This window comes from Sphingomonas sp. J315, from assembly GCF_024666595.1.
Classification (GTDB): domain Bacteria; phylum Pseudomonadota; class Alphaproteobacteria; order Sphingomonadales; family Sphingomonadaceae; genus Sphingomonas.
In genome coordinates this window covers 2506006-2736691 of sequence record NZ_CP088296.1, presented here as the reverse complement: position 1 = coordinate 2736691, position 230686 = coordinate 2506006, and the positions used below count along the sequence as shown (strand labels likewise).

The window sequence follows — 230686 nt, the reverse complement described above, 5'->3', positions numbered from 1 at the left end:
GCTGCGCGAGAAGAGCCAGATCCCGGTAATCTTCCTGACCAGCAAGGATGACGAGCTGGACGAGGCGCTGGGCCTCGCGATGGGTGCGGACGATTATATCGCGAAGCCGTTCAGCCAGCGGCTGCTGATCGCCCGCATCCGCGCGATCCTGCGCCGCACCGAGCTGGTTGCAGCGACGGCACAAGGCGAAGAGGAAGTGGCAGCCGAGGCGCAGCCGGTGATCGAGCGCGGCCCGCTGACGATGGACCCGGCGCGCCACAAGGTGACGTGGAAGGGCGACAATGTCACGCTGACCGTCACCGAGTTCATGATCCTCGAAACGCTCGCCCAGCGGCCCGGCATCGTCAAGACGCGCAACCAGCTGATGGACGCGGCGTATCAGGACGATATCTATGTCGATGACCGCACCATCGACAGCCATATCAAGCGCGTGCGCCGCAAGTTCCGGCAGGTCGATCCCGATTTCGACGCCATCGAGACGCTCTATGGCGCCGGATACCGATTCTCCGACGAATAGGCCGCCTCCTCCGCAGGAGGAGCGCGACCTGTCGCTGCGCTGGTCCGGCCGGGTCAGCCTGACGCCGCGCATCCTGGCGGTGAACATCTTTGCGCTGGTGATGCTGGCGGGCGGGTTCTTCTACCTCGACAGTTACCGCGCACGAATCGTCGACAGCCGGGTCGAGCAGGCGAGCCGTGAGGCGCGGCTGATCGCACAGGCCGTGGCAATGACCCCGCCCGCCGACCGCACCGCATTGGTCGAGCGGATCGCGAGCGAGGCGGATATCCGCATCCGCCTGTACGACCGCGCCGGGCGACTGACTCTCGACACCCGCGCGCTGGGACTCAATAATTTCGTGCTGCGCGATCCCGACAAGGATCCGTGGAACCAGAGCGCGGCGCGTTTCCTCGACGCGGTGATCGACACCGTGGCGGGGGCGGATCGCGACCAGCAGTTTCGCGAGCGCGCACCGACCAAGGGGCTCGACTGGCCCGACATCGCCGCCGCGCTCCGCACCGGAGAGGCGAGCGCGACCGTGTGGCGCGCGCCCGACCGAACGCCGGTGATCACCGCCGCCGCGCCCTTTGGGCCGGAGGGGGCGGTGTTCACCAGCTCCAACGCGCGCGACATCACCCAGACTGTCCGGGTCGAACGGTTCCGGTTGGGCGTGGTGCTGGCGTTCACTGCGGGCCTGTCGATCTTCCTGTCGCTGTTCCTGGCGCGCACAATCGTCCGCCCGCTGCGCCGCCTTGCGCGTGCGGCGGTACGCGTGCGTCTCGGGCGTGCGCGCGAAGTGGTGGTGCCGCGCCTGCCCGAGCGTCGCGACGAGATCGGCCATCTCGCCCGATCGCTGTCGGACATGAGCCTCGCGCTGCGTGCACGGATCGACGCGACCGAGGCGTTCGCCGCCGATCTGGCGCATGAGATCAAGAACCCCCTCGCCTCGCTGCGCTCCGCGGTCGACAGCCTGATGGCGGTGCGTGACCCGGCGTTGCAGGAGCAATTGCTGGCGGTGGTGCGCGACGATGTGCTGCGTCTGGACCGGCTGATCAGCGACATTTCGGAGGCGTCGCGGCTCGATGCCCAGCTATCGCGCGCCAAGTTCGACCCGGTCGATCTGAGCGCGATGCTGGCTGCAATGGTCGAGCAGCGCACGACACGCGGAATCGAGCGCGAGATCCGGCTGCGCTTCGACGCGCCAGTCGGGCCAATGCCGCTGGTGATGGGCGAAGGCGCGCGGCTGGAGCGGGTGTTCGCGAACCTGATCGACAATGCCGTGTCCTTTTCCCCGACGGCGGCACGGTCGCGCTGTCGCTGAGCGCGGCGGACGACATGCTGGAGGCACGGATCGAGGACGAGGGACCGGGCGTTCCGGAGGAGGCGCGCGAGGCGATCTTCCGCCGTTTCCATACCGACCGGCCCGAAGGGGAGGAATTCGGCAAGCATTCCGGGCTAGGGCTTGCGATCGCGCGAACCATCGTCGAAGGCCATCAGGGCAGTATCGGCGTCGAGACGCGCGAGGACCGGATGCGGGGCGCGCGGTTCGTCGTCCGCCTGCCATTCGTGCAACCGGGATGAAGGTTCGGAGGCTATAAGAGAAACGTGGCGATCCTGTCTTCCGAAACGCTGCATGCGTCCTGCGTCGCGATCGACGGTCGCGCGGTGCTGATCGAGGGCCGATCGGGCGAGGGCAAGTCCGATCTGGCGCTGCGCCTGATCGACCGCGGCGCGCTGCTGGTGTCCGACGATTACACGATCTGCACACGGCGTGACGGGGTGCTCCACGCCGCGCCCCCGGCGACGATCGCGGGCAAGATCGAAGTGCGCGGGATCGGCGTCGTGTCGCTGCCGCATATCGACACCGCGCCGATCGGGTTGCTGGTCACGATCTTCGACGATCCGCCGCGCATGCCGCTTGTCCCGCATGTTCGCCGCATCGCGGGAGTCGATGTACCGGTAGTCGCGCTTCCCGCGCTCGAGCCCTCGGCTCCGATCAAGGTCGAACTGGCGTTGCGCCATCTGGCGGAGCAGATGCAATGACCAGGAAGCGCGCCAAGCAGATATTGCTTGTCACGGGTATGTCGGGGGCGGGCAAGTCGACCGTGCTGCGAACGCTGGAGGATCTTGGCTGGGAGGTGGTCGACAACCTGCCCCTGCTGTTGCTCAACCGCCTGCTCGATACCGACCCGCCCGAGGGCGTCGATGGCGACGACCGACCGCTCGCGATCGGAATCGGTACCCGCACCCGCGCCTTTGACGCCGACAGCATCGTGCGCCGCATCAAGAAGCTGCGCGACGAGCGCGGCTACGACATGGGAACGCTGTTCCTCGACTGTTCGGGCGCGGAGCTGGAGCGCCGCTATTCGGAAACGCGCCGTCGCCACCCCCTCGCGCTCGACCGGCCAGCGAGCGACGGCATCACCCGCGAGCGCGAGCTGCTGCAACCGCTGCGCCGCTGGGCCAACCGGGTAATCGACACGACCAGCCTGTCATCGAACGAATTGGCGCAACAGATCCGAACCAGCTTTTCCGGCCCCGGCTTGGGCGAAACAGTGGTTTCGGTGATGTCGTTCGGCTTTGCCCGCGGCGTTCCCGCGGGGGCGGACCTGGTGTTCGACATGCGTTTCCTGCGCAATCCGCACTGGGTCGATTCTGCTGCGTCCGGGCACCGGCAAGGACGCCGATGTCGCCGCCTATGTCGCGGGCGACCCGGCCTATGCGGAGGGCGTAGCGCGGATCGAGGAGCTTCTGCTGCTCCTCCTCCCCCGCTATCAGGCCGAGGGAAAATCCTATGTTACCATTGCCTTCGGCTGTACCGGCGGGAGACACCGGTCGGTCCATATCGCCGAACGGGTCGCTGGCCGGTTGCGCGAGGCGGGATTTTCGCCCACGGTGGCGCATCGTGACTTGCAAACCGCGCCGCAGGACTCGCTAGAAGGCCCGCCGGCTGCAAGATGAACCGCATGGGACAAGCGTAAAGACATGATTGGACTGGTACTCGTGACGCACGGGCGGCTCGCGGAGGAGTTCGTCGTCGCGATGGAGCATGTCGTCGGTCGTCAGGACCGCATCGCCACCATCTGCATCGGCCCCGAGGACGATATGGAGGAGCGGCGCGCGGATATCGCCAAGGCGATCATCGCCGTCGATGGCGGCCGCGGGGTGATCCTGCTGACCGACCTGTTCGGCGGCACCCCGTCGAACCTGGCCATTTCGCTGCTCGAGGCTGGCAAGGTCGAAGTGATCGCCGGCATCAATCTGCCCATGCTGATTCGCCTGGGCGGGGCGCGGAAGACGATGAAGGTGACCGAAGCGGTGGCGGCGGCGCGTGAGGCGGGGCGCAAATACATCACCGTGGCGTCCGAAGTGCTCGGCGAGGCTGCTGCTTGAGCCGGGTCAGCCGCACCGTCCTGATCGGCAACCGCCGCGGGCTGCATGCGCGCGCCAGCGCCAAGTTCGTCACCCTCGCATCGTCGCAGCCCTGTGAGCTGACCGTCGAAAAGGACGGCAACGCAGTCACCGGCACGTCGATCATGGGGCTGATGATGCTGGGCGCGGCGATGGGCGACACGATCACGATCAGCGCGCTGGGCGACGGTGCCGAAGATGCGGTGCTCAAGCTGGTCGAACTGGTCGAGGACCGCTTCGGCGAGGATTGAGCCGGTGCGCGAAATAACCGCCTTTTCCAATCCGCTGGTCAAGCGGGTGCGATCGCTGCGCGACAAGAAGCATCGCCGCGACGAGGGGCTGTTCCTGGCCGAGGGGCTGCGCATCCTGACCGAAGCGCGCGAGGCGGGGCATCTGCCGGCCTATCTGTTCTTTGCCAAGGGGTATGACGGCCACCCGCTGGCGCAGGAACTGATCGCCGCGACCGAAGCATCCGGCGGCGAGGTTATCCAGACCGACAGCGACATCCTGTCCAAGCTGTCGGGCAAGGACAATCCGGGCGCGGTGGTCGGTGTCTATCGCGAGCTTTCGACCGACCTCGCCCGTATCGACCGCAATGCCGCACCGCTCTGGCTGGTCGCCGAGCGGCTGCGCGATCCCGGCAATCTCGGCACGATCCTGCGCACTGCGGACGCGGTCGGTGCGGGTGGCCTGATCCTGGTCGACGACTGCGTCGATCCGTTCAGCGTCGAGGCGGTGCGCGCGAGCATGGGCGCGCTGTTCACGATCCCGATCGCGCGCGCGCCGTGGGAGGACTTTCATGGCTGGCTGCGATCCGGGCCGGGTCAGCTGGTCGGCCTCGCGCTGGAGGGTGCGGTCGATTATCGCACGCCGGCCTTTGCCGCGCCCGTGTTCCTGCTGACCGGGAACGAGGCGCAGGGGCTGCCCGCCGACTATGCCGCCGCCTGCGATGTCCGCGTGAAAATCCCGATGCTGGGCAAGGCCGACAGCCTCAACGCCGCCGTTGCGACCGCCGTCATGGCCTACACCGTGCTCGACCGAATTCGTCCGTTGGACTGACCGCTCGACCGTTGCACAATCGCAACACGCGCCGCCTGCTTTGCTACGCGTTTGGAACAAAACCCTGATTCCGCGCGTCGAACCGGGCAAGTCTGGAGACGAGCCGATGTTTTACGACACGACCCCTTTCACCGCCGCCAACAGCGGCTATCGCGTTGCCTTTCGTCCCGGCGAGCAGAATGTCTGCCCCGGGTGCGGCCAGTCGCATTGGACGATCGGGCGGATGACAGCCGAATGCGCTTTCTGCGCCACCGCGCTGCCGATCAACACCGGCGGCAGTTTCGGCGCGGGACGCTTCACCATGAAGTCGCTGGCAGCCTGAACCCGCACGGGGAGGTTGGTAAGCCGCCTCCCCCGCGCTATGGCGCGGCGCATGACTGGCGCCACGCTCACCCTCTACAACAGCCTCACCCGCGCGACCGAAGCCTTCGCGCCGATCGACCCCGCCAAGGGCACGCGCGTCTATTCGTGCGGACCGACGGTCTATAGCGACCCGCATCTGGGCAATCTGCGCGCCTATGTCTTCACCGATACGCTCAGCCGCGTGCTGCGGTGGAAGGGGCATAAGCTCACCCATGTCATCAACATCACCGATGTCGGCCATCTGACGTCCGACGCCGACGAGGGCGAGGACAAGATGGAGGCGGCGGCGAAGAAGCGCGGCCTGAGCGCGTGGGAAATCTCGCGCCATTACGCCGATGTGTTCCGCCGCAACCTGCGCGACCTCAACATCCGCACGCCCGATCATATGCCGCTGGCGACCGATTATGTCGCCAAGATGATCGACTTCGCCAAGGGCATTGCCGACCAGCATTGCTACCAGCTCGACAGCGGCCTCTATTTCGACAGCAGCACCGTGCCCGATTACGGCAAGCTGTCGGGCGGGCAGGACGATGCCGGCGAGGGGCGGATCGAGAGCGTCGAAGGCAAGCGCCACCCGCAGGATTTCGCGATCTGGCGCACCACGCCGCCGGGCGAGACGCGCCAGATGGAGTGGGATTCGCCCTGGGGCCGCGGCGCGCCGGGCTGGCACCTCGAATGTTCGGTGATGAGCGCCGAGCTGCTCGGCCTGCCGTTCGACATCCACAGCGGCGGGATCGACCATCGCGAGATCCATCACGTCAACGAAATCGCGCAGAATCAGGCGCATTGCAGCTGTGGCGATTCCGGCGCGAAGATCTGGATGCACAACAACTTCCTGGTCGATCGCGGCGGGAAAATGTCGAAGTCCAAGGGCGGCATCGCAACGCTCGACGCGCTGGTGGCGAAGGGCGTGCACCCCCTCGCCTATCGCCTGATGTGCCTGTCGGCGCATTATCGCAGCGAACTGGAGTTCAGCGGCGAGAATCTGATGGCAGCGCTCGTGCGGCTGCGGCGGCTGGTGCTGGCGGCGGAGAAATTCCGCGCGGCCGAGGGCAAGGGTGGCGGCAACGCGGCCAGCTATCTCGAGCGGCTCGACGCGGCGGTGTCGGACGACCTCAACACCCCCAGGGCGCTGCCGGTGCTGGAGGAACTGCTCGCCGACAAGCAACTGGGGCAGGAAGCGCGGCTGATGGTGCTGACGCAATTCGACGAAGTGCTGGGCCTCGACCTGCTGCACCTCTCCCGCGCCGACCTGCGTGTGCGTCCAGCGGATGCGCAGGTGACCGAAGCCGAGATCGAAGCCCGTCTCGCCCAGCGCAAGGAAGCCCGCGCCGCGAAAGACTTTGCGCGATCGGACGCCATCCGCGACGAGCTGATCGGCGCCGGCGTCGAGGTGATGGACGGCGATCCCGTGGGCTGGGACTGGCGGGTGGAGGTTTAGCGCTTATCGCCACCCCCGCGAAAGCGGGGGCGGCGAACGAGTTTAGACAAACCCCAAATTCGTCGTCGAATAATTCCCGATATTCGGCAGCACCGTCGACATGTTCCCCGCCGACACCCCGAACCAGCTCGCCAGCGTCGCGGCATATTGATCGACCGAGGTGGTCGGCAACAGCCGCCCCTGTCCGACATCGCTTGGCGTGTTGTGCCCGAAATCGGGCGGGGTGCCATAGATGCGACCGCCCTGCACCGCGCCACCCAGCACGAAATGCATGCTGCCCCAGCCATGGTCGGAGCCGTCATCATTCTGGACGAGGGTGCGGCCAAAGTCGGATGCGGTGAAGCTGGTCACCTTGTCCGCGACGCCCAGCGCGACGGTGGTGTCGTATAAGGCGCGCATCGCGTCGGCGACACGGCCGACCAGGGTCGGGTGATCGCGGACCAGGAAGTCGTGCATGTCCCAGCCGCCGCTCGACACGAAGAATACCTGTCGCCTCGCCCCAAGCTCCTGCGACACCGAGATCAGCCGCGCGACGATGCGCAGCTGGTCAGCGAGTGGGTTGCCGGTGGGGAATAGCGGGAAGTTCGCGGCCGGTGCCCCGCCCAACGCACCGCTGACCTGCGTATAGAGGTCGAGCGCGCGCTTCGACACCGTCGCGTGTTCGTTTGCGATCAGATTGGTCTGTGTCCCGCCCATGATCGATCGTAGCGCGGTCGCCGCACTCGCCGATCCGAACAACGTCGAAGCGCCGTTGATCAGCGCGGTCGGCCCGTTGGTGCCGGTGACGTACTGAATCGCGCTCCGCCCCGACAGATAGGTCGCATTGCCCGATGCGCTGATACAGGTGAGCGCGCTGGTGCCGTTGCCGCTTTGCAGCAGGTCGCCGATCCGCCCGCCCCAGCCCGACGATGCGCCCTCCGCGCTCGACGCCTGCCAATAGCTTTGCTGGTCGTTGTGACTGAACAGCTTGGGCGGGAGTGCGACCGACCGTGCGTTATATTCGGCCTTGGTCGTCGGGCGCACCAACGTGCCGACATTGAGCACCGGCGCGAGCTTGCCCGCGTTGAACAGCGGCAGCAGCGACGCCATGGTCGGCGCGAGCGCATATTGTCGCCCGCCCATCGGATTTGCCGGGTTGAGCAGGGTCGCGGTCAGGCTGTCGAGGGAGTGGCCCAGCGTCGGGCGCTGCGCCAGATAGGCGGCATGGGTCGCGCTGTCATAGGGCGGGAGCGTGTTGGCATAATCATTGCCGCCATAGAGGAAGATGCACACCAGCGCCTTGTAATCGCTGGCGACCGCTGCCGATGCTTCGCCGATTGCGGCGAGCTGAGTGACGAAGGGTGCGGCCGATCCGGCGACACCGAGTGCTGCGGTGCGCTTCAGAAATGCGCGGCGCGATTGGTTCTGGTCCATGTCCCCGCCCCTCACTTCAACGTCAGATATTCAGGCGAGGCCATCGTCAGCAGGATGGCGATCGCGATGCGGTTATTGGGGTTGGTCGAGCTGTCCACCGCAGTCCGGATCGCGGTCACCGTGGCGCTGGAAAGCTGCCCCGCCGCGAGCCACAGGTTGATCCGGTCGACCAGCGCGGCGCTGTCCCCCGCAATACCGCTGATCGACCCGTAGTCGGTGCGCAGGTCGGTCGTGTTGTTCACCACCGCCTGCATGTAGTTGACGTAACCGACGACGCTGATTTCGTTGGTGATCTGCAATTCCGGCGCGACCAGTCCGGCGGTGGCGATCGGCGTGTTGGGCGGGGTATAGCCCGGGCGAAAGAAGTTGAAGACCGATGCGCTGCGCCCCATCGACTGGGCCAGCCGCGCGGTCGCATCGCTTGTATTGCCCGTCGTCCAGTTGCCCGAATTCGATGTCGCCCCAAAGGCGCGCGCCCAGGCCGTCAGGCGCATGACCGGTTCGCGCAGCTTTGCCCGCGCTGGCCGCGCTCGGCTCGGTCCGCGCCTCGCTGTCGAGCAGGATCGCGCGGATCACCGCCTGCATGTCGCCGCGCACGCCGGATCCGTTGTTCGCGAACACCGCCGAGACCCGCCCGATATAGGCGGGCGACGGGTTGCTGGTGACCAGCCGCTGGATCAGCTGCCTCGACACAAAGGGGGGGACATTCGGGTGCGCGAAGATCGTGTCGAGCGCCTGCCGGACCGCGTCGCTTCCCGACAACCCCGCCGCGACGGTCGTGCCGAGGAAGGTCGAGGCGCCAGTCTCATGCTGGCCGGCGTTGAAGATCATCGCACGTCGGTACCGGTCCGGAGTCGTGCTGTCGGAGCCGTCGACGACCAGGCCCGTGAACACGCGCGCGAGCCCCGAGACGTCGTCGGGGGTATAGGTTTCAACCGGTTGTCCGCCCGACGTGACGAGGCTGCCGTCCATGTTCAGCCGGTGGAGACCGATGGTGAAGAGCTGCATCAGCTCACGCGCGTAATTTTCGTCCGGGACCGATCCGGTACGGGCGTCCGCCTTGCGGTTGCCCAGGAAGGTCAGGAACGACCCCATCGCGGCATTATAGGTCACCCGCTCGATCAGCGTCCGGAAATTGCCGAACGCATTGTCCATCAGCACGTCGACATAGGCGGCCATCGCGAATTGCCGCCAGTTGAGGTTTACCCCGCCAATACCGACGACGAGGATTTCGAGCAGCGCCATGCCGACCCGCTGCCGCAACTGATCGCCGGCCCCGACGAGCTGGCTCCACATCGCATTGTCGAACCCGGCTTCGTTGTTGATGTTGGCGCTGACATTATAGCTGCGGGCGACGAGCCAGTCCCACAGGCTGGTCGGGCGCGTCTTGGCGAACTCGGCGGTGATCCAGCCATCGAAACCGCGCGCCTGAACATCGGCAATGTCGGCGGCAGTCGCGCCCATCGTCGCCTGCGCCAGGAACCGGCTTGCCTGCGCCGCCGTGATCGGGGGCGGCGCGGGGCTGGGCGTGGGGGTCGGTCCGGGGGTCGAGACGACGCCGCCGCCGCCGCCGCCGCCCGAGTCGCACGCCGCCAGTGCAAGCGCGAGGCTACTCACCGAAACCGCGGCAATGCTTCCGCCAGCGCGCCCGGTCGCACGCGCGGCCTCGCCCGCGGCCGTTGGCGGCAGCGCGGGGGCTTCATCCGCCGCGATCGGCGGCGAGTCGAGCTTGTCCATATGTCCCACCCCGGGCGCTCGGAACCTCCCGTCCCGCAGAGCCCGGGCAGATGATTCTCCTTTCCGTCGCACCGCGCCAGCCAAAAAGAGTATCAATTTGTCGCAAACCAGTTTTGTCCGCGACGATTGCCCGGACGGGCTGATCCCGGCATCCTGCACGCATGAAAGCCGTCCTTCCCGCACTCGCCCGCCCGCTGATCGAACCCGGCCTGCCCGGCGGGATCGACGCGCACTGGTTCACCAGCCGCGAAGAGGCGCTGGCGATGATCGGCGACGCCGATATCGGCTGGGTCGACATGAACCGGCCAGGCTGGACCGGAGAGATCGCGGCGGCGGGGGCGCGGCTCAAATGGCTGTCGACCATCTATGCCGGAATCGACGCATTCGACACCGGTCTGCTCAAGGCGCGCGGCACGATCCTCACCAATGGCGTCGGGATCAACGCGATCGCGGTTGCCGAATATGCGCTGCTCGGCATCCTCGCCGCCGCCAAGCGCTTCGATCAGGTAGTGCGTACCGCCGACCGGCGGGAGTGGCCGACCGACGCGCCGGGCAAGATCGAGCTGCTCGAGACCCGCGCGCTGGTGATCGGATACGGCACGATCGGGCGGATGATCGGCGAGCGGCTGGCGGCGTTCGGGGTCGATGTCACGGGCGTCACACGGTCCGGCCGCGACGGCACCCTGACCCCCGACCAGTGGCGCGATCGGATCGGCGACTATGACTGGATCGTCCTCGCCGCCCCCTCGACCGCCAAAACCGGGGCAATGTTCGGCGCGGACGCACTCGCGGCGATGAAGCCCGGCGCGTGGCTGATCAACATCGCGCGCGGCGACATGGTCGATCAGGATGCGCTGATCGCGGCGCTCCACGCGCGGCGCATCGGGGGCGCGTTCCTCGACGTGGTGACGCCCGAACCACTGCCTGAGGATCACCCGCTCTGGACCGCGCCCAATGCCATCCATTCGATGCATTTGTCGGGCCGGTCTCAGACGAAGATGTTCATGCGCGCGGCGACCTTGTTCCTGGAAAATGCGCGCGCATTCATGGCGGGGACGCCGATGACGAATATCGTCGATCTCGACGCGGGGTACTGACCCCGCTAAGCCCCCACTCCCATGATCCTAGTCATCGACAATTACGACAGCTTCACCTGGAACCTGGTCCACTACCTGATGGAGCTGGGCGCAGAGGTGAAGGTGGTGCGCAACGACGCGCTGACCGCGCAGGAGGCGATTGCCAGCAACGCACAGGCGTTTCTGCTCTCGCCCGGCCCGTGCACGCCCAACGAGGCCGGGATCAGCCTCGACCTCGTCGCCGCCTGTGCCGATGCGGGCAAGCCGTTGCTCGGCGTGTGCCTCGGCCACCAGGCGATCGGCCAGCATTTCGGGGGCAAGGTGGTGCGCGGCGGGCTGATGCACGGCAAGACGTCGCCGGTCAGCCATGACGGCACCGGGCTGTTCGCCGGGCTGCCCAGCCCGTTCACCGCCACCCGCTACCACTCGCTGATCGTCACCGACATTCCAGATACACTGGTGATCAACGCGACCGCGTCGGACGGCAGCGTCATGGCCTTCCGCCACCGCGACCTGCCGATCCATTCGGTCCAGTTCCATCCCGAGAGCATCGCGACCGAGCATGGCCATGCGATGCTGGCGAACTTCATGGCCATTGCTGGGATCGAGGCGAGAACGCTGGCGTAATTTCGGTGGTCGCGGTCAACGCCGGCTTAACCCATTTGGGTTAGCAGCAACGGACCTATCCAATCTCCGGCTCTGCCCGTTGCGGGCGGAACGCAAAGGGAAATCATGGGCGAACCCGCCATCCGCGACTCTCTCACCCCCCGTATGCCGCGCCAGCAGGTGCTGCTGGGGGCGGAGATTTGCGGGTTCGGTGGGGGCGTGTTGACCAAGCATCGCATCAAGGATTTGTCGGCTTCGGGCGCGAAGGTCGATCGTGCGGGTGCGCTGAAGGCCGGCGCGACGGTGCTGGTGTCGGTCGGCGTGCTCAAGGCAGTCGGCGCGACGGTGATCTGGGTCCGGGACGACATGGCCGGACTGCGCTTTTCCGAGACGATCGATCCCGATGCGGCGCGGTCCAAGGCAATCATCGCGCCACCCAAGCCACGCCCCGCCACCACGCTCGACCGCGGCATCAGCGCCGGTTGGGTGCAGGATCGCGACAGCCCCTATCGCCGCTGACTGCCTGCGCCCGGGCTTGTCCCGTCGATAACAGGAATTGCTCGACTTGGCGTCCGCGCACCGGAATAGAGGCGGCGTGACGAACTTCAGCCTTCTCCCCGACCCCGCCAGTCCGCTCGCGCGCGAAAGCGCGGCGCAGGCGTTCGCCGACATCCTCGACGGCAAGGCCGCCGAGGAGGATATCGAAGCCTTCCTGATCGCATTGTCCGACCGCGGCGAGACCAGCGTCGAGATCGCCGAGGCGGCACGTGCGATGCGCCAGCGGGTGATCCCGGTCAGCGCCCCCGCCAATGCAATCGACGTGTGCGGGACCGGCGGCGACGGGCACCACACGCTCAACGTATCGACCGCAGTGGCGATCGTGGTTGCCGCAGCAGGCGTGCCGGTCGCCAAACATGGCAACCGCGCCGCCAGCTCCAAATCGGGCGCGGCGGACACGCTGGAGGCACTCGGCCTCGACCTCGATCGTGCGGCGCTCAATGCCGAGGCGCACCTCAACGATCTCGGCATCGCCTTCCTCTTCGCGGCGAAGCACCATCCGGCGATGGCGCGCGTCGCCCCGATCCGCAAGCGCATCGGGCGGCGGACGATCTTCAACCTGATGGGACCGCTCGCCAATCCGGCGGGGGTGCAGCGCCAGCTGATCGGCATCGCCCGCCCGGATTATGCGCCGATCTATGCCGAGGCGCTGGCGCAATTGGGCGTCAAGGGCGCGGCGGTCGTCTCGGGTGAGGAAGGGCTCGACGAATTGTCGCCCGAGGGCGGATCGCTGATCGTCAGCATCGGCGATGTCAGCCTGCCCGCACGGGTGACGCCCGAGGATGCAGGCTTGGTCTCCCACCCGCTTTCTGCGTTGCGCGGCGGCGATGCGCAGGAGAACGCCGCTGCACTCCGCCGCCTGCTCGATGGCGAGCGCGGGGCGTATCGCGATGCGGTGCTGCTCAATGCGGCGGCGGCTTTGGTGGTCGCCGGAGAGGCCGCCGATCTGCGCGAAGGTGCGGAGGAAGCCGCCGAAACCATCGATAAGGGGCTTGCCAAGGCGCTGCTCGACTGCTGGATCGCCGCCGCATGAGCACGATGCTGGACGAGATCATCGCGGTGAAGCGCAGCGAAGTGGCGGAGCGCAAGGCCGCGCGGTCGCTCGCCGAGCTGCAGGCACTGGCGCTGGCGCAGACCCCGCCGCGCGGCTTTCGCGCTGCGCTCGATGCCAGGGCTGCGAGCGGATACGGCCTGATCGCCGAGATCAAGAAGGCCTCCCCCTCCAAGGGCCTGATCCGCGCCGATTTCGATCCACCTGCCCACGCCCGCGCCTATGCCGCCGGCGGCGCGGCGTGCCTGTCGGTGCTGACCGACGCGCCGTTCTTTCAGGGGCATGAGGATTATCTGATCGCCGCGCGCGCCGCGTGCAATCTGCCGGTGATCCGCAAGGATTTCATGGTCGATCCGTGGCAGGTGCTGGAGGCACGCAGCATCGGCGCCGACGCGATCCTGATCATCGTTGCCGCGCTGGAAGACACGCAGATGGCGGAGATCGAGGATGCGGCGGTCGGCCTCGGCATGGATGTGCTGGTCGAAGTGCATGACGAAGCCGAACTCGACCGTGCGCTGGCGCTCAGGTCGCGGCTGATCGGGGTCAACAACCGCAACCTCAAGGATTTCAGCGTCTCGTTCGACCGCACCTATGAACTGGTCGGACGCGCACCGGAAGGCTGCACCTTCGTCGCGGAGAGCGGGCTGACGTCGCGCGCCGATCTGGATGGAATGGCCGAACACGGCGTCCGCTGCTTCCTGATCGGCGAGTCGCTGATGCGGCAGGACGACGTCAAGGCAGCGACGCGGGCGATGATCGGGTGAGCAACCTCACCCATCTCGACGAAACCGGCGCGGCGCGCATGGTCGATGTCGGCGGCAAGGCGGAGACGCAACGCGTCGCCACCGCCACCGGCCGCATTACCATGTCGGGCGAAGCCGCGACCGCGATCCGCGACGGGCTGGTCAAGAAGGGCGACGTCCTCGCCGTCGCGCGGATCGCGGGGATCATGGCGGCGAAAAAGACCAGCGACCTGATCCCGCTGTGTCATCCGCTGGCGCTGAGCAAGGTCACCCTCGACCTGACGCCCGACGATAGCGGCGTCACCGCCACCGCCACGGTCGGCCTGACCGGGCGCACCGGGGTAGAGATGGAGGCGCTGACCGCGGTCACCGTCGCGCTGCTTACCGTGTACGACATGGCCAAGGCACTCGACCGCACGATGGAGATCGGTGCGATCCGGCTGATCGAGAAGCGCGGCGGCAAGTCCGGAGACTGGCGCGCCGATCAGGGTTAACTCGCCCCTTACCGCGCTCGCTCAGCGAATCTTGATGCCCCCCGGCGCATCATTTTTCGGTTCAGTTGTGGGGCGTTATGTCAGGTACGGGGCGGTCAGCCATATTTTCATTGTCGGGCGGGCTTGATCCCGCACAGCCGGGAAGCGCGGAGAATGCGACGCACGGTCGGCTGGTCGGCAGCGACGGCACGCGCGACTGCTTTGTCCACCGCATCACCTCTGCCGGGGCGACGCTCACCGTTACCGGTCCGGTCACCAATGGCGATCGCGGCCGGATCGAACTGCCCTTTGGCGTCAGCGCCGAAGGATCGGTGCTGGGCGACGACCCCTCGGCCTTCACCTTCTGTTTCGACGAACCGATGGACGTGGTCGCGGCGCTCGCCCGCTGCCTCGCCGCCTTGCCAGCCGAACGCCGTCAGATGCCGCGCATCGAGCTGCGCCAGCGGTTGTGCCTGCGGCATGGCGATCAGGTCGATTTCGCCTGGACCCGCAACCTGTCGCCCGCTGGCCTCGGCATCGAAACCCGCGCACCGCTGCGCGTGGGTGAGGCGGTGGAGATCACGCTAGACGGGCTGCGCCCGATCGCGGGCGAAATCCGCTGGACCGAACGCGGCCAGGCGGGGATCGCCTTTGCCGATGAAATTGGCTGGCAGATCCTGATGCCGTGGCTGCGTCAGGTCGCCAACCGGCGTCCGGCGGTGGTGCAAGAGCCGATGGCTGGGACGACATCCCCGCTTGGCGCCGTCAAGAACGCGATCAAGCTCGACGCCGCTACGCATGTCCGCTCGGGCAGCAGCTGGTGGAACGCCCAGATCACCTCGCTGAGCAATGCGCTGGTCGAGTTCGAGAGCGATACCGAATTTGCGCCGCTGTGCGGGCTGTGGCTGTCGCTGCCGCAGATCGGCGGCTGGCCGATCCGGGTGATCGAATGCCATGGCGCACGGCATGTCGCCGAATTCCGCCTGCCGCTGCGCCCGCATGAAATGGCGCGGCTGAGCGAGGCGGCGCGCCCGCGCTGAGCGCTCGACCCGGTCACGCCTCCCGGCTAATCGGGGAGCGATGTCGGGGATGATTTCCGTAACCGAGGCGCAACAGCGCATGTTCGCACTCGCCCAGCCGGTCGCGGCCGAACGCGTGCCGTTGCGCGACGCCGCCGGGCGCTGGGCGGCCGAGCCGGTCACCGCGTTGCGCACGCAGCCCGAACTGCCGCTGTCGGCGATGGATGGCTATGCGATCCGCTTCGCCGACCTGCCCGGCCCGTGGCGGGTGATCGGCGAGAGTGCGGCGGGTCGACCCTTTGCGGGGACCGTCGCGCCGGGTGAGTCGGTCCGCATCTTCACCGGCGCGGCGGTGCCGCAGGGCGCGGACACGATCATGATACAGGAGGAAGCGCGGCGCGAGGGCGATGCGCTGGCGCTGGACGGTGAAGGGCCGCCGCGCGTCGGCGCACATGTCCGCGTCGCCGGGCTCGATTTCGCGACCGGCGACAGGCTGGTCGAAGCGGGTGCACGTCTGACCCCGGCGCGCATCGCGCTCGCCGCCATCGCGGGCCACGCCAACCTGCCCGTCCGTCGCCGCATCCGCGTCGCCATCGCCGCGACGGGGGACGAGCTGCGCGCGCCGGGCCAGCCGCTCGCGACCGGCCAGCTGCCCGAAAGCAACGGCGCAATGCTCGCCGCGATGCTGGCAACGCTCCCGATCGAGCTGATCGACCTCGGCATCCTGCCCGACAGTATCGACGCCCTGACCCACGCCTTCGCCGCGGTCGACGCCGATCTGCTGGTCACCACCGGCGGCGCGTCGGTCGGCGACCATGATTTGGTCCACCCTGCGCTCCAGGCCGCGGGCGCGGCGATCGACTTCTGGAAGGTCGCGATGCGCCCCGGCAAGCCGGTGATGGCCGGTCGGATGCGCGACGCTGCCGTGCTCGGCCTGCCCGGCAACCCCGTATCGGCGCATGTCACCGCCCTGTTGTTCGTGCTGCCCATGGTCGCCCATCTTTCGGGCGCAGCCGATCCGCTGCCCCGCCGCCGCAGCGCGATCCTCGGCGGCCCACTCCCCCGAACGGCCCGCGTGAGGACTATATCCGCGCCGTCCATCGCGACGGCCGCGTTCATCCCGCCGACCGCCAGGACAGCTCGATGCTGCGCATTTTGGCCACGTCCGACTGCCTGATCGTGCGTGCCCCACATGTTCCGGCAGCGGCAGCGGGCGACTCGGTGGAAATCCTCGACATCGGCTGAGTCGCACCCGCTTGACGCCGCGTGGAACAAGGCGTAAACGTTCCACGTCTGTTCTTGATAGGGGACGTCCAATGCTTACGAAGAAGCAGCATGAGCTGATCTGCTTCATCGCCGACCGTCTGGCCGAGACCGGGGTTTCGCCCTCGTTCGAGGAGATGAAGGACGCGCTCGACCTCAAGTCCAAATCGGGCGTGCACCGCCTGATCTCGGCATTGGAGGAGCGCGGCTTCCTGCGCCGCCTGCCCAATCGCGCCCGCGCGCTCGAAGTGGTCAAGATGCCCGAGCGCGGCGAGACGAAGAAGGTCGCGCCGAAGTCGACGGTCGTCGCGATGCCGCGCCCCGCGCCGCAGCCGGCGAACGACGTGATCGAAATCCCGCTGCACGGCCGCATCGCGGCGGGCGTGCCGATCGAGGCGCTGGAAGGGTCCACGATGCTCCCCGTCCCCGCCGCCCTGCTCGGGTCGGGCGATCATTATGCGCTGGAGGTCGCAGGGGACTCGATGGTCGAGGCCGGGATTTTCGACGGCGACTATGCGCTGATTCGGCGTCAGGAAACCGCGCGCGATGGCGAGATCGTGGTCGCACTGATCGACGAGATGGAAGCAACGCTGAAATATTTCCGGAACGAGGGCAGCATGGTCCGCCTCGACCCGGCCAACCGCAGCTACGACCCCCAGCGCTACCGCCCCGATCAGGTGCGCGTGCAGGGCAAGTTGGCCGGACTGCTGCGGCGCTATTGAATGTCTTGACCCATCCCCATCAGGGGAGGGGTTGGGGTGGGGAGTCAGGCAAGAGCGAATACGCCGAGCCACGCGACGTCCAACACCAAAGGAGAGCCAGCGTGACCCTGACCGGTGGATGCCATTGCGGCGCGGTACGTTACGAGATCGACGGCGATCCGCTGCACGGCGGTCAGGCGCTGTGCCACTGCACCGATTGCCGCCGCTGCGCCGGTGCGCCGATGGTCGGCTGGGCGATGTATCCCGAGGACGCGCTGACGGTCACGCAGGGCAACCCGCGCGAATATGCCTCATCCGAAACCGGCCGTCGCTGGTTCTGTCCGACCTGCGGCACCGGGCTATTCTACCGCAATGCCACCAACCTTCCCGGCCTCGTCGACGTTCAGGCATCGACCCTCGACGACCCCGAAGCCGTCCCCGCCGCCGCGCATATCCAGACCGCCGACCGCATCGGCTGGATGAAGGATGCGCATGGCTTGCCGGAATTCGAGCGGTTTCCCGGCGGGGCGTAGGACAGCGACATGGCACGCGCGCCCGCAGATTGGGTTGTGTCGCGGGTCTGCTCGTCACCTTCCTGGCTGGCGCTGTCACCTATGGGTTCATGACCGGGTATCTGCCAGTCCGCCCCTTCGATTCAGATCGTTGGAAGCAGGTAGAGCGAATCGATGATCAGGCGCGCATACACATGATCGAGCATCTGATGTGGAGCGGGAAGCTCGACGGTCTGAACCGCAGCGAACTGGTCGCGCTGTTGGGCGCTCCGTCTAACGCGGGCTACTTCCGCGACCGCGACTATGTTTATTGGCTCGGTAACGAACGGTCGCTGCTTTCCCTCGACTCCGAATGGCTCGTGGTCGATGTCGATGCTGCAGGCCGCGTCTCGCGCTATGAAGTTGTGCGCGATTGAGTTGAGCGTCTCCCTCAATCCTTCGGCGGCATCACCGTCTCCGCCTCTAACCAAGGATGCCGCGCCCCCGCGCGCCGCACCGTCACCACCTGCGGCGTCCGGTCGAACGTGATCGCCACCCCGCCGGTCTCCGACAGCTTCGCGCGGTCCAATTTCAGCCATTTCGGCACGCACCCGCGCGGCAGCCAGCGGTCGGCGACGATGATGTCGACCGACGCACAGAACGCGACCATCTCGCGCCACGGAATCCTATAACCGCTGCGTGTCGCGGCAATCCGCCACTCTCGCCCGCCGCGCATCACCGTGACCATGCACAGGTCCGCACTGCACCGCGCGTCGCGCTGTTCGGCCAGCGCGGGCAGTTCGGCATCCACGCCGCCATTCTCGGCCAGCGTGTCGCGGACATAATCCCCCGCGCGGTCGCGCAGCAGTGCCAGTTCGCCGCCCGGCATCCGTAGTGCCAGATGCCGCCCGTCGCCTGTGATCAGCAGGTCCGGCATTGGCGTCGCCAGCGCCCACAGCGCTCCCAGCGCGACCGCAATCAGACCCGCCAGTCGCGCCCATGCCCGCCACAGCGCGATCCACAATCCACCTGCGACCATCTGAGCATAGGCTCCCCCGGCATCGCGGGCAGCATCGCCAGCGCGCCGGGCGCATTGGCCGCTGTATGAGCGATCCACAGCAGCAGGCGCAGCCCCTGTTCCGCCACCCACCAGAAAGGCGCGCCCAGCCCCACGGCGTCGAAGACCAGCCCAGCCGCCTCGAACGGCATCACCACGAACGTCGTGAGCGGGATCGCAGCAATATTCGCCAACGCACCGTAAAGCCCCGATTTGTGGAAGTGGTAGAGCGCAATAGGGGTCAGCGCGATCTCGACCACAAGGCCGGTCAGCAACAGCGAGCCGATGCCGCGCGCAAGTCGCCGCCCCCACCCTTCCTCGCGCCGCTCGAACCAGCCGCGGACGCGCTGGCTTTCGTACAGTGCGACGATCGCGGTGACCGCGGCGAAGCTCATCTGGAAACTCGGTCCCATCAGCGCTTCGGGCCAGAGCAGCAGCACGACCAGCGCGCCGAACGCGACGAGGCGCAGCGTGATCGCCTGTCGTCCAAGCATCATCGCCGCCAGCACCATGAGCGCGGCGATGCACGAGCGCACCGTCGGCACCTCTGCCCCGGTCAGCAGCGTATAGCCCACCGCCGTCACCCCCGCAGCGCCCGCCGCGATCACCGGCAATGGCCAGCGCAGCGCCAGCCACGGGCTGAGCGCGAGCAGCCGCAGCACCAGCAGCATCGTCGCCCCGACCACCGCCGTCACATGCAGCCCGCTGACCGACAACAGATGCGCCAGCCCCGACCGGCGCAGCGCCTCGGCATCCTCTTCGGAAATCGCCCCCCGGTCGCCGGTCACCAGCGCCGCCGCGATCCCGCCCGCACTCCCCTCCACGCGCGACTGGACGTGCGCGGTCAGCCGCGCGCGCAACCCGCTATCGGGCCGCCCCGGCGCCCGAATCTCGACCGGCGCAAAGCCGCGCCCCGTCGCTCCCAGCCCATCGAACCACGCCACCCGCTCGAAATCATAGGCACCCGGGACGGCGGGCGGCGCGGGCGGCATCAGCCGCGCGCGCGCCCGCACCTGCGCGCCGGGCGTCAGCCCCTCGGGCATGTCCTTCACCGCCAGATTGACCCGCACGAGCCCCGGCAAGCCGCTCCCGGCATCGGTCGCGATGCGCAACCGCACCAGTTGACGCGCCGGCATCGGCTCAATCCGCTTGACCGTACCGGTTACCTGCACCACCGCCGGGCGCGCCAGCACCGGGGCCGCTACCCGCTCCGCCCGCCACCACACCAGTGCGCATCCCAGCGCGACCAGCAGTCCCGCCCAGGCCATCGCCCGCGCCGCGCGTCCGCTGCGCCCGACCGCCAGCGCCGCCACCGCAATCGCGAGCCCGCCAAGGATCACCGCGCCCCAACGCGCGGCATCGGGCAGCGCGAACCACGCGACGATCCCGGCCCCAAGCATCACCGGAATCCACAGGAACAATTGCCCGCGCTCGGCCTCCAGCCAGCGCTCGATCCGCACGCCGACGTCCCCCGGCCATGCCGGGAGTGGGAGCCGCGCCGGCCCCCATGCGCGCGCGGCACCGGTCCCCATCGGGCATGCAGCTTGGGCGAGCGCAGCGTCCCGCGCAACCCGTCGCGAAAATCCCCCGTTTCACTGCGGTTTGAAGCCTGCGAAACCGCGTGCTAGGGGCGCACCCGGCCGTCCCGGCCACCCTATGCAAGCTGGAGATCGCGCGGTTGAGCGCAGTAGTTGAGCCCTCGGGCACGAACATCGTCACGCGCTTCGCGCCGTCGCCGACCGGTTTCCTCCATATCGGTGGCGCGCGCACAGCGTTGTTCAACTGGCTGTTCGCCCGCCACCACGGCGGCAAATTCCTGCTGCGGATCGAGGATACCGACCGTGCGCGCTCGACCGAACCGGCCATCGCCGCGATTCTCGACGGGATGCGCTGGCTGGGCCTCGATTGGGATGGTGAGGAAGTCTATCAGTTCGCCCGCGCTGCTCGCCACGCCGAAGTCGCGCACGCGATGCTGGAGAGCGGCCACGCCTATCGCTGCTGGATGACGCAAGAGGAGATCGCGGCACAGCGCGAAGCGGCGCAGGCGGCGAAGCAGCCCTATCGCATCCGCAGCCCGTGGCGCGACCGCAGCGACGGCCCGCTCGACCAGCCCTATGTCGTGCGCATCCGCGCCGAGCGGGAGGGCGCGACGACGATCCGAGATTTGGTTCAGGGCGAAGTGACCGTGCAGAATGCCGAGCTGGACGACATGGTCCTGCTGCGTTCGGACGGCACGCCGACCTATATGCTCGCAGTGGTGGTCGACGATCACGACATGGGCGTGACCCATGTGATCCGCGGCGACGATCACCTCAACAACGCCTTCCGCCAGCTGACCATCATCCGCGCGATGGGCTGGGCCGAGCCGACATACGCGCATATCCCGCTGATCCATGGCGCGGACGGGGCGAAGCTGTCGAAGCGCCACGGCGCGCTGGGCGTCGATTCCTACCGCGACGAACTCGGCGTGTTGCCCGAAGCCTTGTTCAACCACCTCCTCCGCCTTGGCTGGGGGCATGGTGATGCCGAGATCATCGATCGCGCCCAGGCGATCGAATGGTTCACCCTCGACGGCGTCGGCAAGAGCCCGTCGCGCTTCGACCTCAAAAAGCTCGACAGTCTCAACGGCCATTATATTCGCGCCGCCGACGATGCGCGGCTGGCGGAGCTGGCGGCGCAGTTCCTGCCGTTCGAACCGACCGCGGAACAGCGCGACCTTCTGCAGCGCAGCATGTCCGCGCTCAAGCCACGCGCGGCCAGCCTGATCGAGATCGCCAATGGCTCGGCCTTCCTGTTCGCCACCCGCCCGCTCGAAATCGATGCCGATGCGGTTGCACTTCTCGAAGGTCCGGCACGCGAACTTCTTTCGCAGCTGCACAGCGCGCTTGACGCGGTCGCGGACTGGAATACGGAAGCACTCGAAACTGCGGTTCGCGAGGTCGCGGAGTCGGCGGGCGTCAAACTTGGCGCAGTGGCACAGCCATTGCGCGCAGCGCTCACCGGCAAACGCACCTCACCGGGGATTTTCGATGTGCTCGTCCTGCTGGGGCGCGACGAAAGCCTTGGACGTATCGCGGATCAGATGACGGCCTCCCCGGGCGAATGAAACGGACGGCTGAAGGAAAGGAAGTGACGATGACCGACTCCACGCTCAACCTGGGGGACAAGGCATACCCCGTGCGACAGGGCAGCGTCGGCCCCGAGGTCGTCGACATCCGCAAATTCTATGCCCAGACGGGCAAGTTCACCTATGATCCCGGCTTCACCTCGACCGCGTCGTGCGAGAGTGGGCTGACCTATATCGACGGCGATGCCGGCATCCTGCTTCACCGCGGCTATCCGATCGACCAGCTCGCCGAACAGTCGAGCTTCATGGAAGTCGCCTATCTGCTGCTCAACCATGAGCTGCCGAGCAAGGACGAGCTCGACAAGTTCAGCTACACGATCAGCCGCCACACCATGCTGCACGAGCAGCTCGCGACCTTCTATCGCGGCTTCCGCCGCGACGCGCACCCGATGGCGATCATGTGCGGCGTGGTCGGTGCGCTCTCGGCCTTCTACCATGATTCGACCGACATCAGCGATCCGCACCAGCGGATGGTGGCGTCGCACCGCCTGATCGCCAAGATGCCGACGATCGCGGCGATGGCGTACAAGTACAGCGTCGGCCAGCCGTTCCTCTATCCGGACAATTCGCTGTCCTACACCGGCAACTTCCTGCGCATGACGTTCGGCGTCCCGGCCGAGGAATATGTCGTCGATCCGGTGATCGAGGCGGCAATGGACAAGATCTTCATCCTTCATGCCGACCACGAGCAGAATGCGTCGACCTCGACCGTCCGCCTCGCCGGTTCGTCGGGCGCCAATCCGTTCGCGTGCATCGCGGCGGGCATCGCCTGCCTGTGGGGTCCTGCGCATGGCGGCGCGAACGAGGCGGCACTCAACATGCTGCGTGAGATCGGTCATCCCGACCGCATCCCGGAATATATCGCCCGCGCGAAGAACAAGGACGATCCGTTCCGCCTGATGGGCTTTGGCCATCGCGTGTACAAGAATTTCGACCCGCGCGCGAAGGTGCTGTCGAAGGCCGCGACCGAAGTGCTCGACAAGCTCGGGATCAGCGACCCGGTGCTCGACACCGCGCGCGAGCTCGAGCGGATCGCGCTCAGCGACCAGTATTTCATCGACAAGAAGCTGTATCCGAATGTGGACTTCTATTCGGGCGTGATCCTCTCGGCGATCGGCTTCCCGACGACGATGTTCACCGTCCTCTTCGCGCTCGCCCGCACCGTCGGCTGGGTCGCACAGTGGAACGAAATGATCAGCGACCCCGACCAGAAGATCGGTCGCCCGCGCCAGCTCTACACTGGCCCGACCCAGCGCGACTATGTGCCGGTCAGCCAGCGCTGAGGCCAAGGCTGCGTTGACGGAAATATGGGGATCGTCGCAATGCGGCGGTCCCCGTTTCGTTTGAGCCGTTAATCTGAACCGGAGACACGCATGCGCCGCAACATCCTCGCCTTTGCCGGCATCGTGGCCGTGCTGGTCGGCCTGCTCTGGGTCGCGCAGGGGCTCGACCTGCTCAACTGGCCGCCGCAGAGCTTCATGATCGCCGACCGAGAATGGGCGTTGCGCGGCGCATTGCTGGCAGCAGTCGGCGTGATCCTGGTCGCGGCGATGCGTCGCCGCTGACCGCTCAGCGCGCGACGATCAGGTACAGGCCCACCGCGATCACCACGATCGCGAACAGCTTCTCCAGCAGCCCCTTGCGCGCCGCCATCCGCTTGCCGAGCGCGATGCCGGCCACGGCCCCTGCGACCCCGCCCAACAGCATCAGCCCGGCGACGCGCCAGTCGACATAGCCCGACAGCGCATAGGAACCCGCCGTGGTCGCCCCGAGCGCGCTCACGACGACCAGCGACGTGCCCACTGCATAGGTCAGCGGCATCCGCGTTGCGGCGATCAGCGCGGGGACGATCAGAAACCCGCCGCCGATCCCGAAAAAGCCCGAGGCAAGGCCGACCGCCAGCCCCGCGGGAACAAGGCGCGGAACCAGATGCCCTGCGGTATCGCGAGTCAGGCGGACATCGGGCATCTCCACGCCCCGCCGCTCGCGGAGCATCGTCAGTCCGATGGCAATCATCAGCAGCCCGAACAGCAACAGCAGCCGCTGTCCATCTATCGCCTTGCCCAGTTCGGCGCCCGCCGCAGCGCCCACCACGCCCGCCACCGCGAACAACCCGCCGCAGCGCCACTTCACCGTCCCGGCACGCGCATGGCCGACCAGTCCCGCCAGTGCATTGGCCGCCACCGCCACCGCCGCCGTCCCAATCGCGGCATGCGCCGATCCGACGCCCACGACATGGACCAGCAGCGGTACGGCGAGGATCGACCCGCCCCCACCGACCAGCCCGAGAACGAGGCCGATCAGCGCGCCCGACAGGATGGTTGCGGCGAGCATGATCGCTTACCCCGCCTGCAGCGCGCGGTTCCACGGCATCCGCCGCAGCAACAGCGCCATGCCGCACCATCCGGTCGCGCCCGCAAGCGTCAGCCCTGCACCGACGAACGCCGACAGGCCGAAAAAGCCGGGATGGACGAGGAAGCCGAGCGCAACACCGAGCAGCGTCAGCGAACCCGCGCCAATCTGCACCTGACGCATGATCTCCAGCGGATGCTTGCGGTCGCGCGCGGTCGGGAGCCCGGCCTTGCGCCAGCCGTCGATCCCGCCTTCGAGCAGATGGCAGGGCGAACCGCCCGCCGCGGCGCGCAATGCCTCCGCATTCGCCGCCGTCCGCATCCCCGACCGGCAATGGAACACCAACGGCCGGCCCAGCGCTGCGACCTCGCCGATCCGTGCCAGCGGCACGTTGACCGCGCCCGGAATATTCTCACGCGCATGCTCGTCCGCCTCGCGGATATCGACCAGCAGCGCGCCGGCCTCCACCGCCCGCCGCGCATCGGCGGGCGTCAATTGCGCCATCGTCATCTCGTCAGTCCTTGCAATAGAGTTGGTAGAGGGTCGCGAGCAGCGCCTCGGTCCGCGGATCGGCGATCCGGTACCACAATGTCTGCCCCTCGCGGCGAAAGGCGACGAGCCCCTCGTCGCGCATCTTGGCGAGGTGCTGCGACAGCGCCGACTGCGACAGCGCAACCTCACGCGCCAGGTCGGTGACGTTCATCTCGCCATGTTCGACCAGCTTGCACAGCACCATCAGGCGCCGGCCATTGCCCATCGCCTTGAGCAATGCGGCCACGCCATCGGCCTTCGCCGCAAACGTCGCCAGGTCCATCGGAACTTTCAGCATCAGCACATCCTTACATTAGTTCTTGCTAATTTAGATATTACTTATATATTGTCAAGCATCGAATGGAGGAAGCCATGCAACCCGTGATCGAAGCGTTCTTCGACGAACCGACCAACACCGTGACCTATCTGGTCGCCGACCTCGCCACCGGCGACGCCGCAGTGATCGACCCGGTCCATGATTTCGACCCGGCGAGCGGCGAGGTCGACTCGACCTCGGTCGATCAGGTGCTGGCACGCGCGGACGCACGCGGCTGGCGGATCGTGATGGTGCTCGAAACCCATGCCCATGCCGACCACCTCTCCGGAGCGCCGCTGATAAAGGCGCGGACCGGCGCGTGGATCGGCATCGGCGAGCATATCCGCGATGTGCAGAAGATCTTCCGCCCGGTGTTCAACCTCACCGACCTCAAGACCGACGGGTCCGACTTCGACCGCCTCTTCGCCGATGGCGAGCGGTTCGCGCTGGGCGAACTGGAGGTCGAGGTGCTGCACGTCCCCGGCCACACCCCCGCCGACATCGCCTATCGCATCGGCGACGCGGCGTTCGTCGGCGACACGTTGTTCATGCCGGATTACGGCACGGCGCGCGCGGATTTCCCCGGTGGCGACGCCCGCACACTCTATCGCTCGATCCGCAAGCTGCTCGCGCTCCCTGAGGAGACGCGGCTGTTCCTGTGCCACGACTACAAGGCCCCGGGTCGCGAGGACTATCGCTGGGAAGCCACCGTCGGCGACCAGCGGCGCGGCAACAAGCATGTCCATGATGGCATCGACGAAGACGAATTCGTCGCGATGCGCGAGGCACGCGACGCGACGCTGGCGGTGCCGAAGCTGCTGCTCCCCTCGATCCAGGTCAATGTCCGCGCCGGGCAGCTGCCCGAAGCGGAAGCGAACGGCGTCCGCTACCTGCGCATTCCGGTCAAGCCGCGCGGCGGGTGAGGTTCAGGCGGGCGGCGCGCGCAGGATCTTGTCCATCGCCTTGCCCCTGGCCAGCTCGTCGATCAGCTTGTCCATATAGCGCAGCTCGCGCATCAGCGGGTCTTCGATATTTTCGACGCGGATGCCGCAAATCACCCCGGTGATCGCGGCCCGCGCCGGGTTCAACGCCGGAGCCGCCGCGAAAAAGTCGCGAAAACTGGTCTTCTTATCCAGCTCCGCATGCAGCTGCGCGAGCGAATAGCCGGTCAGCCAGCAGATAATCTGATCGACCTCCGCCGCCGTCCGCCCCTTCTTCTCCGCCTTGGTCACATAATGCGGATAGACGCTCGCGACGCTGACCCCGAAAATGCGGTGCTCGGCCATGATCTCTCCTTGCGAGCTCCAGTTTAGCGCGGCTGGCCCGACGCAGCTATCGCTCGAACGCGATCAGGATCGGGCAGCCCTTGCCCTCCCCCCGCCGCACAGCGCGCGGCCAGCCCCTCCAGCGCCGACCGCGCTTCCGCCAGCCGGTTCATCTGCGCGTCGATCGCGGCGATGCGTTCGCGCGCCAGCGCCTGCGCACGCGCGCGATCCTCGCCCGCATCGAGCGTGAGCAGTTCCCCAATCTGCGCCAGCGTGAATCCCGCGCCCGCCGCCGTCCGGATGAAGCGCAGCCGCGCCGCGTCCGCCGGGCCGTAACGGCGCACGCCACCCGCCCGGCTCGGTTCATTCAGCAACCCGCGCCGCTGGTAGAAGCGGATCGTCTCGACACCCACCCCCGCTGTCCTGGCGAGGCTCCCGATGGTCATGTCCTGCATGGCTTGACTCCGTACCATGGTACGGACCCTATCTGGTACGGGCACGTTGGCAATCCAAGGAGTTCGTCATGCCCGGCAAGCCAGTCGCCACCCTGTATCGTATGGTCATGCCCGGCCATATCTGCCCCTATGGTCTCAAGTCCAAGGCGCTGCTCGAGCGAAAGGGTTATGCGGTGGACGATCACTGGCTGAAGACCCGCGAAGAAACCGACGCGTTCAAGGCCAAGCACGACGTCAAGACCACGCCCCAGACCTTCATCGGCGGCCGCCGGATCGGCGGTCACGACGATCTGCGCCGCCATTTCGGCCTGCACGTCCGCGAAAAGGGCGAGACGAGCTATGCCCCCGTCATTGCGTTGTTCGGGATGATGGCGCTGATGGCACTCGCCGCCAGCCACGCCGCCTATGGCGCACCCTTTACCATTCGCGCCGCCGAATGGTTCATCTCGTTCAGCATGGTCGCGCTCGCGATCCAGAAGCTCCGCGATGTCGAGAGCTTCTCGACCATGTTCCTCGGCTACGACCTGCTCGCGCGGCGCTGGGTCCCCTATGCCTATCTCTACCCGTTCGCCGAGGGTGCAGCGGGCATATTGATGACCGCACAGGCGCTGCACTGGCTTTCGATCCCGCTCGCCGCGTTCATCGGCAGCGTCGGCGCGGTATCGGTGTTCAAGGCGGTGTATGTCGAAAAGCGCGACCTCAAATGCGCGTGCATGGGGGGCGACAGCAACGTCCCGCTCGGCTTTATCTCGCTGACCGAGAATGTGATGATGGTGGCCATGGCGCTTTGGATGTTGTGGCGATGATCAGCCGCCCGCGTCGAGTTCCTTGACCAGCCTTTTCGGTGCCTGCGCGCGATAGCTTTCCTCGATCCAGTCGCGCAGTTGCGCCATGTCGGGGATCGCGTCGGCATCGGGTGCGAAGCTGACCCAGCCGCTCTTGCCCAGTCCGTAGGCAGTCGGGGTCGCATAGGGCAGTTCCAGCGCTGCGTCGCTGGTGTAGCGCAGCTTCACCGACATCTGGAACGCATCGCCGGTGGACAGATAGGCAAAGGTCTTGTCATTGACCGCGAGGTCGGCGTGATCGGGCCAGGGGGCCTTGATATGCGCGCCGGGCAGGGTCAGGCCCCATGCACGCAGTTCGTCGATGATCGCTTTGGGAGTCGGCATGGACCCAGCCTAGCGTGGTCCGGCCGCCGCGACCATCCGTTGCGCCTCGGCCAGTCCGGCGGCGAGAATGTCAGCATCGTCGGGTACCAGCACATCCGGCTCCAGCTTCCAGCGCGGCCGGTCGGCGACGTCATAGACCGGCTCGGCCGAATACTGGATCTCGAACCCCGTGCGGTCGAGCCGCAGCGGGAACACCGCCGCGCCCAGCTGCATCATCGGCGTTCCGACGATGCGGGCCCGGCCAAGACCGCGCATCCCCATCGGAAACCCCTCGGCCATGCTCGCGCTCCAGCGGTCGCACAGCACGATCACGGGTCGGTCATAGGTGAACGGCCCGCGCGGCTCCACCCATTCGGTCCACGGCGCGCTCAGCCCACGCCCCGCGCGCCGCCGCATCAGTGCATAGGGCGCGCGGGTGGTGATGAAACGCCCCATGATCGGGCGTGCGACCGCGGTATCGCCCCCGCCATTGCCGCGCACATCGATGATCAACGCCGGGGCGTCGCGCAGTTCGGCCAAGGCGGCATCGAATGCCCCGGTCGCCATATAGTCGCCAAAGCTGCGGATCGCGATCCAGCCGATGCCGCCCTCCAGCCGCCGATGCGCGATGGTCGGCGGTTCCGCGCGCCGCACAATCGGCAGCGCGACCTCCCCCTTCCCCGCCAGCGTGAACTGCCGCGCCATCGCGCGCTTGCCGGCGACCACCGCGTTGATTGCGAAATGATCCGCCGCCGGATCGGGCCGCGACAGGCAGGTCAGCGCCGCCGCCGTGATCGCGTCCCCGACCGGCACGCCATCGACTGCGGTCACGATATCGCCGATCGCCAGTCCTGCTGCGCTGGCCGCTGAGTCCGCGGCAACGCTGGTCACGCGCAACTCGCCCGCGCTCCGCTCCACGATCAGGTCGAACGGCGGCGTCCTCGCAATGCCGTTGGGACCGCTGCGGACCGAGCTGTGCGGATCATAGAGTTCGCCCAGTGCGGCGCGCAGGACGTGCGCGAAATCATTCCAGCTCGGTGCCGCGATCGCGCGCGGGCGATAGACACGGCGCACCTTGTCCCAATCGGTCGCCTTCTCGCCAAAGAAGCAATAGCGGTCCCGCAGCGTCTCCCACATCTCGTCGAAATCCTGCGCGAGCGTCACGTCGCGCGGCGGTTCCTTGGCAAGCGCAGGGAGGGTCAGGCCGGCGGTTAGGCCAGCCAGCGTTGCGCGGCGGGTGATCATGGACTTTACTCGCGGGCAGGAAGGGTCAGGACAAAGCGCGCGCCCTGGCCGGGTGCGCTGTCCACGGTGATATCACCGCCCATCGCGCGGGCAAGCCGCCGAGCGATATACAGGCCAAGCCCGCTGCCGCCCGGCTCGCTGGGGTCGACCCGACCGAATTTCTCGAAAATGCGTGCCTGATCCTCGGCCGCGATGCCCTTGCCCTGATCGGCGACGATGACGCAGCCGAGCTGCCCTTCGCGCTCCAGCCGCACCCAGACCGATCCGCCCGGCGGCGAATAGCGCAGCGCGTTGCCGATGAGGTTGACCATGATCTGCAGGACGCGACGGAACTCGCCGGTGGCGGGCAGGCTCTCGTCCGCCTTGGGCTTGTCGATCCGCACATCGGCCTCGCTCGCGCGCACCGCGAGCAGCCCGGCGGCGCGACGCGCGACATCGGCGAGATCGATCGGCTCGGCCTCGACCTCGAAATCGTCGCGCTCGACGGCGGTAAGGTCCGCCAGATCATCGACCAGCGATAGCAAATGCCGGCCGGCATTGGCGATGTCGCCGGCATAGTCGGCATAATCGGCGCGCAGTGGCCCATCGAGCTGGGCGCTGATGCTGTCGGCATTGGCGATGATCCGGCTCAGCGGCTTGCGCAGCGCACGGTCCAGCCGCTGGCCGAACTCGTTGGTGAACACCGCTTGCGGCGCGACGGGCTGCGACGGGGCAGTGTCCTCCGCCGGGTCGATCATCTCGGCCGCGCCGGTAAAGCCGGCAAAGCGCGCCTGCGCATCGACGCGCGGGCTGGCCGACAGCCGGACGCGGCGACCGGTGCCGCGCAGTTCGGCGACCTGCCCCTCGAACCGCCCCTGCTCCGCAGCAGCAGTCAGGATCGGCAGCGCGCCCTCCTCATCCGCCTCCAGCGCGAACAGCAGGGTCAGCGGCTGACCAAGCATCTTGCCCGCATCGAATCCGTAGCGCGCTCCCGCCTCGATCGACAGATGCGTCAGCCGCATCGCCGAATCGCATTCCCACACCCAATCCGCATCGCTGCGCAGGAAATCATCCTCGCGCCCCTCATCCTCCGCCGCCCGCCATGCCGCGCGGGGACGCCATCCGCTGACCTCCAGCCGGACGCCGTCGGCATCGGGCTCGGCACGAACCCACAGGTCGATATCGTCCTCGCCGTCCGCCGCGACGATGTTGCGCGAGATGGCGATGCCCAGCCGCAGCGCGAGCCGCGCAATCGACGCGATTTGCGGCACTGCCAGCGGCTCGCCCTGCTTGCCGCCCGCACGGCTGTTGAGGTCGGACAGGCGCGGCTCTGCGTCGAGCAGCCGCCCGTCGCGCCCGACGCGCCCGATTGCGATGGGAAGATGCGGGTCGATCGCGTTCATGCCGCGCGCGCCAGCGCCTGAATCGCGGCGCGATAGTCTGGCGGAAGCCGCAATCCCGCGAGCGCCGCGCGTGCGTCCTCGACCGCGACAGCCATGATCGTGTCGAGCGTGTTGGCGAATGCCTCGATGTCACGGCGCGGATCGGCTTCGGTGAGCACGAGGCCCAGCCGCGCGATCGCCTCACGATCGAGGTCCAGCGCGCGCAGCGCGACCCACAACCGCCCGCTCCCTGCGTCGAGCGCCAGGCTGCGCGCAACGGCGTAGTCCACCCCGAGCGCATGCGCGAGCAGCCCCGCGAACAAGGTCACGCGCCGGTCGCCCAGCGCTTCGTTGAGCAATTCTGGAAGCTCGTCGGGCTGCGCGTCGATTGCCGCTGCGAGGCGCATCACTGCCGCCTCGACCCGATCGCCCTCATCATGCGCCGACAGGCTGCGCTGCGCCGCTTCGGCCAGCACACGGTCAAGCGTCGCGATATCCGCAGCGGCCACGCGCAAACGCAACGCAGCCGCGACCCACCAGACCAGCTTGTGGTGCAGCTCGGCGGGCAGATCGGTCTGCGGCAGCGGCCCGGCTTCGGGAAGGCTGCGGCGTCGGCTTTCGGCGATCAGCACGCCCATCGCGCTCTGCGCCAGCACCCGGTCGGGATGCTGGACGAATCGGTTGATCAGGCTCGGCCGTTCGGGATCGTCATGCGCCTGCACCGGCATGCTGCTGGCCAGCAACTCCTGGCGTACCTGCGCGATCAGCTCCGCCATCAATTCACGGTCGCGCAGCAGGCCCGAATCGCACAGCGGGTCGAACACCCCCTCGGCTTCGGCAAGCGTATCGGCCAGCGCAGTTTCGCCCTGCACCCGAAGCTGGCGTACGCCATGATCGCGAATCTCGCCCTCGACCGTGTCGACCAGCGCGCGCAGCAAGCGGGCGAGGCCAACCCGCGTCCGCTCATCCAGCCGGTGCGATTCGGGGAGGAAGAAATCGTCGATTGCCGTCGCCAGACCACGCCAAGCGGCAGCGTCCGCGCCTGCGGCATGCGCAAGCAACGTGCGGGCACCCCGATTGGTGGTGCCGTCACTCATGTCGACATTCGGGTCGGACATGGTCTCCGGAATAGCGAAATGCGGTTAAGGCAGCCCTAAGGCTTTTCCCGCCGGCTCTCAACCGCCGCCGCGAGCGTCACAAAGGCATAGATGGCGATCACCGCCAGCCCCCAGCTGGCCCGACCCGCAATCGCGAAGGGGGTGAGCAGCAGCAGATATGCCGCCGGGCTGCCCCACCAGCGACGGATCACCGCCTGGGTCCGTTCGGCGATGGCAGTCGCGGCGATCGTCACCAATGCGAGGATTACACCGTCCAGCGTCTTGTCCAGACGCATCTCGATCAGCCCCAGCGCGCCGACTACCGCGCCGACAATGGCACCGATCAGCGCCTCCTGCATCAGCGCGCGTTTCTCCTCGCCGCGCAGTGCCGACAGCGCCGCGCCAGTCGCCAGTGCGGCGACACCTGGGATCGCCACTCCCGCGCCCCACGCAAAACCGAACGCGATCAGCGCGACCGCACCCGCGCCGGTCAGCGCACCACCGCCCATCAGCAGCCAGGCGGGGATGCCCTTTTCGACCACCTTGGGCAGCACCCAGCGCGCGATGCGGGTAAAGACATGACGATCGGCCCAGCTTGTCCGCCGTTCGGTCAGCGCGGCCAGCACCGCGTTGCTGCGGCTGGCCAGCGCCGCACCCTCGCGCTCCACGCCGTGTCCGGCCCGCACCGCCCCCGCCGACAGCATCACCTGCTCCGCCCCCGCCTGCACGATCGCGCGCAGCAGGGTGGACTGGAAATCATAATCGGGCGGGAAGTCGGCAATATCCTTGATCCGCCGCGCCGGGGTGTGCGCAACCCCTGCCCAGCAATTGCGCGCGTCGACCCGCTCGAGAGATGCGGCGGGCTCCTGCGTCACCAGGATCGCGTCCTTGCCTTCACCTGCCATCCGGTCGATCACATCGTCGGTCGTGACTAACCCATCGGCGATCACCACGACATGCGCGAGCGGGTGGACCCGCGCCGCCGCCTCCGCCGCCGACCGCACGATATCGACCGGCACGCCACGCTTGGCCGCGCGGTTAACCGCCCCCAGCAGCGCCGGCGTAACCCGGCTCACCGCGATCAGAATATGCCCGGCCCCGGCCCCGATCAGCAGCCGCGCCTGATATTCGAGCAGCGTCATGCCGCCGAACGGCAGCGTCGCGGCGAGCACCCCCGCCCGGTCCCCCGCATCCTCGGTCGCAAAGATCAGCCCCGCCAGCATCTTGCCCGGTTAGGCGAATTGATTCGGCGGGGGAAGCACCTTCCGCGCTCCTGCGCAGGCAGGAGCCCAGAGTGGCGGAGCAATCGGCCTGTGAACTCTGGGCTCCTGCCTTCGCAGGAGCACGGTCAGTACAACAGGAACCGCGCCCGCATCTCCACCCACGCCGCCTCATCCGCCCCGGCAGCCGCATCCAGATCGTCCGGCGCAGCCCCGGCATCATCGACCCACGCCCGCAACCCCGGCCCGCCATTGATCACATCAATCGCCAGCTTCTCGAACTCATATTCATAGGGAAAATCGCGCCACAGATCGTAATCCGGGTACAACGCCCGGATCGCCCGGAACCCCAACGCCTGCAACCGCCACGGCCGGAACGCAGCGTGGTCGTACCCCGCCCCCTCGGCATGGATGAACACGCCGCTGCATAATTGCCCGACATGCTTGTGGAAGGTCGGCTGGAACCAGAAATCGCGCAGCGTGCAACCCGCGGTCCATTCCGGCGCGATCCGCCGCATCTCGGCAATTACCGCCTTGCCGTCGATATCCGGCGCGCCGAACAGCTCCAGCGCGCGGGTGGTCCCACGGCCTTCGGACAGCGTCGTGCCCTCCAGCATCACCGTCCCCGCATAGGCGCGCGCCATGTTGACGTTGGCGGCATTGGGACTGGGGTTGATCCACACCCGCTCGGGCGGCCAGCCATAGCCGGGCGCTGCCTCGGGCTGCCACGCCTGCATTGCGATCACGCGATAGGCGACGTCGAGCTTGAAGTGATCGATGAACCACGCGCCCATCTCCCCCAAAGTCATGCCGTGCCGCATCGGCATCGGTCCCGCGCCGACAAAGCTTTCCCATCCGGGCAGCAGGGTCAGTCCCTCGACCGGGCGTCCCGCCGGGTTCGGTCGGTCGAGCACCCACACTTCCTTGCCATGCGCCGCTGCCGCTTCGAGCATGTAGAGCAGGGTCGTGACATAGGTGTAGATGCGGCAGCCCAGATCCTGCAGATCGATCAGCACCACGTCGAACGTATGCATCGACTGGCCCGTCGGCCGCCGCACTTCGCCATACAGGCTGAATACCGGCATCCCGTAAGTGGGGTCGGTATAGTCCGGCGATTCCATCATATTGTCTTGCAGGTCGCCGCGCACGCCGTGCTGTGGCCCGAACATCGCCGACACATCCAGCCCCGCCGCGACCAGCGCGTCGACGCTGTGGGTCAGGTCCGCCGTCACCGACGCGGGGTGCGCGAGCAGCGCGACGCGGCGGCCCTTGAGTTGTCCGAGAAGCGCGGGGTCGGCGAGCAGCCGGTCGATACCGAAGTTCATGAGGCTTCAGGTGCCGGGAGTTGGAAAGGGAAGCAAGCCCCGCACCCCCCAACTTCGTCACCTCCGACTTGTTCCGGGGTCCACACATCCGCACTGGCTGGCTTCAAGCCTCTTGCGCCGCGCGTGACACCCGGTGGCCCCCGGCACGGCGGCCGAGGTGACAGGCAAGTGGAGTGCGGCCCGGACGGGGCCATATGGGCGGGGAGGCCCGCGCGAGCCTCCCCGTCCCGATCAGAACGAAGCCGCCACCTGGACATACCAGCTGCGCGGGCGGGCGAAGATGCGCTCGGCATAGCCCAGCGTCGCCAGCGAGGCGTTGCCCTGGATCAGATAGCGCTCGTCGAGCAGGTTGTTGACGCCGCCGCTGACCTCAATCCCGTTTCCGAGCTTGAGCGTCAGCGAGGCGTTGCCGACGAAATAGCCGTCCTCCTCGATCAGCGGGATGCTGCCGGTGATGAAGGTGATCTTGGACTGGTAACTGCCATCGACGCGCGGCGTCAGGGTCATGTCGCCGCCCAGCGGGATCGCATAGGCGATGCCGAAATTGGCCTGCACGTCCGGCGTGAAGGGCAGGTCGTCGTTGGGCGTCACCGTTGCGGTCGCGCCGGGCACCGGGGTGATGCTCTTGATCTGGTCGTCGAGCAGGCTGATCCCCGCGTCGAAGGTCAGCCCCCAGCTCGTGCGCAGGCTGGCTTCGGCCTCGAGCCCGCGGATGCGCGCCTCACCCGCGTTGAACAGCAGCGGCACGACGCCCTGGCGGAAGATCAGCTGGATATCCTGATATTCGGCCTGGAACGCGGCGAGGTTCAGGCGCAGACGCCCGATATTGGTCTTCGCACCGATTTCGTAACTGGTGACGCTTTCCTCGGCGAACGGCACGGGCAGATTACCTGCGGGCGCGGCGTTGTAGCGCGTGTTGTAGCCGCCCGACTTGAAGCTCTTCGCATAGGACGCATAGGTGCTGATCGCGTCGTTCCAGCGATACTGGATGCTGGCGGAGCCGGTCAGCGCCGAGAAATCCTGCATGAACGGGCGATTGAAGATGAACAGCGTCCCGCCCTGCGACGTGGCCAGCGTGGGCAGTGGATTGGGGTCGGGCAGGGTCGCCGGGAACAGGTTGAGCACCGTCCCGCGATAATGTTTGCGGTCGCTGGTATAGCGCAGGCCGCCGCTGATCTCGAGCGCGTCGGTGACGTTCCACGCCAGCTCGCCGAACGCCGCGACCGAATCGGTCTTGAGCCGCGACAGCTGCAAGTCGCGCGACCCCGGCCCACCCGCCAGCAGCGACCCGATCACCGGCGGCGAGGGCGGGAAGGCGAGCGGCACGGTCGCGCGCTCGTCGGTGACCTCGTTGAAATAATATCCGCCGATGATCGCATTGACCGATCCGAAGTCGAGCTGAAGCTGAACCTCCTGGCTGAACTGCGCCGATTGCGCCGCGACATCGGTAGTAATCAGCAGCAGCGGCGTATTGTCGCCGTCGCGGATACCGCGCGATTCGGTCTCGCGGTAGGAGGTGATCAGCTTGACCGACGCGACATCGGTCAGGCGGATATTGGCGGTCGCGCCGATGCCCCACACTTCCGAATTGCTCTCGACCGGCGCGGTGCCGCCGTTGACATAAGGCCCGCGCGCCTGAAGGTCGTTGGCGCAGCGGATGTCGTTGATCATCGGCACGTTCGGCGCGCCGAAGCGCGGATCGCCGGGGACCAAAGGCGCGAACGGGATCGTCGCGCCGGGGCAGCCCGCAGCGACGCTGGCGATTGCGGCGACCGGCGCCTGTTCATTGATGCCTGCAAAGGTGAACGGCGCGCCATTCTCGTCCTGCTTGCTGTAATCGGCGCGCACGAACAGGTCGAAGTCGCTCGACGGCTCCCACAGCAGCGACGCGGCGAGCGAGAAGCGGTTCTCATTGCCCAGATCGAGGCCGTCGACCGCACGGATCACGTAACCGTCGCGCTTGCGAAACCCGCCCGAAACGCGCGCGGCGACGGTGCTGCCCAGCGGCACGTTGACCACGCCAAAGCCCTCGATCAGGTTCTCGCTGCCACCGCGCACCCGCGCCCGGCCGCTGAACTCGCCCAGCTTGGGCTGTTGCGTGCGGACCAGAATCGCGCCGCCGATCGTGTTGCGTCCGAACAGCGTCCCCTGCGGCCCGCGCAGCACTTCGACCCCGGCGATATCGCCGAAATCGATCGCACCGCCCACGGCGCGGCCCAGATATACTTCGTCGAGATAGACCCCGACGCCCGGATCGACCGCTGCGGTCGGATCGACCTGCCCCACGCCGCGGATGAACACGACCGACGATGCACTGTTGCCCGACAGCTGGCCGGCGGGCTTGAACTGCAGGCTCGGCGTGATCCGCTCAAGATCCTGAGTCTGGGTGATCTGCCGTTCCTGCAGCGTCTCGGCGCTGAACGCGGAGATGGCGACCGGTGTGTCCTGCAGGCTCTCCTCACGGCGGCGCGCGGTGACGACGATCTCGTCGCTGGCTGCCGACGACGCCTCTTCTGCAGCATCCTGCGCCAGCGCGGGCGCGGCTGCGGTAAAGCTCAGAAATGCCGCAATCGCGGCGATGCTGGATGCTGCACGGCCCTGCGCGCGCGAAGTCCCTCGACCCATCGTCACACTCCCCTGTCACCCGCGATTCTTGGCGATCGGCGGTGCGATATTACTCACATTTGAAATTGTTCATGTCAATAACAGTTATGCGACGAAACTATTCGGGCGATGGACAGATGGTTTGTATTTGCAACCATCTATTCGCGTCGCGATTACGCTGCCCCCGGGAGTTCAAGCACGAACCCATCCGGATGATGAAAGTCTGGCCTGTCCCCCGGATGCGCCAGCGCCCAATAGGATTTTGTGCCGTCGGTTTCTTCGATCACGGCGGTGAGATTGAGTTGATCGCCACCCGCCAATTCACGCCGAGCGAATATCGCTTCGACTACCAGGCAGTCGGAGTCCTCGATCGCCATGACTGTCAGTTCCTGCCCCACCAATGGGCGGGTCATCGCGCGTCGATAGTCGTCAAATGCGTACACAGCCCAGTCGCCACTCGGCGAGAAGTTGAACTCACGATAAGCGCACTCGCCGCCAACTCGGGCAAACGCCTCGAAACAGGTGGTTTGCCACAAATTATCTGTCCGGGCTGGCGACGCACGTCCGGGGCGCGGCACGACCAAGCCTGACACCGCCCCCGTGACGCGATAGCTGAACGCCCACAGCTCTGAATCGAGTTGCCGGTAACTGGCGGAAACAACAAATTTCGGCGTCGCGCCACTTGGATGGGCAATCAGCTTCCACTCCATATGTTTCACTCATCCCAAATTGTGCTAACCGCCCGCGCACCATGACCGAATACGCATCCGATCTGCTCCGCACCCTGTCCGACCGTGGCTACATCCACCAGGTCACCGACGCCACTGCGCTCGACGCGCTGGCCGCCAAGCAGATCGTGCCCGGCTATATCGGTTTCGATCCCACCGCGCCCTCGCTGCATGTCGGCAGCCTCGTCCAGATCATGCTGCTGCGCCGCATGCAACAGACCGGGCACAAGCCGATCGTGCTGATGGGCGGCGGCACCGGCAAGATCGGCGACCCCAGCTTCAAGGACGAAGCGCGCAAGCTGATGACGGACGAGGTCATCGCGGCCAATGTCGCGTCGATCAAGACGGTGTTCGAGAAGTTCCTGACCTTTGGCGACGGCCCGACCGACGCGGTGATGGTCGACAATGCCGACTGGCTCGACAAGCTCGAGTACATCCCGTTCCTGCGCGACATCGGGAAGCATTTCTCGATCAACCGGATGCTCAGCTTCGACTCGGTCAAGCTCCGCCTCGACCGCGAACAGTCGCTGTCGTTCCTCGAATTCAACTACATGATCCTCCAGGGATACGACTTCCTGGAGTTGTCGCGCCGCGCCGGATGCCGCCTGCAGATGGGCGGGTCGGACCAGTGGGGCAACATCGTCAACGGCATCGAACTGTCGCGCCGCGTCGACGGGACCGAGGTGTACGGCGTCACCACCCCGCTGATCACCACGGCGGACGGCGGCAAGATGGGCAAGACCATGTCGGGCGCGGTGTGGCTCAACGAAGACGCGCTGCCCGCCTTCGATTACTGGCAATTCTGGCGCAACACCGACGACCGCGATGTCGGCCGCTTCCTGCGTCTGTTCACCGACCTGCCGCTCGACGAAATCGCCCGCCTCGAAGCGCTCCAGGGGGCGGAGATCAACGAGGCGAAGAAGATTCTCGCCACCGAAGCCACCGCCATGTGCCGCGGCCGCGACGCCGCGTTGGCTGCCGAGGAGACCGCCCGCAAGACGTTCGAGGAAGGCACCTCCGGCGACGCGCTCCCGACCCTGTCGGTCAGCGGCGAGATCAGCGTCGTCGACGCGCTCGTCGGCCTCGGCTTCGCCGCGTCAAAGGGCGAGGCCCGCCGCCTGATCAAGGGCGGCGGCGCACGCATCGACGGCGAAAAGGTCAGCGACGAGGCGGCGACGGTCACCGTCGGCGCGGCGGAAATCCGCGTCTCGGCGGGCAAGAAGCATCACGGGATGCTCACCCCCTCGTAAAAACACGCAGAGGCTTGGTAACCACGCTGATTCCCGTGCTGTTTACACCCCTGAACTAGAAGTATCCTACGAGAGCTTCGAGTTTCGGGGGCAGCGTGAGTTATCAATTCTCGTCCATCGTGCGGGCCACAGCCGCCGACAGTGATCGCCGGACCACCGAGCGCGACGAAGTCCATTTCCGCGCCCGCGCCTTCGGCCCCGACGCCCAGCCGCACACGCTGCTGATCGTCAACGTCTCTCCCCACGGCCTGATGGCACGCTGCGAACACCCCTTTGCCGAGGGCGACCGGCTGCGCGTGATGCTCCCGGTGGTCGGCGCAGTCCCGGCGGAAATCCGCTGGGCGCTCGGGGGCCGCATCGGCGTGAGCTTCGACAGCGCGGTCGATCTGGCGAGCTATTACGAGTTGCTGGCACAGATGCTGAAGGCGGGTTGAGCCTTTCTAAACCCCCTCCCCTGAAGGGGAGGGGCGAGATCGCCGCACCCGCCCGCAACACTCTTATCGTCACCCTGGCCCCCGTGCCGGGGTCCACCCCTCCCCGAGCGCAGCACTCCAACCTCAAGCGCCGCGCCCCCACACGCCGTCCAGCCCGCCATTGCGCTACGGAAGGCGGCGTTCCCAATCAGCCCTCAGCGCTTCTTGTGCGGCGACGGTCGGTACGCCAGAAGCCTGTCGGATCGCATCCGACAACAAATCGCGCCGATAGGGTTCTTGCGTCCATTTCCCGCCGGGTGCGCGTCTAAACTGGGTGCCATAGATTTGCGGCTGGCCGATCCGTTGCAGATAGCGATCAAGCGTCGCCGCGGCGATCCAGCTAGCTTCGCGCTTGCCGCGAGCGGCAGCGATAACCGCAAAAGCATGAGCCTTCAGGCAATCTTCAGCCTCATCGCCGTGCTGAAATACATAAGCCGCATGATAGTAGTCATCGGCGCTATTCAGTTTGCCGGCATCGACCAGCGCCTGAGTTCGAACGCGCCGCAGCTTGTCAGAAGCGCTGAGCTTTTCCCAATCGATCTTTGAAGGCTCTGCACGTGCAGCCTGATCGGCAGCGAAAATATCCGCCATTTCCTGATTGTTTGCGGGTGCCTCAGCTACGGAGCCTGTTTGCACGTCCTGCGCATACGCAACCGTGAACCAAAGCAAAGATGCGATGATAAGCGCTGACCGCATATAAGTCTCCGAGCCGTTTCCCTTAGGACAGAGTGTCGAAAACAGTCAGAGTTAGGAAGTGCTTTGCGCTTCCTTCAGCGGGGGCTTCGCTCATCGCTACCCCGCACGCAACAACCCCACCGCAGCATCCCGCTCGAACAAATACAACGCCACACGCGCCGCCTGCCCGCGCTCCCCGTCCAGCCCGCCGTCGCGGTCGACCAGCAGCCGAGCGTCATCGGTCGCCGCCGCTATCAGCTCGGCGAACTTCTCGGGCGGAGCGAGCCGGAAGGTCTGTTCCCCCGATTGCCGCGTCCCCAGCATCTCGCCCGCGCCGCGCAGCCGCAGATCCTCTTCGGCAATCCGAAACCCGTCATTGGTCTCGCGCATCAGCGCCAGCCGCGCGCGCGAGGTTTCGCTCAACGTCCCCCCGCGCAACAGCACGCACACCGACCGCCCCCCGCCGCGCCCGACGCGCCCGCGCAGCTGGTGTAGCTGGGCGAGCCCGAACCGGTCCGCCGCCTCGATCACGATCAGCGTCGCGTTGGGGACATCGACCCCGACTTCGATCACCGTCGTCGCGACCAGCACCCCAAGTTCGCCGCCGGCAAAGCGCGCCATCACCGCGTCCTTCTCCGGCCCCTTCATCCGGCCATGGACCAGGCCCACCCGCTCCCCGAACCGTGCGCGCAGTGCCTCGGCCCGCGCCTCGGCGGCGGCCAGGTCGGTCTTCTCGCTCTCCTCAACCAGCGGGCACACCCAATATGCCTGCCCTCCCGACGACAGATGCCGGGCAAGGCCGTTGACCACCTCCTCGATCCGCTCCTCGCTGATCACGCTGGTCTCGATCGGCATGCGGCCCGGTGGCATCTCGTCGAGCTTGCTCACATCCATCTCGCCATGCGTCGCGAGTTGCAGCGTGCGCGGGATCGGGGTCGCGGTCATCACCAGCAGATGCGGCGCGGTCTTCGCCTTGGCCTGCAGCATCATCCGCTCGGCCACGCCAAAGCGATGCTGCTCGTCCACCACGACCAGCCCTAGGTCGCGATACTCCACCCCCTGCTGAAAGATCGCATGCGTCCCAATCAGTATGTCGATCGATCCATCGGCGACGCCCATCAACGTCGCCTCCCGCGCGCGCCCCTTGTCGCGCCCGGTGAGGATCGCGATCTCGACACCCAGCCCGGCGAACAGCTTGCGCAACGTCTCATAATGTTGCCGCGCGAGGATTTCGGTCGGCGCCAGCATCGCCCCCTGCGCCCCCCGCCTCCACCGCGATCAGCAGCGCCATCGCCGCCACCAGCGTCTTGCCCGCGCCGACATCGCCCTGCAGCAGCCGCAGCATCGGGCGCGGCTGCGCCATGTCGCCCTCGATCTCGCGGATCGTCCGCGCCTGCGCCCCCGTCGGCGTGTAGGGCAAATGCAGCGCATCGCGCAGCCGCCCGTCGCCCTGCAATGCCCGCCCCTTCTTCGCCCGCGCGGCACCGCGCACCAGCATCAACGCCAGCTGATTGGCGAACACCTCGTCATAGGCCAGCCGGTCGCGCGCCCTGACATCCGCCGGATCGGCATGGATCGCGGCCAGCGCATCACGCCAGTCGGGCCAGCCCTTGCGATCCTTCAAGCTCGGCTCGATCCATTCGGGAAGATCGGGCGCGCGCGCCACCGCCTGCGCCGCAAAATCCGCCAGCCGCTTCGACGTCATCCCCTCCGACAGCGGATAGATCGCCTCGCGCCCGCCCGGCCGCGGATCGGTGATCGCGGCAATCTCCGGGTGCACGATCTGCAGTTCCTGCCCGTACTGGTCGAGCCGGCCCGACACCCATTTGGCTTCGTTCAGCGGCAGCTGCTTCTTCGCCCAGCCGCTATTCCCGCCAAAAAGACCAGCGTCACATAATTGCCGCGCGCATCCGTCGCCTCGACCCGCGCCGGCGCCCGCGCGCTGCCGCTCATGCGGTAATTCACCGGGGTCAGCCGAATCGCGATCGTCCGCCCGACATCTGCCTGATCCAGCTCCTCGCGCGGCAGCCGGTCGATGTAACCGCTCGGCAAATGGAAGGCGACATCCACCACCCGTGCCAGCCCCAGCCGCTCGAGCGGCTTGGCCAGCTGCGGCCCCACGCCCTTGAGCGCGGTGACTTCGGCAAAGAGCGGGTTGAGGATATCGGGACGCATCTCTATCTGCCTGCCTACACCCAAGCCGAGGGCGCATTCCAGCGCCGTCGGCCTATTTGCGTTGGAAAAACATGGATCACGACACCCGCCTCAAACGCCTCCGCTTCCGCGCCTGGCACCGCGGCGTCAAGGAAGCCGACCTGATGCTCGGCGGCTTCTTCGACGCGCGCTCGGCCACTTGGGATGCGGAGCAAGTCGCGTGGTTCGAGGATCTGATGGAGGAACAGGACGTCGACATCATGGCTTGGGCGATGGGAACCGAACCCACGCCTGCGCGCTGGCAAGGGCCGATGATGTATGACCTCAAGTCGCTGGATTACTTACCGATTTCTAAGTGACCCGTCACCCCGGCGAAAGCCGGGGTCTCCTGCCAAAAGCCGCTCGCGTGCGGAGAAAGACCCCGGCTTTCGCCGGGGTGACGAACTGGAATATGCCCGACCTCAACCGCATCCTCTCCGCCAAGACGCCGCTGACCCTTGCCGGCGTCCCCACGGGCTTTCTCCCCTGGCTGCTCGCCGATCTCGCGCGCGCCAGTGAGGCAGGTGCGGTCTATATCGCCCCCGACGAATCCGCGATGCGCGCGGTCGCCTCCACCGCGACCTATTTCGCGCCCGAGCTGGAGATCATCCAGTTCCCCGCCTGGGACTGCCTCCCCCTACGACCGCGCCAGCCCGACCTTGCGCATCATGGCCGAACGCATGGCCGCGCTCGCCGCGCTCCAGTCCCGCACCACCAAGCCGCGCCTGATCCTCACCACCGCCAACGCCGCGACCCAGCGAACGCTGACCCCGTTCCGCATCCGCCAGATGACCGCACGCCTCGCGCCCGGCGAGCGCATCTCGCTCGACAAGCTCGCCGCCCTGCTGTCGTCCAACGGCTATGTCCGCACCGACACCGTCCACGACAGCGGCGAGTTCGCGGTGCGTGGCGGCCTGGTCGACCTCTACCCCTCGGGCGCGGAGCAGGCGCTCCGCCTCGACTTCTTCGGCGACGAGATCGAAAGCGTCCGCACCTTCGACCCCGCCGATCAGCGCACCACCGGCCGCGTCGACGGCTTCACCCTGCTCCCCGCGTCCGAAGCCCTGCTCGACGAAGACACGATCAAGCGCTTCCGCACCCGCTATCGCGAGAAGTTCGGCGCCACCGCCACCGGCGACCCGCTCTATCAGGCGATCAGCGAAGGCCGCCGCCTCGCCGGCATGGAGCATTGGCTCCCGCTGTTCGAAGAGCGGATGGAAACGCTGTTCGACCACCTCCCAGCCGACGCCGTCATCGTCCGCGATTCGGGCGAAGCCCGCGCGGCGGAGTCGCGCTTCGAAGCAATCGCCGACTATCAGGCCAACCGCGTCCGCGCTCAATCGACCGACGCGGGCAGCTACCGCCCGCTCGGCACCGACCAGCTCTACCTCCTCCCCGCCGAGTGGGAGACGCGCCTCAAATCCGCCCGCGCCCATCTCGCCACCCCGTTCCACGAGCCCGAAAGCGCGACCGCCCTCGACTTCAACGTCGACGGCCCGCGCGACTTCGCCCCCGAACGCGCTGCGCAGAGCAACATCTACGAAGCCGTCACCGATCACCTCGCCAAGCTGCGCAAGGCGGGCAAGAAGCCGATACTCGCCAGCTACTCCACCGGCTCGCGCGAGCGATTGAAGGGCCTGCTCGCCGACCACGGCCTCGCCAACGCGGTCTTTGCGGAGACCTGGCAGGAAGCGCTCGGAGCCTCAGCCGGGGGCCGCGACTCGGGCAATGTCGCGCTCATCGTCCTGCCCCTCGACCACGGCTTCACCGCGCCCGACATCGCACTGCTGACCGAACAGGACATGCTCGGCGACCGGCTGGTCCGCCGCAACCGGCGCAAGAAATCGACCGACGCCTTCCTCGCCGAACTCGCCACCCTCTCCCCCGGCGACCTCGTCGTGCATATCGAGCATGGCATCGGGCGCTACGAAGGCCTCACGCAAATCCCGGTGCAAAAGGCACCGCATGACTGCGTCGCCCTCACCTATGCCGGCGGCGACAAGCTCTACGTCCCCGTAGAGAATCTCGAAGTCCTCTCCCGCTACGGCTCCTCCGAAGAGGGTGCCTCACTAGACCGTCTCGGCGGCGAAGCCTGGCAGCGCCGCAAATCGAAGATGAAGGAGCGCATCCGCGAGATCGCGGGCGAACTCATCCTCACCGCCGCCAAGCGCACGCTGCGCCCCGCCGACATCGTCGAGGCCGATCCCGCCAGCTACCCGGTGTTCGTCGACCGCTTCCCCTTTACCGAAACCGACGATCAGGACCGCGCGATCGGCGACGTGCTGGAGGACCTCGCCGCCGGCAAGCCGATGGACCGCCTCGTCGTCGGCGATGTCGGATTCGGCAAGACCGAGGTGGCGTTGCGCGCCGCTTTCGTCGCGGCGATGGCGGGGCATCAGGTCGCGGTCGTCTGCCCCACCACCCTGCTCGCGCGCCAGCATTACACCAATTTCGTCGCCCGCTTCGAAGGCTTCCCGATCCAGATCGGCCGCCTCTCCCGCCTCGTCCCCGCAGCGGAAGCCAAGGCGACCAAGGAGGGCCTCGAATCCGGCCAGATCGACATCGTCATCGGTACCCACGCCGTCCTCGCCAAGGGCGTCGAGTTCAAGCGCCTCGGCCTGGTCGTGGTCGATGAGGAGCAGCGCTTCGGCGTCACGCACAAGGAGCGGCTGAAGGCGCTCAAGTCCGACGTCCACATGCTCACCCTCACCGCCACGCCGATCCCGCGCACGCTGCAAATGGCGATGAGCGGCCTGCGCGAGCTGTCGGTGATCCAGACCCCGCCGGTCGATCGCCTCGCGGTCCGCACCTATGTCATGCCGTGGGACCCGGTGGTTTTGCGCGAGGCGCTGCTGCGCGAACATTATCGCGGCGGGCAGAGCTTCTTCGTCACGCCGCGCATCGCCGACCTGCCCGATATCGAACAGTTCCTGCGCGAGGAAGTGCCCGAAGTCCGCTACGTCGTCGCCCACGGCCAGATGGCGGCGAGCGAGGTCGAGGAGCGCATGTCCGCCTTCTACGACAAGAAATATGAGGTGCTGGTCTCCACCACCATCATCGAATCGGGCCTCGACATCCCGTCCGCCAACACGATGATCGTCAACCGCGCCGACCGCTTCGGCCTTGCCCAGCTCTACCAGCTGCGTGGCCGCGTCGGGCGCGCCAAGACCCGCGCCTATGCGTACATGACCACCGCGCCGCAGCGGATGATGACCGAGGGCGCGGAAAAGCGCCTCAAGGTCCTCTCGGACCTCGACTCATTGGGCGCGGGGTTTCAGCTCGCCAGCCACGATCTCGACATTCGCGGCGCGGGCAACCTGCTCGGCGACGAGCAATCGGGGCATATCAAGGAGGTCGGCTACGAACTCTACCAGTCGATGCTGGAGGAAGCGATCATGGACGCCAAGGCCGGCGGCATGGCCAGCGACCGCCCCCGCGACCTCTCGCCCCAGATCACCGTCGACGCCCCGATCCTCATCCCCGAAACCTTCGTCCCCGACCTCGACCTGCGCATGGGCCTCTACCGCCGCCTCAACGAGGTCGAGGACAAGCGCGGCATCGACGAATTCGCCGCCGAGATGATCGACCGCTTCGGCAAGCTGCCCGAGGAAACCGAAAACCTCCTCACCCTGATCGAGGCCAAGCTGAACGCCAAGCGCGCCTGCATCGCCAAGATCGACGTCGGGCCAAAGGGCGCGCTGGTCACCTTCCACGAAGACAAATTCCCCAACATCGACGGGCTGCTCGCCTATGTCGAGCGCCTCGACGGCACCGCCAAGCTGCGCCCGGACATGAAGCTGGTGGTGGCCCGCGCCTTCGCCACGCCAAAGGCGCGCCTCAACGCCGCCCTGCAAATCTCGCGCGGCCTCGCCAAGGCGGCGGGATGAAACCTTCTTATCCCCCCTCCCGCTTGCGGGAGGGGTTAGGAGAGGGCCTGTCAAATAGGCCGCGGCGCGTGTGGACAGGCCCTCCCCGACCCCTCCCGCAAGCGGGAGGGGAGAGAATACGACCAACCGAACTTGCGGCAGCATTTCCCGCGCCTTACACCCGTCTTCTAACTGGAGATTGCCCATGCCCGGCCCCGACCCGGCCGACCGCCGCGCCCTGCTCGACCGCGCCATTGCGGCGCTGGACGGCGTGCGCGACCCCGATCAGGCGGTCGAGATCCTCTCGCGCCACGCGCGCGGCATTGCGGGCTCCGAAGGCATCACCATCGTCCGGCTTGAGGGCGATCAGGTCCATTATCTCGGCGAAGACGCGATCACCCCCTTGTGGAAGGGCCGCCGCTTTCAGGCCAGCCAGTGCGTCACCGGCCTTGCGATCATGGGCGGCAAGCCGATCCTGATCCCCGACATCCGCTACGACCCGCGCGTGCCGCTCGATCTCTATGTCGCGCTGTTCGTCAGCAGCCTCGCCGTGTTCCCCGCCGGCGAAACCGCCGGCATCGGCGCCTATTGGAGCACCCCCGGCCCGATCGACCCGCTCGCGGTCGAGCTGATGGCCAAGCTCGCCGAAGCCGCCCGCCCGGCCTTCGCGACGCCGCCGGTCCTCAGCGCGCGCATGGAATAGCGCACGCCGCGCCGCGCACTTGTCCGTAATGGGCAGCCATATTGTTGCGGCGGGGTCTACCGAAGCGTACGATCGTTACGCCCTCGGAGAACCCACGATGACTCAGCGCGAAGAGGAAGCCCGTCGCGGCCTGCTCGCTCATACAATCGACCTGCTCGCCGCCGCCGACGGCCCTGACGCGGCGATCCGCATCCTCGCGCGCAACGCGCGCGGCATCGCCGGGTCCGAAGGCATCACCATCGTCCGGATGGAGGGCGACCAGGTCCATTATGTCGGCGAGAATGCGATCACCCCGATGTGGAAGGGCCGCAGCTTCCTCGCCAAACGCTGCGTCACCGGCATCGCGATCCTGACCGGGAAAATCCTGCAAATCCCCGACATCCGCGCCGACCCGCGCGTGCCCATGGACCTTTACGCAGCCCTCTACGTCGCCAGCCTCGCCGTCTTCCCGATCGGCGCGGTCGCTGCGATCGGCGTCTATTGGGGCACCACAGGCCCGATCGACCCGCTGGCGGTGGAGTTGATGACGGAACTGGCAGCGGCGGCGGAGCGCGCGTTCATTGCGCCGCCGGAGATGCTGGTGATCGCTGAGGCGGGGTGAGCGAGGAGGGGGCGTTTCCGTCTGGATATGGGCCGGTAGCGGGATGACAGCTTTTGGCCGAGGCGCGGTGAAAGCTGCCGTTGGCCAGCAGCGGGATCGAGTGGCTGCCTGATCCCGCAAGTTGCCATTCTCAATGGGGAAATGCGGCCAATCAGGAGGCTTTGTTTGGCTATATAGCCGCGATGCCGACTTCGCGAAACGCGGAGATCAGGGCCTGCGCCGTAAAGGGCTTGAGCACGATTGAACCGGGCGGGTTGCATGGTATGCACTCTTCAGGTGTTCCACTGATGAAGATCACTGGAACTGGCCCCAACCTCCTGTGGATCTCAGCCACTGCGTGCGGCCCCGTACCCTCCAGCAGCTTCACATCGGAAGTGATCATGTCGGGCTGGTGAGCTGTTGCTGCGGAGACAGCCGCCTCTTGCGTATCAGCTATTTCAAACGACGTCGCACCCTGTGACTCCAGAATATCCTGGATGGCCATTGCGACCAGTGGTTCATCCTCGATGATCAAAACATGGTACATGCGATAAACTCCTCGCGAATTTTGTTAACGCAGTCAGTACCTTATTGATCCGTAGACGTTCACATGCGGCAATGTTCATGGTACTTGCGGGGCCACCTCGGAACAATTCCAGCCGAGGCAAAAGCGAGTTCTAATGGCCAGCGCATCAATTATTCCAGCAGATGAGCCCTTACGCCTCGCGGCCGTTCGGCGTTACGACATACTCGATACGCCACCTGATGGTGCGTTCGATCGAATCACCGCGTTGGCGGCGCGGCGTTTCCGGGTGCCGATCTCAATCATCAGCATCGTCGATGAGGACCGAATCTGGTTCAAATCGCACCATGGGGTACCGGTTAAGCAGATCGGACGCGATCCCGGCCTTTGCGCCTCGGCCATTCTTTCTGACGATCCGCACATCCTCACCGATGCAAGCATCGATCCCCGCTCGCTCGCCAACCCGTTGGTAGCGGGCGACTTCGGGCTTCGCTTTTATGCTGGCGTGCCCCTGACCACGGACGACGGCCATAATCTTGGGACGCTGTGTATCATCGACAAGGAGGCAAGGCCTATCGACCAGTCGCAGATCGACGACCTGAAAGACCTTGCAGCGATTGTGATGGACCAGATCGAAATGCAGCTTTCGGCGCGACGCGCGGTCTCCCAGGCTGAGTTGATGGCCAAGGAGATCGACCATCGGGTGATGAACAGCCTGCAATTCGTATCGAGCTTGCTTTCAATGCAAAGCCGAGCGCTCACTGACCCGGATACAGTCGGTCATCTCCAGCTTGCCGCCAACCGCGTTGCTGCAGTCGCGCAGGTGCACCGGCATTTTTACGTCGAGGCGACCGATCAGACATCCTGCATCACGTTCCTCAGGCGGTTATGCGCCGAGCTCGCGTCGATTCTCGATCGAGAAATTGACGTAAGCGGTGATGAAGGCGTTATCCCAACCACGATCATCCAACCCATCGGACTGCTCGTCAACGAACTGGTGACGAACGCGGCCAAGCACGGGCGGGGGCTGATCCAGGTACGCTATGAGATCGAGGCCAATCAGCATGCCTTGATCGTCTCGGACGACGGTCGCGATCTTCCGAAAGACTTCGACCCGACAGCTACCAGCCAAAGCTTGGGCATGCGAGTTGTCGTGTCGCTTGCCAGACAACTCGGCGGAGTGTTGACGAGCGGTCACCGACCCGACGGTGGCACCTGTTTCAAAGTGTCGTTTGAGGTGCAACCGTAGTTAGCGGGTGACGCGCGCCGCCACCAGCGCCTGCGACAAAGGCAGCTGATCGGGAAGCGCGGCCTGTTGCCCGCTTTTTGCTGATTGTTGCTTCCAAGTCGCCGGACCGTTTCCCGCCCAAAGGCAGCCGATCCATCACCGCTTGGGTGAACGACCGCTTTCGGGATCAGCGAGGGGCATGGCGAACGACCGGAACTAGGGTCGGGACCCATAAACGGGATTCCCTTGGCGGCTGGGATGTGATTCATGCGCTGCGCCAGCAGGAGCGTGGATTTGAGCGAGTTTTGGTTGAGTGAAGCCCAGTTCGAGCGGCTTCGTCCGCTGCTGCCGGACAAGGTGCGCGGTGTGGCGCGGGTCGATGATCGGCGGGTGATCAGCGGCATCATTCATGTGGTGAAGTCGGGCGGGCGCTGGGTCGACGCGCCGGCCTGCTACGGGCCGAGGAAGACGCTCTACAACCGGTTCGTGCGCTGGGCGGCAAAGGGTGTGTGGCAGGAGCTGTTCGTCACGCTCGCGGCAGCAGGCGGGCCGCCCGCCGAGGTCCTGATCGACAGCACGCATATGAAGGCGCACCGCTCCGCGGGCGGTGGAAAAGGGGGGCGCTCGTCCAGGCGATCGGGATCAGCCGGGGCGGCCGCAACAGCAAGCTCCACGCGCTCACCGACGGCGAAGGTCGGCCGCTCCGCTTCCTGCTGACCGGTGGCCAGGTCGCCGACTGCCGCGCAGCCGATGTGTTGCTCGATGATCTCGCGCCGCGCACCATCGTGCTCGCGGACAAGGCTTACGACAGCAATGCGATCCGCGACCTGATCGAGCGGCAGGGTGCCGTTCCGAACATCCCCTCCAAGACGAACCGCCGCTGGAAAAGCTGCTTCTCCAAGACGCTCTACTAGGGCCGCAACGCCGTCGAGCGCATGTTCTGCCGCCTCAAGGATTATCGCCGCATCGCCACCCGCTACGACAAGCTCGCCACCAACTTCCTCAGCGCCATCTACCTCGCCGCAGCCGTCACATGGTGGTTATGAGTCCCGACCCTAGGGCGCATTCCTGACAAGTGGGCGACGTAATGCCCGAACATGTTAGGGCGCCCCCAAGCGGCGCCTATGTGGCAACGTCGGCCGCCGAGGTCGATTCATCGATCCAATCTTATAGTCACCGTTCGTCAGTTCCTGACGGTTGGCATTGGTGCGGGAGCTTGGCATTCTCCGTGAGGGGAGCAAGCTATGCAGCGCATCGAAAGATATTTGCTACGAGCGGCATCTCTGCTTTTGGTGGTTCTTTCGATTGCATTCGTCAGTCCTGCTTTTGCACAGACACACGTGCCACGCTCTGCAAGCGCCGCGACATTCACGAAAGATGGTGCGCTCGTCGTTGCGTGGCTCGGCGGATCGGTGACTCGTGAACGCGACGGCACGCGCGACACTTTGCTGGCGCCCGACCCAAATGCAGGTAGCATCGTCCTCGCAGCCGACGGCAGTCGCGCCGCGCTCATCAACAAGACCATCCGTGTAGTCGATCTGCGCAGCCGCCGGACGCTGTTAAGCCACGCCATTCCAACCGACGAATGGCCGGAAGTCATTTTCTCGCCGGACGGGCGACTTCTGCTGGTGAGCTATCGGAAGACCCGACGCTCGGAACTGTTTGATGTCGATCGAGCAGTGAAGCTCGCGGAGCTGCCAGGCACGTTCAAATATGTGGGGTTCATCGGCAAATATGTCGTGACCGTGGTCGAATCTCCGTCAATCGACGAAAGCGACGTCTTGACCGTTTCTGACATGACCGGGCGTGTTCTTGCGCAGCAGCAGGTCGCTACATTGTTGTCGGTTGGGGCAATGCCGGGAGCGGAAGACCGCTTGTTGATCAATAATTACCGCTCGCTACGTGAATACGACGTCACAAATCGTCGATGGGTCCGCAGCTTCCTCCCCAGCGCAGAAGGCAGCTTTTCCATCGTGCGCCTGACCGACAGCAGCGTAGCGACGTACAAGGGCTCCAACTGGCACCACTGGGATCCGCAGAACGGGCGACGGATTGGCCCTGCCAAGAGCACCCCCGATGGGGCAACGATCGACAAGATCTGGGCTGGGCCGGACGGGATGCTGCTGCTGTGGCTCAGAGGGCCCGATCGCTTGCTGCTGGTGAACCCTGCCAACGGTCAGATACGCATTTTGGCGGACTCGATCGGTAGTTCAAATGGGCGCGTGCTCGCTGTGTCGGCCGATGGCCGCAAGGTGGCGATCACTGTTCACTATGCGGTGCACATTCTTTCGATCCAGCCCGATCGCGTCGACAAGCGGTGTTTCGATCCGCCAGGAGAAACCGAGCGGTGCGTGATCGCCGAGAAATTTGTCGACTATGCACGTTCCGACAGTCCTGACGCGGCGCGTACACGCGGCCTGATCGCGGTGCTCCAGCGCCAGGATACGCGTCGCTGGGAGGTCGAGTATGCTGACGGTTACTATTATCTGCAGGCTGCTCGCCGGCTCGCCGAGCTTGGTCTGGAGGATGAGGCCGCCGATGCTTATCGGTGGATCCTCGGAGCTCCAGGCAAGGGAATGATACCGGGAGCAATTCTGGCCTTTAGCGATCTGCTGATCGCTGGAAAGCGCTTCCAAGAAGCACGTACCCTGCTTGAGCCCCTCGTCGTCGAGGTGAGTACGCGTCCGCGATCGAGCCGGCTAACGGACTCGTTTCACAGCAAAGTGATGTCAGCGCTCAGCGAAGCCTATTTTGCTCTCGGAGAAACTGAAAAGGCAGTCGCAGCGGCCAAGAAGGCCTATTCGCTTTTTGGCAAGACAGCCAGCTTCTCAGGAAAATATGTGGGTCGTGCGATGCTCATCGAAGCGAAGGGACTCGCCCTGCTCGGGCGCGACGCCGAAGCGCGAGCAATCCGGGCGGACCTGCTCAAGCAGCTGATCAAGCGCGACGATGCCGACTTGCTCGCCGTTGAGACCCGCGTTGCCCTAGCCGAAGACTATGCAAAGCAGGACGACATAGATCAGGCCGAAGCGTTGCTGAGTGAAGCCCTTGCCATCGCAGGGCGAACTCTTGAAGCGGGCAATCCGACAATGATCGACCTTCGCACACGATTGGGCGACTTGCGGATCAAGGCCAAGCGCCCACTCGCCGCGCTTGCCACGATGCGTCCAGCGGCGGCCGAATTGCGTAAGGGTCAGACTACATATATCCACCGCTTCCACACACTTTATCGGCTTCAAGTTACCGCAGCTTGGTCCGCCCTTTTGGACCAGCGGCGAGCGCAGCGTCGCTCGGCAGGACCGACCCGTGCGGCGGCGGTCACGTTGCCGGGGGTCAGTCAGCACGAGAAGCAAGTCACGGCCGCAGCGGTCTCTGAGGATGGCCGATTGGTCGTCACTGGCGGCCTCGACGCGACAATTCGCATCTGGGACGGTTCAAGCGGCGTACAGCGCTTCCTTATCGGCACCATCGGCACGCCGACCCACGTCGAGTTGATTGACGCAACTCATGCGCTGATCGTTGCTGGCCGCGTGATCATCGTCGACCTCGTTCGAGGTGAGATCGTACGCGAGGTGAGCAACAAGAGTTATTCCGGCGACGCCGCGCGAGCCGCAGACGGCACCTGGGCGATAAAATATGAACATGCTGTAGAGGTTATCCGACCCGATGGTACGCGACTGCGACTCACTGACGACCTCGAGCCAATCAAGCAATTCGCGTTATCGCACGATGGGACTCGCGTGGCCGGTGTACTTGCAACGACAGGCCGCACTGTGCTGTGGGACGCAAATACGGGGCGTCAGATCGCGCGGCTGGAGATTAGTGAGAAAGCACCAGCGTTCGCACATTCCAAACTGTTCATCCTGCCGAAAAATGATCCTGAGAAGCTGTTGAGCTTCGACGCGCGAGACGGTTCAAGCGTAAGATCGGTGGCCGTTGGCCAATGTGGAAAATCTACGATCATGGTCGCGTCAGGGCAGTTAGTAACGCGCGGTGGGGCAGTCTGCATATGGGATAACTTGCTGAACTCACTTAGGCTCATTTACGGTGCCTCGCCCGCTGAGCAACTAACCGTAGTAACGCTCAGCCGTGATGGTCAGATTGCAGCGATTGGGCTGAAGGATGGCTGCATCCACCTGGTCGATGTGGCCAAAGGCAAAGTTCGCGCCACGCTGCAAGGGCATAGCGGCAGCGTCACCGCATTGAGTTTCAGCGACAATGCTCGCCTGCTCATTTCCGGGAGCGCGGATAACACTGGTCGTGTCTGGAATACAAAATCCCGTCGGATGGTGAGCATACTCGGCCGCTAGTCCGCCAGGTTCAGCGTGGGCAGTAGAAAGCGTCTGCTGCAATGGCCGCACCTTCATCACCTCCAGGCTCACCTAGCGCGAAGGGCAACGGCGTCGGATTTCCAAGCTGTATCACTTGGGCAATGGAGCCGAACCTGCATCGCCATCGCATCTGAGCGCCCAGCTGCACCCGATCGACCAATGACCGCTTTCGGGTCTACATTGAACTGGGTCGGGCGTCTGTACTTGGGGCGCGAAGCCGTCGCCATCTGCGCTGAACGCTAGATTTTCAAACTCTGGCGGTTCCCGTAGTCCGTCCTGCTGCGCTAGTGTCGGGATCGCCTGATAATCGCTTGCCAACTCCCGCCCCTACCGATTACGGCACGTTATACCATTACATAAGTCGTCGGTGGGGGATTTGATGTTTTCGAAGTCACTGCGCGCGGGCGTCGCGTTGGGTTTGCCATTCCTGGCTGTCCCCGCTCAAGCGGACGACCAAGCCGACGATCGTCGCCAGCGCGAGATCGTCATCATCGGCATTTCCGAAGATGACGGCTATGCACCCCAGCAGGCTGCTGTAGCTGGCAAAAGCGCCGCGCCGCTCCTCGAAATTCCGCAATCGGTCAGCGTCGTTACGCGCGAGCAGATCGAAGATCGCAACCTCTTCACGATCGGCGAAGCGATGCAGACCGTCGCTGGCGTCACGGTGATGCCTTTCGACGGCACCAACCCCGATTATCGTGCGCGCGGGTTCGTGCTCGACTATGCCTATGATGGCGTTCCCTCGACCTTCTCCTCGGGCGTCCCTGAGTTCGATCTGGTGATCTATGAGCGGGTCGAAGTGCAGCGCGGTCCGACCGGCCTGTTCCGCGGATCGGGTTCGCCTGGCGGCACGATCAACCTGATTCGCAAGCGTGGCCAGGATCGATTCACCGTGTCGGGCGCGCTGTCGACAGGGTCATGGAAAAATTTTCGTGGCGAGTTCGACATTGGCGGTCCGGTCGATGCCGAAGGTCGGCTGCGCGTCCGCGCGGTCGCCGCGCTGCACGATCGCGACTTCTTTCAGTCTAAGTCGCATACGCGCAAGCTGACCTCCTATGTCGCGGCGGATTTCGACCTCACCCCCACGACGACAATCGGCGCGTCGGTCAGCTATCAGGATACCAAGGCCGACACGCCGATGAACGGCCAGCCGGCCTTCACCAATCAGCAATTCCTGAACTTCCCGCGCGACTTCCAGCACCTCCCCAACTGGAACCAGTTCACCGAGACCACGACCGAATATGCCGGGGAGGTCAAGCAACAGGTCGGCGACTGGTCGCTGGTGGTACGCGGCCTGTACCGCGACATTCCGCGCGCTTGGGAAGACGCGTTCATCCGCCCCGGCACCGGGGTCGATCCGGCCACGCTGACTGCCGAATATGTGAACCGGCGCAGCCGGGGCGTGAACGGCAAAACCGCGGTCGATACCTATGCCACCGGTCCGTTCAGCCTGTTCGGGCGCGAACATGAACTCGCGGTCGGCTACAGCTTCGACAAGCGGACGACGTCGTTCCTCAACCGCACCCAGACATCGGTAGGCCGCTATTCAATCTACAGTGCCGATGCGATCCCGCTGCCCTCTGGCGCATTCACCAGCGGCAGCGAGACCGACCTGCGCCAGAGCGGCTTCCACGCCCAGGCCCGCCTGCGCCCGTTCGACGGGTTTACGGTCGTCGCCGGCGGTCGCCTCAGCGACTACACCAACCGCACCCGCAACGTCGCCCCGTCGACGCCAACCAATTGGGTCACCAACCAGAATTCCCGCATTCGCGGCAAGTTCACACCCAGCGTCGGTGCGGTGCTGAACCTGGCGCGCGCTATCACGCTCTACGGCAGCTATTCGGACATCTTCAACCCGCAGACCCAAGTGCGCAGCGACGGGACCCCGCTCGATCCGCGTGTCGGCGAGCAATATGAGGTCGGAGTCAAGGGCAGGTTCCTCGGCGGCAAGCTGAACGCCAGCGCCGCCGCATTTCGCAGCAAGGACAAGAACCGCGCGCTGTCCGACACCGTCAACCCCGGCTTCTTCGTTCAGGCGGGTGTCGTGAAGATCGAAGGGTTCGAGTTCGAGGTAAGCGGCACGCCGCTCCCCGGGCTCGATCTCACCGCCAGCTACACCAATGTGAAGACCGAATATGAAGTCGGCACCGCCGCACAGACCGGCGCGATCTTCGACATCTTCACCCCGCGCCACCAGTATAAAGTCTATGCCCGCTACGAGCCGGCTGCGCTCGGCGGTGCGTTCGCCTCGGTCAGCGTCAACGGCCAGAGCGGCGTGGTCGGCGGCGGCGTCGAAGGGATCCGCGAGCAAGATGCGTTCGCGATCGTCGGGGCGCAGCTCGGCTGGCGGTTCAACGACAATCTGCGCGCGTTCGTGTCGGTCAACAACCTGCTCGACAAGACCTATTACCAGCGCGTCGGCTCGATCAACACGTACAACTTCTACGGCGAGCCGCGTAACTTCCTGCTGACGCTGCGCGCGAGCTACTGAGGTGGCGCGCGCGCTCGCCCCGGTCATCGCGCGCCAGCAATGGCGGCGGCTGGTGCGCGACCGGCGGCTCGGCGTCCTCGCGCTGGCGATGCTGCTGGTGCTCTGCACGGCAGCGCTCGCCGGGGCGGCGCTGCATCAGGTGCAGGAGCGCGAACGCGCCGCCGCGCAGATCGAGGAAGCACGCGTCTGGGCGATGCAGGGGCCAGCCAATCCGCATGGCGCCGCGCATTTCGGACGCTATCTGTTCAAACCGGTGTCGCCGCTCGCGGTGATCGATCCGGGCCTGCTCCCACAACTCGGCACGTCGCTGAAGCTGGAGGCGCATTCGAACAACCCGGCGCGCAACCGGGGAATCGACGGCGGCACCACGCTCGACCGCTTCGGCGGGCTGAGCCCGGCGGCGCTGTTGCAGGTGCTGGCACCCTTGCTCATCATCCTGTCGGGCTTCGCCGCCTTTTCGGGTGAGCGGGCACGCGGGCTGTTGCGACAGGAGCTGGCGGCGGGAGCGTCGCCGCGGACGCTAATGGCGGGACGACTTGCCGGTCTCGGTCTGATCGTCCTGCTCATGCTGACGGTCGCGCTCGTGGCAAGCGCGGTCGCACTGTGGCTGGCGGGCGGGACTGCGGCGCATCTTGTGCCCCTGCTCGGGATGACCGCCGGTTATGCTTTGTATCTATTCGCCTTTGCCGCACTGACGCTGGCAGCATCGGCAGCCTTTGCCTCGGCGCGCACCGCACTCGTCATCCTGCTCGCTTTCTGGGCCATGGCGACATTGTTCGTGCCCCGCCTCGCGCCGACGATTGCTGAAGCCGCCGCGCCGACGCTGTCGAGTCCGGCATTTGAGGCGGCGGTGACGAAGGAAGTGATGGAAGGGCCGAGCGGCCACGACCCACGAGATGCCCGGCTCGAGCGCCTGCGCCAGGACACGATGCGGCGCTATGGCGTGTCGAAGATCGAGGATCTGCCGATCGACTTCAACGGCGTCGCTTTCTTTCATGGCGAGGCACTGTCGACCGCCATCTATCGCCGCCATTTCGCCGCGCTGTATGATGGCTATGACCGGCAGTCGGGCATTCAGCGCGCGCTGGCCCTTGTCTCGCCCGTTCAGGCGATCCGCCCCTGGTCGGCGGCGATGGCGCAGAGCGATCAGCACGCGCACCGGCGCTTCCTCGAACAGGCCGACGGGTTCCGCTACGATCTGGTGCAGCGACTGAACCGCGCGATTATCCACCGGCCCAAGGGTGGCGACGGGCCGTACATGACCGATGTCGCCGCGATCACGCGCGACGCCAAATTCGTCGCAACACCCACACCGCTGCGCGAGGCGCTGTCGCGTCACTGGATCGATCTGGCGATCCTCGCCGGTTGGGCGGCGCTCGCCTTGTTGCTCGCCCTTGCCGCGACACGAAGTCTAGGGAAAGCAAGCGCATGACGGCCCGTTCCGAAGTGACGCGGCTGGAGGCCGTGCGCGCCTGGCGCGATCCGGTGATGCGCGTGATGCTCGTCCTGTTCGCGATTGCGGCCGGTTATGCGGCCCTAACCGGTGGGCACTGGGCGCAAGCGCGGCAGGAAGCGGTCAACATCGCGGTGGCCGAGGCAGACACGATCATGGCGGATCGACGCAAAGCCTTTGTCGAAACGCTCGCCAAGGGTGAGAAACCCAATTTCGGCCTGATCTACGCGACCGCGCTCCCGTTCCGCGCGGGCCTGCCCAACGCCCCGCTCGCCGCGCTGTCGACGGGGCAGGCCGAGGGCTATCCGGCGGCGGCGAGCATCGCCCCCTTTGTCGATCCCTGGACGATCTTCGACGCGCATGCGACCGGCCTCGAAAGCCCGGCGGTGCTAGCCGCCGGACGTTTCGACCTGGCGTTCGTCATCGTGGTGCTGTTGCCACTGCTGCTGATCGCGGCAACGTATGACTTCTGGTCGCGCGACGTCGAGAATGGCAGCGCGCGGTTCCAGCTGGCCCAGCCGGTGCGCCCGGCCCACCTGATCCTGACCCGGGCGGCGGTGCGGGGCGGCGGTCTGCTTGTCGCGGCTATTGTAATTGCGATCGGCTGGCTGGTTGCGGCAGGGGCTCGCGACATCGGCAGTCTCGCACTGGCCGCTTTGGTCATGCTCGCCTATGGCGGGGTCTGGATCGCGCTCAGCATTGTCATCAACCTGCTGGTTCGCGCATCGACCACCGCCGCGCTGGCGGGCAGGACGGCATGGCTTGCGCTCGTCGTCCTGATCCCGGCAGCTTGTGCCGCGCTCGCCGATCTCGCAGCGCCGCCGCCATCGGCGATGGCCTATACCAACGCCATCCGCACCGCTGGGCTGGACGTGCGCGCCGCGAACCGCGATGCGGCCCGCGCCGCTGCCACGGCGGACTCGGGGCGCGCCTACCCCGCCTCGCTCTGGCACAGCCGCAACGAGATCCAGCAGCGCGACGCGCGGCTCGGCCCGATCCATCGCGCTTATGCCGATGGCTGGGCGCGTCACCGCGCGCTTGAAGGCACGCTATCGCTCCTATCCCCCGCAGTGATCGCGCAGGGCGCGCTCGACCGGATCGCCGGGACCGGCTCGGATCGCGCGCTGGCCTTTCAGCACCAAGCCCGCGCCTTTGCCGGCGACGTTCGCCGACTTGCCTTTGGCTGGATGGACGAGGAGCGGCTGATGACACTTGCCGATTATGATCGCCCATTGCCGCGCTTCGCCTTTGTCGAGCCGGGACCTGCGGGGCCGCTGACCCGCGATATCCTGATCCTGCTCGGATTTGCTTCGCTGTTGCTGGCGCTGGCCGCCCTTCGCCTGCGCCGCGGCGCCGCCCAATTGCTCTAAGGACTTCCGCCATGCTCGAAGCCATCGGCCTCACCAAGGATTTCGGCACGCACCGTGCGCTCGACACCCTCGACCTCCGCGTCAATCAAGGCGAAATCGTCTGCCTCCTGGGCGCCAACGGCGCAGGCAAGACGACGACGATCAACCTGTTTCTGGGCTTTCTCGAACCGAGCGCAGGCGAAGCCCGGGTCGACGGCGTCGATGTGCAAGCCGATCCAGTCGGCACCAAGCGCAAGCTGCTCTACGTCCCCGAACAGATCGCGCTGTTCGGTGAGCTGACGGGCGTCGAGAACCTCGCCTATTTCGCCGCGCTGTCGGGTATCCAGGAGCGGACGACGACGTTCCTGCGGCAATGTCTTGCCCAGGCGGGCCTCCCCCGAAGCGGCACTGGAGCGGCGCGCTTCGGGCTATTCGAAAGGCATGCGGCAAAAAGTCGGCCTGGCGCTCGCCATCGCCAAGCAAGCGCGCGCTCTGCTGCTGGATGAGCCAACGTCGGGCCTCGACCCGCAGGCGTCCGCCGAGTTCCACGCGCTGATCGTGCGCCAGCGCGATGCTGGCGCGGCGGTGCTGATGGTCACGCACGACCTGTTCCGCGCGCGCGAGGTCGGCAACCGCATCGGCTTAATGCGCGAGGGCAAATTGCGGCGGATGATCGACGCGGCGGATATTACCGCGTCCGATCTTGAACGACTATATCTCGAAGAGATGGGTCGGGCACTGGCCTGATCAGTTCTGTGACTGATGCACCTTCCGGTTGCGACGTGGAAATGGGCCTCACGGCTCCAAGCGACATCTGAACGAAAGACTGCTTTCGGGGGCGATCGTTTTGGGGCTGAACGGCGGTAATTGGGGCGCTTAGCTGCCATCCCCCTTGCAATGTTGGACCTGATATGTTCTCATCCCCCGGTCGCATTCCGACCGCTCTTTGACCCCGTCGATCGCACCGCCGCAGGCCTGCGCGTACCCGCCGCGCAAAGCTGACAGCTTGCCTTACACACAGCACATTTTTGTCAGTTTCGTCTGCGGACTGTCGCCCCGGAGCCGTCCGAAGCTGACAGGATGAGGCGCGTTGCGCGGAACTTCGTCAGTTTCGCGACCACCATATTGGACTGGACGACCTTCGCGGCCGTTGCCCGGGCTCGTCCCGTCAACCTTGACTTGTGTCAGCCCCACTGCCATATCGCGCCGCAGCGAGGCGTTATGCAGCGTGATCGGGCCATAAGGGGGTACCCCAACGGCTCCGGCTCCGCCTCGGTTGATTGCTCGGCTTCCCATATCACGCGGGTCGTCATTTTTTGACCCCGCCTCCGCGCGTGCATTCGGCATGCGCGATGGCCGTTTATGCAAAGAGTTTCCATGACCAAGTTCAATACCCTCGGCCTGTCCGAGATCACCCTCGCTGCGCTCGCGGCAAAGGGCTATACCGACGCGACGCCGATCCAGGCGCAGTCGATCCCGGCGCTCCTCCAGGGCCGCGACCTGCTCGGCATCGCCCAGACCGGCACCGGCAAGACCGCCGCATTCATGCTCCCCTCGATCGAGCGCCTCGTCGCGTCGAACAAGCGGGCGCAGCCGCGCGGTTGCCGCATGCTCGTCCTCGCGCCGACCCGCGAACTGGCCAGCCAGATCGCGCAGAGCGCGCGCGACTATAGCAAGGGCACCAAGCTCAGCGTCGCCACCGTGTTCGGCGGCACCTCGATCCACAAGAACAAGACCGATCTGGCGCGCGGCGTCGACATCGTCGTTGCGACCCCGGGCCGCCTCGTCGACCTGATCGAACAGAGCTATGCGATCCTGCTCGGCATCGAAATCCTGGTGCTGGACGAGGCCGACCAGATGATGGACCTCGGCTTCATCCATGCGCTCAAGCGCATCGTCCGCGAGCTGCCCAGCAAGCGCCAGACCCTGTTCTTCTCGGCCACCATGCCCAAGTCGATCCGCGACCTCGCGACCCAGTTCATCAAGGACCCGGTCGAGGTGAAGGTGACCCCCGTCGCCACCACCGCCGAGCGCGTCGAGCAGTTCGTGACCCACGTCAACCAGACCGAGAAGCAATCGCTGCTGACCATCGCGCTGCGCGACGAGGACGATCGACCGCGCGCTGGTCTTCACCCGCACCAAGCATGGCGCCGACCGCGTCGTGAAGCTGCTGGCGGCCAGCGGCATCGCGTCGAACGCGATCCACGGCAACAAGAGCCAGCCGCAGCGCGAGCGCGCGCTGGGCGAGTTCAAGTCGGGCAAGGTCAAGATCCTGGTCGCGACCGACATCGCCGCACGCGGCATCGACGTGTCGGGGGTCAGCCATGTGTTCAACTTCGAACTGCCCAACGTCCCGGACCAGTATGTCCACCGCATCGGCCGCACCGCGCGTGCCGGCGCGACCGGCATCGCCATCAGCTTCTGCGCCGATGACGAGCGGCCGTACCTGCGCGATATCGAGAAGCTGATCCGCCAGAAGGTGACGATCCAGCCGCTTCCCGAGGACTTCATGGCGCAGTCGGCCAAGATCAAGTCGAGCCGCGGCCCGATCCCGATCAGCCGCGACGAGATGAACGGCCGCAACGGGCGGACGATGCAGGATCGCAACGCCCATCACCGCGCCGCCCAGCGCGACCGCGGCCCGCGCGGCAACCCCGCCGGTGACCGTCCGCAGGGCGAGCGTGGCGAGGGCCAGCGCAGCACGCTCGGCGCCAGCTACGCCCCTCGCGCCGCTGAAGGCGCGGGCGAAAAGCCGCGCTTCTACGGCCCGCGCAAGAAGAAGTTCGCCCCGCGCCCCGCTGGTGCCACCAGCGGCCAGCGCAGCGGCGGCAATGGCGGCGGCCAGCGCCGGGGCTAACCTGCTCTCCCCTCCCTGCGTGCAGGGAGGGGAAGTCGGCCTACCTCCGTCCCGGCCCGCGTCCGCGCCGCCGCGCGGCCTCGTCGTCACGCCCCGCGATCAAGCGCTCGGCGCGCTCCGCCCCAGCCGTCGCCTCATTCCCCCGCGCCCGATCAGCGGCGCGGCGCGACGATACAGCGCCAGCGCCTTGTCATACTCCCCGCCGACTCGGCACAGAGGCCCAGGTCGAAGGTGATCGACGGATGATTCGGTGCCTGCTGATCCATCGCCGCCCAGGCCGCGCATGCGCCCCGCAGGTCGCGCTGGGTCTGCCGCACGACATCCTTGAACGGGCGCACTTGGTCCTTGGGCAGTCCCTTGGTGCTTTCCCGGAAGCGGATCGAATAGTCCTCTACCGACGGCACGATGTCGCGCCGCACATTTTCGGCGATGTCGATGATCATCCCGCGAATCGCCTCCTCGGTGGTGCGCGGCGGGTTCTGGCCCCGGCACCAGCTGGTTTCGTCGCGGCGCGGGCGTGACACACTATAAAGGACTCGCCCGTCCGGCCCGGCGAGGCGCAAATCAGCGTTCACGTTGATGACGCGGCGGGTGCAGTCCTTCTCGACCTCCTCTTCCCGCAGGCACTTGCCGTCGCGCTTGCCGCCCTCGCGCTCGACGCATTCCTTTTCCTTGCGCTTGAAGCGGCTCTCCTGAACCCCGGTGACGACATTGCCGTTGAGCAATCCGTCGGCATCGCCGCCGCGCCCGCCGACCAGATCGAAATGCGTTCGCCCCTCGATATCCGGTCGGCCAAGCGCGCGTTCGATCGCCATCCCCAATTGCATCCCGTCCTCGCCTCCGATTCGCCCGATGCGCAGCGAATCGAGCATCGCGGCGTCGCGATAGGGAGCGGCAAAGCGACCGGTCATCCGCGCGCTTTCGGCATGGGCAGCAGGAGCGAGCGCGATGGCTGCGGCGAACAGCATCGCTGTACGGGTGGGCGTCGAGATCATGGCATTCCCCCAAATGCGTCAACGGGGCATTGTTTCGCACTCGTGCCCATTTCGGGCAACCCAGTTCACGTTCCAGCCGTCATCACCTGGTCACACAGGTTGCATCCGCGCCCCCCCTTTGCTAGGCGCGCGCCAACCCATCGGGGGTGCCGGTTCGGCATGCCCCCGAATCCCAATGGGGCCATTTCTAGAGTCCAAGAGGAAACACGCGTCCGTGGATAATTCCGGCGGTATCCAAGCCAGCTTAAGCGGTCGCTATGCCACCGCGCTGTTCGATCTGGCCCGCGAGGGTGATTCGATCGCAACGGTCAGAATCGAGCCTTGCGACGGTCAGCCGGGCGCTGACCGACTCGGCCGATTTCGCCGCGCTGACCAAGAGCCCGCTGATCGGTCGCGATGCGTCGGCACGCGGCGTGGCGGCGGCGGCGGGTGCGATGAAGCTCGACTCGCTCACCACGCGCTTCCTGGGCGTGCTGGCACAGAATGGCCGCCTGTCGGCGCTGCCGGGCATCATTCGCGATTTCGCGACGCTGGCCGCCCGCCATCGCGGCGAAGTGACCGCCGCAGTCACCTCCGCCCACCCGCTCGACGCGAAGCAGGTGGCAGAACTCAAGACGCAGCTGCGCACACGTGTCGGCCGCGACGTCAATGTCGACCTGTCGGTCGATCCCTCGCTCCTTGGCGGGCTGGTCGTGAAGATCGGCTCCCAGATGATCGACAGCTCGATCAAGACCCGTTTGAACTCACTCGCCCACGCGATGAAAGGCTGAAGGCTAAGACAATGGATATCCGCGCCGCAGAAATCTCGAAGGTCATCAAGGACCAGATCGCCAATTTCGGTACCGAGGCAGAGGTCAGCGAGACCGGCCAGGTACTGAGCGTCGGTGACGGCATCGCGCGCGTCCACGGCCTCGACAACGTCCAGGCGGGCGAAATGGTCGAGTTCGCCAATGGCGTGCAGGGCATGGCGCTCAACCTCGAAGCCGATAACGTCGGTATCGTGATCTTCGGCTCGGACTCGGAGATCAAGGAAGGCGACACCGTCAAGCGCACCGGCACCATCGTCGACGTTCCGGTCGGCAAGGGCCTGCTCGGTCGCGTCGTCGACGGTCTCGGCAACCCGATCGACGGCAAGGGCCCGATCGTCTCCGACCAGCGTTCGCGCGTCGAAGTGAAGGCACCCGGCATCATCCCGCGCAAGTCGGTGCATGAGCCGGTGCAGACCGGCCTCAAGGCGATCGACGCGCTCGTCCCCGTCGGCCGTGGCCAGCGCGAGCTGATCATCGGCGACCGTCAGACCGGCAAGTCGGCTGTCGCGATCGACACCTTCATCAACCAGAAGACCGTCAACGCCGGCACCGACGAGAGCAAGAAGCTCTATTGCGTGTACGTCGCCGTCGGCCAGAAGCGCTCGACCGTCGCACAGCTCGTCCGCACGCTCGAAGAGAATGGCGCGATGGAATACTCCATCGTGGTCGCCGCGACCGCATCGGACCCCGCCCCGCTCCAGTTCCTTGCGCCCTACACCGGCTGCGCGATGGGCGAGTATTTCCGCGACAACGGCATGCACGCCGTGATCGTCTATGACGACCTGTCGAAGCAGGCGGTCGCCTATCGCCAGATGTCGCTGCTGCTGCGCCGCCCGCCGGGCCGCGAAGCCTATCCGGGTGACGTCTTCTATCTGCACAGCCGCCTGCTGGAGCGCGCGGCGAAGCTGAACGAGGGCAATGGCTCGGGCTCGCTCACCGCGCTGCCGATCATCGAAACGCAGGCAGGCGACGTGTCGGCGTACATCCCGACCAACGTGATCTCGATCACCGACGGTCAGATCTTCCTTGAAACCGACCTGTTCTTCGCGGGCATCCGCCCGGCGATCAACGTCGGCCTGTCGGTGTCGCGCGTCGGTTCGTCGGCACAGACCAAGGCGATGAAGAAGGTGTCGGGCTCGATCAAGCTCGAGCTCGCCCAGTATCGCGAAATGGCCGCGTTCGCGCAGTTCGGTTCGGACCTCGACGCCTCGACCCAGAAGCTGCTGAACCGTGGCGCACGCCTGACCGAACTGCTCAAGCAGCCGCAGTTCTCGCCGCTGCCGTTCGAAGAGCAGACCGTGTCGATCTTCGCCGGCACCAACGGCTATCTCGACAGCGTCGCGGTGCAGGACGTCGTCCGTTACGAAGCCGCGATGCTCGCCGAAATGCGCAGCAAGCACGCCGACATCCTGACCGCGATCCGCGACAGCAAGGATCTGAGCGACGACACCAAGTCGAAGCTCAAGGACGCGCTCGCCGCGTTTGGCAAGACGTTCGCGTAATTAGCCCTCTCCCCGCTTGCGGGGAGAGGGTTGGGAGAGGGGCATGAAGGCTCCGCTTCCGACCCCTCTCCCCCGGCCCTCTCCCCTGAAGGGGAGAGGGAGAAGGAAAGAAGAATGGCCTCTCTCAAGGCACTCAAAGTCCGGATCAACTCGGTCAAGTCGACCCAGAAGATCACCAAGGCGATGAAGATGGTCGCCGCCGCCAAGCTGCGCCGCGCGCAGGAAGCGGCGGAGGCCGGGCGTCCCTATGCGCAGCGGCTCGAAAGCGTCGTCGCCAGCCTCGCGTCGAAGGTCGCGGGCGGCCCCGGCGTGTCCCCGCTGCTCGCCGGCACCGGCAAGGATCAGGTCCATCTGTTCGTCGTCGCGACGAGCGACAAGGGCCTGGCCGGCGCGTTCAACACCAACATCGCCCGCCTGGCGCGCCGCCGCGCGCAGGGAGCTGATCGCCGAAGGCAAGACGGTCAAGTTCTACACCATCGGCCGCAAGGGCCGCGCGGTGCTGAACCGGCTGTTCCCGAACAGCTTCGTCCACGGCATCGAGCCGGGCGACCTCGGCAAGCTCGGCTTTGCCGACGCGCGCGGCTATGCCGACGACCTGATCGCGCGCTTCGAGGCCGGCGAATATGACGTCGCCCATCTGTTCTATTCGAACTTCAAGTCGGTCCTGACCCAGGAGCCGACCGAGCAGCAGCTGATCCCGGTCAAGATTCCGGAAGTCGCTGTGGTCGAGGAAGGCGCTGCCGTCACCGAGTACGAGCCCGACGAGGAATCGATCCTCGCCGACTTGCTGCCGCGCAACGTCGCGATCCAGCTCTACCGCGCAATCCGTGAGAACGCCGCGTCGGAGCAGGGCAGCAAGATGACCGCGATGGACAATGCCACGCGCAACGCTGGCGATCTCATCAAGCGGCTGTCGATCCAGTATAACCGCGCGCGCCAGGCCGCGATCACGACCGAACTGGTCGAGATCATCTCGGGCGCCGAGGCACTGTAAGATGCGTGCGTTGTTCCTCCTCGCTGCGACCGTCGCGCTCGCGGGCTGCAACCAGCAGCCTGCCGAGCAGCCGACGCTTGCGCAGAACGAGGCGGCGGCGCGCGAGGCGGCGGCGGATCTCAAGGGCTGGGACCGCGTATTCGGCTACCCGACCGAGACGATCGGCCGCCTCAACCAATATGGCTATCGCATCGGTGCCTATGCTGCCGCGGGCACCGGCTTCGCGGCCAAGGGCACGGACATCACGCTGTCGCAGTCGGGCGCAAAGACGCCGAACAAAGGCAATGTGTCCGTCACCGGTCCCGACGCTGCGGCGATCGATAGCATCGCCTTCTCGCTCGCGCTTACCGACGACGCCAATGCCGAGACCGCGAAGAAGCGGCTGACCGACATCGTCCGCGCCTTCCTGTTCCAGTACGGCATCGACGACAAGAAGGCGCTCGACGCCATCGCCTCTGAAACCGCCACCGAAGGCAAGATCGGCGACACGCCCTTCGCCATCGCGCTGACCAAGGGCGATGCCGCCCGCACCCTGACCGTGACTTTCCGCCGCCCCTCCGCTACGGCCCCGGCCGAGGCGATGGTCGGCAATTCCCAACAACCCTGATCGCATTCGCCAAGCAAGGACTTGAAGAACATGGCAACCGCAGCCCCCACCGCAGACAAGCCCGCGCGCAAGCCGCGCGCGACCAAGCCCAAGGCGGACAGCGCCGCAACCGCAGCGCCCGTCGCCGCCGCCGGCACGGGCCGCATCGCGCAGGTCATCGGCGCGGTGGTCGACGTCAGCTTCGACGGTGAGCTGCCCGCGATCCTCTCGGCGCTCGAGACGGACAATAACGGCCAGCGCCTCGTGCTCGAAGTCGCGCAGCACCTCGGCCAGAACACCGTCCGTACCATCGCAATGGACGCGACCGAGGGTCTGACCCGCGGCCAGGCAGTCACCGCCACCGGCGCACAGATCCAGGTCCCGGTGGGTCCGGCGACGCTCGGCCGCATCCTCAACGTTGTCGGTGAACCGATCGACGAGCGCGGCCCGGTCGCAACCGACCTGCGCGCGCCGATCCATGCCGAGGCTCCGCTGTTCGTCGACCAGTCGACCGAGAGCGCGATCCTCGTCACCGGCATCAAGGTAATCGACCTGCTCGCGCCCTACGCAAAGGGCGGCAAGATCGGCCTGTTCGGCGGTGCCGGCGTCGGCAAGACCGTTCTCATCCAGGAACTGATCAACAACATCGCCAAGGGCCATGGCGGCACCTCGGTCTTCGCGGGCGTGGGTGAGCGCACCCGCGAGGGTAACGACCTCTACCACGAGTTCCTCGACGCCGGCGTGATCGCCAAGGACGCCGACGGCAACGCGATCAGCGAAGGGTCGAAGGTTGCGCTGGTCTATGGCCAGATGAACGAGCCGCCGGGCGCGCGCGCGCGCGTCGCGCTGTCGGGCCTGACCATCGCCGAATATTTCCGCGACGTCGAAGGTCAGGACGTGCTGTTCTTCGTCGACAACATCTTCCGCTTCACCCAGGCGGGCGCGGAAGTGTCGGCACTGCTCGGCCGCATCCCGTCGGCGGTGGGCTATCAGCCGACCCTGTCGACCGACATGGGCGCGCTCCAGGAGCGCATCACCTCGACCAACAAGGGTTCGATCACCTCGGTTCAGGCCGTGTACGTCCCTGCGGACGACTTGACCGACCCGGCACCTGCAACCTCGTTCGCCCACTTGGACGCGACCACGGTTCTCAACCGTGCGATCTCGGAACTCGGCATCTATCCGGCGGTCGATCCGCTGGACTCGACCAGCCGCGTGCTCGAGCCGCGCGTCGTCGGTCAGGAGCATTACGAGACCGCCCGCGCCGTCCAGTCGATCCTGCAGAAGTACAAGTCGCTGCAGGACATCATCGCGATCCTCGGAATGGACGAGCTGTCGGAAGAAGATAAGCTGACCGTCGCCCGCGCGCGCAAGATCCAGCGCTTCCTCAGCCAGCCGTTCCACGTCGCCGAAGTCTTCACCGGCATCCCGGGCGCGTTCGTCCAGCTGGAAGACACGATCAAGTCGTTCAAGGCGGTCGTGAACGGCGAGTACGATCACCTGCCCGAATCGGCCTTCTACATGGTCGGCGGCATCGACGACGTCGTCGCCAAGGCCGCCAAGATGGCCGCCGAGGCGTAAGCCCTCTTAAGCCCCTCCCCTTCAGGGGAGGGGCTTGAGGTGGGGCAGTAATCACAGGGGCCGGGTGCGCGTTGATACGCCCCACCCCAACCCCTCTCCTGAAGGGGAGGGGCTAGGAAGAAGAACATGCTGCACTTCGAACTCGTGACCCCCGAAAAGCTGCTCCGCTCGGAGGACGTCCACATGGTGGTGGTCCCCGGCAGCGAGGGCGATTTCGGCGTGCTGGAGGGCCATGCGCCCTTCATGTCGACGATCCGCGACGGCAATATCGAAATCTACAAGACCGCGTCGAACCAGTCGCCGGAGGTCATCCGCGTCGAGGGCGGCTTTGCCGAGGTCAATGAACAGGGTCTGACGGTTCTGGCCGAGAAGGCTGGCTGAGCCCGACGCCCTACCGCGTGCTCCTGGAAAGACAGGAGCGCAGAGTTACGAGGGGCATCGCTCAGTGACCCTAGGCGCCTGCCTTCGCAGGAGTCGGGAAAAGACAAAGGCCGCAGGGACAACCCTGCGGCCTTCTTCGTTCTTCCCCTGCCCCGCAGGGGAGGTGGCATCGCGAAGCGATGACGGAGGGGCGCCCTCGCAGAGGGCGGAACTTTGCCGAGAGGTCACGGCTGCCTTCGTAGCCGCCCCTCCACCACCCGCTGCGCGGGCGGTCCCCCTCCCCCAGCAAGCTGGGGGAGGAATAGAAGCTCACCCGCGCTGATATTCCATCGCGCTCACCCACCCCTTCGCGCTCCCGCGTTCGACCTTCAGGGCATCGCCGGTGCGGGTGAAGCGCAGCCGCGCGGTCCCCTGCCTTGGTCGGCATTTCGAACGTCACGCTCTGCGCATCGCGGGCGACCTCGGTGAACCGGCTCGGCGGGATTGAGGGCAGTGCCAGCTCCAGCACCGCCCTGTCGCCCAGCGTATCGAACGTCAGTTCCGCCTTCGCGCCCTGCATCGCCGCGCTCGTCCCCTCTTCGCTGCACATGACGCCCTGCTTGGTGGGGCCACATTTCATCTCCAGCCCGCCACCCCGCCAGATGCCGCCCAGCCAGTCGAGCTGCCGACTCGCCGCAACGGGCGCAATCGGCGCGGGAGCAGTCGCGAGCCCGGTAGGCGCGGCGAACATCGTGAACAGCGAAACGAGGAAGGTGAACATGCAATAACCCCTGTGATCAAAAGTCACAGCCGCACTCGCATTCTCACCCGCCACGGGCCATGGTCAGGATCGGTCAAGGGACGCGGGTGTAAGCCCAGCGCATCGGCCTGCTGCCGTCGGCCAGCGCGATCTCCGCGTTCAGCATCTCGCCCTCGCGCCAGTAACGGATGCGCTGCGGATAATCATGGCCGGGATTGCCGAAGGTGATGCCCTGCGCCTCGCGCTTGCTCTCGCGGAATGCCACGGCGGGAGAACCGCGCGGCGATCCGTAGAACACGACCGCCTCGGCGCTCAGCTCGATCCGCATATACTCGAAATCGCGCGTCTTGCCGTCGCGCACCGTCTGGCTGGTCCCCAGCATCATGCCGCCACGCGCCGGTCCCCACAGTTCACAGGTCTGGCGGCCATTGACGGCCACAGTACACCATTCGCCTTCCAGCCAGGCCAGATCAGGCGGCGAATCAGCGACTGGCGTCACCAGCATCAGCATTAGTCTCAGCATCCGCCCCTCCGAGCCGCCAAGCTGTTGATGGTTAGGAACTTGTCAAACCTTGGCGGCTATTCCGTTGACCGTAACCTATAGCGGGGAGTTGGTGTGAGCGCATTCGGACGTCGCAGCGGACCTGGGGGAGGCCCGGGACGGCCAGCCTTCGGCGTTGCACGCCCGATGCAGGGCGGCGGTTCCGCTCGCCCGGTCGAGCCGGCGGGCGGCGAGCAATTTCCGCCGCTCCATGACGTGCCCCTGCCAGGTGCCTCCCAGACCCAGCCCGAACCCGCCTCAGGCGGCACGACGGGCAACCAGTCGACCACCGAAGCGATGCAGCGCCTGGCCGATCGCCAGGCCGCGACCGGCGAGCCGAGCAGTTCCCGAACCGAAGGCTTCGAGGCGTCGATCCACCGGATCAAGGAACAGGTGCTCCCGCGCCTGCTCGAGCGAGTCGATCCCGAAGCCGCAGCGACGCTGAGCAAGGACGAGCTGGCCGAGGAATTCCGACCGATCATCGGCGAAGTGCTCGCCGAGCTGAAGCTGACGCTCAACCGTCGCGAACAGTTCGCGCTCGAAAAAGTGCTGGTCGACGAGTTGCTCGGCCTCGGTCCGCTTGAGGAGCTGCTCTCCGACAGCTCGATCAGCGACATCATGGTCAATGGCCCCGATCAGACCTTTGTCGAGCGCAAGGGCAAGCTCGAGCTGGCCAACATCCAGTTCCGCGACGAGGAGCATCTGTTCCAGATCGCCCAGCGCATCTGCAACTCGGTCGGCCGGCGCGTCGACCAGACCACCCCGCTCGCCGACGCGCGCCTCAAGGATGGCAGCCGCGTCAACGTGATCGTGCCGCCGCTGTCGTTGCGCGGCACCGCGATCTCGATTCGCAAATTCTCAGACAAGCCGATCACGCTCGACATGATGGCGGGCTTTGGATCGATGTCGTCGAAGATGGCGACGATGTTGAAGATCGCGGGTGCCTGCCGCTTCAACGTCGTCATCTCGGGCGGTACCGGCTCGGGCAAGACGACGATGCTCAATGCATTGTCGAAGATGATCGACCCGGGCGAGCGCGTGCTGACGATCGAGGACGCGGCGGAGCTTCGTCTGCAACAGCCGCACTGGCTTCCGCTCGAAACCCGCCCGCCGAATCTTGAAGGTCAGGGCGAAATCACGATCCGCGACCTGGTCAAGAACGCCCTTCGTATGCGCCCGGATCGCATCATCCTCGGCGAAATTCGCGGGCCTGAATGCTTCGATCTCCTGTCCGCGATGAACACCGGCCATGACGGATCGATGTGCACCCTCCACTCCAATTCCCCACGCGAATGCCTCGGCCGCATGGAGAACATGGTGCTGATGGGCGACATCAAGATCCCGAAGGAAGCGATCAGCCGCCAGATCGCCGATTCTGGTCGACCTGATCGTTCAGGTAAAGCGCCTGCGCGACGGCAGCCGCCGCGTCACCAACATCACCGAGGTGATCGGGATGGAAGGTCCGGTGATCGTGACGCAGGAATTGTTCAAGTTCGAATATCTCGACGAGAGCGCCGACGGGAAGATCATCGGCGAGTATCGCTCGATGGGCCTGCGCCCCTATACGCTTGAAAAGGCGCGCTCATTCGGCTTCGACCAGGCGCTGCTGGAAGCGTGCCTGTAAACACCGCGGGCAGCCTACTCCCTCAACGGGACATTAACCACGACCGCAACCGCTGGCGCTCCCCTGCCCCACGCTTAGCATGGCGCACATGGAGTTCCGCGCGATCGTGATGCTGCTGACCGCCCTGATCGGCCTGGCCGTGCCCGCTGATCGCGTTGCTGCGGCGCCCGCGGTGATGCACCTCGCCGCCGATACCGAAGCGCGCTGGGTGAGCTTCGAGCTCACCGCAGGCAACCAGATCCGCTTTCGTACCCTGCTCAATGGCCGTTGGGTCGATGCGCTGCTGGACACCGGCGTCACCGATTCCGCCGTCTCGACCCGGTTTGCCCACACCGCAGGACTGAAGCCGCTGGTCGCGGGCCGCGCCGATGCGATCGGGGGCAGCGTTGCGCTTTCCTGGACCGGGATCGACCGGGTCGAGGTCGGCGGGTTGGTCCGCACCGGCGGTCGGGTCGCGATCATCGACGCCGATCCGCGCGTCACCGGCAACGCGCCGGTCGACCTGTTCGTCGGGTCCGACCTGCTTGCCGGCCATGCGCTCGAGATCGACTATGACACACAGCGCTTTCGCCTGCTGCCGAGCGGACGCATGCCATTTCGGGGCGTGACGCTACCGCTGCGCCTCGCCGAGCGCTCTGGCCTTTATCTCAGCGAGCTGGATCTGGGCGGACGCAACGTGCGGCCGGTCATCGTGGATACCGGCGATGGCGGCATGGTCAGCCTGACGCGCAGCTTCTGGCAGGCCAGCGCATCCGCCGCTGTGCCGACCACCACCGCGATCTCCTGGGGACTAGGCGGCGTGGTCGAGAGCGAGGTCGCCATTCTCCCCGCCCTGCGCATCGGCGGACTCGCCGCGGAGGTCGAGCTGCGCGTCGAACCGGACACCGGCTTTTCCGGTCGCAAGGGCGCGGCGGGGCGGATCGGCGGCGGTCTGCTGCGGCGGCACCGCGTATTGCTCGACCCCCGTGCGGGCCGCATGGTCCTCGCGACCGGCGCGCGCGCCGACTGGCCAGTGACGCGATCGACCAGTGGCCTGATGGTGACGCAGGAGCGCGATCAGCTGCGCGTCCTCCACGTCATGCGCGGCAGTCCCGCCGCCGCAATGGGATGGCGTGCAGGCACGCTGATCTGCGCCGTCGATGGGATGCCCGCGGCCGACGCCGCACGCGACTGGGCAACCGGTGTTCCAGGCCGCCGCGTCAGACTGACCCTGTGCGAAGGGGGCGAACGCTCCCTCACCCTCGCCCGGTTCTACTGACACGCGAGTCCAGCTTGCGGGGGAAGATGGTGGGCTACGCTACCCGCCCTTCAGCGCCAGCGCCGCGCCGGCGATCGCAAGCACCAGCGCCATTACCTGAATGAAGGTCCAGGGTACCCAGCCGACCTTGTCCAGGTCGTGGCGCTTGCTCCGTCGCCATTCGGCGACACCGCTCACCCCGACCAGTGCGACCATCGCGCCCACTCCGATCCACAACGGCCCTTGCATCGCCCTTCGCACCACTCCAAACCACGCGCCAGAACAGAGAGGAGCCTTTCATGCGCTACACCCTGCCCGCCATCGCGCTATCCGCGGTCGCCCTGACCGCAGCCGCCGCCATCGGCGCGCCCCAGATGGGCAAGCCGAGTGCCGAATTGAAGGCCGCAGTCGCTGCCTCCACCCGCACGCCCGCCAATGTCGCCCGCGACAAATACCGCAACCCCGTCGAAACGCTCGCCTTTTTCGGCGTGAAGCCGACGCACACCGTGGTCGAGCTCTGGCCGGGCGGCGGCTGGTATTCGGAGATCCTCGTTCCCTATCTGAAAAAGGGCGGCGGCACCTATTATGCCGCGTCGCTCGCGTCGCTGTCGGGCGGGACCAATCGGCTGATGGCCGCCAATCCCGACCTCTATGGCGGGATCAAGACGGCGATCTTCCCTGTCTTCGCCCCGGACGAAACCAAGGTGCCGGACGGCAGCGCCGACGTCGTCCTCACCTTCCGCAACGTCCATAACTGGAAGATGGGCTATCAGCGTCCCGACAAGGCCGACTATTCAGCAGAGGCGTTCAAGCAGATCTTCGCGATGCTCAAGCCCGGCGGCGTGCTCGGCGTCGTCGACCACCGCCTGCCCGAAAGCGCCGATGCCGAGCGCGAGCGGACGAGCGGCTACATCAAGACCTCGACGATCAAGAAGCTCGCCGCCGATGCCGGATTCAAGCTGGTGGCGGAAAGCAACATCAACGCCAACCCGAAGGATACCGCCGACTGGAAGGACGGCGTGTGGACCCTGCCGCCCAGCTATCGCCTGAAGGATGTCGATCGCGCCAAATACGAGGCGATCGGCGAGAGCGACCGTATGACGCTCAAATTCCGCAAGCCCAATCCAAGCAAGCGGGGCGGCTGAACCGGTCGGGGGGCGGTCCGCGCCGCCCCCCGCCATCTCATTGCTTGTGCACCACCCCGGCACGCATCACGAAACCGACCGATTTCAGCAGCCGCACATCCTTCAGCGGATCTCCGCTCACCGCGATGATGTCCGCGCTCTTGCCCGGTTCGATGCTGCCCACTTCCTTGGACAGGCCCAAGAGGTCGGCGGCATTCACCGTCGCAGCGACGATGGCCTGCATCGGCGTCATGCCGTGCTTGACCATCAGTTCGAACTCGTCGCCGTTGCGGCCATGCTTGGACACGCCCGCATCGGTGCCGAACGCGATCTTCACCCCTGCCGGAACCGCCTTTTCCAGCGCCTTGCCGGTGATCGAAATGCGCCAGTCGATCTTCGCACGCACCGCAGGCGGATAGGCGTTCGGGTCCTTGGCAATGCGCTCCAGATAGCCGTTCACCGTCGATAGCGTCGGGACATAATAGGCGCCCGTCTTCTTGAAGAGCGCAATCGCCTCGTCGTCCATCAGCGTGCCGTGCTCGACCGAATCCGCGCCCATCTTCAGCGCCAGCGTGATGCCGTCCGCGCCATGGGCGTGCACCGCGACCTTCTTGCCATAGAGGCGCGCGGTCTCGACGATCGCCTTTGCCTCATCGTCGAACATCTGCTTGCCCAGCCCTGCACCGATCCGGCTGTTGACCCCGCCGGTAGTCGCGATCTTGATGACGTCCGCCCCGCGCGCGACTTGGTTGCGCACCGCCTTGCGGCATGCATCGGCCCCGTCGCACAGATTTTCGATGTTCATCGCCGGGTGGAGATCCTCGACCACGCCCAGCCGCCGGTCCATATGCCCGGAGGTGGTAGAGATGGACCGCCCCGCATCGACGATGCGCGGCCCGTCGGTCCAGCCGCGTGCGATCGCCTCACGCAGCGCAAGCGTCGCGCCGTCATCGCCCAGATTGCGGACGGTGGTGAACCCCGCCATCAGCGTCTTGCGCGCGTTCCACTGCGCCTCGAACGCGCCCAGCTCCTTGCTCTCGGTAAAGCCGGCCAGCAGCCCCTCCTGCCCGGCGCGGTCGGAACTCAAATGCACATGGCTGTCGATCAGCCCCGGCAGCACCATCCTGTCCCTGAGGTCGATGACCGGCGCGTCGCCCAGCGGCATGACATGGCCGTCATAGACGCCCACGATCACCCCGCCACGCACCGCGATCGTGCTTGCCCCGCGCGGTGCCTGTGCCGGCCGGTCGAGCAGCGCGCCGGCATGGATATAGCGGTCGGGCCGCTCGGTCGCCTGCGGCTGCGCGAGCGCGGTCCCGGCGAGCAGGCCCGCAGCGACGACGACGATCCAGGACTTCATGGCATTCCCCCTTCAGATACGCGAAGGGCGGAAGGCTATTGCGCTCAGCCGAGCTTGTCGACCTGATCCTTGAGCGCGGACAGCTGTGCCTTGAGCGCGGCGATCTCGTCGTCCTTGCTCTTCTCCGGGGCGGCTGCGGCCGGCGGGGCGGGTGCGGCGGAGCCGGGGCTCGCGCCGGGCTTGAACGCCTCTGCCGCGGCTTCGAACATCTGCAGGTTGCGCTTGGCGATCTCAGCAAAGGGCGAGTTGGCGAACGCGCCCTCGACCGCCGACTTGAACTGTTCCTGATTGCGACGGAAGCTGTCCATCGACGCCTCCAGATACCCCGGGACCATCGCTTGCATCGAATCGCCATAGAGCGCGATCAGCTGGCGCAGGAAGTTGACCGGCAACAGCGTCTGGCCACGCGCTTCCTCTTCCATGATGATCTGCGTCAAAACGTTATGCGTAATATCTTCATCGGTCTTCGCATCGACGACCTTGAAATCGCGCCCCTCGCGCGTCATCGCAGCGAGATGGTCGAGCGTGATGTAGGACGAGCTTTCGGTATTGTAGAGTCGCCGGTTCGCGTACTTCTTGATGATGACCGGGCCGTCCGTCTGCGCTGTCTTTTTCATGCTCGCCCCCAAGGGTATTTGACATGGCCCTAACATCTTTCATTGCCGCATCGCAACACGGGCCACGCCCCCTTCCGCTGTTTCTCGATCTGCTGCGCAACGAAACCGCAGCATCGCCCGATCGGCGTGCGGCGGCACTGGCGGGGCTGGCGGCCTATCAGTCGGCGCGCCGCCCACGCGCGCGACGCCCGTTGCCGGCGGTGGCGCAAGCGGGGCGAGCGACGCTACGCGATTATGGCGGAACGGGGATTCCGACCGTGTTCGTGCCCTCGCTGATCAATCCGCCGATGATCCTCGACATGCGCTACCGCCGATCGCTACTGCGCTGGCTGTCGCGGCAGGGGGTGCGCCCGCTCTTGGTCGATTGGGGCAGCCCTACGCCGCACGACCGCGATTGCGACGTGACGCAGCATGTCGAGGAGATGCTGATCCCGCTGCTACGCAGCATCGGCGAACCGGTGGCACTCGCCGGATATTGCATCGGGGGCACGATCGCGGCAGCAGCAGCGCAGGCAGTGCCGGTGCGCGGCCTCGCTATGATTGCTGCGCCCTGGCGGTTCGAGCGATTCGGGACGGAGTCTCTGGAACGGATCGATTCGATCTGGCAGGCGGCGCACGACACCTGCGACGCGCTCGGCCTTGTCCCGATGGAGGTGTTGCAGGCCGGATTCTGGCAACTCGACCCGGCGCGCACGATCGCCAAGTTCGAAAAATTCGCACGGCTAGATCCCGCAAGCGCGGCGGCGAAGAACTTCGTCGTGCTGGAGGATTGGGCAAATGCCGGCGCGCCACTAACCTTTTCCGCCGGGCGACAGATGTTCGACGATTTCTTCACCGCAGATTTGCCCGGAGATGGCCGCTGGCGGGTGGCAGGACAGATCGTTGATCCGCTGGCCCTGACCTGCCCCACGGTCGAGTTCGTTTCGCTCACCGACCGCATCGTCCCCGCCACCAGTGCGGTAGGCTTTGCCGACCAGCGCAAGCTCCGCCTCGGCCATGTCGGCATGGTGGTCGGCTCGTCCGCGCGACAGTTTCTGTGGCAACCTCTTGCCGACTGGCTAACCGCCCTCCCCGCGACTAGATAGCGCGGAAAGTTCCTCGCAGGAGTCGTTACCCATGACCGAAGTCGTGATCACCGCCGCCAAGCGCACCCCCGTCGGCAGCTTCCTCGGAGCCTTCGCCGCCACCCCCGCGCACGAACTGGGCCGCATCGCGATCGAGGCGGCGCTGGAACAGGCCGGCGTCAAGGGCGAGGAGGTGTCCGAAGTGATCCTGGGTCAGGTGCTCACCGCCGCGCAGGGCCAGAACCCGGCGCGTCAGGCGTCGATGGCGGCGGGTGTTCCCAAGGAAGTCCCGGCATGGGGCCTCAACCAGGTCTGCGGATCGGGTCTGCGCGCGGTCGCGCTCGCCGCACAGGCGGTACAGACCGGCGACGCCACCATCGTCGTCGCGGGCGGGCAGGAATCGATGTCGCTCGCAGCGCACGCCCAGACGCTGCGCGCAGGCGCGAAGATGGGCGATGTCGCGCTGGTCGATACGATGATCAAGGACGGCCTGACCGATGTGTTCAATGGCTACCACATGGGCATCACGGCGGAAAATCTGGCCCAACAATATCAGGTCAGCCGCGGCGAGCAGGACGAGTTCGCCGTCCGCTCGCAAAATCTTGCCGAAGCAGCGCGTGCAGAGGGCCGCTTCAAGGACGAGATCGCCCCGGTGACGATCAAGGGCCGCAAGGGCGACACCGTCGTCGATCAGGACGAATATATCCGTGCCGGTGCGACGCTGGACGGCATTTCGGGCCTGCGCCCGGCATTCAAGAAGGACGGCACGGTCACAGCGGGCAATGCATCGGGCCTCAACGATGGCGCTGCAGCTCTGGTGGTGATGAGCCGGGACGAGGCCGAGAAGCGCGGCGCGCCGATCCTTGCCACGATCAAGAGCTGGGCAACCGCCGGCGTCGACCCGTCGATCATGGGCATCGGCCCGGTCCCGGCGTCGAAAAAGGCGCTGGAAAAGGCCGGCTGGACCGTCGCCGACCTCGACCTGATCGAGGCGAATGAGGCGTTCGCCGCACAGGCTTTATGCGTCGGCAAGGAGCTCGGTTTCGATCCGGCCAAGGTCAACGTCAATGGCGGCGCGATCGCAATCGGGCATCCGATCGGCGCGAGCGGCGCGCGCGTGCTGACCACGCTGATCTACGAAATGGCGCGCCGCGACGCAAAAAAGGGACTCGCGACTCTGTGCATTGGCGGGGGCATGGGAATCGCGATGTGCATCGAACGGAAGAGCTGATTTCCCTTACGAACGAATCGAACAACCATGCGATAGTGCCGTGATATTTTATATCTCAGCATTCTTGCTGCACTGCAAAATTGTGGCAATGTTGCAACAGCAAGACGCTCAATTTGCTCCCGCGCGGTCGCTTTTGCTTGCTCTAAGGTGAACAACACGGTTTCCTCTGAAACGAACCGGCATTCAGCCGGTGAAGGGGAATCATATGAACATCAGTCGTCTTCTGACGGCGACCGCGCTTGCGAGTGCGAGCTTCGTCGTCCCGCAGGCCGCATTGGCGCAAGATGCGCCAGTCTGCCCCGTCGGCGAAGAGTGCCCAGAAGCTACTACCGGCGGCGACGTCGTCGTGGTGACCGGTTCGCGTATCGCGCGCCCGGGCGTCGACACCGTCGTTCCGGTGACCAGCGTCAACGTCGAAGACCTGCTCGACACCGGCAACCTGTCGCTGGGTGACGCGCTCAACCAGCTGCCGACGCTGCGTTCGACCTTCAGCCAGGCGAACTCGACGCGCTTCATCGGCACCGCCGGCCTCAACCTGCTCGACCTTCGCGGTCTCGGCACCGCGCGCACGCTGGTGGTGGTCAACGGCCGTCGTCACGTGACCTCGACCCCGGGCAGCTACGCGGTCGACGTCAACACGATCCCAACCGCGCTGCTCGAGCGCGTCGACGTCGTGACCGGCGGCAACTCGGCAATCTACGGCTCGGACGCCGTCGCCGGTGTGGTCAACTTTGTCCTCAAGCAGGATTTTGACGGCCTCGACATCAGCGGCCAGGGCGGCGTTTCGGACCGCGGCGATCGCGGTGCCCAGCGTCTGTCGGTCGTGTACGGCAAGAATTTCGCTGAAGGTCGCGGCAATATCGCGGTCGCGGCGGAATATGCACGTTCGGAAATGCTGCTCTTCACCGACCGCGACGAGATGACTGGTGCCTATAGCGGCCTCCCGGGCTATTTCGTGTCGGAGTTCAACGCCGACGAAACCGGCATGGGCGATGGCATTCCCGATCAGACCTTCTTCGGGATCAACGCTCCGGGCAACCGCTTCGGCATCATCTCGCTCGGCGGCATGGTCCAGACGACCTGCCCGGGTGTGAGCTCGGCCGATCCGGTCGTTGCGGCTCGCATCGCCGCGAACTGCACGGGTGAGCGCGGCGCCACCGTTTCTGGTCCCGGCACCGGCGGCCTGCTGTCGGACGGCTATGTGTTCCTGCCCAATGGCCAGCTCGTCCGCGACGATCCGACGCTCGATCTGCGTCGCATCGGCGGCGGTCGCTTCGGCGGCCTGAGCGCCACCGGCGTCGAAGGCGCGATGCTGCTGCCGGGCCTTGAGCGTTATGCAGCCAACATCCTCGCCCGCTACGAGTTCTCGCCGGCGCTGACCGCGTTCCTCGAGGCGAAGTACGTCAAGATCACCAACAACCAGACGTCGACACAGCCGACCTTCATCAACTCGACGCTGTCGCCGACCTTCTTCCTCGACAACCCCTATCTGACCGAACAGGCGCGTAACCAGATCCGCACGATCCAGGGTTATGCAGTCGGCACGGCCAACTACAACACCGGTGCGTTCACCTTCTTCCGCTTCAACAACGACATCGGCACCCGCGCCGAGGATCATGAGCGTGAGACGTTCCGCATCGTCGGTGGTTTCCGTGGCGACCTGTCGGACACCGGCAATCTGCGTTACGAAGTCGCCGGCAACTTCGGTCGTACCGACACCTATTATGAAACCGGCGGCAACGTGAACGTCGCCAACTTCAACCGTGCAGCCAACGCCGTTCGCAACAGCGCCGGCCAGATCGTCTGCCGCGTCAACGCCGACGCCATCACGACCAACGACGATCCGGCGTGCCGTCCGATCAACCTGTTCGGTGAAGGCGCGCCGCAGACCACGCCGGAAGGTCTGGCCTATGTCCTCCACACCTCGTGGCGCAAGCAATGGGCGGAACAGCTCAACTTCGTCGGCTATATCTCCGGCGACACGAGCGGCCTGTTCGAACTGCCGGGCGGCCCGATCGGTGCGGTCCTTGGTGCCGAATATCGTCGCGAAGACGCCTATTCGGACTATGACGATGTCACGCAGAACAGCCTGACCTTCCTGAACGGCTTCGCGACGTTCGATCCGCCCGCGATCACCGTCAAGGAAGCGTTCGCCGAGCTTCGTATTCCGATCCTCGCCGACATGCCGTTCTTCCATGAACTGACCATCGAAGGTTCGGGCCGCGTGTCGGACTACAGCAACTCGGCTGATCCGGTCTGGGCCTACAATGTCGGTGCCGTCTGGGCTCCGGTTCGCGACCTGCGCTTCCGCGTCGGCTATGCGAAGTCGGTTCGTGCGCCTGACCTTAGCGACGTTTACGCCACTGCCGGTACGACGTTCGCGAACAACCTGGTCGATCCCTGCTCGCAGGGCGCACCGATCAACGCGAACCCCAACCGCGCTCGCAACTGCGCCGCGGCCGGCATTCCGACCACGATCACCCTGCCGGACGGGTCGACCCGTCCGTGGACCAACGCACCGTCGTCGGGCATCCAGGGTACGACCTCGGGTAACATCAACCTCCAGCCCGAAATCGGCTACAGCTTCACCGTTGGTGCCGTGTTCCAGCCGACGTTCCTGCGTGGTTTCACGCTGACCGTCGACTATTACGACATCGAGGTGCAGCAGGCGATCAACAGCCTTGCTGGTCAGGCGATCATCAACCGCTGCTATGATGACCCCGTCGGTCTGGACAACCCGTTCTGCGCGGTTGTCAACCGTCGCACCTCGGCGGATCCGATCGTCAACGGGACGTTCACCGGCCAGTCCGGCCGCCGTTTCGACGGTTTCCCCGACTTCAACCTGACCGGCGCACCGTACAACCAGCCGATTACTGCCGGCTTTACTGCGGCGCCCTTCAACTTCGCGAAGCTCGCCACCTCGGGCATCGACATTGACGCAAGCTACACGACCCGCATTGGTGAGGGCTCGCTCCGCACCCGTGCAATCGTGAGCTGGCTGAAGGAGCGTGAGCAGTTCACCTACATCACTGACCCGGCCCGTTCGGACCGGATCAACGGTGTGCTGGGCGATCCGGAATGGCAGGGCCAGTTCAGCGCTAACCTGACCTTCCCCAAGTGGGACTTCGGCTATGACCTGCGCTATGTCGGCAAGCAGACCGTGTTCGGCTGGGAAACCCAGTTCTCGCATCAGGGCCGTGCACCGACCAATGGCGACGTGATTGCGGATCCGTGGTACCCGGCGATCTGGTATCATGACATCCAGGTCGGCCTGAAGGTGGGTGAGAAGTATCGCTTCTACATGGGCATCGACAACCTCACCGACGAACTGCCGCCGCTGGGTGCCACCGGCACCGGCGCTGGCAGCGGCATCTGGCCGGTCACTGGCCGTTACTTCTACGCCGGTTTCCGCATCCGGATGTAGTCCGGGACAGGACCGAAAAAATTGGGGGCCGCTCCTTCGGGAGCGGCCCCTTCTTTTTGCGCGGAATCTGTCTCAGCTGCGCTGAAACGGTTGCGGCACCGGCCCGCTACACGACAAAAAAGGGCCGGCGAGAAACCCGCCGACCCGCTATCCTACCACTCCGAACAGGTTCAGCGCGCGTCCTTGACCCTGGTGTAGGGCACGAAATCGCCCAGCACGACAAACCCGCTCCACATGCGCGACGTGCGATCGACAAGGTCGATCTTGTCGATGTTGCACAGCTGGCTACCATAGATTTTGGTCACCAGGATCTCGTCGTCGCTCAACTGGTCGGCCCCGCCACGCGGGCGGTTGACGTAGAGCTTCGATCCGCTGCGATAGACGATCGCGGTCTTGTCGATCACCGTGCTCTGGTCGAGCCGCGAGCTCGGCAGGCAGCGTACCGGCTTCCCGGCAACACGCCCTTCGAGCATCTTGGCGAGTTGCGCTTCGCCCTTCGGATACGGTTTTTCATCGGCCGTTGCGACACCCGGCAGGACCAGGGCGGCAAGGGCGGCGGCGGCAAATGCACTACGCATGGCGGTCCACTCCTCTGTTACCCAACATGGTACCGGATCGCGCCTTTCGCAACGCTGAACCGAAGCTGGACCTATTCCCAGATCCGGTCGTACCGCGCGCCCAACCCGGTCAGCAGCTCATATTGCGACAGGCCCGACAGGGCGGACGTCGCGGGCAGATCATAGCCAAAGGCCAGCCAGTCACCCTCGCCCAAATCCGGCGCGGCGCTCACATCGACTGCGGTCAGGTCCATCGACACCCGCCCGATCACCCGCATTTCGATCCCGCCGGCGATCGCCACACCCTTATTGGAGAAGCAGCGCAGATAGCCGTCGGCATAGCCAAGATTGACGATCGCCACCTCGGTATCCACAGCTGCGATCCAACCGAGGTTATAGCCCACGCCCTCCCCCGCCGACACCAGCCGTCGCTGCAGAATCTGGGCCTCGGGCGTCACCACCTGCCGCATCCGCCCGGCCAACGCGGGAACCGGCACCGCACCGTACAGAGCGACCCCCGGTCGGGTGAGGTCAAATGCATAGTCGCGCCCCAGCGTGATCCCCGCCGAATTGGCCAGGCTCATCCGCCGCGCCCCCGTCTGGCCGCGCAGCGCGGCAAAGCTGTCGCGCTGGCTGACGTTGAGCGGCACATCCTCGTCCGCGCTGGCAAGGTGACTCATCAGCGTCTCGACTTGCAAACCGTCGAGCAGCCCCGCCGCAACATCCTCGGGCCGGATGCCGAGCCGGTTCATGCCGGTATCGACCATCACGTCGCATGCGCCCCCGCCCGCCTCACGCCAGCGGCGTACCTGCTGCACGCTGTTGAGCACAGGCCGCGCATGGCTCGCCGCCCGCGCGACCGCCATGTCGGCGTCGCGCACACCGTGCAGCACCGACACCGCCACGCCCGCCTCCGCCAGCGCCAGCGCCTCGCTCCATGTCGCGACAAAGAAATCGCGGCATCCCGCCTCTCCCAGATGCCGCACCACCTCCCGCGCACCCAGCCCATAGCCGTTCGCCTTCACCGCCGCGCCGCAAGCAGCGCCCCCGCTCATCGCGGCAAGCGTTTGCCAGTTGGCGACGAGCGCGGCGCGGTCGAGGCGCAGGCGAAGCGGGGAAGCGATCATGTCGCCCGGTTAGGCACAGCGCGTGCTCACCGCAATCACTGCTGAACCAGATCGCGTTCCTTGAGGAAGAAGACGGTCACCACCAGTGCCATCGCGACCACGATCCAGGTGTACCACAGGCCCGTGTATGGATCGCCGCTCTTGGCGACCATATACTGGCTGATCAGCGGCAGAAATCCGCCGAAGTAGCCGGTGCCGATATGATAGGGGATCGACATCGAACTGTAGCGGATGCGCGGCGGGAACAGCTCGGTCAGCAGCGCCGCGACCGGGCCGTAAGTCGCCCCGGACAGCGCCGCCAGCGCGACGATGGCGATCAGGATCAGGATCAGATCGACCGTCCCCGGGGTCACCCTGTCGAGCGAGTAGCCTGCATCAGCCAGCGCGGCGTCGATATCGGTCGCGGTGTTCGACACGACCGGGACGCTGCCGATCGCCACCGATGCCGACGGGGTCACTGCCTGCGTATAGGGAATCCCCTTCTTGGTCAGGTAATCCATCAGCTGCCCGCAGGTCGTCGATTGCTGGCCGGCAAAGGGATCATAGGAGCAGTCGGGCCCGGACACGACCACCGGCGATCGCTTCGCCGCCTCGGCCAGCCCCGGATTGGCGGCATGGCCCATCGCCCAGAACAGCGGGAACAGCAGCAACAGCGTAAAGCCATAGCCGATGATGATCGGCTTTTTCCGCCCGATCTTGTCGGAGAGCTTGCCGAACAGGATGAACCAGAACAGCCCCGCCGCCGCGCCCCCGGCGGCGAGCAGTTGCGCAACCACCGGCTCGACCCGCATCGGCCCTTGCAGGAAGGACAGGACCGAGAAGGTCGCGGTGTACCAGATCACGGTCAAACCTGCCGCGATCCCGAACAGCGCGACCATCAGCCGCCGCCAGTTGCCGGGATAGGTGAAGCTCTCTTTCAGCGGATTGCGCGCAATCTCGCCCGACGCCTTCATCGCCTTGAACACCGGGCTTTCGTTCAGCTTGACCCGCATCCACAGCGAGATCGCGAGCAGCGCGATCGAAAAGATGAAGGGCAGGCGCCAGCCCCAGTCATCGAAGGTTCCGGCCGGCATCGCGAACCGCGTCGCCAGCACGACCGCCAGGCTCAGGATGAATCCCGCCGACACGCTCGCCTGGATGAAGCTGGTGTGATAGCCGGCCTGCCCCGGCGGCGAATGCTCCGCGACATAGATCGCCGCCCCGCCATACTCGCCGCCCAGCGCGAGGCCCTGAAGGATGCGAAGGCCAATGACGATCATCGGCGCGGCGACCCCGATGCTGGCATAGGATGGCACCAGCCCCACGCCTGCGGTCGCCACACCCATCAGCGTGATGGTCACGAGGAAAGTGTATTTGCGTCCGAGCTTGTCACCCAGATATCCGAACAATACCGCACCGAGCGGGCGGAAGCCGAAGCCTACGGCGAACCCCGCCCAGGCATAAAGCGCCTCAAGCACCGGGTTGCCGGTCGCGAAGAAGGTGCGCCCGATGATCCCCGACGCGGCGAGCGTGCCGTAGATGAAGAAGTCATACCATTCGAACACGGTGCCCAGCGACGACGCGGTCACCACCTGCCGCATCTCCGCCTTGCTCGGTTCGCGCTGTGCCAACGCCTCGTCCGCGGTGGTCGCCATGTCCAGAATCCCCCAATCCCTTTGACGCAAGGGTTTAACGGGAATGAAGGGGGCGGCAAGCCTGTTCACCCTCACGCTTCCCACGCGCTGCGCGCGCGGGCCCTTCCCTCTCCCATCGGGAGAGGGAGGGAGGCGCGAAGCGCCGGAAGGGTGAGGGTGACCACGTACAATCGCATGTTTGGAAACCCGATGATTCCCTCCTAAAGCCACCCCATGCTCCGTCTGTCCGGCCTGAACCTTCCGCTGAACCATGCGCCCGAGGCGGTTCCCGCCGCGATCTGCGACCGCCTCGGCATCGCGCGCGCGGAACTGCGCGGCTGGACACTGTTCAAACGCGGCAATGACGCGCGCCGCCGCAATGCTATCCAGCTGGTATACACCTTCGATCTGGACCTGACCGACGAAGCTGCGGTCCTCGCGCGCTTCCCGAATGACAAGGACGTTCGCCCCACCCCCGACATGGTCTACCGCCCGCCGGTCACCGCGCCCGCCGGCTGGTCGGGCAAACGCCCTGTCGTCATCGGCGCGGGTCCGTGCGGCATCTTCGCCGGCCTGATCCTCGCGCAGATGGGGTTCCGCCCGATCATCCTCGATCGCGGCAAGGTGGTGCGGCAACGGACCAAGGACACCTGGGGCCTGTGGCGGCGCAGCGAACTCAACCCAGACAGCAATGTCCAGTTCGGCGAAGGCGGCGCGGGCACCTTCTCCGACGGCAAGCTCTATTGCCGGGTCAAGGACCCCCGCTTTCTCGGCCGCAAGGTGCTGGAGGAATTCGTCAAGGCCGGAGCGCCCGACGACATATTGTGGGAAGCGCATCCGCATATCGGCACCTTCCGCCTCGTCACCATGGTCGAAAGCCTGCGCGCGACGATCGAGGAACTGGGCGGCGAATATCGCTGGAACACCCGCGTCGACGATATCGAACTCGATGCGAGCCGCAATCTGCGCGGGCTGCACCTCCACGACGGCGGCTTCATCGAAACCGACATGGTCGTGCTCGCGGTCGGCCATAGCGCGCGGCCGACCTTCGAGATGCTCCACCGGCGCGGCGTGCATGTCGAGGCCAAGCCGTTCGCGATCGGCGTGCGCATAGAACATCCCCAGGCATGGATCGACACCGCCCGCTTCGGCAATTGCGCCAAACACCCCGATCTCGGCCCCGCCGCCTATTCGGTGGTGCATCACGCCTCGAACGGGCGCAGCGTCTACAGCTTCTGCATGTGCCCCGGCGGCCGCGTCGTCGCCGCGACCAGCGAAGAGGGCCGGGTCGTCACCAACGGCATGAGCCAATATTCGCGCGCCGAGTTCAACGCCAATTCCGGCCTGGTCGTCGCGATCGATCCGGCGCGCGACTATCCCGACGGTCCGCTCGCGGGCATCGCGCTCCAACGCCAGTTCGAGGATCTGGCGTACATCGCCGGCGGTTCCAACTACAACGCCCCGGTCCAGCGCGTCGGCGACCTCCTCGCGGGCCGCGCCTCGACCGCGATCGGCGAGGTGGTGCCGAGCTACAAGCCCGGCGTCACCCCCACCGACCTGTCCGCCTGCCTGCCGACGTTCGTGATCGAGGCTTTTCGCGAGGCGCTGCCCGTGTTCGGCCGCCGCATCGCCAACTACGCCCATCCCGACGCGATCATGACCGGGGTCGAAACGCGCACCTCCAGCCCGGTCCGCATCACCCGGGGCACCGACCTGCAAAGCCTCAACACCCCCGGCCTGTTTCCGGCGGGCGAAGGCGCGGGCTATGCCGGCGGCATCCTCTCCGCCGCGATCGACGGGATCAAGGTGGCGGAGGCGGTGGCCGCGCGGCTGGTAGAACAGCCGGAACAGCTTTATTGCAATTCATTCGCAAATGCAAAGATTTCTTGACACCGGGCGATTCACTGGTTGCCCCTCCTCTATAAAGAGCCTAAGGCCCGCCGCGTCCCTGCGGCCAATTGTGTAGGACAGGCCGCCCAACGCATGTTCAGGGAGGCTCATTTGGCCCGCAAGAAGATCGCCCTTATCGGCGCCGGCAATATCGGCGGCACGCTTGCCCATCTCGCTGCACTCAAGGGACTGGGCGACATCGTCCTGTTCGACGTGGTCGAGGGCGTTCCGCAAGGCAAGGCGCTGGACCTGTCGCAGTGCGGCCCGGTCGAAGGCTTTGACGCGACGATCACCGGCAGCAACGATTATGCCGACATTGCGGGCGCGGACGTCATCATCGTCACCGCCGGCGTCGCGCGCAAGCCGGGCATGAGCCGCGACGACCTGCTCGGCATCAATTTGAAGGTCATGAAGGCCGTCGGCGAAGGAATCGCCGCCAACGCCCCCGATGCCTTCGTCATCTGCATCACCAACCCGCTCGACGCGATGGTGTGGGCGCTGCGCGAATTCTCCGGCCTGCCGCACAGCAAGGTCGTCGGCATGGCCGGCGTGCTCGACAGCGCGCGCTTCAGCCACTTCCTCGCCGATGAGTTCAAGGTGTCGGTCAAGGAAGTGAACAGCTTCGTGCTCGGCGGTCACGGCGACACGATGGTGCCGGTGGTCGAATATTCGACCGTCGCGGGCATCCCGATCCCCGACCTCATCAAGATGGGCCGCTCGACCAAGGAGCGCATCGACGCGATCGTTCAGCGCACCCGTTCGGGCGGCGGCGAGATCGTCGGCCTGCTCAAGACCGGCTCGGCCTTCTACGCCCCCGCCACCAGCGGCATCGCGATGGCCGAGGCGTATCTGTACGACCAGAAGCGCCTGCTGCCCTGCGCCGCGCACCTGACCGGCCAGTACGGCGTCGATGACCTCTATGTCGGCGTTCCGGTGATCATCGGCGCCGGCGGCGTCGAGCAGATCGTCGAGATCGAGCTGGACGATGAGGCCAAGGCCAACCTCCAGGTCTCGGTCGACGCGGTCAAGGAACTGCTGGTGGCCTGCAAGGGCATCGACAGCTCGCTCGGCTGATGTCGGCAGCCGCCCTCATCGCAGCATTCGGCATGGCGCAGGCGGCACCCGCCCCTGCGCCATCGCCGCTGTTTGCTGCGTTCAAGGCGGCGTGTTTCAACCTCAAGAGCGCGGACGGAGAGTCCGCGTTCGACAAGGTTGGCCCCGCGGCGAAGGCTGCGGGCTGGACCGAGGTCACGGAGGCCGATGCCGATCCGCGCATCGCCGGAATCATCGCCAAGGGCCGCACCGCGATGCAGCAGGAGGAACCGGAGGCCAAGGTCGCCGGGCAACTCTTCCGCCACAGCTTCGACGGGCGCACCGTCTGGCTCGTCACCAGCCGTTTCGTGTCGAAGGAAGGCTATTGGGGCGATGGCTGCCGCGCCTATGACCTCGACCTGCCCGCCGCCCCGCCGCGCGAAGTGATCGACGGCTGGGTCGGCAAGGCACCCACCGGGGTTCAGGCCAATGGCACCGCCACCAAGCGCCTCTGGGAGCCATGGCAGACTGGCGTCAGCCTCGAAATTACCTATGTCCCGCGCGATCACCCGCTGGGCACATCTTACGGCATCCAGGGCCTGGTCCTGGTTTCGCAATCTATCGGAGGGTTCTGAATGTCCATTCTCATCGACCGGAATACCAAGGTCATCACACAGGGTATGACCGGCGAGACCGGCACCTTCCACACCCAGCAGGCGCTGGCCTATGGCACGCAGATGGTCGGCGGCGTCACCCCGGGCAAGGGCGGCACCGAGCATATCGGCCTGCCGGTGTTCGACACCGTCGCCGAAGCCAAGAGCAAGACCGGTGCCGACGCATCGGTCATCTACGTTCCGCCGCCCTTCGCCGCGGACTCGATCCTCGAGGCGATCGACGCCGAAATTCCGCTGATCGTCTGCATCACCGAGGGCATTCCGGTGCTCGACATGGTCAAGGTGAAGCGCGCGCTGAGCGGCAGCAAGTCGCGCCTGATCGGACCGAACTGCCCCGGCCTGTTGACCCCGAACCAGTGCAAGATCGGCATCATGCCGGGCAACATCTTCTCCGAAGGTTCGGTCGGCGTCGTGTCGCGTTCGGGCACGCTGACCTATGAAGCCGTGTTCCAGACCACCAATGCGGGCCTGGGCCAGACCACCGCGGTCGGCATCGGCGGCGATCCGGTCAACGGCACCAACTTCATCGACGTGCTCGAACTGTTCCTGGCCGACGAAGCGACCAAGTCGATCATCATGATCGGCGAAATCGGCGGCGACGCCGAGGAGCAGGCCGCGCAGTTCCTGATCGACGAGGCCAAGCGCGGCCGCAAGAAGCCGATGGCCGGCTTCATCGCGGGCCGCACCGCCCCTCCGGGCCGTCGCATGGGCCATGCCGGCGCGATCGTGTCGGGCGGCAAGGGCGATGCTGAGAGCAAGATCGCGGCGATGGAAGAAGCGGGCATCCGCGTCAGCCAGTCGCCCAGCCTGCTCGGCGAGACGCTGCTTGAGGCGCTGAAGGGCTGAAGCACATGCCGTCGCCCCAGCGAATGCTGGGGCCTCGTGCTGCAAGAGACCCCAGCTTTCGCTGGGGTGACGAAGGAACGTTAAAATGGGCGTTGATGGGCTGGATTTCGCGGATATCGCCGGTGGCGTGAGCCCCGCGTTCGTCGAGACGATGTATGCGAAGTTCAAGGCGGACCCCGCCTCGGTCGAGGCCGGCTGGCGCGAGTGGTTCGCGGGGCTGGAAAGCACCGCGACGGGTCCCAGCTGGGCCAATCCGCGCTGGCCGCTCAAGGACACCGATGCGCTGACCGCCGCGCTCGACCCGACCCAGATGGAGCCGGCGCCCAAGCCCGCACGCGGCGGCGCACCTGCCCCGGCGGCGGCCCCCGCCCCGGCCGCGTCGGCTGCGGACATCGCCCGCGCCGCAAACGATTCTATCCGCGCGATGCTGCTGATCCGTACCTATCGCGTGCGCGGGCACCTTGCCGCCAATCTCGACCCGCTCGGCCTGTCGAAGCAGGAGCTGCCCGCCGACCTGACGCCCGAATATCACGGCTTCACCGAGGCGGACATGGACCGCCCGATCTTTCTCGGCGGCAATCTCGGCCTCGAAAAAGGCAGCATCCGCGAGATCGTGGCGATCCTGCGCCGCAATTACTGCGGGAATGTCGGCCTTGAGTATATGCACATCGCCGATGTCGAGGAGCGCCGCTTCCTGCAGGAGCGGATCGAGGGCCAGGACAAGGCGATCGAATTCAGCCCCAACGGCAAGAAGGCGATCCTGTCCAAGGTGATCGAGGCCGAGCAGTGGGAGAAATTCCTCGGCAAGAAATATGTCGGGACCAAGCGCTTCGGCCTCGACGGCGGCGAATCGATGATCCCCGCGATGGAATCGATCATCAAATATGGCGGCGCGATGGGCGTGCGCGAGATCGTGTACGGCATGGCGCATCGCGGTCGCCTCAACATGCTCGCCAACGTGATGGCCAAGCCGTACCGCGTGATCTTCCACGAATTCGCCGGCGGCTCGGCCAACCCGGACGATATCGGCGGCTCGGGCGACGTGAAGTACCACCTCGGCACCAGCACCGACCGCGAGTTCGACGGGATCAGCGTCCATATGTCGCTCGTCGCCAACCCCTCGCATCTCGAGGCGGTCGACCCGGTCGTGCTCGGCAAGGTCCGCGCGCAGCAGACCAACCGCAACGATCTGGAAAACCATGAGCAGGTCCTCCCCGTGCTGTTGCACGGCGACGCCGCCTTCGCGGGTCAGGGGATCGTGTGGGAATGCCTCGGCTTCTCGGGCATCCGCGGCTATAACACCGGCGGCTGCATCCACTTCATCATCAACAACCAGATCGGCTTCACCACCAGCCCGCAATTCGCGCGCTCCTCGCCCTATCCATCGGACGTGGCGAAGGGCGTTCAGGCACCGATCTTCCACGTCAATGGCGACGATCCCGAGGCGGTGACCTTCGCGTGCAAGATGGCGATCGAGTATCGCCAGAAGTTCAAGCGCGACGTCGTCATCGACATGTGGTGCTATCGCCGCTTCGGCCATAACGAGGGCGACGAGCCGAGCTTCACGCAGCCGCTGATGTACGCCAAGATCAAGAGCCATCCTGGCGTCGCCGACCTCTATGCCAAGCGGCTTGAGGCGGAGGGCGTGATCGATGGCGGCTTCGCGACCCAGCACATCGCCGACTTCACCGCGCACCTTGAGGAAGAGTTCAGCGCGGGGGCGACCTACAAGGCGAACAAGGCCGACTGGTTCGGCGGTCGCTGGTCGGGGCTGTCCGCCCCGGTGGACGCAGAAAACGCCCGCCGCAATGTCGAGACCGGCATCGACAAGAAGCTGTTCGACAGCCTCGGCCGCACGCTGACCACCGTTCCTGAAGGGCTGACTCCGCACAAGACGCTGCTGCGCGTGCTGGATGCCAAGGCGAACATGTTCAAGACCGGCGAGAATTTCGACTGGGCGACCGGCGAGGCTTTGGCCTTCGGATCGCTGCTGTCGGAAGGCTATGGCGTGCGCCTGTCGGGCCAGGATTCGGGTCGCGGCACGTTCAGCCAGCGTCACGCCGTCTGGGTCGACCAGAAGGACGAGCGCAAATACGTGCCGCTCAACGAAATCCCGCACGGTCGGTTCGAGGTGCTCGACAGCCCCTTGAGCGAATATGGCGTGCTCGGCTTCGAATATGGCTACGCGCTCGCCGACCCCAAGAGCCTGGTGCTGTGGGAGGCGCAGTTCGGCGACTTCGTCAACGGCGCGCAGATCATGATCGACCAGTTCATCTCGTCGGGTGAGTCCAAATGGCTGCGCGCCAACGGCCTCGTGATGCTGTTACCGCATGGCTATGAAGGCCAGGGTCCGGAACACAGTTCCGCGCGTCCCGAGCGTTTCCTGCAATCGTGCGCGCAGGACAACATGCAGGTCGCCAACGTCACCACTCCGGCTAACTATTTCCACCTGCTGCGCCGCCAGATGCACCGCAATTTCCGCAAGCCGCTGGTGGTGATGACGCCCAAGTCGCTGCTCCGCCACAAGCTCGCGGTATCGACCGCCGACCAGTTCCAGGGCGACACGCATTTCATGCGGATCCTGTCGGACCCCTCGGCTCCGGCGGACAAGGATGTGAAGCGCCTCGTGCTGTGCACCGGCAAGGTCGCCTATGATCTGATCGAGGCGCGCGACGCGGCGGGCGACAAGAACACCGCGATCATTCGAATCGAACAGCTCTACCCCTTCCCCGGCGAGCCTCTGGTCAAGCGCCTGTCGCGCATGACCAATGTCGAGGAAGTGGTCTGGGCGCAGGAAGAGCCGCGCAACAACGGCTACTGGTTCTTCGTCGAACCCTATATCGAGGCGTGCATGGTCGAAGCGGGCATCAAGCCGCAGCGTCCGCGCTATGCCGGCCGCGCTCCGGCGGCATCGCCCGCCACCGGCCTGATGAAGCGCCACCAGGCCGAACAGGGCGCGCTCGTCGCCGACGCGCTCGGCCATAATGTGCGCGAGGAGATCCGCCGCGCACGCCACAGCGAAGACCCCAAGACTGCCGGCAAGGCCGGCGCCTAAGAATTCCCCAGGAAGGACACAGCGAGATGGCCACCGAAATCCTCGTCCCCGTGCTGGGCGAATCGATCACCGAAGCGACCGTGGGCGAGTGGCTCAAGCAGCCCGGCGACGCGGTCGCGGCGGACGAACCCATTGCGAGCCTTGAGACCGACAAGGTCTCGGTCGAAGTCCCCGCCCCCGTCGCGGGCGTGATGGGCGCGCACGCCGCCAAGGTCGGCGACACCGTCAATGTCGGCGCGCTGCTCGGCACGATCGAGGCTGGCGCTGGCACCGCTGCGGCGCCCGCCGCCGCCGCGACCCCGGCACCGGCTCCTGCCCCGGCCCCTGCAGCCGAGCCTGCTGGCGATGTCGCCGCCGCCCTCTCCCCCGCCGTGCGTCGCGCGGTGCTGGAGCATGGCGTCGATCCCGCGACGATCACCGGCACCGGCAAGGACGGCCGCATCACCAAGGAAGACGTGGTCGCCGCCGCCTCGGCCAAGCCCGCCGCTGCTCCGGCCGCGACCCCGGCTCCCGCGCCCGCAGCAGCTCCGGCATCGACCGGCGACCGCAAGGAAGAGCGCGTGCGGATGACCCGCCTGCGCCAGACCGTCGCCCGCCGCCTCAAGGACGCGCAGAACACCGCGGCGCTGCTCACCACCTTCAACGACGTCGACATGACCGCCGTCATCGAAGCGCGCGCCAAGTACAAGGATCTGTTCGAGAAGAAGCACGGCGTCCGCCTCGGCTTCATGGGATTCTTCGTGAAGGCCGCGTGCATGGCGCTCAAGGACATCCCCGCCGTCAACGCCCAGATCGACGGCGATGAGATCGTCTATCACGACTATGCCGACATCTCGGTCGCGGTCAGCGCGCCGCAGGGCCTGGTCGTCCCCGTCATCCGCGACGCCGACCAGATGAGCGTCGCGCAGGTCGAAAAGACCATCGGCGACTTCGGCAAGCGCGCCAAGGACGGCACGCTCAAGATGGAAGAGATGAAGGGCGGCACCTTCACCATCTCCAACGGCGGCGTGTTCGGATCGCTGATGTCGACCCCGATCATCAACCCGCCGCAGAGCGCCGTGCTCGGCCTCCACCGCATCGAGGACCGCCCCGTGGTCCGCGACGGCCAGATCGTCATTCGCCCGATGATGTATCTTGCGCTCAGCTACGACCACCGCCTGATCGACGGGCGTGAGGCCGTGACCTTCCTCGTCGCGCTCAAGAACGCGATCGAGGACCCGACCCGCCTGCTGATCGACCTCTGAGGTCCGCGTGACCGAGCCGACCGAACCGATCTTCTCCTATGGAACGCTGCAGGATGCGGCGGTCCAGCAGGAGCAGTTCGGGCGGCTCCTCACCGGATCGGCGGACAGCGTGACGGGGTGGCGCGTCGGCCTCATCCGGATCAGCGATCCTGAGGTGGTGCGGCAGAGCGGCCTCACCCACCACAAGGCGCTGGTCGCGGACGAGAGCGCGCCGGCGATCGATGGAATGCTATATTGGCTGACGGCGGATGAACTGGCCGCGGCAGACGACTATGAATCCGGCGAATATGAGCGCCGCCGGGTGACGCTGGGATCGGGCCAATCGGCCTGGCTCTATGTTGCGGCACCCGGGCTGGACCTGGAGCATGACAATGGCTGAATACGACTTCGACGTCCTCGTGATCGGTGCCGGACCCGGCGGCTATGTCGCCGCAATCCGCGCGGCGCAGCTGGGGCTCAAGACCGCGTGCGCCGAGGGGCGCGAGACGCTGGGCGGCACCTGCCTCAATGTCGGCTGCATCCCGTCCAAGGCGCTGTTGCATGCGTCGGAACTGTTCGAGGAAGCCGCGGGCGGCCATCTCGCCAAGCTCGGCGTCAAGCTCGGCTCGGTCGAGCTCGACCTCGACGCGATGCACGGCCAGCGCAAGGACGCGGTCAAGGGCCTGACCGGCGGCATCGAATTCCTGTTCAAGAAGAACAAGGTCGAATGGCTCAAGGGCTATGCCGCCTTCACCGGCAAGGACAGCGTCAAGGTCGGCGACCGTGAGGTCCGCGCCAAGAACATCGTCATCGCCACCGGCTCCAGCGTCACCCCGCTTCCCGGCGTCGAGATTGACCAGCAGGTCGTCGTCGACTCGACCGGCGCGCTCGAACTCGCCAAGGTCCCCGAGCATCTCGTCGTCATCGGGGGGCGGCGTGATCGGCCTTGAGTTGGGCAGCGTGTGGCGCCGCGTCGGTGCGAAGGTGACCGTGGTCGAGTATCTCGACCAGATCCTTCCCGGCTTCGACGGCGATGTGCGCAAGGAAGCGCAGAAGCTGTTCAAAAAGCAGGGCATCGAGTTCAAGACCGGGACCAAGGTCACCGGCGTCGCGGTCAGCGGCGGCAAGGCGACGATCACCGTCGAACCCGCCAAGGGTGGCGCAGCCGAGACGATCGAGGCCGACAATGTCCTCGTCGCGATCGGCCGTCGTCCCAACACCGACGGCCTCAACCTCGAAGCCGCTGGCCTCACCGTCAACGCACGCGGCCAAATCGAGGTCGGGCATGAATTCGAGACCGCCGTTGACGGCATCTGGGCGATCGGCGACGTCGTCCCCGGCCCGATGCTGGCGCACAAGGCCGAGGATGAGGGCATCGCGGTCGCCGAGAATATCGCGGGCCTCACCGGCATCGTAAACCACGACCTGATCCCCAGCGTCGTCTACACCATGCCCGAAATCGCCGGCGTCGGCCTCACCGAGGAAGCCGCGAAGGAAAAGGGCGAGGTCAAGGTCGGCAAGTTCCCGATGGCCGGCAACAGCCGCGCCAAGACCAACCACAATACCGACGGCTTCGTGAAGGTGATCGCCGACGCCAAGACCGATCGCGTGCTCGGCGTGTGGATCATCACCAGCGTCGCGGGCACGATGATCGCCCAGGCGACCCAGGCGATGGAATTCGGCGCGACCAGCGAAGACATCGCTTACACCTGCCACGCCCATCCGACGCACAGCGAAGCGATCAAGGAAGCGGCGATGGCGGTGACGGGCAAACCGATCCACGTCTGATACGCGGACGCTATCCAACCGGTGCGAATGCCACCTATACTCTCTCCTTAAGTCCAAATTTAGAACGCATCTTCTATATAGGGGGTGAAGGAGAGGCGGGTGGGGCGCTGGCTGGGCAATATGTCGATCACGACGCGGACGGCGATCATGCTGTCCGCGCTCGTCGGGGCGATCTTCGTCATCGCCGGGCTGTTCTCATTCTTCGACGCCGACCGCCGAGCGCTCGCCACTGGCCTCTCGACACTCGACCATTATGCGCAACAGGTCGCGCGCCAGCAGGAGGAGCGGTTCGGGCGCATCCGCGAAACCCATGCGCGCGCGACCGAACTGCTCCGCGCCGAACTCGCGACCAATTCGCGACTTGAAAACCCCGCTGCGTTCGACGCGATGTTCGCGGTCGATCCGCGCGGTGGACGCCGCAGTGCTCCGGCGCTCTACGACGGCGGCACGACGCCGCTGGGTTACATGCGCGGCGTCGGTGCATTTATCCCGCAGGAGCCGGACGCAGAGAAGCGCAAGCTGCTGATGGCGGCGGCGGGCGTGGTCCATGGGCTTGGCGAGGGCGTTCGCCCGGCGATGGAAAGCCTCTATCTCTTCACTCCCCAGAACGAACTCGTCATGTTTGCGGCGGACCGCAAGGGATCGGCTCGCCTTCTATCGCAAAACCGCGCCCAGCACGCTGGACTTCCAGAAAGAGGAGTTCGCGACCATCTCGGCGCCCGCGAACAACCCGGGCCGCGCCATGCGCTGCACCTCGCTGCGCCACATCATCTACGACCGCAGTGGCGGCACCCTGGACCACCGGCTGCATGACCCCGGTCGACATCGGCGGGCGACATATCGGAACCTGGGGCACCAGCGTGCTGCTTGACCAGCTGTTGCTGCAAAGCGACTTCGCCGACGTTCCCGGTGCCGATGTCATCCTGATCTCACGCGAAGGGCGGCTGATCCACCACCCGGCCTATACGCAACAGCGCCGCATGGCTCCCGAATCGATGTTCGATCTGACCACGACCGCAGACCCGAACCTTCAGGCGCTGTGGCGCTTCGTGCAGGCCGAGGGTGACCGCCCCTTTCTGGGCAAGGCAGATACGATCCACGCCTTTGTCGCGATGCGCCGGATCGATGCGAATGGATGGTACGTCCTTGTCGCCCAGGACCCTGCGGTAATGCACGCCGCGTCGACCCGCACCGTGGTGCGTGTCGCGGTCACCGCAGCGATCTGTCTGATCCTTCAGGCGCTTGCGATCTTCCTGCTGATGGGCCGACAGGTCGGACAGCCGCTGCGCCGCCTGATCGACCGCACCCGTGCGCTCACCCGCCGCGCGCCACCCGCGCGCTATGTCGGCGACGACCGCGCGACCAGCCGCGACGAGGTGGTCCAGCTGACCCATGATTTCGACGCGATGGCCGAACGGTTGCTCAGCGCCCAGACCGAACTCGAACGCAAGGTCGCCGAACGCACCGCCGCGCTCAACCGGGCAAACCAGGAGTTGAAGCTCGCGGTGACGCTCGACCCGCTGACCGGCATTCCCAATCGCCGCCATCTGGTCAAAGAAGTCGATGCCAGGCTGCGCGACTGCAGACCGGAGTACCAGTATCTGCTGGTGCTCGACATCGACCATTTCAAGCGGATCAACGATGTACACGGCCACCCGGTCGGCGACCGCGCGCTGATTCAGGCCGCGAACGGAATCGCTTCGCTGCTGCGCGAGCATGATTTGTGCGGGCGGATCGGCGGCGAAGAGTTCGTCGCGCTCGTCGAAGCCGAGACCCGGGCGGAGGCGATGAACATCGCCGAGCGGGTCCGTTGCGGCATTGCCAGTCTCGAAACCCCCGGTCGCTACGGCGAGCCGGTGCGGATGACGATCAGCATCGGCGTGGCCGGAGCGCGCGACGGCGACGGGTTCGATGCGCTGTTCGCCCGCGCCGACGCCGCGCTCTATGAAGCCAAGCGTCGCGGCCGCGACCGGATCGTGTGGTACCGGGTCGGAACCCCGCCGCGCGAACGCGCAAAACGCGACGCCGCCTGACCCGAATCCCCGCGGCTTGCACAGCCTGCGATAGTGTTATACCAGTATAACACACTGAGGGGTTTCCACATGAATCGCTACGCACTCGGCCTTGCCGCCATCGTCCTTGCAACCACGCCCGCACGCGCGCTCGCGCAGGACCCTGCCCGGATGGATGCAGTGGTCCGTGACGATGCCGAAAAGGGTGAGTTCATGGGCGCGGTGCTGGTCGCACGCGATGGCGAGGTGCTGTTCGACAAGGGCTATGGTTCGGCCAACCTTGAATGGAAGATCCCCAATGACGGCGACACCAAGTTCCGCCTGGGCTCTGTCACCAAGCAGTTCACCGGGGTCGCGATACTGCTGCTTCAGGAACGCGGCAAGCTGACGCTCGACGCGCCGGTCAAGACCTACCTCCCCGACGCCCCTGCCGCCTGGGACAAGGTGACGGTCCGCCATTTGCTCAATCACACATCGGGCATCCCCAATTTCACCAGCTTCCCTGACTATGGCGGGACCAAGACGCTGCCCGCGACACATGCCAGCCTGGTCGCCCGCTTCCGCGACAAGCCGCTGGAGTTCCAGCCGGGCGAAAAGTGGAGCTACTCCAACTCCGGCTATGTCCTGCTGAGCGCGATCATCGAGAAACTGAGCGGCCAAAGCTATGCCGAGTTCGTCGCGGCGAACCTGTTCAAACCGCTCGGCATGGCAGACACCGGCTATGACAGCCACGCTGCGATCCTCCCGCGCCGCGCATCGGGCTATACCCCGTCAAAGGACGGGCCGATCAACGCCGATTACATCAGCATGACCATCCCGCAGGGCGCGGGCGCGCTCTATTCCACCACCCGCGACCTGCTGAAATGGCAGCGCGGCGTTTATGGTGGCAAGCTGCTCAGCCCAGCGTCGCTCGCCGCGTTCCGCACGCCGCAAAAGGACGGCTACGCACTCGGCATCGTCGTTCACAAGGCGGACGGCGTCACGACGCTGCAGCATGGTGGCGGGATCGAAGGCTTCAACACATTTCTCGCCTACGATCCCGATCGCAAGCTGACCGTCGTCGTGCTGGGCAATCTCAACGGACCGTCGCCGGACAAGCTAGCCAAGTCGCTGATGACCCTCGCCCGCGGCGGCGCGGTGGTGCTGCCGGGCGAGCGCAAAGCCACGACCGTCGCCCCCGACCAGCTTGCACAATATGAGGGCGTGTACGAGCTGGCCCCGACCTTTGCGATCACCATGCGGGTCAAGGACGGCAAGCTGATGACCCAAGCGACCGGGCAGCAGGAATTCGAGCTGTTCCCCGAGAGCAAGGACCGCTTTTTCCTCAAGGTCGTCGATGCGCAGGTCGAGTTCACGCGCGACACCAGCGGCAAGGTCACCGGGATGATCCTCCATCAGGGCGGGCGTTCGACGCCCGCTCCGCGGAAGTGATTTCCCTCTCCCATTGGGAGCGGGAGGGAGGCGCGAAGCCGGAAGGGTGAGGGCGACGCGACCACACATATGCCACTAGTTGACTAGGAAACATTCTTCGGATAGTTTCCTAGTCAACATGATCAGCGCCCCTCTTGATTCCCACACCGGCTACTGGCTCCGTGCCGTGTCCAACCACGTCTCCGCCGCTTTCGCGCGCAAGGTCGAGGCACGGGGCGTCACCGTCGCTGAATGGGTCGTCCTCCGCGCGCTGGCCGACGACCCCGCCACGCGCCCCGCGCGCCTCGCAGAGCGGCTGGCGCTGACCCCCGGCGCGGTCAGCAAGCTTGGCGACCGGCTTGAGGCGAAAAAAGCTTGTCGTTCGCACCCCCCTTCCCGACGACCGCCGCGCCCATCACCTCGCGCTGACCGACGCGGGAGCCGCGCTCGTTCCCGAACTCGCCAGCCTCGCCGACGCCAACGAATCCGAATGGTTCGGCGAACTCACCCCCGACGATCGCGCCGCACTCGACCGCATCCTGCGCCAGCTCGCCGAACAGCACGGCCTGCGCGCCGCCCCGCTCGACTGAAGGACCCACGATGACCGAAGATCAGCAAAGCATCGCCCGCGACTGTCTTTCCGGTGCGGAGGCCAATCGTCTCAGCTTCCCCGAGATCGTCGGCGCGCTGATCGACGCCGGATTCGACTCGTATCTCGTCGATTATCGCCGCAACACTGCAACCTATTACCGCCCCGACGGAACGGCGTTCGACCTGCCGACGCATATCGGCACCAGGCCTGTCGCGGCCGCTTTCGATGCTTCAGCCGTCCGCGCCGCCATAGCCGAGGCACAGGCGAACGCCCCCGGCTACACCTATCTCGGCTTTGGTGAGAAGGTCCGCGCGGCCGGGTGCGCCGGCTATCTCGTCAGCTTCCCCGGTCGCCGCGTCCTATACTTCGGCCGCGACGGGGACACACATGTCGAACATTTCCCCAGTTGAGCGCGGTCAAAGCCGCTCCCCCGGTTTCGCCGCGAACCGGTCGATCGCCGCCAGTTCCTCGGCGCTGAAGTCCAGCGTCTTCACCGCATCCAGCGAATTGTCGAGCTGCTCCACAGTCCGCGCTCCGATCAGCGCGGAGGTGACGCGAGAATCTCGCAGCACCCAGGCGATCGCCATTTGCGCCAGGCTCTGCCCGCGCGCTGTGGCGATGTCGTTGAGCCCGCGCAACCGCGCCACCAGCGCATCGGTCAGCCGCTCACGCCGCAGCGAAAAATCCTTCGCTGCGCGCGCGTCCTCGGGCACGCCGTTGAGGTAGCGTCCGCCGAGAAGGCCCTGCGCCAGCGGCGAAAAGGCGATGCACCCCGCCCCTGCCTCTTCCAGCGCATCGAGCAACCCATCTTCGATCCAGCGGCTCAGCATCGAATAATCGGGCTGGTGGATCAGCAGCGGCACGCCCTCGGCACGCAGGATCTCCGCCGCGCGCCGCGTCGCCTCGGGCGTGTAGCTGGAGATTCCGACATAGAGCGCCTTGCCCTGGCGGTGGATCTGCACCAGCGCGCCGATCGTCTCCGCGATCGGCGTGTCGGGGTCCATGCGGTGCGAGTAGAAGATGTCGACATAGTCGAGCCCCATGCGGCGCAGCGACTGGTCGAGGCTGGCGATCAGATACTTGCGGCTGCCGCCATCGCCATAGGGACCGGGCCACATGTCCCACCCCGCCTTGGTCGAGACGATCAGCTCGTCGCGATGGGGCTTGAGGTCGCTCGCCAGCACCCGCCCGAACGTCTCCTCCGCCGATCCGTAGGGCGGGCCGTAATTGTTCGCGAGGTCGAAATGCGTGACCCCGCGGTCGAACGCGCGCCGCAGCATCGCGCGCCCGGTCTCGTACACATCGACCCCACCGAAATTCTGCCACAGCCCCAGCGACACCGCAGGCAGCACGATCCCGCTGCGCCCGCACCGGCGATAGGGCATGGCGCCGGCATAGCGCTCGGCGGCGGGGACATAGCTCATCTGGGCGCTCCTCAGGTTCGGCGCGGTGATGGCCGCACCCGCCGCGAACGGCAAGGGCGTACGTTTTCTGACAGCCTATCGCCCGCTGCCGTTGCGAGGCGTAGGATCAGGAGCGAAAGGAAACGCCGATGTTCTGCGCCTTTGCCCTCGCTTTGTGCATGACCCCGCCGCCGATGCAACATGCCCGCCCCGACCCGATTATCGATATCGCCAAGGGCAAACCCGAAATGGCGGCCGCGATCCGAACCGCCCGCGAAGGTCTTCCCGATTTCTTCAAGCGCTATGCGGCACCAGGCCGGGGCGAGAGCTATTTCCTGGTCAAATACGACCTTGTGCCCGGAAAGGTCGACGAGTTCATCTGGGCGCGGGTCGTCGCGCGCGGCGATGGCGTCACCACCGCAATCCTCGTCAACAACCCGCGTGCGCCGGGGTATCGCCGGGGTCAGAGCGTGACGATCCCCGATGCGGCCGTGATCGACTGGAGCTATGTGCGCGACGGCAAGCGGGTCGAAGGCGCCTTCACCACCCGCGCGCTGCTGTCGATGGTCAGCCCGGCCGAAGCGGCCGCGCTGCGCAAATCTCACGGCTGGGACTGACCGCGCGTCAGCCCCGCCGCGACCAATGTCAGCCCGCCTGCGGCAATCGCCGCGATCCACAGCGCCGCGTCCGCCGCGCTCACCGCCGTCCGCGCGCCCAGCACCACGCCGACCGCAAACCCCAGCCACAGCATCAGATGCGGCACGAACGCCCAGCGGTCGGCATCGCCCATCAGCGCCCCCGCCAGCCGCTGCGCCATCCGCACCAGAGATCCGGTCATATACGACACGCCGATCGCCACCTCGCCATCGCGCGCGAACACGCCGTTCTCCATCCCCATCGCAGCCGCGACCAGCAGCAGCGGGAGCGGCCCCGGCAGCACCATCCACAGCGTCGCCGCCAGCGCCAGCGTGAGCGTCACCGCGCCCAGCACCGCGACCTTGCGCCGCTCGGCAAAGCGCCGCGCAATGATCGTCGCGATCATCACCCCCGCGACGAACGCCAGGATCAGCGCCGCCGCCAGCAATGCCGTCCCGTCCGCCAGCCCGATCCCGACGCCCAGCCGGGTGGAATTGCCGCTCATGAACGACACGAAATAGCCGCCCAGCCGAGTGAACGCGATCGCATCGACGAACCCGGCTAGCGCCGCCAGCGCGACGGCGAGCGCGATGAAGCGGGGGGCATAGTCCTTCATCCGCCGCATTCTCCACAGCAGTCCCGCCGCGCCAAGCCGAAAAGCGCATCGCCGATTGAACCGAATGCCGCTTCGGGCGCACCTAGTCCGCATGAACGGGGAAGCACATCGGGCGGACCGCGCCACCGACAGCTGGCTGGTCGTCGCGGCACAGGCGGGGGATCGGCGCGCGCTCGACCGGCTGGTCGCACGCTGGCACCGTCGGCTGGTCGCGCATGGCTGGCGCCTGACCGGCGACCGCGCGATGGCCGAGGAGGCAGTGCAGGCGGCGTGGATCGACATCTTGCGCGGCATCCGCAGCCTGCGCGACGAACGCGCCTTCCCCGCCTGGGCCTATCGCATCGTAACCCGCAAGACTGCCGGAGCCATCGGCGCGCGGGTCGCCGAGCGCGCCCTCGCGACCGAATTTGCGGATGCACCTGCCGCCGCAGCGCCCGATCCCGACGCCTCAGTCGAGGGCAGCGAACTGCGCCGCGAAGTCGCCGCGCTCCCGCCCGGCCACCGCGCCGCCGTCGCGCTCCATTATTTCGAGGGGCTGAGCATCGCCGAAACCGCGGTCGCGCTCGGCATCCCCGCCGGAACCGTCAAGACCCGCCTGATGCACGCCCGCGCCAGGCTGAAAACCCGATTGGAAGGAGAACCCCATGCGTGACCATGACATCGACGCCGCGATTGCGGCCGAAGAACGCGAATTGCTGCGCCAGATCGGCGAGGAGCCGGGCTATCTGACCCAGGTCGGCTCGCTGTTCGGCGGCAGCCTCGGCTGGACCAGCGCGGTGGTGCTCGTCGCCCAAACTCTGATGTTCTTCGCCGGAGTCTATGCCGCCTGGCAATTCTTCGCCGCGACCGAGACGCTGGAGGCGCTGCGCTGGGGTTTCCCCGCGATGACGCTGATCATCGTCGCGACGATCTTCAAGGCGGCGATGCTCCCCGTGCTGCACATCCAGCGCGTGCTGCGCACCCTCGCCCGGCTTGGGGTCGGCGCGGCGCGTTGACCCACGGGGCGCGGGGTGAGACAGGATAACCATGTCCCCCACCCCCCTCCCGCTCGGCACCGTCCTGCCCTGGCTCGACCTGTTCGGCATCGCGGTGTTCGCCGCGACCGGCGCGCTCGCCGCAACGGGCCGGGGGCAGACCTTCGTCACTGCCGCCTTTTTCGCGCTGGTCACCGGAGTCGGCGGCGGCACGATCCGCGACCTGTTGATTGGGGCACCCGTCTGGTGGGTTCACCACCCCTTCGTCGCCGCCCTGTGCCTTGGCGTCGCCGCGCTGATCTGGATCACCCCGCAGCGCTGGTGGCAGGGACAGGGTTTCGACTGGCTCGATGCCGCTGGGCTCGCCGCTTATGCGGTATTCGGCGCAGCCAAGGCATTGAGCTTCGGCATCCCGCCGGTCCCCGCGATGCTGATGGGGGTGCTCACCGCCTGCGCCGGGGGGATCATCCGCGACGTGCTGGCGGGCGAGCCGTCGATCCTGATGCGCCCCGAACTGTACGTCACCGCCGCTGCGCTCGCCTCGGGGCTCCACGTCGCACTGACGCTCGCGGGGCTGCCGCTCTACGCCGCCGGGTTGCTTGCGGCGAGCGCGGGCTTTGCGCTGCGTGCGGCGGCGATCCGGTGGAAGCTGGCGCTCCCCGCCTATCGCGGCGGTCGCTGAGACTTGCGCACGGCGCGATGGTTTGAGACCATCGCGCCATGATCGAGGCGAGTCGCGGATACCAGTTCCTCGACCAGGGCGAGGATCGACGTCGGGAGGGCAATCCCGACGCCGCACGCCGCTGCTTCGCTGAGGCCATCGCCGCCTTCCACGCCGATTGCGATCTCTCCGGTGAGGCACGCGCGCTGACCCGTCAGGCCCAGATCGCGCGCGACGCGGGCGATCTCGACTGGGCGCAGCACGATCAGCAGGCGGCGATCGCCCTGCTCCGCCAGGCCGGCGACGGCCACGCCCTCGCCCATGCGCTGCGCCATGCCGGGGACATCTTCCTTGAAGCGGGCGATCAGGATCACGCCGCCGCCGCGCTCGCCGAAAGCTTCGTCCTCTACGAAGCCTCGCCCGACGTATCGCCGCTTGAGATCGCCAATGCGGTGCGCAGCGTCGCTCTGCTCGCCGAGGCGCTGGACGAACCCGAACAGGCCCTGATGATGTGGCAGGACGCGCGCGAACGCTATGCCGAGGCACTCGGGCCGGAGGGCAATCCGGGGGTGGCTGAGGCCGACGCGCATATCGCCGACCTCGCCTGATCGCCGCACCGGCTTTACGCGGGTCGAGCGGTCAGGGCGCGACCAGCCAGGCGACCGCTGACTCGCGCGTATCGAACATCGCGATATCGGGGCGAAGCTTTTGCAGCCGTGTCACCTGCATCCGCGCGGTTGCGGTGGTCACGACGAAGGCGATCTTGCGTGCCCAGATCTTGCGTACCGCCGGGTGATCCAGTGTCGCCAGCGTCCGGTCGATCGTCGCGGTCGGCATGCCGGGCACCGCGCTCATGTCATAGAGCGTCGCATGCTTGCCGATATCCGGCCCGAAAGTCTGGATGCCGGCCCGAAGCTCCTCGCCGGCCCAGGACGAATCTTCGGGGCCGAGCATCGAGAAGACGGTCAGGATGACCAGCTTGCGCTCGCGATCGACCTCCAGCCGGTAGGTATCCTCTCCCTGCATGAAGGCATTTTAGGAAAAGATGGCGGCCAAGTCATTTACTGCGGCGAAAATTATTAGCCCCGTACCACCCCGACTTCACTGAACGGCTTCGGCTCGACCGGGGGCATCGCACTGTCGTTCAACGCGCATTGCCAGATGCCAATGTCGATCCAGCGGCCCTGCTTGAAACCGATCTCGCGCAGCTGGCCGGCACGGCGAAAACCGACCTGCTCGTGCGTCTTGATCGAATTGTCGTTGGGCAGCGAGATCACCCCGATCGCCTGGGTAAAGCCTTGCGCGCGCAGCGTGTCGATCAGCGCCTCATAGAGCAGTCTACCCACGCCCTGCCCCTGCACCGCACCCGCGACATAGACCGATGTCTCGACAACATAGCGATAGGCGGCGCGCTCACGGAATTTGGTGGCATAAGCATAGCCCAGCACCCCGCGCCCCTCGCTGTTGGTCGCGACGATCCACGGATACAGCCCGTCCGACGCCTCCATCCGCCCGCGCATTGCGCGCGCATCAGGCGGGTCGAACTCGAAGCTCACCGTTCCGGTCAACACATAGGGCGCATAGATTGCGGCGATCGCCGCGGCGTCCCCCGGCTCTGCGGCGCGAAGCTGGATCTGTATCAAGTTACTCGCTTTCTCACAGGCCCAGCTTTGCGATCACCAGGTCAATCAGCCGCAGGTCCGCCCGTGCCGTACCGCTCGATGCGGGGCCATAGGCTCCGCACTCAAGGCACCGCGCCTGCATCGACGACGCGCCCGCCAGCCTTTTTGCGTCGCCCAGCGCCTGGGCCAGCACCGCGCGGCGATCCCCGGCGATCCGGGCATAGAGGTCGCCGCCGCTCTCGGGCGTCGCCTCGTCCTCCTCGTCGCTGTCGCCGCCCGACAAGAAGCCGGCGACTAACTGGCCGAACCAGTCGGGTTTCTTTTCCAGGAACACCGCATGGGTCTTGGCGGGATCGAGCTTGGCGCGCTTCGCCGCTTCGGCAATCGCCGCGTCGAGATTTCCGAACCGGTCGACCAGCCCAAGCTGGCGCGCGGTGCCGCCGTCCCACACGCGACCCTGGCCGATCTCATCGACCCGCGCGGTGGTCATTCTGCGCGACCCGGCGACGAGGCCGATGAAGCGGCGATACCCCTCCTCGATCCCCGATTGCAGCACGCGGTCAACCTCGGCGTTGGTGCCGGCGTAGAAGTCGGGCTGGCCGGTCAGCGGGGTGGTCTTCACCCCGTCTGACGTCACCCCGATCTTGGCCAGCGTATTCTCGAACGTCGGCAGGACGCCGAAAATGCCAATCGAACCCGTAATCGTGTTCGGTTCGGCAAAGATGACATCGGCCGGGGTCGAGACCCAGTAACCGCCACTCGCCGCCAGGCTGCCCATCGACACCACGATCGGCAGGCCCTGTGCCTTGGCCTGAAGGATCGCCTGACGAATCCGTTCGGAGGCCAGCACAGACCCACCCGGCGAATCGACGCGCACGACCAGCGCCTTCAGCTTTTTCTCGGCCAGTCCCTTCAACAGCAAATTGGCGATGGTGTCGCCCGCCGCGATGCCCGGCCCCGCCTTGCCATCGACAATCTCGCCGGCGACGGTGATGACGCCGATCGCGTCACCGGTCTTGGGTGCGGGATTGGTCTCCAGCCAGTTGGCGAGCTTGATCGTCTTGTAGCTGCCTGCGGGCTTGCCTGCATCGACGCCGGCAATCTCGGCAACGCGCTTGCCGAACGCCAGCCGGTCACCCAGCTTGTCGACCATACCCAATTGCTGGTTCATCTTGGCAAAATCGCCCTGCGCCGCCGCAACCGCTTCGGCCGGCGCGGTCAACAGCGGCGCGATCCGCGCCTTGGGCCGCGCCTTCTTCACCGCTTCCTGCCACTGCCCAAAGATAGCGCCGTACAGCGCCTCATTGGCCTCGCGCGCCTCGGGCGACTGCTGGGTCAGGATATAGGGCTCGACCGCCGACTTGAACTTGCCGACCTTGTAGACGTGCGTGGTGACGCCCAGCTTGTCGATCAGCCCCTTGTAATAGAGGCGCGATCCGCCGGGCCCACTGAACAGCGTGCCGCCCAGCGGATTGACCCAGATCTCGCTGGCGTTCGCGGCGAGTAGATAGCTCGAGTCGCTGTAGGCGGTGGCATAGGCCAGCACCGGCTTCTTCGCATCGCGCACCCGCCGGATCGCGTCGCCCACTTCCTCGATCGCGGCGGGATAGCCACCGCCGAACCGGTCGAGGTCGAGCACCACGACCTTGACCCGCGCATCGTCCTTGGCCGCGTCGAGCGCACGGACTAGGTCGCGCATGCGATGTTCGCGCGGAGCTTCGCCGCCGCCGATCCCGCCGAACGGGTCGGCCTCGGCCGGCTGTTCGACGATCGTGCCGTCGATCGCCAGCAGCAGCGCGCCGTCCTTGACCGCGCCCGGATTGGGCCGCGCGGACAACAGCATGAACAGCGCCGCGAAGAAGAACAGCATGAACAACAGGACCAGTGCGTCCTTGATGCCGACGAGCAGCTTCCATGCGCCGCGTACCAGTTTCACGTCTGAAAATCTCCGAAATGCCCCGCACCGATTGACGCACAGGTAAAGCTATGGGGCAAGGAATAATGGCACTGTGTTAACAGCGCAATACAGATGGCGAATATCTCGCAAAGCACCGGTCACCGACAAATTGAGTTAATGGGGCACCGACCCCGTTGACGACCGGTATGGCTGCGCCCATATCGCCGCTGCTGGCACTCGCTTCAGGTGAGTGCCAGCAACTTCAACCAACGTTCAGGAGAGCTCCATGAACTTTCGTCCGCTGCACGACCGCGTGCTCGTCCGCCGCGTCGAGGCAGAAGCCAAGACCGCCGGTGGCATCATCATCCCCGACACCGCCCAGGAAAAGCCGCAGGAAGGCGAAGTCGTCGCCGCCGGTTCGGGTGCGAAGAACGAAAAGGGTGAAGTCACCCCGCTCGACGTCAAGGCCGGCGACCGCATCCTGTTCGGCAAATGGTCGGGCACCGAGGTCAAGGTCAATGGCGAAGACCTGCTGATCATGAAGGAAAGCGACATCCTCGGGATCGTCGGCTGAACCTTCGCCAGTTCACGTTAGTCATCTTCCAGATTTTGAAAGGGTTTCCATCATGGCAGCCAAGGACGTAAAATTCAGCCGCGACGCGCGTGAGCGCATCCTGCGCGGCGTCGACATCCTCGCCGACGCGGTGAAGGTCACGCTGGGGCCGAAGGGCCGCAACGTCGTGATCGACAAGAGCTTCGGCGCCCCGCGCATCACCAAGGACGGCGTCAGCGTCGCCAAGGAAATCGAACTCAAGGACAAGTTCGAGAATATGGGCGCGCAGATGGTCCGCGAGGTCGCCTCGAAGACCAACGACGTCGCCGGCGACGGCACCACCACCGCCACCGTGCTCGCCCAGGCGATCGTGCGTGAGGGCATGAAGTCGGTCGCGGCCGGCATGAACCCGATGGACCTGAAGCGCGGCATCGACCTTGCCGTGACCAAGGTTGTCGCGGACCTGCAGTCGCGTTCGAAGCCGGTTTCCGGCTCGAGCGAGATCGCCCAGGTCGGCATCATCTCGGCCAATGGCGACCGTGAAGTCGGCGAGAAGATCGCCGAGGCCATGGAAAAGGTCGGCAAGGAAGGCGTGATCACGGTCGAAGAGGCCAAGGGTCTCGAATTCGAGCTGGACGTCGTCGAAGGCATGCAGTTCGACCGCGGCTACCTCTCGCCCTACTTCATCACCAACCCGGAGAAGATGGCGGTCGAGCTCAACGACCCGTACATCCTGATCCACGAGAAGAAGCTGTCGAACCTCCAGTCGATGCTTCCGATCCTCGAGGCGGTCGTGCAGTCGGGTCGCCCGCTCCTGATCATCGCCGAGGACATCGAGGGTGAGGCGCTCGCCACGCTGGTCGTCAACAAGCTGCGCGGCGGCCTGAAGGTCGCAGCGGTCAAGGCTCCGGGCTTCGGCGATCGTCGCAAGGCGATGCTGGAAGACATCGCGATCCTGACCAAGGGCGAAGTGATCAGCGAAGACCTGGGCATCAAGCTCGAGTCGGTCACGCTGGGCATGCTCGGCACCGCCAAGCGCGTGTCGATCGACAAGGACAACACCACCATCGTCGACGGTGCGGGTGAAGCCGATGCGATCAAGGGCCGCACCGACGCGATCCGTCAGCAGATCGAAGTCACGACTTCGGACTATGACCGCGAGAAGCTCCAGGAGCGTCTGGCGAAGCTGGCCGGCGGCGTCGCCGTCATCAAGGTCGGCGGCGCTTCGGAAGTCGAAGTGAAGGAGCGCAAGGACCGCGTCGACGACGCGCTGCACGCAACCCGCGCAGCCGTCGAAGAAGGCATCGTCCCCGGTGGTGGCACCGCGCTGCTGTACGCGACCAAGGCGCTCGACGGTCTGACCGGCGTCAACGAGGACCAGACCCGCGGCATCGACATCGTCCGCAAGTCGCTGACCTCGCTGGTTCGCCAGATCGCGGCGAATGCCGGCCATGACGGCGCGGTCGTGTCGGGCAAGCTGCTCGACCAGTCGGATACGTCGTTCGGCTTCAACGCCGCGACCGACGTGTATGAGAACCTGGTCACCGCCGGCGTGATCGACCCGACCAAGGTCGTCCGCACCGCGCTGCAGAACGCGGCCTCGGTCGCCGGCCTGCTCATCACCACCGAAGCGGCGGTGAGCGAGCTGCCGGAAGACAAGCCCGCCATGCCCATGGGCGGCGGCGGCATGGGCGGCATGGGCGGCATGGATTTCTGATCGAGAACGGCCTGAGCCAAGCACGCTTGGCTCAGGACTCGTTCCGATCCGGACGGCGGGTCGGCTTCGCCGAACCCGTCCGACGCCCCGGCTTTGCCGGCGCGGGATCCAGAAGCCCGGCAACCACACCGGACAAAAAGGGCCGGGGAGGCGACTCCCCGGCCCTTTTCGTTACGCAACGCTACCCGTTACTCACCGCATCCCGAGCAATCGGAATGCCGCAATCGCCTGATCCATCGTCTCACGCTCGCCCGGAGCCTCATCGCTCGGCGGCGGCGCGCTGACCATGATGCTGCCCACGCTGTAGCGCGGCAGCTTCGCCCGCTTCTCCTTGGGCAGGCTTGCCGCCACCGGCAGCCGTCGCCCGAAATCGCTGGGCAGTGCGTGGCGGTGATATCCGCTGCGCCACACGACGCGATATTTGCTCGGCACCGTCCGCCACGGCCCGTCGGCGCGCATCATGTCGCGGCCGCAGCGGGTGCAGCGGGTGAAGAAATATCCCTCGTTCCAGATCTCGTCGCCCGGCTGATGGCCGGTCAGGTGACAGCGCGCCATGGCCCCCACCCTCGCTTACTGAAGCTTGGTTGCGGAGTGGACCAGTGCGACCAGGTGCGGATCGTCGGACTTCATCGCATCCTCGATCGACCAGATTTCGAAGGTCTCTCCGGTACCGACGAACAGCGCGACATTGGCGATGCCGGCGACCGCGCGTGCCCAGCTCGGCAGTTTCACGAATTCGTTGGGCCGCCAGAATTCCTCGCAGAACCCGAACAGGCGGCGCGACGGGGCGGGCGGCGGCGGAACGGCGCGGCGCGCGGCGCTCTCCGCATTTTCAGTCTGCTGGTCGTCGCAGTTCATCGTCAGTTGCTGCCACCACTGGACGCTCGATCCGACCAGGCAGTTCTGCGACCCGTGCAGGCCAAGAAAGATGCTCGGCCCGTCACTGGTCACGTTGCGGCGGACAAACGAGGGAAGGCGCACCAGGCCATTGGCCTTCACCGGAACAATGCAGTGACCGGCATAGGGAACGAAACCACCCATCGGACGGGGCCGCGACGGGCGGGCCGGAGGGGCCGGGGCGAAGCGACCATCGGTCGGGGCGAACAGGCTGCGGCCGTTTCCGGACGCTGCAGGCCAGGGGGCGATCCTTCCGCCGCGCGGGGCAATTTGAACGCTTTCGAACGCTACATTACGCATGACCATCTCCGTACCCGACTCACGGTCTCAACAAGCACCTTTTCCCTCGATTCATGGTTAATTTGCGATATCGGGATTCTACGATCAGAGAATCTACAACTCGTAAAATGACGATTCGACGCGCAGTCGCCATAATATTCTCTATGAAAATATTTTAGCCATCTCGGGAATTATGTATTATAGTGCAATGACTATACATAGATATACACAGCCTGTGCTTTGCGATTCTAAATTTATCCTTAAAAACATCTATAAAATTCTTGGGCACCAAAGAGACGCATCAACGCGAGCGATTCTCATCTTGATGGCTGGCAAATGAAGGAATCATCGCAACTCCGCGAGTCGCGGCGGTCGACATTGGGAAAATACGGAGCCGCAGGACCGTCCGATCCGGGCAGATTTCCGGGTCGGAAACGAAAGTAATTTCTCCCGATTGCGCGCCCCGCCTGCGACGCATCACAGGGGAATCGCGGTCGCTCAAAGACATGCCGCAGCTTGGGGAAATTTAACGCTTCGGCGTTAGGCCATGCGCGTGATCCAGGGTCAGCAGGAACGGCAATGAACGCGGTAACCGCTATTGACGCAGCAAGCGCTCGCGCGCCTGCGCGCACTGCGCCCCGCGCCGGGCGCGCGACGGCGCGGGTCGAGATACTGCCGCTCGGCACACCCGGCCCCACGCTCGCTGCGGATTGGGATGCCCTCGTCGCCGACGCCGCCGAGGCCGATGTGTTCGCCGAGCGCTGGTTTGCCGAGGCCAGCCGAACCCTCTCGCCTGCCGGTGTCCGCCAGTTCCTTGTCCGTCGCGGCGATCAGCTGATCGCGCTGATGCCCATCGTCGCCGCGAGCCGCTATGGCCACATCCCCATGCGCCACAGCGAGAATTGGGCCCACTACCACCGCTTTCTCGGCGCTCCGCTTCTCCGCCGCGGGGATGAAGTCGAGGCGTGGACCGCAATTCTGGGCGCGCTCGACGCCGACCGCGATGCGGGTGCGCTGCTCCATATCAGCGGAATGGTCGAGGGCGGCCCCGCGCATCGCGGGCTGATCGAAGCCGCGCGACAGCTGGGTCGGCCCTGCGACACGGTTCATCGGATCGAGCGCGCGATGCTGTCGAGCACGCTGTCGCCCGAGGACTATTACGCGGCCACGGTGCGGAAAAAGAAGCGCAAGGAACTGGCGCGGTTGCGCACCCGACTGATGGAGCAGGGCAAGGTCGAAACTCGTCGCCTCGCTCCCGATGCGCCGGTGCAGCCATGGATCGACGCCTTCCTCGCGCTCGAACGCGCCGGATGGAAGGGTGAGGCCGGCTCCGCGCTTGCATGCACCCCGGAGACCGCAAGCTTCTTCAACGAGGTCGTCGGCGGCGCGCATCGGGCGGGCAAGCTCGACATGCTGCGCATCGATCTCGATGGAGCGCCGGTCGCGATGCTGGTCAATCTGCTCGCCGCGCCCGGTGCCTTCTCGTTCAAGACCGCGTTCGACGAACGGCTGTCACGCTTCTCGCCCGGGGTGCTGATCCAGATCGAGAATCTTCAGCTGCTGGCGCGCGGCGATACTGGCTGGATCGACAGCTGCGCGGTCGAGAACCACCCGATGATCAACAGCCTGTGGGGCGAACGCCGCGCGATCGTCCGGGTCTCGGTGCCGCTCGCGGGCGCGCGCCGGCGCGCGATGTTCACCGCAGCGCGCGGGCTGGAGAAGGCCGCCGCGAGCCTGCGCCGACTCCGCACCCCGCACCCTGCCCCCGTCGTGGAGAGCGACACATGACGACCCCGATCTTCGACGCCGAAGCGCGCTCCGCCTTTTCCGCCCTCTATCCCGAGCGGTCGGGCGTGTTCGGCCATCAGCTGTGCGGTCACGAGTTGTTCGAACTCGATGCGCTGGTCGCGCTGTCGCAGCGCATCCGCCCGGTCGATGTCGAACAGAATCTCGCCAACATTCCGGTCGGGATCGACCCGTCCGACCTCAAGTCCAACGGGCTGTCGGTCGAGGAGTCGATCCGCTCGATCGAGGAAAATGGCTCATGGATGGTGCTGAAATTCGTCGATCAGGACCCGCTCTACCGCAACCTGCTCGACACCGTCCTAGACGAAATCGAGCCGCTGGTCGCGCGCAGCACCGGCGCGATGCTCAAGCGCGAGGCGTTCATCTTCGTCTCCTCGCCCGGCGCGGTCACACCCTTCCATATCGACCCGGAGCACAACATCCTGATGCAGCTGCGCGGGGAGAAGGTGATGACCGTCTTCCCGGCCGCAGATCCTGAACTGGTGCCCGGCGCGCTGCAGGAGGCGTTCCATGAGGGCGGACATCGCAACCTGCCGTTCCGCGACAGCTTCGCCGCCAAGGGCACGCCACTGCGCCTGACGCCGGGCGATGCGCTGTACGTGCCGGTCAAGGCACCGCACTGGGTGCAGAATGGCGACGCGATGTCGATCTCGCTGTCGGTCACCTGGCGCTCCGAATGGAGCTATCGCGAGGCGGACGCGCATGCACTAAACCGCCTGCTGCGCAAGGCTGGGCTCGACCCGGCAATGCCCGCACGTTTTCCGAGCCAGAACCATCTCAAGTCGGTCGCCTGGCGCGGCATCCAGAAGGCGCGACGCATGACGGGCCACGCCGAATGACCGCGCATTTCCCGCTGATCGAGGCCGCATCGGCGCGGGTTGAGGCACGCATCCTCGACTCGCTTGACGCACTGCGCATCGATGCGGCGGGAATGCTCGACCGCCCGTTTCAGTGCGGCCAATATGATCGGATCGACTGGCTGGCGCTGACCGCCCGGCACCTCTGGCCCGACGCGCCGCTCGCCGTCGCGTCAGCGCGGCAGGGACCGCATGCGCTGTGGCTCCCGCTGCGGGATATCGGCACGGGCCGGGCGCGCGGCTTTGCCAGTTGGTACACACTCGCCTTCGCACCCATCGCGACCCCGGGCTGTCCGGCGGGGGTCCGCGCGACGCTGCTCGCCGCGCTGGTCGGTGAAGTCGCCAGGCGCTTCGGCGCGCTGACGCTGTGGCCGCTGGAACCCGATGTCGCGGCGCAGTTGCAGGCCGCGTTCCGCAGCGCCGGCTGGGTCGCAATCGACCGGGTCGAGGCGGCACACTGGGTCGCCCATACCGGGGGGCTTGATTTCGACGCCTATTGGGCACGTCGCGGCTCGAAGCTGCGCAACACCGTCCGCCGTCGTGCCAGGAACAGCCCCGTCGAGACGATGATCTTCGACGGCTTCGATGCCGAGGCGTGGGCGGCCTATGAGGCGGTCTATGCCGGAAGCTGGAAACCGAACGAGGGCTCGCCCGCCTTTGTCCGCGCCTTTGCCGAACAGGAGGGCGCGGCGGGCACGTTGCGACTCGGCATTGCGCTGCGCGACGGCCAGCCGGTCGCCGCCCAATTCTGGACGGTCGAAAATGGCGTTGCGACCATTCACAAGCTTGCACATCTGGAGAGTGAACGCGCCCATTCGCCCGGCACCCTGCTGTCCCATGCAATGTTCCGCCACGTCCTGAACCACGACCGCCCCGACCTGATCGACTATGGCAATGGCGACGAGGGCTATAAGGCCGAATGGATGGATGAACGCCGTGCGCGATACCGACTGCGGCTGTTCAACCCGCGCAGCCTGAGCGGGCTGTCGGCGGCAGCGTTGACGGGCGCCCAGACGCTGCTGCGTCGCTTCGGTCGCTGACATACTGGTGCGACCGGACGGTGCACCCTAAAGCCGCGATATGCGCGCCGCCGACCATCGCCTTCCGCTGATCCTGCTGCCGATCGCGCTGTTCGGGATCTTCTTCCACTGGCAGATCCTCGACATCGCCAATGTCGGCTGGCTGCTGCGCGGCACCGACAATGGCGAGAATGCGCTGGGGCTCCATGCCTGGCTCCACGATCCCGCGCCCGGCTTCCTGCGCACCACCCTGCTCGGCGCGCCGGAAGGGACGCCGTTGCTGTTCACCGACAGCAACCCGTTGCTTTCGGCGATCGGGTTTCTGCTGAAATGGGCGCTGCCCGCCGATGCGCAGCTGATCGGATGGTGGCTGCTCGCCTGCATGTTCCTCCAGGTCTTCTTCGCGTGGTTGCTGCTCCGCCGCTATGCGCCCGGCCCGGTCGCCCTGTGGTGCGGCGTGCTGTTGCTCGCGGCGCTCCCGAGTTTGTTCAATCGCGTCATCCATGTGAACCTCATGGCGCATTGGCTGATCCTGTGGGCGCTCTGGCGGTTCGACGATCCCCAGCGCTCGGCATCCAATCGCGGATGGGCGGTGCTGATCGCACTCACCACCTTCGTTCACAGCTATCTGCTAGTCATGGTCGCCGCGATCTGGGCAAGCGCGATGCTCGAGCGGCTGGGCAGGGATCGCAGCGCCGCGCCGCGGCTGATCGGCGAGGGGGCCGCCATGGTCGCGATGGTGCTCGCGATCGCCTGGACCCTCGGCGTGTTCGGCGACTTTCAGGCCTCGGGGAATTACGGTGCCTTCGCGATGCCGCTCGATGCATTGTGGAACCCGGCCGTCGAGACCTATTCGACGTTCCTCCCCGCGATCGAGCAGCGGCCCGGACGCGCGTTTGAGGGGTTTCAGTATCTCGGCCTCGGCCTCCTGATCCTCCTCCCCGCCGCTGCGTTGCTCGCGCGTCGCCTCCCCCGCCCCGGACCAGATGCCACAGAGAGCCTCACGCGCTATCGCTGGCTGATCCCGGCGCTGGTCGCGCTTACCCTGCTGGCAATCAGCACCTATCCCGATATCGCGGGATACGCGCTTCCGAGACTCCATCTGCAAGCCGACATTGCCAACGCGCTCGACGCGGTGCGCGCGTCAGGGCGGCTGTTCTGGCCGGTCGCCTATGTGCTGATCTTCGTCGCGCTGCGGATCCTGTATCGCCTGCCCGAGCGTACCGCGCGGCTCGCGCTGATCGCCGCTACAGTCATTCAGGTCGCCGATCTCGCCCCGATGGCCGTCGCGATCCGCGCGCAGTCTGCAGAGGCGCGCCGCGCGCCACTCTATATCCGCACCGCTTCGCCCGAATGGGACCGCATCATCGCCCAGGCCGACGACATCGCCTTCGTCCCCGGCGACGTGACCAAGGGACTCGGCCATTTTCAGGAGATCGCCTGGCGCGCGGCAAAGGCCGGGGTGCCGGTACGCAGCGTCTATGTCGCGCGCGTCTCCCACGCCAGCGCGGCACGACAAGAGGCAGAATCAGCCCGCTTCCGTGCCGGAGAGGTCGTTCCCGGCCGCCTCTACATCCTGATCGACGGCGAGCGGGTGCCACCGCCGCTGATGCTCCAGGCACGCCCGCTCGACGGGGTCACGATCGTGTTCGAACCAAAGCGCTAGAGTTTGTTTCAGCAGCGCTGAATCCGACTCAAAGGTCAGTCCTTCATCGCCGCCAGCACGTGCTTCACCTCTTGGCTGCGCCCGCGCGGCAGGATCAGCACATCGTCGCCATCGACCACCACGATCAGGTCCGACACACCGACCAGCGCCACCTTCTTGCCCTCGCCGGCGCGGACCAGACAATTGGCGGTGTCGATCGCCACCACATCGCCGCGACACGCATTGTTGCTGGCGTCACAGGCACTGATTGCGTGGAGCGCATCCCAGCTACCGACATCGGACCAGCCCATCCGCACCGGCACGACCGCGACCCGGGACGCCTTCTCCATCACCGCATAGTCGACCGAATTCGACGGCGATTTGGCGAATTCCACTGCGTCGGGAAGGATGCGGTTCCCGTCCCGCACCGCGCGGTCCATCGCCGCCTGCGACGCTGCCAGCATCTCCGGCGCGAACTGCGCCAGCGCATCGAGGAACACGTCCGCGCGGAACAGGAAGATACCCCCATTCCAGAAATAGTCGCCACTCGCGACCATCGCCTCCGCCGCTTCGAGCGCCGGTTTCTCGACAAAGCGTTGCACGCGATGGATCCCGTCGCCGATGGCCTCGCCGCCTCGGATATAGCCATAGCCGGTCTCGGGATGGTCGGGGCTGATTCCGAACGTCGCCATCCACCCGTCGCGCACAGCCGGAAGCGCGGTCTCGATCGCCGCATGGAATGCCGGAATGTCGGCAATGACATGGTCCGACGGCATCACCAGCAATGGCGAGGACCCGCCGACCGCCAGCGCAGCAAGCGCGATCGCGGGCGCGGTATTGCGACCCATCGGCTCCAGGATCATTGCCTGAATAGCTTCGATCCCGCCCAGTTGCTGCTCGATCATCTCGGCATGCAGCGCGTTGGCAACCACCACCGGCGCTGCGAACCCCGCCTCAGTCGGCGCGCGCCGCGCGGTGAGCTGGAGCATCGTCTCATCGGCGGTCAGCGCCAGCATCTGCTTGGGCCGTTCGGGCCGCGACATCGGCCACAGCCGGGTACCCGATCCGCCCGACAGGATCACCGGAACGATCGCTTCGATCTCGCTCATTGACTGCCTTTCCGAACCCGCCGCCATCGACCCATAGGCGGCACGCGCCGCCCCAACCAAACACTTATGTGAACAGCAGTTTCCGCCGTTCAGCATTTCTTCGTCAATTTCGCCGACATGCGGGTCTAGTGTCGGATTTGTTTACACTCGCGCATTAGGGTTGGGCCACCATGATCCGCCTGTTCAAACATTATATCCCGAATGCGGTGCTCTTGCTGGCGCTGTTCGACCTCATTCTGCTGTTCGCAGCGGCGGAGTTCGGCTGGCTCTATCGCGCGCAGCAGATCGGGATGGACGTCGATCCGATCGTCACCCGCATCCCGCAAATGCTCAGCTTCGTCGCCAGCCTCGAGCTCGCGATGATCGCCGTCGGGGTATATGGGGCCGACGCGCTCCAATCGAACCGGGTCGCGACCGCACGGCTGCTGGTCGCGATATCGCTCGGCACGATCTTCTTGTCGGTGATCTTCTTCCTCGTCCCCTCGCTGACCTTCTGGCGCTCGAACCTGCTGTACGCGATGCTGGCGTCGTTCGTGGCCTTGTTCGCGCTGCGCATCCTGCTCGGCAAGACTCTGGGCAGCCAGGTGTTCAAGCGCCGGGTCGTGGTGCTGGGCGCAGGCGCGCGCGCGGAGCGCTTGAAGCAGCTCTCCAAAAAGCCCGGATCGGGCTTCGTCGTCGTCGGCTATGTGTCGATGAGCGAGGCCAACCGCGTGATCCCGGAAGCGATCGCGCGTGATGCAATCTATAATCTCGCCGACCATGTCGTGCTGCTCAACGCAAGCGAGGTGGTGCTGGCACTCGAAGAACGCCGCAACGCGCTCCCGCTCAAGGATTTGCTGCGGATCAAGACCACCGGCGTCCACGTCAACGAAATCTCGACCTTCCTCGAACGCGAAACGGGCCGCGTCGACCTGCAATCGGTCAACCCCAGCTGGCTGATCTTCTCCGACGGATTCTCATCAGGGCGGATGCTGTCGAGCATGTTCAAGCGGCTGTTCGATATTGCGGCCAGCCTGATCCTGCTCGCGCTGTCGCTCCCGCTGATCCTGCTCGGCGCGCTCGCGGTGAAGCTGGAAAGCAAGGGCCCCGCCTTCTACCGCCAACGCCGCGTCGGTCTGTACGGTCAGGGTTTCGACATCATCAAGCTCCGCTCGATGCGACAGGATGCCGAGATCGCGGGCAAGGCGATCTGGGCCGAAAAGGACGATCCGCGCATCACCCGGGTCGGTCGCTTCATTCGCAAGGTGCGGATCGACGAATTGCCGCAATGCTGGAGCGTACTGAAGGGCGAGATGAGCTTTGTCGGCCCGCGCCCCGAACGGCCCCAGTTCGTCGAGGATCTTGAGCAGCAGCTGCCCTATTATGCCGAGCGCCACATGGTAAAGCCGGGCATCACCGGCTGGGCGCAGATCAACTATCCCTATGGTGCGTCGATCGAGGACAGCCGGCAGAAGCTGGAGTACGACCTCTACTACGCAAAGAATTATTCGCCCTTCCTCGACCTGCTGATCCTGCTCCAGACGATCCGGGTGGTGCTGTTCCCGGACGGAGCGCGGTAACTTCATGCTCGCGACGCTGATCCTGTGGGGCCACGCGCTCGCCGCCCTGTTGTTCGGCGCGATCGGCCTGTGGGCGTTGCGCAGCGACGGGGCGGCGATGCCGCGCGTGCCGCTGGTCTCGGCTCTCGCGGTAACCGCGCTCTGGGCGCTGGCGGTAGCGGGGATCGGCGAAGGCGACCTCGTGACCCAGATCGCCGCAGCAGCGCGCAATCTCGCCTGGTTCGGCTTCATGGTCGCGCTCTACCGCAGCGGCGCGATCGACCGCCCGCCCGCCGCGATCGGCACGGTCTTCGGCGTGGTCGCGGTGGTGATCGTCATGGCCGCAACGCTCGACGTGCTGACCAGCGCCGCCAGCAACCTGCCGCGCCCCGTGCTCGACGCCGCGCTGCTGCTCAAGATGCTGGCGACGGTCGCCGCGCTGCTGCTGGTTCAGGGGCTGCACAGCGCACTCGCCCCGCGCCAGAGCCATGCGGTACGACCGGTGATCCTCGCGCTCGGCGCGATGTGGCTGGTGGACATCAATCTGCTCGCCGTCGCATGGCTGGTCGAACGCTGGCCGCTCCAGCTGGTCGCAGTGCGCGGCTTTGCGATGGCGCTGATCGCGATGGCCATCGCTTCCGGCCTCCAGCACCGCGGCGAACGGCCGGTGCAGATGTCGCGGACAATGGTCTATCAGGCGCTCACTCTGGTCGCGATCGGGGTCTATGTCGCGTTGCTAGCCGCAGCCACCAGTGCGCTGGCCGCGATCGGAGGTCCCAACGCGCGTCTGCTCCAGACCGCCTTCGTCTTCGGATCGACCGCCGCGATCCTGACGTTGGTGTCCAGCTCGTGGCTGCGCGCCTGGATCAAGGTCAAGCTCGCCAAGCACTTCTTCCGCCACCGCTACGATTATCGCGCAGAATGGATGCGCTTCACCGAAACGCTGGGCGAGCCCGAGGGTGCCGCCTCGCTCGACGAACGAATCGTCAAGGCACTCGCCGATCTCACCGACTCTCCGGCCGGAGTGCTGCTGCTGCCGCAGGGCGACAACCTGACGGTCGGCGCGGGATGGAATGTCGCGCGCGCCGATCTGCCGACTGGCTATGGCGAGAGCTGGCAGCTCGACCGCGTCGATCCCTCGCTTGTGGTCGAACTCGACACCGGCGCGGGTGCGGACGCGGTGCCGCCGTCGATCCGTGCATGGGATCAGGCATGGGTCGTGGTGCCGCTGCCGCATCAGCAACGGCTTGCCGGCGCGATCGTGCTCGCCCGCCCGCCGGTACCGCGCGCACTCGACTGGGAGGATTTCGACCTGCTCAAGGCCGCCGGCCGTCAGGTCGCGAGCCATATCGCCGAGGAACGTGCGCAGGAGGCGCTCGCCGAAGCCGAACGGTTCGACGAATTCAACCGCCGCTTCGCGTTCATCATGCACGACATCAAGAATCTGGTGAGCCAGCTGACGCTGGTTGCGCGCAACGCCGAACGCCATGCCGACAATCCCGATTTTCGCGCAGATATGGTCGCGACGCTTCAGGATTCGGCGGGGCGGATGAACGACCTGCTCGCGCGCCTGTCGCAGCATCATCGTGCGCGCACCGATCCGCCCGTCGCGATGCCGCTGACCCCGCTCCTGCGCCGCATCGCGCGCAGCCGGGAAGCGACTCATCCGATCGAAGTGGTCAGCAAGGGCGATCCGATCGCCATCGCCGATCCGACGCGGCTCGAAACCCTGATCGGCCACCTTGTCCAGAACGCGATCGACGCCAGCGAGCCGGACGCGCGCGTCACTCTGGCCATCGTCGAGCTGGGGGATGCCGTCGCGATCGACGTGATCGACCGCGGCTGCGGCATGTCGCCCGCCTTCATCCGCGAAAAGCTGTTCCGTCCCTTCGTCTCGTCCAAGCCCGGCGGGTTCGGCATCGGCGCGTTCGAGGCGCGCAAGCTGGCCGAGGATATGGGCGGACGGATCGACGTATCGAGCGCGGAGGGGCGTGGCAGCCGCTTCCGCGTCACCCTGCGCGCCGCGCGCGCCGACACCAACGCACTTGGAAACGCCGCATGACCGACAAGCCCGCCGCCCTGCCGAAACTGCTCGTGGTGGAGGACGACCCCGGCCTTCAGCGCCAGCTGCGCTGGGCCTATGAGGGCTATCAGATCCTGCCCGCGAGCGACCGCGAGAGCGCCATCGCGCTGCTCCGCGCCGAGGAACCGGCGGTGGTCACGCTCGACCTCGGTCTGCCCCCCGATCCCGACGGCACCAGCGAGGGGTTCGCGGTGCTCGAAGCCATCCTCGCGCTCAAGCCCGATACCAAGGTGATCGTCGCCTCCGGCCATGGCGCGCATGAATCGATGCTGCGCGCCATCGCGATGGGGGCGTGGGACTTCTACCAGAAGCCGATCGACATCGACGCGCTCGGCCTGATCGTCGCGCGCGCCTTTCACGTCCATGCGCTCGAAGCCGAGAACCGCCGCCTCGCCGCGCGCGAGGAACGCGGCAACGCGCTGGGGGGATCATCACCGGCGCGCCCGAGATGCTCAAGGTCACCCGCACGATCGAGCGCGTCGCCCCCGCCGACGTTTCGGTCATGCTGCTCGGCGCGAGCGGCACCGGCAAGGAACTGCTCGCGCGCGGACTGCACGAGGCAAGCGGGCGCAAGGGTGCGTTCGTCGCGATCAACTGCGCCGCGATCCCCGAAACCCTGCTCGAAAGCGAGCTGTTCGGCCATGAGAAGGGCGCGTTTACCGGCGCGGTCAAGACGACCGAGGGCAAGATCGAACAGGCGCAGGGCGGCACCCTGTTCCTCGACGAGATCGGCGACGTGCCGCTCCCGCTCCAGGTCAAACTGCTGCGCTTCCTGCAGGAGCGCGTGATCGAGCGGATCGGCGGACGCAAGCCCATCCCCGTCGACACGCGCGTGGTCTGTGCGACGCATCAGGACATCGACGGTATGGTCGCGGCGAACAGCTTCCGCGAGGACCTCTATTACCGCCTCGCCGAGATCGTCGTGCGCATCCCCAGTCTGGCCGAGCGCCCCGGCGATGCCGGGCTGCTCGCGCGTCACCTGCTTCACAAACATGCGACCGCGATGAAACTGCCCGCCAAGAGCTTCGCCCCCGACGCGCTCGACGCGATCGATGCGTGGCACTGGCCGGGCAATGTCCGCGAGCTGGAAAACCGAGTAAAGCGCGCGACGATCATGGCCGATGGCAAGCTCGTCACCGCCGCCGATCTCGACCTCGCGCCCGCCGAGGTGGCCGAACCGATCAACTTGAAAGCGATCCGCGAAGCCGCCGACCGCCGCGCCATCGCGCATGCGCTTGCCCGGGCCGAGGGCAATATCTCCGGCACTGCGCGCCTGCTCGGGATCAGCCGTCCGACCCTCTATGACCTGATGAAGGCCTATGACCTCCAGCCCTGAACCCCGCCGTCGCCGCCGTTCGGGCGAAGTGCGCGCGCGGCGCGGCGTCACGCTGCGCCGTCTGGTCGTGTTCGGCCTGTGCCTCGGCGCGTTCGCGGTCGCGCTCTTCGCGTTCAAGTCGGTCGTCACCGGCGGCCCCGATCCCGCCGCCGCGCGCGAGGCGCTGGCGCGCAGCGAAGCCTATCTGAAAGCCAGCAACGCCTCCGCCGCGCGCAGCCAGGCGTTCAGCGCGGTCCGCGCCGACCCGGCATGGGGCGAGGCGCATCTCGCGCTCGCCCGCGCCAATCTCGCGCTCGACGAAGGCGTCGCCGCCGAAGCCGCGCTCCGCCGCGCGCTCGACAGCGGCATCGCCCCGGCGCGCACCCATGCGCTGATGGCGCACGCGATCCTGTTGCAGGGCGACCCGCGCCGCGCGCTGGTCGAAAGCCGCAAGGCGCCGGATGCCGACCGCCTCTACGCCCTGCGCGTCCAGACCCGCGCCTATGTCGCGGGCGGCAACCTTGCAGCCGCGCAGGAGGCGGCGCTCGCAGCCGTCACCCTCGCCCCGCAAAGCGCCGACGCCTGGACCGAACTCGGCCGCTTCCGCTTCAACGCCGGCGACGTGGTCGGCGCGATCGAGGCGAGCGCCAAGGCGGTCGATCTCGACAAGGGCAATACCGACGCGCTGCTGCTGCGCGGCGAGCTGGTGCGCACGCAATATGGATTGGTCGCGTCGCTTCCCTGGTTCGACCGGGCGTTGCAGCGCGACCCCTATCGCCACGCGACGCTGATCCAGTACGCCGCGACGCTCGGCGATGCGGGCCAGACCCGCGCAATGCTCGACCTCACCCGCCGCGCGATGGAGGTTCGCCCGCGCAGCCCGCAGGCGCTCTACCTTCAGGCCGTGCTCGCCGCGCGTGCGCAGCGCTTCGACCTTGCCCGCCAGCTGCTGACCCGCGCCGGCGGCGGTGTCGGCCAGCTTCCCGGCGGGCTGTTGCTCGGCGGCGCGCTCGATCTCGAGGAAGGTGCCTATGCCCGCGCGATCGAAAAATTGCGCACGCTGATCACCCTCCAGCCGATGAACATCAATGCGCGCAAATTGCTCGCCGCCGCGCTGCTCCGCGCCGACGCGTCGAAGAACGGCATCGACGTGCTGCGCCCGGTCGTCGCACGCGGCGACGCCGACACCTACGCCCTCACCCTCGTCGCGCGCGGCTATGAGCGGATCGGCGAGCGGGCCGAGGCGGCACGCTATTTCGACCGCGCCGCGCTCCCCGTCCGGGACAATCCCGACTGGTTCAGCTCGGACGATTCGCTCCCGATCCTTGCCGCTGCGGCGGGCAAGGCGGGCGGCGACGATCCCAAGACGCTGATCCCGCTGCTGCGCGGCCTGATCGAGGGCGGTCGCGGGTCCGAAGCCCTGACCCGCGCCGAAGCCGTGGCGCGCCGCAACCCCGGCGCGCCGGCATCGGCCAGCCTGGTCGGCGACGTGCTGATGCTGCTCAAGCGTCCCGGTGACGCGGTGGCGTGGTACAAGACCGCCGCCGGCATCCGCTTCGACGAGCCCGCGATGCTGCGCCTGGTCGAGGCGCTCGACCGCTCGGGCCAGCGCCAGACCGCCTCGACCACATTGGCGCTGTTCCTCTCGCAAAACCCGTTCAACCTGTCCGCGCTGCGCCTGTCCGCGCATTGGCAGGCTGCGGCCGGCGATTTCGACGCGGCGATCGATTCTGCTCGAAGCGATCCGCCTGCGCATCGGCAATCGCGACGCGGCTTTGCTCGCCGAACTCGCCTTCGCCTATGCCGGTGCCGGCGAGCCCGACCGCGCCGCACGCTATGCCGAGGCGGCGTATATCATCGCCCCCACCAACCCGGCGGTTGCCGGCGCGATGGGCTGGGCGCTGGCACAGGGTGGCGATCATGCGGGCGGCATCGAGCTGCTGCGCAAGGCCGTGACCCTCGCCCCGCGTCACCCGATGCTCCGCTGGCAGCTGGCACAGGCTTATGCCGACGCCGGCCGTAGCGCCGAAGCCGTCGCCGAAACCCGCGCCGTGCTGGCAATCCCTGGCTTCACCGACAAGGGCGCGGCGGAGGCCCTGCTGGCCAAGCTGGCATAACCCGCCTCTCTTCGTCGTCCCGACCCTGCGCCGGGACAGGGCTTTCTTGCTTTGGACAGCGTGCAAGGAAGTCCGGTCCCGGCTCAGGGCCGGGACGACGGTGTAGCTTGCCAACCCCCGCCCCACCCCCTAGCCCTCGGGCCGATGACCGACCCGCTGGACCGCATTGCCGCCGCGCTCGAACGGCTCGCGCCGCCACCGCCGCCCGCGCCGGACCTGACCGCGCACCCGGCCTATGTCTGGCACCGCGGATATCTCCAGTCTGCCCGCGCCTTCGCGCCGCTCCCGCTCGCCGAACTCGTCGGGATCGACGCACAGAAAGCCACGCTGGTCGAAAATGTCCGCCGCCTTGCCGCGGGCCTGCCCGCGCACGACGCATTGCTGTGGGGCGCACGCGGCACCGGCAAGTCGGCGCTCAGCAAGTCCGCAGTCGCGGCAGTACAAGCCGAAGGCGGAGCGGTCGCGCTGGTCGAGGCACAGGCCGACGCGCTCGACACGCTCCCCGACCTGTTCGCCACACTCGCCGAGGCACCCCGCGCGTTCGTCGTCTTTCTCGACGATCTCGGCTTTGACGCCGCCTCGGACGGCCGCGCGCTGCGCTCCTTGCTGGAGGGCGGGGCCGAGGCGCGCCCGGCCAACACCCGCCTCTTCGTCACCGCCAACCGCCGGCACCTGATCCCCCGCAACCTCGAGGAACAGGCGAGCGCGATCAACCCGCGCGACAGCATCGACGACAGCCTCGCGCTCGCCGACCGCTTCGGGCTCAGCCTCGGTTTCCACGCGATCGATCAGGACACTTATGTCGCGATCGTCCAGACCTATGCGCAGGACCACGGCCTGCCCTTCGACGCGGCGGAGGCGATCAACTGGGCAACCCGGCGCGGCAGCCGATCGGGCCGCGTGGCCTGGCAATATGTCGTCGATCTGGCGGGACGGAACGGCAAGCGCCTGTGAGGGGCCAGCTCGCGATCCAGCATGTCCATATCCATTGGGACAAGGCGGCGCGGGGGATGCCCTGGTCGGGCGTGCGCAATGCGCTGCCCCGCGAACTGCCCTTCGATCCGCCGCGCGCCAGCGAGCGCGGCTGGTATCAGCGCATCGATTATCAGGCCCGCGACAGCTTTGTTCCAACGACCAGCTATGGCGAGCTGGGCGAGATCGAGGACTGGCGCGTCCCGCTCGCCACGCGGATGGAGGGGAAGGATCACCTCTGGATGCGGTTCAGCGTCGTCAACCGCGAACCCCGTCGCCCGAATCTCGACGAGTGGATCGTCCGCCTACCCTACGGCCAGCGCGTCACCTTGCGCAGCAATTCAAAGTCGGACGGCGACCATGACCGCTGGTATTTCGAGGATGTGATCCATGTCGGCTGGGCCGACACCGCAACCCTCGACCTGCCGGTATTCCGCGAGATCGACGAACGTGCCCTGCTGTTCTGACGGCGCGATGGACCTTCCCGGCCCGCACGCGGTTCTTGCGCCATGACAACGCCCCTCCCCGTCCCGCGCGAAGCCGTATTGATCGTGAACGCCAAATCTCGGCGCGGCGCGGCGCTGTTCGATGAGGCACGCGAAAAGATTGCGGCAGCGGGCATCCGCCTGATCGCCGCACACCCGGTTACCGATCCCGACCTACTCGACGAAACCGTCCGCGACGCGATCCGCAGCGGCGCGCCGATGGTGATCGTCGGGGGCGGCGACGGGTCGCTGTCGGGCGTCGTCGACGACGTGGTGGGCAAGGACGTGGTGTTCGCGGTCCTGCCGCTCGGCACTGCCAACAGCTTCGCGCGCACGCTCGGCCTACCGCTCGACCTAGACGGCGCGATCCAGGCCATCGCCACCGGCAAGCGCCGCCGCGTCGATCTCGGCATGATCGACAACGACTATTTCGCGAACGCCGCTGCGATGGGTTTGTCACCGATGATCGGGAAGACCGTGCCGCACAATCTGAAACGGTATCTGGGCCGGGTCGGCTATCTTGCCTGGGCGCTGTGGTGCTTCGCCCGCTTCCGCCCGTTCCGCGTCACCGTCACCGACGCGCGCGGCGCGCACCGCATGTGGGCGAGCGAGGTGCGCATCCTCAACGGCAAGTTCCATGGCGGCGTGGTGATGAGCGACGAGGCCGGTGTCGAGAGCGGCGAGATGATGATCCAGGTCGTTACCGGCCGAAACCGCTGGCGGCTCGCCTGGGACTGGTATCTGCGCTTTTTCCGCCTGCGCAGCGCCGAGAAGATGGTCGAGGAATTCCGCGGCACCGAGTTGAAGGTCGACGCCCGCCCCCGCCGCAGCATCTCGATCGACGGCGAAGTGCTCGCGCGCGTGCCCGTGACGGTGCGGGTGGCCGAGCGCGCAATCGACGTGGTTGTGCCGTCCGGAACTTCGGACAGCTAGTCGAGTGAGCAAACCCTAGGGTCGGGACCCATAAACGGGATTCCCTTGGCGGCTGGGATGTGATTCATGCGCTGCGCCAGCAGGAGCGTGGATTTGAGCGAGTTTTGGTTGAGTGAAGCCCAGTTCGAGCGGCTGCGTCCGCTGCTGCCGGACAAGGTGCGCGGTGTGGCGCGGGTCGATGATCGGCGGGTGATCAGCGGCATCATTCATGTGGTGAAGTCGGGCGGGCGCTGGGTCGACGCGCCGGCCTGCTACGGGCCGAGGAAGACGCTCTACAACCGGTTCGTGCGCTGGGCGGCAAAGGGTGTGTGGCAGGAGCTGTTCGTCACGCTCGCGGCAGCAGGCGGGCCGCCCGCCGAGGTCCTGATCGACAGCACGCATATGAAGGCGCACCGCTCCGCGGGCGGTGGAAAAGGGGGCGCTCGTCCAGGCGATCGGGATCAGCCGGGGCGGCCGCAACAGCAAGCTCCACGCGCTCACCGACGGCGAAGGTCGGCCGCTCCGCTTCCTGCTGACCGGTGGCCAGGTCGCCGACTGCCGCGCAGCCGATGTGTTGCTCGATGATCTCGCGCCGCGCACCATCGTGCTCGCGGACAAGGCTTACGACAGCAATGCGATCCGCGACCTGATCGAGCGGCAGGGTGCCGTTCCGAACATCCCCTCCAAGACGAACCGCCGCTGGAAAAGCTGCTTCTCCAAGACGCTCTACAAGGGCCGCAACGCCGTCGAGCGCATGTTCTGCCGCCTCAAGGATTATCGCCGCATCGCCACCCGCTACGACAAGCTCGCCACCAACTTCCTCAGCGCCATCTACCTCGCCGCAGCCGTCACATGGTGGTTATGAGTCCCGACCCTAGCTACATTCCGCACAAAATAGGGGGCACTATGGCGGAAGCTCGTATCTTCATCAGCATGGGAACGCCATACACTGACGAACAACGGCGCTTCAGAGACGATCTGGAGACCTTCTTGCGCGATACTTGCGGGGTCAACCCCAGGATTATCGGAAAGAATGAATACCCGGATGGCAACCCGCTAACCAAGATAAAATCTGTCATGTCGCAGTGTCACGGCGTGATTGTTGTCGCCTACGAACGAAAGTTCTTAGAAACCGGAAAAGAGAGGCGGGTCGGACCGACACCGTCCGATTTGACGCAACGAGCCTACACGACGCCATGGAATCATATCGAATCGGCGATGGCATATACCCTCGGGATCCCTCTTTATATTCTGTGCGAAAATGGCCTGACAGAGGAAGGTCTGATTGAGAGCAAGTTAGACTGGTACGTACAACGGATCGCGGTTCGATCTGACGAGTTAGCCCGTCCGGACGTTCGCCAATCGCTTCAAGGCTGGGTTGCAAATCGCGTTGCGCCACTCAGCCGCCGCCCGCGAATACTTCGGACCATCGAGGGCAATGTAAAGCTCTCCGATATGACACCGAAGGAAATGCTTGGCGCCTTGGCGATCATTGTCGCTGCATTCACAACAGGTGCCACAGTGGCAACGCTCGTCCCGCAATTGTTCAAGTGAACTGCAGACGAGGCCCTCAGCCCAACCCCTCGGCCATCTCCGCCAGCTCCAGCCAGCGCAGTTCCGCCGCATCCTTCTCGTCGCGCGCCTTGGCGATCGCCGCCATCAGCGCATCAAACTTCTTCGGATTCCTGGAATACAGGTCCGGGTCGGCCAGCGACGCCTCGTCGCGCGCAATCGCCGCGTCGAGCTCCTCGATCCGCTTGGGCAACAGGTCGTAATCGCGCTGATCCTTGTAGCTCAGCTTGGTCTTCGCCTTGGGCGTCTCCGCGACCGGCGCGACCTTCACCGCCGCCTTCTTCGCCTCGGTCCGTACCTTGCGCTTGGCTTCCCAGTCGGCATAGCCGCCGACTACCATGTCGACCGTCCCCGACCCGTCGAGCCCGATCGTCATCGTCACCGTGCGGTCGAGGAAATCGCGGTCGTGGCTGACGATCAGCACCGTGCCGTCATAATCCGCGATCACCTCCTGCAGCAGGTCGAGCGTCTCGAGATCGAGGTCGTTGGTCGGCTCGTCCAGCACCATCAGGTTCGAGGGGCGCGCGAATTCCCGCGCCAGCAGCAAGCGCGAGCGCTCGCCGCCCGACAGCGTCCCCACCTTCGCCTCGACCATCTCGGGCGCGAACAGGAACTCCTTCAAATAGCCATGAATATGCTTGCGCACGCCCAGCACATCGACCCATTCGCCGCCATCCGCGACGACCTCGCGCACCGTCTTGTCCGGCTGCATCCGGCTGCGCTGCTGGTCGATGATGACCGGATCGAGCGTCTTCGCCCGCGTGACGCTGCCGCTGTCGGGCGCGATCTCGCCGGTCAGCAGCTTGAGCAACGTCGACTTGCCCGCGCCATTCTTGCCGACGATGCCGATCCGGTCCTTGCGTGTGATGCGCAGCGTCAGGTCGCGGATGATCGTGCGGTCGCCATACGCCTTCGACGCATGCTTCGCGTCGATCATCACCTTGGTCTTCGAATCGTCCGCCGCCGTGGTCAGGTTCGCCGCGCCCTGTGGCCCGGTCATCGCCGCCCGCTCGGCGCGCATTTCCAGCAGCTTGGTCAGCCGTCCCTGGTTGCGCCGCCGCCGCCCGGTCACCCCGCGCTGCAGCCAATGCTCCTCCAGCTTCAGCCGCGCGTCGAGCTTCTCGACCGCCCGCTGCTCCTCGGCATAGACCTGATCGGTCCACGCCTCGAACCCGCCGAACCCCACTTCCGCCCGCCGCATTGCCCCGCGGTCGAGCCACAGGGTCTGCTTGGTCAGGCGGGTGAGGAAGGTGCGGTCATGGCTGATTACCACGAACGCGCCGCGATAACGGGTCAGCCATTCCTCCAGCCATTCGATCGCATGGATGTCGAGATGGTTGGTCGGCTCGTCGAGCAGCAGCACATCCGGATCCTGCGCCAGCGCCCGCGCGATCGCCGCGCGGCGTCGCTCGCCGCCGCTCGCCGTCGCTGCCTCGCGCGTCAGATCGATGCCCAGCTGGTCGGCAATCGCCTCCGCCTCATGCTGCGCGGGCGCGTCGTCGCCCGACAGGACATAGTGCATCAGCGTGGCACAGCCGGTCATGCGCGGCTCCTGCTCCAGCATCACCACGCGCGTCCCCGGCTGGATCGTCCGGCGTCCCTCGTCGCTGTCGATCTGTCCCGCGATCAGCTTGAGCAGGGTCGTCTTGCCTGCGCCATTGCGCCCGATCAGCGCGAGCCGGTCGCGTTCTCCGATATGGATGTCGAGGTTGCGAAACAGCCAGCCCGATCCCTGGATCAGGCCAAGCTTTTCATAGGAAAGTACGGGTGCAGCCATGGCGGGGGCAGGTAGGGCCATGCCGCGATCCGGGCAACCCGTTGCGCACGGCGATCCTGACAGCCACCTTTCCGCCGCATTCACGGGCTGTTCAACGCGCCAACCCTATGCCATCCCCGTTATGAAGATGATTGGCGTTCTTTGTCTCGGCGCGTGTCTCGCCGCCGCCGTCCCGGTACACGCTTCGCCGCAAGATCGGCGCAGCGACCAGGAGGCTGCGCGCGAAGGGCGGATGCAGGGCAAGCTGTTGCCGCTGCGCGTGATCGAGGCCCGGGTGGTGCCGCACATGGTGCGACAGGGCGCACAATATCTCGGCTTCGACTTCGATTCGGGAACCGGCATTTACACGCTGAAGTTCCTGCGCAATGGAAACGTCATCTGGGTCGATGTCGATGGCCGCACCGGTCAGGTGATGAGCCGGTCGGGCGGCTGAGCCGGCGATAAAGAGGGAAACACCGATGCGCGTTCTGATCGTCGAGGACGAACCCAATCTCCGCAACCAGCTCCAGTCCACGCTTGAGGGCGCGGGCTATGCGGTCGACACCGCGAGCGATGGCGAGGAAGGCCATTATCTCGGCTCGACCGAGGCCTATGACGCGATCGTCCTCGATCTCGGCCTGCCCGAGGTGGACGGGCTGACCGTGCTCGACCGCTGGCGGAAAGAGGGCAAAACCACCCCCGTGCTCGTGCTCACCGCGCGCGACAGCTGGTCGGACAAGGTCGCCGGGCTCGATGCGGGCGCGGACGATTATGTCGCCAAGCCGTTCCAGTCGGAAGAACTCATCGCCCGCCTGCGCGCGCTGATCCGCCGCGCATCGGGCAATGCCTCGGCCGAATTGATCGCGGGCGACATCCGCCTCGACACCCGCTCGGGCAAGGTGACCAAGGCCGGCGACCCGGTGAAGCTGACCGCGCAGGAATACAAGCTCCTGTCCTATTTGCTCCACCACAAGGGCAAGGTGGTCAGCCGGACCGAGCTGATCGAACATATCTACGACCAGGACTTTGACCGCGACTCGAACACGATCGAGGTGTTCGTGACGCGCATCCGCAAGAAACTGGGCGCCGACGTGATCACCACCATTCGTGGGCTCGGCTACAGCCTCGAGGAACCGGCGGAGGCCGGTGCCTGACCTGCCCTTTGGACTGACGCTGTCGCGATCCTTCCCGTTCGTGCGCCGCACGCCGGCGCAGGACGTGGCGGCACCGGTCGAAACACGCCCCGGCGACCCCGCGCCGCGTATGTACACCCCCAGCACCGGATCGCTCAGCCGCCGCATGATCCTGATCGCGGCAGCGTGGATCACGTTGCTGCTCGCGGGCGGCGGCTTTGCGCTCGATCGCGTGCTGACCGGGGCGATCACCCGCAATTTCGACGACCAGCTCGAATATTTGCTGACCTCGATGATCGTGTCGGCGGAAATCGACGCAGAGGGAAATGTAGCGTTCAACCGCGCATTGGGCGACCAGCGGTTCCTCGAGCCTTATTCGGGCCTCTACTGGCAGGTCGCGGGCAAGGGGGTCGAACCCTTCCCCTCGCGTTCGCTATGGGACCGTCGGCTCGACACCGCCCGCGTCCATGATGGTCGCGACCTCGAAACCTATGATTCGATGCAGTTCGACCAGCGGCTTCGCGTCGTCGAGCGTGACGTGACGCTCCCCGGATCCCCGGTGCGCTGGCGCTTTCAGGTCGCCGAAACGCGCGAGGTGCTCGACGCGCAGATCGACGCGCTGCGCAAGACACTGGTACGCAGCTTCCTGCTGCTCGCCGCTGGCCTGATCGCGATGGCGGCGCTCCAGACCTGGTACGGCCTCCTCCCGCTGCGCAAGCTGCGGCTGGCGATCCAGAAACTGCGCACCGGCGAGACCCCCCGAATCGAGGGCGCGATGCCCGCCGAGGTCGCGCCGTTGGTCGAGGAACTGAACGGGCTGGTCGCGCATAACGACAAACAAGCCGAAGAGGCGCGACGTCACGCCGGCAATCTCGCACATGCGCTCAAGACGCCGCTCACCGTCATCATGAATGCCGCGACAGCGCAGTCCGACGACCTCCCCGCGACGGTGGTGCGGGAGGCGCGGACGATGCGGCGACAGGTCGACCATCATCTCGCCCGCGCCCGCGCGGTCGGTCGCCGCGGCAGCGCACACAGCCGCGCCGCCGTCTGGCCCAGCGTCGAATCGGTCGAGCGCGCGGTCGCCCGCCTCTATCCCCATGTCCGCATCGACACCGACGGGGCCAAGGATCTGGTCGCGCATATCGAGCGTCAGGACCTTGACGAGATCATGGGCAACCTCGTCGAAAACGCCGCCAAATACGGCGGGGGCAGCGTGTTCATCACCGTCCGCATCGAGGCCGGCTTCGTCGAGATCCTGATCGAGGACGACGGCACCGGCATTCCCGAACCCGACCGTATCCGCATCTTCGACCGCGGCGTGCGGCTCGACACCGGCAAGCCCGGCACCGGCCTCGGCCTCGCCATCGTCCGCGATGTCGCCGAAATCTATGACGGCACCGTCACGCTGGAGGAGAGCGAGGATCTCGGCGGGCTGATGGTGCGGCTGCGGCTGCCCGCCGCGACCGCTTAACCCATTACGCCAACGAACCGCCACCGCCCCGTCACCGGGCTCAACACCAGATCGCAGCCGCAATCTCGGCACTGGGTTTCGAACTCGCCCCGGCCGGGACGGTCGCGGCGGCGCGGGCGGTGGATGCCGAGATGGCACCGGACGCCGGGACGCGCGGACGGGGTTGACGCATTCATCGTCAGTCTCCTGTTCCGGCCCCTGTCGATCCACTCGTGGCGGCCAATTCAGGCGGGATTCAGGCGTCCAGATGGCGCATCGCGGCGGCGGCGATCGACAGGCTCTTCTTGCGCGCTTCGGGATCGAAGATGGAGCTGGTCAGCATCACCTCTTCCACCCCGGTCCGCGCGATAAAGCTCTTCAACCCCGCGCGGATCGCCTCCGGACCGCCGATCGCGGTGCATTCAAGGACATGGTCAAGCATCGCCCGTGCCTGGGGCGGCAGACCTTCGCGATAGCCCGCCACCGGCGGCGGCAGTGGCACGCCGGTCCCGGTGGACCGCAGCGCGACGAACGCCTGCTGCATCGAACTGGCGAGCAATTTTGCTTCCGCATCATCATCCGCCGCGAACACGTTGAACCCGGCCATCGCATAGGGCTTGTCGAGTACCGCCGAGGGGCGGAACTGACGGCGATAGACATCCAGCGCCTCGTCGAGCGCGCTTGGCGCGAAGTGCGAGGCGAATGCATAGGGCAACCCCAGTGCCGCAGCGAGCTGGGCGCCATAGAGGCTCGACCCCAAAATCCACAGCTGCGGCTTCGCGCCCCCGCCCGGCACCGCGCGGATACCGGTCTGCCCGTCATCGGCGAAATAGCTTTGCAGCTCCATCACGTCGCGCGGGAACCCGTCCGGGCTGCTCTCCAGCGTCCGCCGCAGCGCCCGCGCCACGGTCATATCGCTCCCCGGCGCACGCCCCAGCCCCAGGTCGATCCGCCCCGGAAACAGCGCGTCGAGCGTGCCGAACTGTTCGGCGATCACCAAAGGCGCATGGTTGGGCAGCATGATCCCACCCGCGCCGACGCGGATCGTCGAGGTTGCCGCGCCGACATGCGCGATCACCACCGCCGTCGCCGCACTCGCGATCCCCGCCATGCCATGATGCTCCGCCACCCAGTAGCGAGAGTAACCCTCGGCTTCGGCATGGCGTGCGAGATCCGCGGCGCTGGCGAAGGACTGGCTTGCCGACCCGCCCTCAAGGATCGGGACGAGGTCGAGCAACGAATAAGCGGTCATACACGCCCAGATAGGTGCGCGAAGCTAGAACCCAAGGGTAAAGCGCATCGCGACGCCCAGATCGTCGGGCAACACGGCGAAATTGCCGGGGTCGCGGCGATAGAACAGGTTCGCGCTGACATCGCCGAACCGCAGCGTCCGGCCATAGGCGAATTCGACGTCGACCTCCCCGCCCGGTGGGGGCAAGGTTCAGCCGCTGCGCGCTCCATCCGTCGACCTGCTCGCCGTCATAGGTGTAGCTGCTGGGCAGCAGCAGATCGAGCCCGCCGGTGGCGACACGCAGCGGCTGTGTAATCCGCAACCCTGCGTGGTCCCACCGGTCGAATATCCCGCGCTTCACCAGATCGACCGAATAGGCGCTGGTACGCAGCAGCCCGCTCCCCTCCACCCCGCCGCGCAGACGGGCGTGGGTCCAGCCAAGCCGTGCGGTGCCACCGAGTTGCCAGCCACCACCCAGATCCCACTGCGCGCCGCCGTCGAGGAAGGTCGATCGCGCCCGCGCCGCACCCAGCGCGCCGCCGAAACGCGCACCCAGCACCGTGTCCGCTTCCACCAACAGGGTCGCCCCCGCCTGAAGCGTCACCGGACCCAGCGTCCGGTCGACCGCCAATGCCCATTGACCATAGCCTAGGCGACGCTCGCGCCCGAACCGGGCGAGCAGCGGCGCTTCATAGGATCGACTGATCGCCGCGCCGCTCTCCGCGCTTGCCGTCACGCCGAAACTGCCGACCATGTGGCGCAGCGCCACCGCGCCGTGCACGTCGCTCACAAATCCCGCACCGCCCGATTCCGGTGCCACGAGAAATGCCGGGCCGGAGCGGATCGTGCCGCCGACGCGCGCGGCCAGCGCATTGCCGCGCTCCGACGCCCCGATCGCGAATGAGGTCCGCGCGCCCAGCCGGCCCGTGACGCTGCCGGCGATCGCGCGCGCGCGCTCCGCGTCGTGGCGACCGATCGACATCCGGTCGATCCGCGTCTCGCCCGGCCCCGGCACGATCGTGACCGCTACCGCCATGTCCTTGACCCCGACAGACAGACTGCGGTGGCGTGCGCGCAATGCACCGTCCAGCCGGCGGGCCGGACCGCTGCGCTGGATCGTGCGGGCAAGATCGAGCGCATAGGCGCGGTCGAATCCGTCGAGCACGATCGCGCCGAGGCTGGCGGTGGCGGCGTCACCCATTGCCGCCGACAGTGCCGCATTCGCGCCTTCCGACGCGGGCGCGCGCGATCCGGCAAGCGACAACGCCCCGATCGGCTGGAACGCACGGGTCAAATCCATCACCCCGCGCCCGTAGACCGCGTCCGGACCCGGCGCCCCCGCGTCGCGCGCCGAGGCATAGAGCAACGCGACGATCTCGGCTCCGGTCAGGTTCGGGAAGGCCGATGCGAGCAACGCGACAGCGCCCGAGATTTGCGGTGCGGAGAACGACGTCCCCGACCACAGAAAGGGCGTGTTGTTGTTGTCCGGAGCTCTGACCTGCTCCCCCACTGCCGACAGATAGAAGTTCGCGCTCGTCCCAGCGCGGTTCGAAAAGCTCGACATCTGGTCCGACGCGCCGACCGATCCGGCGATGATGACCAGCCCGCGCGAGATCGCGTCGTTGGTCGCAGGAGCAGTGAACGGATCGGGCTGCGCGGCACCGTCATTGCCCGAGCTGATCACGATGATCACCCCTGCCTGGGTCGCCCGGTTGATCGCCTGGTTCAAGGTGTTGGTGGCGCTTCCCCCGCCCAGCGAGATGTTGATCACCCGCGCGCCATTCTGTGTCGCGACGTCGATCGCGCTGGCGATGGCGGTGGTTGAAAAGCTGCAACCATCGTCGTCACCGCTGGTGGTCGAACAGCTTCCCGGCGTGTCCGCCCTCAGGGCGATCACCGTCGCCTCAAAGGCGACTCCGTGCGTGCCCGCGCCATTGCGTCGGCCCGCTGCGGTGAAAGCCACCGCCGTGCCATGACCGTCTTCGTCGTCGGCGCTCGGCGACCCTGCGGTCGAGCGTGACGCCGGATCGATCCGACCGCCAAATTCGGCGCTGTCGAGGTCGATTCCACTATCGATGATGCCGACCTTCACGCCCTGGCCCCGACCGCCGGCATTATAGGCGGCGAGCGCGTTCATCGAAACGGCACCGCCGGTCGCGCGATATTCGCTCGTATCGAAATTGGTGGCCGGCGGCGTCGGAGTAGGGGTTGGGCTGGGAGCGGGGCTCGGACTCGGACTCGGACTGGGCGTGGTCACCGGGGGAGCGGGGCTAGGTCCGCCGCCGCCGCTGCTGCACGCCGCCAGCCCCGACGCGACCGCAAGCAGCGGAACCACCGGTGTCGAGATCAAGAGGCTGAACCGGATACGAATCCCGATCGAACGCGCCATGTTACTCTCCCTGTCCTGACCGACAGAATGACCCCTTATAGTTCACAAGCCATTGTCGCGCGCGTCCAAGTTTCACCTCCTTGCGGGGCGTCCGAACCGAACCTACAGGCGGTCGGGCATGCACCCCGACCTCGCCCATATCGACGCCTGGTTGTTCGACCTGGACAACACGCTCTATCCGGGCAGCGCCGACCTGTTCCCGCAGATGAACGCGCGCATCGGTGCCTATGTCGCTCGGCTGCTGAACCTCGATCCCGAAACCGCGCACCGCGTGCAGAAGGACTATTTCATCAGCCACGGTACCACGCTCGCCGGGCTGATGGCCGACCACGGCATCGACCCCTATGAATATCTGGCCGATGTCCACGATATCGAGATGGACGTGCTCGAACATAACGCGCCGCTCGCCGCCGCGATTGCGAAGCTGCCGGGGCGCAAGCTGGTCTTCACCAATGCCGACGCGCCTTATGCCGAAAAAGTGCTCGACCGGCTCGGCATCCGCGAGCATTTCGAAGCGATCCACGACGTCCACGCCAGCAGCTACCACCCCAAACCGCACCCGCACGCCTATGCCAGCGTGTGCGAGGCGTACCGCATCGAGCCGAAGCGCGCATTGTTCGTCGAGGACATGGCGCGCAACCTCGCCCCGGCCAAGGCGATCGGGATGACCACCGTCTGGGTCGACAATGGCTCGGAACAGGCGCCGGACGCCGACCGCAGCTTCATCGATTTCATCACTCACGACATCTGCCACTGGCTCGAAACCATTCAGGAGCAATCATGACCGACCTCGCCGCCACGATCGACGCCGCCTGGGAAGACCGCGCCAACATCTCGCTCGCCACGACCGGCGCGGTGCGGGAGGCGGTGGCCGAGGCGCTGAACCTGCTAGACAGCGGTGCCGCGCGCGTTGCCGAGCCGACGGCAAGCGGCTGGCAGGTCAATCAGTGGCTCAAGAAAGCCGTACTCCTGTCCTTCCGGCTCAACGACAATGCGGTCGACCATGGCGGCTTCGACAAGGTGCCGCTCAAGACCGCGGGCTGGGACGATGCCGCCTTCCGCGCCGCCGGCTTCCGTCAGGTGCCGGGCAGCGTCGTCCGCCACGGCGCGCATATCGGTCGCAACGTCGTGCTGATGCCCAGCTTCGTGAACATCGGCGCGTTCGTCGGTGAGGGCACGATGGTCGACACTTGGGCGACCGTCGGCAGCTGCGCGCAGATCGGCAAGAACGTCCACCTGTCGGGCGGCGTCGGCATCGGCGGCGTGCTCGAACCGCTTCAGGCCGACCCGGTCATCATCGGTGACGGCGCGTTCATCGGCGCGCGCGCCGAAGTGGCCGAGGGCGTGCGCGTCGGCGAGGGCGCGGTGCTGTCGATGGGCGTCTATCTCGGCGCGAGCACCAAGATCGTCGACCGCGCCACCGGCCACATCTATCGCGGCGAAGTGCCCCCCTATGCCGTCGTCGTCCCCGGCACCCTACCCGCCGAGGATGGCAAACCGGGCCTCTACTGCGCGGTCATCGTGAAGACCGTCGACGCCCAGACCCGCAGCAAGACCGGGATCAACGAACTGCTGCGGGATTGAGCGGCACGCGGGGCGCAGAAACGATTTTCCTACAAGGCATGCGATGCGCTAACCCGTATCGCATGCGACCAACCCCACCCCCGCCCCGGCTGACACTGCCCGCACACACGCATTTTTTGTCAGCATTGTCGTCAGTTTCGTCGGAGGGGCGGCGGCATGACCGAGCCGATGACCTATGGGCGCTACCTTGCGCTCGACCAGCTGCTGACCGCGCAGCATCCGATCTCGGACGAGCATGACGAGCTGCTGTTCATCGTCATCCACCAGACCAAGGAACTCTGGCTCAAGCAGATGATCGCCGAGCTGGAGGTCGCGCTCGACCTCGTTCGCGGCGACCGACTGGTGGAAGCGTATAAGGGCCTCGCACGGGTCAGCCGGATCCAGGCCGTGATGACGCTGTCTTGGGAAATCCTCACCACGATGACGCCGAGCGATTACACCCGCTTTCGCGATGTCCTGGGGTCGAGCAGCGGGTTCCAGTCGGACCAGTTCCGCGCGGTCGAAACCTTGCTGGGGGTACGCGGCGGCGGGGTGCCGGGGCCGTTGACCGAACTATATGGCGCACAGCCGAGCTTGTGGGACGAAGCCAACGCCGCGCTCGCCCGTGCCGGGTTCGAGCTGCCAGAAGCGGCGCTTAGCCGGGACTGGGCCAAGCCCTATGAGGCCGATCCGCAAGTCGAAGCGGCATGGGCGAAGGTCTATCGTGAACCGGGCGCGAATTGGGAGCTGTACCAGCTCGCCGAAAAGCTGGTCGACATCGACGACGCGCTCGCCACCTGGCGGCACAAGCATGTGCTGACCGTCACCCGCGTCATCGGCATGAAGCCCGGCACCGGCGGCACGCCGGGCGCGTCCTATCTTCAGTCGACGCTGACCAAGCGCGCCTTTCCCGAACTCTGGTCGCTGCGGACGCTGCTGTGACCAGCTACAAACACCTCTTCCAGCGTTCGATTGCCGCCGCCCCCGATCGGCTGCACTTCGCCGCGCACAGCCACCACCTTTGGCCCGACGCCTCCTTCGTCGGCCATCAGGCCGCATGGCAGGACGCGGCGCGCCTCGCCGACCGCAAATGGGACCGGGTCATGGGCGAGATCTGGCCCGCAGCCCAGGCCCATGTCGCCGCCGAGTTGGCGCTACCCGACCCGGCGTCGGTGGTGTTCGCCGGAAACACGCACGACCTGATCCTGCGCATCGTCTCCGCCCGCGCCGAACGCCCGCTCCGCGTCCTCGCCAGCGACGGCGAATTCCACAGCTTTCGCCGCCAGTCGCAACGCTGGATCGAAAGCGGGCGGATCACCCTCAACACCGTCGAGCGCGGTCCCGATTTCGACGCGCGTTTCGTCGCGGCGGCCCACAGCGGCGACCACGACCTGATCTTCGTCAGCCAGGTGATGTTCGAAACCGGCGCGGTGTTCGACGCCATCGCCGATCTCGCCGCACTCGCTCGCCCCGATGGCCCATGGGTGGTGGTTGACGGCTATCACGGCTTCATGGCGATCGAGAACAACCTGTCGGCGGTCGCGGACCGCATCTTCTACGTCGCCGGGGGCTATAAATACGCCATGGCGGGCGAAGGCGTCGCCTTTCTCCACTGCCCGCCCAGCTTCGGCGCGCGGCCGGAGATTACGGGCTGGTATGCCGAATTCGCCGACCTCGAAGCCCCGCCGCCCGGGCAAATCGGCTATGCCGCCGATGCGATGCGATTCATGGGATCGACCTTCGACCCCAGCGGCCTCTACCGGCTGGTCGCCGTCCGCGACATGCTGCGCGAGGAAGGGCTGACCACCGCCGCGATTAACGCCCATGTCGCCCCGCTCCGCGAACAGCTTCTTGCCGGACTGAACGGCACCCCGCTCGCCGATGCAGAGCTGCTCAACCCCGGCACTGACCCGCGCGCGCGTTTTCTCGCCTTCCGCTCGCCGCGAGCCGCAGCATGGAAAGCCGCGCTGATGGAGCAGGATATCGTCACCGATGTGCGCGGCGATGTGCTGCGGATCGGCTTCGGCCTCTACCACGACGAGCGCGATGTCGACCGGCTAGTCGGCGCCCTGAACGATCTTGGAGACGCCTAGCCGAGGGATGTCGATCGCCGGACAGCGGTCCATCACCACCGTCAGCCCCGCCGCCTCGGCCCGCGCTGCCGCCTCGTCGTTGATGACGCCCAGCTGCATCCACACCGCCTTCGCCCCGACCGCAATCGCCTCATCCACCGCCTCGCCAGCCGCGATCGGGCGGCGGAAGATATCGACGATGTCGATCGGCTCGCCGATTTGCGCGAGCTCGCGAAACACGAACTCGCCATGAAGATGCTCACCGGTGATCTGCGGATTGACCGGAATGACGCGATAGCCATGCTCCTGCAGCATCGCCATCACCCGAAAGCTTGGCCGGTCGTGCCGGTCGCTCGCCCCGACCAGTGCGATGGTCCGCGCCCCTTCGAGCAGCGCCTTGATGTCGGCATCATCGGTCAGCGGCATGGCTCAGCCTTTCTGCGTCTCCAGCCAGGAAAGCACCTTCCCGGCCATCTCAGCAAACGCCGCGCCCTCGACCCCGTTCCCCGCAGCCGGCGGGGTGCCAGCGTCGGACGCGGTGCGAATCGCGATATCGAGCGGGATGCGCCCCAGAAACGGCACGCCCAGCCGTTCCGCCGCAGCCTCCGCCCCGCCCTTGCCGAACGGGTCCGATACCTCGCCGCAATGCGGACAGGCATAGCCCGCCATATTCTCGACGATCCCGATCACCGGGATGCCCGCCTTGGCGAACAGGTCGATCGCCCGGGTCGCGTCGATCAGCGCCAGATCCTGTGGGGTCGAGACGATCACCGCACCCGCTGGTCGATGCTTCTGGATCATCGTCAGCTGCACGTCGCCGGTGCCCGGAGGCAGATCGAGCACCAACGTGTCCGCCGCGCCCCAATTGGCATCGACCAGCTGGGTCAGCGCCCCCGCCGCCATCGGCCCGCGCCACGCGATTGCCTGCCCCTCCTCGACCAGCCCGCCCATCGACAGCATCGGCACGCCGAACGCGGTCGCGAGCGGCACCAGCTTCTTGTCGTGCGCGACCGGCTTGCGACCCTCGACCCCCATCAGCTTGGGCTGGGACGGGCCATAGATATCGGCATCGACCAGCCCCACCTTGCGCCCGGCACGTCCCAGCGCGATGGCGAGATTGGCCGAGACGGTGGATTTCCCCACCCCGCCCTTGCCGCTCGCCACCGCGATCAGGCGTCGACTGACGCGCTGCGCCGTGCGGGCGATTCGCACTTCGTCGATCCCCGGCACCATCGCAACGGCGCGCAGATCGGCCTCCAGCGCATCCTGCGCCGCGTCTGGCAGCCCGGTGACGTCGAGGATGATGCTGGCGCGTGCCCCCTCGACGCGCACCGTGGCGCGGCCAGCGGCGATGGGGGCGAGGAGGGCCTGAAGTTCGGTCTGATCGGTCATGCCGCGCGACATAGGACGGCTTTCGACTAGTGCCACTGTAAATCCGCCGCGCGGTCCCTATAAAGACCGGTATGGCGAGACTGAAAGGCTGGATCGCGCGCGCTGCCGGAGTCGGCGGAGTGCTGTGGAACGAGAACAAGGGCCCGTGGGGCGGTGGCAGCGGCGGGAGCGGCGACGACGACGGCAAGGGCGGCGATGCCGGCTCGGGCGGTAACGGCGGCGGGCCGCGCAATCCCTGGGCATTCCCGCCCGAGGGCAAGCGTGGCGGCAAGTCCAATGTCAGCAGCCTCGACGATTTCCTGAAGCGCGCGCGCAAGGGCGGCGGCGGAGGCGGGGGCCGTGGTGGCCTGCCCACCGGCATGCCCGGCCGGCCGGTCGTGCTGATCGCGATCGGGCTGCTCGTGCTCGCCTGGATCGCCTTTACCAGCGTCCATGTCATCACCCCGGAACAGCGCGGCGTGGTGAAGTTGCTCGGTCGCTACTCCCACACGATGGAGCCAGGCATTGCCATGACCCTGCCCGCACCCATCGCGACGGTCGACAAGGTCAATGTCCAGAAGATCACCAATGAGGATTTCCCGCAGGGCAGCGGCGAGAATCTGATGCTGACCCAGGATCAGAATATCGTCGACCTCGCCTATGCGGTCCGCTGGGACATCGCCAATCCGGAGGATTTCGTCTTCCAGATCGCCGAGCCCACGACGACCGTGCGTGCGACGGCGGAAAGCGCGATGCGTGCGGCGGTCGCCGGGGTCACGCTCAACGACGCGATCGGTCCGGGTCGCACGGTGATCGAGGCGCGGGTACAGCAGACGATGCAGACGATCCTCGACGAGTATAATTCCGGCGTCCGCGTTCGCGGCGTTTCGATCAAGAACGCCTCGGCCCCGGCTGCGGTGGATGAGGCATTCAAGCAGGTCACTGCCGCGCAGCAAGCCGCAGAAGGCGACCGCAACCAGGCACGCGCCTATGCCCAGCAGGTGCTCGCGGGCGCGCAGGGTGCCGCGACCGAGTTCGACAAGATTTACGAGCAGTACAAGCTCGCCCCCGAGGTTACCCGCCGTCGACTCTATTACGAGACGATGGAAGCGGTGCTGGCCAAGTCGAACAAGACCGTGATCGAGACGCGCGGCGTGACCCCCTATCTTCCGCTCCCGGCGGCGCGCGGCAATCCCGCACAGCCACAGGTTCAGCAAGGCCAGCAGGCGCAACCTGCCCAGCAAGCCCAGCAACAGGGAGGCGCACAGTGAACTCGATCCTCACCCGCCCCGTCCTGTTCGGGGGGCTCGCCCTCGCGCTGCTCTTCGTGCTGCTCAACACCGTTTTCATCGTCGACGAGACCAAGCAGGCGGTGATCCTTCAGCTCGAGCAGCCGGTCCGCACGATCAACAAATATCAGCCAGGCGAGCAATTCGGTCGCAGCACTGGCGCCGGCATCAAGGTCAAGGTGCCGTTCGTTCAGCGCGTGGTTTGGGTCGACAAGCGCGTGCTCGACATCGAGCTGGAGAACCAGCCGGTGTTGTCGACCGATCAGCTGCGGCTGGAAGTCGATGCCTTTGCCCGCTTCCGCGTCGTCGATCCGCTGCGCATGGTGGTGACGGCAGGGACCGAGCGTCGCGTCGCCGACCAGCTCCAGCCGTTGTTCGGGTCCGCGCTGCGCGCCGAACTCGGCAAGCGCACCTTCGCGTCGCTGCTCAGCCCCGAGCGCACGGCGGTGATGGACAACATCCAGGCCGGCCTGCAGCGCTATGCCAGCCAATATGGCGTCGAGATCGTCGACGTCCGGATCAAGCAGGCCAACCTGCCCGAGGGTAGCCCGCTGCAATCCGCCCTCAACCGCATGGCGACCGCGCGCCAGCAGGAAGCGACGACGATCCGCGCCAACGGCCAGAAGGACGCGACGATCATCCGCGCCGAAGCCGATGCGAAAGCGGCGGAAATCTATGCGGCCGCGTTCAACAAGGATCCGCAATTCTACGATTTCTGGCGCGCGATGCAGTCCTATCGCACCACCTTTCTCGGCAATGGCCGTGATCCGATGGGCGAGACGTCGATCATTCTCTCGCCGGACAATGACTATCTGCGCGAATTCCGGGGCCAGGGCCGTTAGGCTCTGGTCACCACGTGTCAGGAACCAACCGGACCCCAACGGCTGTCGGTTCGTTCATATTCAATCGCCGTTCAGCTATCTCAGGCGAGTAATACACCGATGACCGAAACTTCGCCCGGCAAGGGCCGCAACTCCAAGGGCCAGATGACCAAAGGAACCACTCAAGTGCGCTATGCCTATGCGATCACCTCCGCGCTCCTGATCGGCGGCGCGAGCGCTGCGCTGGTGCTCCAGAACCCAGCCGGTGCCCAGACAGCACAGAATGAGCCGGGCGCAATTCAGGCATCGGCGCCGCGCGCCGGCGCGCCGATGAGCTTTGCCGACATGGTGGCAAAGCTCCAGCCTGCGGTGGTGAACATCTCCACCACGCAGCGGGTGCAGGTCCAGGCCAATCCGTTCGCGGGCACGCCGTTCGGTGACCTGTTCGGCGGCCAGCAGGGCGGCGGCGGCCGACCGGTGACGCGTCAGGCCGAATCGCTCGGCTCGGGCTTCCTCATCTCGGCCGATGGCTATGTCGTCACCAACAACCATGTGATTTCGGCGGGCCAGCGCGGCGCAGTGGTCGAAACGATCAAGGTGACGCTGGCCGATCGCCGCGAATATACCGCCAAGCTGATCGGCCGCGATCCCGCCACCGATCTCGCCGTGCTCAAGATCGAGGGCGCGAACCTGCCCTTCGTCCGTCTCGGCGATTCGAACCAGTCGCGCGTCGGCGACTGGGTGATCGCGATCGGCAACCCCTATGGGCTGGGCGGTTCGGTGACTGCGGGCATCATCTCGGCGCTGCATCGCGCGACCGGCCAGGGCGGCCCGCTCGACCGCTTCATCCAGACGGACGCGTCGATCAACCGCGGCAATTCCGGCGGTCCGCTGTTCGACCTCAGCGGCAACGTCATCGGGATCAATTCGCAGATCCTGTCGCCGACCGGCGGCAATGTCGGCATCGGTTTCGCAATCCCCTCGTCAGAGGCAAAGGCGATTATCGAAACGCTGATGAAGGGCAGCAGCGTCGAGCGCGGCTATCTCGGCGTCGGCATCCAGCCGCTGACCGACGATCTCGCCAAGTCATTCGGCGTGCCCAAGGGCAAGGGCGAGCTGATCAGCCGGGTCGAACCGGGCGAGGCTGCGGCCAAGGCCGGGATCAAGCAGGGCGACATTATCGTCAAGATCGACGGGAAGGACGTCACCCCCGACCAGACCCTGTCCTACCTCGCCGCGCGCGTTGCGCCGGGCACGCGCATCCCGGTCGAACTGATCCGCGACGGCAAGCCGATGACGGTGCAGGTGACCGTCGGCAAGCGCCCGCCCGAGGAGCAGATCGGTGGCTTCGATCCGGATGCCGATGAAGGCGCGCCCGGTGGCGACGACGCAACCCAGGCCGGCCCCGCTTCGCTCGGCGTCAGCGTGACCGCGCTGACCCCGCAGATTGCGCGCACCATTGGCGTCGATCCGGCAACCAAGGGCGTCGTCATCGTCGGAGTCGACCCGGCGAGCGACGCCGCACAGAAGCAGCTGACACGCGGCCTCGTCATCACCTCTGTTAACCGTCAACCGATCGAGACGCCGGCGGACTTCGCCCGCCTGGTCAACGCGGCCAAGGCATCGGGCGCGGACTCGGTCGTGCTCTACATCATGGCGCGCGGCGGCGTCGGCACCTATCGCGCGGTCGCATTCGCCCGCTGATAGGGGCTGGCCTCGGCACGCATTCTCCCTAATGCTGCGCTTCTGATCATCGGGAGCGCAGCATGTCGGACGAGAGCGATCTGTTCATTGGTCTGGGCGGGGGCGAACGTCAGGCGCTGGTCCTCAAGCGCGCCAACCGGCATGGCCTTGTCGCGGGCGCGACCGGCACCGGCAAGACGGTCACGCTTCAGGGCCTCGCCGAAAGCTTCAGCCGCGCAGGCGTTCCGGTGTTTGCCGCGGATGTAAAGGGCGATCTTTCGGGTATGGCGATGGCCGGATCGCCGACCGCGAAGACCCACGAGCCGTTCACCAAGCGCGCCGTGGAAATCGGCTATACCGACTGGCAATATGCCGCAGCGCCAGTGCAATTCTGGGATCTGTTCGGCGAGCAGGGGCACCCCGTCCGCACCACGGTCTCCGAAATGGGGCCGCTGCTGCTCGGGCGGCTGCTCGGGCTCAACGACACGCAGGAAGGCGTGCTCGCCATCGCTTTTCAGGTCGCGGACGATGACGAGTTGTTGTTGCTCGACCTCGACGACCTTCAGGCAATGCTCGCCGCATGCAGCGAGCGGGCGGATGAACTGAGCGCGCGCTACGGCAATGTCGCCAAAACCAGCGTCGGCGCGATCCAGCGGCAATTACTCCAGCTGCGCAGCCAGGGCGGCGAACATTTCTTCGGCGAACCGGCACTGTCGATTCAGGATTTCATCAAGACCGACGACAATGGCCATGGCGTGGTCAACATCCTCGCCGCCGACAAGCTGATGGCCTCGCCCCGGCTCTACGCCACCTTCCTGCTGTGGCTGCTGTCCGAGCTGTTCGAATCGCTCCCCGAGGTCGGCGATCCCGACAAGCCCAAGCTCGTCTTCTTCTTCGACGAGGCGCACCTGCTGTTCGAGGAGGCACCAAAGGCGCTGCTCGACAAGGTCGAACAGGTCGTTCGCCTGATCCGGTCGAAGGGCGTCGGCGTCTATTTCGTGACCCAGAACCCGATCGACATCCCCGAGGACGTCGCCGGCCAGCTCGGCAACCGCGTCCAGCACGCGCTGCGCGCCTTCACCCCGCGCGAGCAGAAGGCGATTCGGGCCGCCGCTGAAACCTTCCGCGCCAACCCCGACCTCAATGTCGAAACCGCGATCACCGAACTCAAGGTCGGTGAGGCGCTGGTGTCGGTGCTGATGGCCGACGGCGCGCCCTCTCCGGTCCAGCGAACGCTGATCAAGCCGCCACGCGGTCGCGTCGGGCCGGTCACGCCGGAGGAGCGCAAGATCCTGATCGAGACCGATCTGGTCGGCGCGAAATATGACGCACTGGTCGACCGCGAGTCCGCCGAAGAACTGCTGACCGCCAAGGCGACCGAAGCCTCCGCCGCCGCTGCCGAAGCCAAGGCGCAGGACGCGGCCGAAAAGGCTGCGCTCGCCCAAGCCAAGGAAGAGGCACGCGCCGCCAAGGAAGCGGAGCGCCAGCGCCTCGCTGCACAGCGCGAAGCCGACCGTCAGTCGCGGCTGGAGGAAGCGGCGAAACGCAAGGCCGAGCGCGAGGCCGCGAACAATCCATGGAATCGCGCAGTCAAATCCGCGACCCAGTCCGCCTCGACTGCCGCCGGTCGCGCAGTCGCGGGCGAGGTATCAAAGGCGATCTTCGGCAAGAAATCCGGCGTCGGCGCCAGCGTCGTCGGCGGGATCGTGCGCGGGATTCTCGGCGGCTTGTTCAAGGGGCGGTGAACCCGCCCCCTACATCACCGCCAGCAACGACTTGATCGACACGAAGGCGAAGGCAACCGAGCTGTCGGCGACACCATAGGGGATGAAGATAGAATCCCCATGGCGGAGCGCGCCGCACGAATAGACGACATTGGGAACATAGCCCTCGCGGTCCTCGCTCGCCGCCGCCAGGATCGGCTCGCTGGTGCGACCGATGACCTTCGACGGATCATCCTTGTCGAGCAACGCCGCGCCGATCGAATATTTGCGCATCGCCCCGACCCCATGGGTCAGCATCAGCCAGCCCTCGTCCAGCTCGATCGGCGGGCCGCAATTGCCCATCTGAACCAGTTCCCACGGGAATTTGGGGGTGATCAGCTTCACCCCTTCGTCCCAATGGGTCAGGCGATCGGATTCGATCAGGAAGATATTTTCCCCATCCTGTCGCCCGATCATCATGTACTTGCCGCCGACCTTGCGGGGGAACAGACCCATGCCCTTGTTGCGCGCGGCGCTGCCGGTCATCGGGACCAGATCGAACTCGCGCCAGTCGCGGGTGCGCAGCATCTCCGACTGGATCTGCGACCCGTTATAGGCGGTGTAGGTCCCCAGCCACTCGTCGCTTCCGTCGTCATGGGTGAAGCGCGTCAGGCGCATATCTTCCAGCCCGTTGGACTGGGCGCGGGTGATCGGGAACAGCAGCGTCCCCGACAGCGTCGAATCGCGGTGGCGATAGACCTTGACCGGCCCCTCCGGCGCGCGCTCCTCCGCCTCATGGGCGTCGGCAGAGGTCGCGAAGGGCGGTTCGGGCGCGAGCGTCAGCTCGTTCTTGTCGGTGATAATCCCCTCGCGAAACGCGACCGAGGAGATATGCCCCTCCCCCCACCGCACGCAGGCTCATCAGGATGCGCAGGCTGCCCCTGGGCATTCCCGACTGGTCGTAATGTGGCACCGCGCTCGGGTTCATCAGCGCGGCGGCGGCATAGCTGTACTCGTGGCAGAAATAGGCACCGATCAGCTGGCGTTTCTCGTCGCCAATGCTCGCGCCGTCGAGGCCCAACTGTACCTCGATCTCGTCATAGCGGGTCATGAACACGCGCCGCGTCTGCCAGTGGCGCGCCTCGAAATCCTTGAGCACTGTCTCGAGCTGCGCGCGCGCCTCGCCCGGCGACATGTCGAGCACCGCACGCACCAGCCGCTCGGTCCGCGACGGCGCGCCATTGGTCGACTGCCAGCCGATGTGAAACGGACGCACCACCACCCGCGAGGGGTCGGCGTGAAGCCGCAGCGGATGATGATACAGGTCGAGCATGCGTCCCCCCGGACTCTTCAGCGCGGTCGCCATGACTAAGCGACGGCTTTTCCCGGGTCTGCCACGAATTGCGCGCGACGCGAAAGGGCGGAAATGGCGCAATTCGCCAGTTGGAGTGCCAGGATCGATTCGGCACCTTGGTTGCGGTTGAGCCCGTGCGGGGTCAGCCCATCGAAACAGCCGCCATCCGCAGCGCTGGCGAGCGGCAGGTCGAGGTCGTTCTGACCGAGATACCAGCGATAGGCGCGATGCGCCTCATCCACCCAGCGCGCTTCACCCTTCGCGTCGAACGCAGCGGCGCAGGCATCGATCGTCGCCTGTGCCTCCAGCGGCTGCTGGTCGAATGGCATCGGATCGGCATAGGCGCGCCCGAAGCTCTCCGTGCCAACCGCGCGGAAGCGCCCCTCGGGCGAGGTCTGCTGCCCGACGATCCAGCTCAGCGTCGACAGGCCGCACGCAACGAAATCGGGTCGGTCGAGCGCGCGTCCGGCACGGATCAGCGCCTCAGGGAGTCGGGCATTGTCATAGGCGAGGACGATCTCGAACCATTCCCATTCGGGCCGGCGCGCGGCGTCGAGCAGGCTGACCAGCTCTTCGCCAAAGCGTTCGAGCAGCGTCCGCGACAATGCATGCCCCGGATGCGCGTCAAGCATCGCGGCGGCACCCAGCATCGCAAAGGCGCGGGCGCGCGGGCTGCCGAAATCGAACGCGATCGACGCGGTCTGGTCGAACAGCACCCGCGCCCAGTCGCGATATTTGACGTCGCGCGCCTCAGCAGCGGTGACGCCAAGCGCCCACAGCGTGCGACCGTTCGAATCCTCCGATCCCTCGTCCTCGCACCAGCTGCGGTCGGATCGCATGAAATTGCGGAAGCGGCGTGCATCGGGGTTCCACGCAAATTGCACGAACGCGGCATAGATGCTGGTCCAGCGGTCGCGCTCGCTCGCGTCGATCGGGTCGATGCGATGCATCAGGATCAGCGCGCGGGCATTGTCGTCGATGCAGTAGCCGTGACGCCGGTCGGGCACGGCATAGATCGAATGCTGGAGCATCCCCGTCGCATCGCTCATCCGCTCGACCGCGCGGAAATCGCCCGCCAGCACGGTCGCGCGCGACGTCGGATTCACCACAAGGCGCGGCGGGCGCGTGTCTCGCACCGCATCGATCAGGGTCGCTACTGCCTCCGCGATCCGCGGCCAGATCATCGTCCGCCCGCGCGCATAGGCGCGGCGCGCCATTTCCGCGCGCGCATCGCCGTCGTCGAGCAGTGCACCGATCGCTTCCGCGAACGCGCTGCTGTCGCCGAACGGGACCAGCACACCATGATTGTCGGCGAGGATCTCTGTGGCATGGACATAGGGGGTCGACACCACCGGCTTGCCCATCGCCACGGCATAGGACAGCGTCCCCGACGTGATCTGCGCCGGGTTGGGATAGGGCGTCGCGTAAATGTCCGCCGCCTGAAGATAATCGAGCAGTTCGTCCTGGTCGACAAAGGCGTTGACGAAGGCGATGTGCCGTTCGACCCCCAATTGCGCGGCCAGCGCATGGAGCCGGTCGCGATACGCCTCGCCCTCATGCGCCACCAGATTGGGGTGGGTCGCGCCGAGAATCACATAGAGCGCGTCAGGATGCTTCGCCGCGACTTGCGGGAGCGCCTCGATCACCGTCTCGATCCCCTTGCTGGGGGCGAGCAGGCCGAACGTCAGGATGACCTGGCGCCCGTCCCAGCCGAAGCGGCTCTTCATTGAATCGGGATCGACATAAGCGCGGTCTGGCACCCCGTGGGGGATCACCACGACTTTGCGCGGATCGACGCCATGCGCGCGGCGAAGAATGTCGCGCCCCTTCTCCGCCATCACGATCACGCGCGCGGCGCGACGCAGCAGCGCTTCCATCACCCGGCGCTCGTCGGAATTGGGCGCTTCGAGCACCGTGTGCAGCGTCGCGATAACAGGAAGGCCGGTGCGGTCGAGCAGCGCGATCAGATGCTCGCCCGCCGATCCGCCATAGATGCCATATTCATGCTGGACCCAGATCGCCTGCGCGCCCGAGGCATCGATGGCGCGCGCAGCGTCGAGATAGGCGGCACGGTCGTCCTGCGGGATCGTCGCAGTGACGGCGGGTGGGAAGGCATAGGCCCCGGGCCTGTCGTCCATTGCGTAGACATCGACCCGCATATCCGGGAAGCGCGTACGCAGCGCCTGGTAACAATCCGTCGTGAAGGTCGCGAGCCCGCACTTGCGGGGCAGGAAATTGCCGACCAGCGCAATATGATCGACCCGATCAGGCAACGGCGACGTTCGCGTCATCCCGACATCCTTCGCAACAGCAACATGGGTTAGCCCGAATGCCGGGCAAGCAATCTCCAAACGTTATCGTGACATTATGGTTGCAACCATGCTGCGATGCAACATCGTTGAATCGGTCGAAATCACCCGCGCGCGCGGTAGCCCGGGACGTCCTGTGCCGGGATCCACACGCCCTTGGGCGGCTCCCCCGATTGCCAGAAGACATCGATCGGAATGCCCCCGCGCGGATACCAGTATCCGCCGATGCGCAGCCATTTGGGCTGCATCTCGTCGAACAATCGCTGGCCGATGCCGACGGTGCAATCCTCATGGAACGCGCCATGATTTCGGAAGCTGCCGAGGAACAGCTTGAGCGACTTGGATTCGACGATCGTCTCGCCCGGCACATAATCGATCACCAAATGCGCGAAATCAGGCGCGGCGGTGATCGGGCAGAGCGAGGTGAATTCGGGCGCGGCGAAGCGGATCAGATAATCGGTGCCGGGTCGCGGATTGGGGACGTAATCGAGCACCGCCTCTTTGGGGGAAGCGGGAAGCGCGCTGGTTTGGCCGAGATGCTTTGGAGTCATGTCGGCCATTTAGGCGTTCGTGCGCGATTCGGAAACTCGACGCGGCACCCTGCGCGGATTAGGGTGAAACGATGGACGCGCTGGTAACCCCGCAATGGCTGGAGGACGCGCTCGGCGCGGCCGACCTCAGGATCCTCGACGCGACATGGTTCCTGCCCGATGCGGGACGCAACGCGCGCGCGGAGTTTGAGACGGGGCATATCCCCGGCGCGGCGTTCTTCGACATCAACGCGATTGCGGACAGCACCAGCCCCCTCCCGACGATGCTCCCAAACGCCGGACAGTTCGCAACGCAGCTGGGCGCACTGGGCGTCGGAACGGGCGACCGGATCGTGCTGTACGACAATGCCCCCCACCATACCGCGACGCGCGCCTGGTGGATGCTGCGTGCGTTCGGGATCGAGGCGGCTTTGCTCGACGGCGGCTTTGCCCGCTGGGTGAAGGAAGAGCGTCCGGTCGAGACCGGCGCCGCCAACCCGGCCCCGGCAACACTTGCGGTCACCCCCGATCCGGCGCGGGTCCGCACGCGCGATCAGGTGCTGGCCAATATCGTCAGCCATGCCGAGCAACTGGTCGATGCCCGCTCTGCCGCCCGCTTCACCGGCGAAGAGAAGGAAACCCGGCCCGGCTTGGCCAGCGGCCATATTCCGGGCAGCGCCAACATCCCCTATTCATCCTTCTTCAACCCCGACGGGACGTGGAAGCACCCGACCAGCCTGAGGTTGGCGTTCGAGGATGAGGGGGTCGAGGTCGAGCGACCGGTGATCGCCACCTGCGGATCGGGGATCAGCGCGGCGGTGATCGTGTTCGCGCTCCATTTGCTCGGCCATCCCGCCGCGCTCTATGACGGCAGCTGGGTCGAATGGGGTGCGCATCCCGACACGCCCAAGGCGACGGGCGCGGCATGAACAATGGCGAGGGCAAGGGCGACGGGACGAAGGTCGTCGGCGCGGGACGGCGGCCCGAATGGACCCAGGGCATCGTCAACCCCCCGGTGTGGCGCGCGTCGACCATCCTCTACGACAATGTCGCGCAGCTGCGCGCGGCGGCGGGGCGCGACACCCACCACCGGCTGTTCTACGGCCGCCGCGGCACCCCGACGCAGTGGAGCCTCGCCGAAGCGCTGACGGAACTGGAGCCGGGGGCGGAGGCCACGTTCCTCTACCCTTCCGGTGTCGCCGCCGTCTCCGCCGCGCTGCTCAGCGTGCTGTCGCCCGGCGACGAGCTGCTGCTGGCGGACAGCGTCTATGACCCGACGCGCAGCTTCGCGACCGGCTTCCTGACGCGGTTCGGCGTGACCACACGCTATTACGACCCGATGATCGGCGGCGGCATCGCCGACCTCATCGGCGACAACACCCGCGCGATCTTCATGGAAAGCCCGGGCAGCCTGACCTTTGAGGTACAGGACGTCCCCGCCATCGTCGCTGCCGCCAAGGCGCACGACGTGACGACGATCATCGACAATACCTGGGCGACACCCTTGCTGTTCCCGGTGATGGCGCTGGGCGTCGACCTGTCGATCCTCGCCTGCACCAAGTATGTCGTCGGCCATAGCGACGTGATGCTGGGCAGCGTCACCGCCGCGCCGTCGCACTGGGCAAAGCTGCGCGACACCAGCTTCGCGCTGGGCCAGACCGCGAGCCCCGACGATGCCTGGCTGGGCTCGCGCGGCCTGCGCACCATGGCGGTGCGGCTCAAGCATCATGGCGCAGTGGCGCTGGAGATCGCGCGCTGGCTGGAGACGCGGCCCGAGGTGGCGCAGGTGCTGCACCCAGCCCTCCCCTCCTGCCCCGGCCACGACCGGTTCGTCCGCGACTTCAAGGGGTCGGCGGGACTGTTCAGCTTCGTTCTCAAGGGCGGGACCGAGGCGTCGCGCGCCGCGCTGATCGACGGGTTGGAGCTGTTCGGCATCGGCTATAGCTGGGGCGGATTCGAGAGCCTGGCCATCCCGATCGACCCGCAGCGCCACCGCAGCGCGACAAAGTGGGAGGCAGCGGGGCTGGCGGTGCGATTGCAGATCGGACTGGAGGATTCCGCCGACTTGATCGCCGACCTTGCCGCCGGGCTCGACCGGTTCCGGGCGACGACGTGATTCCGCCCGCGCTTGCCCGCTGGCTCGCCGACAGCGGATTCGGTGCGCCGAGCACAGCAGAGCTGATCGAAGCCGCGATCGCTGGCGGCATCGCCATTGCCGTGCTCACCGCCGGCTGGCTGGCCGGACGCCGGCTGGGTCCACCTATTGCGACATTATGGCAGGCGCGCGTGGGCAATCATGTCGAGGGGCTGGCGCACCGGATGAATGCGCTGGTCCGTCACGGCAGCGCGGCATTATTGCTCGCCATCGTGCTCAATTCCTGGACCTGGACACGTCTGGCGGAGGCAGGGCTGGGCTTCGCCCTCGCATCGGCCAGCGCGATGACGGTGCTGGTATTCATGCGTGGGCTGCACATGCCGCGATGGAGCGCTTGGGCGGTCGCAACGACCATGTTCGCCGCGATCCTGAGCCATGCGATCGGCGGGTTCAACGTCATCACCGACACGCTCGACCGGATCGGCATGGATGTCGGGACGCGGCGAATCTCGCTGCTCGCGGTGGTGACGATCCTGATTACCGCCATCGCGCTCTACGCCGCCGCGCGCCTCGCCAACCGCGTCATCGCGCATTCGATCGGCCAGGCGCGGGGCTTCGACGCGACCCAGAAACTGCTGGTGCAGAAGCTGGCCAGCATTGCGGTGATCGTCGTTGTCTTCCTGCTGGGCATAGACCTGCTCGGGATCGACCTGACCAGCTTCGCGGTCTTCTCCGGCGCGATGGGCCTCGCGGTCGGCTTCGGCCTGCAGAAGACCGTCGGCAACCTGATCGCAGGGATCATCCTGCTGATGGACCGGTCGATCAAGCCGGGCGATGTCATCGTGGTCGGCGACAGTTTCGGCTGGGTCAACAAGATCGGCGTGCGCGCGGTGAGCGTCATCACCCGCGACGGCAAGGAACATCTGATTCCGAACGAGAATCTGATGACGCAGGAGGTGGAGAACTGGTCCTTCTCCGACCGCAATGTCCGTGTCCGCATTCCGGTCGGCATCGCCTATGAGTCCGACGTCAAGCTGGCGCAGAAGCTGATGCTCGATGCCGCCCTGGAAAGCCCGCGCGTGCTCGACACCCCCCCGCCCCAATGTCTGGCTCACCTCGTTCGGCGACTATGCGCTGGAGCATGAGATCCTCGCCTGGATCAGCGATCCCGAGGGCGGCGTCGGCAATGTGAAGTCGGACGTGCTCAACCGGCTATGGGTCAAGTTTCAGGAACACGGCATCGAAATCCCCTTCCCGCAGCAAGTGCTTCACTTCCGCAGCAGCAAGGGCGACCGCATCGGCAGCGTCGCGGGCGTGCGCAGTGAAGCGCCGCTTGGCGGAAACGAGGACGCTCCCTAGATCGGACCCGTGCCAGAGACTGTTTCAGCCCGCATCGCCGAAGGAGTCGCGTCGATCCCGGCGACGCAGTGGGACGCCTGTACGGGTCGCACCAACCCCTTCCTGTCGCACGCTTTCCTGTCGGCTTTGGAAGCATCGGAATCTGTCGGGGTCGCGGCGGGGTGGCAGGCGCTGCCGATCGTGATCGAGGACGCGGACGGCGTCCCCGCGGCCATCGCCCCGACCTATGCCAAGAGCCACAGCCAAGGCGAATATGTGTTCGATCACGCCTGGGCCGATGCCTACGAGCGCGCAGGCGGCAAATATTACCCCAAGATTCAGGTCGCGGTGCCCTTCACCCCCGTACCGGGCCCGCGCTTGTTGCTGCGCGATCCGGCGCTGGCCCCCGCGCTGATCGCGGGCATCCGCGCGTTGACCGACAATAACCGGCTGTCGTCGGCACACGTCACTTTTGTCGACGAGGGCCAGCTTCCGCTGTTCGAGGAAGCCGGGTGGCTGGTCCGGGCGGGGACGCAGTTTCACTGGCACAATCGCGATTATGCGGATTTCGACGCCTTCCTCGCCGTGCTGTCCTCACGCAAGCGCAAGGCGATCCGCAAGGAACGTGAGCGGGCGCTGGATGGCCTGACGATCCGCCACCTGACCGGCGGGGAGATCACCGAGGCGCATTGGGACGCCTTCTGGGCCTTCTATCAGGACACCGGCAGCCGCAAATGGGGCCGCCCCTATCTCACCCGCCCCTTCTTCTCGATGCTGGGCGCGGCGATGGGCGATCGGGTGCTGCTGATGTTCGCCGAACGCGACGGGCGGCCGATCGCGGGCGCGCTCAACCTGATCGGCGGCGATGCGCTGTACGGGCGGTACTGGGGCTGCGTCGAGGACGTACCGTTCCTCCACTTCGAGCTCTGCTATTATCAGGCGATCGAGGCGGCCATTGCGCGCGGCCTGTCACGAGTCGAGGCGGGGGCGCAGGGCGAACACAAGCTGGCGCGTGGCTATGTACCCGTTACGACCTGGTCGGCGCACTATATCCCCGACCCCGGTTTCCGCCGCGCGATCGAGGAGTATCTGGTGCGCGAGCGCGACGCGGTGGCGCGGGAACAGGAATTTCTGGGCGAAATGACGCCGTTCAAACGGGGCGGTTAGGCTTCCTTTTTCGCCGCCTTCCACGCCTCCAGCTGCTTCTGCTTGTCGCGCTCGAGAAACTCGCGCATTTTCTGGATATGGCCGCGATAGGGGCCGAGATCCTCCGGGTTCAGGATCGCGGCGGGCGTGCCATGATCGATCTTGAACAGCGCGCTGTTGCCGTCGCGCCAGACCGGGATCAAACCCGCCTCAAGCCGCTTGTCGTAATTGGGCGGGCTGATCACCCACAGATAGTCATAGGCATGGCGCGGGAAGCGCGCGAGGCTGACCGCGACCGGCCGCCACCACTCGCGCGGACATTTGGTGTCGGTGACGATCTGTGACGGGTCATGGCTGAACCCGCGCGCCTGTTTGTAGCGGACCGTGAGCAATTGCCCGCCCGCCATCGACCATTGGTCGTTGGTGTATGCCAGCTTCCGCACCATCGCCATGCCGGGCAGATGCTGGAGCCGCGTCATCGTCCATTCGTTGTAGCAAGTCTCGCCGACGAAGCTCAGCAGCCGCGCGCCTTCGGGCACATGATCAAGCGCCTTGAGCTCACGATCATAGGACTTGTCGTAAAGATAGTTGCTCCACGTCGTCGTACCCATGCGGACGAGGAAGAAGGCGAGTCCGGCCATCGCCAACAGCTTCGCGCCCTGGGTCGTCATCCCCGGCTTGGGCCGCAACGCGATCACCGCGATGGCGATCATGTACGGTGCCAGCCGCATATCGGCATAGGCCGACCCGAACACCACGCGGGGCAGCAGGATGAACACTGCGATCAGGAACAGCGCGGAGATGCCGAGATGCCGCGAATATTCGATATTGGGATCGCGCAGCCCCTTGAGCAGGACGAGGAACAACACGCCGAGGCAGGCGATGTCGAACAGCTGCCAGCGGTCGCGCAGGACCATCAGCACCCACCAGATTTTCGCACGCCAGTTGAACCAGTCGCCGGTGACCCCGCTGACATCCCCCGCGCTGCGCCACATCAGCATCAGCACTGCGGCGGGAATCAGCGACAGGCAGTGAATGCCCGCCATGAACCAGGGCACGACCCAGCTTTGCACGAAATTGGCGTGCCACGGCCCTGTGCGCGGCCCACGCATATCATGCTGGCGGATCAGCTCGGCGGCGAAGCACAGCACGCCCAGCGTGCCCCAACCAAAGGTATGCGTGACCCAGATCAACATGCCGATCGGCACGAAGATCACCGCGCGCAGCCGGATCTTGCCCAGCCGCGCCAACCGCAGCCACAGCGCAAAGGCGTTGAGCGCCAGCGCCATCGACAATGCGAAGTTCGCAAAACCGAAATGGAAGGCGTAGTTGTAGGCCAACGGTAGCGCGAACAACGCGGTCGCGGGGATGCGCCCATGCACCTCGCGCGCGATCCACAACAGGCCGGTGACGGTCAGCACCGGAATCGTGATGACGATCAGCTTGACCGCCAGCTCCAGCCCGAAAATCGGCTCGAGCGGTATGATCAGCAGATCGAGCCCGAGATTGCCGATGAGGCTCCACTCGAACTTGTACCAGTCGTTGAGCCAGGGCACCTCGGCATGGCTCAGCTGGACGCGATAGCGCGCCATGTGCCCGGGCAGGTCGACCTGCGGCGGGATATCCGGCCACAACAGCGGGATCGCCGCCGCGAACGCCGCGAACAGCACGAACCAGCGCGTCTGCCACCATTGCGGCGTTTCTGTCGGAATGCCCCCTTGCATCCGACCGCCTTTACTGCGGCGCAGCACCTGCGGGCAAGCGGCTTGCCGAACGGTCGACCGCATAGAGCGCCGACCCGCCCTGTTTCCAGACGAGAGTCAGGCCAGCGGCGGCATGTGGCGGGATCGGCGCATCGATCAGCCAGACATGCGTGAACAGGTTGTGCGGAAAGTCCGTCAAGGCATCGGCGCGGGGCAGCAGATTGGGATCGTGTGGACAGGGCTGTACGACCGAAATCTGTGACGGGTCATGCGCGAAATAGCCCGCTGGAACTTTGACGCTCAACAGCGGCGCCCCCTCCATCCGCCATTGATCATTGGCGAAGGCGGCGCGGCGCGCGGTGGCGAAGGCGGGCAAATGCGTGCGGCGGCTGTGCGCCCAGGGCTGGTCGCAGCTGTCCCCGACCAGTGCGAAGACGCGCGCCCCACGCGGGAGGTGGTCGAGCGCGACGAGTTCGCGCTGCCAGTCGGCATCGTATAGCGCGAAGCTGGTGGCGGTGGCGAGGGTGCGGACAAGGAAGAAGGCAAGTCCTGCCAGAGCGATCGCACGCACCGGTGCGCCCTCCTTCGGGTTCAACCCGGCGAGCGCCACGGCGAAGGCGAAGGGGAGCAAACGCAGATCGGCATAGGCCGATCCGAGCAGGGTGAAGGGCAGCAGCAGAAAGGCGAGGGCGGTCAGCGCGGCAGCGGCGGCCGCCTGTGGCGCGATCCGCCCAGCCTGTCCCCGGATACCGGCATAGACGGCGGCGACGACCACCAGCAGGGCGGGCAGGTCGAGCCAGATCCAGCGGTCGCGCAGCACGCTGCCCAGCCCCTTGAGCTTCGCGACCAGGTCGATGAAGCGCCCGGTCTCCGCCGCGCCCCCCGCCGCCACTCCAGACCAGCATCGCCAGCACCGGCGGTGCGAGCGGGACCGTGGCGATGGCGGCATCGAACGCGGCGCGCAGTATTGGTCTGTCCTTGGCCCGCGCCGCCCATTCGCCCGCGACGACGAACAGGCCCAGCATCGCCCAGCCCATCGCGTGGCACGTCCACACGATCAGTCCGAAGGGCATGAAGATCGCGGTGCGCAGCCCGATCCGGTTCAGGCGTCCGAGCCTAAGCCAGAACGCCCAGCCGCCGAGCGCAAGCGCCATGGCGAGGCAGTAATTCACGAACCCGAACTGAAACGGATAGCTGTAGGCCAGCGGCAGCGCGAACAGCGCCCATGGACTGACCCGCCCGGTCAACTCGCGGCTGAGCCACAGCAACGCCCCGGTCGTCAGCACGGGGATCGCGATCACCACCAGCTTGACCGCAGGTTCCAGCCCGATGATGGGGCCGAGCGCGGCCACCAACAGATCGACGCCGAGATTGCCGACCAGCCGCCATTCGAAGCTGTAATAGCGATCGAGAAGCGTCGCCTCATCGCCCAGCATCACGCGGTACCGTCCGATATGGCCGGGCAGATCGGTGAGCGGCGGCACAGCGGGCCACAGTAATGGGAGCGCCGCGAGCAGCAGCGCGGAGGCGAAGAACCACCGGCTTTCCCACCAGCGCCCGCTCATCGCGCCACCCGATAGACGCTCGCGCCCGCCGCAACCGGGGTCAGCCACTCCGGTGGCGTCCCTGCCCGCAACGCGGCGCGCAGCGATCCGGCGGGCGGGGCGCCCAGCTCGTCCCACGCACCGCCGCAGTCGGCGAGATAGTCGATCCGAAGCCGCCCCGCCTCGGCCTGTGCCCGCGCGACCGGCAAATCAACCAGCCGATAGACGGCGAGGTTGCCTTCGGCATTGCGGTGGTACGGTGCGGCGAGGATGCGGTGGCGCGTCTCGGCCAGCGCATAGGCACCCAGATCGATCGGCGCGGCGACCGTCCCGGCGGGTTGCGCCGCGAGTTGCGCGAGCACAGCCCCGCCGTCGCACTGCGCCGCTTCCGGCTTGGGCGCAGCAAGACCTCCCAGCGCGGGATAGACCAACCCCGCCGACGCGATCCATGCGGCGGCAAGCACCAGCGGCCCGCGTTGCCGTGCCTCGGCGATCAGCGCGGCCAGCGCCGGTGCGGCGAGCAAGGTCCCCGCATAAATTCCGCGTAGCTGGACCAATGCCAACGCCAGCGCCGCCAGATGGAACGCGGCCAGTACCGCCCATTCCACCGCGCGCGACTGCCGCCACTGCCACGCCGTCGCGCCAAGCCCGACCAGCGCCAGCCCGACATAGCCGATGGCACGATCCAGCGGCGCGACGAACAAGGGCTGTGCCTCCGCCACCCGCGCCAGCCACAGTCGCTCAAGCAACGGATCGACCCCGCCATAGGGGGACAGACAGGCCGGAGAGAGAGCAAGCGCGACGGCGGCCGCGACACCGCCGAGCAGGATCGCCGCGCCCACCCGTGCGCGTGGCGCCACAAGGCGGCTTCCGGCCAATGCCAGCCCGGGCGGCACAAGCGCGGCCACTTGCGCGGCGCGCCACAGCGGTGCGGCAAAGGCATCACAGCTGGCGACGTTCCACCCGCTCGTGCGGAACAACAGCGCGGCGATGCCGAGACCCGCAACCAGCGCCACGCCATAACCGAGCAGCCGAGGCCGCTCCCCCTCCCCCGCGACCGCCCAGCGCAACACCAGCACTCCGCCGCCGAGCCCAAGGAAGGGCGCCGTCTCCATCCCCACCACCAGCGAGGCGACGCTCGCCACGCCCGCCGAAACGCCGCTGCGCCACCCGCCCGGGCAGATCAGCGCGCGGACGAGGATGAGCACCAGCACCAGCTGCACCCCGTGATGGTCGATGCGGCCGGGCAGGAACAGCGCACTGGCGGGGTAGGCCAGCGCGGCGACCACCACCGCCACCGGTGCTGAAACCTCCAGCCGTCGCGCGATCGACGCAATCAGCATCAGCGCGGCTGCAAACAGCAGCATCGGCGACAGCATCACCGCGACCAGCTCCGCCCCATGCGCCCCCAGCAACGGGGTCAGCAATGCGACGATCGCCCCCGGCACCAGATCGGGCAGCCGCGACCAGTGCATTTCCAGCCCCTCGGGGCCGAGCCGATGCTGGGCAAGGTCGTTCCACCCCTGCCCTGCCAGCCAGTCGCGGATCTGCTGCAACCGCATCACATCGTCGGTATCGGGCAACTGCAACGCCGACAGCGCCGCCCAATCGCGCCATGCCCAAACGAGTGCGAGCAGGGCCGCCAGCCCAGCCGCCACCGCGTTGTCACGCCAGACTATCGATCGCCCCGCCCCCATGACGCTTCGCTATCCCATCCCGGTTAACGTTCGTCGAGCGCGATTGCGCACCCGAGCCCTACCGTTAGGCTGGCGGAATGAAACGCATCCTCCTGATCGGCCTGCTCCTCGGCCTCGCATTGGCCGGCTATGGCTATTGGGGGCGCTGCGCGATCCCACCGTGCGCACCGCGACCATCGCGATGGCGGACTGGCCGAAGGGCCAGCCGCCGCTCCGCGTCGCGCTGCTCAGCGACCTGCATGTCGCGGGACCCGACATGCCGCCCGAACGGCTCGCCCGGATCGTGACTCAGGTAAACGCGCTCAGGCCCGACCTGGTGCTGATTGCGGGCGATCTGGTGAGCGACAAACGGGTGTCGACGCACCGCTATGCGGAGACTGAGGCCGTCGCCCCACTTGGCGGGCTGCGCGCGCGGCATGGCGTCGTCGCGGTGCTCGGCAATCACGATCATTGGCGCAACACCGCCGGGATGCGTCGCGCGCTGGAGGCGAACCGGGTCACCGTGTTGAGCAACAGCGTCACCCGCCGAGCCGGGCTGATCCTCGCCGGGGCGGACGACGACTTCACCGGCCGCGCCGATCCGGCGGCGCTGATCCGCGCCGTCGCGCCGCTCACGGGACCGGTGGTCACGCTCAGCCATTCGCCCGATATCGTCCCGGACCTACCCGAGCGCTTCGGGCTGGTGCTCGCCGGGCACACGCATTGTGGCCAGGTCGCGCTCCCGCTGATCGGGCGACCGGCGACGATGTCGCGCTATGGAGATCGCTTCGCCTGCGGGCTGATCCGGGAGGGCGCGCGAACCATCGTGGTCGGCGCGGGGCTTGGGACCAGCGTATTGCCGATCCGCATCGGCGCCCCGCCCGACCTGTGGTTGATCGAGCTTACTGCCCCCGCCGCCCCAGCAACCGCAGCCGCAGCGCGTTGAGCTTGATGAACCCCGCCGCGTCCCGCTGGTCATAGGCGCCCTGGTCGTCCTCGAACGTCACGACCTTTTCGCTGTAGAGCGAGTAAGGCGACTTGCGCCCGACGACATAGACGCCACCCTTGTAGAGCTTCAGCCGCACGGTCCCGGCGACCTTTTGCTGCGAATAGTCGATCGCCGCCTGCATCATCTCGCGCTCGGGCGCGAACCAGAAGCCGTTATAGATCATCTCGGCATAGCGCGGCGCCCATTCGTCCTTGAGGTGTGCGGCGCCGCGGTCGAGCGTGATGCTCTCGATCCCGCGATGCGCGAGGTGATAGATGGTGCCGCCCGGCGTCTCGTACATGCCGCGCGACTTCATGCCGACGAAGCGGTTTTCGACCAGATCGAGCCGGCCGATGCCATGCTTGCGCCCCAGATCGTTGAGCGCCGCCAGCAGCGTCGCGGGCGACATCGCCACGCCGTTGAGCGCGATGCCATCGCCCTTCTCGAAATCGATCGTGATATATTCGGGCGTGTCCGGCGCGTCCTCCGGGTTCACCGTGCGCGAATAGACATAGTCGGGGGTTTCATCCCACGGATCCTCGAGCACCTTGCCCTCGGACGAGGTGTGCAGCAGGTTCGCGTCGGTCGAGAACGGCGCTTCGCCGCGCTTGTCCTTGCTCACAGCAATCTGGTGCTGTTCGGCGAACTCGATCAGCTTGGTGCGGCTGGTCAGGTCCCATTCACGCCACGGTGCGATGACCTTGATATCCGGGTTGAGCGCATAGGCCGACAGTTCGAAACGGACCTGATCATTGCCCTTGCCGGTCGCGCCATGGCTGACCGCATCGGCATTCACTTCCTTGGCGATCTCGATCAGCCGCTTGGAGATCAGCGGGCGCGCGATCGACGTGCCGAGCAGGTACAGCCCCTCATACAGCGCATTGGCGCGCATCATCGGGAACACGAAATCGCGGACGAACTCCTCGCGCAGATCATCGATATAGATGTGCTCGGGCTTCACCCCGGCATTCAGCGCCTTTTGCCGCGCGGGCTCCAGCTCTTCGCCTTGCCCCAGATCGGCGGTGAAGGTCACCACCTCGCACTGATATTCCTGCTGCAGCCATTTCAGGATCACGCTGGTGTCGAGACCGCCCGAATAGGCGAGAACCACGCGATTGATCTTGTCGGCCATTGCTGTTGCTCCAGAGGGAAGTTCGGGTGCGCCTCTAGGCCCGGGGGCGGGTTCCGCAACCGTGGCGAACAGCCGGGGCAGATGGATCGCGAGCAACCCGGCGCGGAAAAAGTAGCTCGCCAGCAGCGCCAGCCACAGGCCGGTCGCGCCGAGCGGGCGCAGCAACAGGTCGGTGGCGATGTAGAAGGTCGTGGCGAGGATCGCGGCGTTGCGCAGCGCTCGCCCCTGCGTCGCACCGATGAACACGCCGTCGAGCAGCCATGCCGGAACCCCGACGATCGCGGCCAGCGCGGCGAGCGGAAGGACGGCGCGGGCGGCCTCGCGCACCTCGACATTGGTGGTCAGCAGGTCGATCAGCGCGCCGCCGAACAGCAACGCGGCCAGTGTCGCGAACAGGCCGAAGCCGACCGAAAACTCCCCCGTCAGCCGGATCGCGCGCCTCAGGTCGCTGCGTGACCCCCTCCCCACCGCCTGCCCGACCCGCGATTCGGCGGTGAAGGCGAAGCCGTCGAGGACGAAGGCGAAAATGCTGACCAGCTGCATCAGCACATGGTTCGCAGCGAGCGGGACGGTGCCGAGCCGCGCCCCGGCATTGGCGAGCCACAGGAACAGCGCGAGCAGCGCGATCGTACGCACCATGATGTCGGCGTTGACCGCGAAGAGCTTTTTCCACGCTTCGCCATGGAAGAATCCGGCGCGCTGGGCGAGCAGGGCGCGCGGGCCGGCCATCCGCACGACCAGCACGATCCCGGCGATCAGCCCGACCCATTCGGCGATCGCGGTGCCCAGCCCCACGCCGCGCGCTCCCATGTCGAACTGCCAGACGAACAGGACATCCAGCACTCCGTTGACGAGGTTGACGAGGATCTGGAGCGCCAGCGTCTCGCGCGTGCGGCCCAGGCCGTAGAGCCAGCCATTGATCGCGTAGAAGCCGAGCGCGGCGGGGGCGCCGAGGAAGCGCGCCGTGACGAACTCCCGCGCCGCCGCGTCGAGCGCCCCACCCCCGGCCAGCAACGCGAACGCCGCCGGGACCAGCAGAATCTGGAGCGCCACCAGCACCGCACCTATCCCCAGCCCCGCCGCGACCCCGCGCACCAGCAGGCCATCGACTTCCGCCCGCGCGCGCCGGCCATGCGCCTGCGCGGTCAGGCCCGTCATCCCCATGCGCAGGAAGCCGAACGCCCAGAATATGAAGCTGATGATCGCCGTCCCCAGCGCCACCCCGGCCAGCGCGGCGGCATCGCCGGTCCATCCGATCACGGCGGTATCGACCAGCCCGACCAGCGGCACCGTCGTCTGCCCCAGCATGATCGGCCAGGCCTGCGCCAGAATCGAACGGCGGGTGAGCGGGGCCGATTGCATCGCCGCCCCTTGCGGCTAGACTGGCGGAAAATCCAGCGAGGTCATGCCGTGGCCGAGATCAAGACCAAGCCCACCCCCGTCGATGTCGGCGCATATCTCGACGCGGTCGACAATCCCATCCGCCGTGACGACGCAAAGACCGTCTGCGCGATGTTCGAACGGATCACCGGCGAGTCGCCGAAGATGTGGGGACCGTCGATCATCGGCTTCGGCAGCTATCACTATAAATATGACAGCGGGCACGAGGGCGACATGTGCCGACTCGGCTTTTCGCCGCGCAAGGCGGAACTGGTGCTCTATGTCCTGACCGAAGACCCCGGCCAGCCGGAGAAGCTGGCGCGGCTGGGCAAGCACAAGACCGGCAAGTCGTGCCTCTACATCAAGAAGCTGGCCGACGTGGACATGACCGTGCTGGAGGAGATCACCCGCGACGCGCTCGCCTATATGAACGCGAAATATCCGAATTGAGTTAGGCGGCACTCGCTCTGGCCGGAACGGGACGCACCCCGTCTATTCACGGCATTGCCCGAACCTCCCGCATGGAGGATAGGGAAGTATGACAGATCAACGACAGGCGCCGCCCGCACTCGAGCGGGTCCAGCAGAATTGGCTGGCGGCAAGCGAGCGCCGAATCCTCAACTGGCTGTGCGCGCATATGCCATCTGCGGTCACGCCGGACATTCTGACCGCGATCGGCATGATCGGCGCGGTGATGGTCTTCGTCGGCTATGTCGCGAGCAATTGGAGCATGGACTGGCTCGCGCTCACGCTGGCGGGCTATGCGGTGCAATGGTTCGGCGACTCGCTTGACGGCAGCCTGGCGCGATGGCGGCGGATCGAGCGGCCGTCCTATGGCTATTTCATCGACCATAGCTGCGACGGGCTGGCCAATCTGCTGATCGTCGCAGGGATTGGGCTCAGCCCCTTCGTGACGATGGACATCGCGATGATCGCGTTGGCCGGATATTTGCTGATGTCGATTCACGCCTTTCTGTCGGCGCGCGTGGTCGGCGAACTGCGCCTGTCCTATCTTGCTGCGGGGCCGACGGAATTGCGGCTGATGCTGATTGGCATGACGGTGATGATGTGGGTACTGGGGCCGGATCGCGGTCTGTTCGGCACAATTTCCGGCTTTGACCTGTTTGTCGGCGGGATCGGCACGATCCTGATCCTGCTGTTCCTGGTGCAGACGATCACGACCGGACGACGGCTCGCGGCACTGGAGCGACGGCCATGAACGTCGCCCTCGCCCTGCTCGCGTTTCAGGCACAGCCGATGGGCGTCGCCCCCGGCCCGTTGCCCAGAGCCGAAGCCGAGCGCCGCGCCGCCGAGCGCTTCGCCGATCTGGACCTCAACGAAGACGGGTCGATCGAGCGCGACGAAGTGCGCGCGCGCTTCGATTTCGAGGGGAGCGCGGAGGCGACCTATGCCGCAGCGCGCCAGTCGAAGAAGGCGAGCGCACCGCGCGCGCCGGTCAGCTCGCCGCGTACCGATTGGGCAAAGGCCGATGCGTGGTTCGCTGCGGTCGACAAGGATGGCGACGGCAAGGTGACACGTGCGGAACTCGGCACCTATCTCGGCGCAGACGTCGAGCAGATCGGCGTCCAGTAATCAGCTGCGCAGCCGCGCTTCCTCCTCTGCCATATAGTCCCGGGTGATCGGCAGCGCGGTGCGCGAACGGCAATATTGCAGCTGGTAATTGACCAGCCCGCCATTCTCGAAGCTGACCAGCGACCCGGCGAGATAATAGGTCCACATCGCGAAGAAGCGCTCGTCGTACAGCGCGACGATCTGGTCGCGCGCGGCCATTGCGCGGTCGTACCAATGCTGAAGCGTATGGCCGTAATGCAGGCGCAGCACCTCCACATCGGTCAGGAAAAAGCGCAATTCCTCATGCCCGCGCAGGATTTCCGACAGCGCCGGGATATAGCCGCCGGGGAAGATATACTTGGCGGTGAACGCATCGGTCACCCCCGGCCCACCCGCGCGTCCGATCGTGTGGAGCAGCATCACCCCGTCGGGCGTCAGCAGCTCGCGGCATTTGGCGAAGAAGGTGCGATAATGCGCCGGGCCGACATGTTCGAACATGCCGACCGACACGATCCGATCGAATTGCCCGGTGACGTGGCGATAGTCGATCAGCTCGAACCGCACCTTGCCCGCCACCCCCGCCGCCTCCGCCCCCGCGCGCGCGACTTTGAGCTGCTCCTCGCTCAGCGTGACCCCCAGCACCTCCGCCCCGGTCTTTTCGTGCAGGTAGAGCGCCATCCCGCCCCAGCCGCAGCCGATGTCGAGCACCGACATGCCCGGCTGGATCGCCAATTTGGCCGCGATATGCGCCTTCTTGTCCAGCTGCGCCTGTTCCAGGCTGTTCGCCGGATCGGTGAAATAGGCCATCGAATATTGCCGGTCGGCGTCGAGGAACAGGTCGTATAGCCGTGCCGACAGGTCGTAATGATGTGCGACATTGCGCTTCGACCGCCGCGCCATGTTCACCCGGTCGAGCCGGAAACGGACATTGTCGAACGCGCGCCTGAACGCGCCGGGCGTCAAGTTGCCGGTCTTGTCCTCCCACCGGTTGTTCGCGGTCATCAGGCGCAGCAAGGCGAGGATGTCGCCTCGCTCGATCACCAGCTGCCCGTCCATGAAGCTTTCGGCAGCTCCCAGCGCCGGATCGGTCAGAATATGACGACCCACCGATGGATGCGTAAAGCGGATCGTGACGGGTGCCAGATCAGCATCCGGCGCACCGAAACTGCGCGCGCTGCCATCCGCGTGGATCACAGTGAGCTCGCCGCGCTTCACCGCGCGGGTGAAGAAATGGTCGATCAGCGCCATGGATGACAGGCTAACGGCTCGGCACTTCTTCGCAAGTGCGAAGGGGTTAAGCCGCGAAGCTAAATCCCCGCATACCATTCGTAATCAGCGACATCCTCCCAATATCCCCCCCTTGCCGCGCCCGACACCGTCCAGCGACGCCACTGCCTCGATCCGCATGACATATTTGGCGTGCTTGTAGCCGAGCTGTCGCTCGACCCGCAGCCGCACCGGCGCGCCATGCGCCACCGGCAGGATTCGGTCATTCATTGCCCAGGCCAGGATCGTCTGCGGGTGAAAGGCGTCGATCAGGTCGATCGACTCATAATAGGCGCCACCACGCAGGCTGTCGGCACAGTGGAACACCAGATACCGCGCGCCATCGCGCAGACCCGCCGCATCGAGGATCGCCGACAGCTTCGGTCCCTGCCACTTGCCGATCGCGCTCCATCCCTCGACGCAATCATGCCGCGTGATCTGCGCGCGCTGCGGCAATGCCCGCAGGTCGTCGAGCGACAGGCTGAGCGGACGCGCGACCAGCCCGTCGACGCGCAACCGCCAGTCGGCAAAGCGGTTCGCCGCCAGCGCCTGATAGGCTGGCGTGCCGGGGTTGCGCGTGCCGTTCGACCGGAAGCGCGGCGACATGTCTTCGGGTGAAAATTCTCGCGCGAGCGCGTTGCGGTTGGTGATGACCCGCTGAAGGCTGCGATGCACCGCCTCCGCCTTGAACAAGATGTCGCGCCCTGCCTCGCTCTTCCCGACACGGTCGCATCCGGCGAGCAGCCCGCCCGCCCCCGCGACGATCAGGTTGCGGCGGGTGATGAGAGTCATGGCGCATCCTCCGGCGGCACGCGCCACTTGCCGGTGAGCATCGATCGCACCTCGTTCACCGGCCCGGCGAGGATCACCAGCGTCAGGTGGACGATGATGAACAGCGCCAACAGCATCGCGACGATGAAATGGATCGACCGCGCACTCTGTCGCCCGCCAAAGACATCGAGTAGCCAGGGCCAGGCCGCATTCATCCCCGGCGACATGGCAAGTCCGGTGAAGATGACTAGCGGGAGCAGGACGAAGATCACCGCCGCATAGCTCGCCTTCTGGAAGATATTGTACGCGCGGGGATTTTCCGGATCGTGGAAACGCAACGCCCAATGCGCCTTGAGATCGGCGCGCAGGTGCCCGCGCGACAGATCGCTCCACCGGATGCGCAGATCGCGCTGGAAATGCCGGTTGAGCAGGCTGACGATCATGTACGCCAGCAACGCGAACCCCAGCACCAGCGCAAAGAACAGGTGCCAGCGCCGCGCCAGCGCAAGATTGTAGGTCGAGGGGATCGTCAACCATCCCGGCACCCGCGCGGTGTCGAAGAACCAGATCAGCTTGAACCAGGGCCGGTCGAAATTCGCGCCATATTCGCCCCAATAAAGCTGACCGTGCGCGTTGAGGATCATCAGCCCGCTGCCCAGCAGGATGATCACGCTGATTGCGGTGACCCAGTGCCAGATCCGCGTTGCCAGCGCGTGGCGACGAATCACCGTCGAGGAAGGATCATCCATAGGCACGGACGAAGAATATCACCGTCGTCGCCGCCGTCACCAGCAACGTCCAACCGCGCACGACGCCCGGCGACATCCGCTTGCCGATCGCCGCGCCGCCGAACCCGCCCAGGATCGAACCGGCCAGCATCGGCAGACACGCGCGCCACTCGACCATCGCGAAGCCGATGAACACGAACGCGGCGGCGAGGTTGGCGACCGCGAGCATCAAGGTGCGGATCGCGAACAGCCCGCGCGGCTCGATATTCGCGAGCAGCCCGTAGATCGCGGTGGTCATCAGCCCCACTCCGCCACCGAAATAGCCGCCATAAATGCCGAGCAGCCCCTGCGCCCCGATCAGCGTCCGCCGCCCGATCGTCACCCGCGCGTGCAGCCAGTCCGCCGCGCGTCGCCCGAACGCCATCACGACGAACGCGAACAGCAACAACCAGGGGATGACTACATCGAACGTGTCACTCGGCGTCAGCACCAGCAACAGGCTGCCCGCCAGCCCGGCGGTGAAGGTGATGGTGGCGAGCAGCAGCACCGATAGCCCGGCTACTGGCCCCAGCTCGTCGCGAAACCCCCATGCGCTGGTCGCGGCGCCGGGCAGCAGCGCGACGTTGGAAGTGGCATTGGCGATATTGGCGGGCAGGCCCAGCGCGATCAGTGCCGGAAGCGTGGCGAACGTACCGCCCCCCCGCCAGCCCGTTCATCGCGCCGCCCAATATGCCGGCCCCGGCGGCAAGGAATAGTCCGGCCATATCCATGTGCCGCCTCTTGCGGGATGCCGCCAGGCACCACAAGTCCCGCACGGACAAACCGGGGGATATGATGAAGCTCGATCTGGTCGACGTATTCGGGGCGGACGGAAACACCGGCAACCCGCTGGCGGTCGTGCACGACGCCGCGGCGATGGACGCCGATGCGATGCTTGCCCTGACCCGCTGGCTGGGCTTTTCGGAAACGACCTTCCTGATCCCCGCCACCGATCCGGGCGCGGATTATCAGGTCCGCATCTTCTACCCCGCGGGCGAACTGCCCTTTGCCGGACATCCCACGCTTGGCACCTGCCATGCCTGGCTTGAGGCAGGCGGCGTACCGCGCGATCCGGCGCTGATCGTCCAGCAATGCGGCGCGGGGCTGGTCCCGATCGCGCGCGACGGCGAAATGCTATCCTTCCGCGCCCCGCCGCTGATCCGGTCCGGTCGGCTCAGCGACACCGAGCGCGCCGAGGCCGCACGGCTCGCCAATGTGCCAGCCGAGGCGATCGTCGATGCGGTTCACGCGAATAACGGGCCCGGCTGGCAGCTGTTGCGGCTGCGCACGGCGGCGGATGTGCTCGCGGTCGATCCGCCCGCGCGCGCGCCGGTCGGCACCGATATCGGGCTGGTCGGCCCGCATCCCGACGGTAGCGACATCGCGTTCGAGCTGCGCGCCTTCTTCACCGACGGCAATGGCCGACTGGTCGAGGATCCAGTGACCGGCAGCCTCAACGCAGCGACCGCGCAATATCTGTTCGAAGCCGGGTTGGCGCAGGGCAGCTATACCGCCGCGCAGGGCCGAATGACCGGATGTGATGGGCGAGTCGCGGCACGGATCAATGCCGACGGCCATGTCTGGATCGGCGGACGCACCGCGACCGTTGCCCGGGGCGCATCCTTAGCCTAGCGCCGCCTGCTTTTCCTCGGCCAGACGGTCCAGCTCGGCGCGGCTCTTCTTCTCGCTCGCCGTCTTGAGCTGACCGCAGGCTGCATCGATGTCGCGCCCGCGCGGGGTGCGCGCCGGGGCGGAGATGCCGGCCCCGAACACGATCTCCTGAAACGCGCGAATCCGCTCGGGCGTCGAGCATTCATAGGGCGCGCCGGGCCAGGGGTTGAACGGGATCAGGTTGACCTTGGCGGGCAGCTTGTACTGCTTGATCAACCGCACCAGCTCACGCGCATCGGCATCGCTGTCGTTCTTGTCACGGAGCATCACATATTCGAAGGTGATCCGCCGGGCATTGTTCGCGCCGGGATAGTCGGCGCACGCCTGGAGCAGCTCCTCGATCCCGAATTTGCGGTTCAACGGCACGATCTCGTCGCGCACTTCCTTGGTCACCGCATGGAGCGAGACGGCGAGGTTGACCCCGATCTCCTCCCCGCGCGCGCCATCATCGGCACGACGCCGCTGGTCGACAAGGTGATGCGTCGCTTCGACAACGCGATCCCGTCGCCGTCCATCACGATCTTCAACGAATCGCGGACATTGTCGAAATTATAGAGCGGCTCGCCCATCCCCATCATCACGATGTTGGTGAGCATCCGTCCCTCGGGCTGGCTCGGCCACTCGCCCAGCGCGTCGCGCGCCAGCATCACCTGCCCGACGATTTCGCCGGGTTCGAGGTTGCGGACGAGCCGCATCGTGCCGGTGTGGCAAAAGCGACAGTTGAGCGTACAGCCGACCTGCGACGATACGCACAGGGTGCCCCGATCAGCGTCGGGGATGAACACCATCTCGTAATCTTGACCGTCGTCGGACCGCAGCAGCCATTTGCGCGTTCCGTCGGTCGATACCTGCGCTTCGACCACCTCGGGCCGCGAGATTACGAATCGCTGCGCCAGCCAGGGCTGCATCGCCTTGGAAATATCGGTCATCAGCGCGAAATCGGTGGCCCCGCGATGATAGATCCAGTGCCACAATTGCTTCGCGCGCAACTTGGCCTGTTTCGGCTCAAGCTGCGCCGTCTCCAGCGCCATGCGCAGGTCCGCCTTGGACAGGCCGAGCAGGTCGATGCGCCCATCGGCACGCGGTTTCAGGCTGCGCGGAACGGGCACGGGATCGATGTGCCCGGGGATGGGCATGGGAGGCGACGAGACTGACTGCATGGCGCGCCTATAGCGGAAGTGACGCCGCATTTCCATGCCCCGCCCATCCCGGGGGAGCCACGGCCCGCCGAGGAAGGGTTGCGCATCTGGGTTGGGGTCTCAAATTCTTGTGGTGCGCGTCCCAGACGCTTTGTTTCCAATGACTTTGGAGTTTCACCTTGACCCATTTGACCCGCTGGGCGCTGGCCGCGTCCGCTTTGATCGCCTCGCCTGCCATCGCCCAGACCGCCGCGCCCGCAGCTCCGCCTACCCAGACCGAAACGGCGACCCCCGCCCCGGTCACCGACGCCGAGATCAAGATGTTCGCCAAGGCTGCGCTCGCCGCCGATGCCGTCACCAAGGATGTGTCGATTCCCGCCGCCGACAAGACCGCCAAAATGACTGAGGCGGTGACCGCTGCAGGACTTGAAACGGCGCGGTTCAACCAGATCGCTACGCTCGCCCAGAGCGACCCGACGGTGAAGGAGAAGGTCCAGGCCGAGATCATCGCCGTGCGCGACGGGCAGCAGACAGGCGCTCCGGCACCGACGCCAAGCCCGACGCCAGGCCAGCAGCAATAATCGGCCAGCGCGCGGCCTTACCGCCGCGCGCAACCCATCGCGGCGGCGTCGATCGCGGTCGCCGCGCCCTTGAGCGCATAGACATCGGCAAAGGCGCCGCCGCCGCGCGCGACGCTCTCGACGCTCATCGACCGGCTTGAACGGATCGCGGCGACGATTGCGCGATCGGTGCGCGGATCGGGTGCCCAGGCATCGCTTGCCCCGGCGATCAGTTCGAACCGCCGCTCCCCGATCGCCAACGTCACCTTGGCACGCGGATCGCGGGCGCGGCTCAGTCGAACATGGAACTGGTTGCGCGCGCCGGATCGCGGCCAGTTGGCGATGCTGGCAAATGCTCCAGCTCTGCCCCGTACTGGCTGGCCGATCGCGTAGCAGCGCGCCGGCGCTGCGTCGCGGAACGCCCCCCAGCCGTCGAACACGCCGAGAGACTCGCGTCCCTGCCCCTGCACGGCAAACGCAGCGGCGAGCAGCAGCGCGATCATGCCGGCGCTCGCCCGGTGCCCAGATGCACGACCGTCTCCACTCCGCGCTCGATCATCACCACCGAACCTTGCGGCAGGCCCGGCGCTATCGGGGTCGCGAATTCAGGGTGCGCGCCCTGCCCCGTCATCACCCCGCGCAGCACCCGGCTGGAAATGCCGTGCATGACGATCAGGCGATCACCGGGATCTTCATCCGTGTCGCCGAGCCAGGCCGAAACGCGCGCCGCAATCTCGGAATAGCTCTCGCCATCGGGGGCGGGGTAGAGCAGCCCGGTCGCGGCGAGGACTGGCAGATCGCCCGCAACCAGTTCGTCATAATAGCGTCCACCCCAGCACCCCATGCCGATCTCGGTCAGCCGTGCATCCTGCCGCGCCGCGTGCCAGTCGAGCTCGAGATGCTCGGCCATCACAGCCAGCGTCTGAAGCGCGCGCCCAGTGTTCGACGCCCATAATGTCAGCGCCGGCGCGGCCCCGAGCAGACCGGCGAGTGCGCGGCCCATCTCGTCCGCCTGCGCGAATCCGGCGCGGGTCAGCGGGGTGTGCGGGTAATCGCCCTGCAACCGCCGCGCCGCGTTGAACACCGTCTCGCCGTGCCGTGCAATAAAATCGCGTCCCTTGCGCATAGCCGCATTGCTTGGGTTCCGTGTGGCCAAAAGGCAACGGTTTTCCGCGTTTATCCGGCGTTCATGCAACTTGTGCGGCGCAGCGCCATTTGACCTCCCGACCCGCAAACGGGTCCAGTACAAGGAGTTTTGTATGCGTTACGCAATCGCCGCCGCACTGGCCGCATCGACCATGATCGCGGCTCCGGCTCTCGCCCAGGACAGCACCGACCCGACCTTCACCGGCTTCCGCGTCGGCGTCGTCGGCGGCTATGACATCATCCGTCCGGGCAGCACCGAGGACAGCGATATCGATGGCGACGACCAGAATGTCGACGGCTTCCTCTATGGCGTCGAGCTGGGCTACGACATCGGCGTCGGCGGCGCAGTGGTCGGCGTCGAGGCGGAGCTGTCCGATCCGACCGGTAAGGTCGAGGCGCGGTCGACCGACCCCAATTTCTTCGGCTTTGGCGAAGTCGGCACCGGTCGGGATATCTATGTCGGCCTGCGCGCCGGCGTCCTCGCCTCGCCGAGCACGCTGATCTATGCCAAGGGCGGTTACACCAATGCACGGCTGAACGTACTCGCCACCGACGGCACGACCGAGCTGCGCGAGAATTTCGAGCTGGACGGCTGGCGGATCGGTGCTGGCGTCGAGAAGGCGATCGGGACCAACACCTATGCCAAGCTCGAATATCGCTATTCCAACTATTCGAAGGCGAATTTCGAATATGACAATGGCGCGATCACCGAGGATTTCGACATCGATACCGATCGGCATCAGGTCGCGGTGGGCGTTGGCTTCCGTTTCTGAGCGGCCCGCCATCCACAAATGAATGACGCGAAGGGCTGGAGCGGCTTGCTCCAGCCCTTTTTCACGTTAAGGATATCTCGAACTTCCGACGGCAATCCACGCGCCGTCAGTTGAATTTGGGCGGCCGCCCGGGGGTTTGGAATACACATGAAAGCGACGATCGAACGCGCCACGCTCCTCAGGGGCCTCAGCCACGTCCAATCGGTGGTCGAGCGGCGCAATACCATTCCGATCCTATCCAACGTGCTGATCGAGGCATCGCTCGACGGATCGCTCCGCCTGATGGCGACCGATCTCGACCTGCAGATCGACGAAACGGTTCCTGCCGCGGTGGATCAGGCCGGCGCAATCACCGTCCCCGCGCACACTTTGTTCGACATCGCGCGCAAGCTGCCCGAAGGGTCGCAGGTCGAACTCACCGCAGCGGAGGGCAAGATCAAGGTCAATGCCGGCCGCGCCAAGTTCGAACTCGGCACGCTGCCGCGCGACGATTTCCCGGTGATCGCGGAGGGCGAATTGCCCACCGTGTTCGAGCTGCCGGCCGAAACGCTCAAGCAGATCATCGACAAGACCCGATTCGCGATCTCGACCGAAGAGACGCGCTACTATCTCAACGGCATCTTCCTCCACGTCGCCGACGACATGCTGAAGGCCGCCGCGACCGACGGCCACCGTCTCGCCCGCGTCACCGTGCCGCGCCCCGAGGGGGCCGAGGCGATGCCCGACGTGATCGTGCCGCGTAAGTGCGTGGCCGAGCTGCGCAAGCTGCTCGACGAAGTCGACGGGTCGGTCGGCGTGTCGCTGTCGGGATCGAAGATCCGCTTCGACCTGGGCGCCGCGATCCTGACGTCGAAGCTGATCGACGGCACCTTCCCCGATTACAGCCGCGTCATCCCGACCGGAAACGACAAGATTCTCAAGATCGACCCGCGCAGCTTCATGCAGGGCGTCGATCGCGTCTCGACCATCGCGACGGAAAAGACCCGCGCGGTGAAGATGGCGCTCGACCGCGACCGGATTACTTTGTCGGTGACCAGCCCCGACAACGGCACCGCGGCCGAAGACGTCCCCGGCGAATATGCAGCCCAGCCGTTCGAGATCGGCTTCAACTCACGCTATCTGATGGACATTCTCGGCCAAATCGAGAGCGACCTGGTCGAAGTCCACCTCGCCGACGCCGCCGCGCCGACGCTGATCCGCGAGAATGACAAGTCGCCCGCGCTCTATGTGCTGATGCCGATGCGGGTGTAATCGCACCCTCTTGCGTCGCCCGCGCTAATCACTTATTTACACGACTGTCAGTAAGGACGGTCGGATATGGCAACGCAGGCAATCGACTGGAGCAAGCCCCGCAAGCGCGAATGGGGAACGGCGCTCACCGCATTGCGCCGCCTGCTTTCCAATGGCGACGACACCGTGCAGGTGTTCCGCATCATGCGTGCGCTCAACGGCGACACGGTGGGCAAGAATTATCGCAAGCTGCTGACCACGCCGAATGGCGGGCGCATCGCCTATCGCCGCACCGAGCTGGCGGAGAAATTCTCCGACCGGGCCTGGCTCGATTCGCTGCCCGAGGGCAGCGTCGGTGCAGCCTATCGCGCGTTTCTCGACCGTACCGGCTATTCGGCGCAGGGGCTGGCCGATGTCAGCTATGCCGATGCCGATGTCGAGCGCGGGATCGAGCATCCCCACGCCTGGTATGGTCGGCGCGAGCGCGACATCCATGACATCTGGCATGTCATCACCGGTTATCAGGCGGACGAGCCATTGGGCGAGGCGTGCCTCGTCGCCTTCTCTTATGCCCAGACCCGCGGGCTCGGCTGGGCGTTCATCGCGCTCGGTGCGGCGCTCAAGAGCCTGCGCGTCACCGGATCGCGCAGCTTCGCCAAGGCGGTGCGCGAAGGCTATCGCCACGGCAAGGCCGCGCACTGGTTGTCGGGCGAGGATTATGAGGTGCTGCTCGCCGAACCGCTCGACGCGGTGCGAGCGCGGCTTAACATCGGTGACCCGGTCCTGTACCGCGCGGCACAGGCCGAACTGCGCGACAAGGGCGTGCAGGGAATCTGACGCGCGGCCAGACCGTCGGCGCTATCGCACGCTCTCGGGAATGGCTAGGGCACTCTGATGGCCCTCACCCGCCTCGTCCTCACCGATTTCCGCAATCATCGTGACACGATCCTGACCCCAGGTGCTGGGTTCACCGTGCTGGCTGGCGACAACGGCGCGGGTAAGACCAATGTGCTGGAGGCCGTGTCACTCCTCGCCCCCGGTCGCGGCCTGCGCCGCGCGCCATTGGCCGAAATGGCGCGACAGGGCGGCAGCGGCGGGTTCGGGGTGGCCGCGCAGCTCGATGGTGAGGTCGAGATCGGGACCGGCACTCAAGCCGCCTCGCCCGAGCGCCGCATCGTCCGCGTCAACGGCGCGACCGCCGCAGCAACGTCGCTCGGCGAGTGGCTGACCGTGCTGTGGCTCACGCCCGCGATGGACCGGCTGTTCGCCGAACCGGCAAGCGAGCGGCGGCGCTTCCTCGACCGACTCGCCCTCGCGCTAGCGCCGGGCCACGCGCATCACAGCGCCCGCTACGAAGCCGCGATGCGCGAGCGCAACCGGCTGCTGGGGGCAGAGGAGCCCGCCGATCCCGACTGGCTGACTGCGCTGGAGGCGCGCATGGCCGAGCATGGCGCGGCAATCGACGCGGCGCGCCGCACCACCGTTGCCCAGCTCTCCGATCGTCTCATCGCGCAACCCGAAGGGCCGTTCGCCCGCGCGGGCCTTGCCATCGAGGGTGACGATGCGACCGACCTCGCCGCGCGCCTGCGAGTCGGCCGCTCCCGCGACGCCGCCGCCGCGCGCACGCTGATCGGCCCGCATCGTCAGGATCTTGCGGTCACGCATCTCGGCAAGGGCCAGGCCGCGCATCTCTGTTCGACCGGCGAGCAAAAGGCGCTGCTGCTCGCCATCATCCTCGCCCATGCCGAACTGGTCGCCGATCGGACCCAGCGCGCGCCGATCCTGCTACTCGACGAGGTTGCTGCGCATCTCGACCCCCCGCGTCGAGCGGCGCTGTTTGAGCGTCTCGCGGGACGCGGTCAGGTGTGGATGACGGGCACCGAACCTGAGCTATTCGCCGAGGCAGGAGCCGCCACCCGGCTCAGCGTTCGGGACGGCGCGATCCACCCCGCTTAAGGCCCATTTCGCTTCCGTTTTGTGACTGCGGACCCTATATGCTGGGCATGGCATCAGACGACAACAACACCACCGATTCCGCTCCCAACTCCAACGCCTACGGCGCCGACAGCATCAAGGTCCTCAAGGGCCTCGACGCGGTGCGCAAGCGGCCCGGCATGTATATCGGCGACACCGATGACGGATCGGGCCTGCACCACATGGTGTTCGAGGTCAGCGACAACGCGATCGACGAAGCTCTGGCCGGGCATTGCGACAAGATCATCATCCAGCTGAACGCCGATGGTTCGGTTTCGGTCGAGGACAATGGCCGCGGCATCCCGACCGGCATCCACTCCGAAGAAGGCGTATCGGCGGCCGAGGTCATCATGACCCAGCTCCACGCCGGCGGTAAGTTCGAAAACACGTCGGACGACAACGCTTACAAGGTCTCCGGCGGTCTGCACGGCGTCGGCGTGTCGGTGGTCAACGCGCTGTCCGAATGGCTCGATCTCAACATCTGGCGCGATGGCGAAGAGCATTACATGCGCTTTGCCTATGGCGATGCCGTCGCCCCGCTCAAGGTGATCGGCCCGGCGAACGGCAAGAAGGGCACGCGCGTGACCTTCCTCGCCTCGACCGAAAAGACGCCGGGCGATGGCGGCACGTTCAAGAACCAGATCGAATATGATTTCGACAAGCTCGAGCATCGCTATCGCGAGCTAGCGTTCCTGAACTCGGGCGTGCGCCTGTTCCTGCGCGACGCGCGTCATGAAGAGGTCAAGGAAGTCGAACTCTTTTACGAAGGCGGGATCGCCGCATTCGTGGAGTGGCTCGACCGCAACAAGTCGCCGCTCTTCCCCGAACCGATCTCGGTCAACGGGCAGCGCGACGATATCGGCATCGACGTCGCGCTGGAGTGGAACGACAGCTATTACGAAAACGTCCTCTGCTTCACCAACAACATCCCCCAGCGTGACGGCGGCACCCACCTCGCCGCGTTCCGCGCGGCGCTGACCCGCACCATCAACAATTATGCCGACAAGTCAGGCCTCCTCAAAAAGGAGAAGGTCACGCTGACCGGCGACGACATGCGCGAGGGGCTTACCGCGATCGTCTCGGTCAAGCTGCCCGATCCCAAGTTCAGCAGCCAGACCAAGGACAAGCTGGTGTCGTCGGAAGTCCGCCAGCCGCTCGAAGCGCTGATGGCCGACAAGATGTCCGACTGGCTGGAGGAAAATCCCGCGCTCGCCCGTGCGATCATCCAGAAGGTGATCGACGCCGCCGCTGCACGCGAGGCCGCGAAGAAGGCGCGCGAGCTGACCCGGCGCAAGGGCGTGATGGATATCGCCTCGCTCCCCGGCAAGCTCGCCGATTGTCAGGAGCGCGATCCGGCCAAGTCCGAACTGTTCCTGGTCGAGGGTGACTCGGCCGGCGGCTCGGCGAAGCAGGGCCGCGACCGCCATTTCCAGGCGATCCTCCCGCTGCGCGGCAAGATCCTCAACGTCGAGCGCGCGCGTTTCGACCGGATGCTGTCGTCCAAGGAAATCGGCACGCTGATCCAGGCGATGGGCACCGGCATCGGGCGCGACGACTTCAACCTCGAAAAGCTGCGCTATCACAAAATCGTCATCATGACCGACGCCGACGTGGACGGCGCGCATATCCGCACTTTGCTGCTCACCTTCTTCTACCGCCAGATGCCCGAGATCATCGAAAACGGGCACCTCTTCATCGCCCAGCCGCCGCTGTACAAGGCGACAAAGGGCCGGTCGGAAGTGTATCTGAAGGACGATGCCGCGCTCGACGATTACCTCGTCGAGGCGGGGGTCGCGGGCAACCGGCTGGAAACCGCCGACGGACCGCGCTTCGGCGAAGACCTGGCGGGCCTTGTCGACCATGCGCGTCGCATGAAGACGCTGATGCGTTATGTCCCCCGCCGCTACGATTCCTCGATCATCGAGGCGCTGGCACTGGGCCGCGCGCTTGATCCCGAAGCGACCCGCGAGCAGCGCGGCGAGCGGCTGGCGGCGGTGACGCAGCGGCTCGACCTCACCGACAGCGATGCGCGCTGGACCGCGCGGGTGACCGAGGATGGCGGCTTCCATTTCGAGCGCTGGTGGCGCGGCGTGACCGATCACCACATCATCGAAGCCGCGTTCCTGACCTCGGCCGAAGGGCGCAAGCTCCACGCGCTCGCCGCCGAACAGGCCGACAGCTATGCGCAGATCGCCAAGCTGGTCTCCGCGAAGGTGGCGCAGGCTGAAGAAGCGGCACCGGTTGCGGAAGGCGAAGAGGAACTCCCCGTCGCCGCCGCAAAGGGCGAGACCCTCGTCGCGCGCCCGAGCGAGCTGCTCGACGCGATCCTCGCTTCCGGCCGCAAGGGCCTGTCGATCCAGCGCTACAAGGGACTGGGCGAGATGAACGCCGAACAGCTGTGGGAAACCACGCTCGATCCGGCCAACCGCTCGATGCTCGTTGTGCAGGTCGATCAGGCCGATGTCGCGGACGAGATCTTCACCCGCCTGATGGGCGATGTCGTCGAACCGCGCCGCGAATTCATCCAGGAAAACGCGCTCAGCGTCGCCAATCTCGACGTCTGATCGCAGAATCCAAACAGCGCGGCGCTGGACGGATTGCCGTCCGGCGCCGTCTCTGTTTCACCCCCGGACCGAAAGGGGCCGGGGACCATGCGGGACATCATCGCTGTCGCATTGCTGATCGCCGCCGCGCCTGTCGCGGCGCGGGATGCCGCTCCGACCGCCCCCGCTTCCAGCGCATCGGCCGTTCTGGCGAGCGGCATGGCGAGTTATTATGGCGACGCCCATGCCGGCAACCGTACCGCCAGCGGCGAGCGGTTCGACCCCGACGGCATGACCGCCGCGCACCGCAGCCTGCCGTTCGGTACGAAGCTGCGCGTTACCGATCCCTCGACCGGGCGCAGCGTCATCGTCCGCGTCAATGACCGCGGGCCGTTCCACAAGGGCCGCATTCTCGACCTGTCCGAAGCCGCCGCGCGCGAACTGGGCATTGTCCGCCGGGGCCGCGCCCATGTCGAGATCGCGCTGGCGAGCGACGCCGCGCCCTCCCCCGCCGCCGACTGAATCCCATTTCGCAGACCTGAGCATCATGTTAGCCTCCGCGCGGGAGGTCCGACGCCATGCCCCTGTTGCTGCTTGCCCTCGCATTTCAGTCCGGTGCCGCTGATGATCCGCTGCGCAGCTATCGCGAAAAGACGCGCGCGGTGATCCCGTGCGAGAAGACCGCCGATCCCGACGAGGTGACGATCTGCGCCGCGCGCGAGGCGGACAAGAAATACCGCGTCCCCTTCGTCACCGCGCGCGCGATCGACAACCGCCCGGCAGAGACCGAACGGGTGCTGGAGGACACCATGTTCCAGTGCGGCGTATCCGGTCCTTTCCTGACGCAATGCGGCGGAATGGTCGGCGTGACGGCCTCCATGGGCTTTGACGGCAAGGTGGTGCGCAAGCGCGAACCGGCGCCCTAAGCCGCCCTCACTCGCCGAGGATGTGCATCCACATCGGCTCGCCCGCGAGGCTCTGCGAGCCACGCAGCTTTTCGAGCGCCTGGGCGACGCAGCGTTCGGGCCCTTCGTGCGTCACGATCGCGAGCAGGACGCTGCCGTCGGCCATCGCGCCGCGCTGAATCAGCGATTCGATCGACACGCCCGCGTCGCGCATCGCCGCCGCGATCTCGGCCAGCACGCCGACCTTGTCGGGGACGGTGAAACGCAGATAGGCGCGGCCCCGCCGCTCCCCGCTCGGCGCGGCGGGTTCTTTGGCCAGGCTGGCGGCGGGCATTGCATAGGGGGGGCCGAATTCGGTTCGGGCGATGTCGATCAAGTCGGCGACGACTGCGCTTGCGGTCGGACCGTCGCCTGCACCTGCGCCTTGAAAAAGTAGACGACCGACAAAATTGCCCTCCGCCACCACGGCATTGGTCGCGCCCGTGACATGCGCGAGCGGATGGGCGAGCGGGACAAGGTGCGGGTGGACGCGCTGGAACAGCCCGTCGCCATTCAGGTCGGCGATACCGAGCAGGCGTACGCGATAGCCGAGCGCCGCCGCCTCGGCGATGTCGGCGGCAATCAGGTTGCGGATGCCATGGATCGCGACATCGCCGAACGCCGGCTGGGTGCCGAAGGCGAGACTGGCGAGGATCGACAATTTGTGCGCGGCATCGACGCCGTCGATGTCGAAGCTCGGGTCCGCCTCGGCAAAACCCTTGGCCTGCGCCTCGGCCAGCACTTCGGCGAAATCGCGCCCCTCCGCCTCCATCTTCGACAGGATGAAATTGCAGGTGCCGTTGAGGATGCCATAGACGCGGTCGATCACGTTCGCCGCCGCGCCCTCGCGCAGCCCCTTGATGACGGGCACGCCACCCGCGACCGCTGCCTCGAACTTCATCGGCGTGTCGGCCTGTTCGGCGACCTTTGCCAGCTCCAGCCCGTGATGCGCGATCATCGCCTTGTTCGCGGTGACCAGCCCCTTGCCCGCCGCCAGCGTCGCGCGGGCGAGCGCGAGTGCCGGGCCGTCGGACCCGCCGATCAGTTCGACAACGACGTCCGCGCGCGGATGCTGCGCCAGCTCGCGCATGTCGTCGACCCAGTCGAAGCGCGTGATGTCGACGCCGCGATCCTTGGTCCGGTCGCGCGCAGAGACCGCGACGATCTCGATCGGCCGCCCCGCACGCCGCGCGATCAGATCGGCATTGGCATCGATCAGGCGAATGACGCCCGCGCCAACGGTTCCAAGTCCGGCAAGGGCGACGCGCAACGGTTCGGTCATCGGCTACTCCAGTTCAGGAGCAGCGCGTTACTGGATCAGCGCCCGATTGGGAACACAACCTTAGTTTGCGGCGTGCCTATTCCGGCTGTTCCGCACGGCGCGGAAAATCGCGGTGTCCTGCTCACGCAGAACATACTGCGCCGTCTCGGCCCACACGCGCCGGGGCATGCACGCCTGAACCGCAGCCTGGAGTGCCGCCGGCTTGGCGGGGATTGCCCGTTCGGCCAGCGCACGGTCGATGAACGCAGCCGCAGCGACCGGCTCACGCCGCACAACGCACTGGCCGAACTTGTCGGCGGTCTTCTCGGCAGAGCGCTGCGACCAGTCCGATCCCAGCGGTTCCATATATTGTCCAGGGTGCGGCATCATCGCATCGGCGCTCTGCGCAGACACCGACGGAGCTGCAAGGGCGATCAGGGTTACGGAAAGCAACATACGCATGGGCACGCTCCGACCGTTTTGGGTAGCCGGAGGTACCATGGATTGCCGAGTGAGACAAACCGCGAGCGGTGCCTACTTCTTGGTCAGCCCGATCTCGGCCAGCCGCTCCGCCAGATAGTCGTGCGCGGTGATCGGCGGCTCGCGCTCCGGGTTCTCGGCCGTCACGGTCTGGGGCAGCGCCTTGATCAGGAAATCGGGTGCGGGGTGGAGGAAGAAGGGCATCGAATAGCGCGAATGGCCGCGCCGCTCGACCGGCGGGTTCACCACGCGATGGGTGGTCGAGGGCAGGACATGGTTGGTCAGCCGCTGGAGCATGTCGCCGACATTGACCACCAGCGCGCCCTCGGGCGGCTTGACCGGCAGCCATTCGCCATCTTTTTCGAGCAGTTCGAGCCCCGCCTCTTCGGCGCCGAGCAACAGGGTGATGAGGTTGATGTCCTCATGCGCGCCGGCGCGCACGTTCGGCGCATCCTCGGTCACCGGCGGATAATGGAGCAGGCGCAGCACCGAATTGCCGTCCTTCACCGCATGGTCGAACCAGTCGGGCGCGAGGCCGAGATGAACGGCGATCGCCGACAGCAATTTGTCGCCGGCCGCGTCGAACGCGGCGAACAACTCGATAAAGGTCTCGCGGAATCCCTCGGGCTGGTCGGGCCAGACATTGGCCGCCATCAGATCGCTGAAGCGATGCCCCGCCGCCAGCTCGCGCCCGACATGCCAGAATTCCTTGAGGTCGACATGGGTCGCGCCCTTGGCGATCTCGGTCTTGAACGGGGTATAGCCGCGCGCACCGCCGCCGCCCGCGATGAAATAGCTGCGCTTCACATCTTCGGGCAGGTCGAAAAATGCCTTGGTCATTGCCCAGGCGCGGTCGACCAGATCCTGTGGGATGCCGTGGTCGGCAACCATCGCAAAGCCGAACCGCTCGAACGACCCGCCCAGCGCGGCAGCGAAGCCCTCTGGGTCGCTTGCCTGATCGGCGAGGCTGACGAGCGGAACCTGGGCGAGAACGGTATCGGGCATTTCAAAGCGACTCCGGGAAACGAATCTCCCTCAGATAGTCGCCTTGGTGACGATCGAACAGGGGCGGGAAATCCCGGATATGAAAGCGCGGGAGGGGCGCGGGTGCCGTGCGCCCCTCCCGCTGCGCCGTCCGCCTACGCACGGACGGCGGGTTGGAAGATCAGTTCCCCGAGACCGTAAGCGTCCCGCGGCTCTTGGCGTCGCCCGCCCCGTCGATCTTGAGCGTATAGGGGCTGCCGGATTTGGTCTTGCCGGTCAGTTCGTCGCGATTGCCAGTGACGGTAAAGCCCGCCCCTTCCATCTGCTCGCGGAACCAGTCGCGTACGCGTGCCGCTTCGGCGGGGGCGTCGAACGTGACCTTTACCCCGCCATTCCCGTTGTCCTGACGGTCGTCGACATTCAAGCTGGCGATCGTCGCGCCGGGATAGAGCTTGACCCCATCGACCTCGAAATTCTCCGCGCCGATGGTGAATTTGGGCAGTTTGATCGATCCTTCGAAGCCGGGTGCCTTGACCGACACCTTGCCGTCCTTGTCGGCCTGGGCGGTGACCGAACCATTGTCGCCCTGGATCGAGATGCTGGTCCCCTCGCCCTCTCCGCCACAGGCGGCGAGAGTCGCCGCGAGCGGAAGCGTCAGCCAGATCGATTTCATCGCAGTCTCCAAGCGTGTTATTTGAGCAATACACTATCGTGGTTTTGCGAGCGCGTCAAATGGCGGGGGTGACGTGCTGATTGCGATGCGGCATGGGCAGCCGCATGGACGCGCGTACGCCCCACCTCGAAACCGCCGCTCCGGAAAACCGGTCGCCCATCCCGATGGGCGAGTTCGTGGCGCTGATCGCGTCGATCATGGCGCTGACCGCGCTGGGGATCGATGCGATGCTCCCCGCCTTGCCCGCCATCGCCGACCAGCTTGGGGTAAGCGAGCCGAATCACCGCCAATATGTGATCACCGCCTTCATGCTGGGCTTCTCGGTGGCGCAATTGATCCACGGCCCGCTCGCCGATCGCTTCGGGCGAAAGCCCGTGATCGGCATCGCGCTGGCATTCTATGTCGTCACCAATCTGGTCGCCGCAGTGGCGGGCAGCTTCGAATTGCTGCTGATCGCGCGAGCCGCGAGCGGGGCTGCGGTCGCAGCGGGGCGCGTCGTCACCGTGGCACTGGTCCGCGACTGTTTTCAGGGGCGGGCAATGGCGCGGGTGATGAGCCTTGCGTTCATGACCTTCATGATCGTGCCGGTGCTGGCCCCGGCCTGGGGCCAGCTGATGGTGATGATCTTCGGGTCGTGGCGGCTGATCTTTGGCGGGATCGGCATTGTTTCGGCGCTGGTGCTGGGCTGGTTCCTGTGGCGGATGCCCGAGACGCTGGACCCGCAGTCGGTGAATCGGCTCGACCTCAAGGAGATCTGGCGCGGCTATCGCATCATGTTTCGGGACCGGTGGGCGGTGGGATACACCTTTGCCACAGCCGCGATCTCCGGCTGCTTTTTCGCATTCATCGGATCGATCCAGCAGATCGTTTACGACGTGTTCAAGCGGCCCGAGCTGCTCACCGTCGTGTTCGCATCGATCGCCGGGCTGATGGCGGCAAGCGCATTCGCCAATTCGCGGCTGGTGATGCGATTCGGGATGCGGTTCCTGTCGCACCTCGCGATCGTCGTCACGACTCTCCTCGCTGCGATCCACCTCGCGATCATCCTGCTTTATGGCGAGACGCTGGTGACGTTTATCGTCCTCCAGGCGCCGATGATGGCGGCGATGGGGCTCGCCAATTCGAACTTCTCCGCCATGGCGATGGAAAATATGGGCGAGATCGCCGGACGTGCGTCGAGCCTTCAGGGGTTCATCGCGACCCTGGGTGCAGCGGTGCTAGGCGCGGTAATCGGCCAGGCATTCGACGGATCGACAGTTCCGCTGTATATTGGCTTCACCACGCTCGGCCTGACGGCGCTGGCCATTGTCTTCGTGACCGAGCGCGGCAAGTTGTTTCGCCGCAACTGAAGCCGCTCGTCGCACATCGCGGAACCAGCCGCGCCCGCCCGCCGTTCGCGTCTTCAGGATGGATGCAAGGAGATGGCGATGGGTGGTCACCAGGTGCCCGGACATGGAACGGGCGACGACGGCTATGACGAGGACGGCTATGACGAGAGCCAGCGCGCCGAGATCTTGGAGGCGACGGTTGGCGGGCCGGGGGACGGTCTGTTGGTGACCGATCTCGACCCCGATCTGGGTCAGGACATCGACGCTGACGATCCGGAGGACGAAGTCATGGAACTCGCCGACGACCCTGAGACTGGCGAGGCGGCCGACGACGAGGACGACGACTCGATCGTTCCCTGACCACCATCCGATTGACTCGCGACCGGCGCGGGCGGAGCATGGCGGCGGGAGGAGCCGCGCATGACCAGAGACCCGCGGATCGACGCCTACATCGACAAACAGGCCGCATTCGCGCAGCCGATCCTGATCTGGTTGCGCGATCGCGTCCACGCCGCCTGCCCCGATGTCGAGGAAGGCATCAAGTGGAGCATGCCCGCGTTCAGCCATGAAGGCCGCCCGCTTGCGCATATGGCCGCGTTCAAGGCGCATGCGAGCTTTGGCTTCTGGTATCGCGACGCGATGGAAACGGGCAAGGAAGGCGAAGCGATGGGCCAGTTCGGCCGGATCGCCTCGCTCGCCGACCTGCCCGACGCCGCCGTAATGGAAGCCCAGGTGCGCGAGGCGGTGGCGCTGATCGAGTCGGGCGCAATTCCCAAACGCACGGCAAAGGAAGCCAAGCCCGAGGCAGAGGTACCGCCCGCGCTCTCCGAAGCACTCGCCCGCGATCCCGAGGCGGCAGCGAAGTTCGATGCCTTTCCGCCCGGCGCGCGCCGCGACTATTGCGACTGGATCGCCGACGCGAAGCGCGACGCAACGCGCGACAGGCGCGTCGCCGAAGCGATTGGCTGGATCCGCGAGGGCAAGAAGCGCCACTGGAAATATGAGAGCTGTTAACGGCTTGCACGCCGTTCCAATTATGGCATGATACATCATCTCTTAACGAGAGGAGGTATCGATGCCCCGTGCACTTGCCTATCGCAGCCGCGACGACGCCGAGCCGTTCAGCGCGCTCAACATCACCCCGCTGATCGACGTGATGCTGGTCCTGCTCATCATGCTGATCGTCACCATCCCGAGCATGACGCACAAGGTTCCGGTCGACCTGCCGCAGGGGGAGACGCAGGCTCAGCCATCCCTGCCCAACCGCCTCGACATCGCCGCCGATGGATCGCTGTTCTGGGACGGCGCGCGAGATCACCGATGCCCAGCTCCCCGTGCTGCTCAAATCCGGAGTCGGTGCCGACACCGCGTTGCTGATCAAGACCGACGAAGCGGCGCGCTATGAACGCTTCGACGCCATCCTCGCGGTGATCAAGCATGCGGGCGTCACCAAGCTCGGCTTTGTCGGCCATGAGCGGATGAAGTTCGACTGACGCCAAGTCCTGTTTGCAGCGCAGCAAGGTTGCCGTTAACGTCAAGTCATGACGCGCTTTACGAAGAGCATCACGGCCCAGCCCGACGACATTGACGAGCTGGGCCATGTCAACAACGCAGTCTGGGTCCGCTGGATTCAGGATGTGGCGGTGTCACACTGGGCTGCGGTAGCCCCGCCCGAGCATCGCGACGCCTATGTCTGGGTCGTGACCCGGCACGAGATCGACTATCGCGGCAATGTGAATGCGGGCGAGACGGTGGTCGGCGAAACCTGGGTCCCCGATCCGCCCAAGGGCGCGCGCTTCGACCGCCATATGCGCTTCACCGGCACCGATGGCAGGGTGAAGGTGGAGGCGGTGTCGACCTGGGCGATGCTCGACCGCGCCACCGGACGGCTGGTACGGGTGCGGCCGGAAATCGCCGCGCCGTTTCTGGAGACCTAAGTCCTCCCCGGAACGGGGAGGTGGCAGCGCGCAGCGCTGACGGAGGGGCCCGAGGCAAGCGATTCCGATGCCTCGGGCCCCTCCACCAGCCTTCGGCTGGTCCCCCTCCCCGTTCCGGGGAGATCTGATCAGCCCGAATTGCGCAGCGCGGTCGCGATGGCGTTGATCGACAGCAAAATGCCCTGCTCGATCTTGGGGTCGGTCTCACCCGCGCGGTGGCGCTTGAGCAGTTCGACCTGGAGCAGGTTGAGCGGCTCGATATAGGGCAGGCGCAGCTTGATCGAGGTTTCGAGCGCGGGGTGCTTCTCCAGCAACCGCGTCTGGCGCGTCACTTCGAGCAGCTGGTCATGCGTGCGCTGCCAATCCTCGCGGATGCGTCCGAAGATCGTATCGGCGAGCGCGCGATCCTCGACCAAAGCCGCATAGCGCCCGGCGATGCCCATGTCGGACTTGGCGAGCACCATTTCCATATTCGCCAGCGTCGAGGCGAAGAGCGGCCAGCCCGCCGCCATCTCGCGCAGCAGCCCCCGGTCGGGGAACGCCGCGAGCGCCTGACCGACGCCATACCAGCCTGGCAGCATGACGCGCGCCTGTGCCCAGCTGAACACCCAGGGGATCGCGCGCAGATCCTCGATCGCGTCGCTCTTCTTGCGGCTCGCCGGGCGGCTGCCGATCTTGAGGCCAGCGATCTCGGCGATCGGGGTCAGCTGGCGGAAGAAGGTGGTGAAGCCCTCGGTGCCATAGACCAGATCGCGATACGCCTTGAACGCGGTGGTCGAGAGCTGTTCCATCGCGCCTTCGAACCGCGCGGCGTCGCCCTCCGACAGACGCTGCGGCTCGAGACTGGCGAGCAGGGTTGCCGACGCCATCGCCTCGAGGTTGGTCTGCGCGCTTTCCCGCGTGCCATATTTCGCAGCGATCACCTCACCCTGTTCGGTGATGCGGATGCGGCCCTGAACCGTTCCGGGCGGCTGCGCCTGGATCGCCGCAAAGGACGATCCCCCGCCGCGCCCGACCGCGCCGCCGCGGCCGTGGAACAGCTGCATGCCGATTCCCGCCTCCTCGAACACCGGGCGCAGCGCGGTCGATCCCTTGCTCAGCCCCCAGGTCGAGGTGAGGTAGCCACCGTCCTTGTTCGAGTCGGAATATCCGATCATCACTTCCTGATGCCCGCGCTTGCCCGCGATCGCTGCGACCTCGGGCAGCGCGAACCAGGCGCGCATGATGTCCGGCCCGGCGTCGAGATCGCCGATCGTCTCGAACAGTGGTACTGCCATGATGTGCGCCTGTGCCGGCTCGCCGGGAGTATAGAGTCCGGCTTCCTTGAGCAGGACATGGACTTCGAGCAGGTCCGACACCGACTGCGCCATCGACACGATATATTGGCGAATCGCGGCGCGTCCGTATCTGGCATGGACTTCGGCAGCGGCATGGACGATCGCCAGTTCCGACGCGGTCTCGTCCGAGTAATCGGCATAGCGGCTGGTCAGCGGGCGCGGGCTGGCGAGCTCGCGGCGAAGCAGCGCAATGCGTGCGTCCTCGTCGAGCGCGGCATAGTCCGCCTCGACCCCCGCCACCTTGAGCAATTCCGCGACCATGCGCTCATGCACCGCGCTGTTCTGACGCATGTCGAGCGTGGCGAGGTGAAAGCCGAAGATATCGACCGCGCGGATCAGCCGGCCGAGCGACCCACTGGATGCCAGCGTCTCACCGCCATGCGCCGCCAGTCCCTTGGCGATGGCCGACAGATCGGCACGGAATGCGGCGGGATCGGCATAGCGCTCGCCTCTCAACGGGCCGGGGCGCGGAGCGGGCTTGCCGGTCAGGTCGCGATAGGTGGCGGCTAGGCGCGCATAGACGCCCGAGAGCGCGCGGCGATAGGGTTCGTCGCTGCGGCTCGCGGCATCGTCGCCGCTTGCTTCGGCCAGCGCCGCGACCCCGGCGTCGATCTCGGCATGGCGGCTGGAGATCGACAGCTCGGCCCCGAGTGCGTGGACCGAGTCGAGATAGTAAGCCAGCACCGTCTCCGCCGAGCGCGCCATTGTGAGGCGCATCGAATCGGCGGTAACAAACGGGTTGCCGTCACGGTCGCCGCCGATCCAGTTGCCCGGGCGCAGAAAGGCGGGGACGCGGCTGCCCAAAGCCCGATCCCAACGGGCATAGAGCGCGGGCAGGGTCGGCAGGAACACGTCGCGCAGATAGGACAGCACATTCTCGATCTCGTCGGCGACATAGAGCCGTTCGAACCGCAGCACGCGCGTCTGCCACAGCAATGCCACCTGCCGCACGATCGCCTCATCGACCAGATCGCCGTCAGGGGTTTCGGCGACGCCCGCATCCTTGAGCCGCATCAGCTCTGCGATGCGGTTGCGGTGGTCGAGCATCGACTTGCGCCGCACCTCGGTCGGGTGCGCGGTCAGCACCGGGGCGACCAGCGCATCGGCGAGCAGCTCGGCGATCCGCTCGCGGCCGATGCCATGTTCCTTGAGCTTGGCCACGGCATGCTCGATGTCGGCGCCCGGCTCGGCGGCGATCCCCTGCCGATCCTCGGCGAGGTTGGCGAGCATCGAGAACAGCATGAAGCTGCGCACGAAATCGAGCGTCTCGTCGAGGCTCAGGCTGTCGAGGCCCGGGTCGATCGAGTCCGCGCCCGCGATCCCGCGATGCCGGTCGACCGACGCCGACCGGATATATTCGATCCGCCGGAACAACGCATCGCCGCCATAGGCGCGGATCACGTCGCCCAGGACGCGACCGAGGAAACGGACATCGGGATTGTTGGTGATCGGGGGTGCACTGGCCATGCGCGCGTGCTGCACTGCAAGATGGATTGCGTCAACGAGTCGGTATCCGGCGTTACCAATCGTGCGGCCCATGCGAATTTGGTCGCGATGACAGCGTTGGCGGGCATCGACAAGCCCGGCGCACGCACCTATCGCCCCGATGAAACAGCCAGATAGAGGACCGCCCAACCCATGCAGACCGCCAGTCAGCTTCTCGACCGCGTCCTTGTCTTAGAAATGGTCCGGGTGACCGAAGCCGCTGCCATCGCTGCATCGACCTTGGTCGGACGCGGTGACGAAAAGGCCGCAGACGCCGCCGCCGTCGAGGCGATGCGCGCCGCACTCAACGAACTGTACATGGACGGCACCGTGGTGATCGGCGAGGGCGAGCGCGACGAGGCACCGATGCTGTTCATCGGCGAAAAGGTTGGCTCGGCCCCCGGCAAGGGGCCAAAGATCGACATCGCGCTCGATCCGCTGGAAGGAACCACCATCTGCGCCAAGGCGGGTCCGAACAGTCTTGCCGTCCTCGCCATCGCAGAAGAGGGCAATCTGCTCAACGCCCCCGACGTCTATATGGACAAGATCGCGGTCGGCCCCGGCTATCCGCCCGAGGTGATCGACCTCGACAAATCGGTGACCGAAAACATCAAGGCCATCGCTGCGGCCAAGGGCGTCGAGCCGCGCGAGATCATCGCCTGTGTGCTCGACCGTCCGCGCCATGAAAAGCTGATCGCCGAGCTGCGCTCGCTGGGGTGCGGCGTGGTGCTGATCGGCGACGGCGACGTCGCGGGGGTGATCGCGACCACCGATCCCGACACCACGATCGACGTCTATATGGGCCAGGGCGGCGCACCGGAGGGCGTACTGGCCTGTGCCGCGCTGCGCTGTGTCGGCGGCCAGTTCAAGGGCCGGTTGCTGTTCCGCAATGAGGATGAGCGTGCCCGTGCCCGCAAATGGGGCATCAGCGATCTCGACAAGCAGTACGACCTGTCGGAACTGGCCAAGGGCGACTGTATCTTCGCCGCGACCGGCGTGACCGACGGGTCGCTGCTGGAGGGCGTCAAGCGCAAGAAGGACAAGATGACCACCGAGAGCGTGGTGATGCGCGCCAGTTCCGGCACGGTGCGCTGGGTCAAGGGCGAGCATCGCATCGGTTGATGGGCGCAATCCCGTCCGTCGCGCCGCTCGACGTCGCGCTGCTGATTGCGCTGGTCGGCGCGTATATCTGGTACGTCCGGGGTGATCGCAGCGGGCGCGCGCCCGCCGACCGGATCGCCAGCTATCGCCGCTGGATGCGCCGCGCGCCGTTGGCGTTTGGGGCGAGCGCGGTGGCGGCGCTGCTGGTCGCGAGCAGATGGGATGCCATCGAGGTGCTTCCGCCGGAGTTTGCGCCGCTGATTCCGCCCGCGCGCCAGATCGCCGGATTTGGGGGCAATGTCCTGCATCTCAAGATCGCGGTGCTCGCCGGATTTGCGTGCGGGGCGGTGATCGGGCTTGGCATCCAATGGTGGCGCGCGCGGCAGGGCAAACGCCAGCTGATGTCGGGCAAATTCGCCGCCCTGCTTCCCCGCACCCCCGGCGAAACCGGCTGGACCGCCGCGCTGGGCATTACCGCCGGCGTGGTCGAGGAGCTGTTCTTCCGCCTCGCCCTGCCGCTGTTCGTAGCCCGGGTTTCGGGCGATGCGCTGCTCGGCATGGCGCTCGCTACCGCGCTGTTTGCTTATGCCCATCGCTATCAGGGCTGGGCAGGAGTCGCGGCGTCGGCGCTGGTCGGCGTGACGCTCACGATCCTCTACCTCGCCACCAGCCAGCTATGGTTTGCGATGCTTGTCCATGCGCTGCTGAACCTCAACGCGCTGGTGCTGCGGCCGCTGCTGGTTCCCGTCAGTTCTTCAGCCGCCAGCCGGTCTTGAAGATCCAGCCGATCACGCCGAGGCACAGGAACAGGAACGCTGCGGTGAAGCCCAGGCTCACCCCGATCGCGACATCGCCCTTGTCGAAGAACGCCCAGCGGAAACCGCTGACCAGATAGACGACCGGGTTGGCGAGGCTGATGGTGCGCCACGGTTCGGGCAGCATGTTGATCGTGTAGAAGGCGCCGCCGAGGAAGGTCAGCGGTGTGACGATCAGCGCGGGGACGAAGCTCAATTGCTCGAACCCTTTGGCCCAGATTCCGATGATGAAGCCGAGCATCGAAAAGGTGACCGCGGTCAGCACCAGCATCGCCAGCATCACGAACGGATGCGCGATCGGCACGTCGACGAACACCATCGCGGTGAACAGGATGACGAGGCCGATCGCGATCGACTTGGTCGCCGCGGCGCCGACATAGCCAATCACCATTTCGATCGCCGTGACCGGGGCGGAGAGCAGTTCGTAGACCGTGCCGGTGAATTTGGGGAAGTAGATGCCGATCGACGCGTTGGAGATCGACAGCTGGAGCAGGTTCATCATGATCAGGCCCGGCACGATAAACGTACCATAGGACACCCCGTCGAGCTCCTGCATCCGCGACCCGATCGCGCCGCCGAACACGACGAAATAGAGCGCGGTGGTGATCACTGGCGTGACCAGGCTCTGCCCCAAGGTGCGCAGCGCACGCGCCATCTCGAAGCGATAGATCGCCCACACGCCGTGATGGTTGAACCCGGTCATGCCGCCACCTCCTCACGCTTCGCGGCTACAAGGTCGACGAAGATGTCCTCCAGGCTCGATTTCGACGTGTCGAGATCCTTGAACGCGATGCCCAGTTCGGCAAGCTTGCGCAGCAGCGACGGGATGCCGGTCCGCTCGGCCTGCGCGTCGAAGGTGTAGCGCAGCCGCGTCCCCTCGTCGGTCAGGGTCAAATGCCATTCGTTCAGCTCTGCCGGAACGGTCATCATCGGCTCCACCAGCGCGATGTCCATCTCGCGCTTGCCCAGCTTCTTCATCAGCACCGCCTTGTCCTCGACCAGCAGCAGCTCGCCCTTGTTGATCACCCCCACCCGGTCGGCCATTTCCTCGGCCTCTTCGATATAATGGGTGGTCAGGATGATCGTCGTGCCGCGTTCGCGCAGCCGGTGGACCAGCTTCCACATGTCACGTCGCAGTTCGACGTCGACACCAGCGGTTGGCTCGTCGAGAAACAGGATTTCCGGCTCATGCGCCAGCGCCTTTGCGATCAGCACGCGACGCTTCATCCCGCCCGACAATTCCATGATCTTGGAGTTGCGCTTGTCCCATAGCGACAGGTCCTTCAGCACCTGCTCGATATAGGCGTCATGACCAGGGCGGCCGAACAGGCGGCGGCTGTAGCGCGTGGTGGCCAGCACGGTTTCGAACATGTCGACCGACAATTCCTGCGGCACCAGCCCGATCATCATCCGCGCAGCGCGCGCCTGCGCAATCGTATCGTGCCCGCCGACGGTGATCGTACCTGAGCTGGGCGTCACGATGCCGCAGATGATGCTGATCAGCGTCGTCTTGCCCGCGCCGTTCGGGCCGAGCAGCGCGAAAATCTCACCCTTGTTGATGTCGAGATCGACCGCACCCAGCGCCCGATGCCCGGAAGCATAGGTCTTGCTGACACCGCGGACGGAAAGAATAGGCTGCATGCACGGCCCCCTGCATGTGGAGCCGGGCATCTAGGAACGAAGCCGGAACCCGACAAGGGCGGGACGATTATTTCGCCGGCTTGCGCGCGGCTTCGACGGCTTGCTTCAGAACTTCATACGGCACCATGCCCGAGATGACCTGATCGCCGATCACCCAGCTGGGGGTGCCGGTGACGCCGAGCTTGCCGGCGGTGTCGAGGTTGCGCGCGACCTCCGCCTCGACCCGGTCGCTACCGATCGACTGCTGGGCGCGGGCCGTGTCCAGCCCCGCGGCGGCGGCGGCGGCGGCGATCGACGCCTGGCTCAATTGCCCGCCCGAATAGAGCGCAGTGTGGAACGGCTTGAACTTGCCCTGCTCGGCGGCGGCAAGACCCCAATAGGCGGCGACGCGGCTGCCCTCGCTCAGCACCGGAAGCTCGCGATAGACGATGCGCAGCTTGGGGTCTTCCGCCACCAGCCGGGCGATGATCGGCAGGCTGGCACGGCAATAGCCGCAGGCATAATCCATCCACACCGACACCGTGACGTCGCCCGATGGATTGCCCTCCCACGCGCCGGCATAGGCGTCGAAGATCGCGGCGCGGTTGGCGGCGACCGCCTTGCCGCTCTCGCGCTCCTGCAATCGTTTCATCGCCTCGGGCAGGATTTCGGGGTTTTCGAGGACATAATCGCGGACGACCTGACCGATCGCCTTGTCGTCGCGCGGAGCCTGGTCGGTGACGAGCGCCTGCATACCGATCACCACAAGACCGCCGACTACACCGGACAGCACCAAAGTGCCGGCCAGCGCCAGCGGGCTTTTCGCCAGTTTCTCGATCACTTGCGCTTCCTGTCCTGCATCATCGCCTGGCCCGCCATGACGATGTCCTGCGCGCGATCCAGTCAGGGGTGCCCTGTGGCAGCCCCGCCATCGCCGCCTGCGCGCTGGGAATCGCGCGGCCGTAGTCGCCCATCATGCTGGCCCGTTCGGCCGTAGCGAGTGCAGCGCGCGCGCTATCGCCCTTGCGCTCATAGAGCATGCCGAGCTGATACCAGGCGAAGGGGTTTTCCTTGTCGCGGACCACCGCCTGACGCAGCACCCGCTCTGCCTCTTCCAGATGCGTCGCATCCTCGGTTGCGAGCAATGCGTGCCCGAAAGTGGTGGCGATCAGCGGCTGAAAATTGGTCTGCGTCGTCGCCGCGCGCAGCGGCGCGAGCGCATCGCGCGGCTTGCCGGATTCGAGCAGTATCTGCCCCTCCAGCTCAAGGAAATAGGGGTTTTGCGGCTCGGCGCGGACCAATGCCGCCGCCTCGCCCGCCGCTTCCCTGGGATAGCCGCCGAGATGATAGGCATAGGCGCGGGCGTAGCGCGCGACGACCGTCGTGTCGGTGGCCGGATAGCGGCGAAGCGTGTCCTTGGGTTCGGCAACATAGCCACGCAGCTTGGCCTGAACGCGCTTGAACCGCGCCTCGATCTGCGGGTCATTGGGCTTGCTCCACGCCGGATCGGCCTGGAGGTCTGCGGTCAGCGTCGCGATGCGATCCCCCCGACATCGGGTGGCTCATCACATAGCTGGTGTCGCTACCGCGCTTCAGTCCCCAGCGATACTCCTGCTGCTGCAACTTCTTGAAGAAGTCCAGCATGCCGCGGCCGCTGACGCCCGCGCCCGACAGATATTTGACCCCGGCGGCGTCGGTCGTCGCCTCCTGCGCGCGGCTGAAGGCGAGGTAGCTGCCAAGCGCCGCGCGCTGGCCAAGCTGCATCAACCCCATGCCGGCATCTGCAGAGCCCGCCGCCATCGCCGCCGCGCCGAGGAGCAGGCTGAGGATTGTGATTCCGGTGGCGCCTTTGCCCATCCGGTCGCTCAACGAGACATGTCCGCCGGTAATATGGCCGAGTTCGTGGGCGATCACGCCCTGTACCTCATTGGCGCTGCTGGCGGCGTCGATCAGGCCGGAATGGAGATAGACCGTCTGCCCGCCCGCGACGAAGGCGTTGATCGACTGGTCGTTGATCAGGACGATGCGGACATTGGCGGGCGAGAGGTTCGCCGCCTTGATGATGTCGCGCGACATGTCGGCAAGCAACGCCTCGGTCTCCGCATCGCGCAGGATCGATTGGGCATAGGCCGGGCTGGTGACGCACAACAGCAGCAGCGCGAACAGGGATACAAGGCGCTTCATCGGCGGCATCATGGCGGATTTTTCCCCGCGATCAACGGTCGGCGTGACCGGACGCATCGGCGATGCGGTGGCCGGGGCGGCATGAACCGGCGATGAAAGAGGGGGGATGGAAAAGGGGCGGGAGCGTCCAGCGCCCCCCGCCCCTGTATTCGCGATCAGGCCCCGAAGGTACGCTGCCACCAGCCACCGCGGCGCGGCGCGCTGCCGTCCTCGCCGCCTTCGCCGACACCGGCCTCGGCAGGCTCGCCTTCGGCTGCGGCCGGAACGGTCTCCACATCATCGGCTGCGGGCACAAGATCCTGCACTACGGCGGCAGGGGCTTCGTCGGCCTTTTTCCGACGGCTGCGCTTGGGCTTGGCCGGTGCCTCTTCGACGACCGGAGCCTCCACGACCTCGGCGACCGCCACCTCGGCGGGGGCGGCGTCGGCGACCGAAGCCTCTTCGCCCTTCTTGCGGCGGCTGCGCTTCGGCTTGGCAGGAGCCTCCTCGGCGACCGAAAGCTCGACCGGAGCTTCAACAGCAACGGCCTCGACGGTCTCGGCAGCCTCGCTCACCGGCGCGGCATCGGCCTTTTTGCGGCGACTGCGCTTGGGCTTGGCCGGCGCTTCTTCGGCAACCGGTTCGGCCTCGGGCTGCGCATCGACGACCGCATCGGCCTCGACATCGGCTTCGTCACGAGCCTCGCCGACGCCGTCCTCGCCACCGCCATTGCCGCGACGTCCGCCACGGCGCCCGCGGCGACGGCGCTTGCGGCCTTCGCCCGCCTCGTCGGCAGTCGAAACTTCGGCAGCAGGCGCATCCTCGCCCTCGCCAGCTTCGTCCGCGCCCTCTGCGTCGGAATCCCGCTCGCTCTCGGCATCCTGCGGGCCGTCGCCATCCTCGCGGCGTCCGCGACGACCACGGCGGCGGCGACGGCGCTTGCGTCCATCGCCCTCGGACTCGCCTCGGTCGCGACGTTCACGCGGGGCGCGCGCCTCGACCTCCTCTTCCTCCTCTTCTTCCTCTTCGTCGATTTCCTCGACGAAATCGTCCTCGATCTCCTGGATCGCGGCCGCGAACTTCGGCGCGTGCGCAGGCGGCGGCCCGCTCGCCTCGACCGACATGCGCGCGCCTTCCAGTTCGCCGTCCGACAGGATTTCGACGCGGACGCCGTAGCGATCCTCGATCTCGGCGATGTCGGCGCGCTTGTTGTTGAGGACGTAGAAGGCCGCTTCCTGGCTGCAGCGCAGCGTGATGTGCGACCCGCGACCGCGCGCGGCCTCATCCTCGATCAGGCGCAGCGCGGACAGGCCCGCCGACGATGCGGTGCGGACCAGGCCGGTGCCCTCGCAATGCGGGCACTGGCGCGTGCTGGCTTCGAGCACGCCGGTGCGCAGCCGCTGGCGGCTCATCTCCATCAGACCGAACGCCGAGATGCGACCGACCTGGATGCGGGCGCGGTCGTTCTTGAGCGCCTCCTTCATCGCCTTCTCGACCTTCCGGACGTTGGACGAATGGTCCATGTCGATAAAGTCGATCACGACGAGACCGGCCATGTCGCGCAACCGCAGCTGGCGCGCGATTTCCTGCGCGGCTTCGAGGTTGGTGGCCGTTGCGGTCTGCTCGATCGAATGTTCGCGGGTCGAGCGGCCCGAGTTGATGTCGATCGACACCAAAGCCTCGGTCGGGTTGATGACGAGGTAGCCGCCGGACTTCAGCTGCACCACCGGGTGGTACATCGCGGACAATTGCTCCTCGACCCCGGCGCGCTGGAACAAGGGCACGGCGTCGCTGTAATGCTTCACCTTCTTGGCGTGGCTCGGCATCAGGAGCTTCATGAAGTCCTTGGCCTGGCGATAGCCGTCATCGCCCTCGACGATCACCTCGTCGATGTCCTTGTTATAGATATCGCGGATCGCGCGCTTCATCAGATCGCTGTCGCCATAGACCAGAGCGGGCGCGGAGGATTGCAGCGTCTTTTCGCGGATCTCGTCCCACAGCCGGGCGAGATAGTCGAAGTCGCGCTTGATCTCGGTCTTGGTGCGCTGAAGCCCCGCAGTGCGGACGATGCAGCCCATCGAGGGCGGCAGCTTGAGGTCCGCCATGATCGTCTTCAGGCGCTTGCGATCGGCGGCCGAACTGATCTTGCGGCTGATCCCGCCGCCATGCGCGGTGTTGGGCATCAGCACGCAGTAGCGGCCCGCGAGCGACAGATAGGTGGTCAGCGCCGCACCCTTGTTGCCGCGCTCTTCCTTGACGACCTGAACCAGCAGCACCTGGCGCCGACGGATCACGTCCTGAATCTTGTACCGGCGGCGCAGGTTCATGCGGCGCTGGCGCAGCGCCTCGACCTGATCGTCGCTGCCCTTGCGTCCACGGCGGCGGCGACCGCCACCCTTGCCCTCTTCGCCCTCGCCTTCGGACTCGCCGGCTTCGGCACCATCCTCATCCTCGTCGGACGGGCGCTCGATCACCTCAAAGTCGCCGTCCTCGTCCTCATGGTCGTGATCGTCGCCGTCATCAGCCTCGCGGAGGGCAGCCTCCTCGGCGGCGTGCTCGGCCTCTTCGCGCAGCAGCGCGTCGCGGTCTTCCTTGGGGATCTGGTAGTAATCGGGGTGGATTTCGCTGAACGCCAGGAAGCCATGACGATTGCCGCCATATTCGACGAACGCCGCCTGAAGCGACGGTTCGACGCGGGTCACCTTGGCAAGATAGATATTCCCCTTGAGCTGCTTTCGCTCGGCACTCTCGAAATCAAACTCCTCGATTCGATTTCCTTTGACGACAGCCACGCGGGTTTCCTCCCGGTGGCGTGCGTCGATCAGCATACGCATGGTCATTATTTGGTCTCCGGGCGCGCCAGGCGGGTGTCAGCCGCGGCGCGCGAACAAGATTGCGCCCCGTCAAAATGGGGGCGCAGGGGTTTGGTGATGCCTCTGCTGCATTGGCACGGCCGGACCCGTGGGTGCCCGCCTCCGCCGCCTCGCGCGCGACCGCCTGAGCAGTGCGATGCGGGATGGACGGAAATTGCCTCATGCAGCGTCAACCTGAATTACCGGGCCAAGTGGGGCCGGCGATGGATACCGAATTGACCCAAATTGGGTTTCGGTCGCCGGGATGCCTAGCATCGGCGGACCTGCGCGGCAACAATTTGCGTGCCAGCCATCATCAAGGCGCACACGCGGCAATTGATTGCCGCCTGTCGGCAAAAAGATGCCGAATCCGGAATTAACCGCACCGCTTCACCGTGCCGGAAGGACCACCCGATTATCCAGCACGGGTCAGGGAGACTTATTTTTGTGAGTACCAATGCATGCTTTTGGGCTGGACCCCCCCCAGCCCGGCGCGGCATATCGCCCGGGTGTCTTTATTTCTTGCCCTCCTCGCCGGCTTTCTAAACGGCGCGCCGAGTTGGGCCGGAACAATTCGTGCCATCGACATGCAGTCGAACCGGATCGTGATCCGATTCGACGAGCGCGTCGCAGGTGCCAGTAGCTTCGTCCTTGCGGGTCCGAACCGGATCGCGCTCGACCTGATGGGTGCGCGTCCCGGTGCCGCGCCCGACCAGCCACGCGGTCCCGTTGCAGCGGTGCGCCAGGCGGTGCAGGGCGACGGCGCGCGCATCGTATTCGACCTTGCCCGCCCGGCAATCGTGACCGAGGGCAAGTTCGGTGCCGATGGTTCGACACTGACGCTGGAGCTGCGCACGGTGGACGAGGCACGCTTCGCCCGCGCCGCCGCAGAAGGCCGACTGAGCTTCCTGCCGCCGTTCAGTTTCGCGCGCGCTTCGAGCCGTCACAGCTATAGCGTATCGGTGCCGGTGCCGCCGAAGCCGATGCCCTTTGCGATGCCGAGAATCTATGGCGCGGACGACGATCGCCCGCTGGTGGTGATCGACCCGGGTCATGGCGGCCATGATCCAGGCGCGATCTCCGCCGACGGCATCCAGGAGAAGGAACTTGCGCTCAAGATCGCCAAGGCGATCCGCGACGAACTGGTCGCTTCGGGCCGGGTGCGCGTCGCGCTGACGCGGGAGGATGACCGCTATCTGCTCCACCGCGACCGGTTCGAGATCGCGCGCACGCTGGGCGCAGCGTTGTTCATCTCGGTCCATTGCGACGCCGCGCTGCATCCCGGGGCGAGCGGGGCAACGGTCTATACCCTGTCCGAAGTGGCATCCGACAAGGAAGCCGCACGGCTGGCGGCGCGCGAGAACAAGTCCGACATCCTCGCCGGCATCGACCTGGCGGGGACGAATCGCGACGTGTCGTCGATCCTGATCGACCTGACCCAGCGCGAGACGATGAACGCATCGGCCAAGTTCGCGCGGCTGCTGGGGCGGGAGGCACAGGGGCTGATCCCGGTCAAGGAGAACCCGCATCGCATGGCGTCGCTGCTGGTGCTCAAGGCGCCGGACATGCCATCGATCCTGTTCGAGGCTGGCTATATCTCCAACGCCAATGACGTCGCGTTGCTCAAGACCGAGGATGGACGGCGGCGCGTGGCGCAGAGCGTCGACCGCGCTGTAGCGATCCATTTCGCCACGCGGATGGCGGCGCGCTAGTTGCTGTCGGCTGTGCCGAGCGGCACCGGCGCGCTCCCCCACCCGGCCACCCACAAGGTATCATCGATGGGTGGCCGGGTGGGAGAGCGCGCCCGTGCCGCGACCGGTTCGGATTGCCCGACCGAATCAGAACTCCCCCCTCACCCCATCGCATCCCCCGCTGGCAAGGCGGCGATATCCTGCTAAACCCCGCGCGCAATGGCGGACCAGACCCAACCCAATTTCACGCTCAAATTCACGCGCGAGGATGTCGGCGATCGCTTTGCCCGGATTCGCCGCACCTGGTGGTTCAAGGTACTGGCCTGGCTGGCCCTGCTCGCCGGGATCGCGACAATTGCGCTCTGGGCGCTGTTCCTGCGCGACCTGCCCTCGGTCGACAAGCTGCGGACCTATGAGCCGCCGCTACCCACCAATATCCGCGCGGGTGACGGCACGCCGCTGCGCAGCTATGCCCGCGACCGCCGGGTCGAACTGTCGTTCGAGGAATATCCCAAGCTAATGGTCGGCGCGTTCCTGTCGGCGGAGGACAAGACGTTTTTCCGGCACAGCGGCGTTGATTATCCCGGGCTTGTTCGCGCCGCGTGGCAGGGATTGACCAGTGGCGAGACGCCGCGCGGCACCTCCACGATCACGCAACAGGTGGCAAAGAATCTGCTGCTGACCAATGAGGTGAGCTATGTTCGCAAGGCGCGCGAGGCGATCCTGGCGTTCCGCATCGAGAGCTCGCTGTCCAAGGAGCAGATCCTTGAACTTTACCTCAACCAGATTGCGCTGGGGCGGAATGCGTTCGGGGTCGAGGCGGCGGCCAATGCCTATTTCGACAAGAGCGTCCGCGAGCTGACCGTCCCCCAATTCGCCTATCTGGCGATCCTCCCCAAGGGGCCGAGCAACTATATGCCCGAACGCCATGAGGCGCGCGCGATCGAGCGGCGCAACTGGGTGCTCGGGCAGATGCTCGAAAACGACTATATCGATCAGGCGCAGCATGACGCCGCAGTCGCCGCGCCGCTGGGTGCCGTCCCGCGCAAGACACCGAAGACCGACCCGCTCGGCGGCTATTTCATCGAGGAAGTGCGCCGTCAGTTGATCGACCGATTCGGCGAGAATGAGGAGTCGGGACCGTACAGCGTCTATTCGGGCGGGCTTTGGGTGCGCACCTCGTTCGATCCCGAGCTGCAAAAAGCGGCGCAAAAGGCGCTGCGCGACGGACTGATCCGCTATGATCGCGGGCGCGGCTGGTCCGGGCCGATGCGTGAGCAGGACATCAGCGGCGACAATTGGCGCAGCGCGCTGCTCAATACCAACATCGACCTCGATTATGAGGATTGGCGCGCGGCGATCGTCATTTCAAGAGCGCCGGCAGCGCCCAGATCGGATTTGGCGATGGCGCGACCGGCATACTCCCGCGCGGCGGGGCACAGATGCCGGTACGTGGCAAGGGCGGCACTGCTTTCGCCGCGTTGAAGCCCGGCGACGTGATCGCGGTGGCGCCGGAAGGCGGGGTGTTCGGCCTGCGTTCGGTTCCCAAGATTTCGGGCGGCATGGTGGTCGAGGATCCGCGCACCGGCCGCATCCTGGCAATGCAGGGCGGGTTCGACGCGACGGTGCAGGCGTTCAACCGCGCGACCCAGGCCCAGCGCCAGCCAGGATCGACGATCAAGCCGATCGTCTATGCGGCCGCGCTGGAAAACGGGATGACTCCGGCGTCGATCATCGTCGATGGCCCGTTTTGCGTGTGGCAGGGCGCGGCGCTGGGCGAGAAATGCTTCCGCAACTTCGGCAACACGCGCGGTGCGGGACCGCGCACGATGCGCTGGGGCATCGAGCAGTCGCGCAACCTGATGACCGTGCAGGCGGCGAACCAGACCGGCATGGACAAGGTCGTCGACCTGATGCAGCGGATGGGCGTCAGCCAGCAGAAATATCCGCCGTACCTGTCCTATGCGCTGGGCGCGGGCGAGACGACGGTGATGCGGATGGTCAACGCCTATTCGATCCTGGTCAATCACGGCCGCGCACTCAACCCGACGCTGATCGACTTCGTCCAGAACCGGCAGGGCAAGGTAGTGTGGCCGGAGAACTGGCGGCCCTGCGATCGGTGCAACATGCCCGATTGGGACGGCAAGCCGATGCCGCGCCCGATCAATCGCGCGCGCCAGGTGCTCGACGCGATGAGCGCCTACCAGATGGTCCATATTACCGAGGGCGTGATCCAGCGCGGCACCGCCACGGTGCTGCGCGACCTCGGCCGACCGATCATGGGCAAGACGGGCACCTCGTCCGGCCCGCGCGACGTGTGGTTCATCGGCGGCACGCCACAGATGATCGCCGGCCTCTATATGGGCTATGACACGCCGACCAATCTGGGCGGCTATGCGCAGGGCGGGACCATCGCCGCACCGATCTACAAGGCATTCGCGCAAAAGGCGCTGGAGAAGGAGGACGTTCTTCCCTTTACCGCGCCCGCCGGGGTCCGCATGGTCCGCATCGACCGCACCACCGGCAAGCGCGTGTTCGGGGCCTGGCCCGGGACCGACCCCAAGGGCGCAGTGATCTGGGAAGCGTTCAAGCCCGAGAGCGAACCGCGTCGTCGCACCCGCGGCGAGGAGGAAGCGCCCAAGGCCGAGGTGAAGAAGAAAGCGGTGCGCCAGGAAGGGCCGCGCGACAGCGACTTCTTGCAACGCGAGGGCGGAATCTACTAGCGGCACTATATCGTCGCCCCAGCGAAAGCTGGGGCCTCCAGCCTCACGCCGCGCGCTTGCGGCTTGAGACCCCAGCTTTCGCTGGGGTGACGGTTTAACTTGAAAGGTTTTTACGATGCGCGCCGAAGCGCAGGCACATGCCGACAAGATCAACGCCGCGCTCGCCTTACTGCGCCGCTTCATCGACTGGGACAAAGCGTTGCGGCGGCTCGACGAGTTGAACGCGCGCGTCGAGGATCCGACCCTGTGGGACAAGCCCAAGGAGGCGCAGGACGTGATGCGCGAGCGCCGTCGCCTCGACGAGTCGATCACCGCGACCCGCGCGATCGAGCGCGAACTCATTGAAACCAGCGAACTGATCGAAATGGCCGAGGCGGAGGGCGACGAAGAGATGGCGGTGGAGGGCACGCAGGCGCTCGCCGCGCTCTCCGCGCGCGCCGAGGAGGACAAGGTCAAGGCGCTGCTGTCGGGCGAGGCCGACGCCAACGACACCTATCTCGAAGTCCATTCGGGCGCGGGCGGGACCGAAAGCCAGGACTGGGCCGAGATGCTCCAACGCATGTACACGCGCTGGGCCGAGCGCCATGGGTTCAAGGTCGAGCTGATGGACTATCACGCCGGCGAACAGGCGGGGATCAAGTCGGCCACGCTGCTGATCAAGGGCGAGAACGCCTATGGCTATGCCAAGACCGAAAGCGGCGTGCATCGCCTGGTCCGCATCTCGCCCTATGACAGCTCGGCGCGACGGCACACCAGCTTCTCGTCGGTATGGGTCTATCCGGTGATCGACGATTCGATCGACATCGAGATCAACGAGAGCGACCTGAAGATCGATACCTATCGCGCGTCGGGCGCGGGCGGGCAGCACGTCAACACCACCGATTCGGCGGTGCGCATCACGCACGTGCCATCGGGCATCATTGTCGCCAGCCAGCAGGACCGGTCGCAGCACAAGAACCGCGCGACCGCGATGGGCATGCTGAAGGCGCGTCTGTACGAGGCCGAATTGGCCAAGCGCGAAGCAGCCGCGCTGGGCGAATATACCGCCAAGACCGAAATTGGGTGGGGCCACCAGATCCGCAGCTACGTCCTCCAGCCCTATCAGCTGGTGAAGGACCTGCGCACCGGGGTCACGTCCACCGCACCGTCGGATGTGCTCGACGGGGCACTCGACCCGTTCATGGCTGCTGCGCTATCACAGCGCGTGACCGGCGAAACGGTCGAGGTGGAGGACGTCGATTGAGACTGGCCGGCGCTGCGTTGATCCTGATCCCGGCGCTGCTGATCGCCGGGTGTGACGAGACGCGCCCGCGCCCCCAGCCCGAGCCGAGGGAAGACCTCAGCTTTCCCGCCGCCGACCGGCCGGTTGCACCGATCGTGTCGTCGCGCTGGTCGACCGAAGAGGCGCGCGACCGGCTGAACGAGGCCGATACGGTGATGAACCTTGCCGAAATTCGCCCCGGCACGACCGTTGCCGATATCGGCGCAGGCGAAGGCTATTACACCGTCCGCCTCGCCGCGCGCGTCGGGGCCAAGGGCCGGGTGCTGGCGCAGGACATCGTCCCCGAAGTCCGCGATGCGCTGGCGCAACGCGTGGCGCGCGACCGGCTCGACAATGTCAGCGTGCGGCTGGGCGAGCCCAACGATCCCAAACTGCCCGAAAACAGTTTTGACCGTGTATTCATGGTGCACATGTATCATGAGATCGAGGAACCCTATGAGTTCCTGTGGCGGATGCGGCCTTCGCTGCGCCCGGACGGGCTGGTCGTGGTGGTCGATGCCGACCGCGCAACGGAGAATCACGGGACGCCTCCCGCGTTGCTGAAATGCGAATTCGCCGCAGTCGGCTATCGCCAGGTGTCGATCCGCGACATGCCGTCTGCGGGGGGCTATATCGCGATGTTCAAGGCCGAAGGGCCGCGCCCCGAGCCGTCCGCGATCAAGCCCTGTCCCAACCGCCCCAGCGGGAAGGCGAGCGGCACGCCGATGGGCGACGAGTAAGCGCTAGAGCCACCCTGCCGCGCGGAAGCTCCACGTTGCGCCGTCGCGTCCGACCACGACATGATCAACCAGCCGGGTGTCCACTGCCGCGAGCGCGCGGGCGAGGCGGGCGGTGACATCGCGGTCAGCGCGGCTGGGCCAGGCTTCGCCCGCCGGATGGTTGTGCGCCATCACCACGCGGGCGGCATCGAGCAGCACCGCGTCAGCCACGATTCGTCGCAGCGGCAGATCGACCGAGTCGGCGCATCGCGATTCGATCCGGCGCGTGCCGATGACATTGCCGTGCGAATCGCAGAAGGCGAAGGCGGCGACCTCGCGCGGCTCGCCCGCAATATCCGCCGCGAGCCGGCTGGCCAGCGCGTCGGGGGAGCTTCCGGGGGAGAATGCGGACCACGCGCCGGCCATGGTGGCAGGGTTGCGCGGTGGCGCTGGCGGGTCGAGCGCAACCGGGTCCGACTTGGAGGGACTTCACACCAAAATGGTGCGACCACGCTTGGCGGCTTCGGAGCGCTCCGCTAGGCTCCGGCCATGCGGCAATATCTCGACCTGATGGAACGCGCGCTGCGCGACGGCGCGGTGCAGGATGACCGGACCGGCGTGGGGACGCGCAGCGTATTCGGCCACCAGATGCGCTTCGACCTGTCCGAGGGGTTTCCTCTGCTGACCACCAAGAAGCTGCACATCCGGTCGATCTTCATCGAATTGCTGTGGTTCCTGCGCGGCGACACCAATGTGAAGTGGTTGCAGGACCGCCGCGTCAGCATCTGGGACGAATGGGCGGACGAGAATGGCGATCTCGGCCCGGTCTATGGCAAGCAGTGGCGCGACTGGGAGGCGCCCGATGGCCGCCATATCGACCAGATCAAGGAGCTGATCGAGACGCTGAAGACCAGCCCCGCCTCACGCCGCATGATCGTTTCGGCGTGGAATCCGGGCGAATTGCACGCGATGGCACTGGCGCCGTGCCACTGCCTGTTCCAGTGCCATGTCGCCAACGGCAAGCTGTCGCTCCAGCTCTATCAGCGCAGCGCCGACATCTTTCTGGGCGTGCCGTTCAATATCGCGAGCTATGCGCTGCTGACCCATATGCTGGCGCAGCAATGCGATCTGGAGGTCGGCGAATTCATCTGGACCGGGGGCGATTGCCACCTCTATTCCAACCATGTCGAACAGGCGGAACTGCAGCTGTCGCGCGCGCCGGGGCCGCTCCCCCGCCTCGAGATCCTGCGCCGTCCGCCGTCGATCGACGCCTATGAATTCGAGGATTTTGCGCTGCACGATTATGTCGCGCAGCCGCACATCAAGGGGGCGGTGGCGGTTTGATCACCTTTCATCTGGCGCGGGCCGATAATGGGGTGATCGGGGTCGATGGCGCGCTGCCCTGGCGGCTGCCCGCCGACCTGAAGCGGTTCAAGGCGCAGACCATGGGCAAGCCGATGGTGATGGGGCGCAAGACGTTCGAGGGGTTTCCGAGCCCCCTGCCCGGCCGCCGCCACATCGTACTGACCCGCGATCTCGCCTGGCGGGCCGAGGGGGCGGAGGTGGTGCATTCGGTCGCCGAAGCGCTGGAAGTTGCGGGTGACGGCGATGTCGCGGTGATCGGCGGGGCGGAGATTTTCGCGCTATTTCTGCATCTTGCCGGGCGGATCGAGCTGACCGAGGTGCATGCGTCGCCCGAAGGGGATGCGGTGGTGCCGGCGTTCGGAGCGGAGTGGCGTGAAGTCGCGCGGGAGGATCACCCGGCCGAGGGCGAGCGGCCGGCGTATAGCTTCGTCACCCTCGAACGCCTCTAGTCCGTCACCCCGGCCTTGTGCCGGGGTCCACGGTGTCGCAAAACCCGAACGGATCGGATGCGCGGCACGGTGGATGCCGGAACAAGTCCGGCATGACGACTGGGGGGATGGGGCGATGCGGAAATGGATTTGGGGTCTGGTTGCCCTGATCGCGGTGGCGTTGTTCGCCTTTTTCGCTTTTGCCCCCGGATATGTCGAACAAGGGATGAATCAAGTCGTCGCGACCAAGTTGCCGGTCGTGTCCGATTCCACCCGTCAATTACACGCACGTCTGCAGATCGCGGATCTGCATGAGGACACTCTGCTGTGGAAACGCGACGTACTGGAGCGCGCGGATCGCGGTCATGTCGACCTGCCCCGGCTGATCGAGGGCAACGTCGCGCTGCAGGTCTTCTCGTCGGTGACCAAGACGCCGAAGGGGCAGAATTACGACGCGAACAGCGCGGAGACCGACAATATCACGCTGCTGACGGTCGCGCAGTTGCAGCCGGTGCGCACCTGGACCTCGCTTCTCGAACGCTCGCTATTCCATGCGCAAAAGCTGGAGCGAGCGGCGGCGCGGTCGGAGGGGCGGTTGCACGTGATCCGGTCGCCCGGCGAACTCGATGCGCTGCTGGCCGCGCGTGCGGCGGGGCAGAAGGCGGTCGGCGGGCTGCTGTCGATCGAGGGGCTACAGAATATGGAGGGCAAGATCGAGAATATCGACCGGCTCTACACCGCCGGCTTCCGCATGGCTGGCCTCGTCCATTTCTTCGACAATGAGCTGGCCGGGTCGATGCACGGCGAGAAGAAGGGCGGGCTGACCCCGCTCGGTCGCCAGACGATTGCGCGGATGGAGCAACTTGGCATGATCGTAGACATCGCCCATGCCAGCCACGCCAGCGTCGCCGAAATCCTGAAGATCGCGAAACGCCCGGTTGTCTCGAGCCACGGCGGGGTGCAGGCGGTGTGCAAGGTCAACCGCAACTTGAGCGACGCCGAGATTCGCGGCGTGGCGAAGACCGGCGGGGTGGTCGGCATCGGTTACTGGGATGCGGCGATTTGCGGGACCGAGCCGGAAAAGGTCGCGGCGGCGATCGCGCATGTCCGCGATCTGGTGGGGATCGATCATGTCGGGCTGGGGTCGGATTTCGACGGCGCGGTGACAACCGGATTCGATACGGCACAGCTGGTCTATGTGACCCAGGCGCTGGTCGATCGCGGGTTTACGCCGGAGGAGATCGGCAAGGTGATGGGCGGCAATGTGCTGCGGGTGCTGCGCGCGGGGATGGCGCCGGGAAAGTGATCGGTCACGGGCATTAGAGGAGGCGAGATGGACAAGGATATGGCCCGAATCTTGGCCAATGGCGGAACCGCTGCCTCGCGCGAGCTGGTCCGGCTATATGATATTTTGAAGCATCATCTGCCGGAAGATTCCGATCTTCGAAACGGCGTAGCGAGCGCGCTTGCTGAGATCGGATTGCGCGTTACGCAGCCAGCGTTCGATGCCTGGCCGGAGTTGCGGGAAGAGTTTGAGCTTCGGCTCGACAAATATGGCGTAGCTACCTGAGCGGCAGTCCCGGTCATCGGTGACGACGCCTTAGCGGCATTAAACAATCCTCCCCGGAACGGGGAGGTGGCAGCGCGCAGCGCTGACGGAGGGGGCCCGAGGCAAGGGTTTCCGTTGCCTCGGGCCCCCTCCAACTTCGCATGGTCCCCCTCCCCGTTCCGGGGAGGATTTGCACGTCTCTTCTCAAGCTCTATAGCCGCGCCGATGGAGCGGCTGGACGGAGCGGCTTCGGTCCCCCGGGCATCTGCGCGGCGGGATCGTGGCGCTGGGGAATTTCGATGGCTTTCACCGCGGCCACCAGGCGGTGGTGGGCCGTGCGGTGGCGCGTGCGCGCGATGAAGGGCGTCCGGTCATCGTCGCGACGTTCGACCCGCATCCGGTGCGGCATTTCCGGCCCGACACCCCGCCCTTTCGCCTGACGACGCTGGACCAGCGTGCGCGATTGTTTGCGCAGGCTGGGGCGGACGCGATGCTGGTGTTCCAGTTCGACGGTTCGCTCGCCTCGCTGTCCGCGCACGAATTCGCGCAGCAGCGGCTGGTCGAGCTGATCGGCGCGGGCGGGGTCGTGACCGGCGCGGACTTCACCTTCGGCAAGGGACGCGACGGCAATGTCGCGGTGCTGGCCGAGCTCGGCGCGGAGCTGGGGTTCAGCGTCGATACCGTCCTGCCGGTCGCGGCGGAGGGCGAAATCGTATCGTCCAGCCGCATCCGCGACGCGCTGCGCAAAGGGCGTCCGCGTGAGGCCGCGGCGTTGCTGACCCGGCCGTTCGCGATTCTGGGCGAGGTCGAGGGCGGCGCGAAGCTGGGCCGCGAACTGGGCTATCCGACCGCCAATATCCGGCTCGGCAGCTATCTGCGCCCGCGTTACGGGATTTATGCGGTGCGGGCGCGGCTGGGGGACGGGCGCGTGGTCGATGGCGTCGCCAATCTGGGCGTGCGGCCGACCTTCGACCCGCCGGTCGAGTGGCTCGAGCCCTATTTCTTCGATTTTTCGGGCGATCTTTATGGCCAGATGGTCGAGGTTCAGCTGGTCGACTTCCTGCGCGACGAGGCCAAATATGACGATATCGACGCGCTGAAAGCGCAGATCGCGCGCGATTGCGACGCGGCACGGGAAGCACTGCGAATTACCTGACTCCCCTCCCGCTTGCGGGAGGGGTCGAGGGAGGGCATGTCCCCGCAACGGTTCGCTTGCAGTCGCGCGACAGGCCCTCCCCTAGCCCCTCCCCGCAAGCGGGAGGAAAGCTCTTTCCGCCCCGCCCGCTTTCCTCTAATCGGCGCAGACCCATGACCGACACCAACGACACGCAGCGCGACTGGCGCGACACCGTCTTCCTGCCGAAGACCGACTTTCCGATGAAGGCGGGGCTTGCCGCCAAGGAGCCGGAGATCCTGGCGCGCTGGGCCAGGCTTGGCCTGTACGACCGGCTGCGCGAGCAGCGCGCGGGGCGTGAGCGCTTCATCCTGCATGATGGCCCGCCTTACGCGAATGGCGACATTCACATGGGCCATGCGATGAACAAGATCCTCAAGGACATCATCGTCCGCAGCCAGTCGTTGATGGGCAAGGACGCGCCCTATGTCCCCGGCTGGGATTGTCACGGCCTGCCGATCGAATGGAAGATCGAGGAAGCCTATCGCGCCAAGAAGCTGAACAAGGACGAGGTGCCGGCGGCGGAGTTCCGCGCCGAATGCCGCGCCTATGCCGAGAAATGGGTCGCGGTGCAGCGCGAACAGTTCGAGCGGCTGGGCGTGATGGGCGATTGGGACGATCCGTATCTGACCATGAAGTTCGACGCCGAGGCGACGATCGCGGGCGAATTGCTGAAGTTCGCGGAGTCTGGCCAGCTCTATCGCGGGGCCAAGCCGGTGATGTGGTCCCCTGTCGAAAAGACCGCGCTGGCCGAGGCCGAGGTCGAATATGAGGATGTGGTGTCGACCCAGATCGACGTCGCGTTCGAGATCGTCGATGCGCCGAACGCGCCGGAACTGGTCGGCGCGCATGCGGTGATCTGGACGACCACGCCGTGGACGATCCCGGTGAACCAGGCTTTGGCTTATGGGCCGGATGTTGAGTATCTGCGTTTCGCGATGTGGTGGGATGGAACCACCGGCACCAAGCCATCCGACGGCGGCACGTTCATCGTCGCCGAGCCTCTTTTGGAAGCGTTTCGCGACCGGCTAGAACGGCTCAATCTACAAGCGGACGGCTCCGGCCCGAAGCTAATGGAAGAGTATTTCGGTCGAGTACGAGGTTCACAACTCGCCGGTGCCACTGCCCGCCACCCGATGCATCATCTCGGCGGCTTCTTCGCCAAGCCGCGCCCGTTCCTGCCCGGCGACTTCGTCACCACCGACGCCGGCACCGGCCTGGTCCATATGGCGCCCGATCATGGCGAGGACGATTTCCTGCTGTGCAAGGCGCATGGCATCGACCCTGTCTTCGCGGTCGACGATGCGGGCATGTACCGCGCCGACTGGCTGTGGCTGGGCGGTCAGGGATCGGTGATCAACAAGAAGTTCGTCGCATCCGACGGGCCGATCTGCACCGACCTGCGCGCCGCCGGGGCGCTGCTCGCCGCGTCGGACGATTTCGCGCACAGCTATCCGCATAGCTGGCGGTCCAAGGCCAAGATCATCTTCCGCTGCACCCCGCAGTGGTTCATCCCGATGGATGGGAGCCGTTCGTCCGTCGCCCCAGCGAAAGCTGGGGCCTCAGGCGAGAGCGCGGGACAGGAGCCGCACGAGACCCCAGCTTTCGCTGGGGTGACGGGGAGAGATGTCGCCGCCGAGCTGCCCGGCTTTGCCGCCGACATCGGTTTCGGCCCTATCGTGAACCCGTCCAACGCGCCCACCCTGCGCGGTCTGGCGCTCGACGCGATCGAGCGCACCCGGTGGGTGCCGGAGAAGAGCCGCAACCGCATCCATGCGATGGTCGAGGGCCGCCCGGACTGGGTGATTTCGCGGCAGCGCGCCTGGGGCGTGCCGATCCCGCTCTATGTCCACCGCCAGAACGGCGACTATCTGCGCGACGACGCGGTCAATGTCCGCATCCTCGACGCATTCCGCGCGGGTGGCGCGGATGCTTGGTTTGGGGCGGATCATCAGGCGTTGCTGGGGCCGGATTACAACCTCGCCGATTATGAGGTGGTCAACGACATCCTCGACGTGTGGTTCGACAGCGGATCGACCCACAGCTTCGTGATCGAGCAGCGTTACGGCGAGGGCGTGCGCGCAAACCTGTATCTCGAAGGGTCGGACCAGCATCGCGGCTGGTTCCAGTCGTCGCTGCTGGAGAGCGCCGGGACGCGCGGGCGCGCGCCCTATGACGCGGTGCTGACGCACGGCTTCGCGCTCGATGGGCAGGGGCGCAAGATGTCCAAGAGCCTCGGCAATGTCGTCGATCCGCTCAAGATCATCGGCGAGAGCGGCGCGGACATCCTGCGCCTGTGGGTCGCGCAGACCGATTATTTCGAGGATGTGCGGATCGGCAAGGAGGTGCTGGCGGGCACGGGCGACGCGTATCGCAAGATCCGCAACACCTTCCGCTATCTGCTCGGAGCGCTCGATGGCTTCAGCGATGCTGAAAAGGTCGGGGTCGAGGCGATGCCCGAACTGGAGCTGTATGTGCTTCACAAGCTCGGCATGCTCGATGTCGAGCTGAAGGCGGCGGCGGAGGCGTATGAGTTCAACCGCTATGCCCGTGCGGTGTCGGACTTCATGAACGAGGACCTGTCGGCCTTCTTCTTCGATATCCGCAAGGATTGCCTCTACTGCGACGCGGCGGACAGCCCGAAGCGGCGGGCGTATCGCACCGTGCTCGACACGCTGTTCCACGCGCTGGTCCGCTATGCCGCGCCGATCCTGGCGTTCACCGCCGAGGAAGTGTGGCAGGCGCGCTATCCGTCCGAGGACGGCTCGGTCCATTTCCTTGAATGGCCCGAGCTCCCGGCGCTGCCCGGCGATGACGCGATCTCGACCGAGTGGGAGGATATCCGTCGCCAACGCGAGACGGTGACCGAGGCGATCGAGCCGCTGCGCCGCGAGAAGGTGATTCGATCGAGCCTCGAGGCCGAGGTGACGGTTCCGAACCTGCTGCGCCCCGCCGCCGAACTGGCCGAGGTGTTCATCGTCGCCGATGTGCATCACGGGTCGGACGAGGGCGTCGCGGTCAAGCGGACCGATCACAAGAAGTGTGGCCGGTGCTGGCGTCTGCTTCCGGAGGTTGAAGCCGATGGCGCGCTGTGCCACCGCTGCGACTCGGTAGTTTCCTGAAAGACATGGGGTCCATGAACCGCAACCGCACGATCGGCTTCGCCCTCGCCTTCCTGATCTTTGTCGCCGATCAGGCGATGAAGGCGTGGGTGGTCGAGGGGCTGGGCATCGACGCGCCGGGCAAGGCGATCGAGGTCGTTTCGTTCTTCGACCTGCGCTTCGTTGCCAATATCGGAGTGTCGCTGGGGCTGCTCGCCGCCGAAACCGACACGATGCGCTGGGCGCTGGTCGCGCTGACCGCCGCAATTGCGGGGGCGTGGGCTGGTGGATGGTCCGCGAGACCAATCGCCAAGACATGTTCGCGCTCAGCCTCGTGCTGGGCGGCGCGTTGGGCAACATCGTCGACCGGGTGCGGTTCGGCTATGTCGTCGACTATGCCGATCTGCACTTTGGCGAATGGCGCCCTTTTTTGGTCTTTAACGTCGCCGATGCTGCGATTACCATCGGCGTTCTGATCCTGCTCATCCGGGCGCTGTTCGTGCGAGAGAAACCCAAGGCCGATGACACCGGCGCCCCTGTGGAGAATGCCAATGCGTAAGTCCGTGCTTGTTGTCGCTGTATGCGGCGCGGCGACCCTGCTCGCCAGCTGCGGCAGCAGCCTGTTGGGCGACCGCAAGCGTCCCGACGAATTCGCCGTGGCGCGTCAGGCGCCTCTGGTGATCCCGCCCGACTTCGCGATGCGCCCGCCGCAGCCGGGTGCACCGCGTCCACAGGATGCCGGCGGTCCCGCGCAGCAGGCGCTCGAAGCGCTGTTCGGCGGCAGCGCGCCGCGCAGCGCGTCGGAACGCGCCGCTCTTGATGCGGCCGGTGCACGTACCGGTGCCGATGCCGGCATCCGCTCCGGCGTGGGCAGCCCCGACACCAGCGTGGTCGACAAGGGCAGCACGACCCGCGACATCGTCGCCGCGCCACAGGGCGATGGCCGCGACGCGCAGACCCAGGCTGGCGGCGCCCCGGCCCCTGCCCCGTCGCCTACGCCGCAAGACTAGGGGTTTGGAGCCCTTTCCCGCTTGCGGGAGTGGCAGGAACACCAAAGCAAAAGGGCCGCGGAACCATCGTTCCGCGGCCCTTCGCTTTGGCTGGTGCCGGTCGGCTTAGAACGCCGCGCCGAGCGTGAACAGCACGGCCCCGTCCGCGCCAAACGTTTCCTTGAACGGAGCACGCTCATTGGTGTTCACATAGGAGACGCCGAAGGTCAGCGCCTTCCAGCTGGCTTCCGCGCCGATCGAATAGTCGAGCACCCGGCCGTCGCCGTCATAGCCGCCAAGGAAGCTGTCGCTCCACGCATGGCCCAGGCTGCCCTTCACCTTGAGAGGTGTTTCCGGAATGGCGATGGTGACGGTGGCCGAGGTGTAGAAGGAACCGGCATCGCCCAGCGAATCCTGCCCGTCGGGTGCCCAGGCCACGAAGCCCTTGATCGTCGCCGGACCGACGGTGCCGGTCAGCGAGAAATAGGGTTCGATGATCGAGCTGTCCGCCGTGCCGGGATAGAGATAGACGGTCGCGCCGATATCGGCGGTCAGGCCCGAGGCCACTTCCTTCGCAAAGCCGGCGAACACGTCGATTTCGGTGCCGTTGGCAAAGCCGATGCTCGACCCCCAGGTGCCGACATAGACGCCGCTCTCATGCGCGACGGTAAAGCCGCCCTGAATGGCTGCCTCTTCGTTCGACTGCGTGAAGCCGCGGAAGCGATAGTCGCTGACGACGGTCGCCGACCCGGTGATGGTGAAGGCGTCGGGTGCCTCGGTCTCGTCCTGCGCGAACGCGGGGGTGGCGGTGGCGGCGAGCAGCAGCGCGCCGGCGATGGACTTGGTGAAACGCATGGGATCCCTTTCGTCTTGGTGCGATTTCGGTCCCATCCTGCAATGGAAGGGCTGCCGCATGGCTCAGGACATATGTCCCGGCGCGGCTATTGCCTCCCACCGAGGGAAAGTTGCAGCATTTCGTTGCGCTGCACAATTCTATTTCGCGCCCCGAACGCAATTGCGTCGCCGCTGTTGCGGCGGCGCAACAGAATTGTAACAGCGGTGACCGTTACTTTACAGCAACAATCGCGTCGATCTCCACGGCAGCCCCACGCGGCAGCACCGCCACGCCGACTGCGGCGCGGGCATGGCGGCCGGCTTCGCCGAACAGCTTTTCCATCAGCTCCGACGCGCCATTGGCGACCTGGGGCTGCTGCGTGAAGCTGGGATCGGAGTTGACGAATACGCCGAGCTTCACGATCCGCTCGACCCGGTCGAACCCGCCCAGCGCCTTGCCGATCTGGGCAACAACCATCAGGCCGCAGCGCTCGGCGGCTTCCTGCCCATAGGCAAGGTCGCGGTCTTCGCCGAGGCGACCGGTCATCACGACGCCGTCCTTGAACGGCAACTGGCCGGAGACGTGCATCAGCCCGCCCGCAGTGACGGTGGGGACATAGGCCGCGACGGGCGCGGCGGCTTCGGGCAGTTCGAGGCCGAGTTCGGCGAGGCGGGCAAGGACGTCGGTCATGCTGGGTTCTCCTGAGAAAGGGATTGCGGGGCAGGCGTGCCATCGGCGAAGCGCGCGGAAATCCAGCGCTGCGCCTCACGCCAGTCGTCGATCCGCGCGTGTGCGTGCGGTGCAGCCGGAACATGCGGCGCGAGGCGGGGTTCGGACACCATGTGCAGGCGGAACACCTGTGGTGCGATGCGCGCGACCGATTCGTGGTGGGTAGCAAGATCGTCGACGAACACCGCGACGCTGGCACCATGTTCCTCGACCAGCCGCTTCACGGGCCGCCCCTTCCCGCCCTGATTGCATTCGACGCGGTGAACGATGCCGTGCGTGTCGAGCTGGGCGATGCGGTGTTCGCGGCAGTGATCGCGGAGATTTGTGAGGATGACGATGTCGGCCTGTTCGGCGAGCAGCGTCAGCGATTCACGCGCGTGCGGAACGAGCGTCTGGCGGTCCATTTGCGCGGGGAAAAAGCCGTCGAGATAGACCCACATCGCCTCGGGCGTCAGCGTGCTGCCGTCGCGCGGCTTCATCGCCTGTGCCCACTCATGGCTCGTCAGGTCGAACTCGATATCATGCGCCTCGTCGAGCCACACCCCGAAATGCCGCACCATGTGCAGCAGCACTTCATCGCAGTCGCAGATCAGGAGCGGCTTCATTGGGTCTCCAGCGCGTGGCGAGCGGCGACGAGCGCGGCAGGGGTTGTTCCGGTCGCGTCGGCGCAGGCGATCAGGTCGGGCTCATGCGCCTCGAGGAAGCCGAGCACGGCAGTGAGAACATCGGCGTCGCCGGCACGCGCGCGCAGGTCGTGCGGCGACAGGCCGGTCAGGTCGAGCAGCCGGCGCGCGCGCGCCGCATCGGACAGCGCCCAGGCCAAGGCACCCAGCGCCAGCGTCCCCGCCTGCTCATTTGTCACCGCGTCGCGCATCGCCTAGAGCTTCGCCCAATCGTTCGTTGGCCAATCGTTCGTCGAAGGGATCGCGTGGCAAAAGGGTGCTGGTTGTCGAGGACAACGAACTCAATCTCAAACTTTTCTGCGACCTGCTGCGCGCGCACGGCTTCGAGACCTCGGCGGTCCGCGACGGGCGCGAAGCGGTGGCGACCGCGCGCGCCTTTTCGCCCGATCTGGTGATCACCGATATCCAGCTGCCGCATATTTCGGGCATCGAGATCATCGGGCGGATGCGCGGTGATCCGGTGCTGAAGTCGATTCCGGTGATGGCGGTGACCGCCTATGCCGGGCAAGAGGACGAGGCGCGGATCCGCGCGGCGGGGGCGAACGCCTATGTCACCAAGCCGATTTCGGTGATGCGGTTTGTGGAAGAGGTGCAGGCGCTGTTGTAGGGGGTGGGCTGGGGTGCGGTGGGTATTGGGTCGGGGAGTCTCTCTCCGTTGAGAGCCTCCTCAACTTAACCGCATCCGGCGATGGATGCCCAGTTTTGTCAACAGTGGCTAGAGACAACAGAGCCTAGAACTGTATCGCCCCGAATTTGATGTTATGAATTTTCGCAATATGTTTGCCTAATGCATCTGTTGCCGCTCGATAACGCCCGTTCTTTTTCAATTGATTGCACATCAGCTGATCGATATTCGGCAGTCCTGTCGAAAGTGTGACCGTACAGCGCTCAACGCGCCCAAAGTAGTTGACAAGCAAATCTGCGCTAAACGGGCCAATCGAACTTCTTTTTACTGTAAGCGCCCGGTCAATAGCATCGACGTCGAGCCATCCAGCCATGTTGCCCTGAGGGGTCAGTGGACGATTGGGCGGTGGGGCGATCGGGCGGCAATTGTCGAGCGCGGCGCGGGCGCCACTAAAGTCTGCCAAGGTGAATGTTTCCACGACCCTGCCTTGATAGGCATAATCGAACGAGCGGCTGGACCGGGACAGCCATTCCAGCAAATCATAGCCACCATAAAGCGTGATGACTGGGAACTCGAGATCTACGGGGAAGCCTTGAATGATCCTTTGGCCCTTCCGCTCCGTCGACACATTGTATCGGATACTTGGATTGCCGGAGGATCGGGGCTGCACCTTTATGCCAATTCCGCCGGAGCCGGCCCAAGCGGGCAGCGCATTGCTCGACCGTACGCTTATCATGAACGGAGCGCCGTTGGCGAATGGATGATCGCGGTACACCGAGACCCGAAGTGTCCCCGACGCACCATCTACTCCAAGGCACTTATATTCGTCGCTTCGCGCTTTCCATCCACCGCTTTGCGCCTGAGCCGACGGACTGACGAGCGGGCTCGTCATCAGAGCAGTCGAGAGTCCTGCAATGACAAGAAACCTTTCCATGGCGATACGCACCCCATTGGCCTAGGGTCGGGACCCATAAACGGGATTCCCTTGGCGGCTGGGATGTGATTCATGCGCTGCGCCAGCAGGAGCGTGGATTTGAGCGAGTTTTGGTTGAGTGAAGCCCAGTTCGAGCGGCTGCGTCCGCTGCTGCCGGACAAGGTGCGCGGTGTGGCGCGGGTCGATGATCGGCGGGTGATCAGCGGCATCATTCATGTGGTGAAGTCGGGCGGGCGCTGGGTCGACGCGCCGGCCTGCTACGGGCCGAGGAAGACGCTCTACAACCGGTTCGTGCGCTGGGCGGCAAAGGGTGTGTGGCAGGAGCTGTTCGTCACGCTCGCGGCAGCAGGCGGGCCGCCCGCCGAGGTCCTGATCGACAGCACGCATATGAAGGCGCACCGCTCCGCGGGCGGTGGAAAAGGGGGGCGCTCGTCCAGGCGATCGGGATCAGCCGGGGCGGCCGCAACAGCAAGCTCCACGCGCTCACCGACGGCGAAGGTCGGCCGCTCCGCTTCCTGCTGACCGGTGGCCAGGTCGCCGACTGCCGCGCAGCCGATGTGTTGCTCGATGATCTCGCGCCGCGCACCATCGTGCTCGCGGACAAGGCTTACGACAGCAATGCGATCCGCGACCTGATCGAGCGGCAGGGTGCCGTTCCGAACATCCCCTCCAAGACGAACCGCCGCTGGAAAAGCTGCTTCTCCAAGACGCTCTACAAGGGCCGCAACGCCGTCGAGCGCATGTTCTGCCGCCTCAAGGATTATCGCCGCATCGCCACCCGCTACGACAAGCTCGCCACCAACTTCCTCAGCGCCATCTACCTCGCCGCAGCCGTCACATGGTGGTTATGAGTCCCGACCCTAATGAAGAATGACGCCCCACATGTTCGCTAGCGGCCATAGCCTACTTTGTTAGCCACTATAGCCTGCATCCTAAATACCGGAGACGCAATGGCTTCGAACGAAAAGAGCTAGTTGGTTATTTATTCTACGGAGCAAATTCGTTACTCGCTCGTTACGACCACCTTTCACGCCTCGTTCGGCCGCGCTATCCCCACCATGCCATCCACCGAAGCAATCGGTGCCAGCAGGCCTTTTCGGACAAGATGTGTATGCGCTCGGCGGTAACCGGCCTGCCGAGGCGTCGCCGCGCGCCTAAGCCGATGTTTGTCGCTGTTGCCCGATCCGGAACCCTGTCCATTTCATCGTGGCACATTCCGATGACGACGGGTGCGGCGGAGTTTCGCCGATCCGCATCAACGCTGCACCTGGGATATCAACGCCCGGAATCGCTGCACCGTTCATTTGGGACGGGGCGCTTTCGGGCTTGGTAATGGGAGAAGATTCTGGGGATAAAATAGGTAATCGTGGCGAGCTTGGAACCTCACCCCCCTCATCACCGCCACAACATCAATTGAAGTGACGCCCCGGCCAACACACAAAAAGCCGCAGAAGCGATCCTTCTGCGGCTCCGCGTGCCGTGGGCGGCCCCGGCCTGCGCCGGGGCTGCGTAAGATCGGCTGACGCCGGTCTTACTTGATCTTCGCTTCCTTGAACTCGACATGCTTGCGCACGACGGGGTCGTACTTCCGGAAGCTCAGCTTCTCGGTCAGGTTGCGCGGATTCTTCTTGGTCACGTAGAAAAAGCCGGTGTCAGCGGTGCTGACGAGCTTGATCTTGACGGTAGTCGGCTTGGCCATCGCCCGGGTCCTGCAAAAATCAAAAACGAATAAAGCGGCCGCGCGCTGGCAGACCGCTCTCAGGAGGGGCGCATGCCGCCTTGGCGCGGCAATGTCAAGCGCGTGGTCGTCCGCGTGAGTGTGTTATCATGCTGTTAACCATATTGTCGCACGCTCTCGCCATAGAGGAGAACGGACGAGCGGAGGCGGTAATGACGGGCGGACTGAACTGGGTGCTGACGAACGAACTCCACCAGCAGATCGATTCGATCGGCGCGCGCGCGGCGCGCGCGGCGACGTCCGACCTCGCCGCCGATCTTGACGCGATTCGGAAGATCGCGATGGCCAATGGCCTGACCCCCGCCGTGTGCATCGTCCACGCGATCGGATCTGCGCTGGCGCAGGGACAGCGCGGACCGATGATCGCCGACGGCCTGTCGCTGCTGCGCGACGCGGTGGCGTGCGGGCGTACCGATTCGCGCACCGGCGCGGCGTTCGCCGCCGCCTGCTCGATCCGCCTCGCCAGCTGAGACACTGAATTATGGAGGCGGTGGTCCCTGCGTTCATCGCCGCACTGCTGACGCAGGCCGGGGATCGTTCGCCCTGGCTCGTTGCGATCCTGGCCGATCGCTATGGCCGCCCCTTCACTGTCGCGTTCGCCGCGCTGCTCGCCCATGCCGCCGGCAACGCCATCGCCGCGACGGGCGCATTGCTGATCGCACCGCTGCTCACACCCAATGCCAAGCAATTGCTGCTCGCGCTCGCGCTGATCTTTGCGGCGATGGGGGCGTTGTGGCGGCTCAAGGCGCCCGACCGGCTGGAGGGCTGGCGGCTGGGTGCGTTGCTGACGCCACTGCTCGGCATCTTTATCCTCGCGCTCGGCGATACGACGCAGTTCTTCACGCTGGCCTTCGGGGTGCGCGCACAGACCCCGTGGTTTGCGCTGGGCGGAGCGTGCGCGGGAATTTTCGTGGTGAACCTCGCCGCCGCGTTGATGGGCGAACTGAGCTGGCGCCAGCTGCCGATACGCGGGTTTCGCATTGCGTTCGGGCTCTTCTGCCTGCTCGCAGGCGTAGTGATCGGTGCGGCCGCGCTGCGACTGATCTAGGTGTTTAGTCCCGCAGTGTGGTGGTACGACTGACCATCATATTTTGCGGGAAGAGCTATGGGCCAGGTTCTACACGGCAGCGCCACCACGACTGAGGCAGTCCGTCGAGCGATACAGCGGAGTGAAGAGAGCGTAAGAGCGCTCGCCCGTCGCCACGGCATCAGCGCCACGACGGTTCAGAAGTGGCGCAAGAGAACGCATACCGCCGACGCCGCGATGGGGCCGAAGGCCATTCATTCCACCGTCCTCACCACCGAGGAGGAGGCGATGATCGTGGCCTTCCGGCGCCACACGCTCTTGCCGCTCGATGACTGTCTGTACACGCTGCAGGCCACGATCCCCCCACCTGACACGCTCGGCTCTTCATCGCTGCCTGCAGCGTCATGGCATCAGCCGACTGCCAGATATGACCGGCGACAAGCCTGCCAAGCAGAAGTTCAAGGCGTACCCGATCGGCTACTTCCACATCGATATCGCCGATGTCCGCACCGAAGAGGGCAAGCTTCACCTCTATGTGGGCATCGATTGCACCTCGAAGTTCGCCTTCGTCCAACTGCACCACAAGGCAGATCGGCCGACGGCGGTGGCATTCCTCGAGGCGCTGCTCGAGGCGGTGCCGTACAACCTGCATACCATCCTCACCGATAACGGCATCCAGTTCGCCGACCTACCGCGTAACCGCGATGGATGGACCGCCCGCTATCGCGTCCACCGTTTCGATCAGATCTGCCGCGAGCACGGGATTGAGCACCGCCTCACCAAGCCAAACCATCCCTGGACCAACGGCCAGGTCGAGCGAATGAACCGCACCATCAAGGATGCCACGGTCAAACGCTACCATTACGATAGCCACGACCAGCTTCGGCAGCACCTCCAGCTCTTCATTGACGCCTACAATTATGGCCGAAGGCTCAAGACCATACGCGGCCTCACGCCCTACGAATACATCGCCCGCGTCTGGACAGACGACCCAGACCGCTTCAAAATCGACCCGTGTCGCCACACCCCGGGACCAAACACCTAAGCTGTCAATATGCCTGATCGGGCAATTGCGTCAGCGAATGCGGACCCCAAATGGGTATGAGTCGTTCCACATCCGACTCAACCAATAGCGAGGGACCCCGACCATGGCCGATACCGACGCCGCGCTGAAGACGCCGACCGATCTTGCCCGCAACGATACGAAGAGCGTGGCGGACGCGCTCAATGGCATCTTGGCGGACAGCTTTGCGCTGTACCTCAAGACCAAGAATTTCCACTGGCACGTATCCGGCCCGCATTTCCGCGACTATCATTTGATGCTCGATGATCAGGCGACGCAGATCCTGGCGACGACCGACGTGATCGCCGAGCGGGTGCGCAAGACCGGCAACACGACGCTGCGATCCATCGGCGACATCGCCCGCCGCCAGACGATCAAGGATAATGACGCCGAGTTCGTCAGCGCCGAAAAGATGCTCGCCGAACTGCGCGAGGATAATCTGAAGCTGGTCGAGAAGCTGCGCGAGGCCAAGGAAATCGTCGACGACGCCAAGGACAATGCGACCAGCGGCGTGCTCGACGACTGGACCGACCAGGCCGAGGAACGGGCATGGTTCCTGTTCGAGAGCAGCCGAAAGGGGTGAATGAGCCAGCCGGGCCGCTACGCGGTCCGGCACTTGGCTGGGCATGGGAAGATTGGCGCACCCGAAGGGATTCGAACCCCTGGCCTCTGCCTTCGGAGGGCAGCGCTCTATCCAACTGAGCTACGGGTGCGTGGGATGCAGCGCCTAGCAAAGGCTTGCGCGCTGCGCCAGCGCTAAACCGCGGCTTCTTTCCAACCCTTGGGCGCGGGAGTCTTGGGCTTGTAGGCGCACAGATCGACAACCGGACAGCGCCAGCATTCGGGGGTGCGCGCCTTGCAGATATAACGGCCGTGCAGGATCAGCCAGTGGTGCGCGTGGAGGCGGAAGGGCTGCGGGACGACCTTTTCCAGCTTCTTCTCGACCGCAAGCGGGGTCTTGCCGGGTGCAAGGCCGGTACGGTTGCCGACGCGGAACAGATGCGTGTCGACCGCGAACGTCTCATGCCCGAACGCGACGTTCATCACGACATTGGCGGTCTTGCGACCGACACCGGGGAGGCGTTCGAGCGCGTCGCGGTCCTCTGGAACCTGGCTGCCATGCTGCGCGATCAGCGCTTCGCTGAGTGCGATGACGTTCTTGGCCTTGCTGTTGAACAGGCCGATCGTTTTGATGTGCTGCTTGAGGCCATCCTCACCCAGCGCGACCATCTGCTCGGGCGTCGTGACCTCGGCAAACAGGCGCCGGGTCGCCTTGTTCACTCCGGCATCGGTCGCCTGCGCCGACAACACGACGGCGACGAGCAACGTATAGTCGTTGACCGATTCGAGTTCGGTCTCGGGGTGCGGGTTGGCCGAGGCCAGCCGCTCGAAAAAGGCGAAAATATCGGCCTTCTTCAAAGCCCGAGCACCGAATCCATCGTGTAGCGCCCGGCGGGCTGGCCCGCTAGCCACAGCGCCGCGCGCACCGCGCCGCGCGCGAAGATCGCGCGATCCTGGGCATAATGCGCCAGCTCGATGCGCTCGCCTTCGGTCGCCAGCATGACATTATGGTCGCCGACGATGCTGCCGCCGCGCAGCGACGCGAAGCCGATCGTCCCCTCCGCCCGTGCGCCCGACAGGCCGGCGCGGTCGGCGACGCGGACTTCGCCGAGCGAAACGCCGCGCCCGGCGGCGGCGGCTTCGCCGAGCATCAATGCGGTGCCCGAGGGCGCGTCGAGCTTGTGCCGGTGGTGCGCCTCGACAATCTCGATATCCCAATCGGGGCCAAGCCGCGCCGCCGCCTCGCGTACCAGCCGGGTGAGCAGCACGACGCCAAGCGAGGTGTTGCCGGTCTGGAGCACCGCGATGTCGCGCGCGGCATCGTCGATTGCGGCGTGATCGGTGGCGGTGAGACCGGTGGTGCCGATAACGATCGGCGTCCCCGCGTCGCGCGCGGCGGCAAGATGCGCGGCCAGCGCCGAAGCGGTCGAGAAATCGACCAGCGCATCGGCGGCGCGCGCCAGCTCGGTGGGGTCGTCCCCCGCGTCCGCGCCGCCGGCAAGGCGCACGCCTTGAACGGCCAGGATGTCGCGGATGGCGGTGCCCATGCGGCCGAGGCTGCCGTAGATGCCGATGCTGGTCATGGCTTGTGCTTGGCGGGGGAAGGCGGCGACTGCAACAGGGGAATTGCTGCGTGGCGGGGCGGTTCGGCTTTTCGCTTGCGGTGCAGGCGGTTGGCGGCGAAGCAACGGGGATGCTTGTTCGCGCGCTCGCCCTTTCCGTCGCCCTGCTCACCCCCGTCGCCGCGTCGCCGGATCAGTTGTTCGAGGATGTCCGCATCCTCGCAGCGGATGGCATGCAGGGGCGACTGGTCGGGACGCCGGGGTCGGCCAAGGCGCGCGCCTATCTGATCGGGCGGATGCAGGCGATCGGGATCGAACCGTTCGGCGAGGGGTATGAACAGCCCTTCAAGGCGCGGCACAAGGACCAGACACTCGACGGGGTCAATCTGGTCGGCCGGATTCGCGGGACGCGATCGAGCGACCGGGTGCTGGTGATCGGCGCGCATTACGACCATTTCGGCGTGCGCGACGGCAAGGTGCTCAACGGCGCGGACGACAATGCGTCGGGGGTCGCGACATTGCTGTCGATCGCGGCGAGTTTCGCCCGCGAGCGCCCCGTGCATGACGTGATCTTCGCGCTATGGGACGCCGAAGAGCAGGGAATGTACGGCGCGATGGCGTTCGTCGAAGCGCCGCCGGTGCCGCGCGGACGGATCGTGCTGAACCTCAACCTCGACATGATGAGCCGTAGCGACAAGGGCGAATTGTGGATCGCAGGGGCCCATCACTATCCTTTCCTGCGTGCGCGGTTCGAGGCGCTGGCGAGCGGTGCGCCGGTGACGCTGAAGATCGGGCATGACGGGCCGCTGTGGAAGGGCAGCGACGACTGGACCGCGGGGTCGGACCATTATGCCTTCCACCGCCGCGGCATCCCGTTCGCGTATATGGGAGTCGAGGACTATCCCGATTACCACCAGCCGGGAGACGATTTCGACGCGATTCCGAAAGAGTTTTTCGCGCGTTCGGCTGCGACGGCGTTGATGGCGGCGCGGCTGTTCGATCGGGAGTTGGGGGCGATTGCTAACGAGGCCGGGCGGGGGGAGTGATGCCCATCAATCCTCCCCCGCAAGGGTGAGGCCTTTCTACGCCCCCTCCAGCGCCTTCTGCCGTCTGCGCTGGACCGAACTGCCGATGCCCATCGCCTCGCGATACTTCGCCACGGTCCGGCGGGCGATGTCGAAGCCCTTGGCGTTGAGCATCTCGACCAACGTGTCGTCGGACAGGATCTTCTTGGGATCCTCCGCCTGGATCAGCGCGCGGATCGCGCTCTTCACGGCCTCCGCCGAAACCGCGTCGCCGCCATCGGCGGACTGAATCGCCGAGGTGAAGAAATATTTCAGTTCGAACAGGCCGCGCGCACAGCTGAGATATTTGTTGCTGGTCACGCGGCTGACGGTCGATTCGTGCATCTCGATCGCATCGGCGATCTGGCGCAGGGTCAGCGGCTTCAGGTGGCTGACGCCGTGGCGGAAAAACGCTTCCTGCTGCTTCACGATCTCGCTCGCCACCTTGATGATCGTGCGCTGGCGCTGGTCGAGTGCCTTGACCAGCCAGTTGGCGCTGGCGAGCATGTCGCTGAGCCACGCCTTGCTCGACTTGTCCTGCGGCCCCGCCGACACCTCGGTATAATATGCCCGGTTGACCAGCACGCGCGGAAGCGTCGCGCTGTTGAGTTCGATCGCCCAGGCTTCGCCGCGCCGCGCCACGAAGATATCCGGGGTCACAGCCGAAACCGGCTCCCCGCCATAGCGACAGCCGGGCTTGGGATCGTAGCTGCGCAGCTCGCGGATCATGTCCGCCATATCCTCGTCATCGACGCCGCAGATGCGCTTCAGCCGCGCCAGCTCGCCGCGCGCGAGCAGGTCGAGATTCGCGATCAGCGCCGCCATGCACGGGTCGTAGCGGTCCGCCTCCTTGGCTTGGAGCGCGAGGCATTCGGCGAGGTCGCGCGCGCCGACGCCGGTCGGGTCGAGCGTCTGAATCACCGCCAGCACCGCCTCCACCCGTGCGAGCGGCACGCCGAGCCGGCTGGCGATATCGAGCAGCGGGGCGGTCAGATATCCGGTCTCGTCGATCTGATCGATCAGATGCTGGGCGATGAACAGGTCCGCGCCGTCGATCACCGCACCGATCTGCGCCGTCAGGTGATCGGCAAGGCTGAGGTCGGGGGACGAGAAGCTGTCGAAATCGGGGCCATCCTCGCTGCTGCCCCCCGCCCCGCTCATACCAAGGCCACCGTCGAGGCCACCGACCGAATCGGCGGCGCTGTCATGGTGAAAGGTCTCGGCGGTCAAATCGACGTCGAGCGCGGCTTCGCCAGTCGCATCGCCGGAGGAAAGAAGTTCGCTCGAATCCGCCGGGCCGTCACGCTCTACCACCGGCTCGTGCGGCTCGCCCGGTTCGGCGATATCGCCCCGCTCGTCATCCGCGCGCCCAGTTTCGAGCAGCGGGTTCTTCTCGATCTCCTCGGCGATGAACGTTTCGATCTCGAGGTTGGACAGCGCAAGCAGCTTGATCGCCTGCTGCAACTGCGGCGTCATCACCAGCGATTGCGACTGGCGCAGATCGAGGCGGGGAGCCAGGCTCATGGCTTAGAGCGAGAAGCCTTCACCAAGATACAAGCGACGGACATTGGCGTCGGCGACAAGGTCCGCCGGCGAACCGGCGAACAATACGCGACCGTCATAGATGATCGAGGCGCGGTCGACGATGTCGAGCGTCTCGCGAACATTATGGTCGGTGATGAGGACGCCGATATTGCGCGTCTTCAGCTCCTTCACCAGATCGCGGATATCAGCGATCGAGATCGGGTCGATGCCCGCGAACGGTTCGTCGAGCAGCATGATCGAAGGATCGGCGGCGAGCGCACGGGCGATTTCTGCGCGGCGGCGTTCACCGCCCGACAGCGCCATCGCCGGTGCGTCGCGCAGGCGGGTCAGCCCGAATTCGTCGAGCAGCTTTTCCAACTTGCCTTCGCGCGCGGCCTTGTCCGGCTCGGACAGTTCGAGCACGGCGGAGATGTTCTTGGCGACGGTCAGGCCGCGAAAGATCGAGGTTTCCTGCGGCAGATAGCCCAGGCCCAAGATCGCGCGGCGGTACATCGGCAGCGGGGTGATGTCGTGGCCATCGAGCATGATGCGGCCAGCGTCGGGCTTCACCAGCCCCATCACCGAATAGAAGCAGGTCGTCTTGCCCGCGCCGTTCGGACCGAGCAGCCCGACCACTTCGCCGCGCCCGACCGACAGCGACACGTCGGACAGCACGACGCGCTTGTCATAGGATTTGGCGATCGACACGACGGCCAGTCCCGAACTGGGCGGGGCACCCGCGTCGATCTTTTCCGGTTCGAGTGTCTCGACGTCTGCCATAATGCCCTTCCTGATCGCAGGAGATGCTTAACGAATCCCCGCCGCCCAGTCACTTGGCAAGTTTCGTGCATGGAGAAAGGCGGCGACCCGCCCGGATGCCCCGATCAGTCGCGGTCGGGGACGGTGAAGCGTCCGGTAACGCGACCGCCGGAGCGGACCACGGTACCGTCAGGAGCCCTGGTCGTCGCGACCCCCGACCCGTCGATCGCGGCGCGACCGCTGTCGAGGTCGATCGTCAGCCGCCCGCCGCTGACGGTATTGCCGCCCTGGGTCAGGGTGACATTGCCCAGCATCGTGATGACGCGGCGGTTGATGTCGTACACGCCATATTGCGCACGCGCAGTCTGGTCGGGTCGGGTGACGGTGACCCCGCCCGACGCATCGAAGCGCGTAGCGGCGGGCGATCCGTCGATGATCTGACCGCTATAGGTCACGGTAACCCGCGCGGCGCTGAGCGTCAGATTCGCCTGTGTGATCTTGACCCCGCCCGACAGGATCGCCCGGTTCGCGCGGTCATCCAGCTGGAGGTTCTGTGCGTCGAAATTGATCGGCGCGCTCGAATCATGACGCGATTGGCCGACCGCTGCGCCGCCGATCAGGGCGGTGGTGAGAAGGGCCGCAGAGGCGGCAATCAGCAGGGGGCGGGGCGCACGAGCCATGGTGTCACCTATTTGCGCGCTTGGGATCGATCCGCAAGCGGGCATTGCCCTCTATTTTTACGGTTCGCTTGTCGAGATCGGCGGTCATCTTGTCGCCGCTGAAGTTGCCGAGCGGCGTGCTGCCGTCGACCTTGCCGGTCCCGGTGAGCTGGCGCGACTTCAGATCGATCGTCGAATCGCGGGTGTCGAGGCGATATCCGTCCGAGGTGCGGAACTGGATCGGGCCATCCACCGCGACCTGTTCGCGCTCCATGTCGTATCGGCCCTTGTCAGCCTTGACCTGTGCCGGGCCGTCCGACAGCTGGATGCCGGCGATCAGGTCGTTGAGCTGCACCACCGGCTCGGCCGAGCTTTTCTGGACTGCCGATCCGGCCTGAAGCACGAACGGCTGGCCCTTGGCATCGGCCCCGCGATAGCGCGCCGACTGGATGCGCAGCCGCTCGCTCGCGACATCGACCTTGTTCTTGTCGAGCATGAACGACACGTCACCGCCCATGAACAACGGCGCCATTACCAGAAACGCGCCGAGCACGCCGATGCCCGCAGGCAGGACGGTCAGCAGCGTCCGCACGATGCGGTCGTGACTGCTGCCAGGCCGCGCCCAGCGCTTGCGCCGCGAGCGTTCCTGGACAGCGATCTCAGACATTTTTGACACCTTCGATGGGGCGGGACCGGCCCGCTCCCGGTGAACCAAACTCACGCATGCGCAAAGATATCCGTCTCGGGCCATCCGGCGAGGTCGAGGTCAGCGCGGTGCGGCAGGAAGTCGAAGCACGCCTGTGCCATCACCATCCGCCCTTCGCGTTCGAGGCGCAGGTTGAGTTCGGTGCGCATCGCGTGGAGATAGCGCACGTCGGACGCGGCATATTCCTTCTGCGCGTCGGAGAGCACCGGACCACCCCAGTCGGAGGATTGCTGCTGCTTGCTGAGCTCTACCCCCAGCAACTCGCGCACCAGCTCCTTGAGGCCGTGGCGGTCGGTATAGGTGCGGATCAGCCGTGACGCGATCTTGGTGCAATAGACCGGCGCGGCGGTGACGCGGAGATAGTGGCGGATCGCGGCGAGATCGAAGCGCGCGAAGTGATAGAGCTTCACCCGCGCCGGATCGGCGAGCAGCGCGCGCAGATTGGGCGCGGCATAGTCACTGTTCGGGCCGAAGCGGACGAGATGCTCGTCCGGGCCGCCGTCGGACAGCTGGACGAGGCATAGACGATCGCGCGGGGTGATCAGCCCCATCGTCTCGGTATCGACGGCAATATCGGCGCCCGGCGCGAACACAGCGTCGGGCAAATCTTCTTCATGGAGATAAACGGCCATGGCCTGCGCCTAGCCGCTTATCGCTTAACGCTCAATAACCGTGCCGAGTCAGTCGCCAGCGGGCGGCGCATTCTTCGTCGCGCGGCGGCGTGCGGCCATGTTGAGCATCTCGACGGCCGCCGAGAAGGCCATCGCGGCATAGATATAACCTTTGGGCACGTGCACGCCGAAGCCGTCGGCGATCAGCACCGCGCCGATCATCAGCAGGAAACCGAGCGCGAGCATGACCACGGTCGGATTGCGCTTGATGAAATTGGCGAGCGGATCGGCGGCGAGCAGCATCACGATGACGGTCACGATCACCGCGACGAACATGATCACGATCTCGTCGGTCATGCCGACTGCAGTTAGGATCGAATCGACCGAGAACACCATGTCGAGCACGATGATCTGGAAGATCGCCGATCCGAAATTCATCGTCGCGACCTGTTTCTTGTCGAGCACGCCGTGATCGGTCGGCACCGGATCGATCGTGTGGTGGATTTCCTTGGTCGCCTTCCACAGGAGGAACAGACCGCCCGCGATCAGGATCAGGTCACGCCACGAGAAGGCGGTCTCGAAACTCGGCTCGCCATGCGCGCCGGGTGCACCCTGAATGCCGAGGTCGAACACCGGGGTGGTCAGCGACACGATGACGAAAATCATCGACAGCAGCAGGATACGCATGACCAGCGCGAGCCCAATGCCGATTCGGCGGGCCTTTTGCTGCTGATGCTCGGGCAGCTTGTTGGTCAGGATCGAGATGAAGATGAGGTTGTCGATGCCCAGCACCACCTCCATCACGATCAGGGTGATGAGTGCGGCCCATGCAGCAGGGTCGGCGATCAATGCGGCGATATCCATGGCGCCTCTCTGCCGTCGCGCGCCGCGCTGCGCAAGTATCCGTCGAAACGGTGGTAAAATCGCGACGAAATCGTTCGCGCATCTTCGCGAACTGGTCTATGTCCTGATTCCATAGGCGTGTCGCAAACGCCGGAATCGCTGCGCCTTCGCCCGGTGTCAGCTGTTCGATTGGAATATGGGCGAACCGGGAAGACGAACAGGGCAATGAGTTTTGATCGAGGGCGCCGCGGCGAGCGCGGTGGACGTGGCAGAGACAAGCGCGACGGCTTCGGCGGCGACGATTTCGGCGGTGGTAGCAGCTTCGGCGACCGTGGTGGCTTCGGCGGCGGCGGTTTTGGTGATCGCGGCGGCTTCGGCGGCGGCGGCGACCGCTTCGGCGGCGGCGGCGGCGGCGGCGGTTACCGCGGCGGCGGCGGCGGCTTTGGTGGCGGCGGTGGCGGCTTCGGTGGCGGCGGCGGCGGCGGTGGCCGCGGAATGCCCCCGCAGGTCGTTGGCGAAGGCACGGGCGTCGTCAAATTCTTCAACGCGCAGAAGGGCTTCGGCTTTGTCGTTCGTGATGACGGCGGCGAGGACGTGTTCGTGCACATCAGCGCGGTCGAGCAGGCTGGCCTCACCGGTCTGGCCGAGGGTCAGCCGATGGGCTTCACCCTGGTCGATCGCGGCGGGCGCATCAGCGCGACCGACCTGAAGATCGAGGGCGAGCCGTTGCCGGTCGAGGACCGCGGTCCGCCGCGTGACCGCCCCGAGCGCGGCCCGGGTGGCGGCGGCATGGGCGGTCCCCAGCGCCAGCTGACCGGCGAGAAGGCGACCGGCACGGTTAAATTCTTCAACGCCATGAAGGGCTTCGGCTTCATCCAGCGCGACGACGGCCAGCCCGATGCGTTCGTGCACATCAGCGCCGTCGAGCGCGCTGGCATGCCGACGCTTAACGAGGGCGACCGGCTCGAGTTCGAGCTGGAGGTCGATCGTCGCGGCAAATATGCTGCGGTGAACCTCACGCCCGGCTCGTAAGGACCAGTCCCGTGATCCGGCTTGCCGGATGGGGGATCATTTCGGGGGCTGCCTTGGCCATAGCGGTCGCGGCAGCCCCTCTTGATTCCGACCCCGTTGGCTCTGCACCCCGTGCGCCGCAGGCCGTCGCGCCATCGCCGACCGCGGTTCCGGTCGAGGCGGCACGCATCGTCGCCACCCATCCGCACGACAGCAATGCGTTCACCCAGGGGCTGTTCTTTGCCGATGGCGCGCTGTTCGAAAGCACGGGGCAGCACGGCGAATCGGTGATTCGCGAAGTCGATCTCGCCACTGGCCGGGCGAAGCGCGAGGTTCGGTTACCGCGCGAGTATTTCGGCGAGGGCAGCACCGGCTGGGGCGACACGATCGTCAGCCTGACCTGGAAGCACCGTACCGGATTCCGCTGGGACCGCCGCACGCTGCGCCAGCTCGGCACGTTCAGCTATCCCGGCGAAGGCTGGGGGCTGACGCAGGACGGCAAAAGCCTCATCCTGAGCGACGGCACAGCCGAGCTCCGCTTTCTCGACCCCGTTACCTTCACCGAACAGCGACGGATTACCGTGACCTATCAAGGTCGCCCGATCCGCCGCCTCAACGAGCTGGAGATGGTGCGCGGCGAGATCCTGGCGAACATCTGGCATCAGGATCTGATCGTGCGGATCG

At 66.2% G+C, this 230686-nt stretch carries 204 protein-coding genes, 1 tRNA gene and 24 pseudogenes (2 of these 229 running past the window's edge); 145 read left to right on the top strand and 84 right to left on the bottom strand.

All coding sequences use genetic code 11. The features are described from left to right. From LRS08_RS13950 to cysS, 9 genes and pseudogenes are all read left to right on the top strand, one after another. Positions 1-517: the 3' portion of a response regulator transcription factor gene (locus LRS08_RS13950; RefSeq protein ID WP_257843124.1), read on the top strand. 200 nt of this gene lie to the left of the window's left edge; the window shows 517 of its 717 coding nt (coding positions 201-717); its start codon lies off the left edge, out of view; the stop codon is at positions 515-517. After that, positions 486-2077, top strand: a pseudogene (locus LRS08_RS13945) (stimulus-sensing domain-containing protein). The gene LRS08_RS13950 and the pseudogene LRS08_RS13945 overlap by 32 nt, the downstream one beginning before the upstream one ends. 24 nt (positions 2078-2101) lie before the next feature. Then, the gene (locus LRS08_RS13940; protein WP_374580146.1) at positions 2102-2539 is read left to right on the top strand and encodes an HPr kinase/phosphorylase; all 438 of its coding nucleotides are present in this window, start codon (positions 2102-2104) and stop codon (positions 2537-2539) included. Then, positions 2536-3457: pseudogene (gene rapZ, locus LRS08_RS13935) on the top strand (RNase adapter RapZ). Before LRS08_RS13940 ends, rapZ begins: the two are co-directional and overlap by 4 nt. Positions 3458-3481: 24 nt before the next feature. After that, the gene (locus LRS08_RS13930; protein ID WP_257843127.1) at positions 3482-3889 is read left to right on the top strand and encodes a PTS sugar transporter subunit IIA; all 408 of its coding nucleotides are present in this window, start codon (positions 3482-3484) and stop codon (positions 3887-3889) included. Continuing rightward, complete coding sequence (locus LRS08_RS13925) at positions 3886-4158, top strand: HPr family phosphocarrier protein (protein WP_257843129.1); 273 nt, start codon at positions 3886-3888, stop codon at positions 4156-4158. Before LRS08_RS13930 ends, LRS08_RS13925 begins: the two co-directional genes overlap by 4 nt. A 4-nt stretch (positions 4159-4162) precedes the next feature. Further along, positions 4163-4966: an RNA methyltransferase gene (locus LRS08_RS13920; protein WP_257843130.1), complete on the top strand. Its 804-nt coding sequence runs from the start codon at positions 4163-4165 to the stop codon at positions 4964-4966. A gap of 106 nt (positions 4967-5072) precedes the next feature. Further along, on the top strand, positions 5073-5288 hold the full coding sequence (locus LRS08_RS13915) for a hypothetical protein (RefSeq protein ID WP_257843131.1): 216 nt from the start codon (positions 5073-5075) through the stop codon (positions 5286-5288). A 51-nt stretch (positions 5289-5339) separates the two neighbouring features. Continuing rightward, positions 5340-6770, top strand: a complete 1431-nt coding sequence (gene cysS / locus LRS08_RS13910) for a cysteine--tRNA ligase (protein WP_257843132.1) — start codon at positions 5340-5342, stop codon at positions 6768-6770. Positions 6771-6812: 42 nt separating this feature from the next. Here cysS and LRS08_RS13905 read toward each other — a convergent pair whose 3' ends face one another. The 3 genes and pseudogenes from LRS08_RS13905 to LRS08_RS13895 form a co-directional block, all read right to left on the bottom strand. Continuing rightward, positions 6813-8183, bottom strand: a complete 1371-nt coding sequence (locus LRS08_RS13905) for a DUF1501 domain-containing protein (RefSeq protein ID WP_257843133.1) — start codon at positions 8181-8183, stop codon at positions 6813-6815. Positions 8184-8194: 11 nt separating this feature from the next. Further along, on the bottom strand, positions 8195-8677 hold the full coding sequence (locus LRS08_RS13900) for a DUF1800 family protein (RefSeq protein WP_260481685.1): 483 nt from the start codon (positions 8675-8677) through the stop codon (positions 8195-8197). Between the two features lie 103 nt (positions 8678-8780). Continuing rightward, positions 8781-9647 (bottom strand): annotated as a pseudogene (locus LRS08_RS13895) (DUF1800 family protein); the annotation flags it as partial. 434 nt (positions 9648-10081) lie between these two features. Here LRS08_RS13895 and LRS08_RS13890 point away from each other — a divergent pair. The 11 genes and pseudogenes from LRS08_RS13890 (at position 10082) to LRS08_RS13840 (ending at position 18338) form a co-directional block, all read left to right on the top strand. Beyond that, the gene (locus LRS08_RS13890; protein WP_257843135.1) at positions 10082-11017 is read left to right on the top strand and encodes a D-2-hydroxyacid dehydrogenase; all 936 of its coding nucleotides are present in this window, start codon (positions 10082-10084) and stop codon (positions 11015-11017) included. A 21-nt stretch (positions 11018-11038) separates the two neighbouring features. After that, positions 11039-11623: an anthranilate synthase component II gene (locus LRS08_RS13885; RefSeq protein ID WP_257843136.1), complete on the top strand. Its 585-nt coding sequence runs from the start codon at positions 11039-11041 to the stop codon at positions 11621-11623. Positions 11624-11728: 105 nt separating this feature from the next. After that, positions 11729-12121 carry a PilZ domain-containing protein gene (locus LRS08_RS13880; protein ID WP_260480853.1) on the top strand — a complete coding sequence of 131 codons (393 nt, stop codon included), beginning with the start codon at positions 11729-11731 and terminating at the stop codon, positions 12119-12121. Between the two features lie 76 nt (positions 12122-12197). After that, a complete protein-coding gene (trpD, locus tag LRS08_RS13875) occupies positions 12198-13193 on the top strand; it encodes an anthranilate phosphoribosyltransferase (RefSeq protein ID WP_257843138.1) in 996 nt (331 codons plus the stop codon). Beyond that, complete coding sequence (gene trpC / locus LRS08_RS13870) at positions 13190-13975, top strand: indole-3-glycerol phosphate synthase TrpC (RefSeq protein ID WP_260480852.1); 786 nt, start codon at positions 13190-13192, stop codon at positions 13973-13975. The genes trpD and trpC overlap by 4 nt, the downstream gene beginning before the upstream one ends. Further along, positions 13972-14448 carry a cyclic pyranopterin monophosphate synthase MoaC gene (gene moaC / locus LRS08_RS13865; RefSeq protein ID WP_257843140.1) on the top strand — a complete coding sequence of 159 codons (477 nt, stop codon included), beginning with the start codon at positions 13972-13974 and terminating at the stop codon, positions 14446-14448. The genes trpC and moaC overlap by 4 nt, the downstream gene beginning before the upstream one ends. Positions 14449-14558: 110 nt before the next feature. After that, positions 14559-15467, top strand: coding sequence for a PilZ domain-containing protein (locus LRS08_RS13860; protein ID WP_257843141.1), 909 nt, complete (start codon positions 14559-14561; stop codon positions 15465-15467). A 40-nt stretch (positions 15468-15507) separates the two neighbouring features. Continuing rightward, positions 15508-16691: pseudogene (locus LRS08_RS13855) on the top strand (molybdopterin molybdotransferase MoeA). A 71-nt stretch (positions 16692-16762) separates the two neighbouring features. Beyond that, positions 16763-17431 carry a transcriptional repressor LexA gene (gene lexA / locus LRS08_RS13850; protein ID WP_257843142.1) on the top strand — a complete coding sequence of 223 codons (669 nt, stop codon included), beginning with the start codon at positions 16763-16765 and terminating at the stop codon, positions 17429-17431. A 101-nt stretch (positions 17432-17532) separates the two neighbouring features. Continuing rightward, positions 17533-17943: a GFA family protein gene (locus tag LRS08_RS13845; protein ID WP_257843144.1), complete on the top strand. Its 411-nt coding sequence runs from the start codon at positions 17533-17535 to the stop codon at positions 17941-17943. 173 nt (positions 17944-18116) lie between these two features. Next, positions 18117-18338 (top strand): hypothetical protein, encoded by a 222-nt coding sequence (locus LRS08_RS13840; protein WP_257843145.1) that lies wholly within the window; start codon positions 18117-18119, stop codon positions 18336-18338. A gap of 14 nt (positions 18339-18352) precedes the next feature. Here LRS08_RS13840 and LRS08_RS20105 read toward each other — a convergent pair whose 3' ends face one another. Both LRS08_RS20105 and LRS08_RS13835 read right to left on the bottom strand, forming a co-directional pair. Beyond that, complete coding sequence (locus LRS08_RS20105) at positions 18353-18940, bottom strand: hypothetical protein (protein ID WP_312026620.1); 588 nt, start codon at positions 18938-18940, stop codon at positions 18353-18355. After that, on the bottom strand, positions 18880-20490 hold the full coding sequence (locus LRS08_RS13835) for a ComEC/Rec2 family competence protein (protein ID WP_312026619.1): 1611 nt from the start codon (positions 20488-20490) through the stop codon (positions 18880-18882). Before LRS08_RS13835 ends, LRS08_RS20105 begins: the two co-directional genes overlap by 61 nt. Before the next feature lie 146 nt (positions 20491-20636). Between LRS08_RS13835 and gltX the strand changes: the two genes are divergently transcribed. The 3 genes from gltX (at position 20637) to LRS08_RS13820 (ending at position 23650) form a co-directional block, all read left to right on the top strand. Then, complete coding sequence (gltX, locus tag LRS08_RS13830; RefSeq protein WP_257843146.1) at positions 20637-22064, top strand: glutamate--tRNA ligase; 1428 nt, start codon at positions 20637-20639, stop codon at positions 22062-22064. A 29-nt stretch (positions 22065-22093) separates the two neighbouring features. Continuing rightward, positions 22094-23368: a citrate synthase gene (locus tag LRS08_RS13825; RefSeq protein WP_257843149.1), complete on the top strand. Its 1275-nt coding sequence runs from the start codon at positions 22094-22096 to the stop codon at positions 23366-23368. Positions 23369-23458: 90 nt separating this feature from the next. Next, a complete protein-coding gene (locus LRS08_RS13820) occupies positions 23459-23650 on the top strand; it encodes a hypothetical protein (RefSeq protein WP_257843150.1) in 192 nt (63 codons plus the stop codon). A gap of 4 nt (positions 23651-23654) precedes the next feature. On the opposite strand, the gene LRS08_RS13815 is transcribed toward LRS08_RS13820, so the two are convergent. From LRS08_RS13815 to LRS08_RS13805, 3 genes are read right to left on the bottom strand one after another with little or no spacing between them, the layout of a single operon-like run. Continuing rightward, positions 23655-24419, bottom strand: a complete 765-nt coding sequence (locus LRS08_RS13815; protein WP_257843151.1) for a sulfite exporter TauE/SafE family protein — start codon at positions 24417-24419, stop codon at positions 23655-23657. A gap of 6 nt (positions 24420-24425) precedes the next feature. Continuing rightward, entirely contained in the window at positions 24426-24947 is a 522-nt protein-coding gene (locus tag LRS08_RS13810) for a rhodanese family protein (protein ID WP_257843152.1), read from the bottom strand. Positions 24948-24951: 4 nt separating this feature from the next. After that, positions 24952-25266: a helix-turn-helix transcriptional regulator gene (locus LRS08_RS13805; protein ID WP_260480851.1), complete on the bottom strand. Its 315-nt coding sequence runs from the start codon at positions 25264-25266 to the stop codon at positions 24952-24954. A 74-nt stretch (positions 25267-25340) separates the two neighbouring features. On the opposite strand from LRS08_RS13805, the gene LRS08_RS13800 reads away from it, so the two are divergent. Continuing rightward, positions 25341-26207 carry an MBL fold metallo-hydrolase gene (locus LRS08_RS13800; RefSeq protein WP_374580159.1) on the top strand — a complete coding sequence of 289 codons (867 nt, stop codon included), beginning with the start codon at positions 25341-25343 and terminating at the stop codon, positions 26205-26207. 3 nt (positions 26208-26210) lie between these two features. On the opposite strand, the gene LRS08_RS13795 is transcribed toward LRS08_RS13800, so the two are convergent. Together LRS08_RS13795 and LRS08_RS13790 are read right to left on the bottom strand one after the other, a co-directional pair. Next, entirely contained in the window at positions 26211-26570 is a 360-nt protein-coding gene (locus LRS08_RS13795) for a DUF2200 domain-containing protein (protein ID WP_257843154.1), read from the bottom strand. Between the two features lie 23 nt (positions 26571-26593). Beyond that, positions 26594-27022, bottom strand: a complete 429-nt coding sequence (locus LRS08_RS13790) for a MerR family transcriptional regulator (RefSeq protein ID WP_312026618.1) — start codon at positions 27020-27022, stop codon at positions 26594-26596. A gap of 50 nt (positions 27023-27072) precedes the next feature. Between LRS08_RS13790 and LRS08_RS13785 the strand changes: the two genes are divergently transcribed. Then, positions 27073-27810: a glutaredoxin family protein gene (locus LRS08_RS13785; protein WP_260480850.1), complete on the top strand. Its 738-nt coding sequence runs from the start codon at positions 27073-27075 to the stop codon at positions 27808-27810. On the opposite strand, the gene LRS08_RS13780 is transcribed toward LRS08_RS13785, so the two are convergent. The 8 genes from LRS08_RS13780 to LRS08_RS13745 form a co-directional block, all read right to left on the bottom strand. Then, positions 27811-28173: an MmcQ/YjbR family DNA-binding protein gene (locus LRS08_RS13780; RefSeq protein WP_257843155.1), complete on the bottom strand. Its 363-nt coding sequence runs from the start codon at positions 28171-28173 to the stop codon at positions 27811-27813. It abuts the gene before it with no gap. Between the two features lie 9 nt (positions 28174-28182). Beyond that, positions 28183-29397 (bottom strand): S41 family peptidase, encoded by a 1215-nt coding sequence (locus LRS08_RS13775; protein ID WP_257843156.1) that lies wholly within the window; start codon positions 29395-29397, stop codon positions 28183-28185. Between the two features lie 5 nt (positions 29398-29402). Continuing rightward, positions 29403-30779, bottom strand: coding sequence for a sensor histidine kinase (locus LRS08_RS13770; protein WP_257843157.1), 1377 nt, complete (start codon positions 30777-30779; stop codon positions 29403-29405). Then, a complete protein-coding gene (locus LRS08_RS13765) occupies positions 30776-31876 on the bottom strand; it encodes a DUF2336 domain-containing protein (protein WP_257843158.1) in 1101 nt (366 codons plus the stop codon). The genes LRS08_RS13770 and LRS08_RS13765 overlap by 4 nt, the downstream gene beginning before the upstream one ends. A gap of 35 nt (positions 31877-31911) precedes the next feature. Then, positions 31912-33078: a hypothetical protein gene (locus tag LRS08_RS13760; RefSeq protein WP_257843159.1), complete on the bottom strand. Its 1167-nt coding sequence runs from the start codon at positions 33076-33078 to the stop codon at positions 31912-31914. A gap of 125 nt (positions 33079-33203) precedes the next feature. Further along, positions 33204-34400 carry a DUF1343 domain-containing protein gene (locus LRS08_RS13755; RefSeq protein ID WP_257843160.1) on the bottom strand — a complete coding sequence of 399 codons (1197 nt, stop codon included), beginning with the start codon at positions 34398-34400 and terminating at the stop codon, positions 33204-33206. A gap of 231 nt (positions 34401-34631) precedes the next feature. Continuing rightward, the gene (locus LRS08_RS13750; protein WP_257843161.1) at positions 34632-37025 is read right to left on the bottom strand and encodes a TonB-dependent receptor; all 2394 of its coding nucleotides are present in this window, start codon (positions 37023-37025) and stop codon (positions 34632-34634) included. A gap of 152 nt (positions 37026-37177) precedes the next feature. After that, positions 37178-37714 carry a DOMON-like domain-containing protein gene (locus LRS08_RS13745; RefSeq protein WP_257843162.1) on the bottom strand — a complete coding sequence of 179 codons (537 nt, stop codon included), beginning with the start codon at positions 37712-37714 and terminating at the stop codon, positions 37178-37180. A gap of 41 nt (positions 37715-37755) precedes the next feature. On the opposite strand from LRS08_RS13745, the gene tyrS reads away from it, so the two are divergent. Continuing rightward, positions 37756-38982: a tyrosine--tRNA ligase gene (gene tyrS, locus LRS08_RS13740; protein ID WP_257843163.1), complete on the top strand. Its 1227-nt coding sequence runs from the start codon at positions 37756-37758 to the stop codon at positions 38980-38982. 95 nt (positions 38983-39077) lie between these two features. After that, positions 39078-39416 (top strand): PilZ domain-containing protein, encoded by a 339-nt coding sequence (locus LRS08_RS13735; protein WP_260480849.1) that lies wholly within the window; start codon positions 39078-39080, stop codon positions 39414-39416. A gap of 165 nt (positions 39417-39581) precedes the next feature. Here LRS08_RS13735 and LRS08_RS13730 read toward each other — a convergent pair whose 3' ends face one another. Both LRS08_RS13730 and recG read right to left on the bottom strand, forming a co-directional pair. Continuing rightward, on the bottom strand, positions 39582-40151 hold the full coding sequence (locus LRS08_RS13730) for a hypothetical protein (RefSeq protein ID WP_257843165.1): 570 nt from the start codon (positions 40149-40151) through the stop codon (positions 39582-39584). Positions 40152-40247: 96 nt separating this feature from the next. Beyond that, a pseudogene (gene recG / locus LRS08_RS13725) lies at positions 40248-42305 on the bottom strand (ATP-dependent DNA helicase RecG). A gap of 71 nt (positions 42306-42376) precedes the next feature. On the opposite strand from recG, the gene LRS08_RS13720 reads away from it, so the two are divergent. The 4 genes and pseudogenes from LRS08_RS13720 to LRS08_RS13705 all read left to right on the top strand — a co-directional run bounded on the left by LRS08_RS13720 (position 42377) and on the right by LRS08_RS13705 (position 47493). Further along, positions 42377-42643, top strand: coding sequence for a succinate dehydrogenase assembly factor 2 (locus LRS08_RS13720; protein WP_257843166.1), 267 nt, complete (start codon positions 42377-42379; stop codon positions 42641-42643). A gap of 92 nt (positions 42644-42735) precedes the next feature. After that, positions 42736-46210 (top strand): annotated as a pseudogene (gene mfd, locus LRS08_RS13715) (transcription-repair coupling factor). A gap of 184 nt (positions 46211-46394) precedes the next feature. Beyond that, positions 46395-46892, top strand: coding sequence for a GAF domain-containing protein (locus LRS08_RS13710; protein ID WP_257843167.1), 498 nt, complete (start codon positions 46395-46397; stop codon positions 46890-46892). A 97-nt stretch (positions 46893-46989) separates the two neighbouring features. Then, complete coding sequence (locus LRS08_RS13705; protein WP_257843168.1) at positions 46990-47493, top strand: GAF domain-containing protein; 504 nt, start codon at positions 46990-46992, stop codon at positions 47491-47493. Positions 47494-47662: 169 nt separating this feature from the next. Here LRS08_RS13705 and LRS08_RS13700 read toward each other — a convergent pair whose 3' ends face one another. Further along, positions 47663-48019, bottom strand: a complete 357-nt coding sequence (locus tag LRS08_RS13700; RefSeq protein WP_257842938.1) for a response regulator — start codon at positions 48017-48019, stop codon at positions 47663-47665. 133 nt (positions 48020-48152) lie between these two features. Here LRS08_RS13700 and LRS08_RS13695 point away from each other — a divergent pair, with 133 nt between their 5' ends. The 9 genes and pseudogenes from LRS08_RS13695 (at position 48153) to LRS08_RS13655 (ending at position 61704) form a co-directional block, all read left to right on the top strand. Next, positions 48153-49244 (top strand): sensor histidine kinase, encoded by a 1092-nt coding sequence (locus LRS08_RS13695; RefSeq protein WP_257843169.1) that lies wholly within the window; start codon positions 48153-48155, stop codon positions 49242-49244. Positions 49245-49490: 246 nt separating this feature from the next. Next, positions 49491-50269, top strand: a pseudogene (locus LRS08_RS13690) (IS5 family transposase). Positions 50270-50467: 198 nt separating this feature from the next. Continuing rightward, entirely contained in the window at positions 50468-53533 is a 3066-nt protein-coding gene (locus tag LRS08_RS13685) for a hypothetical protein (RefSeq protein ID WP_257843170.1), read from the top strand. Positions 53534-53933: 400 nt separating this feature from the next. Next, positions 53934-56045 (top strand): TonB-dependent siderophore receptor, encoded by a 2112-nt coding sequence (locus LRS08_RS13680; protein WP_260480848.1) that lies wholly within the window; start codon positions 53934-53936, stop codon positions 56043-56045. Position 56046: 1 nt separating this feature from the next. Further along, positions 56047-57477, top strand: coding sequence for a DUF3526 domain-containing protein (locus LRS08_RS13675; protein WP_260480847.1), 1431 nt, complete (start codon positions 56047-56049; stop codon positions 57475-57477). Further along, a complete protein-coding gene (locus LRS08_RS13670; protein ID WP_257843172.1) occupies positions 57474-58868 on the top strand; it encodes a DUF3526 domain-containing protein in 1395 nt (464 codons plus the stop codon). Before LRS08_RS13675 ends, LRS08_RS13670 begins: the two co-directional genes overlap by 4 nt. Positions 58869-58879: 11 nt before the next feature. Then, entirely contained in the window at positions 58880-59353 is a 474-nt protein-coding gene (locus LRS08_RS13665; protein ID WP_260480846.1) for an ATP-binding cassette domain-containing protein, read from the top strand. Continuing rightward, on the top strand, positions 59289-59594 hold the full coding sequence (locus LRS08_RS13660; RefSeq protein WP_260480845.1) for an AAA family ATPase: 306 nt from the start codon (positions 59289-59291) through the stop codon (positions 59592-59594). The genes LRS08_RS13665 and LRS08_RS13660 overlap by 65 nt, the downstream gene beginning before the upstream one ends. A gap of 630 nt (positions 59595-60224) precedes the next feature. Next, a pseudogene (locus LRS08_RS13655) lies at positions 60225-61704 on the top strand (DEAD/DEAH box helicase). 152 nt (positions 61705-61856) lie between these two features. Here the strand turns inward: LRS08_RS13655 and LRS08_RS13650 are convergent. Continuing rightward, the gene (locus tag LRS08_RS13650) at positions 61857-62699 is read right to left on the bottom strand and encodes a hypothetical protein (RefSeq protein WP_260480844.1); all 843 of its coding nucleotides are present in this window, start codon (positions 62697-62699) and stop codon (positions 61857-61859) included. 214 nt (positions 62700-62913) lie between these two features. Here LRS08_RS13650 and LRS08_RS13645 point away from each other — a divergent pair. The 6 genes and pseudogenes from LRS08_RS13645 to LRS08_RS13620 all read left to right on the top strand — a co-directional run bounded on the left by LRS08_RS13645 (position 62914) and on the right by LRS08_RS13620 (position 68552). Further along, a pseudogene (locus LRS08_RS13645) lies at positions 62914-63469 on the top strand (F0F1 ATP synthase subunit delta). Between the two features lie 11 nt (positions 63470-63480). Continuing rightward, on the top strand, positions 63481-65010 hold the full coding sequence (gene atpA / locus LRS08_RS13640) for a F0F1 ATP synthase subunit alpha (protein WP_257843177.1): 1530 nt from the start codon (positions 63481-63483) through the stop codon (positions 65008-65010). A 114-nt stretch (positions 65011-65124) separates the two neighbouring features. Beyond that, positions 65125-66004 (top strand): annotated as a pseudogene (locus LRS08_RS13635) (F0F1 ATP synthase subunit gamma). A gap of 1 nt (position 66005) precedes the next feature. Next, the gene (locus tag LRS08_RS13630) at positions 66006-66611 is read left to right on the top strand and encodes a hypothetical protein (RefSeq protein ID WP_257843179.1); all 606 of its coding nucleotides are present in this window, start codon (positions 66006-66008) and stop codon (positions 66609-66611) included. A 30-nt stretch (positions 66612-66641) separates the two neighbouring features. Further along, positions 66642-68171, top strand: coding sequence for a F0F1 ATP synthase subunit beta (atpD, locus tag LRS08_RS13625; RefSeq protein WP_257843180.1), 1530 nt, complete (start codon positions 66642-66644; stop codon positions 68169-68171). A 126-nt stretch (positions 68172-68297) separates the two neighbouring features. Further along, entirely contained in the window at positions 68298-68552 is a 255-nt protein-coding gene (locus LRS08_RS13620) for an ATP synthase F1 subunit epsilon (RefSeq protein ID WP_260480843.1), read from the top strand. A 70-nt stretch (positions 68553-68622) separates the two neighbouring features. On the opposite strand, the gene LRS08_RS13615 is transcribed toward LRS08_RS13620, so the two are convergent. After that, complete coding sequence (locus LRS08_RS13615) at positions 68623-69312, bottom strand: hypothetical protein (RefSeq protein ID WP_260480842.1); 690 nt, start codon at positions 69310-69312, stop codon at positions 68623-68625. A 73-nt stretch (positions 69313-69385) separates the two neighbouring features. Further along, a complete protein-coding gene (locus tag LRS08_RS13610) occupies positions 69386-69814 on the bottom strand; it encodes a DUF6265 family protein (RefSeq protein WP_257843182.1) in 429 nt (142 codons plus the stop codon). A gap of 93 nt (positions 69815-69907) precedes the next feature. Between LRS08_RS13610 and LRS08_RS13605 the strand changes: the two are divergent. Together LRS08_RS13605 and LRS08_RS13600 are read left to right on the top strand one after the other, a co-directional pair. Further along, a pseudogene (locus tag LRS08_RS13605) lies at positions 69908-71456 on the top strand (CpaF family protein). Between the two features lie 88 nt (positions 71457-71544). Beyond that, positions 71545-72714, top strand: a complete 1170-nt coding sequence (locus LRS08_RS13600; RefSeq protein ID WP_257843184.1) for an aspartyl protease family protein — start codon at positions 71545-71547, stop codon at positions 72712-72714. 39 nt (positions 72715-72753) lie between these two features. Here the strand turns inward: LRS08_RS13600 and LRS08_RS13595 are convergent, their stop codons facing one another. Continuing rightward, positions 72754-72909, bottom strand: a complete 156-nt coding sequence (locus LRS08_RS13595) for a hypothetical protein (RefSeq protein ID WP_257843185.1) — start codon at positions 72907-72909, stop codon at positions 72754-72756. An 83-nt stretch (positions 72910-72992) separates the two neighbouring features. Here LRS08_RS13595 and LRS08_RS13590 point away from each other — a divergent pair, with 83 nt between their 5' ends. Further along, positions 72993-73838, top strand: coding sequence for a class I SAM-dependent methyltransferase (locus LRS08_RS13590; RefSeq protein WP_257843186.1), 846 nt, complete (start codon positions 72993-72995; stop codon positions 73836-73838). A gap of 37 nt (positions 73839-73875) precedes the next feature. Here LRS08_RS13590 and LRS08_RS13585 read toward each other — a convergent pair whose 3' ends face one another. Both LRS08_RS13585 and phaR read right to left on the bottom strand, forming a co-directional pair. Continuing rightward, positions 73876-75177 (bottom strand): amidohydrolase family protein, encoded by a 1302-nt coding sequence (locus LRS08_RS13585; protein WP_257843187.1) that lies wholly within the window; start codon positions 75175-75177, stop codon positions 73876-73878. Between the two features lie 44 nt (positions 75178-75221). Continuing rightward, positions 75222-75794, bottom strand: coding sequence for a polyhydroxyalkanoate synthesis repressor PhaR (gene phaR / locus LRS08_RS13580; protein ID WP_260480841.1), 573 nt, complete (start codon positions 75792-75794; stop codon positions 75222-75224). 23 nt (positions 75795-75817) lie between these two features. On the opposite strand from phaR, the gene LRS08_RS13575 reads away from it, so the two are divergent. From LRS08_RS13575 to LRS08_RS13565, 3 genes are all read left to right on the top strand, one after another. Then, on the top strand, positions 75818-76879 hold the full coding sequence (locus LRS08_RS13575; RefSeq protein WP_257843189.1) for an alpha/beta fold hydrolase: 1062 nt from the start codon (positions 75818-75820) through the stop codon (positions 76877-76879). Positions 76880-76910: 31 nt separating this feature from the next. Next, the gene (locus tag LRS08_RS13570; protein WP_257843190.1) at positions 76911-78089 is read left to right on the top strand and encodes an acetyl-CoA C-acetyltransferase; all 1179 of its coding nucleotides are present in this window, start codon (positions 76911-76913) and stop codon (positions 78087-78089) included. A 205-nt stretch (positions 78090-78294) separates the two neighbouring features. Further along, positions 78295-81513, top strand: coding sequence for a TonB-dependent receptor domain-containing protein (locus LRS08_RS13565; RefSeq protein WP_257843191.1), 3219 nt, complete (start codon positions 78295-78297; stop codon positions 81511-81513). Positions 81514-81683: 170 nt separating this feature from the next. Here the strand turns inward: LRS08_RS13565 and LRS08_RS13560 are convergent, their stop codons facing one another. From LRS08_RS13560 to LRS08_RS13550, 3 genes are all read right to left on the bottom strand, one after another. Next, positions 81684-82091 (bottom strand): hypothetical protein, encoded by a 408-nt coding sequence (locus LRS08_RS13560; RefSeq protein ID WP_257843192.1) that lies wholly within the window; start codon positions 82089-82091, stop codon positions 81684-81686. A 71-nt stretch (positions 82092-82162) separates the two neighbouring features. Further along, complete coding sequence (alr, locus tag LRS08_RS13555; protein ID WP_257843193.1) at positions 82163-83197, bottom strand: alanine racemase; 1035 nt, start codon at positions 83195-83197, stop codon at positions 82163-82165. Positions 83198-83232: 35 nt separating this feature from the next. Next, positions 83233-84831: an MFS transporter gene (locus LRS08_RS13550; protein ID WP_257843194.1), complete on the bottom strand. Its 1599-nt coding sequence runs from the start codon at positions 84829-84831 to the stop codon at positions 83233-83235. 213 nt (positions 84832-85044) lie between these two features. On the opposite strand from LRS08_RS13550, the gene LRS08_RS13545 reads away from it, so the two are divergent. The 14 genes and pseudogenes from LRS08_RS13545 (at position 85045) to LRS08_RS13485 (ending at position 99742) form a co-directional block, all read left to right on the top strand. After that, entirely contained in the window at positions 85045-86700 is a 1656-nt protein-coding gene (locus LRS08_RS13545; protein WP_257843195.1) for an NAD(P)/FAD-dependent oxidoreductase, read from the top strand. 111 nt (positions 86701-86811) lie between these two features. Beyond that, on the top strand, positions 86812-87774 hold the full coding sequence (gene mdh / locus LRS08_RS13540; protein ID WP_257843197.1) for a malate dehydrogenase: 963 nt from the start codon (positions 86812-86814) through the stop codon (positions 87772-87774). After that, positions 87774-88367 (top strand): hypothetical protein, encoded by a 594-nt coding sequence (locus tag LRS08_RS13535; protein WP_257843198.1) that lies wholly within the window; start codon positions 87774-87776, stop codon positions 88365-88367. The genes mdh and LRS08_RS13535 overlap by 1 nt, the downstream gene beginning before the upstream one ends. Then, the gene (sucD, locus tag LRS08_RS13530; RefSeq protein WP_260480840.1) at positions 88368-89252 is read left to right on the top strand and encodes a succinate--CoA ligase subunit alpha; all 885 of its coding nucleotides are present in this window, start codon (positions 88368-88370) and stop codon (positions 89250-89252) included. It abuts the gene before it with no gap. An 85-nt stretch (positions 89253-89337) separates the two neighbouring features. After that, on the top strand, positions 89338-92307 hold the full coding sequence (locus LRS08_RS13525; protein WP_260480839.1) for a 2-oxoglutarate dehydrogenase E1 component: 2970 nt from the start codon (positions 89338-89340) through the stop codon (positions 92305-92307). Positions 92308-92333: 26 nt separating this feature from the next. Beyond that, entirely contained in the window at positions 92334-93551 is a 1218-nt protein-coding gene (gene odhB / locus LRS08_RS13520; protein ID WP_257843199.1) for a 2-oxoglutarate dehydrogenase complex dihydrolipoyllysine-residue succinyltransferase, read from the top strand. A gap of 7 nt (positions 93552-93558) precedes the next feature. Then, positions 93559-93930, top strand: a complete 372-nt coding sequence (locus tag LRS08_RS13515) for a gamma-glutamylcyclotransferase family protein (protein ID WP_257843200.1) — start codon at positions 93559-93561, stop codon at positions 93928-93930. Next, positions 93923-95318: pseudogene (gene lpdA / locus LRS08_RS13510) on the top strand (dihydrolipoyl dehydrogenase). The gene LRS08_RS13515 and the pseudogene lpdA overlap by 8 nt, the downstream one beginning before the upstream one ends. Before the next feature lie 99 nt (positions 95319-95417). After that, positions 95418-96131, top strand: a complete 714-nt coding sequence (locus LRS08_RS13505) for a hypothetical protein (RefSeq protein WP_260480838.1) — start codon at positions 95418-95420, stop codon at positions 96129-96131. Continuing rightward, positions 96101-97351: a diguanylate cyclase gene (locus LRS08_RS13500; RefSeq protein WP_260480837.1), complete on the top strand. Its 1251-nt coding sequence runs from the start codon at positions 96101-96103 to the stop codon at positions 97349-97351. The genes LRS08_RS13505 and LRS08_RS13500 overlap by 31 nt, the downstream gene beginning before the upstream one ends. 69 nt (positions 97352-97420) lie before the next feature. Further along, positions 97421-98761, top strand: coding sequence for a serine hydrolase (locus LRS08_RS13495; protein ID WP_257843203.1), 1341 nt, complete (start codon positions 97421-97423; stop codon positions 98759-98761). Between the two features lie 118 nt (positions 98762-98879). Next, positions 98880-99059 (top strand): annotated as a pseudogene (locus LRS08_RS20325) (hypothetical protein); the annotation flags it as partial. A gap of 40 nt (positions 99060-99099) precedes the next feature. Continuing rightward, complete coding sequence (locus tag LRS08_RS13490) at positions 99100-99330, top strand: MarR family winged helix-turn-helix transcriptional regulator (protein WP_260480836.1); 231 nt, start codon at positions 99100-99102, stop codon at positions 99328-99330. A gap of 10 nt (positions 99331-99340) precedes the next feature. Continuing rightward, positions 99341-99742 carry a hypothetical protein gene (locus LRS08_RS13485; RefSeq protein ID WP_257843205.1) on the top strand — a complete coding sequence of 134 codons (402 nt, stop codon included), beginning with the start codon at positions 99341-99343 and terminating at the stop codon, positions 99740-99742. A 6-nt stretch (positions 99743-99748) separates the two neighbouring features. Here the strand turns inward: LRS08_RS13485 and mgrA are convergent, their stop codons facing one another. Next, positions 99749-100756: an L-glyceraldehyde 3-phosphate reductase gene (mgrA, locus tag LRS08_RS13480; protein WP_260480835.1), complete on the bottom strand. Its 1008-nt coding sequence runs from the start codon at positions 100754-100756 to the stop codon at positions 99749-99751. 158 nt (positions 100757-100914) lie between these two features. On the opposite strand from mgrA, the gene LRS08_RS13475 reads away from it, so the two are divergent. Continuing rightward, positions 100915-101352 carry a DUF2314 domain-containing protein gene (locus tag LRS08_RS13475; protein WP_260480834.1) on the top strand — a complete coding sequence of 146 codons (438 nt, stop codon included), beginning with the start codon at positions 100915-100917 and terminating at the stop codon, positions 101350-101352. Here the strand turns inward: LRS08_RS13475 and LRS08_RS13470 are convergent. After that, positions 101337-101987 (bottom strand): YoaK family protein, encoded by a 651-nt coding sequence (locus LRS08_RS13470; RefSeq protein WP_257843208.1) that lies wholly within the window; start codon positions 101985-101987, stop codon positions 101337-101339. The two genes, LRS08_RS13475 and LRS08_RS13470, sit on opposite strands and share 16 nt — an antisense overlap. Positions 101988-102078: 91 nt before the next feature. Between LRS08_RS13470 and LRS08_RS13465 the strand changes: the two genes are divergently transcribed. The 4 genes from LRS08_RS13465 to LRS08_RS13450 are packed head-to-tail and all read left to right on the top strand — an operon-like array spanning position 102079 to position 104230. Further along, a complete protein-coding gene (locus LRS08_RS13465) occupies positions 102079-102639 on the top strand; it encodes an RNA polymerase sigma factor (protein WP_257843209.1) in 561 nt (186 codons plus the stop codon). Next, on the top strand, positions 102632-102982 hold the full coding sequence (locus LRS08_RS13460; RefSeq protein ID WP_257843210.1) for a DUF6768 family protein: 351 nt from the start codon (positions 102632-102634) through the stop codon (positions 102980-102982). Before LRS08_RS13465 ends, LRS08_RS13460 begins: the two co-directional genes overlap by 8 nt. Positions 102983-103013: 31 nt before the next feature. Continuing rightward, positions 103014-103643 (top strand): trimeric intracellular cation channel family protein, encoded by a 630-nt coding sequence (locus LRS08_RS13455; RefSeq protein WP_260480833.1) that lies wholly within the window; start codon positions 103014-103016, stop codon positions 103641-103643. Positions 103644-103681: 38 nt separating this feature from the next. Beyond that, positions 103682-104230: a hypothetical protein gene (locus LRS08_RS13450; protein WP_257843212.1), complete on the top strand. Its 549-nt coding sequence runs from the start codon at positions 103682-103684 to the stop codon at positions 104228-104230. A gap of 31 nt (positions 104231-104261) precedes the next feature. Here the strand turns inward: LRS08_RS13450 and LRS08_RS13445 are convergent, their stop codons facing one another. From LRS08_RS13445 to sppA, 3 genes are read right to left on the bottom strand one after another with little or no spacing between them, the layout of a single operon-like run. After that, positions 104262-104648 carry a hypothetical protein gene (locus LRS08_RS13445; RefSeq protein ID WP_257843214.1) on the bottom strand — a complete coding sequence of 129 codons (387 nt, stop codon included), beginning with the start codon at positions 104646-104648 and terminating at the stop codon, positions 104262-104264. Positions 104649-104701: 53 nt separating this feature from the next. Further along, a complete protein-coding gene (locus LRS08_RS13440; RefSeq protein ID WP_257843215.1) occupies positions 104702-105265 on the bottom strand; it encodes a GNAT family N-acetyltransferase in 564 nt (187 codons plus the stop codon). Positions 105266-105278: 13 nt separating this feature from the next. Next, positions 105279-107180, bottom strand: a complete 1902-nt coding sequence (gene sppA / locus LRS08_RS13435; protein WP_257843216.1) for a signal peptide peptidase SppA — start codon at positions 107178-107180, stop codon at positions 105279-105281. A 247-nt stretch (positions 107181-107427) separates the two neighbouring features. On the opposite strand from sppA, the gene groES reads away from it, so the two are divergent. Next, on the top strand, positions 107428-107715 hold the full coding sequence (groES, locus tag LRS08_RS13430; RefSeq protein ID WP_066660780.1) for a co-chaperone GroES: 288 nt from the start codon (positions 107428-107430) through the stop codon (positions 107713-107715). A 52-nt stretch (positions 107716-107767) separates the two neighbouring features. Beyond that, on the top strand, positions 107768-109411 hold the full coding sequence (gene groL, locus LRS08_RS13425) for a chaperonin GroEL (RefSeq protein WP_257843217.1): 1644 nt from the start codon (positions 107768-107770) through the stop codon (positions 109409-109411). A 192-nt stretch (positions 109412-109603) separates the two neighbouring features. Here the strand turns inward: groL and LRS08_RS13420 are convergent, their stop codons facing one another. Beyond that, positions 109604-109966, bottom strand: a complete 363-nt coding sequence (locus LRS08_RS13420) for a hypothetical protein (protein ID WP_257843219.1) — start codon at positions 109964-109966, stop codon at positions 109604-109606. 15 nt (positions 109967-109981) lie between these two features. Beyond that, positions 109982-110452, bottom strand: coding sequence for a hypothetical protein (locus LRS08_RS13415; protein WP_260480832.1), 471 nt, complete (start codon positions 110450-110452; stop codon positions 109982-109984). 714 nt (positions 110453-111166) lie between these two features. Here LRS08_RS13415 and LRS08_RS13410 point away from each other — a divergent pair. Genes LRS08_RS13410 through LRS08_RS13395 form a run of 4 tightly spaced genes read left to right on the top strand, consistent with a single transcriptional unit; the run spans position 111167 to position 115935 of the window. After that, on the top strand, positions 111167-112375 hold the full coding sequence (locus tag LRS08_RS13410; protein WP_257843221.1) for a GNAT family N-acetyltransferase: 1209 nt from the start codon (positions 111167-111169) through the stop codon (positions 112373-112375). Then, a complete protein-coding gene (locus LRS08_RS13405; RefSeq protein WP_257843222.1) occupies positions 112372-113232 on the top strand; it encodes a cupin-like domain-containing protein in 861 nt (286 codons plus the stop codon). Before LRS08_RS13410 ends, LRS08_RS13405 begins: the two co-directional genes overlap by 4 nt. Further along, positions 113229-114290: a GNAT family N-acetyltransferase gene (locus LRS08_RS13400; RefSeq protein ID WP_257843223.1), complete on the top strand. Its 1062-nt coding sequence runs from the start codon at positions 113229-113231 to the stop codon at positions 114288-114290. The genes LRS08_RS13405 and LRS08_RS13400 overlap by 4 nt, the downstream gene beginning before the upstream one ends. A gap of 40 nt (positions 114291-114330) precedes the next feature. Then, on the top strand, positions 114331-115935 hold the full coding sequence (locus LRS08_RS13395) for a DUF6311 domain-containing protein (RefSeq protein WP_257843224.1): 1605 nt from the start codon (positions 114331-114333) through the stop codon (positions 115933-115935). Positions 115936-115970: 35 nt separating this feature from the next. On the opposite strand, the gene LRS08_RS13390 is transcribed toward LRS08_RS13395, so the two are convergent. Further along, positions 115971-117023, bottom strand: a complete 1053-nt coding sequence (locus tag LRS08_RS13390; protein WP_257843226.1) for a mannose-1-phosphate guanylyltransferase/mannose-6-phosphate isomerase — start codon at positions 117021-117023, stop codon at positions 115971-115973. A gap of 170 nt (positions 117024-117193) precedes the next feature. Here LRS08_RS13390 and LRS08_RS13385 point away from each other — a divergent pair, with 170 nt between their 5' ends. From LRS08_RS13385 to LRS08_RS13340, 10 genes and pseudogenes are all read left to right on the top strand, one after another. Continuing rightward, entirely contained in the window at positions 117194-118582 is a 1389-nt protein-coding gene (locus tag LRS08_RS13385) for a TIGR03013 family XrtA/PEP-CTERM system glycosyltransferase (protein WP_257843227.1), read from the top strand. Between the two features lie 4 nt (positions 118583-118586). Next, positions 118587-120623, top strand: coding sequence for an XrtA/PEP-CTERM system histidine kinase PrsK (gene prsK / locus LRS08_RS13380; protein WP_257843228.1), 2037 nt, complete (start codon positions 118587-118589; stop codon positions 120621-120623). Further along, positions 120620-121980, top strand: a pseudogene (prsR, locus tag LRS08_RS13375) (PEP-CTERM-box response regulator transcription factor). The gene prsK and the pseudogene prsR overlap by 4 nt, the downstream one beginning before the upstream one ends. Then, positions 121964-123982 (top strand): tetratricopeptide repeat protein, encoded by a 2019-nt coding sequence (locus tag LRS08_RS13370; protein WP_257843231.1) that lies wholly within the window; start codon positions 121964-121966, stop codon positions 123980-123982. Before prsR ends, LRS08_RS13370 begins: the two are co-directional and overlap by 17 nt. Next, the gene (locus LRS08_RS13365; RefSeq protein WP_257843232.1) at positions 123912-124076 is read left to right on the top strand and encodes a hypothetical protein; all 165 of its coding nucleotides are present in this window, start codon (positions 123912-123914) and stop codon (positions 124074-124076) included. Before LRS08_RS13370 ends, LRS08_RS13365 begins: the two co-directional genes overlap by 71 nt. A 144-nt stretch (positions 124077-124220) precedes the next feature. Continuing rightward, complete coding sequence (locus LRS08_RS13360; protein WP_257843233.1) at positions 124221-125030, top strand: ATP-binding protein; 810 nt, start codon at positions 124221-124223, stop codon at positions 125028-125030. Beyond that, positions 125027-125515 (top strand): hypothetical protein, encoded by a 489-nt coding sequence (locus LRS08_RS13355; protein WP_257843234.1) that lies wholly within the window; start codon positions 125027-125029, stop codon positions 125513-125515. Before LRS08_RS13360 ends, LRS08_RS13355 begins: the two co-directional genes overlap by 4 nt. A 42-nt stretch (positions 125516-125557) precedes the next feature. Next, on the top strand, positions 125558-126466 hold the full coding sequence (locus tag LRS08_RS13350) for a diacylglycerol/lipid kinase family protein (protein WP_257843235.1): 909 nt from the start codon (positions 125558-125560) through the stop codon (positions 126464-126466). A gap of 66 nt (positions 126467-126532) precedes the next feature. Continuing rightward, positions 126533-127310, top strand: a protein-coding gene (locus LRS08_RS13345) for an IS5 family transposase (RefSeq protein WP_374579991.1) whose coding sequence is annotated in 2 segments (ribosomal slippage) — positions 126533-126894 and positions 126893-127310 — 780 coding nt in all. Because the reading frame shifts where the segments join, the coding sequence is not laid out codon by codon here. A gap of 41 nt (positions 127311-127351) precedes the next feature. Beyond that, positions 127352-127999, top strand: coding sequence for a hypothetical protein (locus LRS08_RS13340; RefSeq protein ID WP_257843236.1), 648 nt, complete (start codon positions 127352-127354; stop codon positions 127997-127999). 16 nt (positions 128000-128015) lie between these two features. Here LRS08_RS13340 and LRS08_RS13335 read toward each other — a convergent pair whose 3' ends face one another. After that, positions 128016-129794: an ABC-F family ATP-binding cassette domain-containing protein gene (locus LRS08_RS13335; protein WP_257843237.1), complete on the bottom strand. Its 1779-nt coding sequence runs from the start codon at positions 129792-129794 to the stop codon at positions 128016-128018. A gap of 127 nt (positions 129795-129921) precedes the next feature. On the opposite strand from LRS08_RS13335, the gene LRS08_RS13330 reads away from it, so the two are divergent. The 3 genes from LRS08_RS13330 (at position 129922) to LRS08_RS13320 (ending at position 132380) form a co-directional block, all read left to right on the top strand. Further along, positions 129922-130227, top strand: coding sequence for a hypothetical protein (locus LRS08_RS13330; RefSeq protein WP_308222961.1), 306 nt, complete (start codon positions 129922-129924; stop codon positions 130225-130227). 25 nt (positions 130228-130252) lie between these two features. Then, on the top strand, positions 130253-130927 hold the full coding sequence (locus LRS08_RS13325; protein ID WP_257843239.1) for a response regulator transcription factor: 675 nt from the start codon (positions 130253-130255) through the stop codon (positions 130925-130927). Between the two features lie 109 nt (positions 130928-131036). Next, a complete protein-coding gene (locus tag LRS08_RS13320) occupies positions 131037-132380 on the top strand; it encodes a HAMP domain-containing histidine kinase (protein WP_260481684.1) in 1344 nt (447 codons plus the stop codon). A 235-nt stretch (positions 132381-132615) separates the two neighbouring features. Here LRS08_RS13320 and LRS08_RS13315 read toward each other — a convergent pair whose 3' ends face one another. Both LRS08_RS13315 and LRS08_RS13310 read right to left on the bottom strand, forming a co-directional pair. After that, positions 132616-133611 carry an LLM class flavin-dependent oxidoreductase gene (locus LRS08_RS13315; RefSeq protein WP_257843240.1) on the bottom strand — a complete coding sequence of 332 codons (996 nt, stop codon included), beginning with the start codon at positions 133609-133611 and terminating at the stop codon, positions 132616-132618. Further along, positions 133571-135979 carry a S8 family peptidase gene (locus LRS08_RS13310; protein WP_260480831.1) on the bottom strand — a complete coding sequence of 803 codons (2409 nt, stop codon included), beginning with the start codon at positions 135977-135979 and terminating at the stop codon, positions 133571-133573. The genes LRS08_RS13315 and LRS08_RS13310 overlap by 41 nt, the downstream gene beginning before the upstream one ends. Positions 135980-136097: 118 nt before the next feature. On the opposite strand from LRS08_RS13310, the gene LRS08_RS13305 reads away from it, so the two are divergent. The 4 genes from LRS08_RS13305 (at position 136098) to LRS08_RS13290 (ending at position 139635) form a co-directional block, all read left to right on the top strand. Next, positions 136098-136763 (top strand): pyrimidine 5'-nucleotidase, encoded by a 666-nt coding sequence (locus tag LRS08_RS13305; protein ID WP_257843243.1) that lies wholly within the window; start codon positions 136098-136100, stop codon positions 136761-136763. Continuing rightward, positions 136760-137563 carry a 2,3,4,5-tetrahydropyridine-2,6-dicarboxylate N-succinyltransferase gene (dapD, locus tag LRS08_RS13300; protein ID WP_260480830.1) on the top strand — a complete coding sequence of 268 codons (804 nt, stop codon included), beginning with the start codon at positions 136760-136762 and terminating at the stop codon, positions 137561-137563. The genes LRS08_RS13305 and dapD overlap by 4 nt, the downstream gene beginning before the upstream one ends. 156 nt (positions 137564-137719) lie before the next feature. Continuing rightward, positions 137720-138484 carry a tryptophan 2,3-dioxygenase gene (locus LRS08_RS13295; protein ID WP_257843244.1) on the top strand — a complete coding sequence of 255 codons (765 nt, stop codon included), beginning with the start codon at positions 137720-137722 and terminating at the stop codon, positions 138482-138484. Further along, positions 138481-139635, top strand: a complete 1155-nt coding sequence (locus LRS08_RS13290; RefSeq protein ID WP_257843245.1) for an aminotransferase class V-fold PLP-dependent enzyme — start codon at positions 138481-138483, stop codon at positions 139633-139635. The genes LRS08_RS13295 and LRS08_RS13290 overlap by 4 nt, the downstream gene beginning before the upstream one ends. On the opposite strand, the gene LRS08_RS13285 is transcribed toward LRS08_RS13290, so the two are convergent. Continuing rightward, positions 139600-140040: a CoA-binding protein gene (locus tag LRS08_RS13285; RefSeq protein WP_257843247.1), complete on the bottom strand. Its 441-nt coding sequence runs from the start codon at positions 140038-140040 to the stop codon at positions 139600-139602. The genes LRS08_RS13290 and LRS08_RS13285 overlap by 36 nt on opposite strands. Positions 140041-140043: 3 nt before the next feature. Next, positions 140044-141006, bottom strand: a complete 963-nt coding sequence (locus LRS08_RS13280; protein WP_257843248.1) for an Mrp/NBP35 family ATP-binding protein — start codon at positions 141004-141006, stop codon at positions 140044-140046. Positions 141007-141077: 71 nt separating this feature from the next. On the opposite strand from LRS08_RS13280, the gene hflK reads away from it, so the two are divergent. The 4 genes from hflK (at position 141078) to LRS08_RS13260 (ending at position 146523) form a co-directional block, all read left to right on the top strand. Then, the gene (gene hflK / locus LRS08_RS13275; RefSeq protein ID WP_257843249.1) at positions 141078-142256 is read left to right on the top strand and encodes a protease modulator HflK; all 1179 of its coding nucleotides are present in this window, start codon (positions 141078-141080) and stop codon (positions 142254-142256) included. Further along, complete coding sequence (gene hflC, locus LRS08_RS13270) at positions 142253-143116, top strand: protease modulator HflC (RefSeq protein WP_260480829.1); 864 nt, start codon at positions 142253-142255, stop codon at positions 143114-143116. The genes hflK and hflC overlap by 4 nt, the downstream gene beginning before the upstream one ends. A gap of 165 nt (positions 143117-143281) precedes the next feature. Next, a complete protein-coding gene (locus LRS08_RS13265; protein ID WP_260481683.1) occupies positions 143282-144799 on the top strand; it encodes a Do family serine endopeptidase in 1518 nt (505 codons plus the stop codon). A gap of 62 nt (positions 144800-144861) precedes the next feature. Continuing rightward, on the top strand, positions 144862-146523 hold the full coding sequence (locus LRS08_RS13260; RefSeq protein WP_257843251.1) for a DUF853 domain-containing protein: 1662 nt from the start codon (positions 144862-144864) through the stop codon (positions 146521-146523). 9 nt (positions 146524-146532) lie between these two features. Here the strand turns inward: LRS08_RS13260 and LRS08_RS13255 are convergent. The 3 genes and pseudogenes from LRS08_RS13255 to queF all read right to left on the bottom strand — a co-directional run bounded on the left by LRS08_RS13255 (position 146533) and on the right by queF (position 150695). After that, positions 146533-147814, bottom strand: a pseudogene (locus LRS08_RS13255) (glycoside hydrolase family 130 protein). 35 nt (positions 147815-147849) lie between these two features. Beyond that, positions 147850-150126 (bottom strand): glycosyltransferase family 4 protein, encoded by a 2277-nt coding sequence (locus LRS08_RS13250; protein WP_260480828.1) that lies wholly within the window; start codon positions 150124-150126, stop codon positions 147850-147852. 122 nt (positions 150127-150248) lie between these two features. Beyond that, positions 150249-150695, bottom strand: a complete 447-nt coding sequence (gene queF, locus LRS08_RS13245; RefSeq protein ID WP_374581232.1) for a preQ(1) synthase — start codon at positions 150693-150695, stop codon at positions 150249-150251. 71 nt (positions 150696-150766) lie between these two features. Between queF and sseA the strand changes: the two genes are divergently transcribed. The 4 genes and pseudogenes from sseA to LRS08_RS13225 all read left to right on the top strand — a co-directional run bounded on the left by sseA (position 150767) and on the right by LRS08_RS13225 (position 155274). After that, positions 150767-151603 carry a 3-mercaptopyruvate sulfurtransferase gene (gene sseA, locus LRS08_RS13240; RefSeq protein ID WP_260480827.1) on the top strand — a complete coding sequence of 279 codons (837 nt, stop codon included), beginning with the start codon at positions 150767-150769 and terminating at the stop codon, positions 151601-151603. Beyond that, complete coding sequence (gene metC / locus LRS08_RS13235) at positions 151600-152790, top strand: cystathionine beta-lyase (protein ID WP_260480826.1); 1191 nt, start codon at positions 151600-151602, stop codon at positions 152788-152790. The genes sseA and metC overlap by 4 nt, the downstream gene beginning before the upstream one ends. Then, positions 152790-154128, top strand: a pseudogene (locus tag LRS08_RS13230) (mechanosensitive ion channel family protein). The gene metC and the pseudogene LRS08_RS13230 overlap by 1 nt, the downstream one beginning before the upstream one ends. Positions 154129-154137: 9 nt before the next feature. Next, positions 154138-155274 carry a GNAT family N-acetyltransferase gene (locus LRS08_RS13225; protein ID WP_257843255.1) on the top strand — a complete coding sequence of 379 codons (1137 nt, stop codon included), beginning with the start codon at positions 154138-154140 and terminating at the stop codon, positions 155272-155274. Here the strand turns inward: LRS08_RS13225 and LRS08_RS13220 are convergent. Both LRS08_RS13220 and LRS08_RS13215 read right to left on the bottom strand, forming a co-directional pair. Further along, on the bottom strand, positions 155271-156977 hold the full coding sequence (locus tag LRS08_RS13220; RefSeq protein WP_257843256.1) for a hypothetical protein: 1707 nt from the start codon (positions 156975-156977) through the stop codon (positions 155271-155273). The two genes, LRS08_RS13225 and LRS08_RS13220, sit on opposite strands and share 4 nt — an antisense overlap. A 10-nt stretch (positions 156978-156987) precedes the next feature. Continuing rightward, a complete protein-coding gene (locus LRS08_RS13215) occupies positions 156988-157848 on the bottom strand; it encodes a hypothetical protein (RefSeq protein ID WP_260480825.1) in 861 nt (286 codons plus the stop codon). A gap of 148 nt (positions 157849-157996) precedes the next feature. On the opposite strand from LRS08_RS13215, the gene LRS08_RS13210 reads away from it, so the two are divergent. After that, positions 157997-158455, top strand: coding sequence for a hypothetical protein (locus LRS08_RS13210; RefSeq protein ID WP_260480824.1), 459 nt, complete (start codon positions 157997-157999; stop codon positions 158453-158455). Positions 158456-158517: 62 nt separating this feature from the next. Here LRS08_RS13210 and LRS08_RS13205 read toward each other — a convergent pair whose 3' ends face one another. Continuing rightward, positions 158518-160197, bottom strand: coding sequence for a hypothetical protein (locus LRS08_RS13205; RefSeq protein ID WP_260480823.1), 1680 nt, complete (start codon positions 160195-160197; stop codon positions 158518-158520). A gap of 136 nt (positions 160198-160333) precedes the next feature. On the opposite strand from LRS08_RS13205, the gene LRS08_RS13200 reads away from it, so the two are divergent. Beyond that, positions 160334-161122, top strand: a complete 789-nt coding sequence (locus LRS08_RS13200) for a metallophosphoesterase (RefSeq protein WP_260480822.1) — start codon at positions 160334-160336, stop codon at positions 161120-161122. Here the strand turns inward: LRS08_RS13200 and LRS08_RS13195 are convergent. Beyond that, complete coding sequence (locus LRS08_RS13195) at positions 161079-162296, bottom strand: argininosuccinate synthase (RefSeq protein WP_257843261.1); 1218 nt, start codon at positions 162294-162296, stop codon at positions 161079-161081. The genes LRS08_RS13200 and LRS08_RS13195 overlap by 44 nt on opposite strands. A 144-nt stretch (positions 162297-162440) precedes the next feature. After that, positions 162441-163604 (bottom strand): annotated as a pseudogene (locus LRS08_RS13190) (MATE family efflux transporter); the annotation flags it as partial. A gap of 102 nt (positions 163605-163706) precedes the next feature. On the opposite strand from LRS08_RS13190, the gene LRS08_RS13185 reads away from it, so the two are divergent. The 3 genes from LRS08_RS13185 to LRS08_RS13175 all read left to right on the top strand — a co-directional run bounded on the left by LRS08_RS13185 (position 163707) and on the right by LRS08_RS13175 (position 165269). Further along, entirely contained in the window at positions 163707-164126 is a 420-nt protein-coding gene (locus LRS08_RS13185) for a DUF1801 domain-containing protein (RefSeq protein WP_257843263.1), read from the top strand. 88 nt (positions 164127-164214) lie between these two features. Then, positions 164215-164895: a CDP-alcohol phosphatidyltransferase family protein gene (locus LRS08_RS13180; RefSeq protein ID WP_257843264.1), complete on the top strand. Its 681-nt coding sequence runs from the start codon at positions 164215-164217 to the stop codon at positions 164893-164895. Then, complete coding sequence (locus tag LRS08_RS13175; protein WP_257843265.1) at positions 164892-165269, top strand: EF-hand domain-containing protein; 378 nt, start codon at positions 164892-164894, stop codon at positions 165267-165269. Before LRS08_RS13180 ends, LRS08_RS13175 begins: the two co-directional genes overlap by 4 nt. Here LRS08_RS13175 and LRS08_RS13170 read toward each other — a convergent pair whose 3' ends face one another. The 4 genes and pseudogenes from LRS08_RS13170 to LRS08_RS13155 all read right to left on the bottom strand — a co-directional run bounded on the left by LRS08_RS13170 (position 165270) and on the right by LRS08_RS13155 (position 168656). After that, a complete protein-coding gene (locus LRS08_RS13170) occupies positions 165270-166496 on the bottom strand; it encodes a cyclopropane-fatty-acyl-phospholipid synthase family protein (RefSeq protein ID WP_260480821.1) in 1227 nt (408 codons plus the stop codon). Between the two features lie 59 nt (positions 166497-166555). Next, a pseudogene (locus LRS08_RS13165) lies at positions 166556-167306 on the bottom strand (molybdopterin-binding protein). Beyond that, the gene (locus LRS08_RS13160) at positions 167303-168034 is read right to left on the bottom strand and encodes a cytochrome b/b6 domain-containing protein (protein ID WP_257843268.1); all 732 of its coding nucleotides are present in this window, start codon (positions 168032-168034) and stop codon (positions 167303-167305) included. Before LRS08_RS13160 ends, LRS08_RS13165 begins: the two are co-directional and overlap by 4 nt. Then, positions 168027-168656, bottom strand: a complete 630-nt coding sequence (locus LRS08_RS13155; protein ID WP_260481682.1) for a sulfite exporter TauE/SafE family protein — start codon at positions 168654-168656, stop codon at positions 168027-168029. Before LRS08_RS13155 ends, LRS08_RS13160 begins: the two co-directional genes overlap by 8 nt. 188 nt (positions 168657-168844) lie before the next feature. Between LRS08_RS13155 and LRS08_RS13150 the strand changes: the two genes are divergently transcribed. Then, positions 168845-169684: a PhzF family phenazine biosynthesis protein gene (locus tag LRS08_RS13150; protein ID WP_312026617.1), complete on the top strand. Its 840-nt coding sequence runs from the start codon at positions 168845-168847 to the stop codon at positions 169682-169684. On the opposite strand, the pseudogene rlmN reads toward LRS08_RS13150, so the two are convergent. Beyond that, positions 169676-170859, bottom strand: a pseudogene (gene rlmN / locus LRS08_RS13145) (23S rRNA (adenine(2503)-C(2))-methyltransferase RlmN). The gene LRS08_RS13150 and the pseudogene rlmN overlap by 9 nt on opposite strands. A gap of 182 nt (positions 170860-171041) precedes the next feature. On the opposite strand from rlmN, the gene LRS08_RS13140 reads away from it, so the two are divergent. Next, positions 171042-171443: a DUF4168 domain-containing protein gene (locus LRS08_RS13140; RefSeq protein WP_257843277.1), complete on the top strand. Its 402-nt coding sequence runs from the start codon at positions 171042-171044 to the stop codon at positions 171441-171443. Between the two features lie 17 nt (positions 171444-171460). Here the strand turns inward: LRS08_RS13140 and LRS08_RS13135 are convergent, their stop codons facing one another. Beyond that, positions 171461-171925: a hypothetical protein gene (locus LRS08_RS13135; RefSeq protein WP_257843278.1), complete on the bottom strand. Its 465-nt coding sequence runs from the start codon at positions 171923-171925 to the stop codon at positions 171461-171463. Next, a complete protein-coding gene (locus tag LRS08_RS13130) occupies positions 171922-172548 on the bottom strand; it encodes a histidine phosphatase family protein (RefSeq protein ID WP_257843279.1) in 627 nt (208 codons plus the stop codon). Before LRS08_RS13130 ends, LRS08_RS13135 begins: the two co-directional genes overlap by 4 nt. A 133-nt stretch (positions 172549-172681) precedes the next feature. Between LRS08_RS13130 and LRS08_RS13125 the strand changes: the two genes are divergently transcribed. The 7 genes from LRS08_RS13125 (at position 172682) to LRS08_RS13095 (ending at position 180014) form a co-directional block, all read left to right on the top strand. Further along, positions 172682-173341 carry an outer membrane protein gene (locus LRS08_RS13125; protein WP_260480820.1) on the top strand — a complete coding sequence of 220 codons (660 nt, stop codon included), beginning with the start codon at positions 172682-172684 and terminating at the stop codon, positions 173339-173341. Positions 173342-173488: 147 nt separating this feature from the next. Next, positions 173489-174592, top strand: a complete 1104-nt coding sequence (gene dnaN, locus LRS08_RS13120) for a DNA polymerase III subunit beta (protein WP_257843281.1) — start codon at positions 173489-173491, stop codon at positions 174590-174592. Between the two features lie 66 nt (positions 174593-174658). Beyond that, positions 174659-175408, top strand: coding sequence for a ubiquinone biosynthesis protein COQ4 (locus tag LRS08_RS13115; RefSeq protein WP_257843282.1), 750 nt, complete (start codon positions 174659-174661; stop codon positions 175406-175408). 57 nt (positions 175409-175465) lie between these two features. Beyond that, positions 175466-176527 carry a DNA replication/repair protein RecF gene (gene recF, locus LRS08_RS13110; RefSeq protein WP_260480819.1) on the top strand — a complete coding sequence of 354 codons (1062 nt, stop codon included), beginning with the start codon at positions 175466-175468 and terminating at the stop codon, positions 176525-176527. A gap of 47 nt (positions 176528-176574) precedes the next feature. Further along, positions 176575-179109 carry a DNA topoisomerase (ATP-hydrolyzing) subunit B gene (gyrB, locus tag LRS08_RS13105; RefSeq protein ID WP_260480818.1) on the top strand — a complete coding sequence of 845 codons (2535 nt, stop codon included), beginning with the start codon at positions 176575-176577 and terminating at the stop codon, positions 179107-179109. An 87-nt stretch (positions 179110-179196) separates the two neighbouring features. Beyond that, the gene (locus LRS08_RS13100; protein ID WP_257843283.1) at positions 179197-179610 is read left to right on the top strand and encodes a septal ring lytic transglycosylase RlpA family protein; all 414 of its coding nucleotides are present in this window, start codon (positions 179197-179199) and stop codon (positions 179608-179610) included. 56 nt (positions 179611-179666) lie between these two features. Then, positions 179667-180014, top strand: coding sequence for a hypothetical protein (locus tag LRS08_RS13095; RefSeq protein WP_260480817.1), 348 nt, complete (start codon positions 179667-179669; stop codon positions 180012-180014). Positions 180015-180021: 7 nt separating this feature from the next. On the opposite strand, the gene LRS08_RS13090 is transcribed toward LRS08_RS13095, so the two are convergent. The 4 genes from LRS08_RS13090 to LRS08_RS13075 form a co-directional block, all read right to left on the bottom strand. Further along, the gene (locus LRS08_RS13090) at positions 180022-181314 is read right to left on the bottom strand and encodes a homoserine dehydrogenase (protein ID WP_260480816.1); all 1293 of its coding nucleotides are present in this window, start codon (positions 181312-181314) and stop codon (positions 180022-180024) included. 60 nt (positions 181315-181374) lie between these two features. Next, positions 181375-181755 (bottom strand): hypothetical protein, encoded by a 381-nt coding sequence (locus tag LRS08_RS13085; RefSeq protein WP_257843285.1) that lies wholly within the window; start codon positions 181753-181755, stop codon positions 181375-181377. Positions 181756-181827: 72 nt separating this feature from the next. Continuing rightward, entirely contained in the window at positions 181828-182778 is a 951-nt protein-coding gene (locus tag LRS08_RS13080; protein WP_257843286.1) for an isopenicillin N synthase family oxygenase, read from the bottom strand. A gap of 160 nt (positions 182779-182938) precedes the next feature. Beyond that, positions 182939-183430 carry a hypothetical protein gene (locus LRS08_RS13075; RefSeq protein WP_257843287.1) on the bottom strand — a complete coding sequence of 164 codons (492 nt, stop codon included), beginning with the start codon at positions 183428-183430 and terminating at the stop codon, positions 182939-182941. Between the two features lie 92 nt (positions 183431-183522). Here LRS08_RS13075 and LRS08_RS13070 point away from each other — a divergent pair, with 92 nt between their 5' ends. The 6 genes from LRS08_RS13070 (at position 183523) to LRS08_RS13045 (ending at position 186695) form a co-directional block, all read left to right on the top strand. Beyond that, positions 183523-184779, top strand: coding sequence for a multidrug effflux MFS transporter (locus tag LRS08_RS13070; protein ID WP_257843288.1), 1257 nt, complete (start codon positions 183523-183525; stop codon positions 184777-184779). A gap of 78 nt (positions 184780-184857) precedes the next feature. Beyond that, complete coding sequence (locus tag LRS08_RS20100) at positions 184858-185118, top strand: DNA primase (protein WP_308222963.1); 261 nt, start codon at positions 184858-184860, stop codon at positions 185116-185118. Positions 185119-185178: 60 nt separating this feature from the next. Next, positions 185179-185772, top strand: coding sequence for a YdeI/OmpD-associated family protein (locus LRS08_RS13060; RefSeq protein ID WP_257843289.1), 594 nt, complete (start codon positions 185179-185181; stop codon positions 185770-185772). A gap of 61 nt (positions 185773-185833) precedes the next feature. After that, entirely contained in the window at positions 185834-186163 is a 330-nt protein-coding gene (locus LRS08_RS13055; RefSeq protein WP_260480815.1) for a biopolymer transporter ExbD, read from the top strand. Then, positions 186129-186251: a hypothetical protein gene (locus tag LRS08_RS13050; RefSeq protein WP_260480814.1), complete on the top strand. Its 123-nt coding sequence runs from the start codon at positions 186129-186131 to the stop codon at positions 186249-186251. The genes LRS08_RS13055 and LRS08_RS13050 overlap by 35 nt, the downstream gene beginning before the upstream one ends. A gap of 48 nt (positions 186252-186299) precedes the next feature. Then, positions 186300-186695 carry a thioesterase family protein gene (locus tag LRS08_RS13045; RefSeq protein ID WP_257843291.1) on the top strand — a complete coding sequence of 132 codons (396 nt, stop codon included), beginning with the start codon at positions 186300-186302 and terminating at the stop codon, positions 186693-186695. A 128-nt stretch (positions 186696-186823) separates the two neighbouring features. On the opposite strand, the gene ppc is transcribed toward LRS08_RS13045, so the two are convergent. Then, positions 186824-189499: a phosphoenolpyruvate carboxylase gene (gene ppc / locus LRS08_RS13040; protein ID WP_260480813.1), complete on the bottom strand. Its 2676-nt coding sequence runs from the start codon at positions 189497-189499 to the stop codon at positions 186824-186826. A gap of 171 nt (positions 189500-189670) precedes the next feature. Here ppc and glpX point away from each other — a divergent pair, with 171 nt between their 5' ends. Then, positions 189671-190639: a class II fructose-bisphosphatase gene (glpX, locus tag LRS08_RS13035; RefSeq protein WP_260480812.1), complete on the top strand. Its 969-nt coding sequence runs from the start codon at positions 189671-189673 to the stop codon at positions 190637-190639. Continuing rightward, on the top strand, positions 190639-191394 hold the full coding sequence (locus LRS08_RS13030; protein WP_257843293.1) for a CPBP family intramembrane glutamic endopeptidase: 756 nt from the start codon (positions 190639-190641) through the stop codon (positions 191392-191394). The genes glpX and LRS08_RS13030 overlap by 1 nt, the downstream gene beginning before the upstream one ends. Here LRS08_RS13030 and LRS08_RS13025 read toward each other — a convergent pair. The 5 genes and pseudogenes from LRS08_RS13025 to LRS08_RS13005 all read right to left on the bottom strand — a co-directional run bounded on the left by LRS08_RS13025 (position 191366) and on the right by LRS08_RS13005 (position 198056). Beyond that, the gene (locus LRS08_RS13025; RefSeq protein ID WP_257843294.1) at positions 191366-192136 is read right to left on the bottom strand and encodes an ABC transporter permease; all 771 of its coding nucleotides are present in this window, start codon (positions 192134-192136) and stop codon (positions 191366-191368) included. The two genes, LRS08_RS13030 and LRS08_RS13025, sit on opposite strands and share 29 nt — an antisense overlap. Further along, a complete protein-coding gene (locus tag LRS08_RS13020) occupies positions 192133-193074 on the bottom strand; it encodes an ABC transporter ATP-binding protein (RefSeq protein ID WP_257843295.1) in 942 nt (313 codons plus the stop codon). The genes LRS08_RS13025 and LRS08_RS13020 overlap by 4 nt, the downstream gene beginning before the upstream one ends. A gap of 67 nt (positions 193075-193141) precedes the next feature. Continuing rightward, positions 193142-193894: a DsbA family protein gene (locus tag LRS08_RS13015; RefSeq protein ID WP_260480811.1), complete on the bottom strand. Its 753-nt coding sequence runs from the start codon at positions 193892-193894 to the stop codon at positions 193142-193144. Then, a pseudogene (locus tag LRS08_RS13010) lies at positions 193891-195237 on the bottom strand (M48 family metalloprotease). The gene LRS08_RS13015 and the pseudogene LRS08_RS13010 overlap by 4 nt, the downstream one beginning before the upstream one ends. A 155-nt stretch (positions 195238-195392) precedes the next feature. Continuing rightward, complete coding sequence (locus LRS08_RS13005; protein WP_257843297.1) at positions 195393-198056, bottom strand: ribonuclease E/G; 2664 nt, start codon at positions 198054-198056, stop codon at positions 195393-195395. 473 nt (positions 198057-198529) lie between these two features. Between LRS08_RS13005 and LRS08_RS13000 the strand changes: the two genes are divergently transcribed. From LRS08_RS13000 to LRS08_RS12985, 4 genes and pseudogenes are all read left to right on the top strand, one after another. Next, the gene (locus LRS08_RS13000; RefSeq protein ID WP_312026616.1) at positions 198530-199780 is read left to right on the top strand and encodes an N-acetylmuramoyl-L-alanine amidase; all 1251 of its coding nucleotides are present in this window, start codon (positions 198530-198532) and stop codon (positions 199778-199780) included. Between the two features lie 198 nt (positions 199781-199978). Then, positions 199979-202482 (top strand): annotated as a pseudogene (locus LRS08_RS12995) (penicillin-binding protein 1A). Positions 202483-202597: 115 nt separating this feature from the next. Beyond that, positions 202598-203725: a peptide chain release factor 2 gene (gene prfB, locus LRS08_RS12990; protein WP_257843300.1), complete on the top strand. Its 1128-nt coding sequence runs from the start codon at positions 202598-202600 to the stop codon at positions 203723-203725. Positions 203726-203766: 41 nt separating this feature from the next. Further along, positions 203767-204483 (top strand): class I SAM-dependent methyltransferase, encoded by a 717-nt coding sequence (locus tag LRS08_RS12985; protein WP_374581235.1) that lies wholly within the window; start codon positions 203767-203769, stop codon positions 204481-204483. Between the two features lie 3 nt (positions 204484-204486). Here LRS08_RS12985 and LRS08_RS12980 read toward each other — a convergent pair whose 3' ends face one another. Then, positions 204487-204888, bottom strand: a complete 402-nt coding sequence (locus LRS08_RS12980) for a JAB domain-containing protein (RefSeq protein WP_260480809.1) — start codon at positions 204886-204888, stop codon at positions 204487-204489. Between the two features lie 123 nt (positions 204889-205011). Between LRS08_RS12980 and LRS08_RS12975 the strand changes: the two genes are divergently transcribed. The 8 genes and pseudogenes from LRS08_RS12975 (at position 205012) to LRS08_RS12940 (ending at position 213089) form a co-directional block, all read left to right on the top strand. Next, positions 205012-205806 (top strand): thymidylate synthase, encoded by a 795-nt coding sequence (locus tag LRS08_RS12975; protein WP_257843303.1) that lies wholly within the window; start codon positions 205012-205014, stop codon positions 205804-205806. After that, a complete protein-coding gene (locus LRS08_RS12970; RefSeq protein ID WP_257843304.1) occupies positions 205803-206276 on the top strand; it encodes a dihydrofolate reductase in 474 nt (157 codons plus the stop codon). The genes LRS08_RS12975 and LRS08_RS12970 overlap by 4 nt, the downstream gene beginning before the upstream one ends. Positions 206277-206391: 115 nt before the next feature. Beyond that, positions 206392-207561, top strand: a complete 1170-nt coding sequence (locus LRS08_RS12965; RefSeq protein WP_257843305.1) for a dipeptidase — start codon at positions 206392-206394, stop codon at positions 207559-207561. 27 nt (positions 207562-207588) lie between these two features. Then, positions 207589-207825, top strand: a complete 237-nt coding sequence (locus LRS08_RS12960) for a hypothetical protein (protein ID WP_257843306.1) — start codon at positions 207589-207591, stop codon at positions 207823-207825. 204 nt (positions 207826-208029) lie between these two features. Continuing rightward, positions 208030-208960 (top strand): annotated as a pseudogene (locus tag LRS08_RS12955) (bifunctional riboflavin kinase/FAD synthetase). Between the two features lie 152 nt (positions 208961-209112). Beyond that, positions 209113-212100 carry an isoleucine--tRNA ligase gene (locus LRS08_RS12950; protein WP_257843308.1) on the top strand — a complete coding sequence of 996 codons (2988 nt, stop codon included), beginning with the start codon at positions 209113-209115 and terminating at the stop codon, positions 212098-212100. Between the two features lie 5 nt (positions 212101-212105). Then, positions 212106-212638, top strand: a pseudogene (gene lspA, locus LRS08_RS12945) (signal peptidase II). Then, the gene (locus tag LRS08_RS12940; protein ID WP_257843309.1) at positions 212631-213089 is read left to right on the top strand and encodes a DUF3035 domain-containing protein; all 459 of its coding nucleotides are present in this window, start codon (positions 212631-212633) and stop codon (positions 213087-213089) included. The pseudogene lspA and the gene LRS08_RS12940 overlap by 8 nt, the downstream one beginning before the upstream one ends. Positions 213090-213194: 105 nt before the next feature. Here the strand turns inward: LRS08_RS12940 and LRS08_RS12935 are convergent, their stop codons facing one another. The 4 genes from LRS08_RS12935 to LRS08_RS12920 form a co-directional block, all read right to left on the bottom strand. Beyond that, positions 213195-213923 (bottom strand): TorF family putative porin, encoded by a 729-nt coding sequence (locus LRS08_RS12935; protein ID WP_257843310.1) that lies wholly within the window; start codon positions 213921-213923, stop codon positions 213195-213197. Between the two features lie 211 nt (positions 213924-214134). Continuing rightward, positions 214135-214593: a RidA family protein gene (locus LRS08_RS12930; RefSeq protein WP_257843311.1), complete on the bottom strand. Its 459-nt coding sequence runs from the start codon at positions 214591-214593 to the stop codon at positions 214135-214137. Further along, positions 214590-215237, bottom strand: coding sequence for an HAD family hydrolase (locus LRS08_RS12925; protein ID WP_257843312.1), 648 nt, complete (start codon positions 215235-215237; stop codon positions 214590-214592). The genes LRS08_RS12930 and LRS08_RS12925 overlap by 4 nt, the downstream gene beginning before the upstream one ends. Then, positions 215234-215506 (bottom strand): DUF3572 domain-containing protein, encoded by a 273-nt coding sequence (locus tag LRS08_RS12920; protein ID WP_257843313.1) that lies wholly within the window; start codon positions 215504-215506, stop codon positions 215234-215236. Before LRS08_RS12920 ends, LRS08_RS12925 begins: the two co-directional genes overlap by 4 nt. A gap of 65 nt (positions 215507-215571) precedes the next feature. Here LRS08_RS12920 and LRS08_RS12915 point away from each other — a divergent pair, with 65 nt between their 5' ends. Further along, the gene (locus LRS08_RS12915) at positions 215572-215922 is read left to right on the top strand and encodes a response regulator (RefSeq protein WP_260480808.1); all 351 of its coding nucleotides are present in this window, start codon (positions 215572-215574) and stop codon (positions 215920-215922) included. A 124-nt stretch (positions 215923-216046) separates the two neighbouring features. Here the strand turns inward: LRS08_RS12915 and LRS08_RS12910 are convergent, their stop codons facing one another. Beyond that, positions 216047-216886 carry a hypothetical protein gene (locus tag LRS08_RS12910; RefSeq protein WP_257843315.1) on the bottom strand — a complete coding sequence of 280 codons (840 nt, stop codon included), beginning with the start codon at positions 216884-216886 and terminating at the stop codon, positions 216047-216049. Between the two features lie 60 nt (positions 216887-216946). Between LRS08_RS12910 and LRS08_RS12905 the strand changes: the two genes are divergently transcribed. Next, a protein-coding gene (locus tag LRS08_RS12905; RefSeq protein WP_374580061.1) for an IS5 family transposase occupies positions 216947-217725 on the top strand; the annotation gives its coding sequence in 2 pieces (ribosomal slippage) (positions 216947-217304 and positions 217304-217725; 780 coding nt in all). Between the two features lie 680 nt (positions 217726-218405). Here the strand turns inward: LRS08_RS12905 and rpmG are convergent. Continuing rightward, complete coding sequence (gene rpmG, locus LRS08_RS12900; protein ID WP_257843316.1) at positions 218406-218573, bottom strand: 50S ribosomal protein L33; 168 nt, start codon at positions 218571-218573, stop codon at positions 218406-218408. Between the two features lie 191 nt (positions 218574-218764). On the opposite strand from rpmG, the gene LRS08_RS12895 reads away from it, so the two are divergent. From LRS08_RS12895 to LRS08_RS12880, 4 genes and pseudogenes are all read left to right on the top strand, one after another. Next, the gene (locus LRS08_RS12895) at positions 218765-219082 is read left to right on the top strand and encodes a hypothetical protein (RefSeq protein ID WP_260480807.1); all 318 of its coding nucleotides are present in this window, start codon (positions 218765-218767) and stop codon (positions 219080-219082) included. A gap of 11 nt (positions 219083-219093) precedes the next feature. Continuing rightward, entirely contained in the window at positions 219094-219660 is a 567-nt protein-coding gene (locus LRS08_RS12890) for a TMEM165/GDT1 family protein (RefSeq protein ID WP_257843319.1), read from the top strand. 57 nt (positions 219661-219717) lie between these two features. Further along, a pseudogene (locus tag LRS08_RS12885) lies at positions 219718-220684 on the top strand (IS481 family transposase). A 103-nt stretch (positions 220685-220787) separates the two neighbouring features. Further along, on the top strand, positions 220788-221285 hold the full coding sequence (locus tag LRS08_RS12880; RefSeq protein WP_257843321.1) for a Dps family protein: 498 nt from the start codon (positions 220788-220790) through the stop codon (positions 221283-221285). A 53-nt stretch (positions 221286-221338) separates the two neighbouring features. Here LRS08_RS12880 and LRS08_RS12875 read toward each other — a convergent pair. The 3 genes from LRS08_RS12875 to dapB form a co-directional block, all read right to left on the bottom strand. After that, a tRNA-Arg gene (locus tag LRS08_RS12875) sits at positions 221339-221415 on the bottom strand. Positions 221416-221458: 43 nt separating this feature from the next. Then, positions 221459-222121, bottom strand: coding sequence for an endonuclease III (nth, locus tag LRS08_RS12870; RefSeq protein ID WP_257843322.1), 663 nt, complete (start codon positions 222119-222121; stop codon positions 221459-221461). Then, positions 222118-222846: a 4-hydroxy-tetrahydrodipicolinate reductase gene (dapB, locus tag LRS08_RS12865; RefSeq protein ID WP_257843323.1), complete on the bottom strand. Its 729-nt coding sequence runs from the start codon at positions 222844-222846 to the stop codon at positions 222118-222120. The genes nth and dapB overlap by 4 nt, the downstream gene beginning before the upstream one ends. A gap of 110 nt (positions 222847-222956) precedes the next feature. Between dapB and LRS08_RS12860 the strand changes: the two genes are divergently transcribed. Then, positions 222957-223871 (top strand): M28 family peptidase, encoded by a 915-nt coding sequence (locus LRS08_RS12860; RefSeq protein WP_260480806.1) that lies wholly within the window; start codon positions 222957-222959, stop codon positions 223869-223871. Positions 223872-223907: 36 nt separating this feature from the next. Here LRS08_RS12860 and rpoN read toward each other — a convergent pair whose 3' ends face one another. The 6 genes from rpoN to LRS08_RS12830 form a co-directional block, all read right to left on the bottom strand. Then, complete coding sequence (gene rpoN / locus LRS08_RS12855; RefSeq protein WP_260480805.1) at positions 223908-225413, bottom strand: RNA polymerase factor sigma-54; 1506 nt, start codon at positions 225411-225413, stop codon at positions 223908-223910. Between the two features lie 3 nt (positions 225414-225416). Beyond that, positions 225417-226193 carry an LPS export ABC transporter ATP-binding protein gene (lptB, locus tag LRS08_RS12850; RefSeq protein WP_257843324.1) on the bottom strand — a complete coding sequence of 259 codons (777 nt, stop codon included), beginning with the start codon at positions 226191-226193 and terminating at the stop codon, positions 225417-225419. A 104-nt stretch (positions 226194-226297) separates the two neighbouring features. Next, complete coding sequence (locus LRS08_RS12845) at positions 226298-226852, bottom strand: LptA/OstA family protein (RefSeq protein WP_260480804.1); 555 nt, start codon at positions 226850-226852, stop codon at positions 226298-226300. Between the two features lie 4 nt (positions 226853-226856). Next, complete coding sequence (lptC, locus tag LRS08_RS12840; RefSeq protein WP_257843325.1) at positions 226857-227498, bottom strand: LPS export ABC transporter periplasmic protein LptC; 642 nt, start codon at positions 227496-227498, stop codon at positions 226857-226859. 50 nt (positions 227499-227548) lie between these two features. Further along, positions 227549-228169 (bottom strand): ribonuclease D, encoded by a 621-nt coding sequence (locus tag LRS08_RS12835; RefSeq protein WP_257843326.1) that lies wholly within the window; start codon positions 228167-228169, stop codon positions 227549-227551. A gap of 48 nt (positions 228170-228217) precedes the next feature. Continuing rightward, on the bottom strand, positions 228218-229012 hold the full coding sequence (locus LRS08_RS12830; protein WP_260480803.1) for a TerC family protein: 795 nt from the start codon (positions 229010-229012) through the stop codon (positions 228218-228220). A gap of 204 nt (positions 229013-229216) precedes the next feature. On the opposite strand from LRS08_RS12830, the gene LRS08_RS20095 reads away from it, so the two are divergent. Continuing rightward, positions 229217-230023: a cold-shock protein gene (locus LRS08_RS20095; protein WP_308222965.1), complete on the top strand. Its 807-nt coding sequence runs from the start codon at positions 229217-229219 to the stop codon at positions 230021-230023. Positions 230024-230034: 11 nt separating this feature from the next. After that, on the top strand, positions 230035-230686 hold the 5' portion of the coding sequence (locus LRS08_RS12810; RefSeq protein WP_257843327.1) for a glutaminyl-peptide cyclotransferase. Its footprint extends 182 nt past the window's final position; 652 of the gene's 834 nt are visible here — the first part of the coding sequence; the start codon lies at positions 230035-230037; the stop codon falls past the right edge of the window.

Bases quoted from the DNA above. Each gene is read 5' to 3' on its own strand.
- LRS08_RS13700 (WP_257842938.1), bottom strand. From the start codon at position 48,019: ATGTACCATGTTTTGATCATCGAGGATGAACCACTGGTCGCAATGGCC.
- LRS08_RS13765 (WP_257843158.1), bottom strand. From the start codon at position 31,876: ATGTCCGACCCGAATGTCGACATGAGTGACGGCACCACCAATCGGGGT.
- LRS08_RS13325 (WP_257843239.1), top strand. From the start codon at position 130,253: ATGCGCGTTCTGATCGTCGAGGACGAACCCAATCTCCGCAACCAGCTC.
- LRS08_RS13075 (WP_257843287.1), bottom strand. From the start codon at position 183,430: ATGAAATCGATCTGGCTGACGCTTCCGCTCGCGGCGACTCTCGCCGCC.
- LRS08_RS13790 (WP_312026618.1), bottom strand. From the start codon at position 27,022: ATGGTACGGAGTCAAGCCATGCAGGACATGACCATCGGGAGCCTCGCC.
- LRS08_RS13330 (WP_308222961.1), top strand. From the start codon at position 129,922: ATGATTGGCGTTCTTTGTCTCGGCGCGTGTCTCGCCGCCGCCGTCCCG.
- phaR (WP_260480841.1), bottom strand. From the start codon at position 75,794: ATGAAAAAGACAGCGCAGACGGACGGCCCGGTCATCATCAAGAAGTAC.
- LRS08_RS13595 (WP_257843185.1), bottom strand. From the start codon at position 72,909: ATGGTCGCACTGGTCGGGGTGAGCGGTGTCGCCGAATGGCGACGGAGC.
- LRS08_RS13770 (WP_257843157.1), bottom strand. From the start codon at position 30,779: ATGAACGCGATCGACCCGCATCTTCCCATCGCAATCGGGCGCGTCGGG.
- prfB (WP_257843300.1), top strand. From the start codon at position 202,598: ATGCGCGCCGAAGCGCAGGCACATGCCGACAAGATCAACGCCGCGCTC.
- sucD (WP_260480840.1), top strand. From the start codon at position 88,368: ATGTCCATTCTCATCGACCGGAATACCAAGGTCATCACACAGGGTATG.
- mgrA (WP_260480835.1), bottom strand. From the start codon at position 100,756: ATGAGCTATGTCCCCGCCGCCGAGCGCTATGCCGGCGCCATGCCCTAT.
- tyrS (WP_257843163.1), top strand. From the start codon at position 37,756: ATGACCGAATACGCATCCGATCTGCTCCGCACCCTGTCCGACCGTGGC.
- LRS08_RS13905 (WP_257843133.1), bottom strand. From the start codon at position 8,183: ATGGACCAGAACCAATCGCGCCGCGCATTTCTGAAGCGCACCGCAGCA.
- LRS08_RS13825 (WP_257843149.1), top strand. From the start codon at position 22,094: ATGACCGACTCCACGCTCAACCTGGGGGACAAGGCATACCCCGTGCGA.
- LRS08_RS13070 (WP_257843288.1), top strand. From the start codon at position 183,523: ATGGGCAGCCGCATGGACGCGCGTACGCCCCACCTCGAAACCGCCGCT.
- LRS08_RS13750 (WP_257843161.1), bottom strand. From the start codon at position 37,025: ATGGGTCGAGGGACTTCGCGCGCGCAGGGCCGTGCAGCATCCAGCATC.
- LRS08_RS13525 (WP_260480839.1), top strand. From the start codon at position 89,338: ATGGGCGTTGATGGGCTGGATTTCGCGGATATCGCCGGTGGCGTGAGC.
- hflK (WP_257843249.1), top strand. From the start codon at position 141,078: ATGGCGAGACTGAAAGGCTGGATCGCGCGCGCTGCCGGAGTCGGCGGA.
- LRS08_RS13800 (WP_374580159.1), top strand. From the start codon at position 25,341: ATGCAACCCGTGATCGAAGCGTTCTTCGACGAACCGACCAACACCGTG.
- cysS (WP_257843132.1), top strand. From the start codon at position 5,340: ATGACTGGCGCCACGCTCACCCTCTACAACAGCCTCACCCGCGCGACC.
- LRS08_RS13630 (WP_257843179.1), top strand. From the start codon at position 66,006: ATGCGTGCGTTGTTCCTCCTCGCTGCGACCGTCGCGCTCGCGGGCTGC.
- LRS08_RS13445 (WP_257843214.1), bottom strand. From the start codon at position 104,648: ATGCAGGGAGAGGATACCTACCGGCTGGAGGTCGATCGCGAGCGCAAG.
- LRS08_RS13385 (WP_257843227.1), top strand. From the start codon at position 117,194: ATGATCCGCCTGTTCAAACATTATATCCCGAATGCGGTGCTCTTGCTG.
- LRS08_RS13060 (WP_257843289.1), top strand. From the start codon at position 185,179: ATGACCAGAGACCCGCGGATCGACGCCTACATCGACAAACAGGCCGCA.
- LRS08_RS13340 (WP_257843236.1), top strand. From the start codon at position 127,352: ATGGCGGAAGCTCGTATCTTCATCAGCATGGGAACGCCATACACTGAC.
- LRS08_RS13315 (WP_257843240.1), bottom strand. From the start codon at position 133,611: ATGACCGCTTATTCGTTGCTCGACCTCGTCCCGATCCTTGAGGGCGGG.
- LRS08_RS12845 (WP_260480804.1), bottom strand. From the start codon at position 226,852: ATGGCTCGTGCGCCCCGCCCCCTGCTGATTGCCGCCTCTGCGGCCCTT.
- LRS08_RS13000 (WP_312026616.1), top strand. From the start codon at position 198,530: ATGCTTTTGGGCTGGACCCCCCCCAGCCCGGCGCGGCATATCGCCCGG.
- LRS08_RS13090 (WP_260480816.1), bottom strand. From the start codon at position 181,314: ATGACCGAACCGTTGCGCGTCGCCCTTGCCGGACTTGGAACCGTTGGC.
- LRS08_RS12890 (WP_257843319.1), top strand. From the start codon at position 219,094: ATGGAGGCGGTGGTCCCTGCGTTCATCGCCGCACTGCTGACGCAGGCC.
- LRS08_RS12975 (WP_257843303.1), top strand. From the start codon at position 205,012: ATGCGGCAATATCTCGACCTGATGGAACGCGCGCTGCGCGACGGCGCG.
- LRS08_RS13900 (WP_260481685.1), bottom strand. From the start codon at position 8,677: ATGCGCCTGACGGCCTGGGCGCGCGCCTTTGGGGCGACATCGAATTCG.
- LRS08_RS13685 (WP_257843170.1), top strand. From the start codon at position 50,468: ATGCAGCGCATCGAAAGATATTTGCTACGAGCGGCATCTCTGCTTTTG.
- dapB (WP_257843323.1), bottom strand. From the start codon at position 222,846: ATGACCAGCATCGGCATCTACGGCAGCCTCGGCCGCATGGGCACCGCC.
- LRS08_RS13590 (WP_257843186.1), top strand. From the start codon at position 72,993: ATGCGCTACACCCTGCCCGCCATCGCGCTATCCGCGGTCGCCCTGACC.
- prsK (WP_257843228.1), top strand. From the start codon at position 118,587: ATGCTCGCGACGCTGATCCTGTGGGGCCACGCGCTCGCCGCCCTGTTG.
- LRS08_RS13025 (WP_257843294.1), bottom strand. From the start codon at position 192,136: ATGACCGGGTTCAACCATCACGGCGTGTGGGCGATCTATCGCTTCGAG.
- LRS08_RS13780 (WP_257843155.1), bottom strand. From the start codon at position 28,173: ATGCCGACTCCCAAAGCGATCATCGACGAACTGCGTGCATGGGGCCTG.
- LRS08_RS13305 (WP_257843243.1), top strand. From the start codon at position 136,098: ATGCACCCCGACCTCGCCCATATCGACGCCTGGTTGTTCGACCTGGAC.
- LRS08_RS13410 (WP_257843221.1), top strand. From the start codon at position 111,167: ATGAACGCGGTAACCGCTATTGACGCAGCAAGCGCTCGCGCGCCTGCG.
- LRS08_RS12960 (WP_257843306.1), top strand. From the start codon at position 207,589: ATGGACAAGGATATGGCCCGAATCTTGGCCAATGGCGGAACCGCTGCC.
- LRS08_RS13125 (WP_260480820.1), top strand. From the start codon at position 172,682: ATGCGTTACGCAATCGCCGCCGCACTGGCCGCATCGACCATGATCGCG.
- LRS08_RS13680 (WP_260480848.1), top strand. From the start codon at position 53,934: ATGTTTTCGAAGTCACTGCGCGCGGGCGTCGCGTTGGGTTTGCCATTC.
- atpD (WP_257843180.1), top strand. From the start codon at position 66,642: ATGGCAACCGCAGCCCCCACCGCAGACAAGCCCGCGCGCAAGCCGCGC.
- LRS08_RS13745 (WP_257843162.1), bottom strand. From the start codon at position 37,714: ATGGAGTGGAAGCTGATTGCCCATCCAAGTGGCGCGACGCCGAAATTT.
- groL (WP_257843217.1), top strand. From the start codon at position 107,768: ATGGCAGCCAAGGACGTAAAATTCAGCCGCGACGCGCGTGAGCGCATC.
- metC (WP_260480826.1), top strand. From the start codon at position 151,600: ATGAACAATGGCGAGGGCAAGGGCGACGGGACGAAGGTCGTCGGCGCG.
- LRS08_RS20095 (WP_308222965.1), top strand. From the start codon at position 229,217: ATGAGTTTTGATCGAGGGCGCCGCGGCGAGCGCGGTGGACGTGGCAGA.
- LRS08_RS13695 (WP_257843169.1), top strand. From the start codon at position 48,153: ATGGCCAGCGCATCAATTATTCCAGCAGATGAGCCCTTACGCCTCGCG.
- LRS08_RS13485 (WP_257843205.1), top strand. From the start codon at position 99,341: ATGACCGAAGATCAGCAAAGCATCGCCCGCGACTGTCTTTCCGGTGCG.
- LRS08_RS13565 (WP_257843191.1), top strand. From the start codon at position 78,295: ATGAACATCAGTCGTCTTCTGACGGCGACCGCGCTTGCGAGTGCGAGC.
- LRS08_RS13390 (WP_257843226.1), bottom strand. From the start codon at position 117,023: ATGAGCGAGATCGAAGCGATCGTTCCGGTGATCCTGTCGGGCGGATCG.
- LRS08_RS13130 (WP_257843279.1), bottom strand. From the start codon at position 172,548: ATGCGCAAGGGACGCGATTTTATTGCACGGCACGGCGAGACGGTGTTC.
- LRS08_RS13020 (WP_257843295.1), bottom strand. From the start codon at position 193,074: ATGCAGCCTATTCTTTCCGTCCGCGGTGTCAGCAAGACCTATGCTTCC.
- LRS08_RS13450 (WP_257843212.1), top strand. From the start codon at position 103,682: ATGATCGAGGCGAGTCGCGGATACCAGTTCCTCGACCAGGGCGAGGAT.
- LRS08_RS13415 (WP_260480832.1), bottom strand. From the start codon at position 110,452: ATGGGTGGTTTCGTTCCCTATGCCGGTCACTGCATTGTTCCGGTGAAG.
- LRS08_RS12980 (WP_260480809.1), bottom strand. From the start codon at position 204,888: ATGGCCGGCGCGTGGTCCGCATTCTCCCCCGGAAGCTCCCCCGACGCG.
- LRS08_RS12950 (WP_257843308.1), top strand. From the start codon at position 209,113: ATGACCGACACCAACGACACGCAGCGCGACTGGCGCGACACCGTCTTC.
- LRS08_RS13180 (WP_257843264.1), top strand. From the start codon at position 164,215: ATGACAGATCAACGACAGGCGCCGCCCGCACTCGAGCGGGTCCAGCAG.
- LRS08_RS13030 (WP_257843293.1), top strand. From the start codon at position 190,639: ATGGGCGCAATCCCGTCCGTCGCGCCGCTCGACGTCGCGCTGCTGATT.
- ppc (WP_260480813.1), bottom strand. From the start codon at position 189,499: ATGGCCAGTGCACCCCCGATCACCAACAATCCCGATGTCCGTTTCCTC.
- LRS08_RS13475 (WP_260480834.1), top strand. From the start codon at position 100,915: ATGACCCCGCCGCCGATGCAACATGCCCGCCCCGACCCGATTATCGAT.
- LRS08_RS13795 (WP_257843154.1), bottom strand. From the start codon at position 26,570: ATGGCCGAGCACCGCATTTTCGGGGTCAGCGTCGCGAGCGTCTATCCG.
- LRS08_RS13100 (WP_257843283.1), top strand. From the start codon at position 179,197: ATGCGGGACATCATCGCTGTCGCATTGCTGATCGCCGCCGCGCCTGTC.
- LRS08_RS13620 (WP_260480843.1), top strand. From the start codon at position 68,298: ATGCTGCACTTCGAACTCGTGACCCCCGAAAAGCTGCTCCGCTCGGAG.
- dapD (WP_260480830.1), top strand. From the start codon at position 136,760: ATGACCGACCTCGCCGCCACGATCGACGCCGCCTGGGAAGACCGCGCC.
- LRS08_RS13045 (WP_257843291.1), top strand. From the start codon at position 186,300: ATGACGCGCTTTACGAAGAGCATCACGGCCCAGCCCGACGACATTGAC.
- LRS08_RS13080 (WP_257843286.1), bottom strand. From the start codon at position 182,778: ATGCCCGATACCGTTCTCGCCCAGGTTCCGCTCGTCAGCCTCGCCGAT.
- LRS08_RS13055 (WP_260480815.1), top strand. From the start codon at position 185,834: ATGCCCCGTGCACTTGCCTATCGCAGCCGCGACGACGCCGAGCCGTTC.
- lexA (WP_257843142.1), top strand. From the start codon at position 16,763: ATGCTTACGAAGAAGCAGCATGAGCTGATCTGCTTCATCGCCGACCGT.
- LRS08_RS13195 (WP_257843261.1), bottom strand. From the start codon at position 162,296: ATGGCCGACAAGATCAATCGCGTGGTTCTCGCCTATTCGGGCGGTCTC.
- LRS08_RS13280 (WP_257843248.1), bottom strand. From the start codon at position 141,006: ATGACCGATCAGACCGAACTTCAGGCCCTCCTCGCCCCCATCGCCGCT.
- LRS08_RS12835 (WP_257843326.1), bottom strand. From the start codon at position 228,169: ATGGCCGTTTATCTCCATGAAGAAGATTTGCCCGACGCTGTGTTCGCG.
- LRS08_RS13815 (WP_257843151.1), bottom strand. From the start codon at position 24,419: ATGCTCGCCGCAACCATCCTGTCGGGCGCGCTGATCGGCCTCGTTCTC.
- LRS08_RS12925 (WP_257843312.1), bottom strand. From the start codon at position 215,237: ATGAAGCCGCTCCTGATCTGCGACTGCGATGAAGTGCTGCTGCACATG.
- LRS08_RS13350 (WP_257843235.1), top strand. From the start codon at position 125,558: ATGACAACGCCCCTCCCCGTCCCGCGCGAAGCCGTATTGATCGTGAAC.
- LRS08_RS13720 (WP_257843166.1), top strand. From the start codon at position 42,377: ATGGATCACGACACCCGCCTCAAACGCCTCCGCTTCCGCGCCTGGCAC.
- LRS08_RS13755 (WP_257843160.1), bottom strand. From the start codon at position 34,400: ATGAACTTCGGTATCGACCGGCTGCTCGCCGACCCCGCGCTTCTCGGA.
- LRS08_RS13915 (WP_257843131.1), top strand. From the start codon at position 5,073: ATGTTTTACGACACGACCCCTTTCACCGCCGCCAACAGCGGCTATCGC.
- LRS08_RS13705 (WP_257843168.1), top strand. From the start codon at position 46,990: ATGACTCAGCGCGAAGAGGAAGCCCGTCGCGGCCTGCTCGCTCATACA.
- LRS08_RS13115 (WP_257843282.1), top strand. From the start codon at position 174,659: ATGGCAACGCAGGCAATCGACTGGAGCAAGCCCCGCAAGCGCGAATGG.
- LRS08_RS13545 (WP_257843195.1), top strand. From the start codon at position 85,045: ATGCTCCGTCTGTCCGGCCTGAACCTTCCGCTGAACCATGCGCCCGAG.
- dnaN (WP_257843281.1), top strand. From the start codon at position 173,489: ATGAAAGCGACGATCGAACGCGCCACGCTCCTCAGGGGCCTCAGCCAC.
- sseA (WP_260480827.1), top strand. From the start codon at position 150,767: ATGGACGCGCTGGTAACCCCGCAATGGCTGGAGGACGCGCTCGGCGCG.
- atpA (WP_257843177.1), top strand. From the start codon at position 63,481: ATGGATATCCGCGCCGCAGAAATCTCGAAGGTCATCAAGGACCAGATC.
- LRS08_RS13835 (WP_312026619.1), bottom strand. From the start codon at position 20,490: ATGGGGACCGGTGCCGCGCGCGCATGGGGGCCGGCGCGGCTCCCACTC.
- LRS08_RS13930 (WP_257843127.1), top strand. From the start codon at position 3,482: ATGATTGGACTGGTACTCGTGACGCACGGGCGGCTCGCGGAGGAGTTC.
- LRS08_RS13730 (WP_257843165.1), bottom strand. From the start codon at position 40,151: ATGCGGTCAGCGCTTATCATCGCATCTTTGCTTTGGTTCACGGTTGCG.
- LRS08_RS13570 (WP_257843190.1), top strand. From the start codon at position 76,911: ATGACCGAAGTCGTGATCACCGCCGCCAAGCGCACCCCCGTCGGCAGC.
- trpC (WP_260480852.1), top strand. From the start codon at position 13,190: ATGAGCACGATGCTGGACGAGATCATCGCGGTGAAGCGCAGCGAAGTG.
- LRS08_RS13260 (WP_257843251.1), top strand. From the start codon at position 144,862: ATGTCGGACGAGAGCGATCTGTTCATTGGTCTGGGCGGGGGCGAACGT.
- LRS08_RS13400 (WP_257843223.1), top strand. From the start codon at position 113,229: ATGACCGCGCATTTCCCGCTGATCGAGGCCGCATCGGCGCGGGTTGAG.
- LRS08_RS13170 (WP_260480821.1), bottom strand. From the start codon at position 166,496: ATGGCGCTGATCGACCATTTCTTCACCCGCGCGGTGAAGCGCGGCGAG.
- LRS08_RS13250 (WP_260480828.1), bottom strand. From the start codon at position 150,126: ATGACGCGAACGTCGCCGTTGCCTGATCGGGTCGATCATATTGCGCTG.
- LRS08_RS13615 (WP_260480842.1), bottom strand. From the start codon at position 69,312: ATGTTCACCTTCCTCGTTTCGCTGTTCACGATGTTCGCCGCGCCTACC.
- LRS08_RS12935 (WP_257843310.1), bottom strand. From the start codon at position 213,923: ATGCGTTTCACCAAGTCCATCGCCGGCGCGCTGCTGCTCGCCGCCACC.
- LRS08_RS13295 (WP_257843244.1), top strand. From the start codon at position 137,720: ATGACCGAGCCGATGACCTATGGGCGCTACCTTGCGCTCGACCAGCTG.
- LRS08_RS12930 (WP_257843311.1), bottom strand. From the start codon at position 214,593: ATGACCGACGTCCTTGCCCGCCTCGCCGAACTCGGCCTCGAACTGCCC.
- recF (WP_260480819.1), top strand. From the start codon at position 175,466: ATGGCCCTCACCCGCCTCGTCCTCACCGATTTCCGCAATCATCGTGAC.
- LRS08_RS12880 (WP_257843321.1), top strand. From the start codon at position 220,788: ATGGCCGATACCGACGCCGCGCTGAAGACGCCGACCGATCTTGCCCGC.
- LRS08_RS13160 (WP_257843268.1), bottom strand. From the start codon at position 168,034: ATGGATGATCCTTCCTCGACGGTGATTCGTCGCCACGCGCTGGCAACG.
- LRS08_RS13585 (WP_257843187.1), bottom strand. From the start codon at position 75,177: ATGAAGTCCTGGATCGTCGTCGTCGCTGCGGGCCTGCTCGCCGGGACC.
- LRS08_RS13395 (WP_257843224.1), top strand. From the start codon at position 114,331: ATGCGCGCCGCCGACCATCGCCTTCCGCTGATCCTGCTGCCGATCGCG.
- LRS08_RS13455 (WP_260480833.1), top strand. From the start codon at position 103,014: ATGTCCCCCACCCCCCTCCCGCTCGGCACCGTCCTGCCCTGGCTCGAC.
- LRS08_RS13220 (WP_257843256.1), bottom strand. From the start codon at position 156,977: ATGCAAGGGGGCATTCCGACAGAAACGCCGCAATGGTGGCAGACGCGC.
- LRS08_RS13575 (WP_257843189.1), top strand. From the start codon at position 75,818: ATGGCCCTAACATCTTTCATTGCCGCATCGCAACACGGGCCACGCCCC.
- lptB (WP_257843324.1), bottom strand. From the start codon at position 226,193: ATGGCAGACGTCGAGACACTCGAACCGGAAAAGATCGACGCGGGTGCC.
- lptC (WP_257843325.1), bottom strand. From the start codon at position 227,498: ATGTCTGAGATCGCTGTCCAGGAACGCTCGCGGCGCAAGCGCTGGGCG.
- LRS08_RS13805 (WP_260480851.1), bottom strand. From the start codon at position 25,266: ATGCTGAAAGTTCCGATGGACCTGGCGACGTTTGCGGCGAAGGCCGAT.
- LRS08_RS12830 (WP_260480803.1), bottom strand. From the start codon at position 229,012: ATGGATATCGCCGCATTGATCGCCGACCCTGCTGCATGGGCCGCACTC.
- LRS08_RS13810 (WP_257843152.1), bottom strand. From the start codon at position 24,947: ATGACGATGGCGCAATTGACGCCCGCCGATGCGCGGCGGGCGGTGGAG.
- LRS08_RS13420 (WP_257843219.1), bottom strand. From the start codon at position 109,966: ATGGCGCGCTGTCACCTGACCGGCCATCAGCCGGGCGACGAGATCTGG.
- LRS08_RS13310 (WP_260480831.1), bottom strand. From the start codon at position 135,979: ATGGCGCGTTCGATCGGGATTCGTATCCGGTTCAGCCTCTTGATCTCG.
- LRS08_RS13320 (WP_260481684.1), top strand. From the start codon at position 131,037: ATGTACACCCCCAGCACCGGATCGCTCAGCCGCCGCATGATCCTGATC.
- LRS08_RS13785 (WP_260480850.1), top strand. From the start codon at position 27,073: ATGCCCGGCAAGCCAGTCGCCACCCTGTATCGTATGGTCATGCCCGGC.
- LRS08_RS13095 (WP_260480817.1), top strand. From the start codon at position 179,667: ATGCCCCTGTTGCTGCTTGCCCTCGCATTTCAGTCCGGTGCCGCTGAT.
- LRS08_RS13135 (WP_257843278.1), bottom strand. From the start codon at position 171,925: ATGATCGCGCTGCTGCTCGCCGCTGCGTTTGCCGTGCAGGGGCAGGGA.
- LRS08_RS13150 (WP_312026617.1), top strand. From the start codon at position 168,845: ATGATGAAGCTCGATCTGGTCGACGTATTCGGGGCGGACGGAAACACC.
- LRS08_RS13760 (WP_257843159.1), bottom strand. From the start codon at position 33,078: ATGCTGGCGGGGCTGATCTTTGCGACCGAGGATGCGGGGGACCGGGCG.
- LRS08_RS13465 (WP_257843209.1), top strand. From the start codon at position 102,079: ATGAACGGGGAAGCACATCGGGCGGACCGCGCCACCGACAGCTGGCTG.
- odhB (WP_257843199.1), top strand. From the start codon at position 92,334: ATGGCCACCGAAATCCTCGTCCCCGTGCTGGGCGAATCGATCACCGAA.
- LRS08_RS13005 (WP_257843297.1), bottom strand. From the start codon at position 198,056: ATGACCATGCGTATGCTGATCGACGCACGCCACCGGGAGGAAACCCGC.
- gyrB (WP_260480818.1), top strand. From the start codon at position 176,575: ATGGCATCAGACGACAACAACACCACCGATTCCGCTCCCAACTCCAAC.
- LRS08_RS13085 (WP_257843285.1), bottom strand. From the start codon at position 181,755: ATGCGTATGTTGCTTTCCGTAACCCTGATCGCCCTTGCAGCTCCGTCG.
- LRS08_RS13890 (WP_257843135.1), top strand. From the start codon at position 10,082: ATGAAAGCCGTCCTTCCCGCACTCGCCCGCCCGCTGATCGAACCCGGC.
- LRS08_RS13840 (WP_257843145.1), top strand. From the start codon at position 18,117: ATGATCGAGCATCTGATGTGGAGCGGGAAGCTCGACGGTCTGAACCGC.
- LRS08_RS13610 (WP_257843182.1), bottom strand. From the start codon at position 69,814: ATGCTGAGACTAATGCTGATGCTGGTGACGCCAGTCGCTGATTCGCCG.
- LRS08_RS20105 (WP_312026620.1), bottom strand. From the start codon at position 18,940: ATGGTCGCAGGTGGATTGTGGATCGCGCTGTGGCGGGCATGGGCGCGA.
- LRS08_RS12860 (WP_260480806.1), top strand. From the start codon at position 222,957: ATGCTTGTTCGCGCGCTCGCCCTTTCCGTCGCCCTGCTCACCCCCGTC.
- LRS08_RS13550 (WP_257843194.1), bottom strand. From the start codon at position 84,831: ATGGCGACCACCGCGGACGAGGCGTTGGCACAGCGCGAACCGAGCAAG.
- LRS08_RS13600 (WP_257843184.1), top strand. From the start codon at position 71,545: ATGGAGTTCCGCGCGATCGTGATGCTGCTGACCGCCCTGATCGGCCTG.
- LRS08_RS13470 (WP_257843208.1), bottom strand. From the start codon at position 101,987: ATGAAGGACTATGCCCCCCGCTTCATCGCGCTCGCCGTCGCGCTGGCG.
- rpmG (WP_257843316.1), bottom strand. From the start codon at position 218,573: ATGGCCAAGCCGACTACCGTCAAGATCAAGCTCGTCAGCACCGCTGAC.
- LRS08_RS13405 (WP_257843222.1), top strand. From the start codon at position 112,372: ATGACGACCCCGATCTTCGACGCCGAAGCGCGCTCCGCCTTTTCCGCC.
- LRS08_RS13650 (WP_260480844.1), bottom strand. From the start codon at position 62,699: ATGATCTCGACGCCCACCCGTACAGCGATGCTGTTCGCCGCAGCCATC.
- LRS08_RS13670 (WP_257843172.1), top strand. From the start codon at position 57,474: ATGACGGCCCGTTCCGAAGTGACGCGGCTGGAGGCCGTGCGCGCCTGG.
- queF (WP_374581232.1), bottom strand. From the start codon at position 150,695: ATGACTCCAAAGCATCTCGGCCAAACCAGCGCGCTTCCCGCTTCCCCC.
- LRS08_RS13535 (WP_257843198.1), top strand. From the start codon at position 87,774: ATGTCGGCAGCCGCCCTCATCGCAGCATTCGGCATGGCGCAGGCGGCA.
- LRS08_RS13665 (WP_260480846.1), top strand. From the start codon at position 58,880: ATGCTCGAAGCCATCGGCCTCACCAAGGATTTCGGCACGCACCGTGCG.
- LRS08_RS13885 (WP_257843136.1), top strand. From the start codon at position 11,039: ATGATCCTAGTCATCGACAATTACGACAGCTTCACCTGGAACCTGGTC.
- LRS08_RS12895 (WP_260480807.1), top strand. From the start codon at position 218,765: ATGACGGGCGGACTGAACTGGGTGCTGACGAACGAACTCCACCAGCAG.
- LRS08_RS13660 (WP_260480845.1), top strand. From the start codon at position 59,289: ATGCGGCAAAAAGTCGGCCTGGCGCTCGCCATCGCCAAGCAAGCGCGC.
- rpoN (WP_260480805.1), bottom strand. From the start codon at position 225,413: ATGAGCCTGGCTCCCCGCCTCGATCTGCGCCAGTCGCAATCGCTGGTG.
- LRS08_RS20100 (WP_308222963.1), top strand. From the start codon at position 184,858: ATGGGTGGTCACCAGGTGCCCGGACATGGAACGGGCGACGACGGCTAT.
- LRS08_RS13775 (WP_257843156.1), bottom strand. From the start codon at position 29,397: ATGATCACCCGCCGCGCAACGCTGGCTGGCCTAACCGCCGGCCTGACC.
- LRS08_RS13370 (WP_257843231.1), top strand. From the start codon at position 121,964: ATGACCTCCAGCCCTGAACCCCGCCGTCGCCGCCGTTCGGGCGAAGTG.
- LRS08_RS13460 (WP_257843210.1), top strand. From the start codon at position 102,632: ATGCGTGACCATGACATCGACGCCGCGATTGCGGCCGAAGAACGCGAA.
- LRS08_RS13360 (WP_257843233.1), top strand. From the start codon at position 124,221: ATGACCGACCCGCTGGACCGCATTGCCGCCGCGCTCGAACGGCTCGCG.
- LRS08_RS13880 (WP_260480853.1), top strand. From the start codon at position 11,729: ATGGGCGAACCCGCCATCCGCGACTCTCTCACCCCCCGTATGCCGCGC.
- LRS08_RS13175 (WP_257843265.1), top strand. From the start codon at position 164,892: ATGAACGTCGCCCTCGCCCTGCTCGCGTTTCAGGCACAGCCGATGGGC.
- alr (WP_257843193.1), bottom strand. From the start codon at position 83,197: ATGATCGCTTCCCCGCTTCGCCTGCGCCTCGACCGCGCCGCGCTCGTC.
- LRS08_RS12940 (WP_257843309.1), top strand. From the start codon at position 212,631: ATGCGTAAGTCCGTGCTTGTTGTCGCTGTATGCGGCGCGGCGACCCTG.
- LRS08_RS13710 (WP_257843167.1), top strand. From the start codon at position 46,395: ATGCCCGGCCCCGACCCGGCCGACCGCCGCGCCCTGCTCGACCGCGCC.
- LRS08_RS13335 (WP_257843237.1), bottom strand. From the start codon at position 129,794: ATGGCTGCACCCGTACTTTCCTATGAAAAGCTTGGCCTGATCCAGGGA.
- glpX (WP_260480812.1), top strand. From the start codon at position 189,671: ATGCAGACCGCCAGTCAGCTTCTCGACCGCGTCCTTGTCTTAGAAATG.
- LRS08_RS13560 (WP_257843192.1), bottom strand. From the start codon at position 82,091: ATGCGTAGTGCATTTGCCGCCGCCGCCCTTGCCGCCCTGGTCCTGCCG.
- LRS08_RS12965 (WP_257843305.1), top strand. From the start codon at position 206,392: ATGCGGAAATGGATTTGGGGTCTGGTTGCCCTGATCGCGGTGGCGTTG.
- LRS08_RS13820 (WP_257843150.1), top strand. From the start codon at position 23,459: ATGCGCCGCAACATCCTCGCCTTTGCCGGCATCGTGGCCGTGCTGGTC.
- groES (WP_066660780.1), top strand. From the start codon at position 107,428: ATGAACTTTCGTCCGCTGCACGACCGCGTGCTCGTCCGCCGCGTCGAG.
- LRS08_RS12920 (WP_257843313.1), bottom strand. From the start codon at position 215,506: ATGCGCGACGCGGTGACAAATGAGCAGGCGGGGACGCTGGCGCTGGGT.
- LRS08_RS13495 (WP_257843203.1), top strand. From the start codon at position 97,421: ATGAATCGCTACGCACTCGGCCTTGCCGCCATCGTCCTTGCAACCACG.
- LRS08_RS13285 (WP_257843247.1), bottom strand. From the start codon at position 140,040: ATGCCGCTGACCGATGATGCCGACATCAAGGCGCTGCTCGAAGGGGCG.
- LRS08_RS13205 (WP_260480823.1), bottom strand. From the start codon at position 160,197: ATGGGGGCGGGGCGATCGATAGTCTGGCGTGACAACGCGGTGGCGGCT.